Origin of the sequence: Flavobacterium sp. N1719, from assembly GCF_025947045.1 — a bacterium.
Classification (GTDB): domain Bacteria; phylum Bacteroidota; class Bacteroidia; order Flavobacteriales; family Flavobacteriaceae; genus Flavobacterium; species Flavobacterium stagni.
In genome coordinates this window covers 1,095,759-1,326,444 of sequence record NZ_CP109993.1, presented here as the reverse complement: position 1 = coordinate 1,326,444, position 230,686 = coordinate 1,095,759, and the positions used below count along the sequence as shown (strand labels likewise).

Genomic DNA, 230,686 nt, shown 5'->3' with positions numbered 1-230,686 from the left:
GAACTCGAATTTACGCTCCATTACAAAGGGCAAAAAGAGCAATTCCCGTGGTTGTATTTGGATTACAATACGCTACAAAACGCGGCCTTGGCCAACGGTTTCCATTGTGAATTGGTCGCCGAAGGCAAAAATTACGATTATTTAGCGCGGTTGACGGTTTAATTTTTGGGCAGCAATTCCGGCTTTCCGCTGTATCCCTCCACTTCGTTGCGGGGATGCCGCTTCAATCCGGGCTGCAAATCTATATTTCAATCAAATCCGTGGTTTGGATAATATCCCATAAGGCAGCATACAACGTATCCAAATCGGCAATCGTATTGTATGCATTAATTGAAAACCGCACATACACACCATCATTCAAGGGCATCACCGGAATTTGAATGTGGTATTTCGAATACAACACTTCTTTCAACTCCATCGGTTTTGACGTACACACTGGAATACTCGCCATCTGACCCAAAAATTCTTCGGTTACGGGGCAAAGGGGCTGACTGTTTAACAGCTTACAAAATCGTGGATACTGTTCAATTACCATAGCACGACAGGCTTTGGCCTGCGTTTCCCAATCGTTATCCTTTAAAAACTGAATCACTTGAGGCGTACATAAGTACGTTGAGTGATCATTGGTTCCTTGGTATTCGTGGTAATCCAAAAATTGACTTTCACTGGGAAACAAACTTTCGTAGCCCCAACTTACAATTAACGGATCGAGGTCGGCTTGAAACTCCTTTTTCACATACAAAAATGAACTTCCTTTGGGGGCTAACATCCATTTGTGCAGCGTTCCCGTGTAATAATCGGGATTGAGTTCACGCAAATTTAACGGAATATGACCCGGCACGTGTGCGCCATCAACGATAGTAATTAATCCGAGTTCTTGCGCTTTGTCACAAATTTCTTTGACGGGAAAAATAAGTGCGGTCGAACTCGAAATTTGATTGATAAAAACCACTTTCGTTTTGGAGGAATACCCTTTCCAGAAATCTTCCAAGATTTGTTCTTTGGATGTAATGGGCAAGGAAATATTTTGGCGGATGTATTTCGCTCCAGATTTCTTACAATAAAAATTCCACGTACGATCCATCGCCCCATATTCATGATTGGTGGCTAATATTTCGTCACCCGGTTGCAATTGCAAACTGTGCATGATGGTATTGATGGCCTGTGTTGGATTAGGTGTAAAGAAAAAATCAGACGTATCGCAACCGATAAATGCAGCCATGGGTTCTTTGGCTGCTTTTAAATATACGGGCAATTTTTTCTGAATAAAATGCACGGGATCGGCTTCCATCTCGCGTTGCAAATTGACTTTGGCCTCAAACACGGGTTGAGGCGTGGCACCAAACGATCCATGATTTAAAAAAGTAATCGCTGGATCCAATAAAAAATGTGATTTCATAGCATTTGGTCAAAAAAAATCCCAAACAAACTGTTCGGGACTTTCTTATTTTTCATGTTGTATTATTGCATGTATTTCATCATTAACGCTTGCAAGTCCGTTTGAATATCCATCATACTCTCTTGCGACTTTTGGTTAACTTCTCCTGCTTTTTCCTTCATTTTTTTTCCCACTGGGCTATTATAAAAGGCTTTCATTGCTTTGATGTCTTCTTTGGTATATACTTGCATATATACTTCAGCTGTTTTTTCGTTTACTTTTTTCATCAATGCATCAAATTCCACGATAAAAGCAGCGCGTTTTTCTTCAGCTACTTGACCTACAATTTGATCGCGGTATGAGTTTAACATATTTCCTGACCCGCTGGCTTCAATTACTGCTAAACATTCTTTTTTAAAAGCCTCGTCTACAGCTGGTTTAGCCGCCTCTTGAGAAAAACCTAAAGTTGATACGCAAACAAATGCGAAAGTGAAAACTAATTTTTTCATTGTCTATTTTATTAATTGTTATAAATGTAGTGTTTTTACATTTAAATCTTTTAGTCGCTAAAAAATTTTTTTTGTTACGATATCAACTGGAATACTGAATCTACCCTTTATTACTAATTTTAATAGGAAGGGTATAACTGCATCGCACGGGCTTGCCTAATTGGTGTCCAGGCTTCCATAGCGGCGATAGTTTTAAGACACGGATGGCTTCATCCCCTGTTCCATAGCCAATATCTCGGAGCACTTTCATTTCGGTTAACGAACCATCTTTTTCAATCACAAAGGATACAATTACAGTACCATTCAAACCCGGCACTTCAGGAGTTCGGTAGTGCTTTGCAATCAACTTATAAAATTCATTGGGTCCACCTGGATATTCGGGTTTAGCTTCAATGCCACTAACATTATAAATGTCGTCGTCTTGTTTAACATCTGTTTTTGGCGCTTCATATTGGGGCATAAAAACCACTTTGCTCTGACTTTGCAATTCAGACCGATTAATGCTGGCCAATGTATACGACATCATTTTCGTTTTCACTTCCCATTTACCCGCTTTGAAGGTTAGCTTTTTTTCCACTTTTGTAATGAGGTCGGGCGACATTCCTTCTCTACTCCATTTGGGAGAAGTTGGAATGGTCGTATAAAGCTGTTGGGCAATAGCTTCGTGCGTATTGTAAAGTACTGTTGGATATTTGACCGAACCGTCTTCATCAATATAAAATTGAATCGTAAACCGGTATTCTAATGAAGTATCCCAAGCCACTCCAGATTGTTTCTCTAAAAAATCTTCAAAGGTAGGCCACTTCGTAGTAGGAAACACGGGCATCTTCGGCGGTTGCATCGGTTGAGCTAGGATTACTCCTGTTACTATACACGCCAAAAACAACAATACATTTTTCATATTAGGGTATATTTAAATACTTATGTGTCTGTAAAGATACGCGCCATTTGGGATGTTGCATCACATAATCCACAATCATCGGCGTCACGATTTCTTTTTTGCTCCACTCGGGTTGCAAAAACAATACGGCATTGCCATTGACTTTTTCGGCTTGTTCTTCGGCGAAAATGAAATCGTGTTTATTGTGAATAATCACTTTTAATTCGTCGGCTGCAGCATAAGCAGCATCAACCGGCAGTCGGTTTTTTTTGGGAGAAAGACAGAACCAATCCCAATCGCCTGTTACGGGATAACTCCCTGAAGTTTCTATATGCACGCGTAAATTGGCTTCTTTCAAACCTTTTGTTAACGCAGTCATGTCCCACGTTAAGGGTTCGCCCCCCGTCACCACTACCGTATCGGCATAGGATTTTGCGTTGGAGACAATCTGATCAACTGCTGTAGGCGGATGCAAATCGGCGTTCCAACTTTCTTTTACATCACACCAATGGCAACCCACATCACAACCGCCAATGCGCACAAAATAGGCCGCTGTACCGGTATGGAATCCTTCCCCTTGAATGGTGTAGAATTCTTCCATCAACGGAAGCATCAAACCTTTGTCTACGGCTTGTTGAATTTCTTTGGCTAACATAACAAACTATTTATCGCGGATGTAAATATCAATAGGCACGCCAGTAAAGTTCCAGTTTTCACGGATTTTATTTTCCAAGAAACGCTTGTACGGATCTTTTACATACTGGGGTAAATTGGCAAAAAATACAAATTGCGGCACTGGTGTGGGCAACTGCATACAGTATTTAATTTTGATGTATTTCCCTTTTAATGCAGGTGGCGGGAAATTTTCAATCAAGTTCAACATGTATTCATTGAACTTTGACGTTTGAATGCGTTGTTTTCTGTTTTCGTAAACCTCGACAGTGGCTTCCAACGCTTTTAACAAACGCTGTTTCGTTAATGTCGAAGTAAATAAAATCGGCACATCGGTAAATGGCTCTAATTGTTTGCGAATGCGCAATTCGTATTCGCGCATGGTCATGGTTTCTTTTTCCACCAAATCCCATTTATTGACCAAGATGATGATTCCTTTGCGGTTTTTTTGAGCCAACCAGAAAATATTTTGGTCCTGACTCTCAAATCCGCGGGTGGCATCAACCATTAAAATACACACATCACTGTGTTCGATAGCGCGCACGGAACGCATTACGGAATAAAATTCCAAATCTTCTTTCACTTTGGCTTTACGACGAATTCCGGCCGTATCCACTAAGTTAAAGTCGAAACCAAACTTGGTAAAACGCGTATCGATTGAGTCGCGAGTTGTTCCGGCAATATCGGTTACAATATATCGATCTTCACCAATCAAGGCATTGATGAACGAGGATTTTCCGGCATTGGGACGCCCCACTACACAAAAACGTGGCAATTGCTCTTCCTCATCGGATGTTTCTGGTAATTCGGGTAATACTTCTACCAATTTATCCAGCAATTCTCCGGTTCCACTTCCGTTCATTCCCGAAAGGGTGAAGTATTCTCCAAGACCAAGATTATAGAATTCGTAGGCATCTTTTTCGCGGCTAGCCGAATCTACTTTGTTCACAGCTAGTAAAACGGGTTTGGTCACTTTGCGCAACAACTTGGCCACTTCTGCGTCCATGGGAGTGATTCCTTCTTCAACATCTACCACAAAAATGATGGCATCAGCTTCATCGATAGCTAATTCGACTTGTCGGCGAATTTCTGCTTCAAAAATATCCTCAGAACCTTTGATGTAACCACCGGTATCGATAACCGAAAATTCTTTTCCGTTCCATTCGCTTTTTCCGTAGATACGGTCACGGGTTACACCGCTCACCGAATCAACGATCGCTTCTCTTCTTTGAATGAGTCGGTTGAAGAATGTAGACTTTCCTACATTGGGTCTTCCGACGATGGCAACAATATTGTTCATACGTATTCTAAATTGGGATGCAAAGGTAATAAAGTTGGGTGGAGCATTCTAATTTTTTGTATCTTAGTTCGTACCAATCAAACAAATAAACTATGGAAAACGAACATGCGGTCCAACTTCGGTTGCGATTTTACAAGGACGTTCCGGAGGCGGTAACGGAAATTCGCTCCAAATTTGAGCAATTCAAAACGGCATGTCCGGCCGATTATTCCATCAAAGTGAACGACACGCACATTTGGTTTCATATCGTGGGTGCGCAGAAACAATATTACTCACCCCATTTGCATTTGCAGTTAGAAGAACATCGGGAATCGGGCACGCATATTCGGGGATTGTTTGGTCCAGATCCGACATTATGGACTTTGTTCATGTTTTTGCATTTTGTGGTGGCGGGTATCTTTTTAATTTTTGGGATGATGGCGTATTCGAACTACACGATGAAATTACCCATTTTCTGGAATATCTTGACCATGGGAATAATGGTTGGCGTTTGGTTTATGCTGTATGTGGTTGCCCGTCAAATACGGGAACGCGGCTTGGACCAAATGCATGAACTGGAAGCCTTAATGGAAAAGGCACTTCAATAAAAAACAAAGTTTGGATTTTAGCCCCGATAGAGCCGGCATCCACGTAGCGATAGCGAAGTGATACAGGCGAAAGCGGGAAGAAACTTGAAAAAAAATGGGCACGTGTGCTCCTATTTTTGATTATAGCCAAAACGGCGCAATTGAAAAGCATTGCTGCGCCAATCCTTATTGATTTTGACAAAGATTTCGAGATAAACTTGTTTACCAAAAAACTTCTCCATGTCTTCACGCGCCATGATACCCACTTTTTTAAGGGCTGCGCCTTTGTGACCGATGATAATACCTTTTTGGGTTTCGCGTTCGACCATGATTAAGGATTTGATGCGAATGATGTTTTCTTCTTCTTTGAATTCTTCCGTTTCGACTTCGACCGCATACGGAATCTCTTTATCATAGTTCAATAAGATTTTCTCGCGAATGATTTCATTCACAAAAAAACGTTCCGGTTTATCGGTCAACGCGTCTTTGGGATAATACGGCGGTGAATCGGGAAGCAGGGTTAGTATGCGATCAAAGACTTCTTGTACATTGAAATTTTGCAAGGCGGAGATGGGAAAGATTTCGGCATTAGGCACTTTTTCTTGCCATAAAGCCACTTGTTCTTCGAGTTGTTCCTGATTGGATTTGTCGATTTTATTCAACAGCAAAAGAACGGGGATTTTGGCGTGGATAATTTTATTGAAAAAGGCTTCATCTTTAAGTTCTTTTTCACCGATTTCGACCATATACAACAAGACATCGGCATCTTCAAAAGCGGATTTCACAAAGTCCATCATGGAATTTTGCAACTCGTAGGCGGGTTTAATAATTCCTGGCGTATCCGAAAGCACGACTTGGAAATCATCTCCATTGACAATCCCGAGAATGCGATGGCGCGTGGTTTGTGCTTTGGAAGTAATAATCGACAAACGTTCACCAATGAAAGCATTCATTAGTGTTGACTTTCCTACATTGGGATTTCCGATGATGTTTACGAAACCGGCTTTGTGTGACATGGTAATGGGATTAAATAAAAAAACCCAGCAGTTGCTGGGTTCTTAGTAGCGGGAACAGGACTCGAACCTGTGACCTTCGGGTTATGAGCCCGACGAGCTACCTACTGCTCTATCCCGCGCTGTTCGGGTGCAAATATACAACTTATATTTAAAATACAAGTCGAAATTAAAGATTTTAATTACAGGATTTTTTTAAACGAACAAACCCCGTGAGACACAGGGTTTTTCGACTTGGATATAGGGAAAAAAATTATTCTTCTTCTGCGATTGCAGTATCTCTATCTGCTTTGATGGACAAGTTAACCGCTAAACCTTGCTCGTTAATCATGGTCATGTTCATCATATCTTTGCTATACATTTTCTTAGTTACAAATCCGTTGAACTTGTTGTAGGAAATATTCATAGCCGTAAGGTTGTTCATTTTTTCAATCTCAACTGGAATACGACCGTTCATTTGATTATCAAATAAACTCAAGGTTTCCAATGAAGTAAGATTGGCAATTTGAGGTTTTAAGCTACCTGATAACTCATTGCTGTTTAATTCTAACGTACGCAACCCTTTCAAGTTGTATAATTCGGCTGGAATCTCACCCGTCAAACGATTGTTGTACAAGGAAACAACTTGCAACTGTGTTAATTTTCCGATTGAAGCTGGAATAGTACCGGTCAAGTTGTTCATGAATAAGGTCAATTCTTTAAGAGAAACGGCTCCTGAAATTTCAGCAGGAATTTCACCTGACATTTTATTGAAGGATAAATTCAATACTTGAAGGTTTTTTAACTGCCCTAAAGTAGCAGGAATAACCCCTTCGATACTATTTTTAAACAACACTAAGGATTGTAAGTTTTTTAAATCGCCTAATTTAGCGGATAAAGTCCCGGATAAATTATTGTCAGAAAGATCAATGGCAACTACTTTATCATTTTCTACTTTTACACCGTACCAGTTGGCAACCGGTTTAGTCACGTCCCATTTATTGGTCCACTGGGCACCATTGGTAGATTTGTTTAATTCTAATAATGCTTTTTTCTCAGAGTTGGAAACTTCAGCAAAAGCATTGACTGACAAAACTAATAAAGCAACAAGAGTAGATAATCGTTTCATGGTTATTTTGATTTGGTGCTGTAAAAATACATTGTTTTGTCGTTTATAAGCAAATAAAATCGATGAAATGCATTTTAAGATTCGATTTTGTGATTATAAATAGTCTTTTTCTTACAAACATCGACAAACTACAACTTTTGTATGTTAAAAAATTGTAGCTTTGGTATACTAATCAAAATCTAAACAAACTATGGAACTAGAAATGAATTGGCTAGCCATTCTATTGGCTGCTTTATCAACACTTGTCATGGGATTTATTTGGTACAATCCCAAAACCTTTGGAAACATTTGGATGCGCGAATCGGGCATGACCGAAGAAAAAATGAAAGGGGCTAACATGGCCTTGATTTTTGGAATGTCAATTGTGTATGCATTTATGATTTCTTTAATTATTAATGTACTCACCATTCACCAATGGGGTGCATTGGGCATGGTTGGCGGTGATGCAAAAGCAGCATTACCTTCGTATGCGGCTTTTATGAATGATTATGGAACGGCATTCCGAACCTTTAAACACGGTGCATTACACGGATTTATCTCTGGTTTATTTTTAGCACTACCCGTTATTGGCACCAACGCTTTATATGAAAGACGTTCGTTTAAATATACTTTAGTAACGGGAGGCTTTTGGATTGTATGTTTCACGATTATGGGAGGCATCATCTGTGGCATGCCAAAATAAATCCTTAACATTTTATTATCAAACAATCGCTCTACATTTGTGGGGCGATTTTTATTATGAGTTCGAAACTTCACTTTACCATTTTCACAAAAACAACTGAATTACCTTCAAATTGGGATGAAGTGGCGCATGATAATGCCTTCTTACAAACTCCCTATTTAAGTGTTTTAGAACAATCGGCGCCCACCAATATGGAATGTTTTTTTATTGGGATTTTTGAAGGAGAAGAACTGATAGGCGTTTCATTAGCTCAATATTTAAATGTCGACAAGCTGATTTCTTTTGGAGAACGATTGCATTGCATGAAAACCCGCGTTCGGAATTTTGCTTTTCGTCAATTTGCCTCCCATGTTTTGATCATTGGAAATAATATGATTACGGGACAAAATGGTTATGCGTTTTCCAAATCGATTAACTTCAATGACATCAGTATCCTTTTACGCGCCATGGCGGATGAAATCATTCAGTATTTTAAAAAGAAATGCATTCGTATCCATTTGGTGTCGTTCAAAGATTTTTATGAAGAATGTGCTACAGAATTAAAGCAGCATCAATTTAAATCCTTGTTTGGGTTTACGGTTCAACCCAATATGATTTTTTTGTTGCGATCGGAATGGAAATCCATGGCGGATTATGTGGAATCGCTTTCCAAAAAATACCGCGACCAATACAAGCGTTCGCACAAAAAATACGAAGGAATTGAATGTTTGGAATTAACGTGGGAGCAAATTCAGCAAAATGAATCGCGTCTCTACGAATTGTATTATCATGTTGCACTCAATGCCTCTTTCAACACGTTTTTCTTAGCCCCAAATCATTTTAGTACTTTTAAAAAACAATGTGGCGATCGATTCAAATTATTTGGGTATTACTTTGAAGGTAAATTGGTGGGATTTCATACGTTATTGTTGAATGGAAAAACATTGGAAACCTATTTCTTAGGCTACGACGCTTCCCTTCAAAAAGAGAAAATGCTGTATTTGAACATGCTTTACAACATGACCGAATTTGGAATTACCCATCAATTTGAACGCATCATCTATGGCCGTACAGCGATGGAGATTAAAAGTTCGATAGGCGCCTCACCCATACCTATGCACGGCTTTATGTACCACACCCAACCTTTAATCAATCGATGTGTGCCGCAATTATTCAAGAACTTAGAACCACCTGTAGCTTGGGAGCAACGCCATCCGTTTAAAGAGGTTTAAGAAAAAGCTTCCAATTCCATTTGAATGGTTTCCCATTCTTCAAGCAATTGATCCAATTCCCGTTTCTTTTTTTCATAGGCACTAAAGAAATTGGCATCCTCAATATGTTTGTCATAATTATCAGCTAGTGCTTTGTCATCGTGTTGAATGTCTTTCTCCAATTGCTGAATCATTGACTCTACTTTACTCAGACGGTTCTGCAATGTTTTTGCTTTTTTCTGATCCTCATAGGAAAGACTCTTAACCGCTTTGGTTTCTGGAGCTGGTTTGGATTCCACTTTCACCATATCTTTTTGTTCGAACTCCCGCATATTTTGTGCGTTGCGTTGTTCCAAGAAGAAATTAATATCTCCGAGATATTCTCTAATTTTTGTATCCTTGAATTCATAAACGATATTCGCCATGCCTTGTAAAAAATCACGGTCGTGGGAAACGATCAGCAAGGTTCCTTCATAAAGTTGCAAGGCTGCCTTTAATACATTTTTGGACTTAATATCCAAGTGATTGGTGGGCTCATCCATTAATAATACGTTTATCGGCTGTAATAACAAGCGGCATAAAGCCAATCGATTGCGTTCACCACCGGAAAGCACTTTGACTTTTTTCTCAACATCATCCCCACGGAATAAGAAAGCGCCGAGCATGTCTCTCACTTTGGAGCGGTTGGCGTCTGTAGCGGCTTCTAGCATGGTGTCGAGTAATGTTTTTTCACCATCCAAATGATCAGCTTGGTTTTGGGCAAAATAACCCAATTCCACATTGTGCCCTAATTTGATGGTTCCTTCATAGGGAAATTCATCCACCATGGCTTTGATAAACGTAGATTTTCCTTGACCGTTTTGGCCCACAAAAGCAATCTTACTTCCGCGCTCCACCATTAATGAGATATCTTTTAAAACCTGCTTTTCGCCAAAAGCTTTAGAAACATGTTCGGCTTCAATGACCACACGGCCTGGAGTTTTAGATACCGGAAATGAAATGGCCATTACGGCATTATCGTCTTCATCGACTTCGATGCGTTCTACTTTATCTAATTTTTTAATCAGCGATTGTGCCATGGAAGCTTTAGTCGCTTTATACCGGAAACGCTCGATTAACTTTTCTGTCTCTTCAATTTTCTTTTGTTGATTGCGTTGTGAAGCCAATTGCTTTTCGCGGATATCTTCGCGCAATACCAAATACTGCGTATACGGTTTATTATAATCGTAAATTTTACCCAATGAAATTTCGATGGTACGGTTGGTTACATTATCCAAAAACATTTTATCGTGGGAAACAATGACCACTACTCCCGGAAATGTTTTTAAGAAATTCTCCAACCAAATGATACTTTCGATATCCAAGTGGTTGGTCGGCTCATCCAACAACAACACATCATTGGACTGCAATAATAACTTCGCCAATTCAATTCGCATGCGCCATCCCCCTGAAAACGTTTCGGTAGGATTATTGAAATCTTCGCGTTTGAAACCGAGTCCGAGTAAAATCCGTTCCGTATTCCCTACATAATTGTAACCATCCAACAATTCAAATCGATGGGTGTAATCCGAAAGGTCTTCAATTAATTGTGAATACCCTTCACTTTCATAATCGGTTCGTGTGGCCAACTGTTCATTGATGGATTCTAGTTTACGTTCAACGTATTTTATCTCTTCGAATGCTTCATAAGCTTCTTCAAGCACGGTTCGTCCTTTTTCAAAATCAATATCCTGACGCAAAAATCCCAATTTAATATCGCGTTCTGTGGCAATGGTTCCACTATCGGGTTTGATATCTCCGGAGAGAATTTTCAGCATGGTTGATTTACCGGCTCCATTTTTGCCCACTAATCCGACGCGATCACCCGACCCTAATCGGAACGTTACTTCTTCAAACAAATAGGTTCCACCAAAGGAAACCGATAAATTATGGATATTGAGCATAAAAAAATGTGACTTTAGTTACATGAGAAAGATAAGCGAAATCTTACCTTTGCTTAAAATTTTTGCAAATGTTAAAAAAAGGCTGGAAAATCAATAGTATTTTAACAGGAAGTTGTCCTCGTTGTCAAGAAGAAAATATGTATGTAGAGAAAAACCCCTACAAACTCAAGACAATTTATGATATGCATGAAGAATGCAGTCACTGCCATTTACATTATGAAATTGAACCTTCGTTCTTTTATGGTGCTATGTATGTTGCATATGCCGTTTCTATAGCGTTTGGCGTTGCCATTTTTGTGATTACTAAATTATTTCTGGGATTGTCTACCAAAGTTTCATTCATCTCATTGGGTATTGGCATTTTGGTTTTAATGCCGGTAACTGCTCGAATTGCGAGAAACATATATATCAATCTCTTTGTCAACTACGATAAGGATTGGAAGGAACATTCTTAACGCGCTTAATATCAATATAGGGATCCAATGGGGTCCCTTTTTCAATATGTTCAAATAAGGCTTTGGCCATGGCCGGACCCAACATGACGCCTCGCGTTCCTAAACCGTTTAACACATGAAGGCGATCAAAATCGGGATGCGTCCCTACTAAAGGTCTGCGGTCTTTCACTGTGGGTCGAACGCCCGCATAGTGTTCTATAACTTCATAGTCGCATTGTAAAAAAGAATCCAAATCCTCCAGGAGTTCTTTTCTTGCTTCTTGTGTCTGAATTGCTGTTTTATCTTCCCAATTGTAAGTAGCTCCTACTTTGTATAAATCTTCCCCTACAGGTAATACAAAAACTCCAGATTTGATGATTTGTTCCAATTTTAAATCAGGTGCTTTAATAAGCAGAAGTTCCCCTTTGGTTCCATCAAGCGGCAAATAGTTGAAAAAGGGATTTTGATGCACGCCAAAGCCTTCTGCAAAAATGATGTGTTGTGCTTGTATTTCGCCATAGGTTACATCCTTATCTCTAATTTGTAATTGAGAATAATCCAATCGTTCTGACCGGAACTGTTGGCTACATTCTAATAATTTGATATACTTATTCACTAAAGTAGTCGTATCCACATAACCACAATGCAAGACATGACCAAATCCAAGGGGTGCATTAATATTTGAAATCTTGGTTTGTAGTAACGTTGTGGAAAGAAAAGGGGTCAAATTGGGTTTGTCTGCCGCAGTGAACCAATTGTTCTGTTCCTCTACGGAGTGAAAAATACGATATAATGGTAATGGAAAATCAACTGTATCCTGTATATCTGATTCTATTTGCTTATAAAAAGGTACTGCTAAATCAAGTTGTTCTTGCGCTTGCCAAACTGCGCTGAAGCGTTTTAAAACTACTGGATTATAGAGTCCGCCAGCTATACGCGATGAATTTTGTGATTCATCACTAATCACTATAAAGGTTTTATTGTTTTGGCGACAAAACTGTGCAAAGGCGATACCCGCTAAACCCGCTCCTACTATGAGATAATCTACTTTCATGGTCAAAAAAAAACTCCCACCAAAGGTAGGAGTTTTCTATGTTGTTGATTGAAAAACTTTTTAGTAGTTCCACATATCTTGTTCAAAGTTGCGGATTTTTTCTTTCACACGTTCCGCTTCAAGAAGTTGCGTTTGTGCATTGTCTTTCATATAATCTTGAATCGTACGGTCACCATATACGTTTTCTTCTTTATAAATCACACCATTGAATCGGCGCGTATTTAGCAAATGGTCAAACGTAATGGGCATGGCCGAATTTCGATCGTTGAAAGCTTTTGCATCATGCAACAATCCTCGAACAGATGGGAAGTATACCCAAAATAATTCGATAGGATCATTATTACCTCTCGCTTTATCACGTGCTTCTACTGCTAAGGGACAAATAGCCATTAAACGGTATTTTAATTCACTCTGACGTTTGTCAAAATACCAAAATCCTTTTACTTTATAACCCGATATATCAGAAGCATCCAATTCAGTTTCATTAATAAACTGTTTATCCAAAACCTTTCTACCCGATTTATAATCATCGTAATAGTTGTTGATTTCGTCTTTACCAGCATCAGTAGTATCAATAAATTTGAACACTGATTCCATATCTTTCAACGTTTTCTTGGTATTGAAATAGTCATCACCGTAAACTTCGGTAATCTTTCCATCTTTAATACCTTTCAACAAGACAGCGAATAAAGAACGACGATCTTTCCCAACGAAGGCTGTATCTACTGGATAATATAATGGAAAATTGATACGTTCATCCAAATCAATTTGTTCCCAAATCATTTTACCCATTAATACATCACGATCGTGAACATAACCGTAAGGTAGCGGTTTGTCATTATCGGATTCCAACTGAGCAGCCGTTTTTTTACCGATTTCATCCGGAGTTTTGGCATTCAATAAATTCGATTGCGCAGAAACTGTAGTTCCTAACACTCCGATGGCAATTAATAAAAGGTTTTTCAATTTCATTTTAATTCAGTTATTTATGATACAACGGCTTTAATTAAGCATTATTGTATTTCGTAGATTGCTGGAGCAGCAGTTTTAACATCAATTGATCCTGCACCATCTACTTTGGACTTGATATCTGAAATAGTAACTTGGTCACCTTTAGATACTCTTGCTAAAGCAGCAATACATTGTGGACTTAAACGATCACCATTAACTACGATAGAAGCTTGTCCTGGTACTTTGAATACAAATTGAGTTACACGGAATTTCAAGTCATATAAGAAGTCTGGCAATACTGCAGAAATCTGTGACGCTTGTAAACGTGATTTAGCACCTTTTTGAACACCTGGAGTACCTCCAATTGCACCTAGTGGAGCAGGGATGTTTTTGATACGGAATACTTTTCTATCTGTTACAGATTTACCGTCTGTCATTTTACCAGTAACATTGATAACTACTTCAGTTCCTGCACCTGGATTTAAATCGTATTTTCCTTTACCTAAATTTTTCAATCCAGCAGCTGTAGCTGTTACATTGTTATCCGAAATACCCGCGATAGAAATAGTCATTGGGTTAGGTAAACCACGGTAAACCACATTCATCTTATCTGCAGAAATGTTAGCATTGTTTGGACGAGGAACTACCACGTATTTCCCTTCGAAAGGTAAATTAACTGGTTTACCGTCTTCCATGAAAGTAAAGCTTCCGTTTAAGTTTTGCTCACCAATGCTACCAGCTGTAGAACTGATTACTGCTTGACCGTTTACAATTTTACCAGGACCTTTGAAACTAGCTACTTTTACGTTCTCATCGTATTTACCGATAACCACTTTACCTGTAACTTGTTCTCCTTGGAAATAAACGTTTTTGTCTAAAGCAACAATCGCTTGGAAGTTTTTCAACGACATCGTTTCGATAGCCGCTTTACCTAACAAAATTTGATAGATATCCGCTTCTGCTTTCTTGATGTCATTTTGCGTTAACGCTAATTTGGATAGAGTTGCCACTGCTGGGAAACCTTTAAAGTGATAATCTAAATATTTTTTAGTTACCCCTTCACCATCTTTAACGTCTTTAGTGCTGAATTTAGCATCTAATTCGCGAACAATTGGAGTCAATTTTACATTTTCTCCCAATACCGCTTTCATGTCTGCTAAATATTTAGCAAAAGCACCTACAATTTCATTTCCTTTTGGAGAATACCCATCACCTTTGAACCATTTCTCGTCAATGTTTGACTTATCCATGGCTTCATAAGGTAATTTACCTGTTTTCTCATCCAAAGGGAAATCTTTCGTGATTTCACCTTTTACATTTTCTAAATATTCGTAGAATGTTTTTGAAATTTCTTTAACACGATTCGCTTGATCTAATGCTGCTTTAAAGTTTGCATTTTCTTCAGCTTTCGATGCTAAAACTTTCAACATATCTTCGTTGGCTTTTTTAGCACCTGCGTTAACTTCTTCAAATTTTTCGTCCATCAAACCGAACGCCGAAAGAACCTCTTTCGACATGTTCAATGCCAACATCGCGATGAAAACCAAGTACATCAGGTTAATCATCTTCTGTCTAGGGGTTAATTTTCCTCCTGCCATTTCTTCTAATTAGTTTTAATTCGTTAAAATAAATATGAGCGTTTAAAACTAATTATCGGTTGCTCATTGCAGTTAACATACCACCGTATACAGAGTTTAATGACTGTAAGTTGGATGCTAATGATTGCATTTGATCTTTTAATTTTAAGTTATTTTCAGCAACTTCGTTGTTGATTTGAGCATTTCTCTCAGCTGCTTGCAATTGAACTTGGTATAAGCTATTCAATGTTTCTAATTGCGTAGCCGCTTTCGTCATTTCTTCAGCATATTTTTTAGTTGAAGCTACAGAATCCACAGTTGGAGAAATTGCTTTAGCAGCTCCTTCAAAGTTTTTGATACTGTTTCCTAAGCTAGCCATCAATTCACCATCGATTTTAGCTTCTTTTAATAAGTTATCCAATTTTTGAGATAACATACCTTGTGCTTCAGCTGGGCTTTCTTTTTTCTCACGAGCTTTAGCTTGACCACCTGCTAATTCAGGATAAACTAAAGACCAGTCTAATTCTTTTTCAGGAGCATCAAAAGCAGAAAGACCGAAGATCAACGCTTCTGTACTTAATCCTACGATAAGCATCAAACTAGCACCTGGCCAGTGCATCAATTTGAATAACGCTCCAACGATTACAACAGCTGCACCCATACCATAGGTGAAATTCATAACTCTAGGTGGTAATAGTCCCATAATAATAATAATTTAGTTAGTTAAGTTTAATATAATTAAGTTAGTTAATATACAAATTTGATTAGCGTCTTCCTTTACCTGCGTTACCGGTTACTTGCGTACCCATGTAATCTTGAACAGTACGGAATCCGATGTAACTTCTAGCTGTATCTTGGTATTCGAAATCACGTGTACCTACTTGTAGGAAATAAGCAACATCTTTCCAGGAACCTCCACGAACTACCTTACGCTTGTTTGAAGTATCCGGCACGTTAGGGTTCATCGTAGAAACGTATTCGTAAGCAGCCGCGTCATACGATGAATCTGTCCATTCTGCTACGTTTCCTGACATATTATACAAGTTGTAACCGTTTGGTTGGAATGATTTAGCTTCCACTGTGTAAAGTGCTTGGTCAGCAGCGTAATCTCCACGGTTAGGTTTAAAGTTAGCCATAAAACAACCTCTGTCATTTTTAGCATAAGGACCTCCCCAAGGATAAGTCGCTGATTCTAGACCACCGCGAGCAGCATATTCCCATTCTGCTTCGGTTGGTAAACGGAAAGAGTTCACTAAATCTCTTCCTTTTTTCTTTGACTTGATATACACATTCTTATTTAATGTTCTCCAAGCACAAAATGCTTTCGCTTGCTTCCAGTTCACACCCACTACAGGATAATCCCCATACGCTTGGTGCCAGAAGTAATCATTGTGCATTGGTTCATTGTACGAATATGCAAAATCTTTAATCCATGTTGTTGTATCTGGATAAACTGGCGTTTTCTCGTTACGGATGAACTTACTACGCTTACCCACTTTTGCTTTTGCAGCCGCTTGAATATCCATCCATGAATAACGGAAAACCAATTTATTCACATCGATAGTACGCAATCCATTATAGGATTCTGTAGCTGGTAAATACATAGAATCCATTACTTCTACGTAATACTCATCTGGATATTTCTTAGTATCTGTGATTAATTTTACTTTACGATTTAATCGTCTACCCGCATACGGATCATCAGGGGTTCCCACGCTGTAGTAATTCTCATACATGTATTTATCGTATGGCGTCATTTTAGCAGGATCTTGATCGTTGAAAGCAAAGTCACCTATACTTCCACCGCCTTTTCCACCTTTACCAGCACCTGGCTTCACCCCTACTTCATCAGCAAGAATAGCTAAACGCACACGAATAATGGAATCTTTAACCCATTCTACGAATTGACGGTACTCACTATTGGTAATTTCAGTTTCATCCATATAAAAGGAACGAACTGTAACCGTTTTAGTAGGCGCATCTTGTACATTGGCTAAATCGTCATCCGACTTACCCATGATATAAGCTCCTCCTGGAACTAATGTCATTCCGTAAGGTTTCTCTGGATGCCATTTCTTACCCTTTACTCCTACTAATTCGCCCTTGTCACTGGACTTTCCACAGCTAGCTAACAGAGTTAATACAGATGCAAACGCAATGAACTTCTTCATATAATTTGGGTTAATTTATGTTATTTTTTTTGAGGCCGTAAACCTATCTATAATTTTTGAAAAAAACAATTATTTATTTCTTAAATTTTGATACGCAATCCAAAAATACAATTTAACTTGAATCCACAATGGGATTTTGTCGATAAAATGCATTTTTTAATCGCTAAATTGCAAAAAAGCGCTTTTTTATATTATTTTTCTTACAATTATTATCTAAATTTACTACAGAATACTTTTTCGTTGTGCCTTCCACCAGCGTTCAGGGAATTCTTGGTTGCAAGCCGCCAAATAGTCTTCGTGTGTACAAGGCATTAACGTATTTTTATGAAGCTTATTGTGCACATTTGAAAAAAATGGAACTTCGATCCACCAACGGTCGGTTTTATTGCTTTTGAAAAACACAATTTCCTCTTCTTCGAAAGGCACTATGTATTTTAAATAATGCTCTCTGCTTCCAAATGGGTACTCGTTTGACCGATAATTGACACCTTCAATAAAGTACCAAATAATTTGTGCAATCAACGGTGCTTCTTGTCGCGTAGCTTGATGATTAAAAATACCGAAAGCACTTACTTTATCACTAATCCCCGCATAACGTGCTAAGGCACAAATCTCTTTCCCATTAAATCCGTTAGGTTGAAAATTGATGAAATTCCCAGAATCAGCTGATTTTACTGCTGTCAAATCCAAACTTACCAAATCTGCATCTCTGAATACTGGCTCTGCAATGGCGATATTATTACAAACTTCGCCCAATCGGTAGGCATCGAAATATAATTTTTCAACCAAATCAATTTCTTCTTGCGAATTATAATAGGTTTGAAACCCCACATTACTATAATTAAACAGATTTGTAGGTTCTTCAACAATCATTTTTGACAAATAGGATAAAGCTGGAATAGTATCGTCTTGCTTTCCAAAGTCGAAACGATTATCAATGGAAACCAAATTCACCATTTGTTCCAAATCGTCATACCCGCGGTAAACGGCATAGGTAAGATCCTGCGAACCGCCAATTACAATGGGAATCACTTTGTTTTTTAACAACCTGGAAATAACTTTACTCACTGCAAAATAGGTGTCCTCTGGAGAATTCCCCGGATTAATATCGCCCATATCGGCAATGGTTTTGTTCCAATTCCCCGGAAAAAGTCGGTACAACTCCAAACGAATCTCCGACAAATCTTCGTGTTCTACATAAAACTGTGAACCTCTATTTTCAGGAACTCCTACAATAGCAATATCTACTTTTTGGATATCGGGAAATTCTTCTTGGGTATGAAAAACAACTTTACTCGATAAATGTTGTGATGATAATCGTTTGATATCAATCACTAAATCAGTATCTAGCGGAGAGAGAAAGTCAAATTCCATGTAATTTATTTCTTTTTAGCAGTTGTTTTTTTAGCAGTTGTTTTTTTAGCTGTAGTCTTTTTGGCTGTCGCTTTTTTAGCGGGTGCTTTTTTTTCAATCATCTCTTTTACTTCTTCTAAAGACAACTTCGAAGCATCCACGTCTTTGCTTAATTCAATTTTGATTTTTCCTTTCAAAATCACAGATCGTCCCCAACGGGCTTTTTCAATACGAATGCCCTCAGCTGGCCAATCTTGCAATACCTTTTCTTCTTCTTTTTGAAGTTTATCTACAATCAACTCTTTAATATCAGCTGCAGACAAATGATCAAAATTGTATTTCTTATTCACATTAATGAACATGCCGTTCCATTTAATAAAAGGTCCGAAACGCCCAACTCCTTTTTGAACTGGCATTCCCTCATATTCTCCAATTGGAGCATCCGCTTGATTTTTTTCTTCAATCAAACGTTGCGCGATTTCAAAAGTGGTGTCCATCGGATCCATTCCTTTGGGTAAAGAAATGAATTGTTTCCCAAAACGAACATAAGGTCCGAAGCGGCCATTATTAACTTCAACCTCTTCTCCTTCATATACACCCAGTTTTTTGGGAAGTTCGAATAAATTCAACACTTCTTCTAAACTCACGGTTCCAATATTTTGATCTTGACGTAAACTTGCAAACTGCTTGTTTTCATCTTCGGCATCACCAATTTGCGCCATGGGTCCGAATTTACCCAAACGAACAGAAACGGGTTTCCCTGATTTGGGATCAACACCCAAAATGCGTTCCCCACTTTCGCGATCTGCATTTTGCTCTACATCCACTACATTGGGATGAAAATGATTATAGAAATCATTCATCATGGCGGCCCAATCGCGGTTCCCTTCTGCAATATCGTCAAAATCTTGTTCGACTTTCGCCGTGAAATTATAATCTAAAATGGTATCGAAATTTTTAACCAAGAAATCATTTACAATCGTTCCGATATCGGTTGGCACTAACTTCCCTTTATCTGAACCTACATTTTCCGTTAAAGTTTGTGCCAATAGCTTCCCTTGCTTCAAGGTTAATTGCTGGTAACTGCGCTCTTGCCCTTCAAAGCTTCCTTTCTCAACATAATTACGACCAATGATAGTTGAGATTGTCGGTGCATAAGTTGAAGGACGACCGATTCCGAGTTCTTCCAGTTTTTTCACTAAAGAAGCTTCCGTGTAACGACTCGGCGGACGTGAAAAACGTTCCGTTGCTGTAATCCATTGATTCAACATGCGTTCCCCAACTTTCATAGCGGGCAACATGCCTTCTTGTTCTTCTTCATCGTCATCATGACCTTCCAAATACACTTTTAAGAAGCCTTCAAACTTGATGACTTCCCCTGAAGCCACAAATTGTTCAGAATGGTTGTTGGCAACAATCTTAACATTGGTGCGCTCTAATTCGGCATCACTCATTTGTGAAGCCAAGGTGCGTTTCCAAATCAAATCATACAAACGCGCTTGATCGCGATCAATATCAACGGTATGACGCGACATATCCGTAGGACGAATCGCTTCGTGCGCTTCTTGAGCCCCTTTTGATTTGGTATTGAAATTTCGCGGTTTACTAAATTCAGGTCCATACGAACGAGAAATTTCGGCTTTTGCAGCAGCCATCGCCTCTTGAGATAAGTTGACACTATCCGTTCTCATATAGGTAATCAACCCCGCTTCATACAAACGCTGTGCAATTTGCATCGTAATACCCACCGGCAAATACAATTTACGCGCGGCCTCTTGTTGTAAGGTAGACGTTGTAAATGGTGGTGCGGGTGATTTCTTAGCAGGTTTGGTTTCTAAGTCGCCTACTTGGTACGTGGACGCCATATTATTTTGCAAAAACGCTTCCGCTTGTTGACGTGTAGCAAAATTTTTAGACAATTTCGCTTTTACTACTTTACCTTCTTCGTTCGTGAATTCAGCGGAAATGCTATACGACGCTTCGGGTTTAAATTCTTGGATTTCGCGTTCGCGTTCCACAATTAAACGCACCGAAACGGATTGTACCCGACCCGCAGACAAACCGCTTTTCACTTTTTTCCAAAGTACGGGTGACAATTCATACCCCACCAAACGGTCCAATACACGGCGTGCTTGTTGGGCGTTGACTAAATTATAATCGATTCCTCTCGGATTCTCAATCGCTTTTTGAATGGCAGTTTTCGTAATCTCATGAAAAACAATACGCTTGGTTTTGTTTTGGTCCAATTTTAGTTCTTCCGCCAAGTGCCAAGAAATGGCCTCTCCCTCGCGGTCCTCATCGGAAGCCAACCAAACGACTTCAGCCGATTTAGCAAGATCCTTGAGTTTTTTCACCAATGCTTTTTTATCGGGAGAAACTTCATATTTGGGTTTGAATCCGTTACTCACATCCACCCCAATTTCCTTGGAAGGTAAATCGGCAATATGACCATAACTGGATTCCACTTGAAATTCTTTCCCGAGAAATTTTTCAATGGTTTTTGCCTTGGCAGGCGACTCAACAATCACTAAATTCTTTGCCATGCTATACTTTTATTTGGGGCAAAAGTAGCCCTTTTTTTTATAAATCATAAAAGGTTACACGATTCAGGCCTTTCTTATTGTGTGTAAAAACTAGGGAAACACCTTGAAAAACAGCATTTTTATGGTTGAAAAAATTATTATTCAAGGCTAAAGATTCTATATTGAACTACAGAATTCAATTGGTAAAAAAATCTAAACTTGACATTTACTCACAAAAATTTATAAACGCGTTACACCTATTATATATATACAACCAAAAAGTAAAAACGAGTTTAACACTGCCATCTTGTCATAAATTTTGATTTTAGTATTATCTTTGCAGTCCGTTTCACGCAATTGAACGGCACTACATTGATGGAAAAAGAAATTAATGAAAGCATCCAAGGTCAGAGCATGATTCTGGATGAACGCAAAGGCAACACTAAAAAAATGTTTATTGAAAGCTACGGCTGTCAGATGAATTTCTCTGACAGTGAGATTGTAGCTTCAATTTTGGCAAATGAAGGGTACAATACAACTCAAAATCTGGAAGAAGCTGACTTGGTATTGGTGAACACCTGTTCCATTCGCGACAAAGCCGAGCAGACCGTTCGCAAACGTTTAGAACAATATAATGCAGTTAAAAAAATCAATCCTTCCATGAAAGTGGGTGTTTTGGGTTGTATGGCTGAACGATTGAAAGAAAAATTCTTGGATGAAGAAAAAATCGTAGACATGGTGGTAGGTCCTGATGCCTACAAAGATATTCCGAACTTATTAAAAGAAGTGGAAGACGGTCGCGATGCCATCAATGTGATTTTGTCCAAAGAAGAAACCTATGGCGATATTGCGCCTGTGCGTTTGAATAGCAATGGTGTGAATGCTTTTGTATCGATCACACGCGGTTGTGACAATATGTGCACCTTCTGTGTAGTTCCTTTTACGCGTGGACGTGAACGCAGTCGGGAGCCCCAAAGTATCCTTGAAGAAATTCAGGATCTATGGAATAAAGGGTTCAAAGAAGTGACTTTATTGGGTCAAAATGTGGACAGTTATTTATGGTATGGCGGTGGCTTGAAAAAAGACTTTGTCAAAGCGACCGAAATGCAAAAAGCAACGGCTGTAGATTTTGCCCAACTCTTGGACATGTGCGCGACACAATTTCCAAAAATGCGTTTTCGCTTTTCCACTTCCAATCCGCAGGATATGCATATTGAAGTGATTGAAACTATGGCGAAACACCATAATATTTGCAAATACATTCACCTTCCCGTTCAAAGTGGAAGCACACGCATACTGGAAGCCATGAATCGCCAACATACTCGCGAAGAATACATGGCCTTAGTCGATAAAATCTATGAAATCATCCCCGAAATTTCGTTGTCGCAAGACATGATTTCTGGTTTTCCTACTGAGACAGAAGAAGATCATCAAGATACGCTTTCGCTCATGGAACACGCTAAATACGACTTCGGATTCATGTTTGCTTATTCGGAACGTCCAGGAACATTGGCCGCACGTAAAATGGAAGACGATGTGCCCGAAGAAGTGAAGAAACGCCGTTTGAACGAAATCATCGCGCTCCAACAAAAATTAGGTTGGGAACGTACCCGCCGTTTTGTGGGTCAAGAAGTCGAAGTTTTAATTGAAAAAGAATCGAAACGTTCCGATGCCCATTGGAGTGGAAGAAACTCGCAAAACACGGTAGTGGTTTTCCCCAAAGAAAATTACAAACCCGGCGATTTTGTAATGGTTAAAGTAACCGATTGTACTTCGGCTACCTTGATTGGTGAAGCAGTAAGCTATTCAGAAAAAATGCAATCCTAACCATGGAAATTCGCTTTAGTTATCAACCTGAACTCAAAGAAATGGCAGCTGCTACGCGGTATATGCTGTTCAACAAACCCTTGGTAAAGGTGTTGTTGGTCTTTGTTTTTGGAATGATTGGATTGAGCGTTTTTTCAGCGATATATTTTAAAACCAATGAATACTGGGAATCGGCATTTCATGGCTTGATCTTAGTTTTTATTTGGTTAATCATCTACGGATATACGATGTGGAGTGTGAAACGCAACCTCACAGAAAATCCGAAAAACAGAGAAATACAGCATTTGTGTTTTGATGAGAAAGGGATTGACCAAAAAGGAGATTCTTTTCATGTCTACCGCCAATGGTCTGAAATTCATAAAGTCAAAGAAACCAAAAGTTGGTTGTTTATTTACGTCCAACGCAATGCCGCATTACCCATTTTTAAAAACAAATTACAACCGGAAGACATCATTGCCATTCGTCAATTGATTCAAGGGTTACCCATTAAAAAGAAATTGCTCTAATCCACTGAAGTATGGAAAGTGTTCAAAGTATAAAACAGCGTTTTGAAATTATCGGAAATGATCCGAAACTGAACCGTGCCTTAGAAAAAGCAATTCAAGTGGCACCCACGGATATTTCCGTATTGGTTGTTGGTGAAAGTGGTGTAGGAAAAGAAAGTATTCCAAAAATCATTCATTCCCTCTCCCATCGCAAACACGGGAAATATATCGCCGTAAACTGTGGAGCTATCCCAGAAGGCACCATCGACAGTGAATTGTTTGGACACGAAAAGGGTTCGTTTACCGGAGCTACCAATACGCGTGAAGGGTATTTTGAAGTAGCTGACGGCGGAACTATTTTCTTGGATGAAGTGGGCGAACTCCCGTTAACAACACAGGTTCGATTACTGCGTGTATTAGAAAACGGTGAGTTTATCAAAGTAGGTTCGTCCAAAGTTCAAAAAACGAATGTTCGCATCGTGGCCGCTACCAATGTCAACATGCACGAAGCCATTGAAAAAGGAAAATTTCGTGAAGATTTGTACTATCGTTTAAGTACGGTTGAAATTGGATTGCCGCCTTTGCGTGAACGTACCGATGACATTCATTTGTTGTTTCGAAAATTTGCTTCTGATTTTGCCCACAAATACAAAATGCCACCCATCAAATTGGAAGACGATGCGGTTCGCTATTTGGTGAATTACCGTTGGAGCGGAAACATTCGTCAGTTGCGCAATGCCGCCGAACAAATTTCGGTTTTGGAAACCAAACGCGACATCAGTGCTTCTACGTTAGCCTCTTACCTACCTCTAGACAATCGGAATTTACCAAGTGTAGTTTCAAAAAGTAAATCGGATAGTGATTTTTCAAACGAAAGAGACATTCTTTACAAAGTCCTTTTTGACATGAAAAGCGACTTAAATGATTTGAAAAAACTCACCTTGGAGTTGATGAAAAACGGCAAGAACGTCCAAGACATTAATCCGAGTTTGATTCAAAAAATATACGGCAAACCTGAAGATAATACGGTTTTTGCTGCTGAACCTGCGGTAGCGGTTTACCAACCGCATGTAGAACCCCAGCAAGAAGAGTTTCATGACGACGATACGGAGCAAAACTACTTGTTTGCCGAAACCGTTGAAGAAGAGGAAGTTTTGCGCTTGGAACAAAAAGAAATCGAACTAATTAAGAAGGCTTTGGAGCGCAATAAAGGCAAACGAAAAGCTGCTGCAGACGAGTTAGGCATCTCAGAACGTACACTTTATCGAAAAATTAAGCAGTTTGACCTGTAAATTAGCGGGAATCGAAATCACTTTCTATTTTCGAAGTCCAAATCTATCTTAAATGAAAAATCTAATGTTACTTTTTGCGCTTGCAATAAGCTTTGTATCGTGTTCTAATGATGAAACTCCAATCACGCAAGAACCATCTCCTCGACTTGAAAAAGTAATCGTTTTTAAAAATACCGCTAACGAACAAACATGGAATTTTTCTGCAACAGGTCAGTTGTACGAATGTCTGAACAACGCGGGACAACGCATCGAATCGTATACCTATAACGATAAAAACCAAGTAACAAGTTGGTCAAAATACACCAACGGTGCTGTAACGGCAACTTACAATTTCACCTACAACGCGGCAGGTATTGTATCAAAAATCAACACCACAGACATCACATTTAATACAAACACAGGCAACTATAGCTACACAAATAATGGCATTACGCGTGAAGTGACTTTAAATGCTGATCGTATGGCAACATTTGTAAAAGAAACCAACGGTACTGCAACTACAAATTATCAAATGCTTTATACGGCAGGGAATTTAATGTCGTTTGCACGCACATCTACTTCTTCGAATTTTACAAAAAATTACAGCTACAATACAAGTGCTACTTATAAAACTAATTTAGGGGTTATGATTGCTCCTGTTGCACTTATCAAATCATTCATGGAACCCGATTTCTTAGCCAACGGATTTACTTCTATTTCTGTTCCTGAAGCTAGCCAAAACGGCAATCCAGCGGCGTTGCGTTATGAATACGGGGCCATTCCAAGCGAAAGAGCCATGTTGTTCATTGGGGAAGAATTTGTAAATAACAACCCTGGAAATTTAACATCGTACCAAGAGTATTATTACGCGAATTAATCGTTTTTTTTCAAAAAATCTACTATTTTAGCTGACTTATAATTTGGCAATGAAAGCAGTTAAAATCGTCCTTTTCCTTCTACTATCGCTCAGCTTTACAGGCTGCGGGAGTTATAGTTTTACAGGCATTCAAACCGACGCAAAAACCGTTCAAGTCAAGTATTTTCAAAATACAGCTGCGATTGTCGAACCTGGAATTGAGCGTACATTTACCAACAAATTACAAGAGGCCATTCAGAATCAGACGAGTCTCGGACTCACGAATTCCAATGCAGATTTAGTATATGAGGGAGAAATTGTGGATTACCGCATTTCGCCCATGACCGCAACAGCAAATTATACGGCATCCCAAAACCGACTTACCATATCAGTTTTAGTCAAATTTTCCAACGCCAAAAAAGAAGAGGAAAATTTTGAAAAACGTTTTTCATTTTACCAAGATTATGAAGGAGATGCCCAACTTACAGGAAGTAAACTGACCGAAGTAGTGGACTTTATCTTTACCCGTATCACGCAAGACATCATTAATGAATCCTTAGCCAAGTGGTAAAATGAATACAACCGACTACACCTATTTAATCAACAAACCATACGCGATTAACGAGCGTCAATTCCAAGAAATGGAGTCTATTTTGGAAAGCTTTCCTTATTTCCAAAGTGCGCGGGTGTTACGGTTAAAACATTTGTACAATCAAGATAGTTTTCGCTACAATCATGCTTTAAAGGTGGCGGCGGCTTACACTACAGACCGTAGTGTGCTCTTTGATTTTATCACGGGAGATCATTTTGTCACGGTTGACAACACCCTTTACGATCGAAAAGTGGCCGAATTATTAAATATGGATGTCATCGATTTGGAAATTGTCGAGCCGATTTCCATTCCTGAACAACCCCAAAACACGATTGAGCAATCTTTACGCACCTCAATCAAACAATCAGGTGAAACGGAAAAGGAAATTCCAGCATCACCAGAAGAAAAATTGGGTATTGGAAAACCACTGGAATTCAACCCATCGGAAAAGCATAGTTTTCAAGAATGGCTACAACTATCGCGTTTAAAACCGATTGAACGGAAAGAAATGTCGCCACCAACGCCAATTCAGCCCCCCGAAACGGACGAACGGAAAAAGAAATTGGACTTGATTGATAAGTTTATCGAAACCAATCCCAAGATTCCTGCAGTTTCAAAAGACAGTCTTCCTACAGCTAAACTCGCTGAAAATGAAGACAAAAGCTACTTAATGACAGAAACACTAGCCAAGGTTTATTTGGAACAAAAAAAATACCAACGGGCAATTCAAGCCTATGAAATTTTAATTTTGAAATATCCAGAAAAAAGTAGTTTCTTTGCAGACCGAATTGAAGAAATTAAATTAATACAACAAAATAATAATTAATAAGTAATGAGCACATTTACAATCTTTTTGGTTTTGATTACGATCGTATGTTTTCTATTGATTATCGTAATTATGGTACAAAACCCTAAAGGTGGAGGATTATCTTCATCTATTGGCGGCGGTACACAACAATTAGGAGGCGTTCAGAAAACAACTGATTTCTTAGATAAAAGTACTTGGGTTTTAGGAGGAGCTTTGATTCTTTTAGTATTGTTATCCAGCTTAAGCTTCTCTGGAGCTGCGGGTGATAATGACAAAATTATCGATGCTAGTCAGTCGAAACCTGCAACCGAAGCCGAAGCGACAGAGAAAAAAGCAGACGATAAAACTGCTACTCCAACGCAAACACCGGCCACTCCGGAGAAAAAATAATAAGAGTCCCGATTGGGACTTTTTTTTTACCCGATAATTAACTGTCAGTTCAACTGAAAAATTGACAGCCTTTTTTCCCTTGGCACAATTTCTGAAATAGGGAGGTCAAACTTAAAATTAACTTTTAAAAATAAATTCATTATGGCTTTAAACATTAAACCCTTATCTGACCGTGTTTTGGTAGAGCCTGCAGCTGCAGAAACTACTACTGCTGCAGGAATCATTATTCCAGATACTGCAAAAGAAAAACCACAACGAGGAACTGTTGTTGCTGTGGGAAATGGTAAACAAGACCACCCAATGACAGTGAAAGTTGGTGATACGGTGTTGTATGGAAAATACGCCGGAACCGAACTCAAATATGAAGGCAAAGATTATTTGATCATGCGTGAAGATGACATCTTAGCGATTATTTAATGTAAGGTTTAACTGAATTCAACAAACAAATTTTAAAAACTATGGCAAAAGATATCAAATTTGACATTGAAGCACGTGACGGTTTAAAACGTGGTGTAGACGCCTTGGCAAATGCAGTAAAAGTAACTTTAGGTCCGAAAGGCCGTAACGTAATCATTTCGAAATCTTTCGGAGGCCCAACAGTAACCAAAGATGGTGTTTCTGTTGCAAAAGAAGTAGAATTGAAAGACGCTCTTGAAAATATGGGGGCGCAAATGGTGAAAGAAGTCGCTTCAAAAACCAATGATTTAGCCGGTGATGGAACTACTACCGCTACCGTATTGGCACAAGCAATCGTAAAAGAAGGTTTGAAAAACGTAGCCGCAGGTGCGAATCCGATGGATTTAAAACGCGGTATTGATAAAGCCGTAGAAAGCATTGTGGCTGATCTAGGCAAACAATCCCAAGAAGTAGGAAGCTCTTCTGAAAAAATCAAACAAGTAGCTTCGATTTCTGCAAACAATGACGATGTAATTGGCGATTTAATTGCAACCGCTTTTTCAAAAGTTGGAAAAGAGGGAGTAATCACTGTAGAAGAAGCGAAAGGAACTGATACTTACGTTGATGTTGTAGAAGGTATGCAATTTGACCGTGGTTATTTATCACCTTATTTTGTAACCAATGCAGAAAAAATGGAAGTAGACTTGGACCGTCCTTACATTTTGTTATACGATAAAAAAGTTTCTTCCTTAAAAGAATTATTACCAATCCTTGAGCCGGTAGCACAATCAGGCAAACCTTTATTGATTATTGCGGAAGATGTAGACGGTGAAGCCTTATCGACATTAGTAGTCAATAAATTACGTGGTGCTTTGAAAATTGCGGCTGTTAAAGCTCCTGGTTTTGGTGACCGTAGAAAAGCGATGTTGGAAGACATTGCAATTCTAACAGGCGGAACGGTGATTGCAGAAGAAAGTGGATTTACCCTAGAAAATGCTACTTTAGAGATGTTGGGTACTGCTGAAAAAGTAACCATCGACAAAGACAATACAACATTAGTAAACGGTGCTGGAAATGCAGACATGATTAAAAATCGTGTGAACCAAATCAAAGCACAAATTGAAACCACAACTTCTGATTACGATCGTGAAAAATTGCAAGAACGTTTGGCGAAATTAGCCGGTGGTGTTGCGGTATTGTATGTTGGTGCTGCTTCTGAAGTGGAAATGAAAGAGAAAAAAGACCGTGTAGACGATGCCTTACACGCGACTCGTGCTGCTGTTGAAGAAGGAATCGTTGCGGGTGGTGGTGTAGCTTTGTTACGTGCTAAAGCTGCTTTAGCCAACCTAAAACCCGACAATGCAGACGAAGCAACGGGTATTCAAATTGTATCACGTGCGGTTGAAGCACCGTTGCGTACCATTGTTGAAAATGCAGGATTAGAAGGTTCTGTAGTGGTTGCAAAAGTTGCAGAAGGTAAAGGTGATTTCGGTTATAATGCCAAAACCGATGAGTACGTGGACATGCTGAAAGCAGGTATTATTGACCCGAAAAAAGTAACCCGTGTAGCTTTAGAAAATGCCGCTTCTGTAGCAGGTATGATTTTAACTACGGAATGTGCGTTAGTAGAAATTAAAGAGGAATCGGCTCCAGCCATGCCAATGGGCGGCGGAATGCCAGGAATGATGTAATCCATCAACTGATTATAAAAGAAAATCCGACTTTTTCAAGTCGGATTTTTTTATTTGCGTTTGCGAAGAATTTTTATCAAAACGGGAACTGTGGTGACCATTACAATTCCGATGACAATGTATTCGATATAATGTTTTAAATCGATATTGAATTTAAGCTTAAACAGTTCGTACAAATAATGTCCGGCGAAAATCATGACGATAGCCCATACAACCGAACCTAGTATATTGTAAAACATGAATTTTTTACGATCCATTTCTACAATACCCGCAATGACGGGTGCGAAGGTGCGTACAATGGGTAGAAAACGTGCAAAAACGACGGCTCTACTTCCGTACTTATCGAAAAAATCTTTGGATTGGTACAAATATTTCTTTTTAAAGAACAAACTATCTTCTCTTTTGTAAAGGTACGACCCGCTTTTTTTCCCAAACCAATACCCAAACATATTTCCGAAAATAGCCATTAATGCAATTAATAAGGCCAAGAAAGTCACATCGAGAAAATCACTCCCCGTTGCAAAATCTTTCATGAGTAATTCGCTATAAATCCCGCATAGAAAAAGCAAACTATCTCCGGGCAAAAAGAAACCGGCCAACAAACCTGTTTCGGCAAAGACGATAAACAACACTACATATAAACCGATTTTTATTCCGCCTACTTGAAGTAAAATATAAAACTCGGGATTGAAGAGTTGCTTCCAGTCAAAATGATTCATGTAGTCAATATTTCAGTTGGTGAAAATAGGCAATATTTTCGAAAGGACGTCTTAAATTTTTCACATTAAAAAAAAAGAGACCGGCAACCAAACAGGAAGTCACCGGCCTCAAAAATAATACACTCTTTCTAATTTAAAAACACCTGATATTGGGCCACTAATGCGCCCATGTGATCGGTCAGGTCGCCGTTGGCTGTATATAACGGCCGATTTTGGTACGAAACAGTCAATTTCGAATTGTGACCGGCCAACAACCAATTCACACCAACATCATAATAATTCATAGTGTCATACAATCGGTCATAATTGGCATGTTGCACAGATGCATAGGGCATCAATGTCGTTTTACCCATTAAATTATCTTTAAATTTATAACCAATTTGCGCATACAAAACTGTACCCGAACCGTACATAGGAAAACCATTTCCTGAACCATTCAAAAGATTGGTATTGGTAGTTCCGTTAGCCGGATTCATGATGGCAGCATTTCGGTAATATTTATTACCAAAATCGTAATTGACAAATGTCCCATAACACGAAATTGCAGCACCTTTTTTACCTACTGGAGCATCATAAAACACATCCACAGCATAATGCGCCATGTTTTCACGGACAATGGAATTGGGATCGGCTGCATCACTTAAATGCCATAGTGCGTCTTTTTGGAAAACAAATCCAGCGCCCACATTAAACACACGTTTCTTTCCTAAGTAAGTCCCCGTATTGTAGGGCGTCAAATTCCCTTCTTGATCCAAAAATTGGTATTGTACATACCCATTCCACTGTATTTTTGGCGGTTCAGCCGAAAATGCAGTTGTTGTTGTTAAAGCAGTAGCGGCATTAAAATTGGCACTTTTTTGAATAGCCATGGGTTGGGCTAAAGCCAAACGGTAATCCAACTTTCCAAGTTTACCTTTGGCATAAACCGATAATTTTCGCAAAAATTGATCGGTGACATCATTGGTGGATTGTAAAAAAATGGGGGCATCAATACCAAGAATAGAACCAACTGCAGGAGAAGAAAATCGGGTTAACCCACTCCAACCTGACAACCCTGCTCCAATAGAAAATTTAGTTTTATCAACGGCATATTCACCATACGCATCGTGCACAAAAAAACCAGTCTTCCGATCGGAAATTGAATTGAAGTTGTTTTCACCAAACTGACTGTAGAAAAACACATTATCGGTGACTTGTGCATACAATTGTACGCGGTACCTGCGGATGCCAATATCTGTCCCCGAATTTTTCGCATAACCGAAAACCGTTGACCCCGGATTGTATTCCATGTTGCGCACCCATGTTTGTACCAATCCCGTCAACTTGATGTAATTGGTTCCTTTTTCATTTAAATTGATTTGGTGATTTTTCCAAAAATCTTGGGCAAATCCCACTTGAGTAATCATAAGCAACAGTATGCTTATCACTCCTATTAATCGTTTTCTCATGATTACGCTATTTTTTTTCGTGCGGCCAATTTGTGATCGGACAAAGGCTGATGTTCCTCCAAACCAACAATTTGAACTTTTCCGCCATCAACCGCTTCGTAATCGTGTTTGAAATGTTCCAAACTTTCCATGACCGAATGGTCCACCATCTTGGTTTTTTTCAAATCAATGGTCACATTAAAACCGGTCGGAATCTCTTCCAATTTGCGTTTGATTCCCAAGAAATTGGTAAATACCGCTGCTTTATTAATTTCTACTAAATATTCATCGCCTTCAAAAGACACTACTGTTGGCGCTTTAAAAAAGGAAGACAAGGGCGTGCCGTTAATTAAGTGAACAATCATTTTCAACAGGATACCCGCTGCAATCCCAACCAATAAATCTTCGTATAAGGTGAAGAAAATGGTGATTAAGAAAATCGACAATTGTTCTTTACCAATATGGAACGTGTGCATGAATTCTTTGGGATGTGCCAAACGAATCCCCACCGTAATTAACATAGCCGCCAAAGCTGTATTCGGAATTAACTCAATTAAATGGGAAGCCATTAATACAAAGGCTAAAATGAAAAAGCCATGGAAAAAGTTGGCCCAACGCGTTTTAGCTCCATTAGCCACATTCGCCGATGAACGCGCTACCTCTGATATCATGGGTAAACCACCAAAAATTCCCGCAATGGTATTCCCTACTCCAACTGCAATTAAATCTTTATTGGCATTCGACTTACGTTTGAACGGATCCATTAAATCAATCGCTTTTACGGTTAATAACGATTCTAAAGTTCCTACCAAAGCAAACATGATTACGTATTTGATGAAAAGTCCCGTTTGTGCCATTCCGCCAAAATCCACATTCACTTTTACATTATCCAAAAGATTTCCAATGTGCACCAAAGCATAAGTGGGCTCTGTCGTTTGAAAATCCATCATCAATTCGGCTGGAATCGCCACAAACAAGACCATAAGAGGAGCCGGAATCATTTTTATGTATTTATTATTAAGAGAAGGCCAACCCAACATAATCGCCAAACTAATCAGACCAATGGCCGTTGCTTTGGGATCTAAATGCGTAAAAAACTCGGGGATTTTAGCAAACAAACCTAAGGGACCTACTCCTTTTGTCATTGCAGGATCGACATCCAACAATACGGGAATTTGTTTAGCAATAATAATTAACCCAATAGCTGCCAACATACCGTGAATGGCTGACAATGGGAAGAAATCTACTAATTTCCCGAATTTTAAAAGTCCGAATAGAATTTGAATCACACCCGCAACAACTATGGCTCCGAGCGCTAAATGCCATCCTTGTTCACCGCCTCCAAATTCACCTACAGCTCCCGCAACAATTACAATCAATCCCGCAGCCGGTCCTTTGATGGTTAAACGGGAACCCATAATCAAACTCACGACTAAACCACCAATAATAGCGGTAATCAACCCCATTAATGGAGGAAATTCAGATGCTTTAGCAATCCCTAAACTAAGGGGTAATGCTAATAGGAAAACAATAAAACCGGAAATCGCATCGGTTTTGAAATATTCTTTTAAGCCGGCTAATCCGTCGGCAGGGATGTTTTTATATTGAGACATGATATTTATTTTTAAGATGATTTATAGGGTAATTCATGATAGGTTTTCACGTGGGGACCAAGGAAAAGTCGGGCATACAACCGAATCCCTGCAATCCCTGAAACGATAAAACTTGAGGAGATTAAAAACGCAAGGATGTATTGATGACTTTCTATGTGACTAAAGATTAAGTCTTCTCCAATGAAAGTAGTTGTAATGGGAAATCCGGTGATCCCTAAAGTGGCCAATAAAAAGAAAAAGGCAAACTTCGGATGTTCATAAACGTGGCCGAGGTATTGACTAATCAAGATGCGTTTTTCCATTTTTTTCAACTTCAATAACGCCCAATAGCCTACAAGTCCGGCAACTACAACACCTGATAAGTACACCGCAATTTCGGACCAATCTACTTTTTCATTGAAAGCAATGGCCAAAGCAATCCAAAAATGATTGAGCACCACTAAAGTCCAGGCCACAAACGGACTTTTCCTTTCTGAAAATGCTTTGAAGACAAATATGAGTCCGAACAACCCAAATACCTCAGGCAAATTCCCCATAATTTGATACGGTAATTGGTCCCGGTAGAAAAAGCTGATCAGTCCTAATCCATACACAGGGAGAAATACCAAATACACCCGATTAAGGTTCAAGAAATCCAACACCTTCCCGATTTTCTTTAGTGGATGCCATAAAAACACGCTTAAAAATCCTTCAAGGTTGAACTCTTTAATCCCTAAAACATAGAGGGAATTGTTCCATTTTTGAGGAATCCATCCTTTGTGAATAGTGTCTTTGGGTTGGAATGTATAAAACTGTTCCCGAATTAAATAACTCACTACAGAGGGTGAAACCAATAACTGATAAGTTCTTAAAAAAGCATTTCCAGCAAAGTGAATCAAGGCCAAGGTATCCCATCCTAAAGCAATTTCAATAAAAATTAATCCGATTTGGGAAATGGAACTGTACGCCACCTGACTCTTCACTGTCGATTGCACATTCGCCATCACAGAAGCGGCAATACTTGTTACCAATCCCATCAAACCAATGGCAATTCGCATCGAAGTTTGATGTTCCCAAAAAGGGAAAGTACGCAACATGAGGAAAACACCCAAGTGAACGGACAAAGAGCCGTAGAAAATTGCACTGGAAGGCGTCGGACCTTCCATTGCTCTGGGTAACCAAGTGGAAAAGGGAACTTGTGCCGATTTTGCAGCAGCTGCACAAGCCAAACACAAGGCGATAAATGCCCCGATAAAGGTATGACTTTGCAAATGTTCGCTTACCAAGTCGGCATTCGCCAATTTCATAAATGTAATATTTTCATGAAATAAATGATGGCTCGCCCACATCGCCAATATCAACCCCACATCGCCAATGCGGTAAACCGAATACACTTTGAAGGCATTGCGCACCGGCAAATAGCGCTCACGATAAAATCCTATTAATAAAAAGGACGAAATTCCGATGATTTCCCAGCCAATAAAAAGGGTTTCAAAATTTCCAGACAAAATCGCCAAATTATAGCCAAAAAAGAAAAACAAAACCGTATTGAAAAAACGTTTGTATCCTTTTTCTCGGTGCAAATAATACCGACTATAAGTGGTGATCATTCCTGTTAGCAAAGCACCCATGAATAAATACACTGCGGTAACTTTGTCAAAATAAAAATCAACAAAAAACTCGTAATTCGCCGTTTTCAACAACGTGATTTCATTCAGGTTTAAAGGAGAAAATCCCTTCAACAACCACACTACGATAAATGTTGTTAACCCTACTAATTGTAGGACTACCGTTCCAAAAGCCCATTTGGAAATTACTGCTTCATGACGTTCCGGCAAGACAAGACTTACAACGAAACCTACAAAAGGAAGCAGAATAAAATATTGCAATAACTCATTCATAACCTTCTGTATTAATTCATGATATAAACTGGTAAATTCTCAATAGTCTCCACCACTTTTGGCATTTCATCTTGAATGACTTCCAATTGGGGAGTTAACGGCTGATACAATTCAAATTGCTCGTTATCAAAATGAAAAATATCGTGCGTTTCTGGGTGTACCACAACCAACTTCACCCATTGATTCTTGAACCATTCATAGGTCGCCGGATTTTTGGTTATTGCATATTTTGCAATCTCAGGAAAATGCTCGACCACAATTAAAATGCGTACGGGATCGTGCACTTCAATCATCTGACTCGGTAATCCCGGACGTAAATCGCCGTCGATTCCATTGGCCACACCAATCAATCCCATCACGTTGTGGGGAAGTTTAGTGCCGGCACCTAACTTGTGGTTGTCAACTCTAGAAAAATAGTATTCCAAATTAATCCCGCCAGCAACAGGCGCCACAGCTCCGAGAATTCCGGCTAAATAATCACCCGATGGATCCACTTCATAATCGTAGGAATTTAAAAACGAACGACGGTCCAAAAATAATTGTTTGGATAACGTTCGGCGGCCCACAATAGCCATGGCATTCGTGGCATGGTTTAATTCGGGACGCGGCTCAAACAGGGATACCGAACGGCGTTTGATTTTTTCATGAATCGTTTTGGGATTCGCTTTTGAATCAATCAAATCAAATCGACGGGAACGTTCAATAGCATTGGTTTCTAACGCTCGTAAAAAAGTAAGTTCGTTATGCTCATGCAAATGACGATTGTGCTCTGTCAAGGTTTCTTCGTCATAAAATGTAATCTCATCGCGCGTAGTATCGTGCAAAGCCGGCAAGAATTGTGTGGTGAAGGGAATATGAATTCCGCGTTTTTTCAACTCTTCTCGCACTTTGGGGTGATTGGCTGCAAAACAAGCCACTTTGGCATTCACCGAGCTCGGACGACCGCTACACGCACCACAATCATATCCTGCATAATGGGTGTTATTCACACTCGTTGCTCCATGACCTACAACATATACTATCGGTGCAAAATGATCGACTAATCCGATACTTTTTAAAAGACCTTCTAGGCGATTGACCATTTCTTCCACAGTGAATCCCACTTGCAAACCATCCACTTGATCCTCCAAATTTTTATTTTCAATATGGAGTTGTGATTTTTTATGCAAATGTTTGAAAGAGGCACTGGTTGCCGGAGTCATTTTTGGATTGAAAATATTCAAGAACAACTTCAAAGCGGCACTAAATCCGAGTGTTTGTGAAATTATCCAACCAAAAAACAAATTGTGCGAACCTTTGTGATAGGTTAAATCCACCGCCTGCTTTTTCTTGCGGTCCATTTCTTTGATCAAGTACTTTGGCGTAACGGGAGCGGGACAGAGTTTTGTAAAAAACTTCCCATTTACGGGTTGGTAAAAGAACTCGAAATTAAAGAAGGCCGCCGTTCCAAAAGTCACAGCATTTTTATCCAAATGTTCGATATGACGTCGGAACGAACATTCGCGATCGTCCATACAAAACAAACCTTGGAACGTTGGATTTTCATTTTTGGGTTCGGGTGCGACTAACTTAATTCCGGCCAATACTTGATCGTACAAAGTCCATTCAAAAGCTTCTTGCCAAAGTTGATAGACTTCAAATCGCTCGTCTTCCTTGACAACTTCAAATAAATCGTTGGGGGCTTGTTTAATTTTAAACGATAAAGGCGCCCAGATTTCATCGAACTTGGAATCCAATGCATCAATTTCAAGTAACAATTCCAACTGAATAAACTCGGCTAACGTAATGGCTTTTTTATCCAACAATGAAGCTGGATTTTCTTCAATGGTAGCGACCATACCGCTCCAACCAGGATGTCCAAACTGTTGGTCAAACAAATATTGTTCGTAATAACGTTCATCACCCACGACAATATGGAGTAACTCGGTAATGGATGCTTTTTTGAAAAGTAATTTTCGAGCGCGCGGCGCGTTGAATAAACTTACAGCGCTATTGCGTTCTAACGCTATGAGTCCATCCAAGAGGCCGTTAGCTTCTAACGGAAATGGGTTAACCGAAACGCCTTGATCGAGGTAACTGCATACCAATTTGAAAAGCAAACCATAGGTCATTTTTTCCAAATTGACGGCATATTCTTTACGCCAATTGGAACGTAAAGCGCCAATGCGAGAAAAAGAAGATTCATCGTAGGCAGTATGCAGCATTTTTGAAGTCCAAGCTACTACTGCCGCTTCGCCTTTGTGTTTCTGAATTACATGCTGGAGAATATCGGGTCGAATTTCCCCTTTGGCAAATCGCGAACGGAAGTCGGCTAACGACAAATAGGTATGGTACCCAAAAATCGTAGCCGCTTCATGCAAAGCCTTATGGAAATTGCGATCCTGAAACGCATGCAAGGTATTGTGATGCACGAAATCCTTCAGCGGATTTTGCGCCGGTAAATAGTGCTTGAGGTGATGAAGAACATGTGATTCTTCAAAACCATATGCGGTATGTTTCATGATGTATAAATAAAAGTTAAACGATTGACTTTAAAGCGGAAAGACCGCGTATCAATTCGAAAGCCCGGGGTGGGAGCATAAAACGTTTAAACTTTCTTTATACTAAATGGATCTTCAGTTTACAGAAAAGAATATACAACGGTTGGGGTGAAGTGACCGTTGATTCTGTTGTTGTTTGAAGATAATCTGAAGAAGATTTGAAAAAATGAAAGATGCGTTCTTGGATACCAAAATCACAACAATCAAAAACATCATCACTTTCTGCTTCTTCAAAATCAGATTGATCATCATTTTCGGTCAATACACTCCCTTTGTATACAGAAGCGTTGATTCCTAATTTTTTTAAGGAGTTCTCTTGCTTTTGAAGGAATTTGGAATTGGAAACCGAATAATTAAAATTGAGCTGCGAGAATAGAATCGACAATAGAAAAAGTGCCGAAACAAAGTTTCGGTTCCAAAAGGAAACACGGTATCTTCTTGTCAATTTGCTCATAATCGGGAACAAAGTTATTGGAATTTCAACACGCCAACTCTTTTTTAAAGAAATTTTTACAAAAAAAATCCCGAAAACAATTTCGGGATTCGTCTTTTATTTGCGTTCATACTTGCAACAGTGATGTAATTTATCATAAACTGCATCGTCTGCTTTCATATCGCCTACATCATGTCCCACGGCTACAATCGCTTTTTTCACAGCCGTAACATCTGTTTTTTCTTCATTAATGATGAGATCTAACTGATGTGTTTCGATATTCCAAACTGCAGATTTTACGCCTTTTACACTATAAGCCGCTTTTTCTATACGCTGTTTACAGGTTTCACAATTACCATTCACCTCAAAAGTGTAGGTTGCATTTTTGTTTTTCTTCTCTTGTGCTTGGATTCCCACGCTGATAAGGGTTACTAAAAGAATTACTATTGTTTTCATATGAATTAATTTTAATTATTTGATTTTATAACGGAGTCCGGCATACAGCATTCGACCAAACACTGGAGCATATACGATGGAGGCGTCGAAATAACTACCAAAGGGATTATCGGTGCCTAAAACAGCGCGTTGTTGACGGTAATTCAACACATTTTCGCCTCCTAAATACATTTCAAAAGTGGGTGAAAATACGCGGGTAATTTGTGCATTAACTAACGAATATGCCGGTGATTTTGCGCCCAACTGTTCACTTATGGGATTGTTTTGCGTATTGGGCAATTGCTGAGCTCCCAACCAATTGTAGGTCACATCCATTTTCCACAAACGGTTTTTATCTGTGGTTGCTGTTTCGTAGGCAACGTTACTAAAAAACCGATGTCGTGCTTGTAAAGGGCGCTGAAAACGCCCCGATTGGAAGTCGGTTGCCAAATCATAATACTTATACGAATTACGAATGTTCAATCGGTGAATGGGTTCGATATTGAAATCCAACTGTACACTATTGACGTAGGAACGTCCTTGCAAATTATAGAACAACACTTGTTGGGCATTTTGCATGACATCAACGACAACTTGGTTTTGAAAATCTGTGCGATAAACATCCAAAGTAACTTCTGAATTTTTATTGAATAATCGGAATTTCTGGGTAAAACTTACTCCATAATTCCACGCAATTTCAGGATCTAACCCGTACAATTTCCCTCCGCTGTTTTGAATAACAAATTGACGCGAACTTCCAAAATACTGTTGGTTTTCGGCAAAAATATTTGCAGCCCGTTTGCCTCGACCTACAGAAAATCGGAAAACACCCAAATCCCACGGATTGTAGCGCACATGCAATCTTGGCGTCATAAAAACGCCCAAGCGATTATGGTAATCGACACGACCTCCGATGATATAACTGAAGGTTTTTCCATTGTCGAAAGTATATTCAAAAAAGGTTCCGATTGAATTATCGATCCGACTGAAATCGGTTGCATTCACCCATTCGGTGTAGCGATCCAACGTAAAATTGAGTCCGGTTGAAAATTTATTCCGCGTATTCTGAATGATCGAATTAAAGATAAAATTGGAATAGGCACTTTGTTGTTTGATATGGTAGGTGCGTAATCCAAAATACGATTCCTGATTGTGGTACGAAAACGCATTTTGCCATCCCATACTTTGGTAAGGCATTCCCTTAAAAACATAGCCTGTTTTAGTCGAAAAATCCAATCGCTCCGTGTTAATTTCCGAACCCCAAAAAGTGGTTGTCCCTCGATGTTTATTGGGTTCAAAATCCACTTGACCGGATTGTTTACGATCATTTAAATATTTGACATTAAAAAAAGAAACCCAACCTTTTTCAGTATTGGTGTATTGCCAACGATTGGTTACATTTATTTGCTTACCGAGTGGATTATCCAAAAACCCGTCGTTGTTCATGTCGTTTTTACCCACTCGGGTATTGCCATGAATGAACAAACTCGAGGCCCAATGTTTGCCTAATTTCCGATTAAAATGGGTATTTAACTCATACCGATTTCCCGAATCACCATAGGCATTCAAGAAAAACGGAATGTCTTTGAGTGGTTTAATTAATTCGGTATTGATTTGGCCAGAAATGCTTTCGTAGCCATTTACCACACTTCCTGCTCCTTTGGTAATTTGAATACTTTCCACCCAAGTTCCAGGCACAAAAGACAAGCCATAGACTTGTGAAGCGCCGCGCACCATCGGAATATTCTCCTCGGCAATGAGTAAATAGGGACTTGTGAGTCCGAGCATTTTGATCTGCTTAGTTCCCGTCAACGCATCAGAAAAATTGACATCGATGGACGGATTGGTTTCAAAGCTTTCGGCGAGATTGCAACAAGCCGCTTTGAGCAATTCTTTGGACGACACGGTTGTCGTATTAGTAGTAGTACTTAATGATTTTTGCAGTCCGCGATTGTTGTTTTTCACTTTTACTTCATCCAACTTTTGCTGTGAAAAAGTAACGATTGAAAACAACAACGTCGTGACTAACGTTATTTTTTTCATGAATAATAATTTAGAATTCGACAATTAAAGCATAAGGTCGAAAACTAAATCAGGCGTAAAAAACAAACTGGGAATAGAGTTGGTACAGCGGAGGCCCGTGGGCATCACAATAATACGCCAAAACTTGCGAAGAAATGGATGGCGTAGCTAGTACTGTTTGAAAATGATATCCCGGAATTTCAAAATTTACAAAGTGAAAATCGGGAGCAATATTTTTTACTAAAACTTTGGCAGAAGTGTCTTTGAAGGTCAGTTGCTTGTCGTCACAACAACTCATTTTTTTGGGCTTTGCCTCAACCTTCCCACAACAACTTTGTTCAACATCTTTGAAGAATTCAGTACTGCCTACTACGGTTTCAACCGATGCGACTTCTCCCGCACAATAATGCACATGTAAAGCGACACCCATTTGGGCTACCAAAATGAGCAGGGCAATAGTACCGCTAAACAATTTCTGAAATCGCATGCCGCAAAGGTAAAAACAAAAAATGGATTTTTTTATAAATTGCTGTTAAACAAACTATTTTGGGTGTTTGATCCGTTTTTGATAATAAAATGCAGGTACAAAAAGTAGAAGAAACAAAGGTTGAATTAAAAAACGACGTAAATAAAACAACTCCACTTTGTGGGTATTTCCAAAATTAAACAAGATGACAAGAAAAACGACATACAAAACAAGCCCCAATAGAGTGTATAAGAAAGAGGCAAACGTATTCATTCTACGATCTTTGAAAATAAAATGAATAATGCCTAGGGACAACACGGAATTGATGATATAGCGAAAAGCAATGTTTAGGCTAAAATTAAAATGATCCAAATGCGGTAAGGGTTGGTTTTGAAAATCCCCTTTAAAGTAAGCGGTCAACGGATCATAAAAGAATACGGTTTCCCCAGCACGAACAGCAATGAGAAGCAGAAGCAATATCCCGAGGATAAAAATTTGCAGTTTACTTTTGAGTAGTTCCTTTGGCATATTCAGAAAAACGATTGACCCAAATCATCCACAAAATAAAAACTATTCCGTAAATCAATAAGGGAAATAAAACCCCGTGCAAGAGATGTTCTGCCTTTGGAAAATGGTACAACGCTACCGCTAATAAGGCAATTCGTATGATATTGGCGATATGAATCACCGCAATCCCGAAAGGTAAAAACCAAACCATGGCTTTGAATTTTCCTTTAAAAGCGATGACAAAACTGACAAAAAGAATCATGACACTAATGGCATTACACCCTTCCACTATTCGGGCGATCCATCGGTGATGAAAGAATAATTTTACACCGGCCTCTTTGGGATTGGGAGCTATGTAGGCTTCTGAATCGACGAGTTGCAGCACGGATTTGGATTGTTCAGCAACCCATTGAGTGATACCATCAACTTCCTTTTTCGCTAACGAAAACTGCTCTAAATACAGGCCATAACAATACGCAAGCACTACATACGTCAATGCAAATCGAAGCAAAAAAAAGAGGAATGGGCGGTATTGTTTGAAGTAAGAGGTCAATTATTCTTTTAACAAATTTTAGGTAAAAATACGAAAACGCATTGGTTACTTTTGCAAAAATAGTTTGAAATATGAGTTTTGAAGGATTACAATCGGGCGTAGTTTCTATACTGCAACAGGAAAACAAAACCCGCGATGAAAAATTACAAGAACTGTGTGCGTATTTAAGCAATAACGTAGCGTATTACAATTGGGTTGGCTTTTATTTTGCCAATCACGAAACCAAAACCTTACACTTAGGACCCTATGTTGGCGCACCGACCGATCATACGGTGATTCCTTTTGGAAAAGGTATTTGTGGACAAGTCGCTGAATCCAATGCCAACTTTGTCGTGCCCGATGTTTCGGCCCAAGACAATTACATCGCTTGCAGTTTTACCGTAAAATCAGAAATTGTGGTACCGCTGTTTGTAAACGGTGTAAACATTGGTCAGATCGATATTGACAGTCATGTTTTGGATCCGTTTAGCGAAGTAGACGAACGCTTCTTGGAGTTTGTGAATCAGGAAGTTGCCAAATTATTCTAAAAGAAAAGTTTTTATTTGTGCAATCCAAAAATAAACTTACCTTTGCAACCGAATTGGGAACGACCCAATCTACATAATAATTATTTAAAGAAATATTAGCATGTACTTGACTAAAGAAGTTAAAGAACAAATCTTCGCTAAACACGGAGGAGCTGCTGCAAACACAGGTTCAGCAGAAGGACAAATTGCTTTGTTCACATTCAGAATTAACCACTTAACCGAACACTTGAAAAAAAATCGTCACGATTTCAACACGGAGCGTTCGTTGGTGAAATTGGTAGGTAAACGAAGAAGCTTACTCGATTACTTGAAAAATAAAGATATCAACAGATATCGTGAAATCATCAAGGAATTAGGTATTAGAAAATAATACAAAACTAAAGAGGTGCCTGCGCGCCTCTTTTTTTTAAATAAAAATAGAAAAAAGTTTCAGTTTTTCATTGGGTTACAACAACTAACAACAACAACACAACTAACCTTAATGTTTAAATGAATTGAATTTTTATGATTCCAAAAGTAACCCAAGAAACGATTACTTTGGTGGATGGTAGAACCATCACCATTGAAACCGGTAAATTGGCAAAACAAGCGGATGGATCAGTTGTAGTACGCATGGGTGACACCATGTTATTGGCTACAGCAGTTTCTGCACGCACTGCTAATCCCGGTATTGATTTTTTACCTTTAACGGTAGATTACCGTGAAAAATTTGCCGCTGCGGGACGATTCCCAGGTGGTTTCTTCAAAAGAGAAGCGCGTCCAAGTGATGCAGAAGTTTTGACCATGCGTTTGGTTGACCGTGTATTGCGTCCGTTATTCCCGGATGATTACCACGCAGAAACCCAAATCATGATTCAGTTAATGTCGCATGATGAAGACGTTATGCCGGATGCATTAGCAGGTTTAGCCGCTTCTGCAGCATTGGCGGTATCTGACATTCCTTTCTACAACTTGATTTCTGAAGTACGTGTAGGTCGTGTGAACGGCGAACTCGTAATCAACCCAAGCCGTGCACAATTAGAATTATCCGACATCGACATGATGATTGGTGCTTCTAAGGATTCGGTATGTATGGTGGAAGGCGAGATGAAAGAGATCTCTGAGAAAGAAATGGTAGATGCGATCAAGTTTGCACATGATGCAATCAAAGTGCAAATTGAAGCACAAGAACGAATGCGTGCCGCTATCGGAAGTCCTGCCTATCGTGAATACGAAGCAGAGAAAGAAGACAAAGTGGTTTACGAGAAAGTTCGCGCCGCTTGTTATGACAAATACTACGCGATCGCTCAAGAAGCTTCTTCAAAACAAGAACGTGGCGAGAAGTTTAGTTTAGTAAAAGAAGAAGTTGTCGCTTTATTCACCGAAGAAGAATTGGCTGAAAACGGTGATTTAGTGAGCAAATACTTATACAAATGTCAAAAAGAAGCTGTTCGTAACGTGATCCTTGATTTAGGAATTCGTTTGGATGGTCGTAAAACGACAGAGATTCGTCCGATTTGGTGTGAGGTAGATTACTTACCAAAAACACACGGTTCAGCAATCTTTACCCGTGGTGAAACACAAGCTTTGGCGACAGTTACACTAGGAACTTCTCGCGAAGCAAACGTGATCGATTTACCTTCAGAACAAGGAGAAGAGCGTTTCTATTTACATTACAACTTCCCTCCTTTCTCAACGGGTGAAGCGAAACCGTTACGCGGTACGTCACGTCGTGAGGTTGGACACGGAAACTTGGCACAACGTGCCTTGAAAAATATGATTCCAGCAGATTGTCCGTATACTGTACGTGTGGTATCTGAAGTATTAGAATCGAATGGTTCTTCTTCGATGGCAACCGTTTGTTCAGGAACTTTGGCCTTAATGGATGCTGGTATTCAAATGATCAAACCTGTTTCAGGTATTGCGATGGGATTGATTACGGACGGTGACCGTTTTGCGGTTCTTTCAGACATCTTGGGTGATGAAGATCACTTGGGTGATATGGACTTCAAAGTGACGGGTACTGCGGATGGTATTACCGCTTGTCAAATGGACATCAAAATTGACGGTTTACGTTATGATATCATGGAACAAGCCTTGGATCAAGCCCGTGAAGGTCGTATGCACATTTTGGGCAAATTGACTGAAACTTTGGCAACTCCAAGAACCGATGTGAAAGCACATGCTCCAAAAATCATTACACGTACTATTCCAGGCAACTTCATTGGAGCGTTAATCGGACCAGGCGGAAAAGTAATTCAAGAATTACAAAAAGCTTCGCAAACGACGATCGTTATTAACGAAGTGGACGAGCAAGGAATTGTGGAAATCTTAGGTACAAATCAAGACGGTATCGATATGGTATTGGCGAAAATCGATTCGATTATCTTCAAACCACAATTGGGTGAAACCTATGAAGTACGCGTTATCAAAATGCTTGATTTCGGTGCCGTTGTAGAATATACACAAGCTCCAGGAAATGAAGTATTGTTACACGTTTCGGAATTGGCTTGGGAACGCACAGAAAAACCATCTGATGTTGTAAACATGGGTGATGTTTTTGAAGTGAAATACTTAGGTATTGATCCGAAAACGCGCAAAGAAAAAGTTTCGCGCAAGCAATTGTTACCACGTCCTCCAAGAGAAGACAAAAAGCCGGAAGGTGGATCACGTGAGGGCGGACCCCGCAAACCGTTCCACAATAAAGGTGAAAACAACCAAAATCAAGAAGGTTAATCAGTATTGATTTAATTATAAGCATCCCCAATTCGGTTGAATTGGGGATTTTTTTTAACTAGACGCAACCATTTGAAATAATTGCCATCTTGTTAAAAAAATAGTCTATGAAGCCAAACCAAAAAATTACCTATCTCGCCCCCTTATTTCTTTTTTTATTTTCTTTTATTTCCTGTGAAAACGAACCTGCTGAATTCACGAAAGCCACGTTAAGTCCGAAGAGTGAATTATTCAAATTAATGCTCAACACGACTACACTTGGCACCAATCCAGTTGGGCAACAAGTATGTGTCGATTTTATTTATCCGTTTGCTATTATGGTTTATGACAGCAATCGCAATCCGATTCAAACCATCCAGATGTTTAATGACAACCAGCTAGCCAATTTGCTGATTAATTTACCCATGAGTCAGTCGGTGAGTATTTCGTATCCGATTGAAACCATGAATGCAGCGGGGGTTGTTCAAAGCATTAACAATGATAATGAGTTGCTGGTATCCCTTCGCGAATGTTCACAAGAAAATATACAAATGTATTTTGGTGCTGCCTTTTGCAATCCGGCACACTCCGTTTCTAAGGTGCCTTATTTACCTAATGACCCTGATAATTCTTATGCTGGTGCTACATTTTTCATGAATCCTGACGGCACCATTACCATGCATCATTTGGGGCAAGATTATGTAGGGACATGGATTTATATTTATGCTAATTTACAAATGTACCTCAACATCAATTTTTCTGGAAACAGTACGGTGACCCAAGACTGGAACCACAATTACAAAGTACTGAATATGAATTACATGACCATTACTATGGAGTATAACAATTACCGGTACACCATTAACAAAGAGATCATCCCTGTAACCTCTTACGCTATTGGTGACCCGGGACCGCATACCGGAATCATTAGTTATGATAAAGGTGATTTTACCTACGGTTGGCAATATTTGGAAGTGGCACCCAATGACATTGTTTCTCAGGAATGGGGCTGTATTACTTCGACCATTCCCAATGCCCAATTTGATGCGATAGGTTCGGGGTATCAAAATTCGGTTGCGATTGCGAATTACCATAATTCCTTAGCCAATTATGCCTTAAACCCAACGGTGTGCAGCGCGGTAAACGACGGTACGGTTTCGGCTTACACTGCACTCACACAAGTTTTGGACAATCGCACCGACTGGTGTATCCCTTCGATTGATGAATTGAAAAAAATGTATGACAATTTACAAGTCAACAGCATAGGTAACTTCAGTCCGGGCTTGTATTGGAGTTCGACCGATGCCGGTGGTGGACAAGCCAAATGTGTCGATTTCTCGAATGGAAATATCGTCTTGGTCAATAAAAATACTGCAGGTGTTCGAACGCGCATGGTGCGATACTTTTAAAACCATAATCATTACAAAACGTCTTGCTAGAAACAAGGCGTTTTTTTTTTGCAGTTTGCGCTAGGGGTAGCAGCGGTATCCCGCACGGACGTTAGGGAGTGCGGATAAAGCGGATGACCCGCCCCCGTTGGGTTTACACATAAAGGTCATTTAAACTTGGAAGACCCAACGGGGGAGCGCCCAAATCAGAATCCGAAAGAGTCAATAGGAAATTCGCTATATTTGAGTTCTTATCACCAACTTATGGAAGTTATCGTTTTTCTGCTTTTCGCCCTCGTGGTTTATGTTTTAATTAAACAACAAACGCTCAAGTCGCGATTGGACCAATTGATGGAGCATTATTTTAAGTTGGCCGGCGACCGCGATGCTTTGCAACAAAAAATGGAAACTTTGCGCGAGCAACTGGAGGCGTTACAAGGTAAAACGATAATTGCTGAACCAGAACCTGCTGCAACTTCGCCTGAAATTGTCCAACCTGAGATAATTATCCCTGAGGAAATCATTCCAGAACCGACAGTAGCTTCATTGCCTGTCACAGAAAATTTATCTACTGAAAACCCGGAAGTCGCAATAGAAAAAGAAGAAGAAATGGTAGTGGAACCCGCTGCTTTCAGCGCACCCAAAGTGGAAGAAGCGCAGGCGCGACCTGTTCCGTATACGCCACCTACTCCACCCGAACCTACGGCATTATCGTTGTTACTTAAAAAATGGGAAAGTCAATTTGCTGACAATTGGACGGGCATTTTAGGTACCGCCATTATGGTTTTGGGCGTGGGCTACTTGAGTATTTATACGGCCTTGAAAGTGAGTCCGCTCTACCGTGTCATGATTATTTGGGCGTATGCCGGATTGTTGATGGGATCTTATTTCTTTTTAAAGAAAAAAGTGGTTTGGGAAAAAACGGGATTGTGGTTGCGCAGTGCGGGAGCGAGTTTGTTTTTATTCGGATGTTTTGGCGCCTCACAGATTCCGGCGCTGCAGTTCATTAAGCAAACTAAGGTGGGTTATGGATTATTGATTTTGGGAATCGGCCTGAATTTATGGATTGGCTACCGTATTAAAAAACAGACTTTTTTATCGCTGCATGTAGTGCTCAGCATGCTCATTTTGTGTGTCATTCCGGATAAGTTATTACTGACCTTTTTAATAGCTGCGGGAACTGCGACGGTGGGTATTTTATTATCCTACAAAGAAAAATGGGAATACCACGTACTGACGGTGATTGGTGCGTTTTTGATTTTTGACATTTGGTTCACGGCGGAGGGGAATTCGCTAACTGCAGTAGAAAACCGTTGGGCTATATTGAGCATTGTTTTCGTGGCGGTGAGTTGTATCGTAATGCAATACCGAAAATTATACGATAATTCGACATTTGACAAAGCGGGATTTATTACACACATTACCAATTGGTTGCTGTTTACGACAGGTTTATTGATGCATGCAACGGGCAGTAAGTTCAAGACTATAGTGTTGTTGATTGGGGCCGGACTTTGTTTTTGGGCGTCGCGCGTGGCCAAAAAACGGCAAATCTCTTGGCTGTATCAAATTGACTTTTTGGTCAGTTTTCTATTGTTGTCGTTTACGGTTGTGACCTTAAACGATTGGAATGTAGGTGTGGAGTTTGTTTTAATCGGACTTACCTTGGTATTCAATGCGGGTCTGTTCCTCACATTCAAAGAACAGCAAGCATTATTGCAAAAAATTATAAAAATAGGGTTTCATCTTTTTGTAGCACTCACGCTATTCATAAGTTTACAAGCGGTAATTCGCCCGAACATGATTACCCAACATCCGCAGTGGTTTTTTGCCTTACTACTCCAAATTGGTTTGGCATTGGGTATCACGATGATGACTTCCAAAAAAGAATCATGGAAGGGTTTTGATGGCTTCTTAGGGTTGCCCAGTATTCAACTCAACGGCATCATTGCACTTGGATTTCAATGGATATTGGTGGCTTTTACCTACCACCAAATGCACCATAATGAATTTATTTGGGTGCTTTTGGGCGCCACCTTTTTGTGGAGTTTGGTCTTTGTTTGGATACCCAACATGACGCTGAACCTCAGTCGGGTGCTGTTAACTTGTTGCACAGGAGTTGAATTACTGTATCTGATATACTCGACCGAAAATAGTTTGGCTGATTTATGGTATGGTGTAGGATTTACCGGAGCAATTGCCTTGCAATGGTGGCAACCTGAACTTTTAAAAAACCGATTTGTCGTTCGATTTTCCAATTCTTTGCTTTTCAATCTATTGGTGCTAGTCTTGATTTTCAAGTATTGCGAAGCGTATCCTGTTTTAGGAGTACTGCTATTCTTTGGATTAGGTGCTTTCAACTTGTGGACATTGTGGTATTTAATCCAAAAAGAATCCCAAGAGGTCGAATTGCATAAAGCCTTTAAAGTATTCTATGGCTTACAGAATATGGCGTTGCTTTATTTTAATATACATGTAAGTTATACTATTCCGCAATGGGAGATTTTGGTTTGCTTCGGAATCAGTCTGTTGCTTCCAGTTCTTGCTTTGGGTTACAACCACAAACAAAACCAGATTAATGGCAGTCAGGATGCATTTGTTCAATCGAAAAATCTTGATACCTTTTTACTATTTGTAATGGTACAAGGCTTAGGATTTTGGGGTATTCCACATCCTTATTCCCTACTCTATTTTGGGCTGGTGCCGGTTCTTTTTTACGCGATGTACCTGCGTTCGGTTTGGTTTGAAAAATGCAACTTTTTGGCGTTTGTCCAACTTGTATTTGGAGCTATTTGTGCGCTTCCACTTTTGTTCGAGTTCATACGTCCATTATCCAATTCAGATGCCATGTATCTAAGTATTGGTTTGGTGACAACCCTTTTGTTCAGCCTAATGCAACACCGCAATCGAAAAACTTCCGAAAGGAGCTTTTTGGTTCCAACTCTATATTTACAGAATATAGCAATTGCTTTGTTGCTTTTACAAACCATACAATTGGATTACAGTTGTTTAGCATTAATGGGATTGGCTTTGGTTAATTTTGCGCTTCATCAAAAATTTGACATCCCAATTTCTAAGCGAACTCCTGATATGTTAGTGCTTTTGGGGCTAGGAATTTCTTTAGTGTATTCGCTACAAATTAGCCATGAATTTGAGCTTATACAATGGATTTTGTACGGTGGTGTTCTTTTGTTGGGCGTAAGTTGGATGCTTTATATGCGCCAATGGAGTTCCGATACAAAAGAGCAAACGATTCGTCAACTGATCATGAACATCTGGACATCGGCTGTTGTTTTTAGTCAGTTACCTCAAAAATGGATGCCGTTTTATTGGGCTATTATGGCGTTATTGCAACTCTATTTATATTCCAGAAAATTCACTTTCCACCGTGCTGTGTCGCTGACGTATTTCCTTTTGGCCAACTTCCATTTGGGCATTTTAGGATTTTGGTATTACCAACCCGGTTATTGGCCATTTTATGTAGCCTTAATGGGAATCTTGGGCATTTTTGTAGGGTATGCGTACCGTGTTTTAGAATCGTTTACGATTAAAAACAGTCTGTTGATTTATCCTGTAACCTTGAGTGTTGGTTTGTTTTTATACCTCACATTTGACAAAGGCGCATTGACCTTTTTATGGGTATTGGAAGCACTTGGCTTGTTGGTTTTGAGCATTACCTTAAAAGAAAAATACTTCCGATATGTCTCCCTTTCTGTAGTGGGTTTGTGTATAGTTCGGTTAATGTTTTTTGACCTTTCGAATACCGACTTTTTGATACGCGCGTTGGTGTTACTCGGAGTCGGAATCGTGTTGTTAGTCATGAACAGTTTATTCAAAAAATACAAGGATCGATTGGATTAAAACCGCGTCACCATTCCCCAAGAAATGAGTGTTCCACCAAAATGTGCTTCATTTTTTTTATAAAAAAGAGTATACGGTTGAAGCGAACCTGTGACATAGAATCCTATACGATTCCAATTGACTTTTACCGTTTGGGAAACAAAAAGGGTGTGAAGGTCTGTTTTTTTATCCAAATCATGTTGGAATTGATCGAGATATTGGGATGACACTTTATAATAGAGTGCCGCCCATCCTAGACCGGAATTGGACTCTAGGGAAAACCCATCAGGATTTGAACCTTGGTACCAAACTAAACTGTATCGAAAACCCAATTTCAATCCCACTCTAGACGATTCAAATTGTATTAGGGAATCGGCATAGCGATAAGCAATAGCGCGCGGTTTTTCGAGAAAATTTAATTCTAAACCATAATCCAAATAGTTGTTTTTGGATAATCGATTGCGCAACCAATAGCCCACTTCAACGCCATGCACAAACTTGTTGCTTAAATTTCCTTGCGGATAGTTAAAACCTATTTCCACATAATTTCTACGGAAAGTATCCGGGGATTTTACAAAAATGGTGTCTTGTGCTTGGCACAGTTGAAAGCCGAAAATTACGAATAGGAGTATTTTTTTCATCGTGAAATGGATGTAAAAATGGAATAATACGAACCGGTGTTTCCTGCTCCCATTATAAAGAGCATGCCACTATGATCAAAGGATTTCAGTACTACTAAACTTGCGTTTGGTTGCCGATACAATTGAATTTTTGTTTTTTGGGTCATTATTAATAATGGCGGAAAATTTAACGTCTCGTATTCGGTGTAGAATTCAAAACAATGCCGTTTTAATTTTCCTTCATACTGCAAAAAATGATTGCCTCCTAATCGATCTCTAAAGTGAATAACCAAGGCTTTGGTGGTGACTTCCAAATGATAGATCGAATCGGCATTGTAGCGATGCAACTCAAGTAATTCAATTAAATTTCTTGATTTGGTAACCGAATCGATGGATTGGATGGCATAATTGTCTTTCCAACCGTTCCCTTTTGTTTTTACTGTTTCGATAGCACTAAATTTCTGCTGGGTCACCGAACATGAAGTCGCTAAAGCACAAAAAACAAACAAGAGCGTAAAGGATACTAATGATTTCATAGGGGTAAACTTTAAATTATAGTCCAAAATTAATTGTGATTATCACGTTTGTATTTGTGTTTTACACTACTTTTGAAAAATACTTTTGCGTTTTTCACAAATGAACAGACAAGACTTACTTTTGAATGGTATTCGAAAAAAGATTGGAAACCGGTCTTTACATGATGCGTTGACCGAAAGTTTACACATTAGTTATGATGCTGCTCACCGTAGGATTAGCGGGAAAAGCAAGCTATCCCTGGATGAAGCCTTGACGTTGAGTCAGTTTTTTGGGATTTCCTTGGATCAGTTGGAACAACACCAAAACCATTTGATTTGCAAAAAATCAACGGCGGTGACTTCGCAATCGGAATTGGCGGCCTATCTTCAAGATGCGTATTTCCATTTGAAAGATTTTTCGAAAGAAGGTACCTTTTATTATTCGGCCAAAGACATTCCTTTATTTTATACGTTGGAGGGAAGTGTGCTTACGAAATTCAAATGGTATGTATGGTTGAATTTATTAGCCAAACCAGAGGAAATTAAACCTTTCGACCAATTTTATATCGAACAGTCTTTGGCTGAACATGCTAAAAAATTACAACAGCTATACCAAGACGCATCAGTTCATGAATTGTGGAATGATTCGACTTTGAATAGCACCTTATACCAAATCGATTATTACTATGAGTCGGGTTTAATACAAAGTCATGAAGCGCTGTTATTGTTGGAAGATCTATTGCAATTAATGGAAAACGTCGAAAGAAAAATGACGGAACAGTCCAATTTCTATTTGTATTATCACGAATTGTTATTGATGAACAATAATGTTTTGGTTCAAAATACGGCCACTGCCAAATTATTTGTACCCTATACGATGATTAGTTATTTAATTACCGATGATTCACAAACTACTAAGGAATCCGAAGTATACTTTCAACGGCAACTCTTGAATGCCAAATGCTTAAATACTTCTGGACCGAAAGATCGGTTACAATTTTTTGCTAAAAACAGACAGCGGATAATTCATTTGAAAACTAAATTTACATTCATTTAATTTTTTCAAAGAATTATGTAACTTTTTAGAAATTCATTACGTAGAAGTACCTGAACACTTTAATTTAATAAGGAGAGAACGTAATGAGACAGCTCAAAATCACCAAGCAGGTAACCAATCGTGAAACTGCTTCCTTAGACAAATACCTACAAGAAATCGGTAAGGTAGATTTGATCACCGCCGACGAAGAAGTGGAATTGGCACAGCGCATTAAAGCAGGTGACCAACGCGCACTTGAAAAATTAACAAAAGCCAATTTACGTTTCGTTGTATCCGTAGCAAAACAATACCAAAATCAAGGTTTAACACTTCCAGACTTAATTAACGAAGGAAATTTAGGTTTGATCAAAGCCGCTCAACGTTTTGATGAAACCCGTGGTTTTAAATTCATTTCATATGCGGTTTGGTGGATTCGTCAATCGATTTTACAAGCTTTGGCCGAACAATCTCGTATCGTTCGTTTACCGTTGAACAAAATCGGTTCGATCAATAAAATCAACAAAATGTACGCGTTATTAGAGCAATCTAATGAACGTCCACCTTCTGCAGAAGAAATTGCTAAAGAATTGGACATGACGGTCAATGATGTGAAAGAGTCGATGAAAAACTCGGGCCGTCACTTATCGATGGATGCTCCTTTAGTAGAAGGTGAAGATTCCAACTTGTACGACGTTTTGCGTTCAGGTGAATCTCCAAATCCCGACCGTGAATTGATTCACGAATCATTGCGCATCGAAATCGAGCGTTCGTTAGAAACCTTAACACCAAGAGAAGCTGATGTTGTTCGTTTGTATTTCGGTTTAGGCGACCAACACCCTATGACGTTAGAAGAAATTGGTGAAACATTTGACTTGACTCGTGAACGTGTGCGTCAAATAAAAGAAAAAGCTATTCGTCGTTTAAAACATACGTCGCGAAGCAAAATTTTAAAAACCTATTTAGGATAAAAAAACTATATTTGGATTCTTGAAAATAAGACACTCCAAGTTAACGATAACAACAGTTTCAAACTGTTCGTTTTTTGATTGATGATTGAAACTCCGGCTGATTACCGGAGTTTTGTTTTTTGTAGGGCAAACAAAACCCGGTCTGTTCGCTTGCAGCTCGAGTGCCCGGAGTTTTGTTTTTTGTAGGGCAAACAAAACCCGGTCTGTTCGCTTGCAGCTCGAGTGCCCGGAGTTTTGTTTTTTGCAGGGCAAACAAAACCCGGTCTGTTCGCTTGCAGCTCGAGTGCCCGGAGTTTTGTTTTTTGTAGGGCAAACAAAACCCGGTCTGTTCGCTTGGAACTTGAGTGCTCAAAATTTTGATTTTATTCCATCAACTCTTAATTCATAACTCATAATTCATAACTTTTATTACCTATTTTTGTACCACAACACAACAAATTATCTTTTCTCATGAAAAATACCCTAATTGCGCCTTCTGTTTTGGCAGCCGACTTTGCCAATTTGCAACGTGATATCGAAATGGTTAACGCCAGTGAAGCCGATTGGTTTCATATCGATATTATGGATGGCGTTTTTGTTCCTAACATTTCGTTTGGTATGCCTGTCTTGGAAGCCATTCAAAAACATGCTAAAAAAACAATCGATGTCCATTTAATGATTGTCGATCCTGATCGTTACATTACCACCTTCAAAAAATTAGGCGCCGATGTACTCACAGTACATTATGAAGCTTGCACGCATTTGCACCGCACCCTTCAAGCCATTAAAGCAGAAGGAATGAAAGCAGGTGTAGCTTTAAATCCGCATACAAATATTGATTTATTGGAAGATGTTATTCAAGACATTGATTTGGTATGTATTATGAGTGTGAATCCTGGGTTTGGCGGACAATCGTTTATTGAAAACACCTATTCGAAAGTGGAAAAGCTGAAAGCCTTAATTCAAAGAAAAAAGGCAACTACTTTAATCGAAATTGACGGTGGCGTAACCAATAAAAACGCAAAACAATTAGTCGATGCAGGCGCAGATGTTTTGGTTGCAGGCAGTTTTGTATTCGGCGCTGAAGATCCCATTGCTACGATTCAAAATTTAAAATCCATTACCCAATAAAAAAAGGCTTCTTCGGAAGCCTTTTTCAATACTGTGCCAATAAATACTTAATTAAATCGGTGGTGGTGACAATACCTACCAATAATTCATCCATAACGACAGGCAGTGCATGAAATTCTTTGGTTGCTAAAATCTCAGCAACTTCTCTAATGGACGTTTCCGGTGAAACTTTTACTAAATTTCGAGCCATTACCTGCTCAACCGTAAACATATTATACACCGTAACATCCACTTCTTGAGCTTCATCATCAACGGCATCTGCGAAAGAGATTCGCAACAAATCCGTTAAACTCAACATCCCAACGATTCGGTTCCCATTCACTACAGGGATATGCCGAATATGATGCTTCTTGAAAAGCGTTTCCGCCTTGGTCAAATCATCGGTAACATTAAGTTTGATTACATTTTTGGTCATTATAGAAGTGACCGGTACATGCTGTTTCATAAGGCATTATTCTTTAGTACTATAAAGTTACTGCCGAATAAAAAAGGAAAACATGACATTCGTCACCTATAAGGATTGTCGCTCAATTAAACGACTCGGATTTTCTTCCTGAATGCGTTGTTGCTCCCAAACAAGTGTCGCCAAGCGTTGCCCCATCGCTGCAAAGTCGGTTGAAATCGTCGTAATTCCATTTGCGACAACTTTCTTCAAAGGTGTATCATTATACGAGATAATTCCAACATCGCTTCCGATTTTCCAGCCTAATTGTTGTGTCTTTTCAACTACATCAACTAAATCCCGATCATCAGGAATGATGTAAACGGTTCCCTTTTCTGGTTGATGGGAGGCAAATGATTGTAGAATTTGGTTCTCAAATTGATAGTCGGCACAAAAGCGTTCAAAACCATGCACCATCCCCAAAGGTTCTTTATTCCCTGGAAACAACAAGATAAGTCGGGCGTACTTTTGAATACGTTTCCAACCCAAAACCAATGCCTCATACATGGCTTGATCAAAATTTTGATAAATAGAAGGATAGTGTTGCAATGAATCCCGCATTTGATCCAAAATAAACACCTCATTTTCGGGAAGCAACCCAATTACAGGTTCTACTCCTTCCAAATTGGAAGGCATAATAATATATTTGGAATAATTCCCCTGGGCATCGTGAATCAATTTGCGAAACATTCCCAAATTAAAATGATGAAAGTAAATATCAATTTGAGCCTTTCCTTCTAAAGCCGTCACAAAAGCATGATAAACATCCTCTTTAAAGGCATTTAATTCATCAAACAATAAAAAATACCGCTGTTCATAATCGAACTCCTCAGTCTTCACATAATACCCTTTCCCTGTAATCGCGTAAATTACGCCTTTCTTTTTCAACTCTTCATAAGCCAATAAAACGGTATCCCGCGACAACTGATTCTCCAAACAAACTTTATTCACCGAAGGCAGTCGATCATTTTTAAATAACTTCCGATTCATAATGGCTTGTTCAACCTGACCTACAATTTGCTTGTAAATCGGAGTAACTAATTGCTTATCAACCTGTATTATTCGCATATTCTAAAAAACCGGTAGGATGTTTACGAAAACCGGTAGGTACTGGTATGCAATTTACAACTTTGTCGCTTACTTTTGATAAATCCAAAAAAAATTAGGGATGAAAAATGAGAATTCGCAATTAACCTCACACTCTATTGCCAGATTGTTTGGTTTCACCCAAAAAGGAAAAGAAGTATATGTTCGGACGATTCGCAATCAAAACGGTATGGAACTAACTGTGAGTGATTTGGGAGCGACGATTACTTCACTAAAGATTCCGGTGAGCGACTATTCCAATGTCGATGTAGTCCTTGGCTTTGATAATGCAGAAGACTATGAAGCATCGTTCTCATTGCCGAGTCCGCCCTTTTTAGGAGCTGTCGTTGGCTTGTATGCAGGCAGGATAAATAAAGGAATTGTGAAATTCAATGGCTGTGAAATTCAATTAGACGCCAACTTAGGCATGCACCATATTCATGGGGGCAATCGCAATTTAAGTAATCAGGTGTGGCGCTTTAAATCGGCAACTTTGGATGAAAACCCGAGTTTGACTTACACCTTTACCACACCCGAAAATCATGGAAATTATCCCGGATCAACTACCATTACCGTAACCTATCAATTGCTTGAAAACAATGCATTAAAAGTTACATTCCATGCGACTGCAACTGAAGATACGCCGATTAATTTGACCCAACATAGTTACTTTAATTTGAATGGACATGACCAAGCGGTGGAAGGCATGCAATTCAAACTGTATGCTGATACCTTCTTGGATACCGATTACGAACTTATTCCTTCGGGAAAATTTATTCCCGTTAAAGGTTCGATCCACGATTATTCCTCCATCGCCGAGTGTCCAAAATCAATCGACACAACATTTGTCTTAAATCAACCGCTTGCCGCCACCCTTTTTAGCCCAAAAAATCAGTTGCGTATGGATGTTTTTACCAACCAACCCGCCGTCCATATTTATGTAGGTGGCAACTGCTTCAACCAAATCAAAGGAAAAGAACAATCCAATTATCACTCGCTGAGCGGAATTTGTTTTGAAACTCAAAATTTTCCCGACGCTCCCAACCATAAGCATTTCCCAAATGCCCTATTAAAAAAAGGAGATACTTACCTTCAAGAGACATTATTTCAATTTAAAAAAACTACGGCACTATGAAAAAGATCTTATTTTTTTTAATCACCATTTCATTGATAGGATGTTCAAAAAATGAAGATTCAGCCACCTCACCCACGCCAACGCCAACACCAACGGAAACTTTTATTCGGGCCGCCGACATGTCGTACCTCCCATTAATCGAAAGTGAAGGCACACAATACAAATACAACAATACCGTACAAGACCCCATTCTTACGCTTAAAAATGCGGGTTGCAATACCATTCGTGTCCGCCTTTGGCAAAACCCCTCTGACGGACATTGCGGACTGAATGAAGTAAAATCCTTTGCCCAACGTATTAAACAAGCGGGATTGAAAGTGTGGCTATCCGTGCATTATTCAGATACTTGGGCGGATCCTGGAAACCAAACCAAACCTGTGGCTTGGCAGTCGTTTGATTTTACTACCCTTAAAAATACGGTAGGCACGTACACTTCATTAGTCATGACTGAAATTCAGCCCGACATCATCCAAATTGGCAATGAAACCAACGACGGCATGCTGTGGCCAGAGGGTAAATTATCCACAAATGAATCGCAATACCTACAACTTGTTACTACCGCTTGTGCGGCGGTTCGGGCGAAGTCCACTACAACCAAAATCATGTTACACCATGCCGGTATGAGCGGTTCGGATTGGTTTTTTAGCAAAGTAGCAACGGTTGATTATGATTATATCGGACTCTCCTACTACCCCGTGTGGCACGGCACGGATATGAATGCACTTCAAACTAAAATGCAAAGTTTGAGTCAGTTGTACTCCAAAAAAATTCTCGTGGCCGAAACCGCTTATCCTTTTACCTTGGGTTGGAACGATTGGACAAACAATATTGTCGGACTCCAAAACCAACTCGTTCCCGGGTATGATGCGACGGCTGACGGACAAAAGAATTTCCTTTTAGACCTTAAAAACAGAATCAAACAAGTACCAAACGGACTCGGGTTTTGCTATTGGGGAACCGAATGGATTGCCTTCCGCGGACCAACCTCCACCAATGGCTCATCATGGGAAAACCAAGCGCTATGGGACTTTAACAACAATGCACTGCCCGCGATGAGCGTGTTTAGTGCCAATTAATTGGAATCGTATGTATAAAAAAATAGTTTTTCATGTTTTATCACTGCTCTTGGTAGGGCTTCAAGCCGCATCGGCGCAGCAATCGACTTTTGCTAAAGGTGCCGATGTGAGCTGGTTGCCCCAAATGGAAGCCAGTGGTGTTCAATTCAAAGATGAAAAAGGGAATCCGAAAGATTGCCTCCAAATTCTTAAAGAACTTGGCATGAACAGCATTCGTTTGCGTGTCTTTGTCAATCCCAACGATGATAAAGCCAGCGGACATTGCAGTAAAGAGGAAACCGTTCAAATGGCGGTTCGCGCACAAAAACTAGGCTTTCGTGTGATGATCGATTTTCATTACAGCGACTCTTGGGCCGATCCTGCCAAACAAAACAAACCGAAAGCTTGGGAAAATCATAGTTTTCCTGAACTATTAAATGATGTGTATACGCATACTTTTGAGGTGCTTTCTGCGCTTAAAAAAGTAGGCGTTACGCCAGAATGGGTTCAAATCGGAAATGAAATTCCGGGGGGACTACTCTGGCCCGACGGTTGTACCCACAATTGGAAACAATTGGGCCAACTCTTAAACAAAGGCTATGACGCCACCAAAGCGGTGGATCCAAAAATCAAAGTGATTGTTCATGTGGATGAAGGGAACAACATCGATAAATTTAATGCCTTTTTTGATCATGTCACGCAAGAAAATGTACGCTATGATGTCATCGGACTCTCTTATTATCCATTTTGGATTAAAAAAGACTACACCGAAACCATTGCTGATTTGGAAACAAATTTGATTAACTTGTCTAAAAAATACAACAAAGAAGTGATGGTCGTTGAAGTAGGCGGCGAAGTTTCTAAAGTGGAAAATACGTATAAATTACTAGAAGCAACCATCAATGCAGTGCGCAAAGTTCCCAACAATAAAGGCTTGGGCGTAATGTATTGGGAACCTCAAGGCATTGAGAGTTGGAGCCACTACAGCTTAAACGCGTGGTTGGAAAACGGTCAACCTTCACCTGCTTTGCAAGCATTTAAAAAATAATCGCATGAAAAAAATCGCGTTACTTTTCACTACAATTTCTTTGGTTTGCCTTTCGGCGAAAGCCCAAATCAAAACCAACCTTGATGCGGATTGGCGCTTTCACTTAGGTCACGCTGCCAATCCTGAAAAAGATTTTAATTATGGTATCGCTACGATTTTCTCCAAATCGGGTGGCGCTGCCAAAACGGCAATTGACCCAAAATTTATCGATACCACATGGACCAAACTAAACATTCCGCACGATTGGGCTGTGGACTTGCCTTTTGTGTATTCTCCCAATTTTGATGTCGAATCCCACGGCTATAAACCCATTGGCGGCTTGTATCCCGAAACCAGTATTGGTTGGTACCGCAAACATTTTACTGTTACCCCAAAACCGGGTTTGGACCGTTACGAACTTCAATTTGATGGTATCTTCCGCAATGCTTCGATTTGGTTAAATGGATTTTATGTGGGCACGAATCAGAGCGGATATGTAGGCGTTTCCTATGATGTCACGGATTACATTTTGACCGATAAAGAAAATATTTTGGTTGTGCGTGTGGATGCTACACAATACGAAGGTTGGTTTTATGAAGGCGCAGGCATCTATCGTCATGTTTGGCTCAATCAATTCAACAACCTACATGTTGCCGATGGCGATTTCTTTGTGCATTCTACGCTAAACGGCAAAAAGGCAACGGTTACCTTAGAAACCACAGTAACCAACAAAAATTTTAATACCACTAATTGCACTGTTTTCACCTTTATAAAATCCCGTGAAGGAAAAATAATTGGAACAACAAGCGAACAAAAATTGAGTTTGACCACCAATCAACAAGGTACGATAAAACAAAAAATAACCCTTTCAAACGCTATCCTTTGGGACATAGACAATCCGTATTTGTATCGAGCGGTAACCGTGGTCAAACAAAACGGAAAAATAGTGGACCAACAGGAAACCAAATTTGGTCTCCGCACCGTAGCATTTGACGGTCAAAAAGGATTTTTCTTAAATGGAAAATCGCTTAAAATCAAAGGTACCAACAACCACCAAGATCATGCAGGCGTTGGTAGTGCCTTACCCGATGATCTTCAATATTATCGTATTAAATTATTAAAAGAATTAGGTTCCAATGCTTACCGTGCTAGTCATAATGCGCCCACACGCGAACTACTCGAAGCCTGTGACAGCTTAGGAATGTTGGTTTTGGACGAACAACGTTTGTTAAATAGCAGTCCGGAGTACTTGGACCAATTTACCCGCTTAATCAAACGCGATCGCAATCATCCGTCCGTGTTTTTGTGGTCGATTGGTAATGAAGAAGGATGGATTCAAAAAAATGATTTTGGTAAAAAAATAGCGCTTACACTGTTAGCCAAACAACGCGAACTAGACCCGTCACGTACAAGCACCTATGCGGCCGATATGGGCAATGAATTTCCCGGCGTTAATGAAGTCATTCCCGTTCGCGGCTTCAACTACCGTCAGTTTGAGGTCGCCGATTATCATAAAGACCATCCTAACCAACCACTTTTGGGAACAGAAATGGGCAGTACAGTTACCACACGCGGTATTTATGAAAAAGATCCGATTCGGGCTTATGTTCCCGATCAAGATATCACCGCACCATGGTGGGCCAGCAAAGCCGAAGAATGGTGGAGCCTTGCCGCTGTGAACGATTATTGGATGGGCGGATTTGTGTGGACAGGCTTGGATTATCGCGGCGAACCCACTCCCTACAAATGGCCGAATATCAACTCGCACTTCGGTATTATGGATGTTTGTGGTTTTCCAAAAAACATCTATTACTATTACAAAAGTTGGTGGACCAATGAAGATATTATTCATATTTCACCACATTGGAATTGGGCTGATAAAGTGGGACAACCCATTGAAGTATGGGTCAACACCAATGCTGATGATGTGGAACTCTTTTTAAATGGCAAAAGTTTGGGTAAAAAAGTCATGCCCCGTAACAGCCATTTGAAATGGTCGGTTCCTTATGAACCCGGAAAATTAGAAGCTATAGGTTTTAAAAAAGGTAAAAAAATTACAACTTCGGTTGAAACTACAGGAGCGCCCTATCGTGTGATTGCTACTCCGAACCGTTCAACATTAAAAGCCAACGGAACAGATGCGGTGATTGTTAACCTTTCTATTGTAGATGAAAAAGGGCGTGAAGTTCCTGTGGCCGACAACCGTATTCAATTCCAACTCACGGGTGATGCTAAAATAATTGGTGTAGGCAACGGCGATCCGAGTTCGCACGAACCCGATCATTGTCCCGAAGGTGCTTGGCAACGCAGCGCCTTTAACGGTAAATGCCAAGTGATTCTTCAAGCGGGAAAAACCAAGGAAACCCTTACTCTTAAAGCGACCGCCAACGGACTTGCCTCAGAAACCATTACCCTCATTCAAACGAATTAACTTGCCATGAAAAAGCAACTCGTGCGTCAAACACGCGACCACTTTCAACAGATTTATCATCAGGCTCCCGAAGCTGTTTTTCTCTCTCCGGGGCGCATCAATATTATTGGAGAACACATCGATTATAATGATGGATTTGTACTTCCAGCTGCCATTAATAAATACGTATGCATTGCCCTTCGCAAAACAAACAACTCCACCATTTCCTTTCATGCCAAAGATTTAAACGAATCCTATACTTTATCAACAGAAGACAATTTAGTCCCCGTGGAAACCATGTGGGTGAATTACCTGTTGGGTGTTTTGGACGAACTCAAACGTAGCAATAAAATCGTTTCGGGATTTGAAATGACGTTTAGTAGTACGGTACCTATGGGGTCCGGACTTTCCTCCTCAGCTGCTGTGGAGTGTGGTTTCGCTTTTGCGTTAAATTCACTTTTTGACCTTAACCTTTCGCGACAAGACATTGCGCTAATTGGTCAACAGGCCGAACATCGTTTTGCAGGCGTAAAATGTGGGATTATGGATCAATTTGCTTCAGTATTTGGCAAAAAAAACAAAGTCATCAAACTCGACTGTACAACCCTAGATTATACCTATTACGATGCTCATTTGGGCGACTATAGCTTACTGCTTTTGGATAGTTGTGTGAAACATACGCACCTTACCTCTGGCTATAATGACCGTCGAAATGAAGTAGAAGTAGGCTTGAAAATGATCCAATCGCATTATCCCGAAGTAAGGACTTTTCGCAATTGTACCTTGGAAATGATTGAAAGTCTAAAATCTGAATTGGGTGAAATCATCTACAAACGGTGTCATTTTGTAGTCAAAGAAATTGCACGGGTTGATGTGGCTGCCCAAGCCTTAAACAATCATCACTATGCGTTGTTGGGACAAACGATGACCGAAACGCATTGGGGTTTATCCAACGATTATGAAGTGAGTTGCCCCGAAATTGATTTTTTAGTGGAAACGATTCTAAAAAAAGAAGGCGTTTTGGGTGCTCGAATGATGGGAGGCGGATTTGGTGGTTGTTCCATTAATTTGGTCCCAAAAGAAAAAGAAAAAGAAATTATAGCCCAAATGAAAACCGCTTATTTTGAGCAATTTGGGATTACTTTAAACTATTATCCTATCAAAATTTCGAAAGGAACAACAAAATACGAAAAAGCATGATGCCGTTTGACCGCAATGACCACCCGCACCGTCGCTATAACCCATTGCTAGGGGAATGGATATTGGTTTCTCCGCAAAGGGCCAAACGTCCGTGGCAAGGACAAAAAGAAACGCCTGTAACCGTTACCTTACCCTCACACGATCCTGAATGTTATTTGTGTGCGGGAAATGTTCGTGCCAACGGAATTGCGAACCCAAACTACAGCGATTGCTATGTGTTTGACAACGATTTTGCGGCTTTGTTAAATGACGAAGTGGCATTTACCCAACCTGAATCCAATTTCTTTACATTGCAACCCGAACGCGGGATCAACCGTGTGGTTTGTTTTTCTCCAAATCATAGTTTGACATTAGCTGAAATGGATGTTCCTTCTATTGAAAAAGTGATTACAACTTGGCAAGATGAATACCGAACATTAGGTCAATTGGATTATATCAATGCTGTTCAAATTTTTGAAAATAAAGGCAGTGTTATGGGGTGTAGTAATCCGCATCCCCATGGACAGATTTGGGCACAATCATCGCTTCCCACATTAGTCGCTAAAACACACAACCATTTATTGCAGTATTACCAACAACACGGAAGTACATTATTGTCCGATTATGTTAACGCCGAACTCCAAGCGAAGGAACGAATTGTGTTTGAAAATAATCATTTTGTTGTCGTAGTTCCTTTTTGGGCGACATGGCCGTATGAGACGTTGCTAATTTCTAAGCGCCCGATGGCACATCTATTAGAACTTACTAAGGATGAAAAAACGGCTTTTGCTGAAGCAATTCAAGCGATTACCGTGAAATACGATAACCTTTTTGAAATACCTTTCCCCTATTCGGCAGGAATTCATCAAGCGCCCACCGATGGTAACGATCATCCTGAATGGCACCTACACATGCATTTTTATCCACCCTTATTGCGTAGTGCTTCGGTCAAAAAATTTATGGTAGGCTATGAAATGTTGGCTGAAGCCCAACGCGATATTACTCCCGAACAAAGTGCCGCAGTTTTGCGTGACTTATCCCTTCAACACTATAAAACCCGTACGTTATGAAAACCTTAGCGACCCAAGATTATATTGTCTTCTTCCTGTATTTTGTCATCATTGTAGGCTACGGGTTATTTATTTATAGAAAAAAGAAAAAAACAGAAGTTGATAGTAAAGATTATTTCTTGGCCGAAGGTTCGCTGACCTGGTGGGCCATTGGTGCTTCACTTATCGCGAGTAACATCAGTGCCGAGCAATTTATCGGGATGAGTGGTAGTGGTTTCAAAATGGGGTTGGCTATTGCTACGTACGAATGGATGTCGGCACTAACCTTGATTATCGTGGCTGTATTTTTTATTCCGGTCTATTTAAAGAATAAAATCTACACCATGCCCCAGTATTTAAATCAACGTTACAACGGGCAAGTTGCCATGATCATGTCGGTGTTCTGGTTGTTATTGTATGTCTTGGTCAATCTCACCTCGATTTTGTATTTGGGTGCTTTGGCTATCAGTAGTATTTCGGGTTTAAACCTAACCCTATGTATGGTTTTCTTAGCCGTATTTGCCTTGATGATTACGTTGGGCGGCATGAAAGTCATTGGTTATACGGATGTGATTCAAGTTTTCTTCTTGATTTTAGGCGGATTGGTGACGACATATTTGGCGTTGAATTTGGTGGCCGAACAATTTGGTTCAACGGGTGTGATAGAAGGTTTTTCATTAATGAAAAACAATGCATCCGACCATTTCCACATGATATTTGATAAAACCAATCCCAATTATATGGACCTTCCTGGGTTATCAGTTTTGATTGGAGGAATGCTTATTATCAATTTGAATTATTGGGGCTGTAACCAATACATCACACAACGGGCTTTGGGAGCCGACTTAAAAACAGCGCGTGGCGGAATTTTATTTGCTGCATTTTTAAAACTTTTAATGCCCATCATTGTGGTTATTCCGGGGATAGCGGCTTATGTATTGTATCAAAAAGGGTATTTTGGCGCCGAGTTGATGCAAGACGGCAGTTTGAATCCCGACAGGGCTTATCCTACCTTATTGAACTTACTCCCTGTTGGTTTAAAAGGTTTGTCCTTTGCGGCACTAACTGCAGCAATTGTCGCTTCATTAGCAGGAAAAGCCAACAGTATTGCGACCATTTTTACCTTGGATGTTTATAATAAAAACCGAACCGAACCCGCATCGGAAGCACAATTGGTTAAAGTAGGCAAGCAAGTTGTTGTTGCCGCTTTGCTAATCGCTATTATTGTAGCCCCATTGTTAGGCATTGATAAAAAAGGAGGATTCCAATACATTCAAGAATACACGGGCTTTGTGAGTCCGGGCATCTTTGCCATGTTTATTTTGGGCTTTTTCTGGAAAAAAACCACCTCCAATGCGGCATTATTTGCTACGGTTGGCGGATTCCTTCTTTCCCTGCTTTTCAAATTCTTACCCGGCATGGTGAATTTAGAATTCCTTTACAGCACGGGCTTTGCTGTTCCTAATGCGGAGGGAATTTATGAAATACCGTTTGTCGATCGTATGGGCTTTGTGTTCTTAATTTGTGTTGTGGGAATGGCTACCATTAGCCTTTATGAAAACAAAAAAGGAGTGCAAACCAATGGCTTGGAAATCGATGCTGCTTTATTCAAAACGACCCCATCCTTTACGGTTTGGAGTTTGATTATTTTAGGAATTTTAGCGGCTTTATATACGATTTTCTGGTAATTGAAGTGCGTGAGCACTATTGAGCATCCGACTTACTTTTTTAAAAAGATTAGGGAATTGTGCTCGAAACTCGTTTGGGGTTTCATAATAATGTTCGATAACCACCGCTAGAAATTCGTATTCATTGGTAAAGGCATACTCGCGAAAATACTTGGATTCCACAATTTGATGTTGGACATTGGGGTGTTTTACAAATTCCATCAAAGCATCAAAATGTCGTTTAAATATGGAGGCCGTTGTACTTCCTTCTTGATAGGCGTTACGTTGCAGTACATGGGTAAATTCGTGAATCCCCAAATTGAGGTTGTCATTTTCAATAGAATGTCCTTCTAGTAAATCAGCCCAAGAAAAGACTACCGCACGCATTGCAGGATTAAACTCGCCTTTATGGTATTGTTCGGTAATATTGGAATAATAGACTTCAGGATAGACAATAATGCGCTCAAAAACATTGGCTAAATAATCCCGAAATCCGAAAGTCAGCATCACATACGTTCCTGCAACTAACATTCGAACTTCCTCGGTAATTTCGAAATCGCGCCCATGAAATTCATATACTTCCAGAAAATGCGCCACGCGATGTTCAAATTCAACACGTCGTTTGGGCGATAATCGTCGGTAAAACGAAAAATAGTGGTGCAATAAACTGGACTGTGAAAGGGAAAGTTTTTTGGTTTTCCAACGAAAGGGTAAACGCAAGGGGCGACCAAAAAGTGAGGCTAAAAAATAATCGAGAATATTGATGAAAAAATAAAAAATGAGTACGGCAAAAACCAGTACGATCATTAACAAAAGTAAAATAACGATAACTTCTCCCATGTGCAGGTAAAATTCAAAGATAGGGAAATGAATTGGTTAAGCAGTACAATAAAAAATTTCGAATTCACGAAGGGGATTCAACTTCGTTGATCCCTCAAAGCTCCGCTTTGAAAATAATAATACCGAAAAGAAATTTTAAAATGAATCCAATACCACGAATGGGATTCAACTTCGTTGATCCCTCAAAGCTCCGCTTTGAAAATAATAATACCGAAAAGAAATTTTAAAATGAATCCAATACCACGAATGGGATTCAACTTCGTTGATCCCTCAAAGCTCCGCTTTGAAAATAATAATACCGAAAAGAAATTTTAAAATGAATTTTAATTTCTTTTCGGTATTATTATTTATTCGTGACCGCGGAGGGATTCGAACCCCCAACCCTCAGAGCCGAAATCTGATATTCTATCCAGTTGAACTACGCAGCCAATAATTGTATGTTTAAGCTAAAAGCTTTTTCACAATAGTGGAAATTGTTTTTCCGTCGGTTTGACCCGCTAAGGCTTTTGAAGCAATTCCCATCACCTGACCCATTGCGGCCATTCCTGAAAATCCGTTTTCTGCGATGATTTGTGCAACGGCAGCTTCAACATCAGCTTCACTCATTTGAGCTGGTAAAAACTTCTCAATTACAGCAACTTGAGCTAATTCAGGTCCAGCCAAATCGGCACGCCCTTGTTCTGTATAAATCGCAGCACTGTCTTTACGTTGCTTCACCAATTTTTGTAATAACTTAATCTCATCCTCAGGCGCTAAAGTATCAGAAGCACCTGCTTCGGTTTTCGCTAAAATGATACCTGATTTAATGGCACGCAAAGCTTCTAAAGCTACGGTGTCTTTAGCACGCATCGCGTTTTTCATTTCGTCCATAATTTGGGTTTCCAAACTCATCGTCTTCAGAATTAAAGGATTAGTATACTAGTTTTCGCTTTTGCGATTTTTAGTGTGCCAAAGGTAAAAAAATAACCCGAAAGAAACAATTTCTTCCGGGTTACCCATCTTTAATTAACTTATGATTTAATCTACATTATCGTGTAAGAATGAATTGTTGGAACGCAATTGAATATCATCATTGCTGTCTGTCCCTAAAGACATTCTGGACTGGTTATTAAAGTTGGCTGTATTATCCAAATCCACTCCCATACGTTTGTATGCTGGTTCTTTTTCCAACTCATCAACACGCGATGGATTGTTGTGGAATTTATAATTGAAATCTTTTAATTTTCTACGACGCTCGTCTGCACGCATTTTTAAAGTCTCTTCAATACTCATTTCTACAGGCGAAAGGTCATCTGAAGCAAACGTTGTATATTTTGGTTGTGCAGGTTCTGCCGCAACTTTGGTAGAGAAATTCAATTCTTCATCGATTTTCTCTTCTACTTTGGTTTCAGCAACCACAGGTTTAGCCGAGCCTAACAGTTCGTTTTCAATTTCCATATACTCTTCTAAAGAGTAACGAATTACGCCGTTATCAACCTCTGTAACCGGCACAAATTCTACGTGCTCATTTACTTTGATATTACGGGTTTCTTCTGTTAAATCAAAAACAATTTTATTGTCTTCTTGCGCTACAGGTGCAATCGGTTCGTTCACGGGTAAGTCAAACGTGAAAGTTGGTTGAACTTCCTCACGGAAAGTCACTTGTTGCGGTTCATTCACAAAAATATCATTCACTACGGGTGTCGCTGTTGGTGCTGCTACTGGAGTAACAGGTGCCGCAGCAACGGGTGCTGAAAATGAAAAATCTAAATCTTTGATCGGTGAAACGATTTCAAAAGTTACATCCAAATTACGGATAAACTCATTCATCGGAATCAACTCGTTTTCATTGATCGTAGGCGTCGTGAAAGCCACAGGTGCTTCATCCTCCAACAATTCAAAAACCACTTTTTCTTCTACAGCAGGCACTTCAGCTGTTGGAGCTACAAAAGTTGTTTCTACGGGAGTTTCGATACGATTTTCGAAAACTTCAACGGGCTTCTGACTCAAGTCGCGCACCAAACGTTGTTCATCTTCTAACGAGTGGATGATTTTACGTGGCTCAGTATTTACGATTTCCGCTTGTTGATCCGTTGTAAATCCGGTAGCAATAATAGTAACGGCAATCGCGTCACCTAAGGATTCGTCTTCACCAACCCCCATGATAATGTTCGCGTTATAACCCGCTTCCGTTTGGATATGGTCGTTGATTTCTCCGATTTCGTCAATCGTAATTTCACTAGAACCTGAAACGATAAGCAACAATACGTTTTTAGCTCCGTTGATTTTATTATCATTTAATAGAGGCGAATCCAACGCAGAAATAATCGCGTCTTTGGCTCTGTTTTCACCCACAGCTGTAGCCGATCCCATGATCGCAGTACCGCTATTAGATAAAACCGTCTTCGCATCTTTTAAGTCGATATTTTGTGTATAGTGGTGCGTAATAACTTCAGCAATACCACGAGAGGCTGTAGACAAAACCTCGTCTGCTTTGGAGAAACCGGCTTTAAATCCTAAGTTTCCATAGACTTCACGCAACTTATTGTTGTTGATCACAATCAAGGAATCCACTTGCTTACGCAAACGTTCTACCCCTGCCATGGCTTGTTCGGAGCGAACTTTTCCTTCAAATTGGAAAGGAATGGTCACAATACCAACCGTAAGAATATCGCGCTCTTTCGCCAATTGAGCAATCACTGGCGCTGCACCGGTTCCTGTTCCACCACCCATACCGGCAGTAATGAACACCATTTTGGTATTGCTGTCCAACATTTTTTCAATCTCAGCAATACTTTCGATAGCGGATTGTTGGCCCACTTCTGGATTGGCTCCTGCACCTAAACCTTCTGTTAAGCCTACGCCCAACTGAATTTTATTAGGTACTGCGCTGTTTTGTAATGCCTGTGCATCGGTATTACAAATCACGAAGTCTACTCCTTTGATACCTTGTTTGAACATGTGATTGATCGCGTTGCTTCCGCCGCCACCTACACCGATTACTTTTATAACATTTGATTGGTTTTTAGGCAAATCAAATGAGATGCTTCCAAATTCTGAGTTGCTCATCATACGATTTTGGTTTTGTTTGATATTGTGTTTTTGTCTACTTATTCTACGTTGTCTAAGAAATCTTTAATTTTATCTACATACCGATCGAAGAATGATCTGCGAATCGTACTTTCTGTAGTAATGGGTTCTTGCACTTGAGCTTTAGGCGTTTCTTGAACCACGGACTCTTGTGGAATGGCAGGTTCGTCAAAAATCTGAACCGGCTGTGGTGTTACAGGTTGCTGATATACCGGTTGTGCAACGGGTTGAGGCGCCTGTAATTCAATTTTGTAAGCACTTTGTGTATTATTGGCCACACTATTCATCACCAATCCAACAGCAGTGGCGTACATCGGACTCGAAATTTCCTCACTAGAGTTGCCCGCTAAATGCTCGTTAGGATAGCCTAAACGGGTATCGATGCCGGTAATGTATTCCACCAATTGTTTGATGTGTTTTAATTGTGATCCTCCACCCGTTAATACAATTCCTGCAATTAACTTTTTTCTCGGATTTTCATGACCATAGGCTTTGATTTCGGCAAACACTTGCTCGATAATTTCAACCACACGCGCATGGATAATTTTCGAAAGGTTTTTCAACGAAATTTCTTTCGGATCACGTCCACGAACACCCGGAATGGAAACAATTTCATTGTCTTTATTTTCACCAGGCCACGCTGAACCAAATTTTACTTTTAGCAATTCGGCTTGTTTTTCGATAATCGAACAACCTTCTTTGATATCTTCTGTAATAACATTCCCTCCAAAAGGAATTACCGCTGTATGACGAATGATACCGTCTTTAAAGATGGCTAAGTCTGTCGTTCCACCCCCGATATCAATTAACGCAACTCCGGCTTCTTTTTCTTCTTGACTTAAAACAGCATCAGCAGAAGCTAAGGGTTCCAATGTCAAACCCGACAATTCAATGCCCGAACTTTGCACACATCGTCCAATGTTACGGATGGAAGAAGCCTGACCAACCACTACGTGAAAGCTCGCTTCTAAACGTCCACCATACATCCCGATAGGTTCCTTGATATCCGATTGACCGTCGATTTTGAATTCTTGAGGTAATACATGGATAATCTCTTCTCCAGGTAACATCGCCAATTTACTTACTTGGTCGATCAATAATTGAATGTCTTTTTCCCCAATTACTTCTTCAGGATTACTGCGAATCAAATAATCGGTGTGTTGAATACTACGAATATGTTGGCCCGCAATTCCAACGACAACATCATTGATCTTGTAGCCTGAATTTTCTTCGGCCTCCAACACCGCTTGTTGAATGGATTGGATGGTTTGGGTAATATTATTTACCACACCACGCGAAACCCCCAAACTCTTGGCTTTACCAACGCCTAAGATTTCAAGTTTCCCATATTCGTTTTTCTTTCCGATCATGGTTACAATCTTGGTTGTTCCAATGTCTAATCCAACGGCAATGTTTTCTTTCTGGTTCATAGTTTCAAAAATTGACACTTTCTGTTTGTTTATCGGGTGCATACCACTTGTTTTGTAAAACGTAAGTTGATGCGTTTGTATTTATTAATTGTACTGTCTAGAACTGCTTTTTGATAAAACGCCTTGTAATTTTTAAACTTCCGATCGATTCGAATCATTTTCCCGAATTCGATGGTATAGTTGAAATTACGGCTGGTCAATTCCAAACTTTCATCATCCAACACTTTCACGCCCACAATATTCTTTTTCAAGAAATCATCTTTGTGAATTTGTTTTAAAACTTGAGTCAGCCTGGGAAGCATTTTTTTTGTTAATGAACCAACAACCAAAGGCACGCGAGCCGTATGATTATCTGACAAAGGCATTTCTTTGCCGGTTTGGTCAATGTAAAAAGAACGACTTTCCCCAAAATAGCGCGCTACGGGTGTGCGCGGTATCACTTCCGCCCGTAAAACGCCGTCAACACTCACGTAAACCTCTGATTTCTCAATCATTGGATTTTGGTTGACAGAAGACTCCAATTTATCCAAATTTAACTGCTCTAAACGAATGCTTCGCAGGTCTGTTTTATTTTCTATTAACAATTTATTAACCGTTTCCTGGCGGACAAAATTGGCGTTTTCACCCACAAAAACCACCTCCGTTTTTTTGAGGGTTCGCTGCCCATTTCGCACTTGTGCAAAAGCATACAAAAACCCCGCCAATCCTAGGATAAGCAGCAATCGAATGTTTGTCCAAGTCAAGATTTTCATCGCAAAGCTTTTTTAATTTCGGGCACCATTTCTCCAATATCACCAGCCCCTATAGTTACAATAACTGGCGCGTCGTTTTCCACTAATGTTTGAATCAATTGATCCTTCGCTATTAAACGCACATTCGGGTTGGTCATTTTACGCATTAACCATGTCGAATTCACCCCTTCCACAGGTAGTTCGCGAGCGGGATAAATCTCCAACAAAAGCACTTCATCAAACTGGGACAAACTGGCCGCAAATCCGTCAACAAAATCCTTTGTTCGGCTAAATAAATGCGGTTGAAAAACAGCAGTAACTTTTTTCCCAGGATATAATTCTCTTACCGCTTGGTAAACGGCATTAATTTCAGTGGGGTGGTGGGCATAATCATCGATATATACTTTCGCTTCTGTTTTAATTTGATACGAAAATCGACGTTGCACGCCTTGAAATGAAGCCAAAGCTTTAGCAATGGAACCGGTTGGGGTGCCGTACGTGTAAGCCATTGCTAAAGCGGTTAAGGCATTCATTAAATTGTGGTGCCCGGGCAAACCAAAGGCAATATTTTGCAAGGTTCCTGTCGGAGTTTTTACATCAAAGACATAGGCACTGTTTTCAATACGTATGTTATGCGCAACAAAATCAGCATCTTCATTTATGGCCAAAGTAGTCCCGTCAAGCGGCAATCCTTTGGGAATAAACAAATGTTTCGGATCGGTTACTTTGGCAGCAAATTCGCGAAACGATTCCTCGATAGCAGTCGCATCGCCATAAATATCCAAATGATCCGCATCCATCGAGGTAACACACGCCAAATCGGGATGCAAATGCAAAAAGGAACGGTCAAATTCATCGGCTTCCACCACTGAAATGGTTTTCCCTTGTCCGATTAAATTGGAATGATAATTCTCTACTATTCCGCCCAAAAAAGCAGTTACATCGGCGCCACTTTCGTATAAGATATGACCCAAAATACTCGAAGTTGTTGTTTTACCATGGGTTCCCGCCACTGCAAAACAATAGGTATCTTGAGTAATAATTCCCAATACTTCTGCTCGTTTTTTAATCACATAACCTTGTTCCAACAAATAATTCCATTCCGAATGATTTTTGGGTATGGCTGGTGTAATAACGACTAAGGTGTTTTCTTGGGTATAGTCTGCTGGAATAGCTGCAATCGAATCTTCAAAATGAATGGTCATGCCACCCGCAATCAATTCGTCCGTCAACATGGTTGGCGTTTTGTCATAACCGGCTACGTTCTTCCCGATGAATTGGAAATAGCGCGCCAAGGCACTCATTCCGATGCCACCGATTCCGATAAAATAGACATTTTGAATTTGATTCAGATTCATTTTTTTAACGCATTAATTTTACGATTTCATCCACTATATCGCGAGTGGCATGGGGTTTCCCCAATTGCTTCATTGCAGCACTTAATTGTTTTTGCAAGTCTTCATTTTTCAACAAATCAGCAAAAGTAGCTTCAAACTTCTCCTCCAATTCTGCTTCTTTCAACAACAAGGCTCCGCCTTTGTCCACAATGGCCTTGGCGTTTTTGGTTTGATGATCTTCGGCCACATTGGGCGACGGAATAAAAACGGTTGGTTTTCCCACCAAACACAATTCAGACACCGAAGAAGCACCAGCTCTTGAGATGACCACATCGGCTGCAGCATAAATCAAATCCATGCGGTCGATAAAAGCTGTTACCTGTACATTAGGCTTTTCATTCAAGTGTTGGTATTCCTCGAAATATAATTTTCCGCATTGCCAAAACACTTGCACTCCTTGTTCCAACAAAAAATCAAGTTCTTTGGCGATCAGTTGATTGATGCGACGCGCGCCCAAACTTCCACCCAAAACCAATAGTGTTTTTTTAGTAGGATCCAACTTAAAATAAGCCTGTCCTTCTTCGCGTTTGTGGGATAAATCAAGTAAATCTTGCCGTACAGGATTCCCCGTAAAAACAATTTTTTCTTTTGGAAAAAAGCGTTCTAAATTTTCATAGGCGACACAAATTGCATTCGCCTTTTTACTCAACAATTTATTGGTAATTCCGGGATAGGAATTTTGTTCTTGCACTACTGTTGGGATACCTTTGCTATTGGCCACTTGCAACAAGGGTCCGCTAGCAAAACCTCCCGTTCCAATGACCACATCGGGTTGAAACTGGCGGATGATGCGTCGTGATTTCCATAAACTGCTCAACAATTTGAATGGAAACATCATGTTTTGGAGCGTCAATTTGCGCTGCAATCCGGCAATCCACAAGCCTTCTATGGGATAACCTGCTTGGGGCACTTTTTGCATTTCCATTTTATCTTGAGCACCCACAAACAAAAATTCCGCATCGGGAAAACGTTGTTTCAACTCGTTGGCAATAGCAATCGCGGGATAGATATGTCCACCCGTTCCGCCGCCACTTAAAATGAATTTATGCTTTTTCATTGTTTACTTATTTAACACCGCATTCATCGGATTATCCTCTTCATTTTCTTCATTGGCTGCAGCCAATTCCGCTTCCTCTTCCTCTTTGATTTGTTTATCGATTAATCGCTGTAAGGCTTCATCGCGACGTTTTTTATCTTCTTCCTCTGCAGCGATTTCTTCCTCTTTTTTGGTGACACTTAAAATAATTCCAATCGCGATACACGTCATCCAAACCGAACTACCTCCCGAACTAATTAACGGTAAGGTTTGTCCCGTTACCGGTAATAATTCTACCGCAACTGCCATATTTATCAAAGCTTGAAAAACGATAGGGAATCCCAAGCCGATGACGACTAGTTTTCCAAACAACGTATTGGCTTTGTGTGATGCAATTACAAATCGGAACAACAGCAGGATGTAGAAAAACAATACGGATAATCCACCCACGAGACCATATTCTTCTACGATAATGGCGTAAATAAAATCGGATGACGATTGGGGTAAAAAGTTTTTCTGTACACTTTTCCCCGGACCCAATCCGTAGATTCTTCCAGAGGCAATGGCAATTTTTGCTTTTTCAATTTGGTAATCGTCTTCATCGGGTTTATCGGAAGTGAAATTTTCAATTCTACTCTTCCAAGTATCCACACGGTTGGGGAAAGCTTTCGGAAAGGCAACCACCAAGAGTACAAAGAAGGCCGCTGCTGCTACCGCCAATCCTAAAATCATAGCGATATATTGCAACGGATATTTTCCAATAAAGGCAATCATAATCACCATGGAAAAAATCAAGGCAGCTGTAGAAAAGTTGGCCGGAAATATCAACCCCAATGTAATAAATACGGGCAGCCAAAGTTCGAACAACGAATTTTTAAACGTTAGTGGCGTCTCCCGTGTTTTCGACAAATAGCGGGCCACAAAAACATACAACACAATGGCTGCCAATGTTGATGTTTGAAACGAAACGCCGATAAACGGAATTTGGATCCAACGACTGGCATTGGCTCCTTCAATCACCGTCCCTTTTACCAAGGTATACAACAACAACGCCCAAACTATGGGAAGGGCAATGCGGGACAATCCTCGAAAATAATGGTACGGTACTTTATGAACTTTATAAATGATGAAAAATCCAATCGAGATGTGTAAGGCGTGTTTGATTAAATAGGTCAAAGCATTCCCCGAACCGTGACGCATATACGCTAGGTTGCTACTCGCACTAAACACCGGCATAAATGAAAATACCGCCAAGAAGGCCACCAAGGCCCAAATGACTTTATCTCCATGTAAACTGCTGATTAGCTTTTTCATTTTTTAATTTAAAATTTAGAGTTTAGAATTTAGAGTTTAGTATTTAGAGTTTAGAGTTTAGAATGCTGCTAATATTCATGATTTGTTTAAACGTGCATTAATGGTTTTCAATGAAACGACTACAATGGCTACCAATTCATTTGCTTCCTTTAACAATCTTTTCAACTCTTCTTCCTTAATCCAATTCATTTCTTGAATAATTTCCAACCAATACACTACTTCATCGGCTTCTTCTAGAACAATATTCATTTTTGAAACAAATTCTTTATCACTTCTCGAACGACATGCTGCTCTATAATTTGCACCTACAGATGTTGCACTTCGAACGATTTGGTTGGCAATAATATTTTGCGATTTTTGATTGGATAAACTTTCCACTAATTTTAGAATGTCTAAAGCAAACTGTTTTGTTCGCTCTTTTAAAACCTCACTCCCCATATTCACTCCTTCTAAATTCTAAAATCTGAAATCTAAAATCTATAAATTTCTTACTGCATCCTTGAACTGTCGTCCTCGGTCTTCGTAGTTTTCGAACAAGTCAAAACTCGCACATGCTGGGGACAACAAAACGGTATCGCCTTTTTCAGCAATATGTTTGGCTGTATTGACTGCATCGCGCATATTGTCAACTTCAACCATCATGTCTACAATATTTCCAAAGGCATCAATGATTTTTTTATTATCCACCCCTAAACAGATAATCGCTTTCACTTTTTCATTCACCAAAGCCATCAACTCGGTGTAATCGTTTCCTTTATCGACACCTCCGACAATCCAAACCGTTGGTGTTGTCATACTTTCTAAGGCGAAGAAAGTAGCATTCACATTAGTGGCCTTACTGTCGTTGATGTACTGCACATTTTGAATTTTCAACACTTTTTCCAAACGGTGTTCTACCCCTTGAAAGTTGGATAAACTCTCGCGAATCGTTTGTTTACGAATACGCATCAATTGCGCCACCGAAGTCGCAGCCATCGCATTCTTCAAATTGTGTTTTCCTTCTAAAGAAATTTGAGCAGTTTCCATCATGAACTCCTCTTGATTAATGTTGATCTCCATAGTTTTGTCGTTTAGGTAGGCTCCTTCTTGCATTACTTCTGTAATCGAAAAAGGAATTTGTTTTGCTTTGATTTTGTTATTGTTGAGCCAATTGCTAATGGCTTCGTCGTCATTGTCATAAATGAGGAAATTCTCCTCGGTTTGATTCATCGTGATTCGGAATTTGGACGCGATGTAATTTTCATACTTGTATTCATAGCGATCCAAATGGTCCGGACTGATGTTGGTGATGATGGCAATGTGCGGTTTGTAATTCACAATTCCATCCAACTGGAAACTACTTAACTCCAACACATAGCAGTCGTAGTTTTCTTCGGCCACTTGCCAAGCGAAACTCTTTCCGATGTTTCCGCCGAGCCCTACGTTCAACCCGCCTTCTTTTAACAAATGGTAGGTTAACATCGTAGTAGTCGTTTTCCCATTGCTTCCCGTAATTCCGATGGTTATTGCATCCGTAAAGGGGTAGGCAAACTCGATTTCGGAGATTACCGGAATTCCTTTTTCAACCAACTTCTTTACGATGGGCGCTTTGTCAGGGATACCCGGACTTTTCATTACCACATCGGCGTTTAGAATCAAGTCTTCCGTGTGTTGGTTATCTTCCCACGGAATGTTGTATTGTGTAAGAACGTCTTGGTAATTTTGTTTGATGGCTCCGAAATCCGATACAAAAACTTCGTATCCTTTCTTTTGCCCTAGTATGGCAGTTCCCACGCCACTTTCACCGCCCCCCAACACTACGAGTCGTTTCATCTTAGCGTAATTTTAGGGTTACAATAGCTACAATGGCCAACATGATGGTCACAATCCAAAAGCGTGTCACGATTTTACTTTCGTGGTATCCTTTTTTCTGATAATGGTGGTGCAACGGCGACATCAGGAATATGCGGCGTCCTTCGCCAAAGCGTTTTTTGGTGTATTTGAAATAAGAAACTTGTAAGATTACCGAGGCACTTTCAGCAAAGAAAATCGCACACAAAACCGGTAACAACATTTCTTTACGAACAGAAATAGCCAATACCGCAATGATTCCACCTATCGTCAAACTACCCGTATCGCCCATAAATACTGAAGCGGGATAGGAATTATACCAAAGGAATCCGACCAATGCCCCAACAAAAGCAGCGATAAAGACGGTCATTTCCCCCGAATTCGGAATGTACATTACATTCAAATAGCTGGATAAAATGATATTCCCCGAGATGAAGGCAAATATTCCGAGTGCCAGCACCGATATTGCTGAAGTTCCAGCAGCCAATCCATCGATTCCGTCGGTTAAATTGGCGCCATTAGACACCGCTGTAATGATAAAAATGACAATAGGAATGAATACCAACCACGCCCATTTTTGGTAATCGTCGGTAAACGGTTTTAAGATCTGTGCATATTCCAATTCGTTGTTTTTCACAAATGGAATTGTCGTTGTCGTTGATTTTATCTCTTTCGCTTGCTCCGAAATCACACTTTGTGATTGATTGAAAGTAATGGGAGTTGTTGATTTTTCGCGAACGGTCACTCCAGGGTGGAAGTATAACACTGACCCTACAATTAAACCTAATCCGACTTGACCAATTACTTTAAAAATTCCTTTTAAACCTTGTTTGTCTTTTTTGAAAATTTTGATGTAATCGTCAATAAATCCGATCGTTCCCATCCACAAGGTGGTTACAATCAAAAGAATGACATAAATATTGTTCAACTTGGTAAACAAAAGCACCGGAATAAGAGTGGCAATAATGATGATTAAACCACCCATAGTTGGCGTTCCCGCTTTTTGTGTTTGCCCTTCCAAACCCAACTCACGAATGGTTTCGCCCACTTGTTGATTGCGCAAGAAATTGATGATTTTTTTACCATAAATGGTCGAAATCATTAGAGACAAAATCAACGCCATCGCGGATCGAAAGGTGATATATTGAAACACACCGGCTCCTGGGAAGTCGAAATGCTTATCGAGATAGTCAAACAAATAGTAGAGCATGGTTTATTTATTTAATAGTTCGAGTAATTCTTTTACAATTTGCATGTCGTCAAAATCATGACGCACGCCGTTTATTTCTTGATAGGTTTCATGACCTTTTCCCGCAATCAGGATAATGTCATTGGCTTGTGCCATTTGACAAGCGGTTTTTATTGCTTGTTTACGATCCAAAATAGCAACCGTTTTTTTGAAATTCTGGGGTTCGACACCCGCTTCCATCTCCACTAAAATCTGTGCAGGATCTTCGGTTCGGGGATTATCTGAGGTGAAGATGACTTTGTCACTCAATTCAGATGCGATTTGCGCCATCACCGGACGTTTGGTTTTATCGCGATCACCACCACAACCCACAACGGTTATCAGTTGTTCGTTTTTGGTTCGGATATCTGCAATTGTTTTTAAGACATTTTCCAATGCATCGGGTGTATGGGCATAATCGACAATAGCGGTAATTTTTTCTTTGGAAACAATAAATTGAAAACGACCCGAAACACTTTCCAATTCGGACAGTAAGCGCAACGCTTCCATTTTTTCCAAACCTAACTCAATCGCTACTCCATAAATGGCCAATAAATTATAGGCATTGAACGAACCGATTAATTTCACCCAAACTTCGTTATCGTTCACTTTCAACAACAAACCCGACAATTGGTTTTCTAAAATTTGCGCTTTATAATCGGCCATCGATTTCAACGCATAGGTCAGTTTACGTGCCGATGTATTTTGCAACATCACGGAACCGTTTTTGTCGTCGTTATTGGTTAAAGCAAATGCGGTTTTGGGCAAATGATCGAAAAACGATTTTTTCACATCACGGTATTCGGCAAACGTGGCGTGGTAATCCAAATGATCGTGGGATAAATTGGTGAATACTCCACCTTCAAATACCAAACCTTCAGTGCGTTTTTGGTGTACCCCGTGCGAACTCACTTCCATAAAGCAGAATTCACATCCCAGTTCGGTCATTTCATTCAAATAATAATTGATGGTCAACGAATCGGGAGTGGTATGCGTGGCTTTGTACTCGATATCATCCACCATGATTTTTACGGTAGACAATAACCCCACTTTGTACCCTGCTTTTTTGAACATTTGGTACAATAAGGAAGCGATGGTGGTTTTTCCATTCGTTCCCGTTACACCTACTAATTTTAATTTAGACGAAGGATTTCCGTAGTAATTATTCGCCATAAAGGCCAAAGCAGCATTGGTATCTGCTACTTGGACATAAGTCACACCCTCTTTGATATCCGCTGGTAATGCATCACAAACCACTGTTGTGGCACCCAATTGGATCGCTTTTTCAATAAAATCATGTCCGTTGGAAACCGAACCACGGATGGCTACAAAAGCGTCATTTACTTCTATTTTTCTAGAATCAAATTCGATTTTGGCCACGGCTTTATCGGTCGATCCGTGAACCGACTCCAGCGCTACTTTATATAATAAATCGCGTAATTGCATTAGGATAATTCTAGTGTAATTAGTGTATTCTTTCTGAGTGCTTCTCCTTGTTTAATCGATTGGGTTTTTACCTTCCCTGAACCCGTTACTTTTACTTTCATTCCCATATTTTCCAAAAGGGAAACGGCATCCATTCCGGGCATTCCTTTTACATTCGGCATGGTATTTTTGGTCTTGTGCAATTGGGTGTAATACTTATGGTAACTCGACTCTTGCGCCGGGATTTTCTTGTCTACATTTTTCACTTCATTGGTGGAAGGGGCATCCGTAAAAATCTTTTGCGCAATACGTTTGAATACGGGTCCAGCCACATCCGCTCCATAGTAATTGTTATTGGAAGTATTGGGTTTATGTACGACCACAATGCAGGAGTATTTCGGATTATCTGCAGGGAAGAAACCTACAAACGATGAGATGTAATGTTTATCATTACCCCCATTTTTTCCATAATTGGCTTGCGCAGTTCCCGTTTTTCCTGCCATTGAAAAATCTTTGGAATACAATTTTGATCCCGTTCCGCGTTTCACCACGTTTTCCATTACTGCTTTTAACTTTTTGATGGTAGCGTCCGAACAGATTTTGGGATTAATTACTTCCTTGTTGTATTTTTTAATGGTATTGTTCCACTCTTTAATTTCTGACACAAAAAGCGGCTTGATCATTTCACCGTTATTGGCGATGGCATTGTACAGTGTTAAGGTTTGCAAGGGTGTCACAGAAACGCCATACCCAAAGGCCATCCATGGCAAGGAAATCGCGCTCCACTTCCCTTTTCCCGGTTGAGGAATAAACGGAACTCCTTCCCCTTTAAAGGGCAATCCCAATGGCTTGTTCAACCCCATACGATCAATGCGATCAACAAACTGCTTTGGATTACTTTTATAGTTTTCTTGTACGGCTTGAACCAAAACTGTGTTTGACGAGACTTCAAATCCGCGCCCCAAGGATATCTTTCCATAGCCACCCTCATGGGAATCGCGCACTTTTCGTCCGTGGTACGTTACTATACCACCGTGTGTATCGTATACCTGACTCGTATCTACTTTTTGATCATCCAAAAGGGCAATCATATCAACGAGTTTAAAGGTGGATCCCGGTTCATGGGATTCTGCAACAGCATAGTTAATGGTCTCGTAATAGTTCCCTGATTTTTCATCCAATCCCAGATTGGAAATCGCACGCACATACCCTGTTTTGGTTTCCATTACCACTACACAACCGTGCTCGGCACCGTATTCTTCCAACTGTTTTAACAAGGCATGGTGAGCTATATCTTGGATGAATACATCGATGGTGGAGATTACATCGTAACCATCGCGCGGTTCTTTTTCATTTTCATCGCGAATGGGTTTCCATTGCCCTTTTGCGATTTTTTGTTTTAAAATTTGGCCGTCTTCACCTTTCAGGTATTTCCCGAAAGCCCCTTCAATTCCGATTTTACGTACCGTTCCGTCTTCAAGAACGCGCTCATACCCGATGGTACGTTCTGCAATTTTTCCAATAGGATGCTCGCGCACCGTATGTTGGTCCACGATAATCCCACCCTTGTAAGCCCCTTTATTGAAAAGCGGCATGTTTTTCACTTCCACATATTGTGTATACGTCAAATCATCAGCGATTAAAAAGTAGCGATTTTTATTGGCGCGAGCTTTTCGCAATACATCTTGGTAATGGTAAGCGGGTTTGCCAAACATTTTAGAGAGTGCTTTGGAGAGATCGCCTAAGTTTTCTTCAAAATCCGATTGTTTGGGTGCCACTGCATCAAATCGAATGGTATAATTAGGAATGGATGTTGCCAGCAAACTCCCGTCAGCCGAATAGATATTTCCTTTATTGGCCGGAATTACAAAGGTTTTTACAGTGCGTTCTTTGGCCAATTTTCGGTAATACTCTCCTTCTACCCATTGGATATTGGTGAGTTTCACGGCAATAGCTAAGGCAATAAAGAAGATGCCCACAGCCGTCAGGTAGGTACGGTACGAAAGCGCTTTATCTTTATCTTCTACTCCCATAATTTGGCAAAAAATCCTTTTTCTTCTTTTTGTTTGACGGTTATTTTCTGAGGTGGCACTTGTGAAGGATAGATTTGTCGTGTTTCCATTTTTTTAGAAACCGTAGATTCCATGCGTAACTTCATCAATTGAGAACGGCGATCCACAAAACGGGAACGCAATTCTTTCACCTCATTATTCAATTCGGCTATGCGAAAAACCTTTTGTTCATAGCGGTGCGTATTGGCAATCATGATAATGGCCAACAGTATAAGAAACAGAATAAAGCGCCAGTTTTTGGTGGCATCTTCATTCACTAGAAAACGTGCTTTTAAAACACTGTAAACCCCTTGTTTCATTAATTTTTCTCTGCTATTCGCAATTTGGCACTTCGAGCGCGGTTATTTATTTTTATTTCCTCTTCCGAGGGCACTATCAATTTCCCAATGTTTTTGAATGGAACGCTGAAATTCCCGAAGAAATCGCGTTCAGGCTCACCTTCAAACATGCCATTCTTCACAAAGCGTTTCACCAAACGGTCTTCCAAGGAATGGTAGGAAATCACACTCAAGCGTCCACCCGGATTCAACAGTTCGTTGGTTTGTTCCAAAAACTCTTTCAACACTTCCATTTCTTGGTTCACTTCGATGCGAATGGCTTGATAGATTTGGGCTAAAATTTTATTACTCAAGTGACCTGGCAAGTATTTAGCCAATACCACTTTTAATTCTTCGGTAGTTTGAATTGGCTTTTTGGAACGTGCTTCTACGATGGTGCGCGCCAAAGCAGGAGCTTGTTTCAATTCGCCATAATCCAAAAACATCTGTTTCAAAGCCACGTCGTCGTATTCATTGATGACGCGATAGGCATCCAATTCGTTTTGCTGACTCATGCGCATATCGAGTTTGGCTTCAAATCGCGTTGAAAATCCGCGCTCTGGCACATCAAACTGATGGGATGAAACCCCTAAGTCTGCCAAAATCCCATCCACTTTTCGCACGCCGTGAAAACGGAGAAAGCGCTTGATGTAGCGAAAATTCTCTTGAATGAGTGTAAATCGATCGTCGTCAATTGCATTCGCCCAAGCATCTTCATCCTGATCAAAAGCAAACAGCTTCCCATTAGGACCGAGACGTCTTAGGATTTCTTTGGAATGGCCGCCACCTCCGAAGGTAACATCCACATAAATTCCATCCGATTTGATATTAAGACCGTCAACTGTTTCTTTCAGCAATACTGGGTTATGATATTCCATTGTCATCGTCGTTTACATTTCCCATTACATCTTCGGCCAAATCTGCAAAGTCAACGACAGAATCATCAATTGCTTTTTCGTATAAGTCTTTATCCCAAATTTCAATGATATTGACCGCAGAGGACAGTACCACATCTTTAGAAATTTGAGCAAAAGTGGTGAGGTCTTTGGGGACTAATAAGCGGCCCAAGTTGTCGATTTCTACCACTTTTACCCCCGCCGTAAAGCGTCGGATGAAGTCGTTATTTTTCTTTACAAATCGGTTAAGCTTATTGATTTTTTGCATCATTTGATTCCATTCTGCCATCGGATACAATTCCAGACAAGGCTGAAATACCGAGCGCTTCAGCACGAAACCGTCCTGAAGAGAGGCCGTCAGTTGCTTTTTCAAAGGCGCAGGCATGAGGAGCCGTCCTTTGGCATCAACTTTACACTCGTATGTACCGATTAATGAATTCAAAATGGGTATTCGATATTGGTTTGAGCAAAAATATAAAACTTTTTACCACATTTTACCACATTCTACCACTTTGTTGATAAGTTTTACCACTTCATTCGCAAATGCTTAGCCGTTAACCTACTTTTGATTTTTAACTATTTTTAGGAACTGTGGAAAAAGTTTGAAAATCGTAAATCAAATCGTGCATTTTATCGGTACTGAATTCATTTTTCTTATCATTTTAACAAAAATCGAATTCAAATTATTTTTGAAACCACTTGACAATCGGAGGGTTAGCATTTGCAAACAAGAAAACAAGCTTATTCACAGTGGTTTGTTCTTAAATTATAAAAGGCGACTCGCGTTATTGTTTTGAAAAAACTATATTTGTAACAACTCAAAAACACAGCATTCACTATGGATGTAAGCGCAAAAAAAGAAGGAAAATACCAGTATTACGAAGCAGGAGAAGGCACACCAATTGTCGTGTTGCACGGTTTAATGGGCGGCTTGAGCAATTTTCAAGCTGTTGCCGATCATTTCTCCAACAATGGCTACAAAGTGGTCATTCCCGAATTGCCATTGTACACCCAAAACATTTTAAAAACCAACGTAAAAGCTTTTGCGAAATATGTCAAAGACTTTATCACCTACAAAGGTTTTGACCGTGTTATCTTACTCGGGAATTCCTTGGGTGGACATATCGCTTTGTACCATACCAAAATGTATCCTGAAAAGGTGGCCGGACTCGTAATCACAGGTAGTTCGGGGCTCTATGAAAGCGCCATGGGCGACAGTTATCCGAAACGTGGTGATTACGAATACATTCGCAAAAAAACAGAAGATGTGTTTTTCGATCCAAAAATGGCAACCCAAGAATTGGTAGATGAAGTGTTTGGTATTGTGAATGACCGAATCAAGGTTTTGAAAACATTGACTATCGCTAAAAGTGCCATTCGCCATAACATGGGGAAAGATTTGCCCAAAATGCACGTGAAAACCTGTATTATTTGGGGAAAAAATGACCGTGTAACGCCTCCTGAAGTTGCCGAAGAATTCCACAAATTAATGCCGAATTCCGACTTGTATTGGATTGATCAATGTGGTCATGCGGCAATGATGGAACGTCCAGAAGAATTTAATCAGCATTTGGAAACCTGGCTGAAAAAAGAACATTTATAATATGAAAGTTACCTCAGCCGAATTCATCATCAGCAACTCTGTAGTGAGCAAATGTCCGCAAGAACCCTTGCCGGAATATGCTTTTATTGGGCGTTCTAACGTAGGGAAATCCTCGTTGATCAACATGCTGACAAACCATAAGAATTTGGCCAAAACCTCTGGAAAACCCGGAAAAACACAATTAATCAACCACTTTAAAATCAACCACAACTGGTTTTTGGTGGACTTACCCGGCTATGGTTATGCTCGCGTATCCAAATCGGCTAAAGAAACCTTTCAAAAATTCATTACCGATTATTTTGAAAAACGCGAACAATTGGTTTGTGCTTTTGTATTGATTGACGTCCGACTTGAAGCTCAGAAAATCGACTTGGAATTCATCAATTACTTAGGAGAAAGTGGTGTTCCTTTTTGTATGATTTTTACTAAAGCCGACAAACTCACCCGCGTGAAAGCCGAATCGAATGTAGCGGCCTATCGCAAAAAATTATTGGCCAACAACTGGGAAGAAATGCCACCCTATTTCATCACTTCCTCAGAAAGTGGTGTTGGGCGTGACGAACTGCTTACATATATTGACCAAATCAACGAAGAAGTTAGAAAAACATTATAAAAAAAACCGGAGCATTACACTCCGGTTTTTTTTAGGATTTTAAATTTAATTTTTCAGCAAAGAAGTCAGTGAAATCCCGCATGGTATCTGCCATCTTATCATCTTGCGTCGCCCGTTGATAGGTATCGGCCAAGGCCATTAAGGTTTGATGAAAAAACACTTTCATTTCATCAACAGGCATGTCTTTTGTCCACAAATCAATACGTAACGTTTCTTTTTGTTGGTTATCCCAAATGGATAACAACACTGCTTTGGCTTGGGCTTCACGAACACCACCGTCTTCTGCGGTCCAACTCAAATTCTCCGGAATTCGGTTTTCATCGAGTTCGACATTAATTTTTATTTCTGAGGTAAAGGTATTTTTACTCATTTTTCTTGGGTTTGTATTTTGAGCCTTCAAAGATACGATGTGCATCCATAGCCAACAATTCTTTGGGCGTTACTTTTTCATTATTTTCCACAAAAGAACGAATGATTTGCCATCCCACCCATTGCCCGATACGTCCCGGGGTTTCGTTATCGATTTCCAAATAGAACTTTGAAAACGGAGCCATATTGACAAAGCGATTGGCTAATTTTGAATCGGTGCTGTATAAATATTTATTTACAATAAAATTCTCCCAAACGTAGCCTTCGTTTTCTTGACAAAATTTCAATTGTTCGGGGGTATACCCCATTTTTTCAGCATCGGTATAGCTAGGAATCAAAAGGTCTTTCAAATACATTTCTTTCCCTGCATCAATCATTTGACTGATAAAATCATCGTGCTTGGAGCGTGGAATTACGGTAAATCCGATGGCAGCCACCACATCGGGCATCATTTGTCGGGGTTCAAAATTTTCACGGATATATTTATCTATCCCTGTATAAAACTTATGGTTTTTCCCGAGATACATTTCCAATGCAATCACCAATTCATTGTTGATATAAATCGCCTTGGACATGTGGTCCATACTTCCAATACAGGTGTAAATTGTGGGCTCTTTTACCTTTGGAAAGTAATATTTGACATGCTTAAATATATCTTCAATTTCGGTTTGCTCCGAACTGAAATCCTTGTATTTGGCTTCAACTTCTTGATAAAGCGACTGCCAATCTTTATTTTTCAATTTATTCACCCAAACAGAATCCGGAATATCACTAGGAAAAAACTTTGGATAGGTCGCTTTTACTTTTGCTAAGTCATTGGGATTAGTTTCAAAAAAAGCCTGTTCAAAACGAACCAATTTCATATTTACGGGAATCGCTTCAACCTCTTTTTCAATTTTTGATTTCTGATCACAACTCCAAAACAGAAGTACTGCAACACAAAAGCCTAATACTCTTTTCATTAAGTAAACTTTAATTTTTCGTTAGTAAATAAAACTTTACCTTCGTTTTGTTCGTATATTATTGAAACGTTCAAAAATGGTTAATTTCTTTGTCAATTAATAAAAAACGAAGAAGTGTGATTATTCGTATAAATTAATATTTTTGCAAATATACGTTAGTTAAAACACTTTTCGGTATAACACAACAAATGACAAAAATTAGCACACTTCGAGTGGCCCAAGTGAATGAGTACATTGTTTCCTGGCTCAAGTCCTATGCTGAAAAAGCAAACGTTCAAGGATTTGTGATTGGAATTTCGGGTGGCGTAGATTCGTCCGTAACCTCAACACTTTGTGCGCAAACGGGATTGCCTACCTTATGTGTAGAAATGCCAATCCACCAAGCCAGCAGCCAAGTAAGTCGTGCGCAGGAACACATTGCACAATTGATGCAACGCTATCCGAATGTTTCGGAAACGCGCGTGGACCTTACCCCCATTTTTGAAAGTTTTAAAAAGGAAGTACCCCAAAGTGGTGATGAGAAAGCCTACTTCTTATCGTTAGCCAATACCCGGGCACGACTTCGAATGACTACTTTGTATTATTTAGCTGGAATTCATGGCCGATTGGTCGCAGGAACCGGTAACAAAGTAGAAGATTTTGGCGTCGGGTTTTACACCAAATACGGTGACGGGGGCGTGGATGTGAGTCCGATCGCCGATTTGATGAAAAGTGACGTATATGCACTTGGAAAGTTTTTAAACATTCCTGAATCAATTCAGCTGGCCGCTCCTACGGATGGATTGTTTGGGGACAACCGAACGGATGAAGATCAGTTAGGTGCCAGCTATGATGAATTGGAATGGGCAATGCTCAAAGATGCACAAGGCCGGCATGCTGAAGAATTTGAAGGAAGACAGCGCGAAGTTTTTGCGATTTACAAACGCTTAAACCGAGCCAACAAACACAAGATGGACCCTATACCCGTGTGTTTGATTCCCGACGAGTTTCGATGAGACGAATCTTAAACGTTTAAAGAGAATTTATTAATCAAAAATAAGTTAACCCAACCACACTCTAAAAAAGTTTATTTATGATTACAGTTTGTCTTGCCGACAATTTGCCCGTAGTACATTACGGTGTAAAATCCTATTTCAGGGACCATCCTGAAATATCGGTAGTTTCCAATGTAGGTAGCTTCTACATGGTTCCGGATGCTTTGCGCAACCGCGAAATCAATGTACTGGTTATTGACCTGGAACTCGATGGTTTAAAAAGTATCTATGAACTAAAGGCCATCATTAAAAATTTCCCTAACACCAAAGTTTTGGTTTTCTCAAGTCTTAACGAGCAAGTGTATGCTCCCAATGCCATCAAAGCCGGTGCTGCTGGGTACGTTCACAAAAGCTCGAAACTAGAAACCTTAGGAACCACCATTATCCGTGTGCACCAAGGACTAGTAATGATGAGTGAAAACATCAAGAAAAACTTGGCCTTGATTGCCAAACAAAACAAAACGGAACGCGTGTACCGTAAATTATCCAACCGCGAAATTGAGGTTTTACGTTACTTATCGGACGGTAAGAAAAACAATGAGATCTCTAAAATTTTGAATCTTAACGAAAAAACAATTAGCACCTACAAATTACGCTTGTTGCAGAAGTTAAACGTAACCAATCTTGTAGACCTTGTGAACAAAGCGAAAACTTTGGATATTGTTTAATTCAATCGGTGTCTCGAAATTACACGACCCAATTTTTTAGAAAATACGTTCGTGAGGCCCAAATAATCAACAATCATTTCCAAAGTGCTTGTATTATCAGAATCAGCCTCCGGGCTGATTTCTTTTTTTAGTTCATCGATGATTTGGTTGACCCAATACCATCGCAACGTCAATATCGTCTCAGTAACATACTGCCCAATCGACTGGTCTTTTCCTTTGACCAAAATATTTTTCGCTTCCCAATTGTGCAATACTTCCCGCTCTTCATTCATTAAAATTCCGGTAACCTCCTGCGAGAGTTCGGGCGGCAATTGTGCAATATATTGGTCCAATTCAAAATTTTCATTACTATAAAAATACTGAATGACATCATCGTAAATCTGCTTGAATCCCGTATGCGCCAATTCAATTTCGTCTTCTTGCAAACTCAAATAAATGCGGTGAAAAACTTTATAACGGTTCATTTCCTTGACCTCAACCATTTCCCCATTCTCATCAGCTTTTATCAATACGTCTTCAAAATCATCTTCGCTATCGCCATACAATAACAGCATCTCAATGATTTTGCGTTCCAATAATAACTGAATATTGACACCTTCTACCGGTTGGTTGGGTGTTTCATTGCGGTGGACTTCAAACGCCTTCTGTTCTTCCTTGTGCTTTTTACCCAACTCTTCCAAATCCTTTTTGAGCAATTGGGCCAACGTATTGAACAGCACATCTTCCGAAATATCCATGATACGGGAACATTCTTGAATATAGACCTCCCGCTTGATACGATCGGGAATTTTGGAAATACTCACGACCATGTCCCGAATCAAATCCGCTTTTTTTATAGGGTCATTCTTGGCCTCATTCATCAACAACGAAGCTTTGAACTGAATAAAATCTTTGGCATTGGTATCCAAATACGCCACTAAATCCTGCAACGGTGTTTTCTTGGCAAAACTGTCCGGGTCGTCACCATCAGGAAAGGTGCAAACCTTGACGTTCATTCCTTCTTCCAAAATCAAGTCAATCCCGCGTAAAGACGCCCGCAAACCTGCCGCATCGCCGTCAAACAATACGGTAATGTTTTTGGTTAACCGACTCACCAATCGAATCTGATCAGGTGTCAATGCCGTACCCGACGAAGCCACCACGTTTTCAATACCCGTTTGGTGCATTTGTATCACATCCGTATAGCCTTCCACCAAATAGCAATTGTCGTTTTTGGCAATCGCTTGTTTGGCATGCGAAATTCCATACAACACCTTACTCTTGTGGTACAAATCACTCTCGGGGGAGTTTAAGTATTTGGCCGCTTTTTTATCATTGGTTAAAATACGACCGCCAAATCCGAGTACGCGACCCGACATGCTTTGGATGGGAAACATCACCCGACCCTTGAACCGGTCGAAGGTTTTGTCTTCGCCAACAATAGTCAAACCTGTTTTCTCGAGAAACTCCAATTGATAGCCTTGGGCTTGGGCTTCTTTGGTTAACGCATCCCACACATTGGGCGAATACCCCAAACCAAACTTTTTAATGGTATCGTTGGTAAAGCCACGCTCTTTGAAATACGTCCACGCAATGGCTTTCCCTTCTTCCGATTCCCACAGTTGCTTTTGGAAGTATTGGGAAGCAAACTCGGTCACCAAGAACATACTTTCGCGCTCGTTTAACGCTTCTTTCTCTTCATCGGTGCGCTGGGTTTCTTCAATTTCGATATTGTATTTTTTTGCCAAATACCGAATGGCTTCTGGATAGCTGAAATGCTCGTGCTCCATCAAAAAGGCAATCGCATTACCGCCTTTTCCCGTACTGAAATCTTTCCAAATTTGTTTAACAGGCGAAACCATAAACGACGGCGTGCGTTCGTCAGAGAACGGACTCAAGCCTTTGAAATTACTGCCCGCACGTTTGAGTTGGACATAGTCGCCTATGACTTCCTCCACGCGAACGGCGTCGTATACTTTATCGATGGTTTCTTTCGTAATCAAAATGGATGTACTTTCATTTTTGAACTGGTAAAAATACAAAAAAAGACGCCCTAAAAAAGACGTCTTTTCTCCTCAACAAAATAAATAGGAAATATTCCCGGGATTAATTGAAATCGAAGCGTACACCCAAGGAAATATTGTTCTGTTTTACGGCGTTGTTTTGGAACAACGGATTCAAATCGTATTTCAAATACAAGCTGGTTTGTTTGTAACCAATGTAGGTACTCAACCCATAAACAAAGTCGGATGCATTGAAATCTCCTTTTACTTTGGATTCATACTCCATATCGTTCAACTTGTATTCTGTTTTTTGTTTGGACTTGATGCGCAATCCAGCGTAACCTCCAACACCCAAACGGAAACTGTTGTGGGTACGGAAGATGGTTTTATCGTTTTTCGTTTCTTTTTTCGAAAAATCAAATTCCAAATGTACGGGTGCGACTAAATACACATTGCGGAAACGCGCATTTTTCAATTCGACCGGACTCGTCACTAACACTGTTTGATCACCTTGTTTTTCAAACACCCGATTGTTGGTCGGACGCAAATCGTTGTACATTAACGACAACCCGTATTTGGCGTGCAACAAATTGTCGTTTTTGAAAATACGTGTGTTATACGCCAATCCCCACTCATAGAAGCGCGAACCGGGATAACGGAAATCCGAATCTTCTACCGAACCGTCGGTTACAACATTGTTTAAACCAATGGCAAAAACAAATTGTGAGGTAGTGCGGCGTTCACCATTAAACTCGTATTTCTTGCCTTTAAGATCTTTTCTCTTAATCGAAAAAATATAGGTATGATTGCCTTTTGTAGTATCAGAAGCGGCAATACGTCCGTCGACTTTGTCTTGCACCAAGGTGCGCAATTCGTCGTTTAAGCGATTTACTTCGGATTCAATTTTGGCTGCTGTAGCATTCGCTAACGCTTCTTTCTCGGCGGCCGCTTGTTGGGCGTTGATTTCGCCTTTGTCCACTTTAACATTGACTGCTTCCACAGCGACTTTTAAAGCTTCTTTTTCGTCTTTAGTGACTTTCTCAATCTTTTCAGCGATGTTTTTCGCTTTGGATTCAAAGGTTTCTTGTGCGTGTACTTTGGTCGCAAGAGCGCATAAGGCTACGGCCAAGTAAAATGTAAAATTTCTCATGACTTCGTGATTTTTGTTTTTTGATGAATGATTGTTACTCCTGATTTCGGGTAGCTAAAGCGGATTTAGCCGATTGATAATTGCGATTGAGGCGGTCAAACATGCGCTCGCGAAACGACTGATTGAGTTCGCCATCCACCTGATTCAACAAACTAGCGGCGTCCACTTTGATGTTGGTTTTGGCCAAATGCGGCTGGGCCAGCGCTACGTCTGTTTTTGGGTTGGAACCCGTACTGTTTTGTGTATTCACAGTTGGGCTTTGTACTACCGATTGTGGCGCAGATACTGCAGTTGCTGCATAACTTTCGGTAGTGGGTATTGCTTTTTGATTGATGATGCGTTTTTTCGGTGAAACCGTGTTCGACTTCTGACTGTCTGCTGTGCTTTTCGATTCTGTAGGTTGCACAGCTACGGCTTCGGTGGGTGCGGGTGTTCCAACAGGTAATTCGTTTACGGTTGCGCCTTTGGGCAGACTTTGGGTCTCACTCCCTTCTTTTTGAGTGACTCCCGTTTGGGTATTCGCATCCGGTTCGGGCAGGTCGGAGGTGAAATAAAAGCCTAACGAAAGGAAGACCAAAACGGACGCCGCAATAGCCATATAGCGAAAGTAAACGCCAAACGGACGCTTGGTTTTTTTTTCTTCGGCTACGGTCAACATCGCATCCAAGCGATCCCAAGCTTGGGCTGAAGGCTGAATTTCTCGGCCTTGCAGTTGTTGTTTAATTTGTTCTTCCCAGTTATTCGGTGCCATTGGTGTACTGTTTTTGTTCGTTAATTTGCTGTTGCAACATTTTTCTTGCGTGCGACAATTGCGATTTGGAGGTGCCTTCACTGATGTTCAGTAGTTCGGCAATTTCTTGGTGTTTGTACCCTTCAATACAGTACAAGTTGAACACCATTTTGTAGCCCTCCGGCAACTGATCGATGAGGAACTGAATTTCATCTAAGGTCAGCTGACTCTCAATGCTGTTGTGTGTTTCCTCAAAATAGTCTTCATCGTCCATGAAGCGCACTTTCTTTTGAACCCTGAGAAACGAAATACATTCGTTGACCATGATGCGCCGAATCCATCCTTCAAAACTGCCTTTTTGTTCGAAGTGTTTCAAATTTGTAAACACTTTCATAAAGGCGGTGATCATCACATCTTCGGCTTGGTGGAGGTCTTTCACGTATTGGCGACACACACCCAACATCTTCGGCGCAAACTTCGAATAGATTTGATGCTGCGCGTGACGGTTGTTGTCCTGCGCTAATGCGATCCATTCGTTTTCATCTTTATGGAGGTTAATGACCTTCATGTTTTGTTTGTTCCTAAGGGTTTCTATTGGGTAAGACGCCTCAACTTCAAAAAGGGTTGCATGAGGAAGTAAAAAAAAGTGATTTTTTTTGCAATTATTTTTTAAATCACTGAAAAACAGCAAGATAAAAATAATTATTTTTTTCGTTCAGTAACGTAATTCACCATCAACTGAAGGCTTTCTTTGTAGGGGGAATGGGGAAAATGGGTTAAAAGTGCCAAGGCTTCCTCTTTAAATTCCATCATTTTTTGCTCGGCAAAGGCCAATCCATTTTTGTCTTTCACAAATTGGATGACTTCTTTGACGCGCTTTTTATCTTTGTTGTGGTTTTTAATCGAATTGATGCACCAGCTCTTTTCTTTTGACGAACAGTTATTCAACGCATAAATTAACGGCAAGGTCATTTTTTGCTCCTTAATATCAATCCCGGTGGGTTTGCCAATGGCATCGTCGGTATAGTCGAAGAGGTCGTCTTTGATTTGAAATGCCATGCCGATGAGTTCGCCAAACTTTCGCATCCGCTCCACAACTTCATCGTCATCGGAAACCGAGCGCGCCCCCAAAGCACAACAAGCAGCAATCAAGGTAGCGGTTTTTTGACGGATGATTTCGTAATAAATAGCCTCGGTAATGTCTAGACGGCGGGCTTTTTCAATTTGCAGTAATTCGCCCTCACTCATTTCGCGTACAGCAACTGAAATAATACGCAACAAATCAAAATCACCGTGATCGATGGACAGCAACAATCCTTTGGACAACAAATAATCCCCCACCAAAACGGCAATTTTATTTTTCCATAAGGCATTAATCGAGAAAAAGCCTCGGCGGCGGTTGCTATCGTCGACCACATCATCGTGGACCAAAGTGGCGGTGTGAATTAATTCGATGACACTTGCCCCGCGGTAGGTACGCTCTTCCACCTGACCGTTATTGAGCATTTTCGCCGTGAGAAACACAAACATAGGTCGCATTTGCTTCCCTTTCCGATTCACAATGTAGTGGGTGATTCGGTTTAACAACGCCACCTGAGACGACATGGAATCCCGAAACTTCTTTTCGAATAATTCCATTTCATCCTGAATGGGTTGTTTGATTTGTGCCGTAATATTCATGGACTCCAAAGATACAACAATCCCTACAGTGTGAAAATTTTTTGAGGCGGCATTAAACTTTTTTTAACTTTCAGATTCTAACGGATATAACCGAAAAAATTAAACCTATGAAAACAATGAAATGGCTATTGAGCGCCTTTGCCGTAACCTTAATGGTAAGTTGTTCCAAAGACGATAAAACCGCCAACTTCTCCGCAGAAGAAGCGACCGTAAATGCGAAAATGGATATCGCCAACAATGATGTAACCGACATCGTTGAAGAACAAGAACGCAGTACGTATGACAATACGTTAACCGGTAAAACCACCGAACCCACTACACAGAATTTACCTTCTTGCGCCACAGTTACCCGTGTTCCTGCTTTTGGTACGGCCATCACGCCGGGTACACAAGTAACCAAAACCATTGATTTTGGCACCACCGGCTGTCCGCTACCTAATGGTAATGTGGTTAAAGGTCAAATCATCATCACCTTTGTTTTTGATCCAGGAGCTACCAGTCATACCATCAACTATCAATTTGTAGATTTCTACCACAATGCGATTAAATACGAGGGCAACAAAACGTTTACCCGCACGATGACCACTGCTACGGCAACATCTCCAAGTCACCCAATTGTAACCATGAACATGGACATGACGGCTACCTTCCCGAACGGTAACAGCTACCACCGCGTTGGTCAGCGCGTGCGCGAAATTATTGCCGGATTTGACACACCTGCCCTATTAGCCGATAATGTGTACCAAGTAACCGGAAGTTGGACCACTACCTTCCCGAACACTACGATTCAAACCAGCACCATCACCACTCCGTTACAAGTGAAAATGAGCTGTATGGCGGTGAACAAACCACTGATTGTAAGCGGTGTGATTTCGATTGTTCGTAACGGGAACACCGCTACTTTAGATTATGGCGACGGTACTTGCGACAATACGGCTTTGTTTACCTTTAATGGCACTACCGTTACCATCATCATTGGCAATTAAATAAAAAAGGTTAGTTATAAAAAAAAACGTCCCATGATTTTCGGGACGTTTTTTGTTTAGGATTTGTTGGCCAACTGACCGCAGGCTGCATCGATGTCTTTGCCGCGGCTGCGTCGTACTTTCACCACAATATCATTTTTCTCCAAAGCAGTAATGTAGGCCTGAATGGCTTCCTCCGACGCTTGTTGGAATTCTCCGTCGTCGATGGGGTTGTATTCAATGAGGTTGACTTTACACGGCACGTATTTGCAAAACTTCACCAAGGCATCCACCGCTTCACGGTTGTCGTTGATGCCGCGCCACACCACATATTCATAGGTTACTTTGCTTTTGGTGGTTTTGTACCAATATTCCAAACTTTCACGCAAATCGGTAAGCGGGAAATTGGTCGTAAACGGCATAATCTTGTTGCGCGTACTTTCAATCGCCGAATGCAAGGAAACGGCCAATTTAAACTTCACGCCATCGTCGGCCATTTTTTTAATCATCTTCGGAATCCCAGAGGTGGACACGGTAATGCGTTTGGGCGACATGCCTAAGCCTTCTTCGGAAGTAATCTTCTCGATGGCTTTCATCACATTGGGGTAATTCATTAAGGGTTCGCCCATCCCCATAAACACGATGTTGGAGAGTGGGTGGTTATAGTACAACCGACTCTCGCGATCGATTGCTACGACTTGGTCGTAGATTTCATCGGGTTGCAGGTTTCGCATGCGTTTAAGGCGTGCGGTGGCGCAGAAGTTACAATCGAGACTACAGCCCACCTGACTCGACACACAGGCGGTAGTGCGGGTTTCGGTAGGAATCAACACGCTTTCCACTACCAAACCATCGTGGAGTCGGACCGCATTTTTCACCGTACCGTCGGCACTGCGTTGCATTTGGTCCACCTGAATATGGTTGATGACAAAGTGTGTTTCCAACAACGCGCGGGTCTCCTTGGCGATGTTGGTCATGTCTTCAAACTGGTGGGCGCCTTTGGACCACAGCCATTCATAGACTTGATTTCCGCGAAAGGCTTTATCGCCTTGTGCTACAAAAAAATCACGCAATTGTTCTTTGGTCAGCGCTCGAATGTCTTTTTTTTCTTCCATGAGGCAAAGGTAGAGAGGAATTATGAATTATGAATTATGAATTAAGCGTTTCAAGTGGAAAAGTGGAAGGGGTGTAGAAGTTTATGGTTCTTGTAAACTCACGTTAGGAATTTCTCAGAAGCTCAGCGGCTTAGTGGCTCAGCAGCTTTAAAAGTTTTCAAGTCAGTACCTTATTAAGTTCTCGTGTCAAGACTGTATAACGTAACTTATCCTACTGTATGGGATTTCTCCTTGCGTCGAAATGACAACAGGACGGGGTATTTTTTTAGCTAGCTAAAAACTTTTATATGTAATCTTGTCATTTCGACGCAAGGAGAAATCCCATCCCAATTTTCACGCAAAGAGGTTTCAAGTTTCAAGTTACAAGTTGGGTTTTAGTACACTCATGTTAGGAATTACTCAGTAGCTCAGCGGTTTTCTTTTGGTTTCCTTCGAATTTCCTCCCATTTCAAAGCCATTCATGTTACCTTTTACATAAGGTTTAGTGGCACAACTGTGGCACAACCGTGGCACAACCCCGAACCAAACCGCAACCAAACCGGAAGAAGAGTCGGAGAAAGTGTACAGTAATCAGTGAACAGTATACAGTATACAGTATACAGTATTCAGTATACAGTGTTCAGTGTTCAGTATTTCGTAAATGTTTCAGGTTGGAAGTATGGGGCAATTATCTTTTAAAATTTAGAATTTAGAATTTAGAATTTAGAATTTAGAATACTAAAAAATGGGGGGGGGGGGGTGCGGAATCCCGTAAAATCCCACTCCTTGCCTATTGTACTTTTGGAATGGAAAAATACCTGCGGGAATTCGGAAAAACCCTAGTAGGTGTTTGTAGAGGAATGTTTAAATTGCGGATGATTAGTTGAGCGATTGTGGCTTGGCTGATTATAAGAGGCAATAATTCAACATTTGATGAAAAATATAATCTTTACCATCTTTATAATTCTATTACTCTCATGCAACAAAAATGAAATTTCTTTTGAAACAGAAAAGCAAATTTTTGAAAGTGTATTGGTTCCTATCTTGGATTCTATCCAATTTGGCATTTTGCCACCCCCAAATAATGATAGCATAAAAAAGATTTACGAAAATGATAAAATGTTGATCATCATTAAAGATTCAACAGAAATTTTATCTGTAGAAGATCAATTAGGTTTTTTAGAATACAATAACAATTCTTCAATGGAAATTGATTCCTCTGCACAAACAAAAATTGACCACAATCTAATAAGCGTAAGAAATCTAAATGCTCATAAACTTTCATTCAAGCTAACTGACAATAAATATATTTTCAAATTTTACTCAGAGTTGAAAGCGAATAAAATAAATCAGAATGAGATATTTTTTTGTGGGGAATTAGGCTTGTCAAATATTAAATTAGATAAAACCAAACAAAAAGGGCTATTTTCAATCTCATATCAATGTTGTGAAAAAAACATGTGTGGTATCGGTTGGGTTGTTTATATAATAAAAAAGGATGGTAAATGGAATATCGACAAATTAATTCCAACATGGATTAGTTGATTTTACTACAAACAACAGCCTTTGACAGCTAAAAACGCAAGCGCAAATTTATAAACCCCGACAGCGCAGATTTACTTCGTCTGTTCGGCTAATGCTTCGAGTGCTATCCGTACAAGCAGTAATGAGTAGGAATTAAAAACTAAATTATTAAATCAAAGCACGGATTGAAAATCTGGAATATGAAAACTGACACAAAACTTAAACTGCTGTTTGTTTGTACCGTAAATAGAATGAGAAGTGCAACAGCTCATAAAATTTATGAAAGTGACGACCGTTTTGAAGTTAAGTCGGCAGGGACAGACAAGTCAGCAAACACCGTTCTAACAGAAGAAATATTGCATTGGGCAGACAGTATTGTTGTAATGGAAAAACACCATAGAAATCATATACGTAAACATTTTCCCGAAATCTATAACAACAAGAGAATTGTTTGTTTATACATTCCTGATGACTTTGATTATATGCAGACAGAACTCATCGGAATATTAAAAGACAAAGTGGAAGATGTTTACAGCAGAAAACTTATTTGACAGGCATAAATAACAATCCCGATAGTGGATTTGCAATCCCGACAACGCGAATTTGCAATCCGTACAAGTAATAGTAAATCTTGTGTAATTTAAAATTTTACACCCTTGAGGAGATAAAATTGATTTGAGTAACAATAATATATCTTAGCAACAGTAGAAGCACGGATTGCAAATCCGCGCTATCGGAATGGAAAAATACCTGCGGGAATTAGGAAAAACCCTAGTGGGTGTTCGTAGGGGAATGTTTAAATTGCAAGGAAATTAGTTGAGAAAACTGGGCTTGGCTAATAGTTATATACATTATGAAAAAACTAGACGTTAATTTGTACTTAACAACAATATCACTTATAATTGGATTTGGATATGTACTTTTTTATATGCTATCTGGAAGAAATCAAAACCCTTTAACCTATAGATACCAAAAAGTATTAAATGACAAATTGCTTTTAAAAAAACACATACTTTTTGCATCAATACTATCCTTAATTGGACTCTTCAGATTCAATAGTTTAACTTTAGAAACTTATCTTTTTTCACCTTTTATTTTTATTCTTCTTCTCTTATTATCAAATACAATCATCCACAAAATATACAACAGAAATATTTTAATTGAAATTGGGAGCAGATATAGTTATAGTCCAAGAGTGAATAAAAAAGCAACTTTTCTTGATATTTTTTTTGGTTTACTAATTGTTTTGATAAGTCTAGTTGGACCAATAGCAATGAAATATGACAAGTTTGATAAAATGAATGAAGAAAGAAAAAAATTTAACTCAGAAAAACATACTACATTAAAGGCAGCTACGCTGGAAAGTGCTAATTTGACGCTTGGTTTACAAGAAAAACATTTTTATTAGTAAGAAATTTAGCGTTTCCCGATAGTTCCCGATAGCGCGGATTTGCAATCCGTGCTTGTAATAGTAAGTCTTATGTAATTTATTAATCGAAGCCCTTGAGGAGATAAAATTGATTTGAGTAACAATAATATATCTTAGCAACAGTAGAAGCACGGATTGCAAATCCGCGCTAACCGACTACCACCCCCATCTCAAATTCCAGTTTCTATTCGTACTTTTGCCCAAAATTAATCCTTATGCATTTCATCTCTGAAGAACTGGAATTGTATGTCGAACGGCATTCGCAAGACGAACCGGAATTGTTGGTGCAACTCTTTCGCGAAACGCACCAAAAGGTATTGCAACCGCGCATGCTCAGTGGGCATTTCCAAGGCAGGGTGTTGAGTATGCTGTCGAAAATCATTCGCCCTAAACACATTCTCGAAATTGGAACGTATACTGGATACGCTGCCCTTTGCTTAGCCGAAGGTTTAGCCCCTGAAGGCACATTGGATACCATTGACATTAAAGAGGAATTGGTGGGCATCCAACACAAATACTTTAACCTTTCCCCTTGGAAAGACCAAATCACAGCGCACTTGGGCAATGCCCTAGAGGTGATTCCGACGCTGGATAAAAAATTTGACTTGGTGTTTATCGACGCCGATAAAGAAAACTACATCGCTTATTTCCACCTCATCGTCCCGATGATGAATCCGGGCGGGATTATTTTATCCGATAATGTACTGTGGAGTGGAAAAGTCTTAGAAGAATTGGATCCGCGGGACACGAGTACAAAAGTGCTGCTGGAATACAACGCGCTTTTGAAAAACGATCCGCGCGTAGAAACGGTCTTACTACCCATCCGCGATGGATTGACTGTGAGTCGGGTGCTGTAATTATTGTTTTAAAACCAACTTGCGAAACAAGCGGTAGGCGCCATAACCGTAGAGCGCTCCAAAAAGATAGCCGGTCAAAATATCACCGGGGTAATGCAAGCCCAAATAAATACGGCTGTACGCAAAAATCAGCGGAAACAAAAACAGCAGTGCCGCGTATTTGTAATACGAGCGCAACAGCGCAAAGACCAAAACCGTTGTCGCCATGGAATTGGTGGCATGTCCAGAGTAAAAGCTAAAGGTATCGCTGCATTTCACTACGCGTATCAAACCCTGTAAAGCGGGTTCGTTACACGGCCGCAAGCGCATGAAATAATTCTTAAATAAATTCGCTGATTGGTCGGTGACCACCAACAACAGTGCCGTACACAACAGCAAATACAAAAAGTTGGTTTTGCCTAATTTTTTATACGCCAAAAATAATATGACCGCAAAATAAGGCGCCCAATGCAGCTGTTTGGTAATAAACAACCAGAGTCCGTCATACGTTGACGAACCCAGGTTATTCAATAATATCATCAGGGATTGGTCCCAAGCTATGAGTTGGTCGATCACTAGCGTTTGCGTTTTATAGGTCCGATCATGGACTCAATATCTTCTTCGACTTGTTGCACAGGATTGGGTAAATCCAACAACGATTCGTCGCCTAAATCAATATATCCAGCGGGGCCAACACTTTCTTTGGCTTGATCAACCTCTTTGGTAAAAGTTTCGGTCAATTCCTTCATGGAGTCGGTTATCCCTTCGGTTTGCGCACTTTTCTGAATTTCGTGTTTGATTTCGTTGGTTGTACTTTTCAAATTGGCCATGAATTTCCCAAATGTGCGGGCAAATTCAGGGATTTTATCCGTCCCGAAAAGCATCAACGCGATAAAGATGATGAAGATTAATTCGCCTCCTCCTATTCCAAACATAATTCTTGTATTAGTGTCGCAAAGGTACGAAGTAATTAGTCAAATTTCGACTTCACTTCTTGTTTTGGCCACACGTTATTTTGTGTATCAATATCGGCCGTTTCCTCTTTGGGGTCTACGGTAATTTTGGTAATCGCTTTGGTTGTGGCAAACGTACGGCTCACTTCCTTGTCGTTCATACGCCAGATTTGCGCTGGGAATCGGTGCATTTCAGTCGTTCCGTCTTCGAAGGTGAGTTCGACCAACAACGGCATCACCAATCCGCCCGGCTTATCAAACGTTACTTGATAAAAGAACTTAGGTTCTTTTAATTTCGCACGTTCTTCGGCAGTAAAATGTTCGTTAACATAGGTATCCAAAGCTTTGAAATCCTTAATCACAAACGGTTTGTTCAATTCGGGTTTGTAATCACTGCTACCTTCTTCGATCATGTACACCATCGGACCCACATCTGCATTGCGACGGCGGCGTTTTTTCATAAACTCCTCCACTTCTTTCGAAGGTTCGTTGCTGACAAAATACTTCTTCACTTCTTTGATGCCAATGTCGTTGTAATCGGTGGTAAAGAACCATCCTCTCCAAAACCAATCCAAGTCAAACGCCGACGCATCTTCCATCGTACGGAAGAAATCTTCGGGCGTTGGGTGTTTGAACTTCCAACGGTTGGCGTAGGTTTTAAACGCATAATCAAACAACTCACGCCCCATAATGGTTTCGCGTAAAATGTTCAATCCACAAGCGGGTTTGCCATAGGCATTGTTCCCAAACTGACGGATGCTTTCGGAGTTGGTCATGATAGGCTCCAAGTTCTTTTGGTCACCACTCATGTAGGGTACTATATTTTTGGCTGGACCGCGTGTTGCAGGGAATTTGGGATCCCACTCCATCAAGGCCATGTATTCCATAAACGAGTTCAAACCTTCGTCCATCCACGTCCATTGGCGCTCGTCAGAATTAACAATCATTGGGAAGAAATTATGTCCGACTTCGTGCACAATCACGGAGATCATACCATTCTTTACACGGTCAGTATATTTTCCATCGGCATCCGGACGGCCCCAGTTCCAACAAATCATGGGGTATTCCATTCCTTGGTCTTGGGCATGCACCGAAACCGCTTTGGGATAGGGATAATCGAAAGTATGGCTGGAATAACTTTTCAAGGTGTGCGCCACGACACGGGTTGAATATTCACCCCACAACGGATTTCCTTCTTTGGGATATACCGAAACTGCCATGACATTTTTCGTGGCTAATTTAACCGCCATCGCGTCCATGATAAACTTACGCGAAGTGGCAAATCCGAAGTCGCGCACATTATCCGCTTTGAATTTCCAAGTTTTCTTTTTGTCTGAAAATCCTTTTTCAGCAGCTGTAGCTTCTTCTTGGGTTACAATTACAACGGGTTTGTCAAACGACTTTTCCGCTTCCGCATAACGCGCCAATTGAGCGGGTGTGAAGATTTCGTTACGGTTCATCAGGGTACCTGTAGCTTCCATGATATGGTCAGCAGGCACGGTGATTTCTACTTCAAAATTCCCGAACGGCAAAGCAAACTCTCCCGAGCCCCAGAACTGTTGGTTTTGCCACCCTTCCACATCGTTGTAAACGGCCATACGCGGATAGAATTGGGCGACAATGTACAGGTTGTTTCCGTCAGCATCAAAGTGTTCGTAACCCGAACGGCCGCCATCCAATAGGTAATTGTTGATGTTATACCACCATTTGATGTTCAAACTAATCTTTTCGCCATGGGCCAAAGGTTTGGGCAACTCCACGCGCATCATCGTTTGGTTGACGCTGTAGGCCATTGGTTTACCCGCAGCATCTTTGATGTATTCGATATTGAAGCCGCCATCAAAGCGTTCTTCCAAATATTTACGAGAGAATTGTTGCGCGCCCAACGCCGGTTCGGTACGGTCGCCGTTTTGTAGTGGTGAAAGTGATTTACGCGAATGTTGGTTTTGATCCAATTGTATCCAAAGGTAATCCAATGCTTCTTTGGCGTTGTTGGTATAGGTAATGACTTCCGAGCCGTACACTTTTTGGTTGCGGTCGTCCAATTCTACTTTGATTTTGTAATCGGCTTGCTGTTGGTAGTACTCAGGCCCTGGTGCTCCCGATGCCGTGCGGTACATATTGGGCGTAGCCAACACATCATACATTTGCTTGAACTTATCCGGATTGCGGTAATTCGGATCGGGTTTTGGCGTTTCCTGAGCCACCACAAGAGCGGTAGTCAACAAACTTACAAGTAGAAAATTGGATTGCTTTGTCATTAGTGTTTGTTTTTTAGGGTCATAAAAATACTTTTTTCTCGTTGGAGGCCAAGTATTCCCAAATTATTTTAACATTCCTTTAGTTTTTTCAGCATCCAACACAAGGGTCTGTTTTCCTCCGTTGAATTGAAAATGCATCATGTTTTCCTGTTCGTCAAAAACCTCCGTCAGGACGGAATTGGACACTTCGATTTGAGTTACCTTGGCCACCTCGGCACAATTCAAATAGCAAACCAGTACGTTTCCATCGAGTTCGCTACTCTTGAAAGTCAGCGGCTTTCCTTGGTGGTTGACCGTTATTTTGATTTGGTCCAAAAGGTATTTTTTCAAATCTTCGGTATCGGTAGTTGATTGTTTATCCGTTCCTAAAAAATGCTTGGTTTTGTATTTTTTATCCAATGCCGCATTGAGATCATCGACAAATATTCGGGCGGTAATTTCCAATCGTTTTTTGGCCACATTGTGATTGACCTGATAAATGGCCATGTAGAATTTGTGTAGGGTAAAACTGGAACACAGCACCCATACCAAAAGGAAAAGTACACTATTTTTTTTCATCGCTTTCTTTGGGTTTTAAAAATTCGACGAGCAACTGACTTAGTTTAAACTTTAACGGGATTAAGTTGTCGGATTTGACCAATGCGCGCACCTCAGCGTTTTCCACAGCATAGTATTGAAACGCTTTAACCTGATCGGGCGCCAAATGCAATTGGTCGGCAAAATAAAGCGAATCCAGTTTAGAGGTCAAGGCGGCTAATGCTAGTTCTTTTCGTTCGACTTCCAACTCTTTTTTAAGCATGGCGGTGCGACCGGTAATCGCGTTAATCATGGGGTCGAGCGGCATTCCTCCTAACGGAATCATCAGAATTTGCCACGGAGAAAATTGGCCTGCAGTACGCAATTTCCGTTCGGCCGGCGTATAGTGTTTGGGTTTGTAGTCGATGATTCCCATTTTTTGGGCATCGAGTTTGACCACACGCACTTCGTCCAAATTATAGACGGCAGCTCTGAGTTTGACCACCAATTGCTTTTTCTTGTAAAGGGCTTCGTCAATTTTCACAAACTGCTCTTCATAGCCAACGGCAGAAATTTTGAGCGCTTCATTGAGTTGTACGAGAATGCGAAAGCGCCCCGTTTCATTGGTCATGACGGTGGCATTGGTCACGATATTAGACACGTTAATATTCGCGAGTTCGTTGCGCAGTTCCGACACAACAAGTCCTTCGAGCCAAACGGGTTCGTTCTGACTCCAACTGCATTGGATGACGAAAAGAAGAAAAAGCCATTTCCGCATGGGGTAAAAATACCGAAAACCAAAAGGTTGTTTCCAACCATCAGTCTAAATTTTTGTTAATTGTTACCTTTGTGCGAATTGAAATCGGATTTCCATGAAAAAAATGATCATCGCTAGTACGTCGACCTTACACGGCGGCACCTATTTGGAGTATTTGTTACCCACGCTTGAACACCATTTTTCCAACGCCAAAACGATTGTTTTTATTCCGTTTGCCCGACCTGGCGGAATTTCGCATGATGTGTATACCGCCAAAGTGAGTGACGCTTTCGCAAAAATTGGAAAATCCGTGGTGGGCTTGCATACGTTTGCCGACCCGAAACAAGCGGTGCTGGAAGCCGAAGGAATTTTTACCGGCGGAGGCAATACCTTTCAGTTGGTTTCCCAATTGTATGCATTGGATCTTTGGGACAGTTTACGTGCGGCATTAGAGAAAGGCACACCGTATTTGGGTTGTAGCGCGGGCAGTAATATCACAGGAGTATCGATGCAAACCACGAATGATATGCCGATTGTGTATCCGCCATCGTTTCAAACCTTGGGTGCGATTCCGTTCAATTTGAATCCGCACTATTTGGACCCGGATGCGAACAGCACCCACATGGGCGAGACGCGGGAAACCCGAATTAAAGAATTTCATGTATACAACCGTTTACCCGTATTGGGGTTACGCGAAGGGAGTTGGTTGGAAGTTCAAGGACCTACTATCAAATTACGTGGCGCATTAACCGCACGTTTATTTCAACAAGGTCATGAACCTGTGGAATTGGAATCGGGAACGGATATGAGTGATTTATAAAAAACAAAGCCTTCTTGAAAGGCTTTTTTTGGACATAAAAAAAACCTCCAGAATCATCTGAAGGTTTTTGGTGGAGCGGAAGACGAGGCTCGAACTCGCGACAACCAGCTTGGAAGGCTGGAGCTCTACCAACTGAGCTACTTCCGCTTTTGTGAGTGCAAATATAAGACGATTGTTTTTACTTGTGCAAGTTTTTTTTAAAATTTTTTTGTCGGAATTTTAGACTCGATTTCCCGTAAACGCTAACGTTTTTAGAATTAATCCCTTACGGTCATCGCTTATGACATTGCGCATTCAAAAAATAGATTCGGCTACCACCTACCCCCTACGGCAGGCGGTATTACGACCGGGAAAGCCGCCGGAAAGCTGTTTATTTGCGGGAGATGATTTACCTTCAACAACCCATTGGGGGGCTTATGTTGGGGAAGATTTAGCAGGAATTCTTTCGGTATACGAACAATACCATCCCTCCTTTTCTGAAAACAACCAATTCCAACTGCGCGGCATGGCTGTTTTACCAAATTACCAAGGCCTATCGATTGGTAAACAATTACTTTTGGCGGTGGAAAACGCTATATTTACAACTCAAGATGTGCGAGTTTGGTGCAATGCCCGATCGAGTGCCGTCGGTTTTTATGCGCTTTTGGGATACGAAACGGAAGGCGATGAATTTGATATTCCGTCGGTAGGTCCTCATTTTATAATGACAAAAAAACGATGAAAACAGGAATCCTTTGGTTGTTGAGTTTACCCCTACTTTTTGTCATGCTGTATGGAAAAGGCGGGCGTCATACCGTTGCGCCAAACGAAGGCACACCCATTGACTCTACCCTTACTTTATTTCAAAAGAATCCGTTACTTAAAGAATTTTACCGTTTGAATCAATACACGTCCCAATGGAACGACACGTTGATTCGGAAAGAACTCTTGGATCATCTTGCTCGTGCCGAAGAAGAAGGTTTACAACCCAAAGATTACGACTACGAAACCTTACGAGACAGGGAAATTCACTACACCGAATTATCGGATTCCTTAAAAACAGATTATGAGGTGCGTCTGAGTCGGAGCGCCTTACGCTGGTTACGGCATTTATCAGACGGTAAACTCAATCCGTATTTGATTTATGACGACTGGGATTTGCGGCGCGCGCCTACCCAAGTTGCACCGCTATTACAGGAAGCGTTGCAACAACGGAATTTAACTGCTGTTATCGAAGGCTGTAAACCCAACCATCCGGTTTATCAAAAATTAAAACGAAGTTTAAAAATCTTACGAGGTTATCCCGACAAGTTTATTGGTTTGGTGAATTTAAAGGAAAAAATTCTTCCCAATCAAAAAAGCAAATACATTCCCATTATCAAAAAACGGTTGATGTATTGGGGCGATATGCCGGAAAAAGATTCTATTTTGAATCAAACCTACGATGCCAAAACCCAGCGAGCGATGCTGCGTTTTCAAAAACGACACGGTTTGCGTCCGGATGGAATAATTGCAAGGGCTACGATTGATGCGCTGAATTATTCGAGGGATCAACGCATTGAACAAGTGATCGTCAATATGGAGCGGTGGCGGTGGTATCCACGGGAGTTGGGGTATCATTATCTGTTGGTGAATATTCCGGCCTATAATATTGTGGCGGTGAAAGACCAAGACACCTTGCAATACCAGCGTGTAGTGGTTGGCAGGGACACGCGCCCAACGCCCATTTTATCTTCCAAAATATCGAATATCAATTTGAATCCGAATTGGACGGTTCCGCCCACCATTTTAAAAGAAGATTTATTCCCAGAGGCAGAGAAAAACCCCTATCATTTCCGCAAAAAAGGATTGCAAATTTTGGATAAAGACAATCAGGAAGTCGACCCAAAACTGTGGAAAAAAGAAGATGCGTTTCGGTACAAATATGTTCAAAATCCGGGACGCAATAATTCATTAGGATTGATGAAAATTAATTTTCCCAATAGGTATACAGTGTATTTGCACGACACCAACCATCGGGATTATTTTTCTTTGAGTTACCGATCGCTGAGTTCAGGCTGTGTGCGTTTGCAAAAGCCGTTGGAAATGGCCGAACATATTTTGAACGACAGTATCGTTTGGCCCTTACAAAAGATAAAAGATACTACCGATATTGCACATTACCAAGCGTTGCGGGAATTGAAAATCAAACAACTTACCCTTCAACAAGCCAAATTGAAAAAGAAATATCCCAATCGGGTAATAGCTCCAATCGATTTGCCGAAAGCAGCACTAAAAACGATTTACATCAAAGTTAAGGATGAAATCGCCATCCATCAATGGTATTGGACCGCTTGGGAAGAAAAAGGAGTACTCCAATTCCGGGAAGACATTTATTGTTTGGACGCCAGTTTATATACCCTGCTCCGTTATAAATGACGATTGTTCCAAATAGGTTTTATGTGGTGCATAAATAAACAAACACGATTGATCTTTAATCATCGGAATGATGCGGTTGGCTTCTTTTTGAGCTAAGGCAGGACAGCCCTGACTACGCCCTAAACGATTGAACTTTTGAATGTGTTTTTTGGAAACATACGTGGCGCCGTGCATGACAATAGACCGTTGTTCGGAGAGATCATTAAACCCTGGTTCTAATCCTTTTAATTTTAATGACAGGCCGTGTTTGCCATAATAAATGGATGTAGTCAAGTAAAATCCGAGGCTACTTTTAAACGAACCTTCTTCATTGGAAAAATCGGTGGGCTGCACCAATCCCGAATTCATACCGTGTGAAACATAAGTATGTTCGAGCACTTTATACTGACGCATGTCAATTACCCACAAACGTTTTTCGGTGGATGGCAATGAAAAATCAATTAAGGTCAGGTACGGTTGCTGAATTTGTCCTTCATTATCAAGCTTTAGATACCCTTGCATTCCATAAGCAAAACAATCCCAATGGGGTAAATCCCTATTGTTGGCATCTAATTGTGCATATAAACTGCGGACTTCTTGTACTGAAAAAACACGAGAGGGTACGGTTGTAAAAGAGAAAAACAAGAAGCAGACCACCCCTGCAAAAAAGCGTAAAGGCATAGGCATTAGTAGGTTAATTGTTAAACTTGGGGAACCAAATATAAATTTTAGTTTTGGAACCACCAACATAAAAATGTTAAAATTATCGATATAATGATTGTTTTAATCGATGTAATGCATAGTTTGCTCGTTTATTTATACAAATTCTTATTTTTAGCACTGATCTGATATTGGAATATCTAATGTACTGTGTTACATTTGCATGCCTTTAAATATGTATATTTGTCCACCAACCAAAACTCAATGAATCTAAAATTTGCGCCTTTATTATTTTTATTCGCAATGGCTAGCTCCTTTTGCTGGGGTCAGGCTCCTAAAAAAGTGTATCACACTAAATTCACCAGCGAAAAAATAACTATCGACGGAAAATTAGATGAAGTAGTTTGGCAACAAGCCGAAACGGCAACCGACTTTGTCATGGTGCAACCGGGTAATGGCACACCAGAAGACTCCAATCGCAAATCCATTATTAAGATCACTTATACCCATGAAGCCATTTATGTGGGGGCATTATTACTGGATGATCATCCCGAAACCATTGCCCGTGAGTTGACTACTCGTGATGATTTTGCCACTGCCGATCATTTTGGCGTAATTCTAAATGGATTTAATGACGGGCAACAAGACTTCCGTTTTTTTGTGAGTGCGGCTGGAGTACAACAAGATTGTGTATATACCGATGCCAATGGTGAAGACTTTTCATGGAATGCCATTTGGGACAGTGAAGTTCGCATTGTTGAAAATGGTTGGATTGCAGAAATGCGTATTCCCTATGCGGCGCTCCGTTTCCCTCCTACTACCAAACAAACTTGGGGGTTGAATTTCTACCGAGAAGTCAACAAAACCCGATTCAAATACACTTGGAATCTCATTGATAATAAAATCAACACGGAGTCCAATCAAGCGGGGATTTTAGAAGGCATTGAAAATATCAAAACACCAACCCGTTTATTTTTTATCCCGTATTCCTCTTTTTATCTCAATGGTAACCAATGGACTAAAACAAACGGCCAACTCAAAGGCGGGATGGATATCAAATACGGGATTAATGATGCCTTCACGCTTGACGCTATTTTAATTCCGGATTTCGGTCAGACAAAATTTGATAATGTCGTTTTGAATTTGGGTCCGTTCGAACAAACCTTTAATGAAAACCGACCTTTCTTTACGGAGGGAACCGAAATGTTCAGCAAGGGCGATCTATTCTATTCACGAAGAATTGGAGGTGCTCCAAGCCTTAATGAAAATTTAGGCCCAGACGAAGAAGTCGTTGACCGACCCAACAATGTCAATCTTTTTAATGCTTTGAAAATATCCGGTCGTACAAGCAAAGGTTTGGGTGTGGGTGTTTTAAATGCAGTAACGCGTCCCATGTATTCTGAAATTCGCAATACGGTCACTGGTGCTACGCGTGAAGCGTTGGTCGAACCTTTAGCCAACTATAATATTTTGGTATTGGACCAACGTTTTCGAAAAAATTCCTCGGTAAGTTTTATCAACACCAGTGTCGTTAGAAATGGAGGAAATCGCGACGCCAATGTTTCGGCATTAGTATTTGATTTAAATACCAAAAAGAATACTTACAAGTTGAGTGGGGATTACAAGTACAGTATTATTTCGCTAGCGGATACCAAAACCAGTACAGGATACAACACTTCATTAAACTTTGCAGAAACCAGCGGCAAGTACCGTTACAGCTTTGGTGGACAATACGTGAGTACCTTTTTTGACAACAATGATTTGGGGGTCAATTTTACGACACATTATCATTCTATGTACATGAATGGGAGTTATCGCTTATTGAACCAAACGCCTAAACTAAATACGTTTAATATCTTTTTCAATAATTATTCTGAATTTGATAACCGTACCGGTCGTTTGCAAGCCTTAAATCACGGTATTAATGTCAATATTGTCGATAAGAAAAATGATTATTACGGCTTTGGATTTAATGGGCGGCCGCTTCATGTCTATGATTTTTATGAACCGCGAACGTATAACGAATCGCGTTTCATCCGTTTACCTCGCGTAATGAGTGCGTATTTTTACTTTTCTTCCAATTATGCTCGAAAATTCGCCATTGACATCAATCCATCTTTCACGCAATCGGATGAGAAAAACCGCTTTACGTATGGGTTCCAGTTTGCACCTCGCTATCGCTTTTCCAATAAATTAGCTTTTGTTTTAGATTATACCTACAACCATTTGAACAACAATGTAGGCTATGTGGGGCAAGACGACAGCATCAATGCCATTTATATGGGTCGCCGAAAAATCAACACCCATACGTTGAGTTTAAACGGTAAATACTCCATCAACCACAACATGACTTTTAACTTAGTTACTCGCTATTATTGGTCGTATGCTTTATACAATAACTATTATGCACTATTGGATAATGGTGGATTATTAAATGTAACCGATACTGTAGCATTGGATGCTGACCGTAACTTCAACACCTGGAATTGCGACTTGAACTTTTCTTGGTGGTTTGCTCCGGGTAGTCAGATGAATATTTTATACCGCAACAAAGCTTTTCTCCAGCAATACCAAACTATTGATGAATCGGTTAAAGGAAATTTGGGTCGGGTATTGAGTTCCCAAAATTTGGACCACATCTTCTCTATAAGTATTCGTTATTTCATTGATTATAATTCATTGAAAAAAAACTAATAAACCCTTTGAATTTTTACGAATAATCCATGGCTTTTCGGTTGATTTCCAGGGGCAATTTGGCGTACCTTTGTACCAAATTTGAATACCATGAATAAGAAAGTCATTCTCATGATTTTGGACGGTTGGGGAAAATCACCCGACCCGAAAGTGTCGGCTATCGACAACGCCAACGTGCCTTTTATCAATAGTCTTTATACCCAATATCCCAACGCTGAATTACGCACTGACGGACTTAATGTTGGACTTCCTGAAGGGCAAATGGGAAATTCAGAAGTAGGCCACATGAACTTGGGGGCGGGACGAATTGTCTACCAAGATTTAGCTAAAATTAATTTAGCCGTTCAAAACCATACTTTAAGTAAAGAACAACCCTTAATTGATGCATTTGAATATGCCAAAGCCCACGGTAAAAAAGTCCATTTTTTAGGATTGGTTTCTAATGGCGGGGTACATTCGCATACCTCACACTTATACGGACTTTTAGATGCGGCAGCTTCGTATGATTTGGAACACGTTTATATTCATGCTTTTACCGACGGCCGTGATGTGGATCCCAAATCGGCACAAACGGACTTGGCCAACTTGCTTGCTTATACCGAAAAATCCAACGCAAAAATCGCTACTGTAATTGGGCGCTATTATGCGATGGATCGCGACAAACGTTGGGAACGCGTAAAATTGGCCTACGATTTATTGGTTAATGCTGAAGGAGAAAAGACCAATGACTTATTGGCTAGCATTCAACAAAGCTATAGTGAAGGTGTGACCGATGAATTCATCAAACCCTTAGTGGTCACTCAAGCTGATGGTCAACCCTCTGCGGTGATTGAAGAAGATGATGTGGTGATTTTCTTTAATTTCCGTACCGATCGCGGAAGGGAATTGACCGAAGTATTGTCACAAAAAGATTTCCACGAATTCAACATGCACAAACTGAATTTGTACTATGTGACGATGACCAATTACGACGAAACCTATCAAAATGTTCATGTGATTTACGATAAAGATAACATCACAGAAACCCTGGGAGAAGTTTTGGAACAAGCGGGCAAAAAACAAATTCGAATCGCTGAAACGGAAAAATATCCGCACGTGACCTTCTTCTTTTCGGGCGGACGTGAAGTGCCTTTTGAAGGGGAAACGCGTATTTTACGCAATTCTCCCAAAGTGGCAACCTACGACTTGCAACCCGAGATGAGTGCGTATGAATTGAAAGACGCTTTGATTCCCGAATTAGAAAAAGGAGACGTTGACTTTGTGTGTTTGAATTTTGCCAATGGTGATATGGTCGGACATACCGGAGTGATGGAAGCCGCCATCAAAGCTTGTGAGGCTGTGGATGTTTGTGTGCGCGAAATTGTAACAACAGCTTTAGCCCACGATTATACAACCATCATCATCGCTGACCACGGCAACTGCGAAACCATGATCAATCCTGACGGTTCGCCCAACACCGCTCATACTACGAATCCTGTGCCTTTCATTTTAGTAGACAAGGAATTGACAACCATTCAAAGTGGCATATTAGGCGACATTGCGCCAACCGTATTGAAACTGATGGGCATCCCTCAACCGGCAGCAATGACCTGCCATTCTTTAGTATAAAACATTACTACAACATACGTTAAGAGGTTCCTAAAAGGAGCCTCTTTTTTTATAATTAAAAGTTAAATTCTCAAAACTGAAAGTATTACTATTATATTTGCAATAAAATACTATGCTATGAAAACGGTAGTACTATTAATAATGATAGGATTAACTTCTCTCAATTGCAGCAATGTTGCCGCCCAACAGCTGGATACTTTCTCCAATTTAGAAGAAGCAAAGCAACATGCCTTACAAGTAAAAAAGCTTAGTTTGAATAATTATACAGGAACCCTACCTGCGGATTGGGACACGTTGTTTCCAAATCTGGAAACGCTTTCGCTGCAAAACGACAACCTTAAAGAAATTCCTGCGGGAATCGCGCGATTAAAAAAATTACGCGTTTTAAACTTAAGTGGAAATCCGATACAACGAATTCCCGAATCATTAGCACAACTTACGAGTTTGGAGGAATTACATTTGAGTAACGACGCTCAACTTAATTTACCACAATCGCTATCCGTTTTAGCAAAATTACCCAAATTAAAAGCGTTGCATTTGGAGAATGATGGTATTGTCAAATTGCCTGGAGAGCTTTTTAACTTAAAACAGCTGGAATCGTTGTATTTAAACAACAATCAATTGCCGGAGATTCCTTCGCAATTAAAGGGATTACCGCATTTACAATATCTAGAAATTCGGAATAATAAAATCAATCCTGATTTAATAGATACCCGAAATTTAAACTTTGGATTTAAAATACAACTCTAGCCATGATTGATGCACTAATAGCACTTACTTCATTAGTAGCTTTGGAGGTTATCCTTGGTTTGGATAACGTCATCTTTATTTCCATTTTAGCGGATCGATTGCCCGAAAACGATCGCAATAAACTTCGCTTTTGGGGATTGGGTTTAGCGATGCTCATGCGCTTGGCATTACTCACTGTCATTGCTTGGATCATGAAACTCGATACCACCTTATTAACGCTAGCCAATATTCCGTTCTCAGGAAAAGGAATTATCCTTTTGTTGGGCGGCCTTTTTTTGATTTACAAAAGCACCAAAGAAATTTATCATAAAACTGAAGCGAATCACCCAGACAATCAAGAGTCATCAAAAAAGGCAACCTTCGGTAGGTTATTGGGGGAAGTTATTGTTTTGGATTTGGTTTTTTCAATCGACTCCATTATCACAGCCGTAGGAATGGTGAATCAAATCTGGATCATGTACACTGCCGTGATCATTACCGTATTTATTATGCTTTTTGCCTCGAAACCCATTAGTACTTTCATCAGTAAGCATCCCTCTTTCAAAATATTAGCCTTATGCTTTTTGATGATGATTGGCGTTTCGTTAATTGCTGAAGGCCTGCATTTTGAAATCCCAAAAGGCTATATCTATTTTTCGATGGCCTTTGCCTTCATTGTCGATGTAATTCAAATGAAAACAATACCTCAAAATTCTCAAAAATGATTTTAAACCAAGTCATCATAGCCGTGAATGACAAACTGTACGTCAAGAATCCCGAGTCCTCGGAACTGGGCCGAAAAATCATTCAACACAGTATCAATTTAATTGATGAAATTGGATTTGAAGCCTTTACCTTTAAAAAATTAGGGGAACGCATTGGCTCCAATGAAAGTTCATTATATCGGTATTTTGAAAATAAACACAAATTATTGTTGTACCTTTCTTCATGGTATTGGGGTTGGATGGAATACCGTTTGGTCATGGAAACCAACAATATTCCCGATCCCAAAACAAAATTGATGAAAGGTATCGAAATATTAACCGAGAAAATAAATGATGACACGAGTACGCAACACATCAATGAAGCAACACTCAACAACATCATCATTTTTGAATTCACTAAAACCTTCATGACCAAGGAAGTAGATCAAGAAAACCGTGAAGGCTTTTTTATCATTTACAAAAAAGTAGTTAACCGATTAAAAGACATGATATTGGAAGCACACCCTACCTATCCCTTTGCCAAGAGTTTGGCATCATCCATTGTAGAGGGTTCGCTGCATCAGCATTTTCTTAAAGATCATTTGAAAACCATCACCGATTGCAATGACACCCAATCGCCCACGCATTTTTACCAACATTTACTCGAACAAATCTTGAAATAACATGAAATATACTCCTTTTCAACGTTTAACAAACCTACTCAAACTCGACCGAAAAGATGTCGTACAAATCATCTTGTACGCCGTATTTGCAGGTTTGGTGAGTTTGTCTCTACCACTGGGAATTCAAGCGATTATCAACCTCATCCAGTCGGGTCGCGTGAGTGCTTCCTGGGTGCTTTTGGTAGTCATCGTAATCATCGGAGTGGCGCTCGGCGGCATATTATCCGTGATGCAATTGCGAATTACCGAAAACTTGCAACAGAAAATATTCGTGCGCTCTTCTTTCGAATTCAGTTACCGCCTCCCGAAAATCAAATTGGAAGCGCTTTATAACCAATATGCGCCCGAATTAGCCAACCGCTTTTTTGACACCTTAACCATACAAAAAGGAACGTCAAAATTGTTAATCGACTTTTCATCGGCCTTGCTTCAAATTATATTCGGCATCATCTTACTGTCGTTATACCACCCGTTCTTCATCTTGTTTGGTGCATTATTGCTGGTTTTATTATATTCGATTTTTAAATTTTCGTATACCACCGGACTCAACACTAGTTTGAAAGAATCCAAATACAAGTATAAAGTCGTAGGCTGGTTACAGGAAATTGCCCGCAACAACAGTAGCTTCCGTAAGAAAGACAATTTTGAATTTGCTCTAGCAAAAAACAACAGCTTGGTCGAGCAATACTTGGTGCACCGAGAAAAACATTTCAATATTATCAAACGCCAATTCCTACAATTGATCGGATTTAAAGTGATTATTACCGCTTCCCTATTATTGATTGGCGGATATTTGGTTGTAAGTCAGGAAATGAATATCGGTCAGTTTGTCGCCGCAGAAATCATCATCCTTTTGGTGATCAACTCGGTTGAAAAAGTCATCCTCGGTTTGGAAACATTCTATGACGTCTTAACTTCTGTGGAGAAAATTGGCCAAGTGGTGGATATGGAAACGGAAAAAACCATTTCCAAAGAACCTGATTTTTGCTACACCAACATCCAAATGGAAACGGACAACCTAAGTTTCAAATTTCCCGACAGTGCGGATCATGTTTTATCAAAAATTAATTTGATCATCAATCCCGGAGAAAAAATCTATTTGGATGGAAAAAATGGTTCCGGTAAATCCACGTTAATTCGGATACTTGCAGGCTTAATGCAACCTACATCAGGTTCGTTTGCTATCAATGACGATACGTATCGCAAGGTTGATATCAACCAGTTCCGCTCGCATATTGGTACCATCCTTCACGAAGAAACCCCATTCGAAGGAACCATTTTGGAAAACATTACCTTCAACAATCCACACGTGACGCATGACCAAGTAAAATGGGCTATTGACAGTGTAGGCTTGGGCGAATTCATCAAATCACTTCCTGACGGACTCGATACGATGATTTTCCCCGAAGGACGCCAACTCTCCTCGTCCAATGCCCAAAAGATTTTGTTAGCGCGCAGTATTGTCAACCGTCCGAAAATTTTATTTTACGAAGATCCTTTGGACAAAATGGACGACGATGCCGCTGCTCGCATCATCGACTTCTTAACAGATGCTAAAAATCAATGGACGTTAATTGTCACTTCAAAAAATCCGTATTGGAAACAAAAGTGTATGCGTGTCATCGAAATTCAAGAAGGAAAAATTAATAACGATATTTTAAAATCATAACCATGCTCAACTTATCCAAAGAAAACCCCATAACTGAAAACATTGATCAGTTTAGCACGGTGAAAAACTTAAGTAACCGTCCGCATTATAAAATCCTAAACCGCATTATTTTATGGGTTTCCGGAATCACTTTGGTTATTCTCTTTTTGCCTTGGACACAAAATATTTCAGGCTCGGGAGCGGTGACCACTTTGAAACCCGACCAACGTCCGCAAACCGTGCATAACGCCATTGCGGGTCGTATCGAAAAATGGTACGTGAAAGAAGGGGATTATGTCAAAAAAGGCGACACCATCCTATTTATCTCTGAGATTAAAGAAGATTACTTCGACCCGAATTTGGTGGACAACACCAAAAACCAAGTCGAAGCTAAAAAAATGGCTGTAGAATCGTATAGTGGTAAAGTTTCCACACTTGGCACTCAAATCAGTGCCATTGAAGCGGAACGGAACTTGAAACTGCAACAGGCAAAAAATAAAATTCGCCAAAGTATCCTAAAAGTGCAAAGCGACAGCATGGACTTAGAGGCGGTGAAAACCCAATTAAAAATTGCCAACACCCAGTTCAATCGCTCCCTAACCTTGAACAAAGAAGGCTTGAAACCGCTAACGGATGTCGAGGAAAAGCGCTTGAAACTTCAGGAAGTGGAAGCCAAAATCATCACCCAAGAAAACAAATTCATTTCCAGTAAAAATGAATTGATCAATGCGCAGGTAGAAGTCAACCGCATTGGTGCTGAATATGCAGAAAAAGCTTCCAAAGCGCGCAGCGATCGTTTCACCGCGATGAGTAGCCAATACGATACCGAAGCACAGGTCAACAAATTGCAAAACCAATACACGAATTACAAAATTCGTAACGGCTTGTATTACATCACGGCGCCCCAAAACGGCTATGTGAACCGCGCTTTGAAATCGGGTCTAGGCGAAACCATCAAAGAAGGGACCGAAATCGTGAGCATCATGCCGTCCAAATACGACATCGCCGTGGAAACGTATGTGAGTCCGACCGACCTACCCCTGATCCACAAAGGCGAGAAAGTTCGCATCTGGTTTGACGGATGGCCAACTATCGTATTCTCGGGCTGGCCGAACATGTCGTACGGAACCTTTGGTGGAAAAATTGTAGCGGTGGAAAATTTCATCAGTCCGAACGGGAAATTCCGCGTACTCATTGCCCCCGACAACGAAGATCATCCGTGGCCAAAACAAATTAGTATGGGTTCGGGTGCACAGACTTTGGCGTTATTGGACAATGTACCAGTTTGGTATGAAATCTGGCGAACACTCAACGGATTCCCACCCAATTATTACCAACCCAAAGGTGGCGCGAAAGGCGACGCCAAATCAGAGGCGAAGAAATAATTTTTGGGAACTAATGGCTAGGGCTTCCCGGCCATCCCTATTCCTGCTTTCCGTTGCAATCTGCTTTCGCTAACGCTACAGCAGGATTTCCACTGCAATCAGGGTTAAAAAAAGAGGCTATTGGCCAACAAAAAAATTATGAAAAAATTACTTTTTATACTGCTTTCCTTACCGCTCTGGAGTCAGGCTCCATCGATGAATACGCTTACCTACGACGAATATTTGGGCTATGTAAAAAAGTTTCATCCCCGGGTAAAGAGTGCCGATTTGAACATCAGCAGTGCGCAAGCCAACTTGATGATGGCACGGGGTGCATTTGATCCCAAAATCGAAGTGGACTTTGACAACAAACAGTTCAAAGGCAAGGAATATTATTCGCTTTTAAACAGTAGTTTCAAGATTCCGACATGGTACGGAATCGAAGTTAAAGCCGGATTTGACAACAGCGAAGGGATTTATGTGAATCCGGAGAACACTTTGCCAAATCAAGGATTGACATCATTGGGAATCACAGTTCCTTTGGGACAAGGGTTGTGGATTAACCAGCGTATGGCCGACTTGCGAAAAGCCAAAATCCAAATCAACTTGAGCAAAGCCGAACGGCAATTGGAAGCTATTAATGTGCTTTATGATGCTTCAGTTGCTTATTTTAATTGGAAACGAACGTACGATGAAGTGCAGTTGTATAAAAATTATTTGGTCAATGCCGAAACCCGATTTACAGGAATTCGGAGTTTAATCAAAAACGGAGACAAACCGGCCATTGACAGTGTAGAAGCGGGAATTGTAGTGCGCAACCGAAAACTAAGTTTGACCGATGCTACTTTGAAATTGGCCAAAGCCAAATTGGAATTGTCCAATTACTTGTGGTTGGAAAACAACATCCCGATGGAATTGCAGGATGGAATGCTTCCTGAGGAAAACCTGGACAAAACCATTCAGGAAATTTTGCGCACCAATGCATTGCTTTCGGGAGACATCAGTATTGACAACCATCCCAAAATTACGGCCTTGGAAAGCAAAGTTAATTTATTGGACATCGACCGAAAATTGAAAGCCAATATGCTCTTGCCAAAAGCCAATGTGGGGTATTTCTATTTATCGGAGCCCAATTATTGGAATTCGACCGACTTCAACAATTACAAAGTCGGGGTGAATTTCTCGTTTCCCTTATTCTTACGCAAAGAACGCGGGAGTTTAAAGTTGGCCAAATTCAAAGTCCAAGATGCACAATACGACTTAAACATGGAACGGGTGCAATTAACCAACAAAATCAAAGCGCAGCAAACCGAGTTGAGTTCGCTCCTCGAGCAACAAAAACTGACGGGCGATTTGGTAACCGATTATCAAATCATGTTGCAATCGGAAGAACGTTTGTTCTCGTTGGGAGAGAGTTCGATTTTCTTGTTGAATTCCCGTGAAAACAGTTTGGTTACAGCCCGACTCACGGCGATTGCTTTGGTGAATCGGTATTTGATTTCGAATGCCGAATTGTTTAAAATCATGGCGCAACCCGATTAGTGATTTGAAAATCGTTCGTGTCATTTAGCCCCGATAGAGCCGGTATCCACGTAACGCAGTGGAGTGATAAAGGCGAAAGCGGGAAGACACGTGAAAAGAACCCCTACTTCTGCTCCAAAAAAAAAAACTCCCCGAAGGGAGTCTTTTTACATTTGATGGAGTAATTCATAGTACTCCTTATCAATGCGCTCCCTATGGGAAGGATGCGCGATTTTAACTAACTCATCAGCACGTTGTTTCAAGGTTTTGCCATACAAATCGGCGATACCGTACTCGGTGATCACGTAATGAATGTGGGCGCGAGTGGTTACCACTCCGGCACCTTGTTTTAGGAAAGGAACGATGCGACTCTCCCCTTTTTTGGTAATGGAGGGCAAAGCGATAATGGCTTTTCCGCCCGGACTCAACGACGCGCCACGGATGAAATCCATTTGACCGCCTACTCCGGAATACATACGTGGCCCAATGGAATCGGCACACACTTGACCGGTTAAATCGACTTCAATAGCCGAGTTAATCGCTACCATATTGGGGTTTTTACGAATGCGTGCGGTATCGTTCACCATCGACGATTCTTTCATTTCGATAAACGGGTTGTCGTTGACAAATTCGTATAAGCGTTTGGAACCGATTAAAAAAGTAGCCAACACGCGACCGCGTAACGTTCCTTTGTAATTGCAATTGATCACATCTTTTTCAATCAAGTCGATCACGCCATCGGAGAACATTTCGGTGTGTAAACCCAAGTCTTTGTGATTGGTCAATTGGCGAAGGGCTGCGTTGGGAATGGAGCCAATACCCATTTGCAGGGTGCTTCGGTCTTCGATAAGTGAGGCGATGTATTCCCCGATTTTATTTTCCTCGGGCGTACAGGGTTCGACCTCATGCGCATAAATTTCAGTGTCGACTTCAACCAAATAATCAATTTCAGACACGTGTAAAATACCGTCACCAAAGGTTCGGGGCATATTGGGATTCACTTGCGCCACCACGATTTTGGCATTTTCAATAGCTGCTACGGTCGCTTCAATGGAAACGCCGAGCGAGCAATAGCCGTGGCGATCGGGTGGGGAAACATGGATAAAAGCCACATCGATGGGCAATACATTTTTGCGAAACAAATGCGGCAATTCACTCAAGAAAACGGGCGTATAGGAACCGTTTCCTGCTTTGAGGGTGTGGCGCACATTGGATCCAATAAAAAAGGAATTCACATGAAAGCTATCCGCGAGTTCGGGATTGGCATACCGCGCTTCGCCTTCGATATGCAAGTGGCATATTTCAACGTTGCGCAATTCTTCAGCACGCTCGGTGAGGGCGTTGGCCAAAACAGTGGGTGCAGCGGCGGCGGCCTGTAAATAGACCCGATCGCCGGATTTCACGACTTGTACAGCTTCTGCTGCGGTTACATATTTGCTCATACCATTAATTTTGGACAAAGTTAGGGTTGGATTTTAGGTAAAAACATGACATTTCTCATGGTTTATCCGTAAAGTAGTATGGGTAAAAAAGTCCGTTTTTCGAAAAAAAATACCTACTTTTGCCCACTCATTTTCAGACTTATGATTATACCTAAAACCCGTGAAGAAATTGAAATCATGCGTGAGAGTGCGTTGTTGGTTTCCAAAACCTTAGGGGAAATTGCCAAAGTTATTCGTCCTGGTGTTACCACCTTACAATTAGACAAATTGGCGGAAGAATTCATTCGTGATCACGGTGCTGAACCCGGTTTTTTGGGCATGTATGGTTTTCCCAATTCGTTGTGTGTAAGTCCGAACGCCCAAGTGGTTCACGGCATTCCCAACAACAAACCGTTGGAAGAAGGCGATGTGATTTCCGTGGACTGTGGGGTTTTGAAAAACGGATATTATGGCGATCATGCGTACAGTTTTGAAATTGGAGAAGTAGCGCCTGAAACTAAGAAGCTCTTAGAAGTGACCAAAGAAAGTTTGTATGTGGGTATTCGCGAATTTCGTGCGGGCAACCGTGTAGAAGATGTGGGCAATGCCATTCAAAAATACTGCGAAGGACATGGTTACGGGGTAGTGCGCGAATTGGTCGGACATGGTGTAGGAAAGAAAATGCACGAAGAACCTGAAATGCCGAATTACGGTAAACGCGGTCGCGGCAAATTATTTGTAGAAGGCATGGTGGTGGCGATCGAACCGATGATTAATATGGGAACGAAAAACATCAAGCAGTTGAAAGACGGTTGGACGATATTAACGGCGGATGGTAAACCCAGTGCGCATTTTGAGCACAATGTGGCGTTAGTGGATGGCAAACCTGAATTGTTATCGACGTTTCAATACATTTATCAAGCGTTGGGCATTCAAAGTAATGAGGAGGATGAATTCCGTAAAAATCCGTTGGTGCTATGATCAAGAAAGTTTTCAAATGGGTTTTAAATACAATTCCGCGCCCGGTGTTGATCCGTTTGAGTATTGTGGTGCGTCCGTTGTTGGCTTTTTTGTTGAAAGGAAACCGATTCACCGACCCGATTGACGGCAAAAGCTTCCGTATGTTTTTACCGTATGGCTACGGGAGTCAGCGCAACAATGTACTTTCTCCGAGTACGCTTTCGTTGGAAAGACACCGCTTGTTGTGGATCTTTCTGCAACGGGAAACCGACTTTTTTACCGCGACTGAAAAGAAGAAAGTTCTGCATTTTGCGCCAGAGCAAGAGTTTTATAAGCGCTTTAAAAAGCAAACCAATATTGAGTATACTACAACCGATTTATTATCGCCCTTAGCGGATGTGAAAGCGGATATTTGCAACCTTCCTTTTGAAGACAATACCTACGATATCATTTTTTGCAACCATGTGTTGGAGCACATTCCCGATGATACCAAAGCGATGCAAGAGTTGTATCGGGTGATGAAACCGGGCGGGATGGGCATTTTTCAGATTCCTCAAGATTTGAATCGTGCGGTTACGTTTACGGATGATAGCATCACCGACCCGAAAGAACGGGCGAAAATCTTTGGACAATACGATCACGTGCGTGTTTATGGGCGGGATTACTTTGATAAACTGCGCCAAATTGGGTTTACGGTTGTAGAAGAAGATTACACTTCAAAATTAAATCCAGCCGATGTAGAACGTTTTTGTTTGGCCAAAGGCGAAATCATTCCGGTTTGTTTTAAATAATTTGGCTTTTTTTTCGTTGCTTTAGTATCTTTACGAAATAAACAACGATCACATGAAGCGATTTTGGGCAGTGCTGGCCGTATTGGCAAGCGTATTCACCTTTGCACAAGAAAAAGAAGTCAATCCACCGTATTATATCAAAACCATCACTTTTGTTCAAAACGGACAAAACATGGTGCCTGTTTTCCAATTGGGAGACGATATTCAATTGCAATTTGATGACTTACAAGGCGCGGAAAGCAATTACTACTACCACATTACCCATTGTGATTACGATTGGAAACAATCCCAATTAAGCATCAATGAATATTTGACAGGGTTTAATGACCAACGTATTATTGATTATACGAATTCGTTGAACTGTTTACAGATTTATTCGCATTACCGTATTACTTTTCCCAACAAATTCACCCAATTGAAAGTGAGTGGCAACTACATGATTAGCATTTTAAATGAAGATCGAGAAGTTGTTTTTTCGCGAAAGTTTGTCGTTTATGAAAATCTGGTTTCGGTACCGTTACAAGTTAAACGAGCACGCCAAGTAAATGATACGCCTTACAAGCACAATATGGATTTTGCCGTAAAATCTGGGACGATTAATTTCCAGAGTCCGCTAAAAAATGTCAAAGTAATGGTGCTTCAAAACGGACGCTTGAACAATGCCCTGACGAACATCAAACCTATGTATACAGTGGGCAATGATTTGATCTACAAATACGATAGCGAAACCCAGTTTTGGGCGGGGAACGAATTTTTATATTTTGAAAATAAAAACATTCGGGCGGCCACCAATACAATTGCTAAAGTGGACACCAATTCTGGTTTATACGGCTGTTATTTGTACACCAATACCGCACGTGGGAGTCAACCCTACACCTATTGGCCTGACAAAAATGGGAATTTCTTCATCAACAATGTGAATTCGACAGTACCAGAAACGGAGGCTGATTATGCTTGGATTTACTTATCGTTGTCTGCTCCTGCTTTTTATGAAAACAAAAATATATACATTACAGGTATGTTTAATAATTACGCCATGAATGACGAATATAAGATGGATTATAATGAAAAGAAAGGGCTTTATGAAAAAGCAATTATGGTGAAACAAGGCTTTACCAATTATTGTTTTACGGTAGCGGATTCCAATGGAACGATTGACAATGCTAATGCGATTGACGGAAATTTCTACCAAACCGAAAACGATTATATGGTATTGGTGTATTACCGTGAAAACAACCAACGCTATGATCGCGTGATTGGTAAAGGCATTGCTTCCTCGGTTGACATCATTAATTAACACTATCTTTAAACGGTAAAGCGTTGATTATTACCTTTTTTTTGTAACTTTACGTCAAATAATTGAGCATGGTAACCCAAATCACAAAAGGCATTAAAATTTCGGTGAGCACGGTTTTCGAAGGGACTTACTTCAAAAACTACAAGCTTCACTATGCTTTTTCGTATGAGATTACCATTGAAAATCACAGCAAAGACTCGGTACAACTCCTTTCCCGCCATTGGGAAATTTACGATTCTCTAAATGATTTAGAAATTGTCGATGGTGAAGGAGTGATTGGACAAAAACCGGTATTGAAACCCGGCGAAACCCACACATACACTTCCGGTTGTCTGCTTACTTCTCCTCATGGCGCTATGCACGGTTGGTTCAATATGGTGAATTTTACGACTACACGCAACTTCCGCGTTATTGTTCCTGCCTTTCGCTTGAATGCGCCTTACGCTTTAAATTAATCATTTCACGAAATTGTAACATGGGTTGACAAGTTTTTAGTCAAACCTTTGTATTTTTGTTCGTTGTTGGCAAATTCGTAAAAAGCCAGCCAACTTTTTTATTATTGTTCAATTTCAAAAAATACAACTCATGCCTAAAGGATTTTTCAATGTCCCTAAAGCGGTCAATGAACCCGTAAAATCATATATTCCGAATTCACCGGAAAAAGCAGCGGTATTAGCCGCTTATAAAAAAATGTGGAACGAAACCATCGACGTCCCTATGTATATTGGCTCGTCAGAAGTTCGCACCGGTAACACCCGCACCATGAGTGCCCCACATGACCACAAACACATTGTGGGCACCTATCATTTGGGAGAAGCACAACACGTAACACAAGCCATTGACGCAGCTTTGGAAGCGCGTAAAAAATGGGCCAACATGCCTTGGGAGCACCGTGCCGGTATCTTTTTAAAGGCAGCCGAATTGATTGCCGGACCCTATCGTGCCCAAATCAATGCCGCGACTATGATTGCCCAATCAAAAACGATATTTCAAGCCGAGATTGATGCAGCCTGTGAGTTGATTGACTTCTTGCGTTACAATGTACAATTCATGACGCAAATTTACAGCGACCAACCGGCTTCGGTATCGGATATTTGGAACCGTGTGGAATACCGTCCGCTAGAAGGATTTGTGTATGCCATTACACCGTTCAACTTTACGGCTATTGCGGCGAATCTTCCTGCAAGTGCGGCGTTAATGGGAAATACCGTAGTTTGGAAACCAAGCGACAGTCAGGTGTTTTCTGCAAAAGTTATCATCGATGTATTCAAAGAAGCGGGAGTTCCTGATGGAGTAATCAATGTGGTTTTTGGTGACCCTGTAATGATTACGGATATTGTTTTAAAACATCCTGATTTTGCAGGTGTTCACTATACAGGTTCGACCTTCGTATTCAAAGAAATTTGGAAGAAAATTGGTGAAAATATTCATACTTACAAAACTTATCCCCGTATTGTTGGAGAAACAGGTGGAAAAGATTTTGTGTTAGCACATCCTTCGGCAAATGTGAAACAAGTGGTGGCCAATACAATTCGTGGTGCTTTTGAATTCCAAGGTCAAAAATGTAGTGCCGCTTCCAGAGCGTATTTCCCAAAATCATTGTGGCCAGCTATTAAAGAAGAAATGGGCAAAGAATTGGCGAGTATCAAAATGGGATCGCCTGAAGATTTCTCCAACTTTGTGACTGCAGTGATTCACGAAGGTTCGTTTGACAAATTGGTTTCTTATATCGAACAAGCGAAACAAGATGCAGATGCTGAAATATTATTTGGTGGAAATTATGACAAATCGGTGGGGTATTTTATTCAACCTACTGTGATTTTGACAACCAATCCAAAATACAAAACGATGGAAACCGAGTTGTTCGGTCCTGTTTTGACGGTATATATTTACGAGGATGCCGATTGGGCAAAAACCTTAGAGTTGGTGGACAGTACTTCAGAATATGCGTTGACAGGCGCTATCTTCAGTCAAGATCGTTATGCTATTGTTGAAGCTACACAAGCGTTACAAAACAGCGCGGGTAACTTCTACATCAACGACAAACCGACAGGAGCAGTAGTAGGAATGCAACCGTTTGGTGGCGCACGTGCTTCAGGAACGAATGACAAAGCGGGTTCGATGCAAAACTTATTGCGTTGGGTTTCGCCGCGTACAATCAAAGAAACCTTTGTAACGCCAGCCGATTACCGTTACCCTTTCTTGGGCGAATAATCGCAAGAAAATAATAGTTTACAATCCGATTCTTTACAGGGTCGGATTTTTTTATTCGCTTGATTCTTAATTTTTTGTACATTCGAAAATCAAAACAAAAAACTATGCATCGAAAATTACTTGTAACCGCTTTCGGATTATTTTCATTCTTCCTTCAAGCGCAAGACAAATCCTTTGATTTATTGCAATCGGATTCAAAAACCCATATTCTTATTGATCGGGTTTGGTGCAGTTCGAAGATCAACGAACAACTGCCGACCGAATTCAATGCGACCAATTTCCGACAACTATACAGCGAAATGCAGCGGGCTGATTTTGACCACCGCTTTCCAGAATTGTCTGTATTAGACACCCAAAAAGCCATAGCGATTGCCCAACATGAAATTCCGTTGGCGGTTATGGTGGCTAATTTCGAATCGATACCCCAAAATCAATTCGCCAGTTTACAAAAAAACAGCCAAGGTCAATGGTTAGCCCAAGGCAATTCTGGCTATTTGAAACAACATGCGTTGAATTGCATCGCTCCGTTGTTTTTATCTTCGCGAACCAATACGGTAACTTTCACGTTGCCTGAGGCGCTGATTTTTAGCACCTCCAAAACCCTACAATCCGTTCAATTGCAATTGGAAAATGGAGCAACGTTTGTTTTGAACAAAGGGCAGCAACTCCCCGTTACTTTTTCAACGGCTGGGCAACATACGATTCAAGCTACGTTACGTTTTACAGACGGGAGTCAGACCCAAAACCAATTCACCTTCACTACGGAAGGACAAGTGTATGGCAAACACAATGGATTTACCGTTATGCCCAATGTTGTGAATTCCATTACCTCTACCCTTGCTTATCAAGGTTATGGTGAAACCGCGGCTTTTCAAGGTCAAGGCGAATACGAGATTTTCATGGATACGACCAATGGTGTTTTGGACAAACCTATCATTTTATTGGATGGTTTTGATCCTGGTGATACCCGAAATACTTCTATCGTTTATAATGCATTGAATTATGGAACGGGTCAAAATATGGGTGATGACCTCCGAGCTTTGGGTTTTGATGTCATTGTGTTAAATTTCCCGAATTATATCCGACCCAACACCACCACAACTGTTGACGGCGGCGTCGATTTTATCCAGCGCAATGCTTATGTTTTAATTGAACTAATCAACCAAATCAATGCCCAAAAAGTCGGTAACGAACAAAACGTAGTAATTGGTCCGAGCATGGGTGGCTTGATTTCGCGCTATGCTTTACGGTATATGGAGCAAAACAGCATGAGTCACCAAACCCGCTTGTACATTTCTTTTGATTCGCCGCATTTGGGAGCGAATGTTCCGATTGGGTTCCAACATTTATTCAATTATATGGCGTACGGACCTGTGGGCGACACGACGATGCAAACCATCGTTAATGGGATGTTGAAGAGTCCGGCTGCACGCCAAATGCTCATTGATCATCTGGAAGGCCATTTGCAATCGGGTAGTGCATATGAATTCATGACGGCTACCAATTCGTTATTACCGACTGGCGCACCCAACTACCGGGATGCTTTTCAAAACGAATTGAATGCCATGGGATTCCCTGCAACGGTTCGTAATGTTGCTATTGCCAATGGGGCAGGAAACGGCACCATGACGGGTACACCCGATATGGTAGTGATGGATCATACGTTTAACCAAACCTCAACCCAACGTGCGATTATCAACTTACGGTTTACACCGGCAGCGGGACAAACGAATCAAGTGAGTCGTTTTCGCGGACAAACGTATATTCTCTTTGGTTGGGTAACGGTTTTAGAAAGTTTAGCCAATTGCAAATACCCAACCACTACATCCGGATTGGATTCGGCACCCGGCGGTCGCTTTGACATGAATGGATTGAATCCGGGAACAACGAATGCATTGCTCACCGAATTCTTCAACAATTTACAAATCTTGTATTTTGATTTTATTCCTACGGTTAGCTCCTTAGCGATAAGCAATACCAACAACTATTACACTCCTGTTACAACGGCTTCAACTACTCCTTTTGTCAATTACCATGTGCCCACCACCAATGAGAATCACGTCACGTTGACGCCAACGAATATGTTGTTTGCCTATAATGAAATTGTACAAGGACAATTGGGAACCCCTTCGTTTGCCTTGGATCATTTGCAAATCAAAAACCCAGTGGGTGAGCAATTGGAAATCTTTGCGCCTTATGCAATGCATCCGTCGCAAATGACCGTATCGGATGCCTTAGGAAAAGTGATTTGGACACACGATCAAACTTCATTTACAGGACAACTCACGCTACCGCTCACTTTGGAAAATGGCATCTACTTGTTGACCATCCAAAACGAAAGCGGAAAATCAACATACAAACTCATTAAATCCTAATAAAAAAGTCCCTTGTAGCAAGGGACTTTTTTTATGACTTATATTTCAACGGGAGGTAAACCACTTTTTTCGTTTCAAAAAATTCATCTTCAAAATAATCGGAAAGATTATATAAAACGGTCTTTTGGAACACCGCTAATTCTTCGGTCAAATCACCGCCTTTTAAATACAATATTCCGTTGTCCAACGCGTGTTTGGATTGCTTTTTGACTTTACCGCGCACCCACTTGACAAAATCGGGCATGTTGGTCACGGCACGACTCACGATAAAATCAAATTCTTGCTGTACCTTTTCGGCACGCATTTGTTCGGCTTTCACATTGGTCAAACCCAAACCTGCGGCTACTTCATTCACCACACGGATTTTCTTAGCGATCACATCAATCAAATAGAACTGGGTTTCGGGAAATAAAATCGCCAAGGGAATGCCTGGAAAACCACCGCCTGTGCCGACATCCATCACCGAGGCACCGGGTTGAAATTCCATGATTTTGGCAATTCCTAACGAATGCAATACGTGACGGGTGTACAATTCGTCAATATCTTTTCGAGAGATTACATTGATTTTTGCATTCCATTCTACATACAAATCATGCAACTTGGCAAACTGAGCACGTTGATTATCAGAAAGATTAGGAAATTGCTTAAGAATTTCGTCCATGAAGTTAATTTTGTGCAAAATTACATTTTTTCGTTGATAAAATATGATGAATATCAGGATGGAAAAAATTATAATCCGTAAATTTGACACAACTTTAAAATTTAGATTACATGGAAGCAGGAAGTCCTATCTTCTCCAAAAATGACCAATTAAAATTCTTCAGAACGTTGAACAAACGTGTCAACGACTACTTCAAAGACAACAATATTGACCGTACCGGAAACTGGAAATTACATTTAAAAACCATTGTAATGTTCTCGCTATTCTTGGTACCTTACTTTTTCCTAGTCGCTATGGATATGCCCTTTTGGACCTATCTTTTACTGAACATCGTAATCGGTGTGGGTATGGCTGGCGTAGGGATGAACGTGATGCACGACGGGAACCACGGCTCGTATTCATCCAAATCTTGGATCAACAAAATCATGGGCGGAAGCATCTATATCTTGGCAGGTAACGTGTACAACTGGCAAGTACAGCACAATGTGTTGCACCATACCTACACCAACATTTTAGGCCATGACGAAGACTTGGAGGCCGGACGTATCTTGCGTTTCACCAAAGAAGCCGAATGGTACAAACACCATAAATTCCAACACATCTACTCGGTATTTTTATACGGTTTATTAACCTTCAACTGGGCGATTACTTCGGATTTCCAACAAACCAAACGCTATTTACAACGCAAATTGTCGTATGGCGAGTTCAAGAGTCCGGTGTTTCGTTGGACAACCTTAATCATCACCAAAATGATTTACTTCTCGATTTGGTTGGTAGTTCCGATGGTGATGGGAATCACTTGGTGGAAAGTCGTTCTTGGTTTTGTAGTAATGCACTATACCGCAGGTTTGATTTTAAGTATCGTATTCCAATTGGCGCACGTGGTGCATGAAACACACAATCCTGTTCCGAATGAGGAAGGCGAAATGGAAAACACGTGGGCGATTCACCAGTTGTATACTACAGCCAACTTCGCTCCGAAAAACTGGTTGGTGAATTATTACACGGGCGGATTAAACCACCAAATTGAGCACCACATTTTCCCTAATATTAGCCACATTCATTACGACAAAATTGCGGAAATCGTAAAACAAACAGCCAAAGAATGCAATCTCCCTTATTATGAGTTCAAAACCATGCGAGAGGCCGTGATTTCTCACTTTAGTCATTTGAAGGAATTAGGAAAAAAAACCACAATTCGCTTAAAAAATAGGGTTATATTTGCCCGAAACCAATAACACAACATAATGAATCCACTTTCTGACCGGATCAACAGTCTGAGCACGTCACAAACCTTGGCGATGGCTGCTTTAGCCCGTGAATTAAAAGCACAAGGAAAAGATATCATCAGTTTAAGTTTGGGCGAACCCGATTTTAATACGCCCGATTTTATCAAAGAAGCGGCCAAAAAAGCCATCGATGATAACTACAGCACTTACTCGCCTGTTGACGGCTATTTAGATCTTAAAGAAGCCATCTGTAGAAAATTCAAACGCGATAACAACTTGGACTATACTCCTGCCAATATCGTGGTTTCTACGGGCGCCAAACAATCCTTGTACAACATTGCTCAAGTGATGATTAACCCGGGTGACGAAGTTATTCTTCCAGCACCGTATTGGGTTTCTTATTATGAAATTATCAAAATCGCGGGCGGTATTCCAGTGGAAGTGCCGACCACCGTGGAAAGTGATTTCAAAATCACCCCCGAGCAATTGGCACAAGCCATTACACCCAAAACCAAAATGATTTGGTACAGTTCGCCCTGCAACCCCAGTGGTTCGGTATACAGCCGCGAGGAGCTAACGGCACTGTCGGAAATCATTCTACAACACGACAATCTTTACGTCGTTTCGGATGAAATCTACGAACATATCAACTTCTCAGGAACCTTCTGTAGTATTGCGTCAATCCCTGGGATGTTTGACCGCACGATTACCGTAAATGGTGTGGCCAAAGCCTTTGCCATGACCGGCTGGCGCATTGGTTATATCGGTGCACCCGAAGTTATTGCCAAAGCCTGTACCAAAATGCAAGGCCAAGTAACGAGTGGTGCCAATTCCATCGCGCAACGGGCCACGCTAACCGCAGTGGATGCCGATCCTAGCGTATTAAACGACATGGTCGCGGCCTTCCAACGCCGTCGTGATTTGGTAGTCGGATTGATTCAAGATATCCCAGGCATGAAAATCAACGTTCCCGAAGGCGCTTTCTATGTCTTCCCCGATGTATCGTCGTTCTTCGGAAAAACATTACGCGGAAAATTGATTCAAAACGCCGACGACTTCTCCATGTATTTACTGGCTGAAGCCAATGTGGCCACGGTAACCGGCGACGCTTTTGGTAACCCCAACTGCATCCGTTTCTCCTACGCTACCAGCGAGGATTTACTAACGGAAGCCCTACGCCGCATCAAAGAAGCCGTAGCATAAACCCATCGCCTCAAGGAAACTTGGGGCTTTTTTATTTTATTTTTTGGGCGTTCCCTTTCAGGTCGGGTGTTTCCCTGCAAGTCCGTTGCCTTCGTAAACTCCGGCATCCGGGCTTTCCGGTTCACCCCCTAACGCGACCTGAAAAAGACGTTATCCATAAAAAACCTCTCAACACAACTATCATGAAGAAAAAAATTGTACTCTTAGGCTCGGGCGAACTCGGTAAGGAATTCGTGATTGCCGCCCAACGCATCGGACAAACCGTGATTGCGGTCGACAGCTATGAAAACGCGCCTGCAATGCAAGTCGCCCACGGCTTTGAAGTCATCAACATGCTCGATGGCGCTGCCTTGGATGCTGTCATTGCCAAACACCAACCCGACTTTATCGTTCCCGAAATCGAAGCCATTCGCACGGAACGCTTTTACGACTATGAAGCGCAAGGAATAACGGTGGTTCCCTCTGCCAAAGCGGCCAATTTCACCATGAACCGCAAAGCGATTCGCGACTTGGCGGCCAAAGACTTGGGACTGCGCACCGCTAATTACCGCTATGCGACCTCCGCTGCCGAATTGGAACAAGCCGTTGCTGAAGTAGGCTTACCGTGTGTAGTGAAACCATTGATGAGTTCGTCAGGTAAAGGCCAATCTACGATAAAATCAGCCGAGGATATTGCCAAAGCTTGGGCGTATGCTGTAGAAGGTTCGCGCGGTGATGTGGTTGAAGTGATTGTGGAAGCCTTTGTGAACTTCCATTCGGAGATTACCTTACTCACTGTTACGCAAAATAACAATCCGACCTTGTTTTGTGCGCCTATTGGTCACCGTCAAGAACGCGGCGACTATCAAGAGAGTTGGCAACCAGCTCGCGTCTCTGATCGCGACTTGGCCGAAGCCCAAGACATGGCGCGTAAAGTTACCGAAGCGTTGGGTGGGGCAGGATTGTTTGGCGTTGAATTCTTCTTAACCGATGAAGGCGTTTATTTCTCTGAACTCTCCCCGCGTCCGCATGACACAGGCATGGTGACCTTGGCGGGCACGCAAAACTTCAACGAATTTGAATTGCATTTACGGGCGGTGTTGAGTTTGCCTATTTTTGAGATTACTCAAGAAAAAGCAGGGGCCAGTGCGGTACTTTTAGCGACAGCGAACTCTGAAAACCCGACTTACAGCGGCATTGCAACCGTGGCGGGCTTACCCAAAACTGATTTTCGTATCTTTGGAAAACCAACCTCACGACCCTATCGAAGAATGGGCGTGGTGTTGACCCACGATGTTTTAGCAACACCGATTGAGCAACTTGTTGAACGCGCGCAACAAACGGCGCAAATGATTACTGTAAACCCGTAAGTTATGAAAAATATAGTCGTTACTTTTTGCTTGTTTATTTTATCCTATACAGCACAAGCCCAAGCAACCCAAACGCAACCCAAAACACAGTTGGTCGAAGTCTCCTGTGGGCAATGCCAATTTGGAATGAAAGACAAAAAAGGTTGTGATTTGGCAGTGCGCATTGACGGTAAATCTTATTTTGTCGTTGGCACTAAATTGGACGATCATGGCGATGCCCATGCCGAAGACGGTTTTTGTTCGGCCATCCGTCAAGCAGAAGTGATTGGCGAAATCAAAGGCAACACTTTTGAAGTGACCTATTTTAAATTGTTACCGTTAAAACACTAACGTGCAATCCTTGATCGCACATATCCAAAAACACAGCCCCCTCACTCCGGATGAGGCGGCTTTGTTTTTGGCCCATACTGAAACCCGAAAGTACAAAGCCAAATCGGTGCTGCAGCATGCGGGGACGGTGTGTACGGAAACCTATTTCATCACTTCGGGTTTGGTGCGGAGTTTTTACATCAACGACAATATTGTGGAGCACATTCTCAATTTTGCGTGTGAGGGGTGGTGGATCAGCGACATGTACAGCTTGTTTTCGGGGAAGCCAGGCGATTTGTTTATTGAAACGCTGGAAGACACTGAGGTCATTGTTTTGCCCAAGGCGCAGCAAGAACTCCTTTATCAACAACTACCCCAACTGGAACGGTATTTTCGTATACTGGCTGAAAATTCGTTGGTGGCTCACCAAGAGCGATTGATGGACAATATGAGCCGCAGTGCTGAAGAGCGTTTTGAAAAATTTTGCAAACGCTACCCTTCCTTGATTCAGCGTGTTCCCCAAAAGCAGATTGCTTCGTATATTGGGGTTACTCCCGAGTTCTTCAGTAAGATGAAAGGGAAAATGCTTCGGAAGTGATTGAGTTTTCTTAGAAATAAAAAAAACACTTTGAAACGACAGCCCGGATTTACTACGTCTGTTAGGCTAAAGCCTCGAGTGCAATCCATGCCCTCCCTGTAAAAAGCAAAAACTACACCCGATTAGCTACAGTTTTACCTATTTTTGAAGCGTAATGTAAAAGCCTATTCTTATGTATTGGCACGGATTGAAAATCCGCGCTAGCGGGTTTAGAATTTAGAGTTTAGAGTTTAGAGTTTAGAATTTAGAATTGGATAAGGAGTACTAAAGAATATTCGTCATTAAAATCAAAACTTGATTTCTAGCCCCGATAGGAGCGGCATCCCCGTAACGCAGTGGAGGGATATAGCGGATAGCGGGAAGACACTGGATAAAGAACAAAAACGTCTGCTTCAAAAAATCAAAATCATTTTCTTAACCTAGATTAAGTGGCCTAAAGTGAGTCGCGCCCTACCTTTGTATCGTAATAATGATTAAATTTAAACGATATGAAAAATACAGTTATCCATAAATCAAATACCCGTGGTTATGCGAATCACGGTTGGTTAGAAGCGCGTCATACTTTTAGCTTTGCGGGCTATTACGATCCCAATCGCGTACAGTTTGGCGTATTGCGTGTGTTAAACGATGATATTGTAGCCGGTGGTATGGGCTTTGGTACCCATCCGCATGACAATATGGAAATCATTACGATTCCGCTGGAAGGCGATTTGGCCCACAAAGACAGCATGAACAATGCCGAAACCATCAAGTTTGGCGATGTACAGGTGATGAGTGCGGGAACGGGAATTCAGCATAGTGAGTTCAACCCGAATCATGACCGTCGCACCAATTTGTTGCAAATCTGGGTGTTCCCTAAATACCGTAATGTCGAACCCCGTTACCAACAAATTACGTTAAATGTTCCCGATCGTGAAGGGAAGTTTCAACAAATTTTATCGCCCAACGCGGAAGATGAAGGCGTTTGGATTCACCAAGATGCTTGGTTCCACATGGGGAATTTCAAAGCGGGAGAACAAGCGAACTATACCTTTAAAAAAGAAGGGAACGGTTTGTATGTTTTTGTAATTAAAGGTGGATTAACCGTAGATGGACAAGCACTCGAACTTCGTGATGGCATGGGCATTTGGACCGACGACAATAGCCTAGCTACGGTGGATTTTCAAATGACCGAAGACACTGAATTGTTACTCATGGAAGTCCCCATGTTTCAATAAATAAGTGGTATGGAACCGATTGTACATCTCGAACAAAACGACAAAAATGGTTTTTTTCAAATTACCATTGACGGCACAGAACAAGGACGCATGACCTTTGTGTATGCGGGACCGGATAAGATCATTATCGATCATACGGAAGTGAGACCCGGCAACGAAGGCAAAGGGTTGGGCAAAAAAATGGTAACGGCTGCCGTTGAAATGGCCCGCGCCAACGGATTGAAAATTTTGCCCCTATGTCCGTTTGCCAAAGCGGTTTTTGATAAAACACCCGAATTTAACGACGTACGCGTTTAACATGAAGAAGTTATTAGAAAACGATATCATCGGAAGTATTAGTACCCAATTGTACCGTTGCACCATTCAGTGGCGCAACGGTCAGTTGGTTATGGACGAACCCGAATCGCTGGGCGGACAAGACTTGGGGCCTGACCCCTACACGACTTTGTTGGCTTCTTTGGCGGGTTGTACCCTATCGACCTTACGGATGTATATTGACCGAAAGGGTTGGGATATTCCTGTGTTTGCGGTGACTTTAAATATGGAACAAGAACAAACCCCAGAATTGGTTACCCATATTTCGCGAACGCTTACTTTCCCAGAAGGTGTGGATGCAGCAATCCAACAACGGTTGTTGGTGATTGCTGAAAAATGTCCCGTATCCAAAATCTTAGAAAACAAAATTGTTATTCGTACCCAAAACCAATAATTATGGATCCAAAAGACCTTACCAAAGAATACAGCAATGGCGAAGTGACCATTGTATGGAAATCGGGATTGTGCAAACATGCGGCTGAATGTGTTAAAAACAATCCGGCGGTATTTAAACCCAAAGAGAAACCGTGGATTATTCCCGAGAATTCAGATACCGAAGCGATTGTTGAAACGATTAAAAAATGTCCCTCTGGGGCTTTGACCTATTATTATAACAAATGAAACCACCCAAAAAATGGAAGTTTGCCTTAATGGTTTGGATTGCGATTTATCCTGCCATTACTCTAGCTTCTTTTCTTTTAGGCGACTACATTAAAGACTTGGCTCTGCCGATTCGCACCTTGATTATGACCGGAATTTTGGTTCCGCTCATGGTCTATGTTCTTTTGCCTTTATTACGAAAACTATTCGGAGCTTGGCTCCACACCTAACCATGAAAAAAATTATTGCTTTTGGCGGTTCGACCAGCCAAACTTCCATCAACAAACAATTGGCAACCTATGCCGCTCATTTATTTACCAATGCTGAAGTCGAAGTATTGGATTTAAACGATTACCCTCTTCCCGTATTTTCGGTGGATTTGGAAAAAGAAGGGATGCCACAAGCTGCCCAGGATTTTTATGCAAAGATTGGTTCGGCCGACTTGCTCGTTGTGTCTCTTGCGGAGCATAACGGGGCCTATTCGGCGGCATTTAAAAACCTATTGGACTGGACTTCGCGCATCAATGGCAAGAACTTCCAAGATAAACCGATGGTATTGCTAGCGACATCACCCGGTGGTCGTGGCGGCGCGAGTGTATTGGAAATTGCCAAAAACCGTTTCCCTTTTCAAGGCGCACAGGTTAAAGGCACTTTTTCTTTGCCTAGTTTTTATGAAAATTTTGATGTCAACAACGGAATCATCCAACCCGAATATAAAGCCCAATTGGAGGCGATTGTTCGTGGCATCGAATTCTAATCAGGGCCCGTATTTTTTTGTATTTTTGTCGCCAAGACATTAATTAATACCGATACATCCAATGAAAGCATACGTTTTCCCGGGTCAGGGAGCACAATTTACCGGAATGGGTAAAGACTTATATGAAAACTCAGCTGTAGCGCGTGAGTTATTTGAAAAAGCCAATGAAATTTTAGGTTTCCGCATTACCGACATCATGTTTGAAGGTACGGCCGAGGAATTGAAAGAAACCAAAGTTACCCAACCCGCGGTGTTTTTACATTCTGTGATTTTAGCCAAAACCCTTGAAGATTTCCAGCCCGAAATGGTGGCCGGACATTCGTTAGGGGAATTTTCAGCCTTGGTTGCTAGTGGTGCTTTGTCGTTTGAAGACGGGTTAAAATTGGTTTCACAACGTGCCCTAGCGATGCAGAAAGCCTGTGAAATTACTCCTTCTACAATGGCAGCCGTATTGAACTTGGACGATAAAGTGGTTGAAGACATTTGTGCTTCTATTGATGGTGTTGTCGTTGCTGCGAATTACAACTGTCCCGGACAATTGGTGATTTCGGGCGAATTCAAAGCGGTAGAAGCCGCTTGTGAAAAAATGAAAGAGGCGGGAGCGAAACGCGCTTTATTATTACCGGTTGGTGGTGCTTTCCACTCGCCCATGATGGAACCGGCTCGTGAGGAATTAGCGGCAGCCATTGAAGCTACCCATTTCAACGATCCTGTTTGTCCTGTATACCAAAATGTACCTGCAAGTGCGGTGAGCGATGCGGCTACAATCAAACAAAATTTGATTACCCAATTGACTGCCCCAGTAAAATGGACGCAATCGGTACAACAAATGATTGCTGATGGCGCCACTTCCTTTACCGAAGTTGGTCCGGGCAAAGTATTGGTTGGATTAGTCAATAAAATCAATAAAGACGTAACTACCTTATCCGCATAATATGAAAAAGATCATTGTAAGTTTTGCACTGCTTGCTGTATTCGCATCCTGCAAAGAAGAAACTCAAGAGAAATTGGATGCTGCAAAAGATGCTGTATCGGAAGAAGTTAAAGAGAATGTAGATTCGGTGAAAGCTAAAACAGAGAAAGTTTTGGACTCCACGAAAGAAAAACTGAAGTCCAAAGTAGACACTCTTTTGGTGAAAGGCGCTTCCAAAGTGGAAGAAAAAGCCAAACAAATCAAAGAATCTGCAAAAAAATAAATTTGAGAAGCCCCGTAAATAGGGGCTTTTTTATTTTTAATATGTTAAAATTTGTTCTTTTTTTCGTTTTGGCACGGTGCTGCTATTTTTTGGCATTCGATTTGTAATAAGGGAAAAAGTTCTTATTAATTATTAATTCTTAATCCCTTAAAAAAATGAAAAAAGTAGTTTTAAGCTTAGCGCTTATCGGAGCATTAACTGTTGTTTCTTGTGACAAAAAAGCCGATCAAAAAGTTGAATCTGAAACTGAAATTTCGGCAGACACTTTGGAGCAAAATCAAGATTCAACGAACACTGAAAAAGATTCAACTGTTGAAAAAACAGGTGAAGCGGTGAAAGAAGAGGCTTCAAAAGCAAAAGCAGAAACCCCTGCGGCTCCTGAAAAAGTAGCCAAAGAAACGAAAGAAGCCGTTAAAAAATAGGCTGTATTTAGTTGTAAAAGGAAAGGGGGCGTTCCATTGAACGCCCCCTTTGATTTTTATACTAACTCCGAATTTTCTGCTCCCATTTCCAAGCACTCGCTAGCGCTTCTTCCAAGCCTAGCTCTGCTTTCCATCCCAAAACATTGTTTGCACGATCAGTATTGGCATAAGCTTCTGTGATATCACCTTCTCTTCTACCTACAATTTGATAGTTCAAGGCTTTTCCACTTACTTTTTCGAAAGCTTTGATGACTTCAAGCACCGAACTTCCTTTTCCCGTACCCAAATTGAAAGTTTCTACTTTGGTTTCATTTTTTTGGTGAATCAATCGCTGTAAGGCCACCACGTGGGCTTTGGCTAAGTCGACTACATGGATGTAATCGCGAACGGCTGTACCATCCGCTGTGGGATAATCATCTCCAAAAACCGATAATTTCTCGCGTAATCCAATGGCTGTTTGGGTAATAAACGGCACTAGATTTTGTGGAACACCCAACGGCAATTCTCCAATTTCTGCGGATTCATGCGCCCCAACCGGATTAAAATAACGCAATAAAATGGCGTTCAACGGAGTCACTTTTGCGGTATCTTGAATGATTTCTTCTCCGATTTGTTTGGTATTTCCGTAAGGAGACATCGCAGGTTGCACGGAAGCATTCTCCGTAATTGGCATTTGCTCGGCCTGACCGTAAACGGTACATGACGAACTGAAAATAAAATTCGCTTGCGGTAATTGGGTCAATTCCTGTAAAACATACACCAAGGCATTGATGTTGTTTTCGTAATACAATAACGGATTTTCAACGCTCTCTCCAACTGCTTTACTCGCTGCAAAATGGATAACACCGGCTAAATCATGGTGCTTTTTAAAAAAATCTTGAACCGCTGCTTTGTCGCGTAAATCAATATTTTCAAAAACGGGTTTCTTTCCTGTGATGCGCTCAATACCGTCCAAGACTTCGATGGAAGAATTCGACAAATTGTCAATAGCAACGACATCAAATCCCACATTCTGTAATTCTACAACGGTGTGGGAACCGATAAATCCTAACCCTCCGGTTACTGCGATTTTCATAAATTAATAGTTGTGTTAGAGTTCGTTTATACAAACGCTAAAATAGCATCCGTAATATATTTTATTTGTTCGTCATCCAATTCGGTGTGCATTGGCAACGCGATTACTTCATCTACCAATTGATTGGTTACGGGAAAATCTTCTTCGCGATAGCGTGCATCCAAATAGGCTTTTTGACGGTGCAACGGAATCGGGTAATAAATCGCACACGGAATTCCCATCCCTTGTAAATGCGCTAATAAACCGTCGCGTTTCCCATTCAAAATACGAATCACATATTGGTGAAACACATGGCAATCACAAGCATCACAAATGGTAGGTACCCAAATATTGGGATTGGCTCCCAACGCAGCAGAATATTTACGGGCTGCCTCTTGACGGGCTTTATTGTAGGTATCCAAATGCGGTAATTTCGCTTTCAAAACTCCAGCTTGAATACTGTCTAAACGGGAATTTACCCCCACCACATCGTGATGGTAGCGCTCGTACATTCCGTGGTTCACGATTCCGCGAAGGGTATGGGCTAACGCATCATCATTGGTAAAAATCGCTCCACCATCGCCGTAACATCCTAAATTTTTAGAAGGGAAAAAGGACGTTGCGCCCACATGTCCGATGGTTCCCACTTTGCGTTTTGAACCGTCTTTTGACGTATAATCGGCACCAATGGCTTGTGCATTGTCCTCAATCACAAATAGATTATGTTCGTTGGCAATTTCCATAATCGCATCCATATTGGCCGCACGACCAAACAAATGCACGGGAACAATCGCTTTTGTTTTGGGAGTAATCGCTTGACGAATACGCTCCAAAGAAATGTTCATATTATTCAAATCCACATCCACCAAAACAGGTGTCAGTTGCAACAATGCAATCACCTCAACGGTTGCGGCAAAGGTAAAATCAGCGGTAATCACTTCGTCCCCCGGCTGAAGACCCAACCCCATCATCGCAATTTGTAAGGCATCGGTTCCATTGGCACACGGGATAACGTGTTTCACGCCCAAATAGGCTTCCAAATCGGCTTGAAATTGATGTACTAATGGGCCATTAATATAGGTTGTAGTGTCGAGAACGTCTTGAATGGAAGCGTTTACTTCCTCTTTTATTTTATCGTATTGACTTTTTAAGTCAACCATTTGTAATTTTCTCATGGTCTGTTTTTAAAGCGTAACAAAAGTACACAATTTCTGATTTTATGGAGCAAATGGCTCGGGCTTTTTCAGCCATCGTCTTTCCCGCTTTCGGCCATAGTCCCGATAGGAATCGGGAGCTATTTGCCTCTATCGGGGCTAAAACCGCAACGTCTTTCGAGAAAATAATCGTACTTTTAACCCCCGTAAAGCTGAGGGCATGTTGTTTTTCTACAATTTATTGGTTCATTTATTGGCGGCATTGCTTCCGCTTCTTGCCCTATTCAGCTCCAAATTGAAATTATTTGTCCAAGGTCGGAAATCCGTTTGGGACACTTTGACTTCCAAACTTCAAGCTTCAGACAAAACCATTTGGTTTCATGCCGCCTCGTTGGGCGAGTACGAACAAGGCTTACCCGTAATTGAGGCCCTCAAAGTAAACTATCCTCAGCATAAAATCGTCGTGACCTTCTTTTCCCCTTCGGGTTATGAAGTTCGAAAAAACAATACAATTGCCGATGTGACGGTTTATTTGCCGTTGGACACCCAATCCAATGCCCAACGATTTATCGAAACTATTCAACCCGAACTGGTCTTCTTCATCAAATACGAATACTGGCCCAACTATTTGAATATCCTTAAAAAGAAAGCAATACCTACTTATTTACTATCAGGTATCTTTCGACCCAATCAAGCGTTTTTTAAATTCTACGGCGGATTTTATCGCCAAGCCTTGCAAACCTTTGACCACTTTTTTGTCCAAAATGAATCGTCAAAAAAACTATTGCAATCGATTGGATATTCCCAATGTACGGTTTCTGGGGACACGCGTTTTGATCGGGTAGTTGGTATTTTGGAACGCGATAATCAATTGGACTTTATCGCGAATTTTAAAAACAGCCAAACCACACTAGTTGCAGGAAGTACCTGGCCCAAAGATGAAGAATTGTTACTTTACTTTATCAATCAAGCGTCATCCGACTTAAAATTCATCATTGCTCCACACAATATCAAAGCGGAACAAATTGCCAATCTTCAACAACGATTGCAAAAACCGACCGTTTTATTTTCTGAAAAAGAAGGCAAAGACCTTTCTTCTTATTCTGTCTTCATCATTGACACTATCGGAATTTTGACCAAAATTTATAGTTATGCCGATATTGCCTATGTGGGCGGCGGATTTGGTCATCCCGGCGTGCATAATGTCCTCGAACCCGCTACGTTTGGGATTCCTATTGTTGTCGGACCCAACTATAGCCACTTTGCAGAAGCGACGGCTTTGGTCGATTTGGGCGGTTGTGTTTCCATTCAAAACACCCAAGAATGTGAAGAAGCGCTGAATCGTTGGATACAAAATGAAGACGAACGCTATGAAAAAGGACATATTTGTGCCACTTTTGTTCAAATGAATAAAGGGGCTACAGCTACCATAATTAAATATATCACAAACACACACCAACTTTAATCCTATGAAAAACTTGAAACACTTGTTTTTGTTTTTGTTCTTATGCCTTAATTCCGTTGCACAACAAGGCGGAATGTGGCTGCCCAACTTATTGAAAGGCGACCGTGAAACGGAAATGAAAAATCTGGGCATGAAATTAACTGCCGATCAAATTTATTCGGTGAACAAATCCAGCTTAAAAGATGCCGTTCCCCAGTTTGATGGCGGTTGTACGGCTGAAGTTATTTCCAACAAAGGTTTGATCTTAACCAACCACCATTGTGGATTTGACGCGATTCAAAACCATTCGACCGTAGAACACGATTATTTACGCGATGGATTTTGGGCTTATAAAATGGAGGACGAATTGGCAAATCCCGATATGGTCGTCACGTTTGTGGTGCGCATTGAAGATGTGACTTCAAAAGTATTGGAAGGTACAACAGGCTTAACTGAAGCCGATAAACAAAAAAAGATTCAAAGCACTATTGCTGAATTGACAAAATCGTTACCCAAAGAAACTTGGCAAGACAACTTGATCAAAACCTTCTACGATGGCAATCAGTATATTCGTTTTGTGACCGAAACCTTTAAAGACATTCGTTTAGTAGGCGCACCGCCGAGTTCGATCGGGAAATTTGGCTCCGATACCGACAACTGGGTTTGGCCGCGCCATACAGGAGATTTCTCGATTTTCCGAATTTATGCGGATAAAAACAACCGACCTGCGACGTATTCCAAAGACAATGTTCCATACACACCGAAATACTTTTTCCCTATTTCTATAAAAGGAGTTAAAGAAAATGATTTTACGATGGTGATGGGGTATCCGGGTCGCACCCAAGAATACTTACCTTCCTATGCGGTTGAACAATTGGTGAATACGTTAAATCCCGCAAAAATTGAAGTAAGAGACGCTGCCTTGAAAGTGCAAGACCGTTTTATGCGCAAAGATCAAGCGATTAAAATTCAATACGCTTCGAAATATGCCAGCATTGCCAACTATTGGAAAAAATGGATTGGCGAAACCAAAGGCTTGAAAAAATCAAATGCGATTGTAGAAAAGCAAAAATTTGAAGCAGCATTGACTGCAAAAATTAATGCGGCAGGTAAACAAAGTGAATACGGTCAATTGTTAAGTGATTTTGAAAAAAATTACAGCGCCATTCGCGATTATGCGTTAGCTCGTGATTTGTTTACAGAAGTGGTGTTGCGCAATACCGAGCTTTTACAAACGGGGTATAAATTGTACCAATTGGAGCAATTGTATACCAACAAAGGAGAACAAGCTTTTACAGATCGTAAAAACACCTTACATAAAGGCATCGATGCATTTTATAAAGATTACAATAATGAGGTTGATAAAAATGTATTTGAACAATTGATTGCCATTTATGCGCAACGCTTACCCAAAGCGTTTTTACCAAGTAGTCTAGAAAATTTGAATTCGACTCAAATGGCTCAGGATATTTATTCAACTTCAGCATTGACTAATTTAGAGGCATTCAGAAAATTGTTGGAAGGCGATACGGCTACTGTTTTAGCAAAAATGAATCAAGACAAAGGCTATCAATTGGTGAAATCCATTGCTGATGCTTATTTGCAAAAAGTGGCCCCTAAATTTGATGAATTGAATTTAAAAAACATGGCCACGCAACGCACGTACATGAAAGCGATTGTGGAATTGAGTCCGAAGTCGGCCCGTATTTTCCCCGATGCCAACAGTACGCTGCGCGTGACTTACGGTAAAGTTAAAGGCTACAAACCCACGGATGCTGTGTATTATGAACCTTTTACTACACTTGATGGTGTAATGGAAAAATACGTTCCAGGTGACTATGAATTTGATGTTCCTCAAAAACTGATAGAATTGCACCAACAAAAGAATTATGGCCGATACGCCAATGCCCAAGGCAAAATGCCAGTTGCTTTTATCGCTACCAATCATACTACAGGAGGAAACTCGGGTAGTCCGGCTTTGGATGCAGAAGGCAATTTAATTGGTTGTAATTTTGATCGTGTTTGGGAAGGCACGATGAGTGATGTTTACTATTCTCCAGAGATCTGTAGAAACATAATGGTGGATGCACGCTATATTTTATTCATTATTGATAAGTTTGCAAACGCTCAAAATTTGATTAACGAACTGAAAATCATCAGTCCAAAAAAGAAGAAATAAATATTTCAAAAATAAGACTTTGGCACGGTCTTTGATAAATAATGGGCGGAATTCAAAGTGCGAATTTTTTAAAAAAATAAGAACTTTTGTTTTTGTGATTAAAAAAATTTATATCTTTGCTCCGAATTAATAATTAACCTTTTATAATTAAGTAAGATGAAAAAAGTATTTTTAAGCTTAGCTGTTATCGCTGCTTTGACTGTTGTATCTTGTAAAAATTCTGAAAACGCTGAAGCAACTGCTACAGATTCAACTGCTGTTGATTCAACTGCTACAGATTCAACTGCTACAACTACAGATTCTACAGCTACAGATTCTACAAAAGTAGATTCAACTGCTGCTAAAACTGAAGCTCCAGCTGAAAAAAAATAATTAGAACCCAGTTCTGATTAAGAAAAAAGTCCCGATATCGGGACTTTTTTGCATTTATATACTTCGTGAATTGTTTATCTAGCTTAAATAGTTGCAATAAAAAAAGCTCCTAATGAAACATTAGGAGCTTTTGTACTCAAGGCGGGACTTGAACCCGCACGGGCATTACTACCCACTGGATTTTAAGTCCAGCGTGTCTACCAATTCCACCACTCGAGCATTTTGGTATGTTGAGCGAAAAACGGGGTTCGAACCCGCGACCTCAACCTTGGCAAGGTTGCGCTCTACCAACTGAGCTATTTTCGCATTATCAATGTATTTAAGAACTGCACCGCATTGCTTGCGATTGCGGATGCAAATGTAACACTAAAATTGTATTCTGCAAATGAAAATTAGAAAAAAATTCAGGGTTTTTCTTAACCCGCTGATTGCCAAACTTTACTTTCTGTTTAACATTCGTTTTAATTCATTTAACTTCATCAATGCCTCCACAGGCGTCAAGGTATTTATGTCCAATTGCTCAATATCCGTTTTGATTTCTTCCAACAAAGGATCATCCAAATTGAAAAAGCTGAGTTGCATTTCATCTTGCGCCGACTTGATGCCGTTCAACACTTCTGACGAATGCCCTTTTTCCATCTTCTTCAACATCTTCTGTGCTTTTTGAATCACGGTTTGTGGCATACCAGCCATTTTTGCCACATGAATACCAAAACTGTGCGCACTACCACCTTCCACTAGCTTGCGCAAGAAAAGCACATTATCTTTCAATTCTTTTACCGAAACATTATAATTCCGGATTCTTGGCAATACCTCCGTCATTTCATTCAATTCATGGTAATGGGTCGCAAATAAGGTTTTGGCACGTGCTGGATTTTCATGCAAATAGTCTGCAATTGCCCAGGCAATGGAAATACCATCATACGTACTCGTTCCGCGTCCAATTTCGTCAAGTAAAACTAAACTTCGTTCCGACATATTATTCAAAATAGAAGCCGTTTCATTCATCTCCACCATAAACGTAGACTCCCCCATAGAAATATTATCGCTAGCGCCTACCCGTGTAAAAATTTTATCCACCACTCCCATACGAACGGATTCTGCCGGCACAAAACTTCCAATTTGCGCCAACAGTACAATAAGCGCTGTTTGCCGTAAAATGGCCGACTTACCCGACATGTTCGGACCCGTAATCATGATGATTTGCTGACTGTCGCGATCCAAATACACATCGTTTGCAATATACGGCACGCCCACTGGCAATTGTTTTTCAATTACGGGATGACGACCGTTTTTGATGTCCAAATCAAAACTATCGTCCAATTCTGGACATACATAATGATGATCCAAAGCCAATTGAGCAAAAGCAACCAAACAATCCAATTGCGCAATCAAATGCGCATTCATTTGCACTTGCTTGATATACGTTCCAATCCAATTCACCAATTGTTCAAACAGTTGGGATTCGATTTGATGAATCTTTTCTTCAGCACCAAGAATGGTGCTCTCATATTCTTTTAATTCTTCCGTGATGTAGCGCTCTGCATTGACCAAGGTTTGTTTACGAATCCAATCCTCGGGCACTTTGTCTTTGTGGGTGTTTCGAACTTCGATATAATACCCAAAAACGTTATTAAATGAAATCTTTAAAGAGGTAATACCCGTTCGTTCCGACTCCCGCTTTTCAATTTGCTCCAAAAATTCTTTCCCAGAAAAAGCAATATTGCGCAACCTATCCAATTCTTCGTGCACACCCGGAGCAATTGCATTTCCTTTAGCAATGGAAACGGGCGCATCGGGATTTAAGGTAGTCGCGATTTTTTCCCGCAAAACATCACACGAATGCAAGGTATCCCCCAATACTCGAACGGCTTCCTGAGGACTTGCCAAAGCAGTCGTTTTTACTGGAACAATGGCATCCAAGGATTCTTTCAAATACATCACTTCACGCGGCGCAATTCGTCCCGTAGCCACTTTCGAAATCAGTCGCTCCAAATCCGATATCTGTTTGATTTGATATTGAATTTGTTGTAAAATCTCTTGATTATTTTTCAGATAGGAAACCACTTCATGGCGCTCTCTGATTTTTTGAATATCCTTTAACGGGAGTGCCAGCCATCTTTTTAACAGGCGAGCTCCCATAGGCGAAAGCGTTTTATCGATAATATCCAAAAGCGTTACCGCATTGGGATTATAGCTGTGGTATAGTTCTAAATTGCGAATGGTAAACCGGTCCATCCAAACATACGCCTCTTCGGCAATGCGTTGGATAGATGAAATATGCTGTAATTTATTGTGCTGTGTCTCGGATAAATAATACAAAATCGCACCCGAAGCAATCACTCCCTCTACCAAATCATCTACCCCAAATCCTTTTAACGAATTGGTTTGAAAATGTGTAGTTAAGCGCTCTAAGGCATAATCTTCTTTATACAACCAGTCTTCGAGATAAAACACATTGTACTCTTCACCAAAAACATCATGAAATTGCTTTTTTTGCTGTTTGGGAACCAATAATTCAGCGGGTTGAAAATTCTGTATCAATTTATCCAAATATTCTTCATTCCCTTGGGCCGCTAGAAATTCACCCGTTGATACATCAAGAAAAGCGATTCCTAATGTTTTTTTACCGAAATAAACGGAAGCCAAAAAATTGTTGGATTTGGCTTGCAGCACCTCATCATTCATGGCTACACCTGGCGTAACCAATTCCGTAACACCTCTTTTTACAATGGTTTTAGTCATTTTGGGATCTTCCAATTGGTCACAAATAGCGACCCGCAAACCCGCTTTAACTAATTTTGGTAAATACGTGTTCAATGAGTGATGAGGAAATCCGGCCAATGCCGTTTCTGATTCCGAGCCATTCCCTCTTTTGGTCAAAATAATCCCTAAAATTTTAGAGGCGCGTATGGCATCCTCGCCAAAGGTTTCATAAAAGTCGCCTACGCGAAACAACAAACAAGCATCGGGATACTTGGCTTTTATCTCGTTGTATTGCTTCATCAATGGGGTTTCCTTTGTACTTTTTTCTTTGGCTGCCACGCTATTTCAATTTTAAAAAATGAGGTACGAATGTAACGAAATCTATTGAAGTTTGCCACGAAATTTATTAGTGATTTTTACGCGGAAAATTTGGACAATACATGATTTTTTTTGTTAGATTTGCTTGTAAATCTAAATTTTGTTAGACCATGAAAAAAATTCTTTTGGTTGCAGCACTTTCAGTAATGGGTTTAGCCAATGCACAAACCCCTAATGCGAAAACAACTACTGCTCAGCCAGCGCAAACCACTCAACCTGTTGACGGTGCACAAATTACATTTGAGAACGAAACGATTGACTACGGCACCATTGAACACAATGCGGATGGAAATCGCCAATTTGTTTTCACTAACTCAGGCAATAAACCGTTGATTATTGAGAGCGCTCAGGGTTCTTGTGGTTGTACAGTTCCAACTCCTCCTAAAGATCCAATTCAACCGGGTCAAAAAGGAGTTATCAGTGTTCGTTACGCTACTGACCGCGTAGGACAATTTACTAAAAACGTAACTGTGCGTTCCAATGCAGTAGGCAACGAAACTAAGGTTTTAACCATTAAAGGTAACGTTTTACCCGATCCGCAACCTGCTACTCCAGCAGCTGCACCGGTTAAAAGTTAAATAAAATCTTATTTTTCCATATTTAAAGCTCCTCAACGGGAGCTTTTTTTATTTTTGCAGTATGAGAAAATTAGCCAATAGCGAACTTGATCGTAAATCCGTTGAAGATTTTAAAAAAGCGACAAAAACCCCAATAATCATTATACTTGACGATATTCGAAGTCTGCATAATATCGGGTCTGTATTTCGCACATCGGATGCTTTTTTAGTAGAAAAAATTTACCTCTGCGGCATCACGGCTACACCTCCTCACAAAGAAATTCACAAAACGGCATTGGGAGCCACAGAAACTGTAGCATGGGAATATGCTGAAAAGGTTACAACTGTTATTCAACAACTACAAACAGCAGGTGTCAAAGTCTATGCTATCGAACAAGTCGAAAACGCTACGTTTTTAGATCAATTTTCCCCCAACAAAGACGAACGTTATGCCTTGATTTTTGGTAACGAAGTATATGGCGTTTCCCAAGAAGCCATTGCTCTTGCCGAAGGTTGTATCGAAATTCCGCAATTGGGTTCTAAACATTCACTCAACATCTCCGTAAGCGCAGGCATTGTCGTGTGGGATTTTTTTCAAAAATTAAAATAGTCAATAAATGTCCCGCATCTACAACATTTGTCTATTTTTCTATTGTACTGCAATTTGGTCACAAACGACTAATGTTGCCCCCGTACTCCAAGCTACAGGCAACCAACCCTATTGTGCGGGAACCTCAGTTAAAATTGCCACTTCCATGACCATAACAGACCCTGATGATATGGGCGTCAACAATATATTTATACAAATTTCGAACGGCTATGTTCAAGGTCAAGATCTATTGACATTAACAGGTATTCATCCTAATGTAGGAAGTTCCTGGGATGCAACTGCCGGAAAATTAACCTTATTTGGCATAACCGGACAACCTACTTATACCGAACTCACCGCTGCAATTCTGGATGTGGAATTTTCGAATAACTCGCCTAATCCATCAGGAACTCGGTCGTTCTCGATTTCTGTAGGCGATGCCAACTACCTACCATCTACAGATCATTTTTATTTGTTTGTCCCCAATCTTGGTATTACCTGGACCAATGCTTTAGCGTTAGCGAATTCAAGTACTTATTTTGGACTACACGGCTATTTAGCCACCCTAACTTCGTTAGACGAAGCCGTTTTTTCAGGCAACCAAGCCTCAGGAACGGGTTGGATTGGTGCGAGTGACGAACAAGTGGAAGGACAATGGAAATGGATGTCCGGACCCGAACTCGGCACAGCACTCACCTTTACGTATTGGAATACGGGCGAACCGAATAATCTCAACGATGAAGATTATGCCCACATTACGGCACCTGGAGTTGGTTTAGCAGGTTCTTGGAATGATTTATCCAATACTGGTGACAGCTCGGGGAGTTACCAACCCAAAGGCTATATCGTCGAATTTGGCGGTATGCCCGGCGATCCTGTTCTACAAATTTCTACGAGTACTTCCCTTTATATTCCAAAAATTACAGCAACTACAGAGGGAAGTTCGTGCGGACCTGGAACAGTAAACTTACAAGCTACTACTAATCAAGGAACCGTAAATTGGTACACATCTGCCACGGGAGGAACGCCAATTGCAACTGGAAATTCTTTTACAACACCCCATTTAAACACAACTACAACATTTTACACCGTAACTTCTGATTGTTTAAATAGTCCGAGAACAGCAGTAACCGCAACCATTTACGACATCCCTGTACTCACAGTTAACCCTGCCGCTTCGGGTTGTTCTGGTTTAAGTACCATTTTAAGTGCTACCACAACGGCCGGTGTTGTTCGATGGTATGCGTCAATGAATAGTACACAACCCTTATTTACAGGCAATCAATACACGACGCCTGTTCTGAATCAAACGACGACATTCTATGTTGAAGCCAACAACAACGGCTGTATTTCAACACGAATTCCGGTGACGGTTTCCTTACTCCCAACACCGAACCTTGGGCCGGATGAAACCATTAATGTATGTGCCAACCGTTCAGCTTCACTCGCGGTATTCTATCCCAATGCCACGTATTCATGGTCGAATGGCAGCACAACCCCATCCATCAGTGTGACACAGGAAGGTGTTTATCAGGTAACCGTTACCACTGCAGATAATTGTGCCGATACAAAATCGTTTACCGTCAATCATTATTCTTTACCCGAATTAAGTTCTTTATTAATCAACGGACTTGACATGACGGTTTTTATGGTTGAAAATGGTGATTTTGAATACAGTATTGACGGGGTTACCTTTCAAACTAGCCCCGTTTTTCATTTGGACGAAGGTGGTTTTTTCACCCTCACAATTCGCGAAATTCACGGTTGTGGCTTACTCGAAATTCCGTTTCAAGCCAATGTTTTTCCAGCTTACTTTACTCCCAATCAAGATGGCTTAAACGACAGTTGGACAGGGAAAGGCGCGCTTATTTCTGCAGCAGAAACCCTAACCATTTATGATCGGTACGGAAAAATTGTATTTGAAATTAACCCGCGTAATCCGAGTTGGAATGGTCAAATCAACGGGCAGTTGGCACCCGCCGATGATTATTGGTTTGTGTATGAAAACAAAACCAATGGATTACGTCAAAAAGGGCACTTTGCGTTAAAGCGATAATTGCTTTTGAATGGCCTGCAAAATAGTAACATAATCGGATTGATTTTTAACAAAATCCAATTCGGAAACATCAATCACCAATACGTTTAAATTTTGCTGGGTTTTGATAAAATCCAAATAGCCGTTATTAATTTTTTCTAGATAGTCAGCCGGAATTTCTTGTTCATAGCTTCGCCCCCGTTTACGGATATTTTGCAGTAATCGTTCCGTATTTTGGTACAAATAAATATACAAATCGGGCTTGGGCATTTCTTTATAAATGATATCAAACAGCGTTTTATACAGACGGTATTCGTCTTCGGCTAACGTAACTTTGGCAAAAATTAACGATTTGAAAATGTGGTAATCTGCCACCACAAAATCTTTAAACAAATCAAATTGGGACAAATCATCAGAAATTTGTTGGTAGCGATCCGCTAGAAATGACATTTCCAAAGGAAAGGCATAGCGGTTTTGATCTTTGTAGAATTTAGGCAAAAACGGATTGTCGGCAAATCGTTCATAGACCGTTTTTGCATTAAAATCTTCGGCCATTTTGGTTGCCAATGTCGTTTTTCCAGCACCAATATTTCCTTCAATAGCGATATAATTGCATTGTTCTAAATGAATCGCTTGCAAAGGTGCCGAAAGGTTTCCAACGATTTGATATTCGCCATTATCCGAGCACTTTTGAATCAATTCTTGCACAGATTGCTGGGTTTTCGGATGCGTCCAATTGGGCAAAACTTTAGCTAAAGGTTGCAACACAAATTGCCGTTCTGCCAACAAGGGATGTGGAATGGTCAACTGTTCCGTTTCAACCCATTCATGATCAAAACTAATGATGTCGATATCGATAATTCGGTCTTCATAGCCTTCAGAACCACTTCGCGTTCTACCCATTTCGCGTTCAATTTTCAAAATAGATTTCAGAATTTTCTGAGGCGTTTTATGGGAATGAACCACAAGTATACAATTGTAAAACGAAGCGCTTTCAAAGCCCCAAGATGGGGTTTCGTATACCGGAGAAACAGCGATTACCGTGGCTGTATTTTGATGTATCAAATGCACACATTGCTCCAAATTACTGAGCCTTTCGCCCGAATTGGTTCCCAATGCTAGTACAATTTGATGCTGTGAATTCATACCCCGCAAAATAACTAAATCTAATTCAGAAATCGCTATTTTTGCGCTCGGTGTTGATAACTATTTTTGAGAAGTTAGACCCAAAATTCCGTAACAATTTTAGTGAATTGGAAACTAATGTGTTAAAATTTAAACTATGCGTTTTTTAAGTAATGTATTGGCCACTTTGGTCGGACTCTTTTTATTCTTCATGATTGCTTTTTTTGGGCTCATTTTTATAGCTGCCCTTTTTGGTGGCGATGAAGAAACCGTAACGGTTAACTCAAATTCGGTAATTGAATTGGATTTATCCAAAGTCGAATTGGACTATGCTGGAAAAATTAATTTCACCGACATTGGGCAATTTACGGCAAATCACGACGGGTTAATCGATATTTTGAATGCTATTGATTATGCGAAAACCGATGCAGACATCAAAGGAATTTCATTGAAAAATTTGAACTCCGGACTAGGTTTGGCTCAAACCAAAGCGTTGCGGGACAAATTAATTGACTTTAAAAAATCAGGTAAGTTTGTGTATGCCTATGCGGATGTCTATTCGCAAAAAGACTACTATTTAGCTTCTGCTGCGAATAAAGTTTGTATCAATCCGGTAGGTGAATTAGACTTTAAAGGATTGGGCGCCGAATTGATGTTCTTTAAAGGCATTCAGGAAAAATCGGGTATCAAAATGGAAGTCATTCGCCATGGCAAATACAAAAGTGCGGTCGAACCCTTTTTAGAAGACAAAATGAGTGACGCCAATCGCGAACAAACGAGTCAGTTATTACAATCCGTTTGGAATGCTGTCATCGCGGATATTTCTAAGAGTCGGAACATCTCCCCAGAAGAATTAAATGCCATTGCCGACAACCTTAGCGCACGCACGCCTGAATTGGCCAAACAAAACCGTTTGGTGGATGTGATTACGTACGAAGATCATTACGATGATTTAATTCGGAAAGCCCTAAAAGAAGACCCTGACACCGATTACAATACAATTTCAATCGTCGATTATGCGGAAGCCAAAGCCACTGCAGCGGTGAATTTAGATGCTACAGATGAAATTGCAATTATATACGCTCAAGGTGAAATTGCCGCAGGTGAAGGCGATGTGAATGTGATTGGGGATGGCGCTATGCGTAGAGCGATCCGCGATGCACGTAGGGATGAAAATGTGAAAGCAATCGTATTGCGTGTCGATAGTCCGGGTGGTAGTGCATTGACCTCCGATTTGATTTGGAGAGAAATTGAATTAACGAAAAAAGTGAAGCCCGTGGTCGTTTCTATGGGGAATTACGCAGCTTCTGGCGGGTATTATATTTCGTGTAATGCCAATACCATTTTTGCTGAAGAAACCACCATTACAGGTTCGATTGGTGTATTTGGGGTGATTCCGAATTTTACGGAATTGGGTCAAAAAATTGGCTTGAGTGTGGACCAAGTGCAAACCAATAAAAATGCCTTAGACTACAGTCCGTTCCGCCCTATGGATGAAAACTTCAGAATGGTAACACAAGAAGGCGTTGAACGAGTTTATGCCACTTTTGTAAAACGTGTGGCGGATGGCCGTAAATTAACTCCTGAGCAAGTTGATGCTATCGGGCAAGGTCGGGTTTGGAGTGGCGCCGATGCCATCAAAATTGGTTTAGTCGATAAAATTGGTGGTTTGGACAAGGCCATTAAAGAAGCTGCCAAATTAGCTAAACTTAAATCCTATCGCACCCAAGATTATCCAGAATACGACCGTGAATTGTTGGCTTTCTTTGAGGATATGGGCTTAGTTCAAAGTCGGGCCGAACTCTTAAAACAAGAAATTGGCGAACAGAATTATGAAATTTTACAACGCATTCAATTGCTTTCCCGTCAAAAAGGAGTGATGACCCGAATGCCCTATGAACTAAAAATAAATTAAGATGTAAAACCGCTTTTCAACGAAGCGGTTTTTTTAATCTTTTTTTGGGAATATCTGGAATAAATATCACCACAGTAAATTGTATTTTTGTGAAACAAGGTCAATTTAGGCAAGGTATTTGCGTTTTGGCTTTTTATAAATATTGAATCCTATGTTAAAGAAAATCGCCAAAATTACCGGAATCACTTTGGGAGTAATCGTCTTACTTGCTTTTGCCATCCCCTATTTTTTCAAAGATCAAATCAAAGCCCGCATTGAAAAGGCCTTAAACGAAAGTGTAGATGCCAAAGTCTCTTTTGCCGATGCGGATGTAAATTTGTTTAAAAACTTCCCAAAAGCCACCGTCTCTATTGAAAAAATGGCGATTATCAACAAAGCGCCTTTTGAGGGTGATACGCTAGTTGCCTTTGATGAATTGCACTTAAAATTATCGGTGATGGAATTGTTCAACAGCGACACCGAACCCATGCATGTTGATGCGATTTCTACCAATAATGGATTAATTAATATTATTTTTAATGAAAAAGGCCAAGGGAATTACGACATCGCCTTAAAGGATAAAAAAGAAACGGATTCTGACGAAGCCAGCAAACCCTTGTCGTTGAAGATTAAAGAATACGAAGTCGAAAATTACACGTTTCGCTTTACGGATAGAAAGTCCAAAATCAAAATGCAATTGGACAGTATCAATCATACTGGTGAGGGAGATTTCAGTAATGATGTATTGGATTTAAAAACCAAAACAACGACCCAAGTATCAATGTCTATGGACAAAATGAATTACATGAATCACGTTCCTGTGGCGCTGGATGCGGTTTTAGGAATTGATTTAAAGCAAAGCAAATACAGTTTTAAACAAAACGAAGCCAAAATCAACGACTTGCCATTAAAGTTTAATGGTTTTATTCAAATGGCGGAGAATGCGCAAATTTATGATCTCACCTTTGAAACCCCTACTTCAGATTTTAAAAACTTCTTGGGATTGATTCCAGCGGCTTACCGAAGTAATTTGGATAATGTAAAAACAACTGGTGCTTTTTCTGTAAAAGGATTTGCCAAAGGACAATTAACCGAAACTACCGTACCCAAATTCAACATTGGTATCGCGTCAAACAACGCCTCTTTCCAGTACCCGAATTTGCCCAAAGCAATCAAAAACATTCAGATCGACACTAAAATCGTGAATGAAACAGGCACAATGAACGACACTTATGTGAACATTGACCGCCTATCTTTTGCTATTGATCAAGATGTTTTTAATGCCAAAGCAACATTAAAAAATGTGGCTGAGAATGCCCAAGTCAATGCAGAATTAAAAGGTACCATCAACTTAAATAATTTCTCAAAAGCCTATCCCATTAAATTAGATAAACCCTTATCGGGAATTTTAAAAGCAGATGTAACCACGGCCTTTGACATGGCATCCGTGGAAAAAAGCGATTATGCCCGAATTCAAAATGCGGGAACCATTGATTTGACCGGATTCCGTTATACCGATGAAACTGGGAAAAATATGGACATCAGCAAGGTTTTGGTCGAATTCAATCCGAGTCGGGTGCACTTAAAACAATTTGCGGCGAAAACCGGGAAAAGTGATTTGGCGGTGAATGGCGTTTTGGAGAATTTTTACGGTTTTATTTTTCGTAACCAAAATCTTCAAGGCAATTTCAACTTAATTTCCAATCAATTGGCCGTTAATGATTTCATGACTAAGGAAACTACCCCAAAAACGGAAAGCAAAAAAGCAGCAGAGCCGTTAAAAATTCCGGCCTTTTTGGATTGTTCGTTAACCGCAAAAGCCAATACCGTTTTGTACGACAACTTAACCTTAAAAAACTGTATGGGTAAGTTGATTATCAAAGACCAAAAAGTGACCTTGGAGAATGTAAAAACGAATATTTTTAACGGTCAGATTACGTTTAACGGAGACGTTTCTACCAAAGAAAAAACACCAAAATTCGCCATGAATCTTGGTTTGAGTCAGGTCGATATTGCCCAATCGTTCACACAATTGGACATGTTGAAAAAAATTGCTCCAATTGCTGGCGTGATTAACGGTAAATTAAATTCGACCATAAAATTAAATGGGAACTTAAATGCCACGGAAATGACCCCCGACATCAAAAGTCTTTCTGGCGATTTAATAGGGCAATTACTTTCTACCACAGTAAATCCAAGTAATTCAAAATTGCTGAACACTTTGGATGATCAATTGAAGTTTATCGATATTAACAAACTCAACTTAAACGATCTAAAAGCAGCCGTTTCATTTAAGGATGGTAAAGTGGTGGTAAAACCATTTGACATCAAATACCAAGATATCAAAGTCACCGTAAATGGTTCACACGGGTTTGATCAATCCATGAATTACGGTTTAAAATTGGATGTCCCGGCAAAATATTTAGGCAATGATGCCAATAAATTATTAGCCAAATTATCCCCTTCAGATGTAAATAAATTGGACAACGTTCCTATCAATGCCAATTTGACTGGAAGTTTTTCCAATCCAAAAGTTTCAACCGATATTAAAACGGCAACGACAGCTTTAGCTAATAACATTGCTAAACAACAAAAAGACAAGTTGGTTGATAAAGGAAAATCAGCCCTAGACCAACTGATTGACCGCAATACTAAACCCGGTGATACTGCAAAAACAAAAACCAAAGAGGACTTAAAAAACAAAGCCGGCAATTTAATTAACGGTCTATTTGGCAAGAAAAAGTAAGTATATTTGCCCCAACTTAAAATAGTATATATACCATGAAAAAATTAATAATCAGCTTTTTTATATTGAGCGGAATCGTTTCAAATGCACAGCGTCGTTCAGCGGGCGATATCGAACTTGTACCTTACATTGGTTATGCAACATCTACTTTTGTTGGTGACAACACCGATGGTTTTGGATATCGTAATTCTGCAGATTTAGGTGTTGCAGCCGACTATTATTTCAACGATCGATGGAGTCTTCGCTCGGGTTTGCAAATTCAAAGCATGGGAGCTGAGAATATATTTTTTGTAGATAAATTAAGTTATTTAAGCATTCCTTTTAATGCGAATTGGCACTTTGGAAGCAATCGTAAATGGAACTTAAATTTTGGTTTAACACCAAGTTTTTTACTCTCTGCTGATGAAAACGGACAAGATATTAGCACGTACCTCAATAGTTTCCAAATGGGACTTACGTATGGTATTGGCTATAAAATTGAAGTCTCCAAAAAATTCAGCATTTTGGTGGATTGGCAAGGGTTTAGCGGCATGTCAGACATTACGAAAAAAAGTGGCACCATCGCAAATGCCCATTCAGTATTTAATGTGGGTGGCGTATTCAAATTGTAATTTTAGAATTAAATAAAAAAAAGCGACTAGATGTCTAGTCGCTTTTTTTTATACTATAGTGATTCGAACTTCATAGCCTTCGTAGGTGCGGACATTAAAAACGGTCTGATCTTCAAAGAGTAAATATTGTCCTTTAACCCCTATTAATTTACCGGAATACTGCTTGGTTTTTTCCAGATTTAAACTGGACACTTTGGAAGGATAGTTCAAAACTGGATAATGCAATTCGTATAAATCTTGTGCTTCGGGATGAAAATAGAGCCTCACTTCCTCTGGCAACACGGAAGCAATTTTCTCCCTTTCATGGAATAAGTCTACCCAAGCCACTTCATTTTTGAGCATTTTTTGCCAATTGGTTTTGTCGGCAAAATAATTTTTAAGCGCAACTTCGGTGATTCCTGCCAAATACCGGTTGGGGACTTCCACGATAGGCAAGGCTTGAACAGCACCTTGATCGATCCAACGAGTAGGTACTTGCGTTTTGCGTGTAACCCCAACTTTCACTTCACTTGACAAGGCCAAATACACAATATGCGGTTGCAATTGCACTCGTTTTTCATATTCCAAATCGCGGTCTTCAATATCCAAATGGGCCGTACTTAACTCAGGGCGCATAATCCAATCGCCCGCTGCAGGACTGCCCATAAAGCAATCGTAACAAAAGCCTTGACGGAAGATTTTCTTCTTTTTACCACAATTCAAACACTGGTAACCCGTATGTACAAACTCAAGGGTTTTGCCTAACATTTGATTGATATGTAAAAAACTTTGATCCAATACCAAATAGTATTGAATAGGATCTTGAAATTCCGTTTGCATCTTGGAAAGCACGCCTTCGTAAATCATTTGAATACAATAAATAAGTTAATTCTGCGTAAAGATAGAACAACCAAAAAAACCAAACCAACATGAAAAAATTATTTTTTACGCTTTTGATTGGTGTAATTTCCTTCACCCTTCAATCGCAAAACATCGCAGACAAACCAAAAATTAGTGTATTGGGCAGTGGCTCGGTTTCTGTGTTTCCCAATGCCGCTTCGATTACGTTACAACTGACTCATGTGAAACCTACCTTGCGGGAAGCGGTGAATGAAAACCAACAAACCATGAAATTGATTCGGCAAATTGTATTGCGGTATGTAAAAGATACCACAGAAATTAAAACGAGTTTAATTACAACCGATAAAGCTACCCGGTGGGATTCCAAACTGGACAAAGATATTTTCCTCGGATTTCGTTCCAATCAAAAAATCATCTTTACCATTTTGGATTTGGATAAAATCCAAGATTTAACCGAAGAATTATTGAAAACCAAGTTTCAACGCATTGAACGAATTTCGTATTTCAACACCAATTTTCAAGAACATTACAAAAAAGCAGAAGAATTGGCGGTGGCTGATGCTATTGAAACCACACGAAGATTGGCCAAACACAGTGATGTACAATTGGGCAAAATTTTAACCCTGAGTTCGAATAAGAGTCCGAACGACAGCAACGTACGCATCAATACCGAAGAATTTGAAACCTATGGAAAAGGCATGGGAGGTCGCGGAGTTTCTTCGAGTGGCGAACTCATCAAATATTCTGTCTCTGTAAACTTACAAACGGAAATACTTAATTAGTTTTTTATTATTTTTATATCATTCAAATAATGATATAGACACACCATGCCATTTCCCATTATCAATTCTATTGCCTCGTGGGTATTAAAACAGCGCATTCACCAGATTGAATTGTTTTTAAAATACCCGAATGAAGTTCAAGAGGATTTACTTTTGAACCTCATTCGCAATTGTGAAGAGACGGTGATTGGGAAAAAATATGATTTTGCTTCTGTGAAAAGTTACCAAACCTTTATCGACCGGGTACCGGTTTCGCATTATGAAGATTTGGAACCACTGATTGAAGAAACGCGTAAAGGCTATCAAAATATATTTTGGCACACCCCGATTAAATGGTTTGCCAAATCCAGCGGAACAACCAACGCCAAAAGTAAATTTATTCCCGTAAGTACAGCGGCTTTGGAGGATTGTCATTACAAAGGCAGCAAAGATTTACTAGCGATGTATTTGCACAACAATCCCGAATCCAATTTGTTTTTAGGAAAGAGTTTACGTTTGGGAGGAAGTTCGCAAATTTATGCCAACAACAATACCTATTTCGGCGATTTATCGGCGATTTTAATTGAGAATATGCCGCTGTGGGCTGAATTTAGTAGTACGCCCAGCAATAAAACCTCGTTAATGAGTGAATGGGAAACCAAATTGGCGGCCATAATTCATGAAACGAAAACTGAAAATGTGACGAGTTTTGCAGGCGTTCCTTCTTGGATGATGGTCTTGATGCAACGCATTCTCAACGAAACCGGCCATACCCAATTATTGGATTTATGGCCCAATCTCGAAGTGTATTTTCATGGCGGGGTGAGTTTCGAACCCTATCGTGAGCAATACCAAAAATTGTTGCCCAAACCCGACTTTAAATATTACGAAATTTACAATGCCAGTGAGGGATTTTTTGCCATTCAAGATTTAAACTATTCCAATGATTTGCTGTTAATGCTGGATTATGGCATTTTCTATGAGTTCATTCCCATGTCCACGTTTAGCACCCCTGATGAAAAAATTATTCGATTAGCCGAAGTAGAATTGGACACCAATTATGCCGTTGTGATTACGACCAATTCTGGCCTTTGGCGCTATATGATTGGCGACACTGTTCGGTTTACTTCTATCAGTCCGTACCGCATTCGGGTTTCGGGTCGGACCAAACACCACATCAATGTTTTTGGAGAAGAACTCATGGTAGAAAATACCGATAAAGCCTTGGCGCTGACGTGTCAAGCCTTGCATTGTTCGATTAAAGATTATACGGTGGCGCCGATTTTTATGCAAGGTAAAGAAAAAGGTGCGCATGAATGGATGATTGAGTTTGATCAATCGCCCGATTCTGTGGCGGCATTTGCCGAACTTTTGGACAATCACTTACAATCCGTCAACTCGGATTATGAAGCGAAACGCTACAATAACATGACTTTAAATCCGTTAAAGTTAAATGTTGCCCGTAAAAACCTTTTTTATGATTGGTTAAAAGAGCGCGATAAATTGGGCGGTCAAAATAAAATTCCGCGATTGTCCAACCAACGGGATTATCTCGAGCAACTAATACAACTGCAACACAGTGCCTCACTATGAAGTATTTGATTCTAATTTGTTTGGCATTACTTACCTTTTCTTGCGGTCCCAAACGCATGAAATGCTATGGCCGTAGATGCGTAGAAGCCAAACCATTAGCAACAAAAAACGATCCTTCTGCCCTTCCCTCTTAAAATTTTAACACAAAAAAATGGGATTGATTTGTAACAATTGTACGACTCAAAAGTCTTACCTGTAATCATCAATCAATCACAATCATGAAATTAGTATTTCTGCCACTCATGGCGTTGCTATGCGGTAATGTCATGGCACAAGAACAGACTTCCCGCAACGAAAACAATCAAAAAGTTAGCGACACTACCAAAGCCAAAGTCACCACACTTGACGAAGTAACCATTGCCCAAAAACGCAAATTCATCAAAGTTGAATCCGACAAAACTACCGTTTCCATTAAAGACAATCCGATGGTGAGTACAGGAAGCAGTTTGGATGCGATTAAAAAATTACCGGGTGTGATTACTTCTCCAACAGGGGAAATTACCTTAAATGGAAAAGGAGTGCGCATTTACATCGACGGTTCGCCGAGTTCGCTATCGGGTACCGATTTACAGAATTATTTGAGCTCGCTTCCTGCTAATGCTATAGAAAAAGTCGAACTCATCTACAATCCAGGTGCTTCCTATGATGCAAATTCTAGCGGTTCAATCATTAATATTGTAACCAATGCCAAACGCAGAGCGGGTGTCAATGCTAGCTTCAACATCAACTACAATTTCAACAAATACCAAAAACCGAGTCCGCAAGTTTTAGTGAATGGTAAAGTTGGAAAATTAAGTTGGCAAACCATGACGGGTTACAATTATATCGATAGTGAAAACCGCCGTGGAACGCAGCAAACGTTTACTGCTTTTACTCCTGTAAAACAATTGGACCAAGAGAACTTCAGTCAGACCACCTACCGTAATTTTTATTTCCGTGGGGGGACTAATTACCGATTTAATGATAAAACGAATTTATTATTGAATTACAATTTGAATGCGGCCAATGAACGCAATGAGTTCAAAAATTACACGATTGGCGACAATATCGACTACCGTAATAACGGTACGACCAAGAATAAAAATTACAACCACGAATTGAGTTTACAATTCAAACAAAAACTAGATACCATCGGTTCTACTTTTGATGTTACGGCCTATACGAATTTCTTGGATCAAAAGCCAAGATCAATGGCTTCGGCGGTGGATTATACAACCTTGGCAACCTATAACAATTCCAGTAACTCGGTTTTTAAATTAGGGAATCAATACCTAAAATACGATTTTGTTTTCCCTGTTGAAAAATGGAAATTTTCATTGAGTACGGGGGGTAAATACAACTTTTTACAGGTGCAACAAGATGGGAATTATTACCTCAACACGACTGTTCCCAATGTGATTACTTTTGATTATAAAGAAAACAATTTGGCTTTTTATGTGGAGGCGCGTCAAAAAATCAAGAAATTAAATTTGACCGCGGGATTGCGTTATGAGAATTTCCACATTGAACGTTTAACGAACACTTTGTCACAAAAAGTGAGTTTCACCAACCGAAATTTGTTCCCAAACATCAGTGCGATTTATGAGTTTACGGATCAATTGAATGTATCCGCTTCGTATTCGAAGAAAATTAGTCAGCCCAATTATTTTGCCTTGAATCCGAATAATGGTTCCAATTTTGACCAATACAACTCGTCACAGGGAAATCCGTTATTGAACCCGACATTTATTGACAATTTTGAATTAAAGTTTTCTGCCTTTCAATTTGTGCAATTGGGAGCCAATTATACGATTAGCAAAGACATCAACCAATTCGTATTTAGTGCAGATGCAGCGGCTACTACACCAGTTAGTAATGCGACTTTCAAGCAGTTTGATCAGTTCCGAACCTTTAGTGCGTATGCGAATTTCCCGATTCCGTTGGATTATTTTTTCAAAGGAAAAGAAGAATTTCAAAAACGCATGAACAACATGGATCAGATGAACTACATTTTTGTCAACATCAATTATGTGAAATCGGATTTACGTGGGTATTACTTACCCTACGGCACCAAAGGATTATTTAATTATGCCGCGCAGTCGCAAATCATTTTGCCTTGGGGCATCAAAAACACCATGTCGTATTTCATTTTGCCAGGCAATGGAAACTGGGAAATTTACCGCATCACCAAGCCGATTCAACAGTTTGATATTTCGTTCAATAAAGAATTTATGGATAAAAAATTAAAAATTGGTATTCACTGTTTTGATGTATTCAATCAAAACAATGTCAATGCTTTAGTGGCCGGAGAGAATTTGGATACCCGTTTCAGAGAAAAAATCGACTCGCGTGTATTTCGTTTGTCGTTAACATACAATTTCGGAAATCTAAAACTACAAAAAGAGAACACGGACATCCAAACGGACAAAGTGAACTCGGGTGGCGGATTGATGAAATAAGTTTGAGGTTAGTTAGAAAAGAAAATCCCGATCGGTTGATCGGGATTTTTTTATGAGGCGATTTCTAATCGTTTCAATAAATTTTTATTCAAAGCATGTTCGGCATAATCTTTATCGATATCCAAGATTTTGTCATCGGTGCTGGGCATTTCATACATCGCATCGGTAAGAATCGCTTCGCACAGGGATCGTAATCCACGTGCGCCAAGTTTGTATTCCAAAGCTTTATCGACAATGTAATCCAAGGCTTCATCCGTGACCGTCAATTGTACCTCATCCATGGCAAACAATTTTTGGTATTGTTTGATCAAGGCATTTTTGGGTTCGGTCAAAATGGCACGCAATGTAGGTTTATCTAGCGGATCCATGTGGGTTAGCACAGGCATACGACCGATAATTTCTGGAATTAAACCAAAATCTTTTAAATCCTTTGGGATGATGTATTGCAAAAGATTGTCTTTGTCAACCGCTTCTTTTTTATTTGTACTGTATCCTACCGCTTGACGATTCAAGCGTTTTGAAATGACACGCTCAATACCGTCAAAAGCGCCACCGGCAATAAATAAGATATTTTGGGTATTGACTTCTACAAATTTTTGGTCGGGGTGTTTACGTCCTCCTTTTGGAGGAACATTGACTACAGTTCCTTCCAATAGTTTCAATAGCGCTTGTTGTACACCTTCCCCTGACACGTCGCGTGTAATGGATGGATTATCACTTTTACGTGCGATTTTATCAATCTCATCAATAAACACAATACCGCGCTCTGCCTTGGCCACATCGTAATCGGCGGCTTGAAGTAAGCGCGTCAAAATACTCTCAACGTCTTCCCCTACATAGCCCGCTTCTGTCAATACGGTAGCATCAACAATCGCTAACGGCACATCAAGCATGCGCGCGATGGTTTTGGCGACTAAGGTTTTACCAGTACCCGTTTGACCCACCATGACAATATTGGACTTTTCAATTTCCACTTCGTCGGCGGCATGAGGTTGCATCAATCGTTTGTAGTGATTGTATACGGCAACAGATAGCACTTTTTTGGTTTGTTCTTGACCGATTACATATTGATCGAGGAATGCACGAATTTCTTTCGGACGTTGCAACACCAAATCGGAAGGCAATTTCACGCCATTACTGGAACGGATTTCTTCCAAAACAATGCCGTGTGCTTGTTCGATACAACGGTCACAGATGTGTGCATTGATACCGGCAATCAACAGATTGGTTTCGGGTTTTTTGCGTCCGCAGAAGGAACATTCTAAAATTTCTTTAGCCATAAGTAAGCTGCTGAGCTGCTGTGAAACTGAGCGCAAGAGACTTCTTTGCTCGGTTTCTAAGTAGCTTGTTAAAAATTATCTTCGTAATACTTCGTCGATCATACCGTATTCTTTCGCTTCATCGGCGATCATCCAGTAGTCACGTTCTGAGTCTTTGTATACTTTTTCAAACGTTTGTCCCGAATGGTTCGAAATGATTTGGTACAATTCGTCTTTTAATTTCAACATTTCTTTCAAGTTGATTTCCATGTCGGTTGCCACGCCTTGCGCACCCCCTGAAGGTTGGTGAATCATTACGCGAGAATGGGGTAATGCTGAACGTTTACCTTCGGCACCGGCGCATAATAATACGGCTCCCATAGAGGCTGCCATTCCGGTACAGATGGTAGCTACATCAGGTTTTACGTATTGCATGGTATCATAAATTCCGAGACCAGCGTAAACACTTCCTCCTGGAGAGTTGATGTAGATTTGGATGTCTTTGGAAGCGTCAACACTTTCCAAGAACAACAATTGGGCTTGGATAATGTTGGCAACATAATCGTCAACACCGGTTCCCAAGAAAATGATGCGGTCCATCATTAAACGGGAGAATACATCCAATTGAGACACGTTCATTTGACGTTCTTCAATGATATAGGGTGTCATCCCTGCTACGATTTTATCGAAGTAGAGGCTATTTACACCGTGCTTTTTCGTCGCAAATTTTTTAAATTCTTTTCCGAAATTCATAAGTTGTGGTAGAATGAATTAATATACTTTTTAATACTAGATGCAAAAAGGAGTACAAAGGTTGTACCGCTTTTGTTCAATATGCCAAACTGTCGGTTTACTGGGATGCAGCCCGGATTGTCGTGGAGGTCACCGGAAGTGGCGGTCGTGTTTTTGTGGGAACCGCAGTGCGACCGAAGGAAGCGCCTGTGGGGGCCGAACAAAAACCGATCGGCAGGACGGTACCGCAACAAAAGCCGGAAAAGCTGCCCAAAACCCGAAGAACGTTTTAAAAAAAAGCGTCAAAATCGGGCCGACTTTGACGCTCAAATATAGCAATTATATTTTAATTAGTGTTTCAACTCGCCATACATCGCTTTCACGAAGTCTTCGTAGTTTACTTCTTTGGTTTTTGCTTTTACTTTGTCTTTGAACAAATCCAACATTTTTTGGTTCATCACTTGTTCTGACAAGCGACGCACTTCGTCTTGGTTGGACATCACGCGAGCCACGATACCTTGAACGTCCTCATCGGATGGATCCATTTGACCGAATTGTGCCATTTGTTGTTTGATCAAGCCAGAGGTATAGTCTTTCAATTCGTCGAAAGTAATTTGAAGGTTGTTGTCCTTCATGATTTTTCCTTCGATCAATTGGTAGCGCAAACCTTTTTCGGAACGCTCGTATTCAGTAGCCGCTTCTTCTTCGGAAATTGGGTTTTCACCGGTGGTTTGAATCCATTTTTTCAAGAATTCAGCAGGCAAATCAAATTTGGTAGATTCTGCCAAGAACTCCGTCACATCGTTCAAGAATTTTTGGTCAGCTTGTTGTGCGAATTGACGTTCAGCATCTTCTTTGATTTTGGCTTTCATTTCATCCACAGAAGTCACGGCTTTGGGTCCGAACAAACGATCAAACAATTCTTGGTCTAAGGTTGCAGGCTCATACCCGATAACTTCGTCAATGGTGAAAGTCACTTCGATATCTAACCCGTGTACATCATCGTGACCGATGTTTAACACGTCCATCAATTTGTGATCGTCGTTGAATAAACCTTTCGTTTTTAGGGTAACCACATCCCCTACTTTTTTACCCATGATTGCTTTTACCGCTTTTTTATCGGCTAAATCTTCTAGGTCTAAAGTTGTACGGTTGGTGATGCCACGCTCTTCGTTGGCGAAGATCCCTGCTACATCATTTCCTTCTTCTACTTTATCTTTGGCTACTACTTTACCGTATTGTTTTTGGATACGCGCGATTTGACCGTTTAACATCGTATCATCAGCAACTACATTGTATTTTACCACGCTTGTTTTTGCTGCTAGATCCACGGTGAATTCGGGAGCAAGACCCAATTCAAATTCGAATTTGAAGTCATCGGTATCCCAGTTGAAATCTTCGGTTACTTTAGGAAGCGGATTACCAAGGATGTCCAATTTTTCTTCAACCAAATAGTTGTTCAAACTGTCTTGCAATAATTTGTTTACTTCGTCTAATAACACGGCTTTACCGTATTGTTTTTGAATTAAACTCATTGGAACCGCACCTTTACGGAATCCAGGGATGCTTGCATTCTTGCGGTAGTTGGTTAACACTTCCTGTACTTTGTCTGCATAATCGCTTTTGTTCACTTCTACAGTTACTACTGCATTCAAAGCGTCCACATTATTTCTTGTAATATTCATGAGATTGTACTAATTTTTAGTAAATAAAATCGGGTTGCAAAAGTATAACTTTTCCGCAACCCGTCCAACTTTTATTCTATTGATTTTTAAAGTCTTATTTTTTGGCTTCCGTTAATTTGAAAACGATTGACTGCGAGAGTGAAAGCACAACACTGAAGAGCATGGCCCAGCCGATATTTTTCACATCAAAGCCATCGACAAAATAGTCACAAATCATGATCATCATCCCGTTGATGACCAACAAAAATAAACCCAAACTAAATACCGTAATAGGCAAGGTAAAAAGTACAAAAATGGGTTTAACCAAAAAGTTTAACAACCCTAACACTACCGCAACTTTTAGTGCCGTTGTGAAGTGATTGACTACAATTCCTTTGAAAAAATAAGGCAAAATCATAACGATCAATGCCGTAATTAACACTCTTACAAGCAGTTTCATAAAATATTTAAATAAATTTAACAGCGTTAAAGGTAAAAAAAATTGTTTGGTTTAATAATATTAGTTAAGTTTGCTAGGTAATTAATAATTTTTGTACATGAAAAAACTTTTACTTTCTTTGACTTTATTGGCTTCTTCTTTTGGATTTAGCCAAATCCTTACTCAGGATTTTCAAGGTACAGATTGGCCTCCAACAGGATGGACAACTGAAACAGCTGTTGCAAATCGTCCATGGGGTTTAACTACCACTAACTTTACAACAGCTGGACAAGCCACTTTTAACATTACAGGCGGTTCTTCAGCTTGTATTGCTTGGATTGTAGACCCAAATGACGCTCACATTACCAGCCCTTCATTTAGCTTGGTTGGTTATTCATCTGCGACTTGGAACTTCAACATCAAATGTGGTTATGAGTATCAAGTTGACCCATTCCCAAATGGTGATATTTTAGCTCGTGTATCTACAGATGGCGGAACGACATGGAACACAGAATGGGTAGAAGAGGATTACGGTGTATTTACTGATTATGCTACTTTGAACATCTCAATTGACATGGCGGCTTATTTAGGACAATCTAATGTTCAAATCCGTATCCAGTATGTTGGAACAGATGCCGATTCAGTATCAGTTGATGATTTCGTAGTTTCTGGTAACTTAGGCACAAACGAGGTTTTAGCTGATTCATTCAGTACTTTCCCTAATCCAGTAAACAATGTATTGAACATCAAAAACAGTGAAAACACAACAATCAACACTATTACAGTTGTTGACATCAATGGAAGAACAGTGAAAACTGTTAACGGTGGTGATGTTACTGAAGTTGCTGTAAACGTAGCTGATTTATCTGCTGGTGTTTATATGGTAAACATTGACACGAATGCTGGTAAAGCGGTGAAAAAATTCATCAAAAACTAATTTTAGTTTTGTCAAATAGAAAAGGCTTCCTCTGGGAAGCCTTTTTTTATGGTGTTATTATTTAACAATCAATCTTTCAAAAAACGTGTAGTACTATCAAAGAAGGCTTTCGGATTCTCTGCATGAAGCCAATGCCCCACATTCGGAATTGTATCCAATGCTGCTTGAGGAAAATGACGTTGAATACCATCCCAATCAGCATCTAGGATATAGCTCGAGTTTCCTCCACGTAAAAACAAGGCGGGTTTTTCGAAAACAGTGTTTTCCGGCAACGCGGCACCAACCTCCTCGATTTTCTCATTAAATATTTTCAAATTGAAACGAAAATCCAATTGACCAGGTGCTTTCCAATATAAATTTTTCATGAGAAACTGGCGCGTTCCAAAATCGGGAATGTAGGGATACAACATTTCTTCGACTTGCGCGCGATCAGGTTGGATTGCAAAATCCACGGCATTAAGTCCGGCCAAAATATCCTGATGATGGGGCGCGTAATATTTGGGTCCGATATCGGCCACAACTAATTTTCGCACACGTTCAGGATGACGAACGGCCAACAACATGGCAATTTTCCCTCCCATAGAATGTCCGATCACATCCATTTGTTGCATTTGATGAGCATCCGCATAATCAACAATATCTTGCATCATGACTTCGTAATTAAATTCTTCGGAATGGAAACTTTTCCCGTGGTTTCTTAAATCCAACAAATGCACTTGATAGCCTAAGGCAGCGTATTGCGAGGAGAATGACTTCCAATTGTCAGACATTCCCATGAAACCATGTATAATGATTAAGGGCTTGCCTTCCCCTTCAATTCTTGAAAACAACATCTCTTTTGAATTATGAATTATAAATTATGAATTATAAATTGTTGTGCTATTATTTCAATTTTTGAAGGTACATGTTTACTACATTATCGAGACCAAAATACAGGGCTTCTGAAATTAATGCATGTCCGATTGAAACCTCTAATAGTCCGGGGATATTTTGCTTAAAAAACTGAATGTTATCCAAACTTAAATCGTGACCTGCATTGATGCCCAAACCCAATTCCACGGCTTTTTCCGCAGCCATTCGATAGGGCTCGATTCCTTTTTCATTCCCTAAACTGAATTGATGTGCAAATGCTTCCGTGTACAACTCAATGCGGTCGGTACCGGTAGCCACTGCGCCTTCTACCATAGCAACTTCTGGGTCGACAAAAATGGAAGTTCGAATTCCGTGGCGTTTAAATACGGCAATCACCTCCTTTAAATAATCACGATGTTTTACCGTATCCCAACCGGCAGATGAAGTAATGGCTCCAATAGCATCGGGAACCAAAGTGACTTGTTCTGGTTGACATTCTAGAACCAAATCAATAAAATTATGTTGGGGATTACCTTCGATATTATATTCGGTTGTAACGACACTTCGCAAATCACGGGCATCTTGATAGCGAATATGGCGTTCATCGGGACGGGGATGCACGGTGATTCCATGTGCTCCAAATCGCTGAATATCGGTTGCAACTCGTAATAAATCAGGCACATTACCCCCACGTGCATTGCGCAAAGTGGCTATTTTGTTTATGTTGACACTTAATTTTGTCATTTTCTACAATTTTAAAAACACAAAAATACAAGTTAAATTCCGCATACTTAAAGCAAAAAAATGATTATTTTGCACTGTATTTTGTTCCTTATGACTGTTATCAACGATTACATCACCAATGATTACAAAGCATTGGACAGTTTAACCACAATTTCTGAGACGCAAGATTTCTTTTTTGATGTCTCGTTTACAAACTTTCCAGTTACCCAAGAAGGCGTTTATATTGGTTGCATCGCAGCTGATGATGTAGAAACTTTTGATGGTGATAAAAATATTGGTGATTACCGCTATGCGCTTGAAGGATTTTTTGCTCGAAAAAACATGATCTGGTTGGATGTTTTGGAAGTTTTTGCTAAAAATCACAGTAACATTGTACCTGTTTTGGATGAAGAAACCAATGCCTATTTGGGCTATTACGAGTTGGAAGACATTGTAAAGTTTTTCCATGAAACACCTTTTCTAAAAGAACAAGGCGGTATTATCATCTTGAAAAAAGGCATTAACGACTATTCCATGAGTCAGATTGCTCAAATTGTAGAGAGCAATAATGGTAAGGTTTTAGGAGTTTTTGTTTCCGATGCCGACACAGAAAGTGTTGAAATCACTCTTAAAATAGCATTGGGACCTATGAATGACATTATCCAAACGTTTCGACGATACAATTACGATATTGTTTCCGAACACCATGAGGATCTGTATTTAAACAACTTGAAAGAACGTTCGGAATATCTAAATCGCTTTCTTAACATCTAAGGTATGAAAATCGCCATCTTTGGTCAATATTACCAAAACGACACCCGTCCCATCATTAAGGATATCTTTTTGTTTTTCAACAACAATCAAGTGGAATTGGTAATTGAAGCAGAATTTCTTACCAAATTATACGAACACGAAATTTTAAAAAAAGAATACAAAACCTTTCAGAGTTACGCCGATTTAGATTCAAGTTTTGACTTGATGATTAGTATTGGTGGTGATGGAACCATATTGCGGGCAGCTACATTTGTTCGAAACTCAGGGATTCCCATTTTAGGAATTAATGCAGGTCGACTAGGGTTTTTAGCCAAAGTACAAAAGGAAAATATTGATGTTTTTTTACAATTGGTTTTGGAAAAACGCTATACCATTTCAGAGCGAACCTTATTGCAATTGGAATGTCAACCCTCAAACGCCTCATTTTCTGAAATCAATTTTGCCATGAATGAAGTTTCGGTAAGTCGTAAAGACACCACTTCGATGATTACTATCGACACCGATTTAAATGGTGAATACCTTACTTCTTATTGGGCGGATGGACTAATTATTGCTACACCTACGGGATCTACAGGTTATTCATTAAGCTGTGGCGGACCTGTGTTAACACCCGATGTCAAAAGTTGGGTTATTACACCGATTGCTCCCCACAATTTAAATGCACGACCTTTGGTTATTCCAGATACAACCGAAATTCGGTTACGGGTTTCTGGACGTGAAGAACAGTATATGGTTTCCCTAGACTCACGAATTGCAACCTTGAACCGCAACGAAGAATTAATCATTCGTAAAAATCCTTTTTCTATAAAAATGGTTGAAATTCCAGAGGAGAGCTTTTTAAAGACATTACGCAACAAATTATTGTGGGGTGAAGACAAAAGAAATTAACTTGTAAACCACACTACTTCTCTATTTTTTTCGTTTTAAAATTGGTTCTTTCGATAGGAACGAAAGTCTTGTTTAATTGTGCATTATTTTATTTGTCAGAAATCCCATTTGGATGTTATTTAAGTACTGATAATTATTATATTTGCACGCTATTTTTCATTTAATGAAACGATTATTTTTAGCGGTATTATTTTTAGCTTTAAGCAACGTATCTGCACAAATTCACGAAATTGGCGTTTTTGTTGGTGGAGCTAATTATATCGGAGATGTTGGAAAAACCAATTATATAGACCCACATGAACTTACATTTGGTTTATTATATAAATGGAACAAAAGCACACGTCATTCGTACAGAATTTCTTTCTTACAAGGAAGATTAACCGCTAATGATTTCGATTCAGAGGTAACTGGTAGATCACGTCGGGGCTATAATTTCACCAATACGGTTCGTGAAATTACCGCAGGTTTGGAGTTTAATTTCTTTGATTTTGATTTACATCAAATGGATCGACAATTCACTCCATATGTGTTTACGGGGCTAACCTACACCAACTATGATGAATTGTATGTAATCAACGGTAGAACAAAAGTCGACATCAATTCGGGAACTTTTGCAATACCCATGATTGTAGGATTTAAAGGAAATATAGCAACGAATTGGATTCTGGGGTTTGAAGTCGGTGCACGATACACTTTCACCGACAATTTAGACGGAAGTAATCCAAAAAATAGCAATTTGCAAAGTTTGCAATTTGGAAATTTAACAAGCAATGATTGGTATGTGTTTTCGGGTTTAACCTTGACGTATACCTTTGGAAATAAACCCTGCTTTTGTGCAGATTAAACTATGAGTTTATTAAATAACCTAAACCAAAACAATCTTCCGAAACACATCGCCATCATTATGGATGGCAATGGACGTTGGGCAAAACAACAAGGAATGTTGCGCACGTTTGGCCATGAACGAGGAACACGCTCCGTGAAAACTACGGTGGAAACTTGTGCACGTTTAGGTATTGAAAACTTAACCCTTTATGCCTTTTCAACTGAAAATTGGAACCGCCCGAAATTGGAAGTGGAAACATTGATGAAACTCTTGGTTAAATCATTAAAAGGCGAATTAAAAACACTTCAAGAAAACAACATCCGACTAAGTGCCATTGGAAGTTTAAATTTACTTCCAAAATCTACTTTTAAAGAATTGCACGAAGTAATGGAAAAAACAAAAAACAATACAAGAATGACGTTAACTTTGGCGCTGAGTTATGGCTCCAGAGAAGAGTTATTAAATGTTGTTAAAATCATCAGTGACAAAGTTAAAAATAATATAATTTCAATTGACAGCCTTGACGAATCCATTATTAATCAACATCTTTACACACACGATTTACCGGATGTTGATTTATTAATTAGAACAAGCGGGGAACATAGAATCAGTAATTTTTTACTCTGGCAAATAGCGTATGCCGAGTTCTTTTTTACCGATGTATTATGGCCCGACTTCACAGAAGAACATTTGTATGAGGCCATTATCAATTACCAAAAAAGAGAACGAAGATTTGGAAAAACCAGCGAACAAGTCAATATACCTAAAACTTAGAATACTCACGTTATTCTGCATTTTTGGGACAGGGATTGGAAACAGTATAGCGCAAGAAACCGAGCGCCTTCCTTTTGAAAAGGGAAAAAAATACATCTTAGGAAAAGTCAATGTAACAGGAAAAATCAGTTACAATGAAATGACTGTGGTTACTTTTGCCGGATTGGAAAAGGGCCAAGAAATTACGGTACCCAGTGAGCAAATCAGTAATGCTATCAAAAAACTTGGAAAATTAGGCCTTTTTAGCGACATCGACTTTTATGTTCAGGAAGTTCGTGGAGATACTATTGACTTGGAATTGAGCATTGTCGAATTACCAAAGTTAAACGAAGTTAGAATCAACGGGGTTAAAAAGAATAAGGTAGAAGATCTAATTAAAGAAAACTCGTTAACAAAAGGGAAAATTGTAAACGAAAACTTGATCACTACTACACGTAATTATTTAGAAAATAAATATCGTAAGGAAGGCTACTACAACACAAAAGTTTCGGTAAAAACAATTCCAACGGACACCACTTCCAATCAGGTTAACATGGTGGTGGGCATCAATAAAGGTGAAAAAATCAAAATTGCAAGCATCACTTTTGAGGGCAATGAAAAATTCTCGGATGCGAAGTTGCGAAAAGCGATGAAAAATACGAAACAGAAAAATCCGATTCGTGTTTTCAAAGCCTCGAAATTTATTCAAAGCAAATACAACGAAGACCTTGCCAAAATCGTTGACAAATACAAAGAAAAGGGTTATCGAGACGCGCGAATTGTATCAGATACGATTTGGTTGAATGAAAAGAAACAAAAATTAGCTTTAAAAATTCGTGTTGAAGAAGGTAGAAAATACTATTTCGGAAACATCAAATTCTTAGGAAACTCGGTATATTCTGATCAGGTGCTTTCTAGTTTGTTGAGCATTAAAAAAGGAGACACTTACAATGGGGTTCTTTTAGAAAAAAGAATTGCAGATAAGTCAAAACCAGACGGTGAAGACATCACCAATTTATACCAAAACAACGGGTATCTTTTTTCACAAATCAATGCCGTGGAGGTGAAAACGGAAAAGGATTCGATTGACTTTGAAATTCGTGTTGTGGAAGGTCCTGTTGCTTATTTTAACAAAATTACCGTGGTGGGTAATGACAAAACCAATGATAAAGTTATTTATCGTGAGCTACGTACCAAACCCGGTGAAAAATACAGTAAAGAAGATTTGGTTCGTACGGTTCGTGAAATTGGACAGTTGGGCTTCTTTGACCCTGAAGCTATTGACCCAAAATTCAAAAATGTGGATCCAACGGCAGGTACGGTAGATATTGAATATAACTTGGTTGAAAAAGGATCCAGTCAAATAGAACTCCAAGGCGGATATGGCGGCGGGGGATTTATTGGAACGCTCGGACTTTCCTTTAACAACTTTTCGATTAAGAATATTTTCAAAAAAGAAGCCTACAAACCACTTCCGATGGGCGATGGACAGAAATTGGCTTTACGTTTACAAGCCAGTACTTTCTTTAGAACCTACAGTTTTTCATTCTCAGAACCGTGGTTTGGCGGAAAAAAACCAGTGAGTTTCTCAGCTTCAATCTCTCAAAGTAAACAATACTTATATACGGGATCATACAATAGTATTGACAAATCCAGAAGTTTTGACATTACTTCTGCTTCAGTAGGTTTGGCAAAACGACTAACCATTCCAGACGATTATTTTGTTTTATCAGGGAACTTGAGTTTCCAATACTACAACTTAAACAATTACAACACCGGTTTATTCAAATTTGGTAATGGTAGTTCGAGAAACTTCGGTATCAGCATAGGATTAACCCGAAACAACAAAGCGATCAATCCTATTTACCCCACTCGAGGTGCTGAATTTAGTTTGACTACTAAATTTTCCCCTCCTTACTCTTTAATTAATGGGGTAGATTATAATGCCTTGAAAAATCAAGCCGAGTATAAATTAAAATATACGACATCATTACCGGTTAACCCAAATCCAGATCCAGGTGTAAATCCACCACAAGTAGGAGATTACGTGAAATTGGTGAACGGGTATTATGAAAAAGTAGACAATTATCAAGATGCCGACTTAGACCAATCCAAATACGATCAAAAACGATATAATTGGTTGGAATACTATAAAGTAAAATTCCGTGCTGATGCGTATACAAAACTTCAAGGTAATTTAGTATTGCGAAGTTTAACCGAATTTGGTTTCTTAGGTGCTTATAATTCAGCTCGTGATGTCGTTCCTTTTGAACGTTTCTATGTGGGTGGAGATGGTTTGGCCAACTTCTCTTTGGATGGACGCGAAATGATTCAGTTGCGCGGATATCCCAACCAATCGTTATCTTCGGTTAATGGTGGAACGATTTATAATAAATTCACGTTAGAACTTCGCTATCCGATTACTTTAAAAGCAGCAGCATCGATTTATGCGCTCACTTTTTTAGAAGCAGGTGCCTCATATGACAATTTTAAGAACTATAATCCGTTCTTATTACAGCGTTCAGCCGGATTTGGTGTTCGAGTGTTCATGCCTGCCTTTGGATTGTTAGGTATTGACTTTGCAAATGGATTTGATTACATCCCTGGCACAACACAAAAAGGGGGTTGGCAAACGCATTTTATTATTGGACAACAATTTTAGTATATTTGCTTAGGCATTACCAATTTTAAGGTTTATGAAAAAACAGCTGACATTACTTTTTTTACTGCTATTATCCACCTCTTCTGTTGTAATAGCGCAGTCTAGAGGAATCAAAATTGGATATATCGATATGGAATATATCTTGGATAAAGTTCCGGCCTATGCTGAAGCTAAAAACCAATTGGATCAAAAAGCAGAAAAATGGAAGCAGGAAATTGAAACCAAAAAAAATGATATTGCCAAATTAAAAGAAGCATTAAAAACGGAACGTGTTCTTTTAACCAAAGAATTGATTGAAGAACGCGAAGAAGAAATTGCTTTTCAAGAAAAAGAACTCATCGATTACCAACAAAAGCGATTTGGCCCCAACGGTGATTTGGTTGTTCAAAAAGCGACATTGGTAAAACCCATACAAGATCAAGTTTTCAACGCGGTTCAGGATTTAGCTGAAGCTCGTAAATTTGATTATGTCTTTGACAAATCTTCAGATATTACCATTTTATTTGCAGCAAAAAAACACGATTTGAGTGACCGTGTCATTAGCGTATTAACACGTGCTGAAAGACGTCAACAAATGTCTAAAAAACAAATCAAAGAGGAAGAAGAAAAAGAACGAAAAGAAGATATGATCGCCGACAATCCTGAAATGTCGGAGCGTCAAAAGCAAATGGAAGAGCGCAAAGCAGCTCGTTTAAAACTAATTGAAGAGAAAAAACAAGCCGCGGAAGATCGTAAAAAAGCGGCCGATGAAAAACGCAAACAACAATTAGAAGAAAAGAACAATAAAAAAACTGGCACAGTTTCTGATACTGCAAAAACAACTACTGCTGATAAACCTTCAACAGCTGATAAAAAAGAAGAAGATAAAGCGAAAGTAGAAGAAACGAAAGCTGCTCGAGAAGACGCTAAAAACAAATCGTTAGAAGAGCGAAAAAAACTAATAGAAGACCGCAAAAAAGCGGCAGAGGAAAAACGCAAACAACAATTGGAGGCTCGTGAAGCTGCAAAAAAAGCAAAAGACAGCGTACGAACCAACAAACCTTAAAAATAAATTGAAACACTAAATTAAATTCGAAATGATGAAAATTTTCAAAAATGCCATTTTAGCCGTTGTTGCCGTATTGGGTATGCAAACTGCAAATGCACAAGCAAAAACTGCACATGTTGATGTAAATGATATTACGACTAAAATGCCTGCGATGATTGAGGCAAGAAAACAATTGGAAAAACTTACTGAAAACTACAGTAAAGAGTACAAAACATTGGTTGAAGAATATCAAGCAAAAGGGAAAAAATACGAAGCTGAAGCAGCCACTGTTTCTGATGCTGTAAACCAAACCCGTCAACAAGAAATGCAAGATATGGGTAAACGTATCAGTGATTTCCAAGAAAATGCACAAACGGATATCCAGAAAAAAGAAGGTGATTTGATGAAACCTTTGGTAGAAAAAATCAAAGCTTCTATCGCTAAAGTTGGAAAAGCAAAAGGATATCAATATGTTTTGGATGTTTCTAGCTTATTATTAGCAGATGGTCCAGATATCACTGTAGATGTTAAAAAAGATTTAGGTTTTTAATAAAACCCTTACCACATAAAAAATGCCTGTAGCCCATTGTTACAGGCATTTTTTTATCTTTGTGTATGCACAACAATCAACCTATCGGACTTTTTGATTCAGGCATTGGAGGCACTTCCATCTGGAAGGCAATTCATCAATTAATGCCCAATGAAGCTACGCTCTTTTTAGCGGATAGTTTGAACGCACCGTATGGCATAAAATCGAAAGATGAGATTATTGCCCTAAGTTGTAAAAACACAGAATATTTACTGAATCTGAATTGCAAAATTATTGTTGTAGCCTGCAATACCGCTACCACAAATGCGATTAAAGAACTTCGGTCAAAATACAAAGTTCCTTTTATTGGTATAGAACCGGCTATAAAACCGGCCGCGCTCCATTCACAAACCCAAAAAATTGGAATATTAGCCACAAAAGGAACCATAAACAGCACCCTATTTCACAACAGTTTACAACAATACCAAAATGTAACCTTTGTTGAACAAATCGGTCATGGCTTGGTGGAATTGATTGAAAATGGTCAAATAAATAGTCCTGAAATGTTCGAATTGCTCAATTCCTACCTCCAACCTATGATTGCTGCGGATATTGATTATTTGGTTTTGGGTTGTAGCCATTATCCCTATTTGATTCCTCAAATTAAAAAAATACTTCCACCCCATATTACCATTATTGATTCCGGTGAAGCCGTGGCACGACAAACGCAAAAAGTACTACAGGAAACCTGTGGATTACACGATTTAACCACGCCTGCAGAACAAATTTTCTACACCAACAGTCAACCAGAAGTGCTTCAAAGTTTTGTAGGATCCAACTGTAAAGTTTTCCAGAAAGAATTTTGATATCCTTGTAATCTCATGCTTTATAATAAAAGGGTTATCTTTGCCAAAAATTAAGGCAAATGAATCGTTCTAACTCCAATCGTTCGGGCAAAAAACCCAATTATACTCCCAAACCTCAAGGGACAAAAAAGCCCTTTAAAAAAACTTCTGCACCAAAGAAAACTGAAAAACCGGTTGTGAAGGAAAATCCAGACGAAATTCGTTTGAATCGATACATTGCCAATTCAGGCATTTGTTCCCGCCGTGATGCCGATATTTATATTCGTTCAGGGAATGTAAAAGTGAATGGTGAAGTCATCACAGAAATGGGCTTCAAAGTAAAACCCGGCGATGTCGTAAACTTTGACGGCACGGAAATTACACCAGGAAAAAAAGAATATTATTTACTCAATAAACCCAAAAACTTCACCACATCCGGGGAAGATAGTGGCAGTGCACATAATGTTTTGGAACTTTTAAAAAGTACCACTCGCACAAAATTACAGCCGATTGGTCGTATGGATAAATCCACTACAGGATTATTAATCTTAACCAACGACACGGATTTAATTTTAAAATTTTCAAAACCCCAACAAAAGTCTACTAAAATCTATCAGGTTTCCTTAGATCGTAATTTAAAGTTTGAAGACTTAGAAAGCATTGCCGCAGGAGTTACCTTAGATGGACACCGTATTTATGCAGACGAAGTGAGTTATATCGAAAACCAACCCAAAACTGAGATTGGAATTCAATTGCGTACCGCCAATGTAAAAGTGGTACGTGCCATATTCGAACATTTTAAATACGATGTACTAAAAGTAGACCGGGTTTCGTTTGCCGGACTCACCAAAAAGAACTTACCGCGTGGATTCTTCCGTCATTTGACTGATCAAGAAATCATTAACTTAAAAAATATCTAAGATTATGTTGGCAGCAGAGGAAAAGTATGTGACTTCTGTGAAAGATTACTCGATTGAATTTTACAACGTAATTATCGATTACGTTCCCCGTTTAGTTTCTGCATTTGTCATTCTTTTAATCGGACTCTATGCTATCCGCTTTATTTCACGGATGGCAAAGAAAATCATGGAGAAAAAAGAAGTGGAACGCACGCTCGCCGAATTTTTGTCCAGTAGTTTATTGTGGAGTTTACGCGCCTTACTCTTTGTAACTTTTATCTCCAAACTCGGCATAGAAACCACCTCATTTGTAGCCATATTAGGAGCTGCTGGTTTGGCTATTGGAATGTCATTACAAGGATCGCTCTCCAATTTTGCAGGCGGTGTTTTGATTATTATTTTCAAACCTTTCCGAGTGGGTGACACGATTGAAGCACAAGGAGCTATTGGAACTGTTACTGATATTCAAATTTTTGTCACCAAATTAGTCTCGGGAAATAACCAAACCATCCTCATTCCGAATGGGATACTTTCTAACGGCATTATAACCAATTATTCGGTTGCGGGAAAACGCAGAGCCGATTTGATGTTTTCGCTTTCTTATGACACGGATATCAAAGCGGCTAAAACGATTGTATTGGAAGTGATGAACAACCATCCCAACGTATTGAAGACTCCGGCTCCTGAAGTATTGGTGCGTGATTTAACCGACAGCGCGATTCATTTGGCCATTCGTCCGTGGAGCAAAAATGAAGATTTTGGAAAAGTGTCTTCGGATATTTTAGAACAATGTAAAACGGCTTTTGACGAAAAAGGAATCACCATTCAACCGTTTGTTCGGGATGTTTCCAAATAAATCTTATTTGGTAATCATAAAATCTTTCAAATAAAAAGGCTCAAAATAAGCGACATCAACAAATTGATCCGAATTGAAATGCATCTCTGCCAATTTGGCCATTACTTTTGCTGAAGGAAATTGTACGGTCTCTAAGAATTGAAAACGTGCATCCGTTAGTACGGTTTTTGCCTTTTCAGCACTATCGCCTACGAAATAAATTGGACCTTCAAAATCACCAAAACTTTCATCAGTAAGTATTTCTGCTTCTACGCCCCTAACCTCTTCATGAGCAGCATTAAATACGGCGGCATAAACTTCCATTCGGCGCGCATCTATCATGGGAATGATAAGGCCACTTTCAACAGAAACTGCATGAGCCAAAACCGCTAAAGTATCCACTGCTAGCATCGGTTTTTGCAAGGCATAACAAAGACCCTTTGCTGCGGAAACTCCAATGCGTAAACCCGTGTAAGAACCCGGACCTTTACTCACTGCAATGGCCTCTAATTCGGTCAAAGCAACTCCGGCTTCTTGCATCACTTCTTCTATAAAAACGTGCAATTTTTCCGCATGCGTATACCCTTGTTCAGCGATTTCTCGGCAAGCCAAAACTTGACCGTCGCGAGCCACTGCTACCGAACAATTGCGGGTTGCCGTTTCTATATTTAGAATAAGTGCCATTACTTTTTCTCCTTCGTTGTCGCCTTAACTTTTATTTTATCTCCTGAATTCAAATCTTTGGAAACAGTGTTGTAAGGGCCAATGATAATCTCATCTCCTTTTTTCAAGCCCGAAATAATCTCAATGTTTGTATCGTCTTGAATCCCTGTTTTCACCACGCGAATTTGCGCTTTATCTTTGACTTTTACAAAAACACACTCAAACTTTTTATCGCTTTTGGATTTTACTTTTTGCGCCGTCTCTCCTTCTTCTTCATCATCGTTTTCCATAGGTGCTGAAGCTGTAGCTGTTGTATCCGATTTTACCAAAACCGCACTGATAGGCACTCCGATTACTTTTTCTTTCCGGGTCGTGATAATATCTACTGTTGCCGTCATTCCTGGGCGAAATGGCGAATAAGTAGCCGGTTTTCCTTCCAATAAATCTTGGTAGGATTCTTTTAAAATACGCACTTTCACTTTGAAATTGGTCACCTGATCAGCTGTAGTACTCGTTGTAGCAGAATTTGAAATACTGGTCACGATGCCTTTAAATTCTTTTTTCAAATAAGCATCCACCTGAATATTTGTTTCGTCACCGATATTAATTTTCACAATATCATTTTCGTTCACATCGACTTCCACTTCCATATTGTTGAGATTGGCCACGCGCAACAACTCCGTTCCCGCCATTTGTTGGGTTCCTAAAATCTTTTCGCCCAACTCCACATTCAACACCGAAATCGTACCGTCAGCGGGTGCATAGATGATTGTTCGGCCCAAATTATCTTTCGCCTCAACTACAGAAGCGTTGGCACTTTGTACATTATAATACGCCGATTGCTTATTGGCTTTAGCCACTTCAAAATTAGCAATCGCTTTATCCCAATCTGCTTTGGAGATAATGCCTTTTTCGTATAAGGTTTTATTGCGTTCAAAATTCGCTTGTGCCTCTTTAAAGGAAGCATCGGCTTGGGTAAGACCTGCCTTTGTACCTGCATAATTGGAAACGGTGCGGTTCAATCCAGAAGTATAAATATCCGGGTTGATTTTCACCAACAAATCCCCTTTTTTCACCACTTGCCCTTCTTTGACAGGCAATTGAATAATTTCTCCCGATACTTGAGAAGAAACTTTTACTTCAATTTCAGGCTGAATTTTTCCGGTGGCCGAAACGGTTTCTATTATTGTGATTTCGTCAGCTTTGGCAATTTCAACTTCTTTGCTGTTATCGCGTTCGCCAAAAACTCCCATTTTGGATAATCCAACTAATCCTACGATAACAATGATAAGAATACCAATTATCCATTTTAATTTTCCTTTTTCCATGCTAATTATAATTTGTCCACGATGGGAATTCCGAAATAAAATTCTACTACTTTAACTTTAAAAATATAATCGTATTTGGTGCGAATCACTTCAGATTGCGCGTTGGTGTACAAGGTTTGGGCCTGACTCAAATCAAAGCTATTCATCATGCCGACTTTGAATTTTTCTTGGGCATATTCAAATGCATTTTTACGGGCTTCCAAAGCGGTTTGCGCCGATTCGTAAGCGTTCAATGCCCCTTTGGCATCGGTAATGGCCGTAAACACATTGCGTTCCAAATCCAATTCGGCTTGCTTTTGTGCAATTTTGGAACGCTCCAAGGCAATTTTGGAACGTGCCACGGCATTTGAAGTCGAAAATCCATTTAAGATGGGAATGGACAATTGTAAGCCGAAGTTATGTCCTTTGTTATCACTAAATTGGTCGAATAAAGATTTGGGACCTGTAAGTATATAATTTCCATTAGCATCAATCCCAACAATGCGATCGGAATAACTCGCCCGTGTACCAAAACCATAAAATCCGGTAATTGAAGGTTGATAAGCCCCTTTTGCAACTTTTAAATCTTTTTCAGCCGCTTCTAAATTGGTGCGCGCAATTTTCAATTCAACTCGTTCTTGCTTCGCTTTGGCTACAATTGTTTCGGGAGATTCTGAGAGTGTCGGACTCATACTTGGCGTATAATTCGCATCAGCGGTATCAAAATTTTTAAAATCGTCCAATTGTAGCAGTTGGGCTAAACTTAATTTGGATAAAAACAAGGTATTCTCAGCCGCAATTACTTTTTGACGATCGGCAGCTACTGTGGCTTGGGCATCCAATAAATCACCCCGCGCAATTGAACCAGCTTTTACCAGTTCTTCGGTTTTGGCTAATTGGCGTTCGTCATTGGCCAATTGATCCTTTTGAACTTTTACATTTTCTTTATTGAAAAGAATTTGCAAATAGGCATTGGCTACGTTTAATCCAATATCATCTTTCATTTTCGCTAATTGATACTGCGAAGAAAGAATGGTCAAATTGGAACGACGTAAACGATTCACATTTTGTAAACCATTATAAATAGTCACATTGGAATTCAATCCTGCCGAGGTATATTGCGTGGTTTGGTTTTCCAACAAACCCGTCGTGATGTTTTGGTTCAAACCGATATTCCAGGAGTGGGAAGCATTGGCATTAATATTGGGCAAAAAATTCCCCAAGGCATCTTTTTTAGAAATCTGACTCGATTGTAAATCCAGTTCTGATTGCTTGATTGAAATGTTGTTTTTCAGCGCGTAATCGACGCATTCACGCAAGGTCCAAGGTTTGCTTTGGCCCCAACTACTTATTGAGAGCAATAAAACTCCTAAAAAGCCAAATTTAAATTGCTTATTTTTCATATTGAATCCCTTCTACAAAAGTAATACAAAGGAAAATAGTCTGGCTAAATCCCTAAGAATTTTGATTGCTTATCTGACGGCTTTCTTGTTTTTTTGTTACATTCACACCGAAATTAATTTTGCCTTTATGTCACAAAAATGGATCGTCGGTATTTTAGGAAGTCTCCTACTTACGGCATGCGGTGGATCTCAAAAAATTATTGCTGAAAAACCACAACGTTCTACAAACATCGATATGGCCTATAAAACCACAACTTCCTTTGTGAGTATGCCGTTGGAAATTAGCTTGCGCGAAATTGAAAACCAGTTGAATAAATCCTTGAATGGACTAATTTATGAGGATGCCAACTTGGAGGACGACAAAACGGCGATGAAAATTTGGAAGACGGCCCCCATTAAATTGTCGGTTAAAGATGGTAAAATTGAATCGATTATCCCTTTAAAAATTTGGTCCCAATTCAAATACGGTACCGATTTTATGGGTTTAAATGACACCCGAGAAATCGATTTAAACGGCACGATTACTTTATTGAGCGATGTTCAATTGTCCAATTGGAAAATGAACACCCATTCCACCTTACAAGATTTTGAATGGAGCGAGAGTCCGACCATCACTGTAGCGGGCAAAAAAGTACCGATTACCTACATTATCAATCCCACTCTTTCACTTTTTAAATCAAAAATTACCGCAAAAATAGACGAAGCCATTTCAAAATCATGCGACTTCAAACCGTATGTTCTCAATGTTTTAGAGACTTTAAGTAATCCGATTTTAACGAGTGATGCATATCAAGCTTGGTTTAAATTGGCACCCATTGAAATATATGTCACTGATGCTGTAATTGAGAAGTCAAAAATTGCGATGAATTTAGGATTAAAATGCGGGATGACAACTTTGGTGGGACAAAAACCAAAAACAGGAATGGATCGCAATGCCATTGCTTTTAAGGCGGTGACAAAAGTGCCCGACCATACTACAGCATCCATTGCTGCGATAACGACTTACGATCATGCTTCTGCAGTTATTACTCAAAATTTCAAAGGGCAAGAATTTGCTTCAGGCAGTCGAAAAATTACCGTTCAAAAAGTGGATTTATGGGGAAAAGATGGGAGAATGATTATTGCTTTGGATTTACTGGGAAGTTTGAACGGGACGATATATTTATCAGGTATTCCCAAATACGATCCCGTGAATAAAGAAATTTATTTTGAAGACATGGATTATGTGCTGAACACGAAAGGTTTGTTGACCAAAACGGCCAACTGGTTGTTGCAAGGCTATATTATTCGCAAAATGCAAGAAACCTGTCGTTATTCCATTAAAGCAAACATGGAGGAAGGCCGCAAAAACTTGATGCCGTATTTGAACAACTATAGTCCGATGAAAGGTGTTTTTGTCAATGGTTCCATTCAAGATTTAGAATTTGAAAAAATTGAATTAACCAATGATTTGATCATTGCCTTTATCAATGGAAATGGCAAAATGAGTGTAAAAATTGACGGAATGGATTAAGCCGTTTCTTTTTTCTTGGTGAACATTCGATATACTACATAACCTACGACACCAACCAATAAATACGGGAAAATCATTAGGTAAACGATACCATCATTAACGGCTTCTGCTTTTACGGTATTGCCTTCGCTTTCTAGAGAGGCGCGACACATGGCACATTGTGCCGTTAAAGAATGCGCACTCAAATAAAGTAGAGTGACAACGAAATATCGAACTATTTTAGTGAGCATAATACGGTGAAATCATCAAATACACAATTACACCAGTCACAGCTACATACAACCAAAGTGGGTAGGTAATTTTGGCCAATTTGCGATGGCGGTCAAATTGTTCTGACAAGGCACGAACATAAGAAAACAAAACCAACGGAATAATGGCCACAGATAATGCAATATGACTAATCAAGATAAAAAAGTAGATGGGACGTAAAATTCCTTCACCTCCGTATTTAGTGGCTTCTGAAGTGAGATGATACGCCACATACATCACCAAAAACACCACTGAGCAAGCAATGGCAGCGGTCATGAGTTTTTCGTGTTTTTTGCGATTCCCTTTTTTAATTGCGGCTACTGCCCAAACTAACAAAACTGCAGTTATCGCATTAATTCCAGCATAAATTGGGGGTAAAAATGATAAGGGTTCAACTTCGATTCCAAAATCTTTTAATTTGATTGAAAATAAAACCGCCACGGCTACCGGTATCAATACTGACACAATGATAATGGGGGTTTTAAATCGTTTCTCAACTGTAGCCTTCTGCTCCATTTTTATTCGTTTAAGAGTAATTGTATGTCTTCTTTTATTGCCTTTACACCAGCGGCTTCCAATCCGTCATAATATAGAATTGGATTTCCTTGTTGATCTCTGCGGCAACGGATGTTTCCATTTTTATCGATCAAAGCAAACAAACCGGAGTGTTCGAATCCGCCGTTTACCTTTTCTTTGGATTCTCCTGCAAAAATATTAAATCCTTTGTTGGAAAGCTCAAAAATATACTTTTTATCACCGGTAAGCATGTGCCAATTTTTGATTGTTACACCCACTTTTTTAGCGTGTTCTTTCAACACGGCGGGTGTATCGTTTTCCGGGTTGATGGAAATGGAGGCTATTCCGAAGTTGGGATTGGATCCATAAGCCGTTTGAAGCGTAACCATATTCTTATTCATAATTGGGCAAATACTCGGACAAGTCGAAAAGAAAAACTCCAACACATAAACTTTCCCTTTGTAGTCGGCTTCCGTAATTGTTTGATTGTTTTGGTCGGTTAGTTTAAAACTGGGTGCTTTACCCATAATCACTAAACTCGATTTGGCTTCCTCTTTGTTGATTTCATTCGAAAGACTCATGCGGTCATTTCGTACGATATCGTCTTTTTTAATCCGTTCAATAATTTTTGGAATAAAAATAATCCCGAAGATTAGGATGATAAACGAAATTCCGATATACGATTTATTTTTCATGTTATATTTTACGATTGGCTTTATTATTTACTTTTAAAGCAAGGCGGTATTCGGCTAAAATGACTTTTACATCGTCAATCATGTTGTTATACAAATCCGATACTTTGAAGGTATTATACCCTTCTTGATATTCTTCCTCCCCTTTTTTATTTTGTCCATTTCGACCTCTCAAATTGCGTTTTTTATCTATAATGTAAACATTAGGCGTTCCTAATTGCTCATCGAGTTTCCCCACCAAATGCATCGCATTATAAAAGGACTGAATCTGTTCGGGTTGTGCAAAGACAAAATACCAGTTGGTTTGCGGACCTAATTTTTTGAGACTCTCTTGTAGTTTGGCTACTTTTTCCTGTGTGCCTTCTGGTAAGACCATTACCATTTGAAAATCTTTAAAATCTTTATTCCGGGCATAGATCTTTTCATACAAATTAAAAAAACCGCCTTTGTGTTTTTCAACATCGTTTCCAATGAATCCTAAGATGGTAATTTTATCATTCAAGGTCACATGCTCTCCATTAGCGGTTGACCATGACTTGATGTCGGGAATATTCTTGGTAAGCATCGGGAGTTTAGCAAAATTATTCACTCCTGAAGCAAAAAAAAGGTAAGCCACAATGGGTAGAATAAAAAGAATAAATAAGACCAGATTCTTTTTCATAATTGGGTAAAATTCAAGTATACAAAAATAAAAAAAGGTACGCGATTGCGTACCTTAAACTGTAATTAATATGCTGTTAAAAATTCCACTTAATGGTGGCATCTCTAAACACGGTAAACACATAGTGTCCTTCCGTTAATAAAATGAATGTCAAATACAAGATTAAGAATATTCCTGTCCAAACAACCGCACGACGAAGCGCTTTGGTTTCCCCTTCCATGTGCATGAATGCCCAAACGATATAGTAAGCTTTCACTAAGGTTAAGATGATGAAAATCCAGTTCAGTAAGTTCATCGTTAGGAAATGTGAATGGTATAAGGCTTCTGGTCTTTTGATACCTAATGCTACCTCTACAATGGTAATGATAGAAAGGTAACCAAATACTAGCCAAATTCTTTTTGTATTAGAAACGTGATCGTGTCCCATGATTCTTTTTCTTTATATAATTATACCAAATAGAAGAAGGTAAATACGAATACCCATACTAAGTCGACAAAGTGCCAATAAAGACCAACTTTTTCAACCATTTCATACGATTTTCTTCTTTCGTAAGTGCCTAATAAAACATTAATAAAAATGATAATGTTGATTACAACTCCTGAGAAAACGTGGAATCCGTGGAAACCAGTGATGAAGAAGAAGAAATCAGCAAACAATTTACTTCCGTATTCGTTGTGTTTTAAATTTGCACCTTCAATAACTAATTTAGCCGCTTCTAATCGTTTTAAAGATTCTTCACGGGTTAAAATCGTTTTGTGTTTGATGTGGTTTAATGTAGGGTGAACTCCAGTTGCATTTTTAGCAGTTTCTTCTGAATAAATAACTTCAGTTCTCACTAATACATCAGGGTTATTTTTAAATCCTTCTACTACCTCATTTACTGAATAAGTTGGTAAAGTTGGTTCAGACATAAACCAAGTTGCCTTACTTCTTGTCAATTGTTCGCGTTCTTCTGGCAATGTAACAGCAAAATCAGCTAACTTAATATGTTCCCCTTTGGAATTCACAAACTGTAAGATACTTCCTCCTTTGGTTTCCACTGCACCGTACTCCCCTTTGATGAAGTTTTTCCACTCCCAAGCTTGTGAACCTACGAAGATTAAACCTCCGATAATGGTTAAAAACATGTAAAGTGCAACTTTCCCTTGTTTCATTTGGTGACCTGCATCAACTGCCAACACCATCGTAACGGATGAAAAGATAAGTACGAAAGTCATGAATGCCACATAATACATCGGCATTGATACACCGTGCATGAATGGAAAGTGCGTAAACACTTCATCGGCAATAGGCCATGTTTCGATAAATTTAAATCTTGAAAAACCGTAAGCCGCAACGAATCCAGAAAAGGTTAAAGCATCTGAAAGAATGAAAAACCACATCATCATCTTTCCGTAGCTCGCCCCTAAAGGTTGTGCACCTCCGCCGTTCCAAACATTAGCTACATCACTGTTTGTAGTAACTGTCGATCCCATATTAAGTATTAGTTAAAAAAGTTCCCAAATTTACATTTTTTTCTTATTTAAAGAAATACAAGAACAAAAATAAATACAGCCACAAAGCATCCAAAAAATGCCAGTACATCGCACCCAGCTCAATACCAAGATATTGTGCGGCAGTATACTTCTGTTTAAAATGATTATAAATAATGATTAATAGCGAAATTACACCCCCAAACAAGTGTGCTAAGTGCACATACACAAGGATATACATAAACGCAATGGTCACAGAACCCGACTTTCCGGTAGGAAATAATCGGTGCATGAACAACTGATCAAAACCCTCAAATTGAAACTTAACAAACAATCCGCCCAACACTAAAGTAAGTAACAACATCACTGTGGTCATGGAACGATTATCTTGTTTGATAAATCGTTGTGCCAAATAAAAAGTGACACTGCACATTAGAATTAAAACGGTACTAATTGTGAAAGCCGTGGGCATTTCATAATCCTTCAACCAATCGGGACGTGATTTACTCACAACCATGGCACTTGTTAATCCGGCAAAAAGCATCACAATGCTAATCATACCAAAGATCAATAGTAATTTGTATGACCTGTCTGTGCGTGCTTTGTTTTCAATATCTGTCATCATACTATCGTAAAAATTTATCTGTAATGTAAATAATTTGCAGTAAGGTAATATAAGAAACACTCACCAACATCAATACGCGAGCGGACTTGGGTGTTCGCAATCGGTACAATTTTATGGCATAAAACAACATCCACAATCCTAACAACAAGACTGCAATCGTTGCTGGTGTTCCAATGTATAATTGTCCAGTGTACCCAAATGAAGGCAATATAGAAGCGACAATTAGCCACAATGTGTAGAGTATAACTTGCAAAGCGGTACGGTTATCGCGTTGCCCTGTAGGCAACATGAAAAAACCGGCTTTTTCATAATCTTCAAACAAAAACCAGCCAATCGCCCAAAAATGAGGGAATTGCCAAAAAAACTGAATTAAAAATAGCGTCCCCGCTTCTATGCCAAATTGATTAGTAGCTGCAACCCAGCCCAACATAAAAGGAATGGCTCCGGGAAAAGCACCAACAAAAACGGAGAGTGGTGTTACTGCTTTTAAGGGTGTATAGACACTAGTGTATAAAAAAATAGAAACGGCACCAAACATCGCCGATTTGGGGTTGATGGTATACAACAACACCAAACCTGTAATGGTAAGTGCACTGGCAACAAATAAGGCCACATTGGGCGTCATTCTACCTGAAGGCACTGGCCGATTTTTGGTACGATCCATTAAGGCATCCAAATCTTTTTCTATGACTTGATTAAAAGCATTGGAAGCGCCCACCATGCAATAACCACCAACGGCCAACACAAATAGTGTTAACCAACTGAACGGATGTTTATCACTAAACCCTAACAAATAACCCGCAATGGACGAAAAAACCACACTAACCGCAAGTCCGGCTTTGGTTATTTCTTTAAAATCATTGAAGATTTTCACAGGATGTAAAGAGGCAGCTGATGAACTCAATGTAATTCGTTTAAGAATTATTTATTATTGCGGTGCAAAAGTAGTTTATCCAAGAGGATTTGCCAACAAACAACCCTTAAATATTATCGAATTCTTAATAATCAAAATACCAATTAAAAATATCTGTACGAATTCCTAGGGTAAACCACGATGTCGAGCTATCGGCAACAGCCGCTGTTACCGTTGTCGGATTGAAATTTCTATAGATAAAGTTGGCGAAAACTTTCAAATTGGTCGTTGGATTCAACGTGTACCCCGCTTGAATATCGGCAATCATGATGGTGGTTTTATTTCCTTGACCCACAACAACACCTTCATTAAAGGGACGTTCGTTATTATAACTTAAATAAATATTGCCCCCGTAATTGTAATTGTTATCTGTTGTATTATAATCCAATCCACGAATTCCATAATGCAATTTTGCTGAAGCATAATAACGCCCTTTTACATACCGTGCAATGGCAATCAGTTCTTGTGTATTACCGCCCCATTGGTGGCCAAGACTTTGGTTGCTATTTCCATAATTGGTTAACACATTACTATGCGAATACACATAAGGGCGAATGAAATTGTACTCCAACTGCAATGTTAAATTATTGACATCAAACGCATTGTAGTATTTCAGACCCATTTGGTAGGCAAATTTATTTTTCCAGCTGCGCTTCCCTGAACGCATTTCGCCCAACGAGAATTCATCCAACAAAAACTGTCCGTAAAGATTTATGCTGTTGCTGAATTTATATTTTCCTGTCAAACCCAACAACGCATTTCCGCTTTTGGAAGAAGAAGAAAACTCAACCGCTCGGTAGAAAATAATGGGATTGACAAAACTCATATCAAAACCGCGATCGTTTTGTTTTGACCATACCACCGATTCAAAAAAGCCTAAATTCAATCGGGAATTGACATTCCAACTCAAATAATGACTGGCCACAAATTTAGTAGCGTAGGTCCCATCCACAGTAGCTTCCGGACGAGTATCTTTCATCCACGTATACAAATTGGTATACTTTATTTTCCAAAAAGTAGTATTGATTTTAAAATAAGGATACGGACTCACCCCATCCGTTAACAACAAAGAACGGTAGCCATCGCCTATGAAATTTCGGCCATGACCCAATTGAAACGATACATGTTTCCCCGGCGCATAGTTAATGTAAGCTTCCGCCATTGGGAAATCAAAAGCATCCGTTTTAAAATCTTTGGCAATCCCCACTCCCGGAATCGTTGCCGGATTACCTCCAGAAGGCGCAATTGATCGGGCATAATTATTAAAATAATCCGCGAAGCGTCCTTGACTTTCAAATATAGTGGCAGAAAAATTCACTTCTTTTCCTAAACCGCCTCGAATTTGTATTCCGCGTGTGTTGACATAGGTAAATTCTTTTTTAGAAGGTGTATTCACTCCCGCTTGCAAATCAAAAACAGGATTTAATGTAAACCAATAATCATCGCCTTGAATCGCTACCAAATCTTCATTCCATAGTTTTCTCCCCCACCAAGATTTTTTGGCTATCATTTGTTTTTCATTCACTTCCCGCATATTGTAATAGTTGGAAACTTCAGAAAATGAATAGGGTTTTGAAGAGGTATGCGAATTGGCTCCAACTTTATTCAAAGCCCAATCAAACGTGCTGTACATTTGATGCGAAATGGGAATATTCAACCGACTCTCGTATTGAGGTTGTGAAAATTTTTGATAGACCATACTGTCCAATTCTTTCAATTCAACATCTTTATTGAAGACAGTAGCAGCAGTTGTCTTGGGCGCTTCATTTTCTTTTGGTTTAGCCAAATCATCGGGATTTTGAAGCGGTACTGTAAAACGCAAGGTATATTTCGCATACGTAGGTTTACCCGAAAAAGTAGCGGGTTTTACCTGAGGTAAAGCATCAAATACCCGTTTCGTTTCTTCTGTTGCTTTTTCATCGGAACAATCAATATATAAAGGCTTGAATTTCCCTTGGTCATTCACTTCAAAAAGGACAATGATAGTCCCTTGAAATTTCTCTGGAGCTTTATAATTTTGATACACAAACCGCTGCACTTCGCGATCAAAACAAGATTGCGCCTCTTGTTCGGATGCCGTTGCGCAATTGGGAAATAGAGGCGGATTTTGCGAATAAGATTGAGCATTTCCGTATAAAATTGCGCCAAATAAACTAAAAAGTAATATTGCTTTTTTCATAGTTTTCTAATAATCTGCAGCGGCATCAGCGCCATTAGCTATCGCTTTAGCCGAAGAGGTTCCGATTCGTTTCACACCTAATTTAATCATTTCTACAGCTTCATCATACGAGCGAACGCCACCTGCAGCTTTTACAGGAAGTGGCGAACTGTTTTCCAACATCATAATAATGGTTGGAACGGTAGCTCCATTGGGTTTTCCAGCTTCCGTTGGATAAAACCCTGTAGAAGATTTAACAAATACCGAAGGATAATAGTGTTCTTTAAAATTGGCGATCACCACATTTTTAATCAATGATGACAAACGAATGATTTCATCATCGCTTAAAGCCGCCACTTCAATGATCCATTTTACAATTTTGTGGTGTTCCAAACCTAAACGTGTACCTTCCAATATTTCTTGTTTGACCAAATCAATTGCTCCATTTTTAAAGGCTTGATAATTACACACAAAATCCAAATCATCAGCCCCGTCTAAAATCGCTTGATGCGCTTCATCCAACTTTTCATCTAAAGTTGCCGTACCTTCCGGAAAACCAATTACGGTTCCTACTGACACTTTCGAACCCGCTTCATCAATTTTTTGACGCGCCATTTTCACAAAATCAGGTCGAATCATAATCAGCTTGAATCCTTCATCAATGGCTTCTTGGATGCATTGATTCACGACTGCTTGATTTTCTTCAACGGTAAGTCCGGCCTGTTCTGGTAACTTCAAATAGGTTGAATCGAGGTAGTGTTTAATATTCATAATTATAAAATGGTAGTCAAAAATACAAATTAAGTCCGAGCTTCAATTCAACACATAAAAAAACCACTTCGAAAAGTGGTTATTTTATTTTTCTTTTTATCCAATAATAACTGGCCATAGCGCCTATTGAATTGGCAATTATATCCAAAATATCTGCCGAACGGTCTGTCGTTAACCAAAACTGAAGTCCTTCCATCAATATACCATAAAGCAGGGCTACAACTAAGAGCACCACCAAACTTTTAGGCTGTTGGAGGGAAAGTCCTTTATTCCACCAAAATACAAATCCAAAATAAAACGCAAAATGGACTATTTTGTCTTTGTATGGTATAGGAATTCGGCTACTCAATCCGTCTACTGTGGCTAAACTTAGGTAAGTGATTACTACCGTCCACAATAGGGCAATGACTAAAAAAAGCTTTTTCTTAGGCTCCAATTAACGCTTTATAGGCATCTGCATCCATCAAACCTTCCCATTCCGAAGCGTCTGAAACTTTCACTTTTACCATCCATCCTTTTCCATACGGATCAGAATTTACGGTTTCAGGGGCTGTTTCTAATTCTTCATTGAATTCAATAATTTCTCCTGATAATGGCAAGAACAAATCAGAAACGGTTTTTACCGCTTCAACTGTTCCAAAAACTTCATCTTTATCTAAGGTTTGATCCAATGTTTCTACTTCAACATATACAATATCACCCAATTCGCGTTGTGCGAAATCAGTAATACCTACAGTAGCTACATCACCATCCAAAGACACCCATTCGTGATCTTTAGTATACTTTAAATTAGAAGGAATATTCATTTGTTTGAAAGGTTAAAATTTGCTCAAATGTAAGGTTAATTCTCGGACTTAAAAATGATTTTTTTCAGTTTTCTATTAGTTTCCAAAATTATAGCGTAAGGTAAATCCGGTACGTATATTGGTGATTGGGAAAGAGGTTGAAATCACCGCTTTGGAGAAGGTATGATCATAGAAGAAAATCGCCGTTAAGTTTTTGCTGAACGAATAATCCGCTGTCATTTTTGCCGACCATAAATTCTGCCCACCACCCAATTGATTATTATTATAATCCAAATAACGTACTATGGTTTTACTATTTCGATACGACAAATCCAATTTGATGTTGATATCACTTTTGATTACCCCTGTTGGATTATCCGCTAGACGCGAAGAAATAATCACATCTTTAAATCGGAAACCTGTTCCCACAATGTATTCCAAACCTTGCTGTTCCGTCAATAAATTATTATCGAAACTAAAGGATAACGCGCGGTCTTTTTTCATTTCCAATAATAATTTAAACGAACTCTTAGTTTCAAAATCAATACGGAATAACGGACTGAATTGTTCCACTAAATTCACATTCCCCACAATGGTTTTTGCATAAAAATTATTGTTCAACGGATTCACAGCTCCTTCTACATAATCGATATTTGATCGGAAGGCATTGATAGTATACGATGCCTTGTAATTATGTTGAATGGAGAATCGTTTAAAATTATCTTTAAAGAATTTATAACGCATCAATCCACTGTATTTTATATTCCATCCTGGGATTGGAATGTTTTTGAAAATACCCGTTGACACAGAATTCGCATCTTTACCCGTGTAGGCAGCAATGAATGCCGGCAACAAGACGTCTTGACTATTTTTTCCAAAATGTTCAGGGTATCCTTCCGCGTCTAAGTTGTACGGACCTTGGTAATATTGTTGCGCCAAACGATGTGCAATAACCATACGGTTTTCTCTAAACTTATCAAAAGCTGCCGATCCAAACTCATCACTCGGTTGGAACGACGTTAAAATCATATTGGTAGAAATCGCGAAATTACCCGTTGTATATGGTGAACGCGAATTATAATTTCCATTAGTCACATCATACTGCTCAGAGAAATTGGTCGCATACGTGCGATTACCCGACAAATCTATTTTGAAGTCAGGGAATAAATCAATATTTGCCGTCACATCCAATGTTCGGTTTAACACCTCAGTATAATTTTGGTTAAAATTCTGATAGGTGGTCAACCATCCGCGTTTTGCGGCTTCAAAACGTACGTCGTCTTGTAAACCAAATACAAATCCTAAAGAAGGCTTACTCGACCCGAAGAACCCTAAGCCCGGAATGAATCCTGGCAAGGCTGTCCCTTGATTTTCTGTGTAATTAATTTGAACATTTTTCACGCTTGTCAGCACACCGATCAATCCTTCCATAAACACACTGCGTTCTGCTTGTGGCGCTACCGTTGTATTGGTGATTTTTTGACCCGGTTTGGGTGGTGCCGTTTGCGTTGACTTCGAATTCTTTTTCGTTTTGGTTAACCCTAAATATTTATACAAGGTTTCCATGTTGAATTGCGTATTCAATTTGTGCGAACCTGAATTCTGAATCGTGTTTCCTAAATTGTACACTACCCCATTGGCATCGGTATACGAAGACAAAGCCACCGAAGCACGTTGCCATGAATACGTTCCGTTGTATGTATAGGTCGGCTTGATAAATGCCAAGAATGGAATTTTAGATAATGGCAATTCGTAATTAACGGTCAACTGTTGGTTGTGCGTATTCGGCAATCCAGGATTCCAGAAATCAGTCCATAATGTGTACGTGTTATCAGGCACATTATTTTCATCCAAATAATTACGAACGATATTACTTGATGTCGCATTGAAATTAACTTTCAGCGATTTGGTCAAATTATAATTAAAACCGTATTGGTAATTGAACAAATAATTACGTTGGTAAAGAGTTTGCAAACCAATGCCTTCTACATCTACCAAACGGTAATTTTGACGGTTCAATTGACGGTTAATATTGGAACTAAATGAAATATTGGAAGGCAAGAAATTAAAATTAAAATCACTTAACAATTTCCAATAACTGCTTTTCTGGAAGCGTTTCACTTTTTTGAACGGTTCCACCGGTTTATTTTGAAAAGCATAGGTATAATCTACAGCCGTGTTGACTTGCTGATCTTGGTAACTTTCCAATTCATAACTGTGGCGATCCATTTGGTTATAGGAATACGACAAGGTTACATTTTCCACATCATAAAAATGCGGTTTTTGTTTTTCACCACGGTCTTTTTTCACCCCAATAAAATTGATACTCTTGCGCTTGGTGTAATCCATCGCACGATTGCGAATATTGCGTTTTTGCGCTTCATCGGCCGTATAATCAATTAATTGTTGCAATTCAATATCTTGATAATACGGATCGTATTTTGGAGTAATGATTTCTTCACCCACCGCATAATTGAATGGAACATTCATATTCCATTTTTTAGGTAATAATTTGCCCAAACTCATGTTGGTAACTACATTATACTGCAAAATATCTTCACGACTTCGCTCATTCGGACCCTGATCGATAGACCCAAATCCGATAGTACTCATTTTACCTGTAGCCGATAAATTGGCAAAATCAGCAAGGTTAGCATCTAAATTGGCCACGGCCGCCATACCGCCTTTGTTGTCCATATCGGCAATACGCAATTCGTTAAACCACGCTTCCCCAGCCACACGACGCGGATTTAAGGGATGTTGTGCGGTATTGAGAATGTGAGTATTATTTTTAATCCCCACCATCAAAACCCGAATCAATCCGAAATTAGGATTTCCTCGAATACCAAGTCGCGCTTTGTTGGCTTTTCCAGAGAGTGAATTATCCAATTCGTCTTCGTATTTGAAATAGATTTCTCCCGGTGACGTGTAAATATGACTTAAAGCTAAGACTTTCAACTGGGTCAATAAACTTAAGGAAACATCTATTTGGTTGGCGTCAGGCCACACTGCCGATGGCGAATTATCATTAAATTGAGATTTCTTCAACGGCAATTCGATTTGATAGAAGTTATCGGTGACGTCATTACCAAAACGGATAAATCCGACCAACTCATCATCTTCAATAGAACTTGGTGTGTCGGGTAAAGCTTCAGCATGTAAAAACATTTTGATTTTTTTAAACTGACGCATATCCACGCTCACATTTTTAAACACCCCACGTGAATCACCGGGTTCCAAACCTAATCCGGAAGCGCGCAATGAAAGCGATTGCTCGTTTTGTGGAATCAACGTATTGTTTTGATACAATTGTTCCAATTGCACTCCAGGTGGCGTTACATAATTAATTGGTGAACGCGATCCATTTTCTTGAACATTTAAGGCTTGAACATCAAAGTCGGTTCCGTCATCAGTCACATCCGTATCCACTGGATCGAGGGTGTTTTCATAGCGTCTCCATTCGCCTCGAACCAAATCCAACGAACCAAAACGTAAGGTGATGGGTTGGTTGAATTTCGTCATGAAAATTCGCATAAAACGAATTGAACGGAAATCGGAAATACTTCCAATGGTATTGGTAGGATAGGCTACCGGAATTTTAAACTGAATCCAACGGGCTTTCACAGGCAATCCATTGGCAGCTGTTACTTCCGTTTCACGAATGTCTGTGATGTAATTGGCCCCAACATTGGACAAACTCGTTTGAGACACATTAACACGGTACTCATAATACGCATTGATCGTGTTCATGGTATTGTCGCGGTTGATGTCTTCCACATCGGGAATGGTAGTTGAACCGCGATTCGTGTCGGTCACATCAACGGGTGAGTTTCCTTGAACGTTGTTATAACTTTTGTAGCGTTCCAAAACATCCCCATTGGCATTTAGATAATAATTATAATTATCTGCAGCGGGGTCTGGGAAGGATGCAAAAGAGGAATATTTGGCCGCTTCTTCCGCATCATTCAAACCATCATAACCCACGTCTTGTGCATTACGATTAGTGGTATCGGTATCAAAAGCGTAAATTAATGATTGAGAAGCGGGAACATTCCCCCACGTTTCATTGGTGACCACTTGGTTTGGACCCAATCCGTTTTCATAAAACTTACGGCCATCTTTTAGAATATCTTCTGAAATTTCACCCAAGTTAAAATAGATTTGTCCTGTATTGGTTAAATCTGCTGCTGCGCCTGGATTATTGGGGTCATAATACGGGTCCATCATCCAGAACTGGATGTACTCCACATTCGATTGTTCAAAATTCGTTGAATTCAACGAACGCATAATTCCTCCAAAATTAGTATCGGGATTCGGTAACGTTCCATCAGGTTGTGTAGCGGTACTAAAGTTATAAGGTCCGCGCTCTTGGGGATAAAACGATAAATCCAAAGTACTCACAACTTGTGACTGTCCTTGGGCAATTACCGTTTGTGGATACAACTCCGAACTATAAATACGACGCGTGCTGTTTAACGACAAATCGTCTTGAGTAATTCCAGTAGGTCGTTGTGTATAGAATATAGGATCAATGGTATACCAAGCAATTTTTGCGCGTTTGAAACCGTAATCTAAATTAAAACTGGTTCCATTAAAATCGGCATAATCCACATTTCCAGTAGCTGGACGTTCAGGCGTTGAAGAAATAAACCACGACAACGGGGAACGTAAATCGATATTGGTTTGTGACCCCTCAAAGTCGTCCACATACAAGGTTGATTCGCCATTGAATCGATCCCCTTTCGGAGTATTGGGCATCAAATAAGCAATCTCTCCACGGAAAGATACGTTTGATGGAACGTCGGTATCTACATTGGGTAATTTATTAACCAAACGAGTAAGGAAGGGAACTTCGGAAGATAAGTTGGTATTGATACCAAACATGGTATTGTTTACCGATTCTTGGCCATAGTTTGATTTTTGAGTAAAGGGACGCTCTGACATTTTTAGGAATGTCGCACCCACCATCGCTTTGCTGTTGAATTTGTGTTCCACATTAACACCCATAAATCGGCGGGTCTGTTGACCAAATACCGAATTGTTCTCTACAGACACCTCGATGGGTGTATTGGAAGCTTGAAGGGATGGGTCCAAAATTTGAACACGTCCCGCTTGGTAATTGACTGTATAGTCTACTCCCTCTACCAATCGCCGTCCGCCTGCCATAACTACAACAGAACCTTGAGGAACGTTGAATGCTCCAATTGGAATTCCTTCTCCTCCTGAGGATTTGAATTTACCGCGCAATTGAAATTTGTTCTTCTCACTTTCTTGAAGTGCTGCAGCTTGCGTACTTGTATATAATTTTCTAAAAACGTACTTGGATTGATTGGCGTTAAAATCTGTAGTTAAAGTAGGATCCCCATAATAATTCTCAGCTGTTGTTCCTCTTAATTTTTCAAATAAATAACGACCAAACGGCTCAGCTTTGGTAAAGATAATTCGACCGTTTTGTTGGTCGATGGTTAATCCTTGTACAAAATCGAAGAATCCGTCACCACCGGTTTGAGGGTCGTTGGCAAAATTCAATTGATCCAAAGAAAATACACGTAAAAGAGGGGTGTCTTGCACTCCGTTAGGTAGCGGTGAAGTTGGATTCGCCTGTACAATATAGTTCAATGGCGAAGGATCCGTATATAAGATATTGAACTTGAAATCTTCTTTTTGCAATTGATAACCGCCTGGAATTTGATAGATATTTTTCATCATCAACCCCCAAATTGGTTTGTCTACAAACGTCAAACTACTTTTCAGCATTTTCAATATTAACGATTGGGATGTAGGCACTTGCTGACCGCCTGTATTGGTATTGACTTGGGTAGCATCCACACCATCCGTACCAAATTCACCTACTTGATAGACTTCACCACCGATGGTATATTGGTAAGCCACTGCCAATACTTCATCATTGGCTAGTCGTTGTTGTAAGGAAACATACCCCAATTGTGGGTGGTAGGTATATTCAGAAGGCGTTAATTTTCGAGCATTTTCCAATTTGGCATAATCCGTCCCTTCGCTTACTGGGTTGATATTATTAAAGCCCGCACCCGCTGTGAAAATTTGGCGAATCCCCGAATTCAACAATCCTGTTGTGCCTATTAAAGCCGGATCATATCGGTTGTTCGAGTTATCGGTTGGAGCATCCGTTGGATTCAAGAAGAATCCATTGGTGATCTCATCCGGGTGAACCGCAACAACGCGATTGTCGGCCAACACAGAATTATCATAGGTATCGGTCAAACGGGTTTCCCCTAAATCCTGAAGCGCTATGATATTTCGTTGGTTATTATTGGTATTGTTAACGCGATTTTGTTTGTTGGTTACCCAAACTTCGATTCGGGTAATCTGTACGCGACTATCAATGAAGGGATAATTGCGTAACGCAAAATCGTATTTGTTTTTAAAGTATTGGGATAAAAAGAAGTGGCGATCGTTGTCGTATTCTTGTGCAAACAATTGAAAATCTTGAATCGTTCCACCGCCTTGCGAAGTCACTGTTTTCGTTTGTGATTTTTGTTCTGAGAAAACACCTGTTACCGTTGTTTTTCCGAATTGCAATTGGGCTTTCACCCCAAACAAACTTTGTGCTCCACGAATCAAGGTACTATTTAATGGCATACTCACATTTCCGACTTCAATCTTTTGAATGATGTCATCTTCTGTGGGTGCGTATTCAAGTTTGATTAAGTTTTGAAAATTAAACGTTGATTGGGTGTCGTAATTGGCATTCACGTTCAATCGTGTTCCCACTTTCCCCATCAAACTCATGCTGATGCGTTGGTTAAAATCAAAGGTGGTTGTCGAACGGTTACGCGGTGAAAACGAAGGGTTATCTTGCTTGGTATGGCGTACTCCTAAATCCACTTCTACCGAACCTGTAGGCTTGATATCGATGGTATTACTTCCGAAAATAGATTCAAAAAAACTAGAGTTTACATAGTAGCGAGGAAGTAAATCTTTTTTATCCTTTTCATCGCCTTTTCCTTCTACGGCTCTGGATTTTTTTTGAAAATAATCCCGCATGGATTCCCGCATCACCAATTGCTCGTATTCTTTTGGGGTCAATATTAACGGGTAATTAATATTAAAACCTTCAAAGGTTTTAGTCAAAATGTAACGATCAATGGTTGGGTCATAGGTATAGGCTTCTACAACACTTTTGGGATCACCTAATTTGATGGCTCCCGTGTTGTATCCTTTAATGGTATCTCTTGCTTTATCTTCCTCGTCTTCTTCTGGTGTTGTTTGTGCTTGCATATTCCAAGCAAACAACATCAAAAAGAAACAAAAGAACTTGAGTAATAATGATTTATTCCGGCTGTTTGTTTTCAACAGTTATAGGTTTTTTAAAGCTTGTTTGATTATGGTTTCTAGGGTTGCATCAGGTTGGTCCTTCATAATTTTATCAACGACCTTCTCAGCATTTTTACGAAGAAATCCTAAAACTTCCAACGCAGATAACGCCTCATCCCGATTTGTATTGTATGACACCAGGGAAACTTCCCCTACATCATGGATTTTTAACACTTTATCCCTCAAATCTAAAATTACACGTTGTGCCGTTTTTGCTCCAATTCCTTTGATGGATTGAACGGTGCCCACATCGCCATTAGCTATGGCTGCAATAATTTGTTTGGGATCTAAAGAAGACAACATGGTACGCGCTATTCCAGCTCCAATTCCGGAAACAGAAATCAGCAACTTAAACAATTCGCGTTCAGCTTTTTCAACAAAACCGTACAAACTATGTGCATCTTCTTTAATTAATAAACAGGTATACAACCGCACCATTTCAGTTTGCGGAAGCATGCCATAGGTATGTAAAGAAATATGAATGTGATACCCCATTCCATTGCAGTCGATTACCACTTCTGTGGGTGATTTTTCAACTAATTTACCTTGAATGTGTGCAATCATATTTCTGATATAGTTTCTTCAAATATAGAAAAAATAGTTTTGATGCGTCATGCCTCAAAATCTACCCTATTTTTTTACAATTAATTCTTTCAATCGTTTGCTTTTTTCTTGTGCATCAACCACGGCTACAGCAGCCATATTGACCATCTCTTCCACACTTGCTCCCAATTGGAAAATATGCGCCGGTTTGTCCATACCCAACATTATGGGTCCGATGGAATCTACCTTATACAATTCTTTCAAGAGTTTGTAGGTAATGTTCGCCGATTCTAAATTGGGGAAAATCATGGTGTTGACTTTACGACCCGCCAATTTTGAAAACGGAAATTTCGCTTTCAACATATCGGGATTCAAGGCAAAATCGGTTTGAATTTCACCATCGACAATCAAATCGGGGTAATATTTATGTAAATAAGAAACGGCTTCGCGGACTTTATTCGCACTTTCATGAGTGGACGAGCCAAAGTTGGAAAACGAAACCATGGCAATAACGGGTTCCATACCAAACATACGAACCGTTTTTGCTGTCATTAAAGCAATTTTAGCTAAATCATCTGCCGTTGGATTCGGGTTGATAGCCGTATCCGATAAGAACATCGGCCCGCGGTTGGTCATCATCATGTTGGTTGTCGCAATCAATGAAATGCCGGGTGCTTTTCCAATCAACTGCATCAACGGACGAACTACCGAAGGATAACTACGTGAGTACCCTGATAACATCGCATCCGCATCGCCTTCATTGACCATCATTGCTGCAAAATAATTGCGTTCGCGCATCCATTTTTGGGCATCCAAAAGCGATATTCCGCGGCGTTGGCGTTCTTTCCAGAAAATTTCGGCATAACGCATACGGCGCTCGTCTTCTTCTTTGGTTTTTGGATCTAAAATCGGCACATCGGCATCAAATCCGATTTCCTCTTTTAATTCTAATATATCTTCTTTTCTTCCTAATAAAATAGGCTTTCCAATACCTTCTTCATAGACAATCTGGGCGGCTTTCAACACATCCAACTGATCGGCTTCGGCAAATACAATACGTTTGGGGTCCGTTTTGGCGCGGTTGATCAATAAACGCACCATTTTATTATCCGAGCCCATGCGTTCCATGAGTTCTTCCTCGTATTTTTCCCAATCCGTGATGGGATTTTGTGCAACGCCCGACTCCATTGCGGCTTTCGCAACTGCAGGCGCCACTTTGGAAATTAAGCGTGGATCAAACGGTTTCGGAATAATATAATCGCGACCGAAAGCCAACTTGGTTTCACCGTAGGCAATATTTACTTGCTCGGGTACCAATTCTTTGGCTAAACAAGCTAAAGCTTTTACTGCGGCCATTTTCATGGCTTCGTTAATTTTTGTGGCGCGAACATCTAAGGCTCCACGGAAAATATACGGGAATCCCAATACATTATTCACTTGATTGGGGTGGTCTGAACGACCCGTTGCCATGATGATATCTTTACGGGTAGCAATCGCTAAATGATAATCGATTTCGGGAACTGGATTGGCCATGGCAAAAACAATGGGGTTTTTGGCCATTCCCAAAAGCATTTCTGGCGTCAATATATTTCCTGCGGACAATCCTAAAAATACGTCTGCCTTTTTTAAGGCTTCCGTCATTGTAGTGCCTACTTTGGCATTGGTGTAACGGCGTTGCAAATCGGATAAATCAGTGCGGTCTTTATGCAACACACCGTCTTTATCAAACATGATGATGTTTTCGGGCTTGACGCCTAAAAGCACATAGAGATTCGCACACGCCAATGCAGCGGAACCCGCTCCTGAAACAACAATTTTTACTTTATTGACTTTTTTTCCGGCCAATTCTAAGGCATTCAACAAGGCCGCTGAAGAAATAATGGCGGTACCGTGTTGGTCATCGTGCATAACAGGAATATTCAATTCCTCCACCAAGCGCCGTTCAATTTCAAACGACTCGGGGGCTTTGATATCTTCCAGATTGATTCCGCCAAAAGTGGGCGCAATATTTTTAACAGTGGCAATAAATTCCTCTACATTTTTTGTCCCTACTTCGATATCAAAGACATCAATATCGGCGAAGATTTTGAACAATAAAGCTTTCCCTTCCATTACGGGTTTAGAAGCTTCAGGACCAATATCACCTAGTCCTAAGACAGCTGTACCATTTGAAATAACAGCTACAAGATTCCCTTTGGAAGTATATTTATATACGTTATCGACGTCTTTGGCAATTTCCAAACAAGGTTCGGCTACTCCTGGTGAGTACGCTAAAGATAAATCGCGTTGTGTCGCGTATTTCTTGGTTGGAACAATTTTAATTTTACCCGGTGTAGGCTTCGCATGGTACAATAATGCGGCCCGGCGTTTACTCGAGTTGTTATCCATTTTTCAAAATTTGTCTAACTACAAAGGTATAAGTATCCGTTGAAAAGCGAAACAATTGAGGGATTTATTTAAGGAAGTCAATGTTGCGTTGGAGTCCTTCAAATTTGGCGCGTTTAACCGCCGAATTTTTAAACACTTTTCGGAAGGTTTCTTCAGTAATTTCTTCCCAATCTTTTTTGGTAAACTGCAACAAATCAGGATGCGGATTGAAAGCGGGTTCTTGATGGGGTTTTGCAAATCGGTTCCAGGGACATACATCTTGACAAACGTCACAACCGAACATCCAATCGTTCCAAGCGCCTTTCATTTCGGCAGGTAATTGGTCTTTTAACTCGATAGTAAAATAGGAAATACATTTACTGCCATCGACCACATAAGGCGCTACTATGGCTTGAGTGGGACAAGCATCAATGCAAGCCGTACAAGTGCCACAATGATCGGTGGTGGGCGTGTCGTAATCGAGTTCGAGGTCTATAATGAGTTCGGCAATAAAATAAAACGATCCTGTTTTTTGGGTGATTAGATTGGCATTTTTACCGATCCAACCGAGTCCGCTCTTGGCGGCCCACGCTTTGTCCAAAACAGGAGCCGAATCTACAAAGGCACGACCGTTGACTTCGCCGATTTCATTTTGTATAAAATGCAGTAATTCTTTGAGTTTGTCTTTGATGACAAAATGGTAGTCTTGCCCGTAAGCGTATTTGGAGATTTGATACGAATCAGGGTTTTGGGTGTGTTCGGGATAATAATTGAGTAATAAGGAAATGACACTTTTGGCCCCATCGACCAATAGCGTTGGGTCTAATCGTTTATCAAAATGATTTTCCATATAGTGCATTTCCCCTTGAAAGCCATTTTTCAACCAACGTTCGAGTCGTGGTGCTTCGGCTTCCAGGAAACCGGCTTTTGCAATACCGCACGACAAAAATCCGAGGCGCTTGGCTTCGGCTTTAATTTGTTGGGTAGTATGGACGCGATTGGAATTCATTTGCATTAGGGATTGAAGCGAAGTACCCGACCGACGTTAGGAGGGCGCGTACTGCGGAAAGCCCGCCCCCGACCGAGTTCGTGTTGCGTGCTTTTGACTTGATTCGGGGGAATGCCCTTAAAACAATTCCCCTTGGGACGAACTTTTGATTTTTCCCAAATGGCGGTACGCTTTATCGGTTACTTCACGACCGCGTGGTGTGCGGATGATGAAGCCTTCTTGGATCAAAAACGGTTCATACACTTCTTCAATTGTTTCTCCATTTTCGGAAACTGCGGTTGCTAATGTGGATAATCCAACAGGGCCACCTTTGAATTTATCGATAATGGTAGAGAGAATTTTATTGTCCATTTCGTCCAAACCGTGGGCATCCACGTGTAAGGCTTGAAGGGAATACCGTGCTATTTCGATGTCAATTTTTCCATTTCCTTTGATTTGAGCAAAGTCGCGAACACGACGCAAAAGTGCATTGGCAATACGCGGCGTTCCTCGACTGCGTCCTGCAATTTCGATTGCCGCTTCCATCGAAATGGGTACGCCGAGAATGGTCGCACTGCGTTGCACGATCGTGGTGAGTAATTCGGTATTGTAATATTGCAAACGGGACTGGATGCCGAAACGTGCGCGCATGGGCGCCGTTAACAAACCGGAACGTGTTGTGGCACCAACCAAGGTAAACGGATTCAAGCTGATTTGAACGGAACGCGCATTGGGTCCGGTTTCAATCATGATGTCGATTTTAAAATCCTCCATTGCCGAATAGAGGTATTCCTCAACAACGGGACTAAGACGGTGGATTTCGTCAATAAACAACACATCGCGTTCCTCGAGATTGGTTAACAAACCAGCCAAATCACCTGGTTTATCCAGTACTGGCCCCGAAGTAATTTTGATTCCCACCCCTAATTCATTGGCTAGAATATTGGCTAGCGTTGTCTTACCGAGACCAGGCGGACCGTGAAACAAGGTATGATCCAGCGCTTCGTCGCGAAGGTTGGCTGCTTTTACGAAAACTTTTAAGTTTTCGAGCACTTGATCTTGACCCGTAAAGTCATCGAAGGAAAGCGGACGTAACTTTTTCTCGACATCGAGTTCTTCGGGATTATAGCCTTTGTTGGTGGGATCTAAATTTTCGTTCATACTACAAATATAGTACAAGTTGGCAGGAATAAAAAAAGCCTCTCCGAAGAAAGGCTTTTGTATATTTTAGTGGTGAAGAACTTCTTCTCCGGGTTTCATAGGTACATTTTGTGGTACGAAATCCTCATCATGCCCTGGCTTACTGTAGTCGTAAGGCCAACGGTGTACTTCTGGAATTTCGCCTGGCCAGTTACCGTGCATGTGTTCTACAGGTGCTGTCCATTCTAATGTGTTGGATCTCCATGGGTTCTGTGGTGATTTTTCACCAAAGAAGATTGAACTGAAGAAATTGTAAATAAAAACCAATTGGAATGCTCCACCGATTAAGGCAAACATAGTTATTACTACGTTTACATCTTGCATATCGTCGAAGATTGGGAAGTTGGTGTTGGTGTAATAACGACGTGGTAGACCTGCCATACCAATAAAGTGCATTGGGAAGAATACACCGTAGGCACAAACTGCGGTTACCCAGAAGTGAACATAACCTAAGGTTTTGTTCAACATACGTCCGTACATTTTAGGGAACCAGTGGTAGATACCTGCAAACATTCCGTAAAGTGCAGAGATACCCATTACCAAGTGGAAGTGTGCTACTACGAAATACGTATCGTGAACGTTAATATCGAGTGTACTGTCTCCTAGGATAATCCCTGTTAAACCACCAGTGATGAATGTCGACACCAAACCGATAGAGAATAACATGGCAGGGTTTAACTGAAGGTTACCTTTCCATATGGTAGTAATGTAGTTAAATGCTTTTACTGCAGATGGAATTGCAATCAATAACGTGGTAAAGGTAAATACCGAACCAAGGAATGGATTCATACCGGAAACGAACATGTGGTGACCCCATACGATAGTAGATAGGAACGCAATCGCAAGGATAGACATAATCATCGCACGGTAACCAAAGATGGGTTTACGTGAATTGGTAGCAATAACTTCTGATGTGATACCCAATGCAGGTAACAAAATGATGTATACTTCAGGGTGTCCTAAGAACCAGAATAAGTGTTCGAACAATACCGGTGAACCCCCTTGGTAATCCAATACTTCTCCTGCTAAATAGATATCCGACAAGAAGAAGGAAGTACCAAAACTACGGTCCATGATTAACAATAAAGCGGCAGACAATAATACTGGGAAGGAAATCACACCAATTACAGCTGTAATGAAAAATGCCCAAATAGTAAGTGGCATACGCGTCATGGTCATCCCTTTAGTACGTAAGTTCAATACCGTAACGATATAGTTCAACGAACCTAATAATGAGGAGGCAATGAAAATCGCCATTGAAACCAACCATAAGGTCATCCCTAAACCTGAACCGGCAATCGCTTGTGGTAAGGCACTCAATGGAGGATAGATTGTCCAACCCGCTGAAGCAGGTCCTGATTCTACGAACAAGGAAATTACCATGATTACACTTGACAAGAAGAATAACCAGTAAGACACCATGTTTAAGAAACCAGACGCCATATCACGAGCCCCCAATTGCAATGGAATAAGTAAGTTACTGAACGTACCACTTAAAGCAGCTGTCAATACAAAGAATACCATGATGGTACCGTGAATAGTGATCAATGACAAATAGGCTTCATTGGTCATTACTCCTTCAGGAGCCATTTTTTCACCCAAGAAGAATTTAAATACTTTAAAAGATTCTTCTGGCCATGCTAATTGCATACGGAACAATAAAGACATCCCCACACCAATGATTCCCATGATAATACCGGTTAACAGGTATTGTTTAGAAATCATTTTATGGTCAATACTAAAAATATATTTAGTAATGAAAGTGTCCTTGTGGTGGTGATCATGTGCATGATCGTCAATGTGAAGGTCGTGTGCGTGACTCATATGATATAAATCAATTATATTTTTCTAATTATTTAGTAGCAACTACTGTAGTATCGTTTTTAGGAGCGGTTGAATCTGCAGGCTTTCCAGCTTCTGCAGCAGCTGTAGCCGCTTCTTCTTTCGCTGCATTTTTAACAGCTTGAACTAAAGTAGTTTTATCTTTTAACCATTTTTTATAATCTTCTGGAGAGTCAACTACAATTTTCATTTGCATGTTGTAGTGTGAAGCTCCACAAATTTTATTACACAAAAGTAAATAATCAAAAGTGTACGGATCCAATCCTGGTTTACCTTCTGCTTCTAATTGTTTGCTTTTTTGACTGCGAATTTCATTAATGTGATGCACTTTCTCAGTCATGGCTTTTGTATCACGCATTTCTTGAGTTGTCATGATTGGCGTGAAAGCAAATTGCGTAACCATACCTGGCACACAGTTCATTTGTGCACGGAAGTGAGGCATGTACATCGAGTGCAATACATCTTGTGAACGTATTTTGAAAATCACTTTTTTACCTTTAGGCAAATGCAACTCTTCCGCTACGATATCATCTTGAGCATTTGGATCTGCTAAATCTACACCTAAAGTATTAATACCTTCAATCAAACGAACGTTAGCTTTGCCTAAAACATTATCGTCACCGGCATAGCGAGCAGTCCATTTAAATTGTTGTGCATAGATTTCAATTACGATAGGCTTCTCCTCTTTTTCATTCACGAACATGATATCATTCCATGTGAAAAGTCCGAAGAAAATCAACACTGCTAAAACAATAGCAGGGATAGAACTCCAAATAAACTCTAATTTATTATTATCAGATAAATAGGTTGCAACTTGACCTTTTTTACCGCTGTATTTGTATCCAAAGTAATGCAATAAAGCCTGAGTAATGGTTTGAACAGTGAAAATCAATATCATTGAAATCCACATTAATTGATCTACTTCTTTACCATGTTCAGAAGCTGAATCTTCCATTAAAGGAAATGCACCGTATTTTACAATACAAACAATTGTTATCAAATAAATGAAACCTAAGAATCCGAATAGTAAGTAACCGTTGATTCTGTTATCATTATCGTTGGCTACATTCGTTACTTCTCCCTCGGGTTTTTTTCCAATCTGAGTAAGAGCAAAAATTTTGCTTAATTGCCATAAAGCAACTGCTAGTAAAACTACAACAAGAACTACTAATAAACCTGTCATTTGTTCTTTTCTTTAAATATTAATAATGAAAATGTTTACTCTCCTCCATGTAAGGATTGCGTTTTGGTGTCAACGGTGCTTTAGTAAGCGCAGTAAATACAACCAAGATAAACAAACCTAAGAAGAACAATACGGATCCGATTTCAGAAACTCCAATATACCATTGGTCACCTACTGTTGCAGGCATAATCATGTTGAAGAAATCAATATAGTGACCAAACAAAATTACAACACCAGCTGTAACTACAATTGGAGCTACACGTTTGAAATCTGTATTGATTAATGTCAAGAATGGGAAAATGAAGTTCAATCCTACAGCACCCCAGAATGGTAATGTATAATCATTTATACGAGTAATGAAATAGGTAACTTCTTCAGGAATATTAGCATACCAAATCAACATGAACTGAGAGAACCATAAATAGGTCCAGAACACACTAATACCAAACATGAATTTTGATAAATCGTGGATATGACTTGAATTTACATACTCTAAATAACCTTTAGATTTTAAGTAAAGCGTCACCATTGAAATGGTAGTAATACCACTAACAAAGAAACTTGCAAATACATACCATCCAAATAATGTACTGAACCAGTGTGGGTCAAGTGACATAATCCAGTCCCAAGCCATAATCGATTCTGATACGATAAAGAAAACTAAGAACATGGCAGATAACTTGAAGTTCTTTTTATAATAGAAATCATCATTGGCTTCATCTTGAGCTAGACAGTTCTTTCTTGAATAAAAACGGTATAAGTTCCAACCAATTAAAAATACAGCTGCTCTACCTATCCAGAATCCAAAATTTAAATAACCTGATTTCCCTGCAATTAAAGCATCATAGTTAGGTGAATTTACATCGGTTACACCTTCAGCCATCCATGGAAATAAATGATTCACGTGTGTACCTGATAAAATCAACAATACAAAGAAAATTACAGAACCTACTGGTAAGTAAGCTGTGATTCCTTGCATCACACGAAATAATACGGGTGACCAACCCGCTTGAGCAACTTGTTGAATAGCATAGAATGCTAAGGCACCCATAGTAACTAACAAGAAGAAAATACACGCTACATATAAAGCAGCCCACGGTTTATTTTGCAATTGATGAAAAACATGTTGAATGTGTTCTTCATGTTCTTTAGCTGCATCTACTTTTTTCTCTTCTTTCGCAACCACATTTACTTCATGTTTTTCAGCTACAGGAGCTACAGCTACATGGGTAGTATCAGTTGTTTCCGTTTTGATTGAATCGTGTGCTTCATGTGCAACAGGTTCAGCAGTTGCAGATGTCTCATGTGCTGATTCTGTTTCGTGATGAGCTGCAGATGCTTTTGCATCATGACCTTCATGCGAAACGGCTTCGTGAGAATCGTGAGAAGCAGCAGCTTCATGACCACCTTCATGACCACCCTCATGATGAGCTGCAGCCACAATTTTCTCAACATCTTCTATAGTTTTCGGAGTAGATAAAAACCCGTATACAATTCCTACTAATCCTAGAGCAATTAGTATGAAAGCGGTAGTTTTTAACTTTTGTGAAAATGTGTACATATCTATAACAATCTGATAATTCTACAATTATAATTTACTTTTCAATTGCATCACGTAGTTAGATACCAACCATCGCTCTTCACGATTTAATTGATTGGCATACGAACCCATAGAATTTAATCCATAAGTGATTACGTGATTCACACTACCTTCAGTGATTTGACGGTCTTTGTAGTTAGGCACACCAAGGAATTTTCCTTGCGTTACCAATTTACCTTTACCGTCTCCTGCAGTACCGTGACAAATGGCACAGTAAATATTAAATAACTCTTCTGCTTTCTTAGCATCCATTTTCTCAGCAGGGAAAGGATTGGTTACTGCTTTAGAAGCAGCATAACCCTCTGGAGTATTGGGTAATTCATAAGGAACATACCCTCTTTTGATTGTTCCAGCAGGAGGCAATTGACCTTCTTTACCGTTTTCTGATTTAGCATTTGGTGAACGAAAAGCATTGGATTCAGAATAGGTTTCATAAGCCACCGATTCATACATGTTAGGCATATACTGATAATTCGGTGATTTATCATCTTTACAAGCTGTCATCAAAGCTACAGCTCCTACCATAAAGGATAATTTTAAAATATTCTTCATCTTTTTAGTGCTTTTCAATTACTTTAACTTCAACAGCACCTGTGTTTTTGAAGAAAGAAACCATTTCTTCTTCATTACCTGATACTGCTACTTCCATTAAAAAGTGATCATCTGTAGTTCTCACATCTGGATTTTCAGCTTTTTTGAATGGCCACAATCTACTTCTCATGTAAAAAGTAATAACCATTAAGTGCGCTGCAAAAAATACCGTCATCTCAAACATTACGGGTACGAAAGCCGGCATGTTTTGAAGATAAGAGAAACTTGGTTTACCTCCAATATCTTGAGGCCAATCGTTGATCATAATGTTCCACATCATCCAAGTAGCCACGGAAATACCGATACAACCGTAGATGAACGCACAGATTGCTAAACGCGTAGGTGCAAGACCCATTGCTTTATCTAATCCGTGAACCGGGAAAGGAGTAAAAACTTCCTCGATATGATGATGTGCTTTACGTGTTTGCTTTACAGCATCCATTAATACATCATCATCATTATATAGTGCGTGAATAACTTTAGTACTGCTCATGACTTTTATTAATGATTATCTGAATGATGATTATGTCCTTCTTTTTCACGGTCTCTCTTGTAATTGTCACCCGAAGACTTCAAGATTGTTTTAACCTCTGCTTGAGCAATTACAGGGAACGAACGTGCATATAATAAGAACAATACAAAGAAGAAGCCGATTGTTCCAATATAAATTCCAATATCAACAAATGTTGGAGAGAATTTTGTCCATGATGAAGGTAAATAATCACGGTGCAATGAAGTTACGATGATTACGAAACGCTCAAACCACATACCGATATTTACTACAATCGAAATAATGAAAGAGAACATGATACTTGTTCTTAATTTTTTGAACCACATGAACTGTGGAGAGAACACGTTACAAGTCATCATCATCCAATATGACCAAGCGTAAGGACCTGTTGCACGGTTAAGGAAAGCGTATTGTTCATATTCTACACCTGAATACCAAGCCACGAATAACTCCGTGATATAAGCTACCCCTACAATCGAACCCGTAATCATGATAATGATGTTCATCAATTCGATATGTTGTAACGTAATGTAGGCTTCAAGATTGGACACCTTACGCATTACAATCAAAAGTGTGTTTACCATGGCAAAACCAGAGAATACCGCACCCGCAACGAAATAAGGCGGGAAGATGGTAGTGTGCCATCCTGGAACTACTGAAGTAGCAAAGTCAAAGGATACAATAGTGTGTACTGAAAGTACAAGAGGAGTTGCAAGACCTGCTAAAACAAGTGAAACTTCTTCAAAACGTTGCCAATCTTTAGCACGTCCACTCCATCCGAAACTTAATATAGAATATACTTTTTTAGTAAAAGGAGTTACTGCACGGTCTCTTAACATCGCAAAGTCAGGTAATAATCCTGTCCACCAGAATACTAATGAAACGGATAAATACGTAGAAATTGCAAATACGTCCCATAAAAGAGGCGAGTTAAAGTTCACCCACAATGATCCAAATTGGTTTGGAATAGGTAATACCCAATACCCTAACCATGGACGACCCATGTGAATTACTGGAAATAAACCTGCTTGAACTACTGAGAAGATAGTCATCGCCTCAGCGGAACGGTTAATCGCCATTCTCCAACGTTGACGGAATAATAACAATACTGCAGAAATCAAAGTTCCTGCGTGACCGATACCTACCCACCAAACGAAGTTGGTAATATCCCAAGCCCAACCAACAGTTTTGTTAAGACCCCAGGTTCCGATACCTGTAGAGATGGTATAAACGATACAGCCTATTCCCCAAAGGAATGCTGCCAAAGAAATTGAAAAAACGGTCCACCATTGTTTGTTGGCTCTTCCTTCTACAGGAGCAGCAACATCAACAGTTACATCGTGATAAGTTTTATCACCTATAACTAATGGCTTTCTAATGGGTGCTTCGTAATGAGACGACATAATCCTATATAGTGTTTCTTATTAATTTAATGATTAGTTATTTCTAACTTTTACGTGATAGAATACATTCGGCTTTGTTCCAACATGCTCCAACAAGTGGTACATACGGTTGCTTTCTGCCAATTTTGCCACATCACTTTCTTTGTTGTTAACATCACCAAACACCATAGATCCTGTGCTACAAGCTGCAGAACATGCGGTTTCAAATTCGTTAACATCTACTGGACGACCTTCACGTTTTGCTGTCAAAATAGTCAATTGTGTTTTTTGGATACACATAGAACATTTCTCCATAACACCACGTGAACGAACGTTAACATCTGGATTCACAACCATACGACCTAAATCGTCATTCATGTGGAAATCGAATTCACTGTTGTTGTTGTACAAGAACCAGTTGAAACGACGTACTTTATACGGACAGTTGTTTGCACAATAACGGGTACCTACACAACGGTTATACGCCATTTGGTTCTGACCTTGACGACCGTGTGAAGTTGCAGCTACTGGACATACAGTTTCACAAGGAGCGTGGTTACAGTGTTGACACATGATGGGTTGGAAAACAACTTGAGGATTGTCTGATGGATTCTCCATTTGACCAAATCCACCTAATGATCCTTTATCACCGAATAAACCATCAAATCCTTCTTTTTTCTCAACATCTTGAGCAAAAGTTTCTTCTGATGAATAGTAACGGTCAATTCGTAACCAGTGCATATCACGGCTTCTTCTTACTTCTGATTTACCAACTACGGGTACGTTGTTTTCTGCATGACATGCAATCACACAAGCGCCACAACCAGTACAGCTGTTTAAATCAATAGATAAGTTGAAATGATGTCCGATTGAACGATCAAAAGATTCCCATAAGTCTACTTTAGTAGCTTCGGTTTCTTTGTGATCTAAAGATACCATTGGAACTGGATTCCAAATTTCAGCATCTTTGGTTTTGAAAACTTCCAATGTCGTTTCTTTAACGATGTCTCCACGACCCATTAAAGTTTTGTGCGACTGTACACAAGCAAATTCGTGTTCTCCTGTTTCTGGAGTAACAGTTACTGACTGTACATTATTGAATTCTTTGTATAGAGCGTAAGCATTAACACCTACTTGCATTTCTTCTTTTAAAGCGGCTTTTCTTCCGTAACCAAAAGCTAAACCTACAGTTCCTTTTGCTTGTCCAGGTTGAACAATAACAGGAACATTTTTCAATTCAGCACCATTAATGGCTAAAGTTACATAGCTACCATTCAAACCTCCATTAGCAACCAAACGATTTTCTAATTTCCATTCTTTGGCATCCGCTTGTGAAATAGTTACGTAGTTATCCCAAGATACACGTGTAATTGGATCTGGGAATTCTTGTAACCAAGGGTTGTTGGCTTGTTGACCATCACCCATACCTGTTTTGGTATATAACACCAACTCAATACCATTTGATTTTGAACTTGCCAATGCATTTGCAGCACCTGCGTAATCAGCAGTACCACCTGCTAAACCAGCACCACCATAAACAGCAACACCATCATGTAAGGTTTGGTTCCAACTTGCATTTCCTAAGAAACCTGCTGAACCTGCTCTTAAATAATCATAGTAATTACCACTTACTCCATTCCAAGACATTAAAGCCTCTTGGAATTGTTTTGTATTGAATAAAGGACGAATCGTAGGTTGCGTTAAAGAATAGGTTCCTTTAGTCAACACATGATCATTCCATGATTCTAAATAATGGGGAGCCGCCGCAGCAATTTTTGATTTAGCAGCTGTTTCATCTTCACGTTGAGTGAAAGAAACTGATAATTTTACTTTACCTAGAGCTGCTCCAAAAGCTTCTCCATTCGCTAAAGTATATACTGGATTAACACCACTCATGATTAATGTGTGAACGTTTCCAGCAGTCATATCTTTAATCAATTGTGCTACTTGTGCATCATTCCCTTTGCGAGTATAACGAACACCAGCAGTAGCTAAGGCTTCACTTTTCAATACTTGATTGATTGCAAACACCAACAATTGCGCATTTTTATCTTGAATTCCACAAACCAAAAGTCCTTTAGAACCGGCTTGTTTCAATTGTTCTGCCGCTTTTGCGATTTCAGCATCTGCAGCAGTTTTGTTTGTTCCAACAGAAGCTCCTGTAATTACGTTGTAAATTTTTACTAAAGCTTGCTTTTGATCGGCAACCGTCATTGCTACACGCTTATCAGCAGCAGCACCTGACAAAGTCATATTGGCTTCAAATTGGAAATGTTTCGACATTTGACCATTTTGAGGCACACGTCCTTTTGCATAAGAACTATCATAGCCTCCACCTTGCCAATCTCCTAAGAAATCTGCACCTATAGAAACTATGGTATTCGCTTTTGAGAAATCATAATCAGCAAGTGCGCGTTCACCATAAACCGCTTCAAAAGCATCTAAAGCTGCCGATTCTGAAACTGCATCATAGATAATATGTTTTGCTGTAGGATTTTTTGAAACAAAGTCCGCAACTAAACGTTCTGTCGATGGACTTGCCAAAGTATTCGTTAATAATACAACTTGCTTTCCAGAAGCTTTTGCTTCAGCTAAAGAAGCTTTTACTTGTGCATCTACTTCAGACCAAGAAGCATTTTTCCCATCGATCTTTGGATTTTGCAAACGTAAACTATCGTACAAAGACAACACAGAAGCATGAACACGAGCATTCGCTGCGAACTTAGCTCCTGCTAAACGGTTGTTTTCTACTTTAATGGGACGACCTTCACGTGTTTTGATTAACAAATTCGCAAAATCAAACCCATCAAACATAGTCGTAGCATAATAATCCGCTACACCAGGAATAATAGTATCCGGTTGAACTACATAAGGAATTGATTTGTGAACAGGTCCTTCACACGCAGCCAATGTAGCAGCAGCTGTAGTAAAACCTACGTATTTTAAGAAATCACGACGGGTAGTTGATGAAGAAGATAATGAACCATCGGCTAGGAATTCATCCGTTGGGATTTCTTCCACAAATTCATTATTTCTAAGCGTCTCAACAATAGAACTATTTTCGTTTAGTTCTTCAACACTTTTCCAGTATTTTTTGTTAGATGACATCGTATATAAATATTAGCTTCTTAATAATTGATTAATAGTGACACTTACCACATTCTAAACCACCCATATCTGCGATGGTCAACTTGTCTTTTCCATACTTTTTGGATAACTCCGCATGGATTTTTTCATAGTAAGCATTACCCTCCATTTTCACTTCTGTTTGACGGTGACAGTTAATACACCATCCCATTGTTAAAGGAGCGAATTGTTTCTGCACTTCATACGTTTGTACAGGACCGTGACATTTCTGACACTCAATACCTGCAACTGTAACGTGCTGAGAGTGATTGAAGTAAGCAAAATCAGGCAAGTTATGGATACGAACCCATTTCACTGGATGCGATTTACCAGTATACTTTTGTGTCGATTTATCCCAACCCACTGCATCATATAACTTTTGAATTTGCGCATCATAGAATGCTTTTGAATATTCAGCTGTTGCCGTAGTATCTGATACTTCAGAAATATTTTTGTGACAGTTCATACAAATATTCAATGAAGGAATACCTGCATTTTTACTTACACGCGCCGCTGAGTGACAGTATTTACAATCAATACCATTACTTCCCGCATGGATTCGGTGTGAATAATGAATAGGCTGAATAGGAGCATAATCCTGATCTACACCCACCTGCATAAAGTAACCGTAAGCAAAATAACCACTCGCCAACAACAAGAAGATAGAGGTCACTAAAACCAAAAATTGATTTTTAGCAAATGATCTCCAAATATTCATTGGGTTACCTGCAGCAGGAACTTCAACTCCATTGGATTTTGCGATTTTGGTTAGCACATTGTTCACTAAGAACAACATGACCACCAACATTAACATTACTAACGAAAGTGCTCCAAGAATTACTTCATTAGACAAACCACCTTCAGCAGCACCTTCACCTCCTTTACCGGCAGCACCCGCAACAGCAGCAGGAGCTTCTGGTTTTGGCTCAGAAGTGTAAGCAATAATGTTATCAATATCTGCAGTAGACAACTGAGGAAAAGCTGTCATTACAGTTTTGTTATTTTCTTCGAATACTTTTTTCGCTTTTGCATCACCTGAAGCAATCAAAGCAGAACTGTTATTAATCCATTTGTACAACCACGCTTTGTCATACTTATTAGCTACTCCACGCAACGCTGGACCCGTCATCTTTTTGTCTAAGTTGTGACAAGCTGCACAGTTGGTGTTGAACAATTCCTTTCCTTTAGCAGCATCACCACCTCCTGCAGGCGCAGCAGCGGCATCGGCAGCAGGCGCAGCAGCAGCAGGTGCCGCAGCAGCTTCAGCTGGCTTATCTTGTGCAAAGGTTGAAAGGGAAAAAGTTAGCATTACTGCTAATCCGAAGGAATAAATTTTCGAAATCGAATTATGGTTACCCACTTTTTTCATATTATTAATGATTATCGACGTTTTGGCATAGTTTTTATTGCGTTTTTACACACCAAACCATACACTTTTTTAAAAACTTGAGCAAAAATACGATTTATGCAGTATTATCAAAACCTTAAAAGTATCTTAAATAACAATTTATATTAATTCTAAATAACTTTTTTACCCAATTCCAAATGTATACCCTTACATTTGCATAAAAATCAAAAGATTATGAGATTTTTAAATCAAAAATTACTTTTTAAAGTCGGATTTTATACCTTATTTTTTTTCAATTTTAACACAATTTCCAGTCAAAATGTAACTGTAAATCAAGACCCTAAAATTGATCAATTAATGGCTGAAAAACGAAAAATCAATGCAGCCATAACCGTCAATAATCGGTATAAAATTCAGATTTTCAATGGTACTAGTGAAGAATCTAAAAAAGTCTTAGCTCAGTTCAAAAAAGAGAACAATCAATACGATGCAACCATAGTTTTTTATACACCCGCTTACAAAGTATGGGTAGGTAATTTTAAATCTCGCATTGAAGCAGAACGCAATTTAATTTTTCTCAAGAAAAAGTATCCCAACGCTTTAGTTATCCAACCAAACAAAGGCTAGTAAGCATAAAAAAACCCCGATGGATCGGGGTTTTTATTTGTATTATTTCAATTTCTTTTTGACTTCAACTTCGTGGAAAGCTTCAATCACATCATTCAACTGAATGTCATTGTAGTTTTTAATTTGAATACCACAATCGTATCCTTTCGAAACTTCTTTCACATCATCTTTGAAGCGTTTTAAAGCTGTTAACTCACCTGTGTAAATAACCACTCCTTCACGAATTAAACGAATTTTAGAATTTCTAAACACTTTACCGTCTGTAATCATACAACCTGCAATAGTTCCTACTTTAGAAATTTTGAACGTTTCACGGATTTCAGCTGTACCAGTAATCTCTTCTTTTAATTCAGGAGACAACATACCTTCCATCGCATCTTTCAAATCGTCGATTGCATCATAGATGATCGAATAATGACGGATATCAATTTCTTCTTTTTCGGCTAATTGTTTTGCACTTCCCGCAGGTCGTACGTTAAACCCGATGATAATCGCATCCGATGCAGAAGCCAACATAACGTCCGATTCTGTAATGGCACCAACTCCTTTAAGGATAATGTTGATTTGAATTTCTTCGGTTGACAATTTAGAGAAGGAATCCGAAAGCGCTTCAACTGAACCATCCACGTCCCCTTTCAAAATAATATTTAATTCTTTAAACTGACCCAATGCTATACGACGACCAATTTCGGCCAACGTAATGTGTTTCTGTGTACGAACCGATTGTTCACGAATTAACTGTGTGCGTTTCGCTGCAATTTGTTTCGCCTCACGTTCATCTTCAAACACATTGAATTTATCCCCTGCCGTTGGCGCACCATCCAATCCTAAAATTGAAATTGGCGTTGACGGACCTGCTTCTTTAATACTATGTCCACGTTCATCATACATAGCTTTTACTTTACCGTGGTTTTTACCGGCTAAAACGTAATCGCCCACTCGTAAAGTACCGGCCTGTACCAACACAGTAGATACATATCCTCTACCTTTATCCAATTGTGCTTCCACAACGGTTCCGATAGCGGGTTTGTTTGGATTTGCTTTTAAATCTAAAATTTCAGCTTCTAACAATACTTTTTCTAAAAGCTCATTTACACCTTGACCAAACTTAGCCGAAATTTCATGGGATTGGTATTTTCCACCCCAGTCTTCCACTAACAAATTCATTTGCGCCAATTGCTCTTTTATGCGCTCTGGATTTGCAGCAGGTTTATCCACTTTATTGATTGCAAAAACCATCGGTACTCCGGCAGCTTGTGCGTGACTAATCGCTTCTTTGGTTTGCGGCATGATGTCATCGTCGGCAGCACAAACGATTACTGCTACGTCTGTCACTTGAGCACCACGTGCACGCATCGCGGTAAATGCCTCGTGACCTGGTGTATCTAAGAATGCGATTTTCTTTCCATTCTCTAAAGTTACAGCATAAGCACCAATGTGTTGGGTAATTCCTCCCGATTCACCTGCGATAACATTTGTTTTACGAATATTATCCAACAAGGAAGTCTTACCGTGGTCAACGTGACCCATTACGGTAACAATAGGTGCTCTTGGTACTAAATCTTCTTCCGTATCTTCTACAACCTTGATTGATTCTTCGATTTCAGCGGTTACAAAATCCACTTCATATCCAAACTCATCTGCAACGATTGAAAGTGTTTCTGCATCTAAACGTTGGTTCATGGTTACCATGATTCCCAAAGACATACACGTTCCAATTACTTTGGTAATTGGCACATCCATCATGCTAGCAATTTCACCAACAGTAACGAATTCAGTAACTTTTAAGACTTTGCTACCTTCTTCCATTGCCTGCATTTCATCTTCTGAACGCTGACGGTGTGTATCTCGTTTCTCGCGTCGGTATTTGGCCGCTTTGGATTTATTTCCTTTCCCTTGAAGACGCTCCAAGGTTTCTTTAATTTGGTTTTTAACTTCCTCTTCTGTTGGCTCAACTTTTTGAACTACAGCTTGGCGATTACCCCCTTTTTGGAAGCCAGGTTTATTCCCAAATTTATTATTCCCTGGACCTCCATTTCTGTTATTATTATTGGAGTTTCCACCTTGGTTATTTCCAGGAGTGCCGGGTTTAGCATCTGGTTTGGCTTGAATGCGTTTGCGTTTATTTTTATTTTGACTATCGTTGTTATTATTTGAATTACCTTCTTCTTTTTTCTTTTTAGGCTTTTCAAATTTTGTCAAGTCAATTTTTTCACCAGCAACCACAGGACCGGTTAACTTAGTGTAAATGGTTTTGTATTGCTCCTCTTTTCCATCTTCTGTGGTTGTTACTGCTGGAGGCGTAACTACGGGTGCAACATCTACTTTAGGCGTTTCAGCTACCTTTTCTGTTTCAACCGCCTTAGGCGCTTCAGTCTCAGGAGCGGGAACAGATTTGGATTCCAATTCAATTTTACCAATTGCTTTGGGACCGCTTACAACAGCTTTAGCCTTAATAACTTCCTGCTTCTGACGTTCTTCTTCCTGTTTTCTTTTCTCTTCAATTTCGCGCTCACGCTCCAGACGCAAGGCTTCTTTTTCTTTACGGATTTCTTCACTTACCCCTTTGGAAGCTTCCTTGTTTCCGCGGTCACCTGCAAATTGATTTTGAAGAATATCAACCTCTTTCTCAGAGATCTTCGCGTTCGGATTGGAATCAATAGAAATTCCTTTTTCTTTCAAAAAATCCACAGCGCGATCCAGAGAAATGTTTAATTCTCGTAAAACTTTATTAATTCTAATATTTCTTTCGTCAGACATATAGTGTTATTAAGTTCTGTTCTTTGTTTTGAGCAAGCAATTAGTCTTCAAACTCTTCTTTTAAAATACGCATTACCTCGATAATGGTTTCTTCTTCTAAATCCGTACGACGCGCTAAATCTGCTACTTCTTGTTTCAAGATACTTTTTGCCGTATCCAAACCAATTTTAGCAAATTCATCGATGATCCAACCATCGATTTCGTCTGAGAATTCAGTCAATTCAACATCATCATCTTCAGCAACGTTACCTTCACGAATGACATCCAATTCGAAACCGGTTAATTGACTTGCTAATTTAATATTTTGTCCGCCACGACCAATCGCTTTGGAAACTTCTTCTAATTTTAAAAATACTTCGGCAGATTTTGTTTCTTCATTTAATTTAATGGAAGAAACTTTAGCCGGACTCAAGGCTCTTGAAATCAATAAAGATGGATTAGTAGTGAAATTAATCACATCGATATTTTCGTTTCCTAATTCACGAACAATTCCGTGAATGCGAGAACCTTTCATCCCCACACATGCCCCTACAGGATCAATACGATCGTCATAAGAATCTACCGCTACTTTTGCTTTTTCACCCGGAATACGAACCACTTTCTTAATCATGATTAATCCGTCGAAAACCTCTGGAATTTCTTGTTCAAATAATTTTTCCAAGAACTTTTCAGATGTACGCGACATCACAATTTGTGGTTTATTGCCTTTCAATTCTACATTTTCGATAATTCCTTTTACATTATCTCCTTTGCGGAAAAAGTCAGAAGGAATCTGTTTTTCTTTTGGCAATACAATTTCATTACCATCATCATCCACTAAAATTACAACTTTTGGGCGAACGTGGTGCACCTCAGCCGTGTAAATTTCGCCGATGATATCTTTGAACTGTTTGTATAAATTGGTGTTATCGTGTTCGTGAATCTTTGAAATCAAATTCTGACGCAAAGCCAAAATGGCACGACGACCTAAATCAATTAATTTAACCTCTTCCGAAACATCTTCACCTACTTCAAAGTCGGGCTCAATACGACGTGCTTCTGAAAGTTCGATTTGTGAGTTGGGATCTTCTACCTCTCCATCAGCAACCACGACACGGTTTCTCCAAATCTCCATATCTCCCTTATCAGGGTTGATAATGATGTCAAAATTATCATCTGAACCGTATTTCTTTTTCAAGGCATTACGAAAAACATCTTCTAGGATGGCCATCAGCGTAACGCGATCAATCAACTTGTCATCTTTAAATTCAGAAAATGATTCGATTAAGGCAATATTTTCCATTATATTGATGTATTAAAATTTTATTGTAACAATTGCTTCTTTAATTTCTGTATAAGGTAAATCCAACACTTTGGTTACCGTTTCTTTTCCTTTTCCAATTTGCTTGGGCTCACGCGCCGTCCAGGTTAAGGTTATTTTTTCTTCATCCACCGATTGCAAGTCCGCTTCAATTTTTTCACCTGAGACGGTTTTAACAATTAAAGGTCGACCGATGTTTTTTTTGTATTGGCGAACCAATTTTAAGGGCGAACCCACACCTGCTGAGGCAACATCCAAAGAAAAATCTTGTTCCTCGCGATCCAAATTGTGTTCAACCGCTCGACTGATATCCATACAATCTTGCAACGAAACACCATTGTCACCGTCCAAAGTTACACTAATTTTGTAACTATCTGAAATCGAAACATCTATCAAAAACAACTCCGGTTTTTCAGCCAATCCAGCCTCCAAAAGTTGCATTACTTTTTCCTTAAAGGTCATAATTCGGTATAAAAAGAGGGAAGCATTGCTTCCCTCATTATTCATCATTTGTTAAATAACGGTGCAAATATAGCAATTTTTTATTTTAAAAAAACACTTACAGATGATTAATTTTTTGTACCTTTAGGGTAGAAATAAATGAACATTATATAATTATTCTTACAATGAAAAAAATTCTTATCCCAACGGATTTTTCAGACCATGCCGAATATGCATTAAAAGTAGCTGCGCAAATTGCCCGTAAAAACAACGGTGAAATCATCTTATTACACATGTTGGAATTGCCTCACGAAGGTAGCGACGCAATTAGCACAGGTCACGATATCCCTGAATTAATGTTTTTCAAAAATGCTGCTATCAATAAATTAGAAGAATTAATGGACGCTGACTACTTAGAAGGCATTAAGGTATCCGAAGTAATTCAATTTGAAATGGCTTTTGAAGGCATTTTAAACATTAGCCGACTAAACGACGTTGACTTGATTGTGATGGGTTCACATGGTGCCAGTGGGTACAAAGAAATGTTTATCGGATCGAACGCAGAGAAAGTAGTGCGTAATTCTGAAGTGCCCGTTTTAATCATCAAAAAAGAACAAGGTGAATTCAATGTAGACAAATTTGTTTTTGCCTCTGATTTTGCTGAAGAAGCTAAAAAACCATTTAGCAAAGCGGTTGAGTTTGCCAATAAATTTGGAGCCACTTTACACTTAGTAATGATTAACACTCCCAACAACTTTAAATCCACTGCTACTTCACAAGCTACTATTGACAATTTTGTAAGTGGCTTCCAGGTTAACAAATATGAAACACATATTTATAACGAGACCAATGTTGAAAAAGGAATTTTAAACTTTGCCAACAGCATCAATGCTGATTTGATTGGTATGAGCACCCACGGAAGAAAAGGATTAGCTCACTTTTTCAACGGAAGCATCAGTGAAGATTTAGTAAATCACGCGACACGACCTGTAGTAACGTTTAAAATCTAAATTATAGACTTTATACACATAAGCCTCTTCGGAGGCTTTTTTTATTGACAAAAACAAAAAAGCCCGACATTTCTGTCGGGCTTTCTGTTGGTCTACAAGGATTCGAACCTTGAATGACTGAACCAAAATCAGTAGTGTTACCGTTACACCATAGACCATTATTGCGGGTGCAAATTTAATACATTTTTTATTTAAAGCAAGTGTTTTAAATATTTTTTGCCAAAATATTTCGCCTTTACACTAAAAACATTGGGCTTGCGTTAGTTGAACTTGTGTAAATCAGTTTTTTAGAATTTTTTGTTAACCGATAGACCAATACGCAAAAAAATAGTTTCTTTGCATCATTAATACTAAAGCCAATTTATGACGCCTTTCGACTTTAAAAAGTGGAATACCATTATGGGATGGTCCGCCTTCGGAATTGCCCTACTGACCTATAGTCTGACTGTAGAACCCACCATGAGTTTTTGGGATTGTGGAGAGTATATTGCTACTGCTGCCAATCTTGAAGTTGGCCACCCACCCGGAGCGCCTTTGTTCCAAATGTTGGGCGCATTTTTTGCCATGTTCTCGTTTAGTAAAGAAACCATCGCCTTGATGGTAAACATGATGTCCGTATTTTCAAGCGCCTTTACTATTTTATTCATGTTTTGGTCTTCTACCATTCTATTGCGTAAAGTGGTAGGTTCCTACAGCGAATTGAACGACACCAATACTAAAGTAATTTTAGGATCTTCTTTTATTGGAGCTTTAACCTTTACGTTTTCGGATAGTTTTTGGTTCAATGCCGTTGAGGCAGAAGTGTATGCCATGGCCATGTTCATGATTGCATTACTCTTGTGGTTGGGATTACGCTGGGAACAAGAAATGCATACCCCAAAAGGGAATAAATGGCTTATATTGATTAGTTTGATCATCGGACTCACCTTTGGTGTCCACTTTATGGCCTTACTTACCTTACCTTCTATTGGCTTCTTGTATTATTTTAAAAATTATCCAAAAATCACAATAAAGAATTTCATTTTGGCCAATGTTATCATCATTGCCATCTTGTTGTTTATCTTCAAATTATTATTACCCTATACTCTTGCTTTCTTTGCGAAAACGGAAATATTTATGGTAAACACCTTTGGTTTACCTTTTAATTCAGGTACGATTTTCGCTTTCCTATTAATTATAGGTCTTTTCTATTTTGGCTTACGCTATACCCAACAAAAAAATCTAGCGGCTGTAAACACGGGTTTACTGTGTGTACTTTTTGTCTTAATTGGATTCTCCACTTGGATTATGTTGCCTCTTCGCGCCAATGCAAATACACCGATTAACGAAAATAACCCTTCCGATGCGGCTGAAGTTTTGGCGTATTACAACCGAGAGCAATATGGTGTCAACCCTTTATTCTACGGACCACAATATACCGACATGTTTGCAGGTGCTGATGAAGAACAACCGTATTTGGATAAGAGTCCGAACTACGAAAGAGACCTTAAAACGGGCAAATATGTAATTGTCAACAACTACAAAGACGCCGAACAGAACTCTAACAGTAAACACCGTGCTATTTTGCCTCGTTTATGGAGCAATGACAATGTGAAAGGCTATGTGAATTTTGTAGGAGTGCCCAATTTTAAAATCAAACCCGAATATGCCGATAGTGAAAAACTAGTGGAAGAGGTAGCTGCTTTTCGTCAAGCCTACAACCAAAAACAATTGGACAATGACGATTACATTAACTTCATAAAATACTACAGCGAATACCTTGACGTTGAAAAACCAAGCTTTTGGAGCAACATCAGTTTTATGGTTGAATACCAATTTGGGTATATGTATGGCCGTTATTTACTTTGGAACTTTGTAGGTCGACAAAATGATAACCAAGGTCGCTATGACGCCTTGGATGGCAACTGGATGAGCGGCATCAAAGCGATTGATGAAATGCATGTGGGCTCACAAGACAATTTACCCGATGATGTGAAAAACAACAAAGGAAGAAACTTCTATTATTTTCTTCCCTTCTTTTTAGGTTTACTCGGTTTCTTATACCACGCACAACGTGATTTAAAATCGTTTTATGTGGTATTGGCCTTGTTCCTATTCACCGGGTTGGCTTTGAAAATTTATCTTAATGAACGTCCGTTTGAACCTCGTGAACGGGATTATGCGCTGGTAGGTTCATTCTATGTTTTCGCTTTATGGGTCGGATTTGGGGTGTATGCCTTGTACGAACTTTTAGCAGAGAAAATCAATGCCAAAACTGCTGCAATTGCTTCATTGAGCCTTTCCTTACTGGCTTCACCAGTTCTTATGGCGGCTCAAAATTGGGATGACCACGACCGTTCCAACCGTTATACCGCTATTGCAATGGCTAAAAATTATTTGGATTCTTGTGATAAGAACGCCATATTATTTACCATTGGTGATAACGACACCTTCCCGCTTTGGTATGCGCAAGAAATTGAAGGTTACCGAACCGATGTGCGCATCGTAAACACCAGTTTGTTAATGACCGATTGGTACATTGATCAAATGAAGCAAAAGGTTTATGATTCTGACGGATTACCTATTTCGTTTACCCACAACCAAATTGTAGCCGATAACCGCGATGTTATTTTATTCCACAAACAAACGGAGAACCGTTGGAACCTCAATGATTTCTTAGAATTTGCAAAAAGCGAAGACACGATTACGACTATCGAAATGCAAAACGGTCACCGTCTTCACTTTTTCCCAACGAATAAAGTCCGAATCCCTATCGATAAAGCGTCCATTTTGAAACACAAAATCGTGAATGCGAAACAAAGTGATTCTATCGTGCCTTACATTGATGTAGACATCAAAGGGGGTGCATTGTATAAAAATCGCTTGATCATGTTGGATATATTGCGCAACAACAACTGGAAACGCCCAATTTATTTCAGCCCTGGTAGTTTTGGGGATGACGATTATTTGTGGATGAAAGATTATCTACAATTGGACGGAATGGTGTACAAATTAGTTCCCATTAAAACCCCTGTAAACGAAGACAATTATCCCGATATGGGCCAAATTGACACCGATAAAATGTATCAATTGATTATGAATTGGAAATGGGGCAATGGTGAATTGACTTCTATTTATCACGACCCAGAAACTCGACGCAATTGTATTTCCTACCGTGGTAATATGTCGCGTACCATGGATCAATTAATCGCAGAAGGCAAAACAAAAGAAGCGAAAAACATCATTGCTTTAGCGCTGGATAAAATGCCTTTGGATTATTACGGTTATTACCTGACTTTAGAGCCATTTGTAAACGGGTACTATAAAGTGAATGAAAAACAAAAAGCGCGTGAATTGGCCAATCGATTAATCGGTAAATACCAACAGGAATTGTTGTATTACAGCACTTTTAGTGTTAACGACAAAACATTTATGGCTACCGATATCATCTCAGCGATTGAACGCTACCGCAGTCTACTTAAAACCATGAAGAAAAATGGTGATATCGACGAATACAACAAACAACGTCCAACGTTCAACAGTTATAATAACCGCTTCAAAGGGTTGTTTAACCGACCAACAGAATAAATGAAAAGTGCTCCAAACGGGGCACTTTTTTTTACATTTGAATAATGAATCTACTTTGGATAAAAACACCTCGCTGGGTGAAACGCATTTTTTCAAACCTGATTTGGGAAGTACCCAATACGGAAAAAGTGGTGTACCTTACCTTTGACGATGGCCCAACACCAGAAATCACGGATTGGGTTCTGGAGGAATTGGCGAAATATCATTTTAAAGCGACTTTTTTTCTGATTGGTGACAATATTCGCAAATATCCTGAAACGGCTCAAAACATTCTCAAAGAAGGCCACACCATCGGAAACCACACGTTCAACCATTGGAATGGATGGCAAAAAAATACCGATGCTTACATTGCCAATACAGAATTAGGCGCCCAACAAATCAAAAACACCCTTGGTGTATCACCTGTACTTTTTCGTCCACCGTATGGAAAATTGAAACCTGGCCAAGTAAGAGCTTTACGCAAAATAGGGTTTAAAATAATCATGTGGGACATTATCACTTACGATTGGGATACTACTAAAAGTCCCGAATTTTGCCTGAACACTATAACTAAAAATGTAGAATCGGGAAGTATTATCGTTTTCCATGATAGCAAAAAAGCCTTCGGCAACCTGAAAGTGGTATTGCCCAAGGCTTTACAATATCTTAATGAAAACGGGTTTCGTAGCGAAAGTCTGATCTAAAGTTGGTCGTTGACAATATTAATGAGCGAATTGGCGTCCAACTCACCCGATTGTCTCCAAACCATTTGACCATTTTTGTAAATCATCAACGTAGGCAAACCTTTAATACGAAGCGCTTCTGCTAATTCTTGATTTTTATCTACATCAATTTTGATCACCTTTGCCTTATCGCCTAACGCGGCAGCTACATCGCGAATCACGGGATGCATCGATACTGATGACTCATTCCATTCGGTATAAAAGTCAATCAAAACCGGCACTTGCGCATTGATAAGTTCTCCAAATTTCGACATATAATCAATCGGTTTTTAGGGTTCTCTACTCAAAGTAAAGAAAAATTAGAATACAAATGTAGTATTTTTAACAAATTATGCGACACTCTTGCCTTTTTTTAGTTCAATTACCGTAATTTCAGGCATAATTCCTACGCGACCGGGATAGGCATGGAAACCAAATCCGCGATTGACGTAAATGTACCGACTGGCATTTTCATACAATCCTGCCCATTGATTGTAGACATATTTCACCGGACTCCATTTTAACCAACCTGGAATTTCGATACCGAATTGAAACCCATGGGTGTGACCTGATAAAGTAAGCTGATAATGATCGGGATGATTCTTGACTTCTACATCCCAATGACTGGGGTCATGCGACATTAGAATCTTAAAATCTTCAGCCGTTAATCCCGCACCTGCTTTGGCCAAATCGCCTGCTTTTTTAAATTTTACACCCCAATTTTCAACACCAACTATTGCTAAAGAAGCCGCGTCTTTCTGCAATTTGACATGTTCATTCAGCAACAACTTAAAGTCAATTTTTTGGTGTAAATCTTTAATGTTTTGAAAATTTTGCTCTTTTTCTTTCGGAGAATCCCAATCCAAATATTCACCATAATCGTGATTTCCTAAAACGGAAAATTTACCAAACGAATGCGGACGAATGGATTTGAACATCGCAATCCACGGTTCCATTTCATCGGCATGATTGTTTACAATGTCACCCGTAAACAATAACAAATCGGATTCTTGTACATTGATTAAATCGATGGCATGCTGAATTTTCTCGGCATCATCAAAACTCCCACTGTGAATATCGGAGATTTGTGTGAGTGTAAATCCGTCAAATTCATTTGGTAAATCTGGAAAATACAGGGTTTCTTTTCGAACTTTAAAATTGTATTTCCCTTTTGTCATTCCATAGAAAAGAGACAAAAACGGAACCGCCGCAATCCCAAGAGCAATTTGACTTACAAATTTTCTTCGCTCGGTAAAAGTCACCGGACTCGAATCCGAATTACCAATTAAGTCTTTAATCCAAATAAATACACGGATGACATCTTCAAAAAACAGCACCGGAACAATCAATAATTTGGGAACCGTAAACAACAAGAACAATCCGGTCGCCATTAATGTGGCTTGCGTTTGACCAACTTTTCGATCAAAAGTGAGAAGATTATAAAAAAAGATGCCGTATACCAAAACCGACAGCAACACATAACTCCAATGAACCCAGCGTGGTTTGAATACGGTTTTCACTACTTGAAACGTATACACTTCTACTAAAGCAACAACGGCAAGCAGTATAGTTAGAACGATTAAAAATCGAGTTTTCATAATTAAAATAAAGTGCAAAATTATCGGACTTCCCGCTTTGCGATTCAAATTTAAGGAAATTTTAACCGGAATACGGGTTTTCGAAACGCCACGTGAATAAGTTTACTATTTTTGAAAAAAAGAAATTCATGTCACAAAAACGATTATTTCTGCTCGATGCCTACGCGCTTATTTTTCGTGGGTATTACGCTTTTATCAAAAACCCGCGCATCAACTCCAAAGGAATGGACACCTCAGCCATTATGGGGTTTATGAACTCCCTAATGGATGTGATTAAACGCGAAAAACCCGATCATTTGGCCGTAGCTTTTGATAAAGGAGGCAGCGATTACCGTTTGGAAATGTTTACCGACTATAAAGCCAACCGTGACGAAACCCCTGAAGCCATCAAAATTGCCGTGCCTTATATTCAAGCGTTGTTAAATGCAATGCACATTCCGATTATTGAAAAAGCCGGATTTGAAGCCGACGATTTGATTGGAACATTAGCCAAAAAAGCAGAGCAAAAAGGCTACAAAGTCTACATGGTCACTCCCGATAAGGACTTTGGACAATTGGTTTCTGAAAATATTTTCATGTACCGTCCCGCTCGAATGGGGAACGATATCGAAATCTGGGGCGTGGAAGAAGTCAAACAAAAATTTGAAATCACCGACCCGCTTCAAGTCATCGATTTCCTAGGAATGATGGGCGATGCGGTGGATAATATTCCCGGACTCCCTGGCGTAGGTGAAAAAACCGCCAAAAAACTGTTGGCTGAATTCGGCTCCATGGAAAATCTTTTGGCCAATACCGACAAGTTAAAAGGAGCACTGAAAGAAAAAATTGAAGCCAACAAGGAACAAGGGATTCTTTCTAAAAAACTCGCCACTATCCTACTCGACTGTCCCGTTGAATTTGATGAAGATTCCTTCGAACTCACACGACCCGATATTGAAAAAACCGATGCACTGTTTCAAGAATTGGAATTCCGTCAGATGAAGACACAATTTGACAAACTCTTTGGTAGCGGAAAAGAATACGACGAAATCGACACTACAACAGCGGCAACAGGTTCAACGCCGGTTGCCAAAAAAGCGCCTGCCAAAAAAGCACCTGAAAACCAAATGGACTTGTTTGGTTTTGTCGATGAAGAAGATGCACCAACATTTTCCAACTATGCAACTTTAGCAACAACTTCCCATTTTTACCAAATCGTGCAAGGCGATTTACCTGTAAAATTATTGTTGCAAAATATGTTGAATCAATCTTCGGTTTGTTTTGATACCGAAACTACAGGAATTGATGCCAATGTGGCCGAACTCGTAGGTATGTCATTTGCTTGGGAAAAAGGAAAGGCTTTTTATGTTCCTGTTCCTGAAAACCGCGATGAAGCGCAGACTTTGGTTGATAAATTTCGACCCTTTTT

At 40.0% G+C, this 230,686-nt stretch carries 204 protein-coding genes and 6 tRNA genes (2 of these 210 only partly in view); 98 read left to right on the top strand and 112 right to left on the bottom strand.

Annotated features, from left to right (window positions below):
- A protein-coding gene (locus tag OLM45_RS05515; protein ID WP_264512635.1) for a class I SAM-dependent methyltransferase crosses the window boundary here: on the top strand, nt 1-162 show its final stretch. It extends 540 nt beyond the left edge of the window; 162 of the gene's 702 nt are visible here — the last part of the coding sequence; its start codon lies off the left edge, out of view; its stop codon occupies nt 160-162.
- A 79-nt stretch (nt 163-241) separates the two neighbouring features.
- Here OLM45_RS05515 and OLM45_RS05510 read toward each other — a convergent pair whose 3' ends face one another.
- The 5 genes from OLM45_RS05510 to der form a co-directional block, all read right to left on the bottom strand.
- Nucleotides 242-1,399, bottom strand: coding sequence for an aminotransferase class V-fold PLP-dependent enzyme (locus OLM45_RS05510; RefSeq protein WP_264512633.1), 1,158 nt, complete (start codon nt 1,397-1,399; stop codon nt 242-244).
- A 62-nt stretch (nt 1,400-1,461) separates the two neighbouring features.
- Complete coding sequence (locus OLM45_RS05505) at nt 1,462-1,887, bottom strand: DUF2059 domain-containing protein (RefSeq protein WP_264512631.1); 426 nt, start codon at nt 1,885-1,887, stop codon at nt 1,462-1,464.
- A gap of 100 nt (nt 1,888-1,987) precedes the next feature.
- Complete coding sequence (locus OLM45_RS05500; protein WP_264512629.1) at nt 1,988-2,788, bottom strand: energy transducer TonB; 801 nt, start codon at nt 2,786-2,788, stop codon at nt 1,988-1,990.
- A gap of 1 nt (nt 2,789) precedes the next feature.
- The gene (locus tag OLM45_RS05495) at nt 2,790-3,422 is read right to left on the bottom strand and encodes a 7-carboxy-7-deazaguanine synthase QueE (RefSeq protein ID WP_129459835.1); all 633 of its coding nucleotides are present in this window, start codon (nt 3,420-3,422) and stop codon (nt 2,790-2,792) included.
- Nucleotides 3,423-3,428: 6 nt separating this feature from the next.
- Nucleotides 3,429-4,739 (bottom strand): ribosome biogenesis GTPase Der, encoded by a 1,311-nt coding sequence (gene der / locus OLM45_RS05490; RefSeq protein ID WP_129459836.1) that lies wholly within the window; start codon nt 4,737-4,739, stop codon nt 3,429-3,431.
- Between the two features lie 92 nt (nt 4,740-4,831).
- Between der and OLM45_RS05485 the strand changes: the two genes are divergently transcribed.
- The gene (locus tag OLM45_RS05485; RefSeq protein WP_129459837.1) at nt 4,832-5,326 is read left to right on the top strand and encodes a hypothetical protein; all 495 of its coding nucleotides are present in this window, start codon (nt 4,832-4,834) and stop codon (nt 5,324-5,326) included.
- Between the two features lie 110 nt (nt 5,327-5,436).
- Here the strand turns inward: OLM45_RS05485 and era are convergent, their stop codons facing one another.
- The 3 genes from era to OLM45_RS05470 all read right to left on the bottom strand — a co-directional run bounded on the left by era (nt 5,437) and on the right by OLM45_RS05470 (nt 7,426).
- Complete coding sequence (gene era / locus OLM45_RS05480) at nt 5,437-6,321, bottom strand: GTPase Era (protein ID WP_264512627.1); 885 nt, start codon at nt 6,319-6,321, stop codon at nt 5,437-5,439.
- Between the two features lie 46 nt (nt 6,322-6,367).
- Nucleotides 6,368-6,440: transfer RNA gene (locus OLM45_RS05475), tRNA-Met, on the bottom strand.
- 131 nt (nt 6,441-6,571) lie between these two features.
- Nucleotides 6,572-7,426, bottom strand: coding sequence for a leucine-rich repeat domain-containing protein (locus tag OLM45_RS05470; protein WP_264512625.1), 855 nt, complete (start codon nt 7,424-7,426; stop codon nt 6,572-6,574).
- Between the two features lie 190 nt (nt 7,427-7,616).
- Here OLM45_RS05470 and OLM45_RS05465 point away from each other — a divergent pair, with 190 nt between their 5' ends.
- The gene (locus OLM45_RS05465) at nt 7,617-8,108 is read left to right on the top strand and encodes a DUF1761 domain-containing protein (RefSeq protein ID WP_264512623.1); all 492 of its coding nucleotides are present in this window, start codon (nt 7,617-7,619) and stop codon (nt 8,106-8,108) included.
- Nucleotides 8,109-8,164: 56 nt separating this feature from the next.
- Entirely contained in the window at nt 8,165-9,319 is a 1,155-nt protein-coding gene (locus OLM45_RS05460) for a GNAT family N-acetyltransferase (RefSeq protein ID WP_264512621.1), read from the top strand.
- Here the strand turns inward: OLM45_RS05460 and abc-f are convergent.
- Nucleotides 9,316-11,241 carry a ribosomal protection-like ABC-F family protein gene (gene abc-f, locus OLM45_RS05455; protein WP_264512619.1) on the bottom strand — a complete coding sequence of 642 codons (1,926 nt, stop codon included), beginning with the start codon at nt 11,239-11,241 and terminating at the stop codon, nt 9,316-9,318. The genes OLM45_RS05460 and abc-f overlap by 4 nt on opposite strands.
- Nucleotides 11,242-11,309: 68 nt before the next feature.
- On the opposite strand from abc-f, the gene OLM45_RS05450 reads away from it, so the two are divergent.
- The gene (locus OLM45_RS05450; RefSeq protein WP_129459843.1) at nt 11,310-11,696 is read left to right on the top strand and encodes a DUF983 domain-containing protein; all 387 of its coding nucleotides are present in this window, start codon (nt 11,310-11,312) and stop codon (nt 11,694-11,696) included.
- On the opposite strand, the gene OLM45_RS05445 is transcribed toward OLM45_RS05450, so the two are convergent.
- The 7 genes from OLM45_RS05445 to topA form a co-directional block, all read right to left on the bottom strand.
- Entirely contained in the window at nt 11,662-12,729 is a 1,068-nt protein-coding gene (locus tag OLM45_RS05445) for an NAD(P)/FAD-dependent oxidoreductase (protein WP_264512617.1), read from the bottom strand. The genes OLM45_RS05450 and OLM45_RS05445 overlap by 35 nt on opposite strands.
- 60 nt (nt 12,730-12,789) lie before the next feature.
- Nucleotides 12,790-13,701: a gliding motility protein GldN gene (gldN, locus tag OLM45_RS05440; RefSeq protein ID WP_129459845.1), complete on the bottom strand. Its 912-nt coding sequence runs from the start codon at nt 13,699-13,701 to the stop codon at nt 12,790-12,792.
- Between the two features lie 41 nt (nt 13,702-13,742).
- On the bottom strand, nt 13,743-15,278 hold the full coding sequence (gldM, locus tag OLM45_RS05435; RefSeq protein ID WP_264512615.1) for a gliding motility protein GldM: 1,536 nt from the start codon (nt 15,276-15,278) through the stop codon (nt 13,743-13,745).
- Nucleotides 15,279-15,330: 52 nt separating this feature from the next.
- Nucleotides 15,331-15,960: a gliding motility protein GldL gene (gene gldL, locus OLM45_RS05430; RefSeq protein ID WP_264512613.1), complete on the bottom strand. Its 630-nt coding sequence runs from the start codon at nt 15,958-15,960 to the stop codon at nt 15,331-15,333.
- A gap of 61 nt (nt 15,961-16,021) precedes the next feature.
- Nucleotides 16,022-17,428: a gliding motility lipoprotein GldK gene (gene gldK, locus OLM45_RS05425; protein WP_129459848.1), complete on the bottom strand. Its 1,407-nt coding sequence runs from the start codon at nt 17,426-17,428 to the stop codon at nt 16,022-16,024.
- A 222-nt stretch (nt 17,429-17,650) separates the two neighbouring features.
- Nucleotides 17,651-18,802 (bottom strand): formimidoylglutamase, encoded by a 1,152-nt coding sequence (locus OLM45_RS05420; protein WP_264512611.1) that lies wholly within the window; start codon nt 18,800-18,802, stop codon nt 17,651-17,653.
- Between the two features lie 5 nt (nt 18,803-18,807).
- Nucleotides 18,808-21,324: a type I DNA topoisomerase gene (gene topA / locus OLM45_RS05415; RefSeq protein ID WP_264512609.1), complete on the bottom strand. Its 2,517-nt coding sequence runs from the start codon at nt 21,322-21,324 to the stop codon at nt 18,808-18,810.
- Between the two features lie 354 nt (nt 21,325-21,678).
- On the opposite strand from topA, the gene miaB reads away from it, so the two are divergent.
- From miaB to groL, 9 genes are all read left to right on the top strand, one after another.
- On the top strand, nt 21,679-23,130 hold the full coding sequence (gene miaB, locus OLM45_RS05410) for a tRNA (N6-isopentenyl adenosine(37)-C2)-methylthiotransferase MiaB (protein WP_264512607.1): 1,452 nt from the start codon (nt 21,679-21,681) through the stop codon (nt 23,128-23,130).
- Between the two features lie 2 nt (nt 23,131-23,132).
- Entirely contained in the window at nt 23,133-23,636 is a 504-nt protein-coding gene (locus tag OLM45_RS05405; RefSeq protein ID WP_264512605.1) for a YcxB family protein, read from the top strand.
- 11 nt (nt 23,637-23,647) lie between these two features.
- Nucleotides 23,648-24,907, top strand: a complete 1,260-nt coding sequence (locus tag OLM45_RS05400) for a sigma-54 interaction domain-containing protein (RefSeq protein ID WP_264512603.1) — start codon at nt 23,648-23,650, stop codon at nt 24,905-24,907.
- Between the two features lie 52 nt (nt 24,908-24,959).
- Complete coding sequence (locus OLM45_RS05395; protein WP_264512601.1) at nt 24,960-25,763, top strand: hypothetical protein; 804 nt, start codon at nt 24,960-24,962, stop codon at nt 25,761-25,763.
- 49 nt (nt 25,764-25,812) lie between these two features.
- Complete coding sequence (locus OLM45_RS05390) at nt 25,813-26,313, top strand: LptE family protein (protein WP_264512599.1); 501 nt, start codon at nt 25,813-25,815, stop codon at nt 26,311-26,313.
- A 1-nt stretch (nt 26,314) separates the two neighbouring features.
- Nucleotides 26,315-27,160 (top strand): tetratricopeptide repeat protein, encoded by an 846-nt coding sequence (locus OLM45_RS05385; RefSeq protein ID WP_264512597.1) that lies wholly within the window; start codon nt 26,315-26,317, stop codon nt 27,158-27,160.
- A 6-nt stretch (nt 27,161-27,166) separates the two neighbouring features.
- On the top strand, nt 27,167-27,532 hold the full coding sequence (secG, locus tag OLM45_RS05380) for a preprotein translocase subunit SecG (RefSeq protein WP_264512595.1): 366 nt from the start codon (nt 27,167-27,169) through the stop codon (nt 27,530-27,532).
- A 141-nt stretch (nt 27,533-27,673) separates the two neighbouring features.
- Nucleotides 27,674-27,949: a co-chaperone GroES gene (groES, locus tag OLM45_RS05375; protein WP_129459858.1), complete on the top strand. Its 276-nt coding sequence runs from the start codon at nt 27,674-27,676 to the stop codon at nt 27,947-27,949.
- 41 nt (nt 27,950-27,990) lie between these two features.
- Nucleotides 27,991-29,619: a chaperonin GroEL gene (groL, locus tag OLM45_RS05370; protein ID WP_129459859.1), complete on the top strand. Its 1,629-nt coding sequence runs from the start codon at nt 27,991-27,993 to the stop codon at nt 29,617-29,619.
- A gap of 50 nt (nt 29,620-29,669) precedes the next feature.
- Here groL and OLM45_RS05365 read toward each other — a convergent pair whose 3' ends face one another.
- The 11 genes from OLM45_RS05365 to xrtF all read right to left on the bottom strand — a co-directional run bounded on the left by OLM45_RS05365 (nt 29,670) and on the right by xrtF (nt 42,214).
- Complete coding sequence (locus OLM45_RS05365) at nt 29,670-30,338, bottom strand: DedA family protein (protein ID WP_264512593.1); 669 nt, start codon at nt 30,336-30,338, stop codon at nt 29,670-29,672.
- Nucleotides 30,339-30,466: 128 nt separating this feature from the next.
- Entirely contained in the window at nt 30,467-31,786 is a 1,320-nt protein-coding gene (locus OLM45_RS05360) for a hypothetical protein (RefSeq protein ID WP_264512591.1), read from the bottom strand.
- Nucleotides 31,787-31,788: 2 nt separating this feature from the next.
- Nucleotides 31,789-33,378, bottom strand: coding sequence for a SulP family inorganic anion transporter (locus tag OLM45_RS05355; RefSeq protein WP_264512589.1), 1,590 nt, complete (start codon nt 33,376-33,378; stop codon nt 31,789-31,791).
- A gap of 11 nt (nt 33,379-33,389) precedes the next feature.
- Entirely contained in the window at nt 33,390-35,258 is a 1,869-nt protein-coding gene (locus OLM45_RS05350; RefSeq protein WP_264512587.1) for a proton-conducting transporter membrane subunit, read from the bottom strand.
- Between the two features lie 11 nt (nt 35,259-35,269).
- Nucleotides 35,270-37,759, bottom strand: coding sequence for a YbcC family protein (locus OLM45_RS05345; RefSeq protein ID WP_264512585.1), 2,490 nt, complete (start codon nt 37,757-37,759; stop codon nt 35,270-35,272).
- A 97-nt stretch (nt 37,760-37,856) separates the two neighbouring features.
- Nucleotides 37,857-38,252, bottom strand: coding sequence for a hypothetical protein (locus OLM45_RS05340; protein WP_264512583.1), 396 nt, complete (start codon nt 38,250-38,252; stop codon nt 37,857-37,859).
- 96 nt (nt 38,253-38,348) lie between these two features.
- On the bottom strand, nt 38,349-38,687 hold the full coding sequence (locus OLM45_RS05335; protein ID WP_264512581.1) for a heavy-metal-associated domain-containing protein: 339 nt from the start codon (nt 38,685-38,687) through the stop codon (nt 38,349-38,351).
- Nucleotides 38,688-38,702: 15 nt separating this feature from the next.
- Nucleotides 38,703-40,709 carry a TonB-dependent receptor plug domain-containing protein gene (locus tag OLM45_RS05330; RefSeq protein ID WP_264512580.1) on the bottom strand — a complete coding sequence of 669 codons (2,007 nt, stop codon included), beginning with the start codon at nt 40,707-40,709 and terminating at the stop codon, nt 38,703-38,705.
- Nucleotides 40,710-40,758: 49 nt separating this feature from the next.
- Nucleotides 40,759-41,175, bottom strand: coding sequence for an HYC_CC_PP family protein (locus OLM45_RS05325; RefSeq protein WP_264512578.1), 417 nt, complete (start codon nt 41,173-41,175; stop codon nt 40,759-40,761).
- 54 nt (nt 41,176-41,229) lie between these two features.
- Nucleotides 41,230-41,682, bottom strand: coding sequence for an exosortase F system-associated membrane protein (locus tag OLM45_RS05320; RefSeq protein WP_264512576.1), 453 nt, complete (start codon nt 41,680-41,682; stop codon nt 41,230-41,232).
- Nucleotides 41,657-42,214, bottom strand: coding sequence for an exosortase family protein XrtF (gene xrtF, locus OLM45_RS05315; RefSeq protein WP_264512574.1), 558 nt, complete (start codon nt 42,212-42,214; stop codon nt 41,657-41,659). The genes OLM45_RS05320 and xrtF overlap by 26 nt, the downstream gene beginning before the upstream one ends.
- Before the next feature lie 71 nt (nt 42,215-42,285).
- On the opposite strand from xrtF, the gene OLM45_RS05310 reads away from it, so the two are divergent.
- The 5 genes from OLM45_RS05310 (at nt 42,286) to OLM45_RS05290 (ending at nt 50,681) form a co-directional block, all read left to right on the top strand.
- The gene (locus OLM45_RS05310) at nt 42,286-42,741 is read left to right on the top strand and encodes a GAF domain-containing protein (protein ID WP_129459871.1); all 456 of its coding nucleotides are present in this window, start codon (nt 42,286-42,288) and stop codon (nt 42,739-42,741) included.
- Nucleotides 42,742-42,841: 100 nt separating this feature from the next.
- Nucleotides 42,842-43,111 (top strand): 30S ribosomal protein S15, encoded by a 270-nt coding sequence (gene rpsO / locus OLM45_RS05305; RefSeq protein ID WP_073363115.1) that lies wholly within the window; start codon nt 42,842-42,844, stop codon nt 43,109-43,111.
- A gap of 134 nt (nt 43,112-43,245) precedes the next feature.
- Nucleotides 43,246-45,456, top strand: coding sequence for a polyribonucleotide nucleotidyltransferase (locus tag OLM45_RS05300; protein WP_264512572.1), 2,211 nt, complete (start codon nt 43,246-43,248; stop codon nt 45,454-45,456).
- A gap of 107 nt (nt 45,457-45,563) precedes the next feature.
- Entirely contained in the window at nt 45,564-46,844 is a 1,281-nt protein-coding gene (locus OLM45_RS05295; RefSeq protein ID WP_264512571.1) for a DUF1566 domain-containing protein, read from the top strand.
- Between the two features lie 243 nt (nt 46,845-47,087).
- Nucleotides 47,088-50,681, top strand: a complete 3,594-nt coding sequence (locus OLM45_RS05290; RefSeq protein WP_264512570.1) for a DUF2339 domain-containing protein — start codon at nt 47,088-47,090, stop codon at nt 50,679-50,681.
- On the opposite strand, the gene OLM45_RS05285 is transcribed toward OLM45_RS05290, so the two are convergent.
- Together OLM45_RS05285 and OLM45_RS05280 are read right to left on the bottom strand one after the other, a co-directional pair.
- Nucleotides 50,678-51,301, bottom strand: a complete 624-nt coding sequence (locus OLM45_RS05285) for a hypothetical protein (protein ID WP_264512569.1) — start codon at nt 51,299-51,301, stop codon at nt 50,678-50,680. The two genes, OLM45_RS05290 and OLM45_RS05285, sit on opposite strands and share 4 nt — an antisense overlap.
- Entirely contained in the window at nt 51,298-51,816 is a 519-nt protein-coding gene (locus tag OLM45_RS05280; protein WP_264512567.1) for a hypothetical protein, read from the bottom strand. The genes OLM45_RS05285 and OLM45_RS05280 overlap by 4 nt, the downstream gene beginning before the upstream one ends.
- 100 nt (nt 51,817-51,916) lie before the next feature.
- On the opposite strand from OLM45_RS05280, the gene OLM45_RS05275 reads away from it, so the two are divergent.
- The 3 genes from OLM45_RS05275 to rpe all read left to right on the top strand — a co-directional run bounded on the left by OLM45_RS05275 (nt 51,917) and on the right by rpe (nt 54,909).
- Nucleotides 51,917-52,852, top strand: coding sequence for a hypothetical protein (locus OLM45_RS05275; protein ID WP_264512565.1), 936 nt, complete (start codon nt 51,917-51,919; stop codon nt 52,850-52,852).
- Nucleotides 52,853-52,935: 83 nt separating this feature from the next.
- Nucleotides 52,936-53,799 (top strand): RNA polymerase sigma factor RpoD/SigA, encoded by an 864-nt coding sequence (locus OLM45_RS05270; protein WP_073363102.1) that lies wholly within the window; start codon nt 52,936-52,938, stop codon nt 53,797-53,799.
- Nucleotides 53,800-54,249: 450 nt separating this feature from the next.
- A complete protein-coding gene (rpe, locus tag OLM45_RS05265; protein ID WP_264512562.1) occupies nt 54,250-54,909 on the top strand; it encodes a ribulose-phosphate 3-epimerase in 660 nt (219 codons plus the stop codon).
- Nucleotides 54,910-54,934: 25 nt separating this feature from the next.
- Here the strand turns inward: rpe and OLM45_RS05260 are convergent, their stop codons facing one another.
- Together OLM45_RS05260 and OLM45_RS05255 are read right to left on the bottom strand one after the other, a co-directional pair.
- Complete coding sequence (locus OLM45_RS05260) at nt 54,935-55,354, bottom strand: CBS domain-containing protein (RefSeq protein WP_129459881.1); 420 nt, start codon at nt 55,352-55,354, stop codon at nt 54,935-54,937.
- 66 nt (nt 55,355-55,420) lie between these two features.
- Complete coding sequence (locus OLM45_RS05255; RefSeq protein WP_264512560.1) at nt 55,421-56,419, bottom strand: substrate-binding domain-containing protein; 999 nt, start codon at nt 56,417-56,419, stop codon at nt 55,421-55,423.
- Between the two features lie 100 nt (nt 56,420-56,519).
- On the opposite strand from OLM45_RS05255, the gene OLM45_RS05250 reads away from it, so the two are divergent.
- From OLM45_RS05250 to OLM45_RS05220, 7 genes are read left to right on the top strand one after another with little or no spacing between them, the layout of a single operon-like run.
- Nucleotides 56,520-57,572: an aldose epimerase family protein gene (locus tag OLM45_RS05250; protein ID WP_264512558.1), complete on the top strand. Its 1,053-nt coding sequence runs from the start codon at nt 56,520-56,522 to the stop codon at nt 57,570-57,572.
- On the top strand, nt 57,569-58,648 hold the full coding sequence (locus OLM45_RS05245) for an arabinogalactan endo-beta-1,4-galactanase (RefSeq protein WP_264512556.1): 1,080 nt from the start codon (nt 57,569-57,571) through the stop codon (nt 58,646-58,648). Before OLM45_RS05250 ends, OLM45_RS05245 begins: the two co-directional genes overlap by 4 nt.
- Nucleotides 58,649-58,658: 10 nt before the next feature.
- Nucleotides 58,659-59,675 carry an arabinogalactan endo-beta-1,4-galactanase gene (locus tag OLM45_RS05240; protein WP_264512554.1) on the top strand — a complete coding sequence of 339 codons (1,017 nt, stop codon included), beginning with the start codon at nt 58,659-58,661 and terminating at the stop codon, nt 59,673-59,675.
- A 4-nt stretch (nt 59,676-59,679) separates the two neighbouring features.
- Nucleotides 59,680-62,085 carry a beta-galactosidase GalA gene (gene galA / locus OLM45_RS05235; protein ID WP_264512552.1) on the top strand — a complete coding sequence of 802 codons (2,406 nt, stop codon included), beginning with the start codon at nt 59,680-59,682 and terminating at the stop codon, nt 62,083-62,085.
- 6 nt (nt 62,086-62,091) lie between these two features.
- Entirely contained in the window at nt 62,092-63,264 is a 1,173-nt protein-coding gene (galK, locus tag OLM45_RS05230) for a galactokinase (protein ID WP_264512550.1), read from the top strand.
- Nucleotides 63,261-64,313 (top strand): UDP-glucose--hexose-1-phosphate uridylyltransferase, encoded by a 1,053-nt coding sequence (locus OLM45_RS05225; RefSeq protein ID WP_264512548.1) that lies wholly within the window; start codon nt 63,261-63,263, stop codon nt 64,311-64,313. The genes galK and OLM45_RS05225 overlap by 4 nt, the downstream gene beginning before the upstream one ends.
- On the top strand, nt 64,310-65,980 hold the full coding sequence (locus OLM45_RS05220; protein ID WP_264512546.1) for a sodium/sugar symporter: 1,671 nt from the start codon (nt 64,310-64,312) through the stop codon (nt 65,978-65,980). The genes OLM45_RS05225 and OLM45_RS05220 overlap by 4 nt, the downstream gene beginning before the upstream one ends.
- On the opposite strand, the gene OLM45_RS05215 is transcribed toward OLM45_RS05220, so the two are convergent.
- The 17 genes from OLM45_RS05215 to mraZ all read right to left on the bottom strand — a co-directional run bounded on the left by OLM45_RS05215 (nt 65,960) and on the right by mraZ (nt 83,986).
- Nucleotides 65,960-66,799 (bottom strand): zinc-dependent peptidase, encoded by an 840-nt coding sequence (locus OLM45_RS05215; protein ID WP_264512544.1) that lies wholly within the window; start codon nt 66,797-66,799, stop codon nt 65,960-65,962. The two genes, OLM45_RS05220 and OLM45_RS05215, sit on opposite strands and share 21 nt — an antisense overlap.
- Before the next feature lie 354 nt (nt 66,800-67,153).
- Nucleotides 67,154-67,227 (bottom strand) — tRNA-Arg (locus OLM45_RS05210).
- A 13-nt stretch (nt 67,228-67,240) separates the two neighbouring features.
- Nucleotides 67,241-67,690, bottom strand: a complete 450-nt coding sequence (locus OLM45_RS05205; RefSeq protein ID WP_264512542.1) for a GatB/YqeY domain-containing protein — start codon at nt 67,688-67,690, stop codon at nt 67,241-67,243.
- 126 nt (nt 67,691-67,816) lie between these two features.
- A complete protein-coding gene (gene ftsZ, locus OLM45_RS05200; protein ID WP_264512540.1) occupies nt 67,817-69,850 on the bottom strand; it encodes a cell division protein FtsZ in 2,034 nt (677 codons plus the stop codon).
- A 38-nt stretch (nt 69,851-69,888) separates the two neighbouring features.
- Nucleotides 69,889-71,298 (bottom strand): cell division protein FtsA, encoded by a 1,410-nt coding sequence (ftsA, locus tag OLM45_RS05195; RefSeq protein ID WP_264512538.1) that lies wholly within the window; start codon nt 71,296-71,298, stop codon nt 69,889-69,891.
- Between the two features lie 29 nt (nt 71,299-71,327).
- The gene (locus OLM45_RS05190; protein WP_129459893.1) at nt 71,328-72,050 is read right to left on the bottom strand and encodes a cell division protein FtsQ/DivIB; all 723 of its coding nucleotides are present in this window, start codon (nt 72,048-72,050) and stop codon (nt 71,328-71,330) included.
- Complete coding sequence (gene murC / locus OLM45_RS05185; RefSeq protein ID WP_264512536.1) at nt 72,047-73,387, bottom strand: UDP-N-acetylmuramate--L-alanine ligase; 1,341 nt, start codon at nt 73,385-73,387, stop codon at nt 72,047-72,049. Before murC ends, OLM45_RS05190 begins: the two co-directional genes overlap by 4 nt.
- A 4-nt stretch (nt 73,388-73,391) precedes the next feature.
- Nucleotides 73,392-74,483: an undecaprenyldiphospho-muramoylpentapeptide beta-N-acetylglucosaminyltransferase gene (gene murG, locus OLM45_RS05180; RefSeq protein WP_264512534.1), complete on the bottom strand. Its 1,092-nt coding sequence runs from the start codon at nt 74,481-74,483 to the stop codon at nt 73,392-73,394.
- A gap of 3 nt (nt 74,484-74,486) precedes the next feature.
- Entirely contained in the window at nt 74,487-75,776 is a 1,290-nt protein-coding gene (locus tag OLM45_RS05175) for an FtsW/RodA/SpoVE family cell cycle protein (protein WP_264512532.1), read from the bottom strand.
- Between the two features lie 75 nt (nt 75,777-75,851).
- On the bottom strand, nt 75,852-76,214 hold the full coding sequence (locus OLM45_RS05170; RefSeq protein ID WP_264512530.1) for a four helix bundle protein: 363 nt from the start codon (nt 76,212-76,214) through the stop codon (nt 75,852-75,854).
- A gap of 39 nt (nt 76,215-76,253) precedes the next feature.
- Nucleotides 76,254-77,588 (bottom strand): UDP-N-acetylmuramoyl-L-alanine--D-glutamate ligase, encoded by a 1,335-nt coding sequence (murD, locus tag OLM45_RS05165; RefSeq protein WP_264512528.1) that lies wholly within the window; start codon nt 77,586-77,588, stop codon nt 76,254-76,256.
- 1 nt (nt 77,589) lies between these two features.
- Nucleotides 77,590-78,816 carry a phospho-N-acetylmuramoyl-pentapeptide-transferase gene (gene mraY, locus OLM45_RS05160; protein WP_264512527.1) on the bottom strand — a complete coding sequence of 409 codons (1,227 nt, stop codon included), beginning with the start codon at nt 78,814-78,816 and terminating at the stop codon, nt 77,590-77,592.
- Nucleotides 78,817-78,819: 3 nt separating this feature from the next.
- Complete coding sequence (locus OLM45_RS05155) at nt 78,820-80,280, bottom strand: UDP-N-acetylmuramoyl-L-alanyl-D-glutamate--2,6-diaminopimelate ligase (protein ID WP_264512525.1); 1,461 nt, start codon at nt 80,278-80,280, stop codon at nt 78,820-78,822.
- A complete protein-coding gene (locus OLM45_RS05150) occupies nt 80,280-82,292 on the bottom strand; it encodes a penicillin-binding protein (RefSeq protein WP_264512523.1) in 2,013 nt (670 codons plus the stop codon). The genes OLM45_RS05155 and OLM45_RS05150 overlap by 1 nt, the downstream gene beginning before the upstream one ends.
- Nucleotides 82,283-82,630, bottom strand: a complete 348-nt coding sequence (locus OLM45_RS05145; protein WP_129459901.1) for an FtsL-like putative cell division protein — start codon at nt 82,628-82,630, stop codon at nt 82,283-82,285. The genes OLM45_RS05150 and OLM45_RS05145 overlap by 10 nt, the downstream gene beginning before the upstream one ends.
- Complete coding sequence (gene rsmH, locus OLM45_RS05140) at nt 82,630-83,526, bottom strand: 16S rRNA (cytosine(1402)-N(4))-methyltransferase RsmH (protein ID WP_264512521.1); 897 nt, start codon at nt 83,524-83,526, stop codon at nt 82,630-82,632. The genes OLM45_RS05145 and rsmH overlap by 1 nt, the downstream gene beginning before the upstream one ends.
- Entirely contained in the window at nt 83,513-83,986 is a 474-nt protein-coding gene (gene mraZ / locus OLM45_RS05135; RefSeq protein ID WP_129459903.1) for a division/cell wall cluster transcriptional repressor MraZ, read from the bottom strand. The genes rsmH and mraZ overlap by 14 nt, the downstream gene beginning before the upstream one ends.
- Nucleotides 83,987-84,382: 396 nt before the next feature.
- Between mraZ and OLM45_RS05130 the strand changes: the two genes are divergently transcribed.
- Nucleotides 84,383-85,147, top strand: coding sequence for an alpha/beta fold hydrolase (locus OLM45_RS05130; RefSeq protein WP_129459904.1), 765 nt, complete (start codon nt 84,383-84,385; stop codon nt 85,145-85,147).
- Nucleotide 85,148: 1 nt separating this feature from the next.
- The gene (yihA, locus tag OLM45_RS05125; RefSeq protein WP_129459905.1) at nt 85,149-85,760 is read left to right on the top strand and encodes a ribosome biogenesis GTP-binding protein YihA/YsxC; all 612 of its coding nucleotides are present in this window, start codon (nt 85,149-85,151) and stop codon (nt 85,758-85,760) included.
- Between the two features lie 31 nt (nt 85,761-85,791).
- Here yihA and gldC read toward each other — a convergent pair whose 3' ends face one another.
- Together gldC and gldB are read right to left on the bottom strand one after the other, a co-directional pair.
- On the bottom strand, nt 85,792-86,130 hold the full coding sequence (gene gldC / locus OLM45_RS05120; protein ID WP_264512519.1) for a gliding motility protein GldC: 339 nt from the start codon (nt 86,128-86,130) through the stop codon (nt 85,792-85,794).
- The gene (gldB, locus tag OLM45_RS05115; protein WP_264512516.1) at nt 86,123-87,091 is read right to left on the bottom strand and encodes a gliding motility lipoprotein GldB; all 969 of its coding nucleotides are present in this window, start codon (nt 87,089-87,091) and stop codon (nt 86,123-86,125) included. The genes gldC and gldB overlap by 8 nt, the downstream gene beginning before the upstream one ends.
- Nucleotides 87,092-87,279: 188 nt before the next feature.
- Here gldB and nadE point away from each other — a divergent pair, with 188 nt between their 5' ends.
- Together nadE and OLM45_RS05105 are read left to right on the top strand one after the other, a co-directional pair.
- Nucleotides 87,280-88,086 carry an NAD(+) synthase gene (gene nadE / locus OLM45_RS05110; protein WP_264512514.1) on the top strand — a complete coding sequence of 269 codons (807 nt, stop codon included), beginning with the start codon at nt 87,280-87,282 and terminating at the stop codon, nt 88,084-88,086.
- A 77-nt stretch (nt 88,087-88,163) separates the two neighbouring features.
- Nucleotides 88,164-88,793 carry a response regulator transcription factor gene (locus OLM45_RS05105; RefSeq protein ID WP_129459909.1) on the top strand — a complete coding sequence of 210 codons (630 nt, stop codon included), beginning with the start codon at nt 88,164-88,166 and terminating at the stop codon, nt 88,791-88,793.
- On the opposite strand, the gene dnaG is transcribed toward OLM45_RS05105, so the two are convergent.
- The 5 genes from dnaG to OLM45_RS05080 all read right to left on the bottom strand — a co-directional run bounded on the left by dnaG (nt 88,790) and on the right by OLM45_RS05080 (nt 94,335).
- Nucleotides 88,790-90,775 carry a DNA primase gene (dnaG, locus tag OLM45_RS05100; protein ID WP_264512512.1) on the bottom strand — a complete coding sequence of 662 codons (1,986 nt, stop codon included), beginning with the start codon at nt 90,773-90,775 and terminating at the stop codon, nt 88,790-88,792. The two genes, OLM45_RS05105 and dnaG, sit on opposite strands and share 4 nt — an antisense overlap.
- A gap of 103 nt (nt 90,776-90,878) precedes the next feature.
- Entirely contained in the window at nt 90,879-91,925 is a 1,047-nt protein-coding gene (locus tag OLM45_RS05095) for a hypothetical protein (protein WP_264512510.1), read from the bottom strand.
- A gap of 34 nt (nt 91,926-91,959) precedes the next feature.
- Nucleotides 91,960-92,676, bottom strand: coding sequence for a hypothetical protein (locus OLM45_RS05090; protein ID WP_264512508.1), 717 nt, complete (start codon nt 92,674-92,676; stop codon nt 91,960-91,962).
- Entirely contained in the window at nt 92,663-93,223 is a 561-nt protein-coding gene (locus tag OLM45_RS05085; RefSeq protein ID WP_264512506.1) for an RNA polymerase sigma factor, read from the bottom strand. Before OLM45_RS05085 ends, OLM45_RS05090 begins: the two co-directional genes overlap by 14 nt.
- A 134-nt stretch (nt 93,224-93,357) precedes the next feature.
- Nucleotides 93,358-94,335: a polyprenyl synthetase family protein gene (locus OLM45_RS05080; protein ID WP_264512504.1), complete on the bottom strand. Its 978-nt coding sequence runs from the start codon at nt 94,333-94,335 to the stop codon at nt 93,358-93,360.
- A 107-nt stretch (nt 94,336-94,442) separates the two neighbouring features.
- On the opposite strand from OLM45_RS05080, the gene OLM45_RS05075 reads away from it, so the two are divergent.
- Nucleotides 94,443-95,321 carry a hypothetical protein gene (locus tag OLM45_RS05075; RefSeq protein WP_129459915.1) on the top strand — a complete coding sequence of 293 codons (879 nt, stop codon included), beginning with the start codon at nt 94,443-94,445 and terminating at the stop codon, nt 95,319-95,321.
- A gap of 56 nt (nt 95,322-95,377) precedes the next feature.
- On the opposite strand, the gene rlmN is transcribed toward OLM45_RS05075, so the two are convergent.
- Complete coding sequence (rlmN, locus tag OLM45_RS05070) at nt 95,378-96,415, bottom strand: 23S rRNA (adenine(2503)-C(2))-methyltransferase RlmN (protein ID WP_264512502.1); 1,038 nt, start codon at nt 96,413-96,415, stop codon at nt 95,378-95,380.
- Between the two features lie 912 nt (nt 96,416-97,327).
- Between rlmN and OLM45_RS05065 the strand changes: the two genes are divergently transcribed.
- The 4 genes from OLM45_RS05065 to OLM45_RS05050 all read left to right on the top strand — a co-directional run bounded on the left by OLM45_RS05065 (nt 97,328) and on the right by OLM45_RS05050 (nt 100,204).
- Complete coding sequence (locus OLM45_RS05065) at nt 97,328-97,939, top strand: hypothetical protein (RefSeq protein WP_264512500.1); 612 nt, start codon at nt 97,328-97,330, stop codon at nt 97,937-97,939.
- Nucleotides 97,940-98,118: 179 nt separating this feature from the next.
- Entirely contained in the window at nt 98,119-98,469 is a 351-nt protein-coding gene (locus OLM45_RS05060; RefSeq protein ID WP_264512498.1) for a low molecular weight protein tyrosine phosphatase family protein, read from the top strand.
- 302 nt (nt 98,470-98,771) lie between these two features.
- Nucleotides 98,772-99,326, top strand: a complete 555-nt coding sequence (locus tag OLM45_RS05055) for a hypothetical protein (protein ID WP_264512496.1) — start codon at nt 98,772-98,774, stop codon at nt 99,324-99,326.
- Between the two features lie 236 nt (nt 99,327-99,562).
- Nucleotides 99,563-100,204 carry an O-methyltransferase gene (locus OLM45_RS05050; protein ID WP_264512494.1) on the top strand — a complete coding sequence of 214 codons (642 nt, stop codon included), beginning with the start codon at nt 99,563-99,565 and terminating at the stop codon, nt 100,202-100,204.
- Here OLM45_RS05050 and OLM45_RS05045 read toward each other — a convergent pair whose 3' ends face one another.
- From OLM45_RS05045 to OLM45_RS05025, 5 genes are all read right to left on the bottom strand, one after another.
- Complete coding sequence (locus OLM45_RS05045) at nt 100,205-100,759, bottom strand: phosphatase PAP2 family protein (RefSeq protein WP_264512492.1); 555 nt, start codon at nt 100,757-100,759, stop codon at nt 100,205-100,207.
- Entirely contained in the window at nt 100,759-101,118 is a 360-nt protein-coding gene (locus OLM45_RS05040; protein ID WP_264512490.1) for a twin-arginine translocase TatA/TatE family subunit, read from the bottom strand. The genes OLM45_RS05045 and OLM45_RS05040 overlap by 1 nt, the downstream gene beginning before the upstream one ends.
- Nucleotides 101,119-101,153: 35 nt before the next feature.
- The gene (locus OLM45_RS05035) at nt 101,154-103,397 is read right to left on the bottom strand and encodes a M1 family metallopeptidase (protein WP_264512488.1); all 2,244 of its coding nucleotides are present in this window, start codon (nt 103,395-103,397) and stop codon (nt 101,154-101,156) included.
- Nucleotides 103,398-103,460: 63 nt separating this feature from the next.
- Nucleotides 103,461-103,955, bottom strand: a complete 495-nt coding sequence (locus OLM45_RS05030; protein WP_264512486.1) for a DUF6702 family protein — start codon at nt 103,953-103,955, stop codon at nt 103,461-103,463.
- Nucleotides 103,942-104,691 carry a carboxypeptidase-like regulatory domain-containing protein gene (locus tag OLM45_RS05025; protein WP_264512484.1) on the bottom strand — a complete coding sequence of 250 codons (750 nt, stop codon included), beginning with the start codon at nt 104,689-104,691 and terminating at the stop codon, nt 103,942-103,944. The genes OLM45_RS05030 and OLM45_RS05025 overlap by 14 nt, the downstream gene beginning before the upstream one ends.
- Nucleotides 104,692-104,785: 94 nt before the next feature.
- Here OLM45_RS05025 and pepE point away from each other — a divergent pair, with 94 nt between their 5' ends.
- The gene (pepE, locus tag OLM45_RS05020) at nt 104,786-105,490 is read left to right on the top strand and encodes a dipeptidase PepE (RefSeq protein ID WP_264512482.1); all 705 of its coding nucleotides are present in this window, start codon (nt 104,786-104,788) and stop codon (nt 105,488-105,490) included.
- Nucleotides 105,491-105,561: 71 nt separating this feature from the next.
- On the opposite strand, the gene OLM45_RS05015 is transcribed toward pepE, so the two are convergent.
- A tRNA-Gly gene (locus tag OLM45_RS05015) sits at nt 105,562-105,637 on the bottom strand.
- 133 nt (nt 105,638-105,770) lie between these two features.
- On the opposite strand from OLM45_RS05015, the gene OLM45_RS05010 reads away from it, so the two are divergent.
- Nucleotides 105,771-106,211, top strand: a complete 441-nt coding sequence (locus OLM45_RS05010; RefSeq protein WP_264512480.1) for a GNAT family N-acetyltransferase — start codon at nt 105,771-105,773, stop codon at nt 106,209-106,211.
- Nucleotides 106,208-107,887, top strand: a complete 1,680-nt coding sequence (locus OLM45_RS05005) for a L,D-transpeptidase family protein (protein ID WP_264512478.1) — start codon at nt 106,208-106,210, stop codon at nt 107,885-107,887. Before OLM45_RS05010 ends, OLM45_RS05005 begins: the two co-directional genes overlap by 4 nt.
- Here the strand turns inward: OLM45_RS05005 and OLM45_RS05000 are convergent.
- A complete protein-coding gene (locus OLM45_RS05000) occupies nt 107,861-108,547 on the bottom strand; it encodes a murein L,D-transpeptidase catalytic domain family protein (RefSeq protein ID WP_264512476.1) in 687 nt (228 codons plus the stop codon). The genes OLM45_RS05005 and OLM45_RS05000 overlap by 27 nt on opposite strands.
- Before the next feature lie 243 nt (nt 108,548-108,790).
- Here OLM45_RS05000 and OLM45_RS04995 point away from each other — a divergent pair, with 243 nt between their 5' ends.
- The 8 genes from OLM45_RS04995 (at nt 108,791) to OLM45_RS04960 (ending at nt 119,498) form a co-directional block, all read left to right on the top strand.
- Complete coding sequence (locus OLM45_RS04995; protein ID WP_264512474.1) at nt 108,791-111,220, top strand: carbohydrate binding family 9 domain-containing protein; 2,430 nt, start codon at nt 108,791-108,793, stop codon at nt 111,218-111,220.
- Between the two features lie 90 nt (nt 111,221-111,310).
- Nucleotides 111,311-112,828 (top strand): 2,3-bisphosphoglycerate-independent phosphoglycerate mutase, encoded by a 1,518-nt coding sequence (gpmI, locus tag OLM45_RS04990; RefSeq protein WP_264512472.1) that lies wholly within the window; start codon nt 111,311-111,313, stop codon nt 112,826-112,828.
- 117 nt (nt 112,829-112,945) lie between these two features.
- Nucleotides 112,946-113,578: a leucine-rich repeat domain-containing protein gene (locus tag OLM45_RS04985; protein ID WP_264512470.1), complete on the top strand. Its 633-nt coding sequence runs from the start codon at nt 112,946-112,948 to the stop codon at nt 113,576-113,578.
- A gap of 2 nt (nt 113,579-113,580) precedes the next feature.
- Entirely contained in the window at nt 113,581-114,282 is a 702-nt protein-coding gene (locus OLM45_RS04980; protein ID WP_264512468.1) for a TerC family protein, read from the top strand.
- Complete coding sequence (locus OLM45_RS04975; RefSeq protein ID WP_264512467.1) at nt 114,279-114,944, top strand: TetR/AcrR family transcriptional regulator; 666 nt, start codon at nt 114,279-114,281, stop codon at nt 114,942-114,944. The genes OLM45_RS04980 and OLM45_RS04975 overlap by 4 nt, the downstream gene beginning before the upstream one ends.
- A gap of 1 nt (nt 114,945) precedes the next feature.
- Nucleotides 114,946-116,613, top strand: coding sequence for a peptidase domain-containing ABC transporter (locus OLM45_RS04970; protein ID WP_264512465.1), 1,668 nt, complete (start codon nt 114,946-114,948; stop codon nt 116,611-116,613).
- Between the two features lie 2 nt (nt 116,614-116,615).
- Entirely contained in the window at nt 116,616-117,977 is a 1,362-nt protein-coding gene (locus tag OLM45_RS04965; RefSeq protein WP_264512463.1) for an HlyD family secretion protein, read from the top strand.
- Nucleotides 117,978-118,115: 138 nt separating this feature from the next.
- A complete protein-coding gene (locus OLM45_RS04960; RefSeq protein WP_264512461.1) occupies nt 118,116-119,498 on the top strand; it encodes a TolC family protein in 1,383 nt (460 codons plus the stop codon).
- Between the two features lie 146 nt (nt 119,499-119,644).
- Here OLM45_RS04960 and OLM45_RS04955 read toward each other — a convergent pair whose 3' ends face one another.
- Nucleotides 119,645-120,919 (bottom strand): acetyl-CoA hydrolase/transferase family protein, encoded by a 1,275-nt coding sequence (locus OLM45_RS04955; RefSeq protein WP_264512459.1) that lies wholly within the window; start codon nt 120,917-120,919, stop codon nt 119,645-119,647.
- Between the two features lie 141 nt (nt 120,920-121,060).
- On the opposite strand from OLM45_RS04955, the gene map reads away from it, so the two are divergent.
- From map to OLM45_RS04925, 6 genes are all read left to right on the top strand, one after another.
- Nucleotides 121,061-121,879: a type I methionyl aminopeptidase gene (gene map / locus OLM45_RS04950; RefSeq protein ID WP_264512457.1), complete on the top strand. Its 819-nt coding sequence runs from the start codon at nt 121,061-121,063 to the stop codon at nt 121,877-121,879.
- Nucleotides 121,879-122,649, top strand: a complete 771-nt coding sequence (locus OLM45_RS04945; protein ID WP_129460672.1) for a class I SAM-dependent methyltransferase — start codon at nt 121,879-121,881, stop codon at nt 122,647-122,649. Before map ends, OLM45_RS04945 begins: the two co-directional genes overlap by 1 nt.
- 52 nt (nt 122,650-122,701) lie before the next feature.
- Nucleotides 122,702-123,946 carry a DUF5103 domain-containing protein gene (locus tag OLM45_RS04940; RefSeq protein WP_264512455.1) on the top strand — a complete coding sequence of 415 codons (1,245 nt, stop codon included), beginning with the start codon at nt 122,702-122,704 and terminating at the stop codon, nt 123,944-123,946.
- A gap of 68 nt (nt 123,947-124,014) precedes the next feature.
- Nucleotides 124,015-124,401, top strand: a complete 387-nt coding sequence (gene apaG / locus OLM45_RS04935) for a Co2+/Mg2+ efflux protein ApaG (RefSeq protein WP_264512453.1) — start codon at nt 124,015-124,017, stop codon at nt 124,399-124,401.
- 130 nt (nt 124,402-124,531) lie between these two features.
- On the top strand, nt 124,532-126,160 hold the full coding sequence (gene pruA, locus OLM45_RS04930; RefSeq protein ID WP_264512451.1) for an L-glutamate gamma-semialdehyde dehydrogenase: 1,629 nt from the start codon (nt 124,532-124,534) through the stop codon (nt 126,158-126,160).
- A 104-nt stretch (nt 126,161-126,264) separates the two neighbouring features.
- On the top strand, nt 126,265-128,535 hold the full coding sequence (locus OLM45_RS04925; protein ID WP_264512449.1) for a T9SS type A sorting domain-containing protein: 2,271 nt from the start codon (nt 126,265-126,267) through the stop codon (nt 128,533-128,535).
- 31 nt (nt 128,536-128,566) lie between these two features.
- Here OLM45_RS04925 and rsmG read toward each other — a convergent pair whose 3' ends face one another.
- Nucleotides 128,567-129,196: a 16S rRNA (guanine(527)-N(7))-methyltransferase RsmG gene (rsmG, locus tag OLM45_RS04920; RefSeq protein WP_264512447.1), complete on the bottom strand. Its 630-nt coding sequence runs from the start codon at nt 129,194-129,196 to the stop codon at nt 128,567-128,569.
- Between the two features lie 110 nt (nt 129,197-129,306).
- Between rsmG and OLM45_RS04915 the strand changes: the two genes are divergently transcribed.
- The 14 genes from OLM45_RS04915 to OLM45_RS04850 all read left to right on the top strand — a co-directional run bounded on the left by OLM45_RS04915 (nt 129,307) and on the right by OLM45_RS04850 (nt 138,391).
- Nucleotides 129,307-130,434 (top strand): fatty acid desaturase family protein, encoded by a 1,128-nt coding sequence (locus tag OLM45_RS04915; protein ID WP_264512445.1) that lies wholly within the window; start codon nt 129,307-129,309, stop codon nt 130,432-130,434.
- Nucleotides 130,435-130,443: 9 nt separating this feature from the next.
- A complete protein-coding gene (locus OLM45_RS04910) occupies nt 130,444-131,628 on the top strand; it encodes a pyridoxal phosphate-dependent aminotransferase (RefSeq protein WP_264512443.1) in 1,185 nt (394 codons plus the stop codon).
- 182 nt (nt 131,629-131,810) lie between these two features.
- On the top strand, nt 131,811-132,977 hold the full coding sequence (gene purT, locus OLM45_RS04905) for a formate-dependent phosphoribosylglycinamide formyltransferase (protein WP_264512441.1): 1,167 nt from the start codon (nt 131,811-131,813) through the stop codon (nt 132,975-132,977).
- A gap of 3 nt (nt 132,978-132,980) precedes the next feature.
- Nucleotides 132,981-133,307 (top strand): DUF6370 family protein, encoded by a 327-nt coding sequence (locus tag OLM45_RS04900; RefSeq protein WP_264512439.1) that lies wholly within the window; start codon nt 132,981-132,983, stop codon nt 133,305-133,307.
- 1 nt (nt 133,308) lies between these two features.
- A complete protein-coding gene (locus tag OLM45_RS04895) occupies nt 133,309-133,884 on the top strand; it encodes a Crp/Fnr family transcriptional regulator (protein ID WP_264512437.1) in 576 nt (191 codons plus the stop codon).
- Nucleotides 133,885-134,372: 488 nt separating this feature from the next.
- Nucleotides 134,373-135,101 carry a pirin family protein gene (locus OLM45_RS04890; RefSeq protein ID WP_129459957.1) on the top strand — a complete coding sequence of 243 codons (729 nt, stop codon included), beginning with the start codon at nt 134,373-134,375 and terminating at the stop codon, nt 135,099-135,101.
- A 9-nt stretch (nt 135,102-135,110) separates the two neighbouring features.
- Nucleotides 135,111-135,398 carry a GNAT family N-acetyltransferase gene (locus OLM45_RS04885; RefSeq protein WP_073365484.1) on the top strand — a complete coding sequence of 96 codons (288 nt, stop codon included), beginning with the start codon at nt 135,111-135,113 and terminating at the stop codon, nt 135,396-135,398.
- 1 nt (nt 135,399) lies between these two features.
- Nucleotides 135,400-135,810, top strand: a complete 411-nt coding sequence (locus OLM45_RS04880) for an OsmC family protein (protein ID WP_264512435.1) — start codon at nt 135,400-135,402, stop codon at nt 135,808-135,810.
- Between the two features lie 2 nt (nt 135,811-135,812).
- Nucleotides 135,813-136,037 carry a (4Fe-4S)-binding protein gene (locus OLM45_RS04875; RefSeq protein ID WP_264512433.1) on the top strand — a complete coding sequence of 75 codons (225 nt, stop codon included), beginning with the start codon at nt 135,813-135,815 and terminating at the stop codon, nt 136,035-136,037.
- Nucleotides 136,034-136,246, top strand: a complete 213-nt coding sequence (locus OLM45_RS04870; protein ID WP_129459960.1) for a hypothetical protein — start codon at nt 136,034-136,036, stop codon at nt 136,244-136,246. Before OLM45_RS04875 ends, OLM45_RS04870 begins: the two co-directional genes overlap by 4 nt.
- Before the next feature lie 2 nt (nt 136,247-136,248).
- Nucleotides 136,249-136,773: an NADPH-dependent FMN reductase gene (locus OLM45_RS04865; RefSeq protein ID WP_264512431.1), complete on the top strand. Its 525-nt coding sequence runs from the start codon at nt 136,249-136,251 to the stop codon at nt 136,771-136,773.
- Nucleotides 136,774-136,834: 61 nt separating this feature from the next.
- On the top strand, nt 136,835-137,707 hold the full coding sequence (gene fabD, locus OLM45_RS04860) for an ACP S-malonyltransferase (RefSeq protein WP_264512429.1): 873 nt from the start codon (nt 136,835-136,837) through the stop codon (nt 137,705-137,707).
- A 1-nt stretch (nt 137,708) separates the two neighbouring features.
- Complete coding sequence (locus OLM45_RS04855) at nt 137,709-137,969, top strand: hypothetical protein (RefSeq protein ID WP_264512427.1); 261 nt, start codon at nt 137,709-137,711, stop codon at nt 137,967-137,969.
- Between the two features lie 155 nt (nt 137,970-138,124).
- Nucleotides 138,125-138,391, top strand: a complete 267-nt coding sequence (locus tag OLM45_RS04850; RefSeq protein ID WP_129459964.1) for a hypothetical protein — start codon at nt 138,125-138,127, stop codon at nt 138,389-138,391.
- 61 nt (nt 138,392-138,452) lie between these two features.
- Here OLM45_RS04850 and galE read toward each other — a convergent pair whose 3' ends face one another.
- Both galE and OLM45_RS04840 read right to left on the bottom strand, forming a co-directional pair.
- Nucleotides 138,453-139,466, bottom strand: coding sequence for a UDP-glucose 4-epimerase GalE (gene galE, locus OLM45_RS04845; protein ID WP_264512425.1), 1,014 nt, complete (start codon nt 139,464-139,466; stop codon nt 138,453-138,455).
- Between the two features lie 26 nt (nt 139,467-139,492).
- Nucleotides 139,493-140,620, bottom strand: coding sequence for a DegT/DnrJ/EryC1/StrS family aminotransferase (locus tag OLM45_RS04840; protein WP_264512423.1), 1,128 nt, complete (start codon nt 140,618-140,620; stop codon nt 139,493-139,495).
- Nucleotides 140,621-140,819: 199 nt separating this feature from the next.
- Between OLM45_RS04840 and OLM45_RS04835 the strand changes: the two genes are divergently transcribed.
- The 3 genes from OLM45_RS04835 (at nt 140,820) to OLM45_RS04825 (ending at nt 144,594) form a co-directional block, all read left to right on the top strand.
- Entirely contained in the window at nt 140,820-142,064 is a 1,245-nt protein-coding gene (locus OLM45_RS04835; protein WP_264512421.1) for a 3-deoxy-D-manno-octulosonic acid transferase, read from the top strand.
- A 4-nt stretch (nt 142,065-142,068) separates the two neighbouring features.
- Nucleotides 142,069-144,222, top strand: coding sequence for a S46 family peptidase (locus tag OLM45_RS04830; protein WP_264512419.1), 2,154 nt, complete (start codon nt 142,069-142,071; stop codon nt 144,220-144,222).
- A gap of 156 nt (nt 144,223-144,378) precedes the next feature.
- Nucleotides 144,379-144,594, top strand: a complete 216-nt coding sequence (locus OLM45_RS04825; RefSeq protein WP_264512416.1) for a hypothetical protein — start codon at nt 144,379-144,381, stop codon at nt 144,592-144,594.
- A 133-nt stretch (nt 144,595-144,727) separates the two neighbouring features.
- On the opposite strand, the gene OLM45_RS04820 is transcribed toward OLM45_RS04825, so the two are convergent.
- From OLM45_RS04820 to mutS, 3 genes are all read right to left on the bottom strand, one after another.
- A tRNA-Leu gene (locus OLM45_RS04820) sits at nt 144,728-144,813 on the bottom strand.
- 14 nt (nt 144,814-144,827) lie between these two features.
- A tRNA-Gly gene (locus OLM45_RS04815) sits at nt 144,828-144,900 on the bottom strand.
- Nucleotides 144,901-145,032: 132 nt separating this feature from the next.
- On the bottom strand, nt 145,033-147,639 hold the full coding sequence (gene mutS / locus OLM45_RS04810) for a DNA mismatch repair protein MutS (protein WP_264512414.1): 2,607 nt from the start codon (nt 147,637-147,639) through the stop codon (nt 145,033-145,035).
- Nucleotides 147,640-147,788: 149 nt separating this feature from the next.
- Here mutS and OLM45_RS04805 point away from each other — a divergent pair, with 149 nt between their 5' ends.
- The 3 genes from OLM45_RS04805 (at nt 147,789) to OLM45_RS04795 (ending at nt 150,880) form a co-directional block, all read left to right on the top strand.
- Nucleotides 147,789-148,256 carry a DUF1573 domain-containing protein gene (locus tag OLM45_RS04805; RefSeq protein WP_129459971.1) on the top strand — a complete coding sequence of 156 codons (468 nt, stop codon included), beginning with the start codon at nt 147,789-147,791 and terminating at the stop codon, nt 148,254-148,256.
- A gap of 61 nt (nt 148,257-148,317) precedes the next feature.
- The gene (locus OLM45_RS04800) at nt 148,318-148,845 is read left to right on the top strand and encodes an RNA methyltransferase (RefSeq protein WP_264512412.1); all 528 of its coding nucleotides are present in this window, start codon (nt 148,318-148,320) and stop codon (nt 148,843-148,845) included.
- 7 nt (nt 148,846-148,852) lie between these two features.
- On the top strand, nt 148,853-150,880 hold the full coding sequence (locus tag OLM45_RS04795; RefSeq protein ID WP_264512410.1) for a T9SS type B sorting domain-containing protein: 2,028 nt from the start codon (nt 148,853-148,855) through the stop codon (nt 150,878-150,880).
- Here the strand turns inward: OLM45_RS04795 and folK are convergent.
- Nucleotides 150,869-152,005 (bottom strand): 2-amino-4-hydroxy-6-hydroxymethyldihydropteridine diphosphokinase, encoded by a 1,137-nt coding sequence (folK, locus tag OLM45_RS04790; RefSeq protein ID WP_264512408.1) that lies wholly within the window; start codon nt 152,003-152,005, stop codon nt 150,869-150,871. The genes OLM45_RS04795 and folK overlap by 12 nt on opposite strands.
- A 136-nt stretch (nt 152,006-152,141) precedes the next feature.
- Here folK and sppA point away from each other — a divergent pair, with 136 nt between their 5' ends.
- From sppA to OLM45_RS04775, 3 genes are all read left to right on the top strand, one after another.
- Complete coding sequence (sppA, locus tag OLM45_RS04785) at nt 152,142-153,899, top strand: signal peptide peptidase SppA (protein WP_264512406.1); 1,758 nt, start codon at nt 152,142-152,144, stop codon at nt 153,897-153,899.
- 151 nt (nt 153,900-154,050) lie between these two features.
- On the top strand, nt 154,051-156,624 hold the full coding sequence (locus OLM45_RS04780; RefSeq protein WP_264512404.1) for an AsmA-like C-terminal region-containing protein: 2,574 nt from the start codon (nt 154,051-154,053) through the stop codon (nt 156,622-156,624).
- Between the two features lie 35 nt (nt 156,625-156,659).
- On the top strand, nt 156,660-157,235 hold the full coding sequence (locus OLM45_RS04775) for a PorT family protein (protein WP_264512402.1): 576 nt from the start codon (nt 156,660-156,662) through the stop codon (nt 157,233-157,235).
- 48 nt (nt 157,236-157,283) lie between these two features.
- On the opposite strand, the gene OLM45_RS04770 is transcribed toward OLM45_RS04775, so the two are convergent.
- Nucleotides 157,284-158,081 carry a DUF2797 domain-containing protein gene (locus OLM45_RS04770; protein WP_264512400.1) on the bottom strand — a complete coding sequence of 266 codons (798 nt, stop codon included), beginning with the start codon at nt 158,079-158,081 and terminating at the stop codon, nt 157,284-157,286.
- Nucleotides 158,082-158,143: 62 nt separating this feature from the next.
- Between OLM45_RS04770 and OLM45_RS04765 the strand changes: the two genes are divergently transcribed.
- The 3 genes from OLM45_RS04765 (at nt 158,144) to OLM45_RS04755 (ending at nt 162,867) form a co-directional block, all read left to right on the top strand.
- The gene (locus OLM45_RS04765; protein ID WP_264512398.1) at nt 158,144-158,857 is read left to right on the top strand and encodes an SIMPL domain-containing protein; all 714 of its coding nucleotides are present in this window, start codon (nt 158,144-158,146) and stop codon (nt 158,855-158,857) included.
- Between the two features lie 45 nt (nt 158,858-158,902).
- On the top strand, nt 158,903-160,429 hold the full coding sequence (locus OLM45_RS04760; RefSeq protein WP_264512396.1) for a GH3 auxin-responsive promoter family protein: 1,527 nt from the start codon (nt 158,903-158,905) through the stop codon (nt 160,427-160,429).
- 218 nt (nt 160,430-160,647) lie between these two features.
- On the top strand, nt 160,648-162,867 hold the full coding sequence (locus OLM45_RS04755; protein ID WP_264512394.1) for a TonB-dependent receptor domain-containing protein: 2,220 nt from the start codon (nt 160,648-160,650) through the stop codon (nt 162,865-162,867).
- Between the two features lie 50 nt (nt 162,868-162,917).
- On the opposite strand, the gene clpX is transcribed toward OLM45_RS04755, so the two are convergent.
- The 4 genes from clpX to OLM45_RS04735 all read right to left on the bottom strand — a co-directional run bounded on the left by clpX (nt 162,918) and on the right by OLM45_RS04735 (nt 166,982).
- Nucleotides 162,918-164,147 (bottom strand): ATP-dependent Clp protease ATP-binding subunit ClpX, encoded by a 1,230-nt coding sequence (gene clpX, locus OLM45_RS04750; protein WP_264512392.1) that lies wholly within the window; start codon nt 164,145-164,147, stop codon nt 162,918-162,920.
- 75 nt (nt 164,148-164,222) lie between these two features.
- Nucleotides 164,223-164,879, bottom strand: a complete 657-nt coding sequence (clpP, locus tag OLM45_RS04745) for an ATP-dependent Clp endopeptidase proteolytic subunit ClpP (protein WP_264512390.1) — start codon at nt 164,877-164,879, stop codon at nt 164,223-164,225.
- Between the two features lie 329 nt (nt 164,880-165,208).
- The gene (gene tig, locus OLM45_RS04740) at nt 165,209-166,543 is read right to left on the bottom strand and encodes a trigger factor (RefSeq protein ID WP_264512388.1); all 1,335 of its coding nucleotides are present in this window, start codon (nt 166,541-166,543) and stop codon (nt 165,209-165,211) included.
- 94 nt (nt 166,544-166,637) lie between these two features.
- Nucleotides 166,638-166,982 carry a phage holin family protein gene (locus OLM45_RS04735; RefSeq protein WP_264512386.1) on the bottom strand — a complete coding sequence of 115 codons (345 nt, stop codon included), beginning with the start codon at nt 166,980-166,982 and terminating at the stop codon, nt 166,638-166,640.
- A gap of 97 nt (nt 166,983-167,079) precedes the next feature.
- On the opposite strand from OLM45_RS04735, the gene OLM45_RS04730 reads away from it, so the two are divergent.
- On the top strand, nt 167,080-167,898 hold the full coding sequence (locus OLM45_RS04730) for a T9SS type A sorting domain-containing protein (RefSeq protein ID WP_264512384.1): 819 nt from the start codon (nt 167,080-167,082) through the stop codon (nt 167,896-167,898).
- A 68-nt stretch (nt 167,899-167,966) separates the two neighbouring features.
- On the opposite strand, the gene OLM45_RS04725 is transcribed toward OLM45_RS04730, so the two are convergent.
- Together OLM45_RS04725 and OLM45_RS04720 are read right to left on the bottom strand one after the other, a co-directional pair.
- Complete coding sequence (locus OLM45_RS04725) at nt 167,967-168,731, bottom strand: alpha/beta fold hydrolase (protein ID WP_264512382.1); 765 nt, start codon at nt 168,729-168,731, stop codon at nt 167,967-167,969.
- A 49-nt stretch (nt 168,732-168,780) separates the two neighbouring features.
- Nucleotides 168,781-169,494: a pyridoxine 5'-phosphate synthase gene (locus tag OLM45_RS04720; protein ID WP_264512380.1), complete on the bottom strand. Its 714-nt coding sequence runs from the start codon at nt 169,492-169,494 to the stop codon at nt 168,781-168,783.
- A gap of 90 nt (nt 169,495-169,584) precedes the next feature.
- Here OLM45_RS04720 and OLM45_RS04715 point away from each other — a divergent pair, with 90 nt between their 5' ends.
- From OLM45_RS04715 to OLM45_RS04670, 10 genes are all read left to right on the top strand, one after another.
- Nucleotides 169,585-170,247, top strand: a complete 663-nt coding sequence (locus OLM45_RS04715) for an acetoin utilization protein acuB (RefSeq protein ID WP_264512932.1) — start codon at nt 169,585-169,587, stop codon at nt 170,245-170,247.
- A 3-nt stretch (nt 170,248-170,250) separates the two neighbouring features.
- Nucleotides 170,251-171,135: an NAD kinase gene (locus OLM45_RS04710; protein WP_264512378.1), complete on the top strand. Its 885-nt coding sequence runs from the start codon at nt 170,251-170,253 to the stop codon at nt 171,133-171,135.
- Between the two features lie 163 nt (nt 171,136-171,298).
- A complete protein-coding gene (locus OLM45_RS04705) occupies nt 171,299-171,979 on the top strand; it encodes a DUF6089 family protein (protein ID WP_264512376.1) in 681 nt (226 codons plus the stop codon).
- A 3-nt stretch (nt 171,980-171,982) separates the two neighbouring features.
- Complete coding sequence (locus OLM45_RS04700; RefSeq protein ID WP_264512374.1) at nt 171,983-172,735, top strand: isoprenyl transferase; 753 nt, start codon at nt 171,983-171,985, stop codon at nt 172,733-172,735.
- Nucleotides 172,656-175,376 carry an outer membrane protein assembly factor BamA gene (gene bamA / locus OLM45_RS04695; RefSeq protein ID WP_264512372.1) on the top strand — a complete coding sequence of 907 codons (2,721 nt, stop codon included), beginning with the start codon at nt 172,656-172,658 and terminating at the stop codon, nt 175,374-175,376. The genes OLM45_RS04700 and bamA overlap by 80 nt, the downstream gene beginning before the upstream one ends.
- Before the next feature lie 34 nt (nt 175,377-175,410).
- Nucleotides 175,411-176,421 (top strand): OmpH family outer membrane protein, encoded by a 1,011-nt coding sequence (locus OLM45_RS04690; RefSeq protein WP_264512371.1) that lies wholly within the window; start codon nt 175,411-175,413, stop codon nt 176,419-176,421.
- A 34-nt stretch (nt 176,422-176,455) separates the two neighbouring features.
- A complete protein-coding gene (locus OLM45_RS04685) occupies nt 176,456-176,953 on the top strand; it encodes an OmpH family outer membrane protein (RefSeq protein WP_264512930.1) in 498 nt (165 codons plus the stop codon).
- A 65-nt stretch (nt 176,954-177,018) separates the two neighbouring features.
- Nucleotides 177,019-177,798, top strand: a complete 780-nt coding sequence (murI, locus tag OLM45_RS04680) for a glutamate racemase (RefSeq protein WP_264512369.1) — start codon at nt 177,019-177,021, stop codon at nt 177,796-177,798.
- Nucleotides 177,799-177,857: 59 nt separating this feature from the next.
- Nucleotides 177,858-178,697, top strand: coding sequence for a pseudouridine synthase (locus tag OLM45_RS04675; RefSeq protein ID WP_264512367.1), 840 nt, complete (start codon nt 177,858-177,860; stop codon nt 178,695-178,697).
- 4 nt (nt 178,698-178,701) lie between these two features.
- The gene (locus OLM45_RS04670) at nt 178,702-179,532 is read left to right on the top strand and encodes a mechanosensitive ion channel family protein (RefSeq protein WP_129459998.1); all 831 of its coding nucleotides are present in this window, start codon (nt 178,702-178,704) and stop codon (nt 179,530-179,532) included.
- A 3-nt stretch (nt 179,533-179,535) separates the two neighbouring features.
- Here the strand turns inward: OLM45_RS04670 and tsaB are convergent, their stop codons facing one another.
- From tsaB to OLM45_RS04655, 3 genes are read right to left on the bottom strand one after another with little or no spacing between them, the layout of a single operon-like run.
- A complete protein-coding gene (gene tsaB / locus OLM45_RS04665; protein ID WP_264512365.1) occupies nt 179,536-180,195 on the bottom strand; it encodes a tRNA (adenosine(37)-N6)-threonylcarbamoyltransferase complex dimerization subunit type 1 TsaB in 660 nt (219 codons plus the stop codon).
- On the bottom strand, nt 180,195-181,502 hold the full coding sequence (locus OLM45_RS04660) for an efflux RND transporter periplasmic adaptor subunit (RefSeq protein WP_264512363.1): 1,308 nt from the start codon (nt 181,500-181,502) through the stop codon (nt 180,195-180,197). Before OLM45_RS04660 ends, tsaB begins: the two co-directional genes overlap by 1 nt.
- 5 nt (nt 181,503-181,507) lie before the next feature.
- Nucleotides 181,508-182,884 (bottom strand): TolC family protein, encoded by a 1,377-nt coding sequence (locus OLM45_RS04655; RefSeq protein ID WP_264512361.1) that lies wholly within the window; start codon nt 182,882-182,884, stop codon nt 181,508-181,510.
- Nucleotides 182,885-183,011: 127 nt separating this feature from the next.
- Between OLM45_RS04655 and OLM45_RS04650 the strand changes: the two genes are divergently transcribed.
- On the top strand, nt 183,012-184,397 hold the full coding sequence (locus OLM45_RS04650) for a DUF4403 family protein (RefSeq protein WP_264512359.1): 1,386 nt from the start codon (nt 183,012-183,014) through the stop codon (nt 184,395-184,397).
- On the opposite strand, the gene OLM45_RS04645 is transcribed toward OLM45_RS04650, so the two are convergent.
- The 25 genes from OLM45_RS04645 to OLM45_RS04525 all read right to left on the bottom strand — a co-directional run bounded on the left by OLM45_RS04645 (nt 184,394) and on the right by OLM45_RS04525 (nt 217,295).
- Complete coding sequence (locus tag OLM45_RS04645) at nt 184,394-184,627, bottom strand: hypothetical protein (RefSeq protein ID WP_264512358.1); 234 nt, start codon at nt 184,625-184,627, stop codon at nt 184,394-184,396. The two genes, OLM45_RS04650 and OLM45_RS04645, sit on opposite strands and share 4 nt — an antisense overlap.
- Nucleotides 184,617-185,162, bottom strand: a complete 546-nt coding sequence (locus OLM45_RS04640) for a DUF420 domain-containing protein (protein ID WP_264512355.1) — start codon at nt 185,160-185,162, stop codon at nt 184,617-184,619. The genes OLM45_RS04645 and OLM45_RS04640 overlap by 11 nt, the downstream gene beginning before the upstream one ends.
- 2 nt (nt 185,163-185,164) lie before the next feature.
- Nucleotides 185,165-185,857: an SCO family protein gene (locus OLM45_RS04635; protein ID WP_264512353.1), complete on the bottom strand. Its 693-nt coding sequence runs from the start codon at nt 185,855-185,857 to the stop codon at nt 185,165-185,167.
- Between the two features lies 1 nt (nt 185,858).
- Nucleotides 185,859-186,515 carry a hypothetical protein gene (locus tag OLM45_RS04630; protein WP_264512351.1) on the bottom strand — a complete coding sequence of 219 codons (657 nt, stop codon included), beginning with the start codon at nt 186,513-186,515 and terminating at the stop codon, nt 185,859-185,861.
- 76 nt (nt 186,516-186,591) lie between these two features.
- Nucleotides 186,592-186,942 carry a cytochrome C oxidase subunit IV family protein gene (locus tag OLM45_RS04625; RefSeq protein ID WP_129460007.1) on the bottom strand — a complete coding sequence of 117 codons (351 nt, stop codon included), beginning with the start codon at nt 186,940-186,942 and terminating at the stop codon, nt 186,592-186,594.
- Nucleotides 186,943-186,962: 20 nt separating this feature from the next.
- Nucleotides 186,963-187,991: a cytochrome c oxidase subunit 3 gene (locus tag OLM45_RS04620; RefSeq protein ID WP_264512349.1), complete on the bottom strand. Its 1,029-nt coding sequence runs from the start codon at nt 187,989-187,991 to the stop codon at nt 186,963-186,965.
- Between the two features lie 43 nt (nt 187,992-188,034).
- Entirely contained in the window at nt 188,035-188,613 is a 579-nt protein-coding gene (locus OLM45_RS04615; RefSeq protein ID WP_129460009.1) for a heme-copper oxidase subunit III, read from the bottom strand.
- A 1-nt stretch (nt 188,614) separates the two neighbouring features.
- On the bottom strand, nt 188,615-189,517 hold the full coding sequence (cyoE, locus tag OLM45_RS04610) for a heme o synthase (protein WP_264512347.1): 903 nt from the start codon (nt 189,515-189,517) through the stop codon (nt 188,615-188,617).
- A 94-nt stretch (nt 189,518-189,611) separates the two neighbouring features.
- A complete protein-coding gene (locus tag OLM45_RS04605; protein ID WP_264512345.1) occupies nt 189,612-191,705 on the bottom strand; it encodes a capsule assembly Wzi family protein in 2,094 nt (697 codons plus the stop codon).
- A 6-nt stretch (nt 191,706-191,711) separates the two neighbouring features.
- Nucleotides 191,712-192,455, bottom strand: coding sequence for a deoxyribose-phosphate aldolase (gene deoC, locus OLM45_RS04600; protein ID WP_264512343.1), 744 nt, complete (start codon nt 192,453-192,455; stop codon nt 191,712-191,714).
- Between the two features lie 79 nt (nt 192,456-192,534).
- Complete coding sequence (locus tag OLM45_RS04595; protein ID WP_264512341.1) at nt 192,535-192,891, bottom strand: VanZ family protein; 357 nt, start codon at nt 192,889-192,891, stop codon at nt 192,535-192,537.
- Nucleotides 192,881-193,261, bottom strand: a complete 381-nt coding sequence (gcvH, locus tag OLM45_RS04590; RefSeq protein WP_129460014.1) for a glycine cleavage system protein GcvH — start codon at nt 193,259-193,261, stop codon at nt 192,881-192,883. The genes OLM45_RS04595 and gcvH overlap by 11 nt, the downstream gene beginning before the upstream one ends.
- Before the next feature lie 75 nt (nt 193,262-193,336).
- Entirely contained in the window at nt 193,337-200,515 is a 7,179-nt protein-coding gene (gene sprA / locus OLM45_RS04585; RefSeq protein WP_413614197.1) for a cell surface protein SprA, read from the bottom strand.
- A gap of 60 nt (nt 200,516-200,575) precedes the next feature.
- Nucleotides 200,576-201,157 (bottom strand): Holliday junction branch migration protein RuvA, encoded by a 582-nt coding sequence (gene ruvA / locus OLM45_RS04580; protein WP_264512339.1) that lies wholly within the window; start codon nt 201,155-201,157, stop codon nt 200,576-200,578.
- 66 nt (nt 201,158-201,223) lie between these two features.
- Nucleotides 201,224-203,524 carry an NADP-dependent malic enzyme gene (locus OLM45_RS04575; protein WP_264512337.1) on the bottom strand — a complete coding sequence of 767 codons (2,301 nt, stop codon included), beginning with the start codon at nt 203,522-203,524 and terminating at the stop codon, nt 201,224-201,226.
- Nucleotides 203,525-203,588: 64 nt separating this feature from the next.
- Nucleotides 203,589-204,512, bottom strand: coding sequence for a tRNA epoxyqueuosine(34) reductase QueG (gene queG, locus OLM45_RS04570; protein WP_264512335.1), 924 nt, complete (start codon nt 204,510-204,512; stop codon nt 203,589-203,591).
- 117 nt (nt 204,513-204,629) lie between these two features.
- Nucleotides 204,630-205,652, bottom strand: a complete 1,023-nt coding sequence (gene ruvB, locus OLM45_RS04565) for a Holliday junction branch migration DNA helicase RuvB (RefSeq protein WP_129460018.1) — start codon at nt 205,650-205,652, stop codon at nt 204,630-204,632.
- Nucleotides 205,653-205,718: 66 nt separating this feature from the next.
- Nucleotides 205,719-207,515, bottom strand: coding sequence for a cbb3-type cytochrome c oxidase subunit I (locus OLM45_RS04560; RefSeq protein WP_264512333.1), 1,797 nt, complete (start codon nt 207,513-207,515; stop codon nt 205,719-205,721).
- 28 nt (nt 207,516-207,543) lie between these two features.
- Complete coding sequence (locus OLM45_RS04555) at nt 207,544-208,716, bottom strand: cytochrome c oxidase subunit II (RefSeq protein WP_264512331.1); 1,173 nt, start codon at nt 208,714-208,716, stop codon at nt 207,544-207,546.
- 19 nt (nt 208,717-208,735) lie between these two features.
- Nucleotides 208,736-210,277: a quinol:cytochrome C oxidoreductase gene (locus OLM45_RS04550; RefSeq protein ID WP_264512329.1), complete on the bottom strand. Its 1,542-nt coding sequence runs from the start codon at nt 210,275-210,277 to the stop codon at nt 208,736-208,738.
- Nucleotides 210,278-210,304: 27 nt separating this feature from the next.
- Nucleotides 210,305-210,868 carry a c-type cytochrome gene (locus OLM45_RS04545; RefSeq protein WP_129460022.1) on the bottom strand — a complete coding sequence of 188 codons (564 nt, stop codon included), beginning with the start codon at nt 210,866-210,868 and terminating at the stop codon, nt 210,305-210,307.
- A gap of 4 nt (nt 210,869-210,872) precedes the next feature.
- Nucleotides 210,873-211,400: a DUF3341 domain-containing protein gene (locus OLM45_RS04540; protein WP_129460023.1), complete on the bottom strand. Its 528-nt coding sequence runs from the start codon at nt 211,398-211,400 to the stop codon at nt 210,873-210,875.
- A gap of 8 nt (nt 211,401-211,408) precedes the next feature.
- Entirely contained in the window at nt 211,409-212,821 is a 1,413-nt protein-coding gene (gene nrfD / locus OLM45_RS04535) for an NrfD/PsrC family molybdoenzyme membrane anchor subunit (RefSeq protein ID WP_264512327.1), read from the bottom strand.
- A 33-nt stretch (nt 212,822-212,854) separates the two neighbouring features.
- Nucleotides 212,855-215,908, bottom strand: a complete 3,054-nt coding sequence (locus OLM45_RS04530; RefSeq protein ID WP_264512325.1) for a TAT-variant-translocated molybdopterin oxidoreductase — start codon at nt 215,906-215,908, stop codon at nt 212,855-212,857.
- Nucleotides 215,909-215,939: 31 nt separating this feature from the next.
- On the bottom strand, nt 215,940-217,295 hold the full coding sequence (locus OLM45_RS04525; RefSeq protein WP_264512323.1) for a c-type cytochrome: 1,356 nt from the start codon (nt 217,293-217,295) through the stop codon (nt 215,940-215,942).
- A 213-nt stretch (nt 217,296-217,508) separates the two neighbouring features.
- Here OLM45_RS04525 and OLM45_RS04520 point away from each other — a divergent pair, with 213 nt between their 5' ends.
- On the top strand, nt 217,509-217,901 hold the full coding sequence (locus OLM45_RS04520; RefSeq protein ID WP_264512321.1) for an SPOR domain-containing protein: 393 nt from the start codon (nt 217,509-217,511) through the stop codon (nt 217,899-217,901).
- Between the two features lie 42 nt (nt 217,902-217,943).
- On the opposite strand, the gene infB is transcribed toward OLM45_RS04520, so the two are convergent.
- The 3 genes from infB to rimP are packed head-to-tail and all read right to left on the bottom strand — an operon-like array spanning nt 217,944 to nt 222,423.
- Complete coding sequence (gene infB, locus OLM45_RS04515) at nt 217,944-220,661, bottom strand: translation initiation factor IF-2 (RefSeq protein WP_264512319.1); 2,718 nt, start codon at nt 220,659-220,661, stop codon at nt 217,944-217,946.
- Nucleotides 220,662-220,701: 40 nt separating this feature from the next.
- Nucleotides 220,702-221,943 carry a transcription termination factor NusA gene (nusA, locus tag OLM45_RS04510; RefSeq protein ID WP_264512317.1) on the bottom strand — a complete coding sequence of 414 codons (1,242 nt, stop codon included), beginning with the start codon at nt 221,941-221,943 and terminating at the stop codon, nt 220,702-220,704.
- A 12-nt stretch (nt 221,944-221,955) separates the two neighbouring features.
- Nucleotides 221,956-222,423: a ribosome assembly cofactor RimP gene (gene rimP / locus OLM45_RS04505; RefSeq protein ID WP_129460030.1), complete on the bottom strand. Its 468-nt coding sequence runs from the start codon at nt 222,421-222,423 to the stop codon at nt 221,956-221,958.
- 164 nt (nt 222,424-222,587) lie between these two features.
- On the opposite strand from rimP, the gene OLM45_RS04500 reads away from it, so the two are divergent.
- Entirely contained in the window at nt 222,588-223,412 is an 825-nt protein-coding gene (locus OLM45_RS04500) for a universal stress protein (protein ID WP_264512315.1), read from the top strand.
- A gap of 87 nt (nt 223,413-223,499) precedes the next feature.
- Here OLM45_RS04500 and OLM45_RS04495 read toward each other — a convergent pair.
- Nucleotides 223,500-223,570: transfer RNA gene (locus OLM45_RS04495), tRNA-Gln, on the bottom strand.
- 205 nt (nt 223,571-223,775) lie between these two features.
- On the opposite strand from OLM45_RS04495, the gene OLM45_RS04490 reads away from it, so the two are divergent.
- Complete coding sequence (locus tag OLM45_RS04490; RefSeq protein WP_264512313.1) at nt 223,776-226,979, top strand: DUF2723 domain-containing protein; 3,204 nt, start codon at nt 223,776-223,778, stop codon at nt 226,977-226,979.
- Nucleotides 226,980-227,023: 44 nt separating this feature from the next.
- Complete coding sequence (locus tag OLM45_RS04485; RefSeq protein WP_264512311.1) at nt 227,024-227,662, top strand: polysaccharide deacetylase family protein; 639 nt, start codon at nt 227,024-227,026, stop codon at nt 227,660-227,662.
- Here OLM45_RS04485 and OLM45_RS04480 read toward each other — a convergent pair.
- Both OLM45_RS04480 and OLM45_RS04475 read right to left on the bottom strand, forming a co-directional pair.
- On the bottom strand, nt 227,659-227,955 hold the full coding sequence (locus OLM45_RS04480; RefSeq protein ID WP_129460034.1) for a thioredoxin family protein: 297 nt from the start codon (nt 227,953-227,955) through the stop codon (nt 227,659-227,661). The genes OLM45_RS04485 and OLM45_RS04480 overlap by 4 nt on opposite strands.
- A gap of 75 nt (nt 227,956-228,030) precedes the next feature.
- Nucleotides 228,031-229,278 (bottom strand): metallophosphoesterase, encoded by a 1,248-nt coding sequence (locus OLM45_RS04475; protein WP_264512309.1) that lies wholly within the window; start codon nt 229,276-229,278, stop codon nt 228,031-228,033.
- Nucleotides 229,279-229,406: 128 nt separating this feature from the next.
- Here OLM45_RS04475 and polA point away from each other — a divergent pair, with 128 nt between their 5' ends.
- Nucleotides 229,407-230,686, top strand: partial view of a DNA polymerase I gene (polA, locus tag OLM45_RS04470; protein WP_264512307.1) — the 5' end (the start) only. Its footprint extends 1,567 nt past the window's final position; only the first 1,280 of its 2,847 coding nucleotides appear in the window; it begins with the start codon at nt 229,407-229,409; its stop codon lies off the right edge, out of view.

Bases quoted from the DNA above. Each gene is read 5' to 3' on its own strand.
- gldL (WP_264512613.1), bottom strand. From the start codon at position 15,960: ATGGGACTATTACCACCTAGAGTTATGAATTTCACCTATGGTATGGGT.
- era (WP_264512627.1), bottom strand. From the start codon at position 6,321: ATGTCACACAAAGCCGGTTTCGTAAACATCATCGGAAATCCCAATGTA.
- OLM45_RS05420 (WP_264512611.1), bottom strand. From the start codon at position 18,802: ATGGAATTTGACTTTCTCTCTCCGCTAGATACTGATTTAGTGATTGAT.
- OLM45_RS04690 (WP_264512371.1), top strand. From the start codon at position 175,411: ATGAAAAAACAGCTGACATTACTTTTTTTACTGCTATTATCCACCTCT.
- OLM45_RS05460 (WP_264512621.1), top strand. From the start codon at position 8,165: ATGAGTTCGAAACTTCACTTTACCATTTTCACAAAAACAACTGAATTA.
- tsaB (WP_264512365.1), bottom strand. From the start codon at position 180,195: ATGGCACTTATTCTAAATATAGAAACGGCAACCCGCAATTGTTCGGTA.
- OLM45_RS04855 (WP_264512427.1), top strand. From the start codon at position 137,709: ATGAAAAAGATCATTGTAAGTTTTGCACTGCTTGCTGTATTCGCATCC.
- OLM45_RS04940 (WP_264512455.1), top strand. From the start codon at position 122,702: ATGAAGCGATTTTGGGCAGTGCTGGCCGTATTGGCAAGCGTATTCACC.
- OLM45_RS04875 (WP_264512433.1), top strand. From the start codon at position 135,813: ATGGATCCAAAAGACCTTACCAAAGAATACAGCAATGGCGAAGTGACC.
- OLM45_RS04795 (WP_264512410.1), top strand. From the start codon at position 148,853: ATGTCCCGCATCTACAACATTTGTCTATTTTTCTATTGTACTGCAATT.
- OLM45_RS04915 (WP_264512445.1), top strand. From the start codon at position 129,307: ATGGAAGCAGGAAGTCCTATCTTCTCCAAAAATGACCAATTAAAATTC.
- OLM45_RS04960 (WP_264512461.1), top strand. From the start codon at position 118,116: ATGAAAAAATTACTTTTTATACTGCTTTCCTTACCGCTCTGGAGTCAG.
- sprA (WP_413614197.1), bottom strand. From the start codon at position 200,515: ATGTTGTTTGCTTGGAATATGCAAGCACAAACAACACCAGAAGAAGAC.
- OLM45_RS05450 (WP_129459843.1), top strand. From the start codon at position 11,310: ATGTTAAAAAAAGGCTGGAAAATCAATAGTATTTTAACAGGAAGTTGT.
- OLM45_RS04980 (WP_264512468.1), top strand. From the start codon at position 113,581: ATGATTGATGCACTAATAGCACTTACTTCATTAGTAGCTTTGGAGGTT.
- OLM45_RS04880 (WP_264512435.1), top strand. From the start codon at position 135,400: ATGAAGAAGTTATTAGAAAACGATATCATCGGAAGTATTAGTACCCAA.
- abc-f (WP_264512619.1), bottom strand. From the start codon at position 11,241: ATGCTCAATATCCATAATTTATCGGTTTCCTTTGGTGGAACCTATTTG.
- galE (WP_264512425.1), bottom strand. From the start codon at position 139,466: ATGAAAATCGCAGTAACCGGAGGGTTAGGATTTATCGGTTCCCACACC.
- OLM45_RS04555 (WP_264512331.1), bottom strand. From the start codon at position 208,716: ATGACAGGTTTATTAGTAGTTCTTGTTGTAGTTTTACTAGCAGTTGCT.
- OLM45_RS04840 (WP_264512423.1), bottom strand. From the start codon at position 140,620: ATGAGAAAATTACAAATGGTTGACTTAAAAAGTCAATACGATAAAATA.
- OLM45_RS05085 (WP_264512506.1), bottom strand. From the start codon at position 93,223: ATGAAGGTCATTAACCTCCATAAAGATGAAAACGAATGGATCGCATTA.
- OLM45_RS04800 (WP_264512412.1), top strand. From the start codon at position 148,318: ATGAGAAAATTAGCCAATAGCGAACTTGATCGTAAATCCGTTGAAGAT.
- OLM45_RS05355 (WP_264512589.1), bottom strand. From the start codon at position 33,378: ATGTCTCAATATAAAAACATCCCTGCCGACGGATTAGCCGGCTTAAAA.
- OLM45_RS04530 (WP_264512325.1), bottom strand. From the start codon at position 215,908: ATGTCATCTAACAAAAAATACTGGAAAAGTGTTGAAGAACTAAACGAA.
- OLM45_RS04615 (WP_129460009.1), bottom strand. From the start codon at position 188,613: ATGATGACAGATATTGAAAACAAAGCACGCACAGACAGGTCATACAAA.
- OLM45_RS05320 (WP_264512576.1), bottom strand. From the start codon at position 41,682: ATGCCAAAGGAACTACTCAAAAGTAAACTGCAAATTTTTATCCTCGGG.
- OLM45_RS05285 (WP_264512569.1), bottom strand. From the start codon at position 51,301: ATGAAAAAAATACTCCTATTCGTAATTTTCGGCTTTCAACTGTGCCAA.
- OLM45_RS05245 (WP_264512556.1), top strand. From the start codon at position 57,569: ATGAAAAAGATCTTATTTTTTTTAATCACCATTTCATTGATAGGATGT.
- nadE (WP_264512514.1), top strand. From the start codon at position 87,280: ATGACAAAAATTAGCACACTTCGAGTGGCCCAAGTGAATGAGTACATT.
- OLM45_RS05465 (WP_264512623.1), top strand. From the start codon at position 7,617: ATGGAACTAGAAATGAATTGGCTAGCCATTCTATTGGCTGCTTTATCA.
- murD (WP_264512528.1), bottom strand. From the start codon at position 77,588: ATGAAACGACTCGTAGTGTTGGGGGGCGGTGAAAGTGGCGTGGGAACT.
- OLM45_RS05040 (WP_264512490.1), bottom strand. From the start codon at position 101,118: ATGTTTGGAATAGGAGGAGGCGAATTAATCTTCATCATCTTTATCGCG.
- sppA (WP_264512406.1), top strand. From the start codon at position 152,142: ATGCGTTTTTTAAGTAATGTATTGGCCACTTTGGTCGGACTCTTTTTA.
- OLM45_RS05205 (WP_264512542.1), bottom strand. From the start codon at position 67,690: ATGAGTTTGGAAACCCAAATTATGGACGAAATGAAAAACGCGATGCGT.
- OLM45_RS05255 (WP_264512560.1), bottom strand. From the start codon at position 56,419: ATGCGAATAATACAGGTTGATAAGCAATTAGTTACTCCGATTTACAAG.
- OLM45_RS05220 (WP_264512546.1), top strand. From the start codon at position 64,310: ATGAAAACCTTAGCGACCCAAGATTATATTGTCTTCTTCCTGTATTTT.
- galA (WP_264512552.1), top strand. From the start codon at position 59,680: ATGAAAAAAATCGCGTTACTTTTCACTACAATTTCTTTGGTTTGCCTT.
- OLM45_RS05405 (WP_264512605.1), top strand. From the start codon at position 23,133: ATGGAAATTCGCTTTAGTTATCAACCTGAACTCAAAGAAATGGCAGCT.
- OLM45_RS04700 (WP_264512374.1), top strand. From the start codon at position 171,983: ATGAGTTTATTAAATAACCTAAACCAAAACAATCTTCCGAAACACATC.
- OLM45_RS05095 (WP_264512510.1), bottom strand. From the start codon at position 91,925: ATGAGAAATTTTACATTTTACTTGGCCGTAGCCTTATGCGCTCTTGCG.
- OLM45_RS04775 (WP_264512402.1), top strand. From the start codon at position 156,660: ATGAAAAAATTAATAATCAGCTTTTTTATATTGAGCGGAATCGTTTCA.
- gldN (WP_129459845.1), bottom strand. From the start codon at position 13,701: ATGAAATTGAAAAACCTTTTATTAATTGCCATCGGAGTGTTAGGAACT.
- OLM45_RS05345 (WP_264512585.1), bottom strand. From the start codon at position 37,759: ATGAAACATACCGCATATGGTTTTGAAGAATCACATGTTCTTCATCAC.
- OLM45_RS04805 (WP_129459971.1), top strand. From the start codon at position 147,789: ATGAAAAAAATTCTTTTGGTTGCAGCACTTTCAGTAATGGGTTTAGCC.
- OLM45_RS05485 (WP_129459837.1), top strand. From the start codon at position 4,832: ATGGAAAACGAACATGCGGTCCAACTTCGGTTGCGATTTTACAAGGAC.
- OLM45_RS04975 (WP_264512467.1), top strand. From the start codon at position 114,279: ATGATTTTAAACCAAGTCATCATAGCCGTGAATGACAAACTGTACGTC.
- topA (WP_264512609.1), bottom strand. From the start codon at position 21,324: ATGGCAAAGAATTTAGTGATTGTTGAGTCGCCTGCCAAGGCAAAAACC.
- OLM45_RS05500 (WP_264512629.1), bottom strand. From the start codon at position 2,788: ATGAAAAATGTATTGTTGTTTTTGGCGTGTATAGTAACAGGAGTAATC.
- OLM45_RS05385 (WP_264512597.1), top strand. From the start codon at position 26,315: ATGAATACAACCGACTACACCTATTTAATCAACAAACCATACGCGATT.
- OLM45_RS05295 (WP_264512571.1), top strand. From the start codon at position 45,564: ATGAAGCCAAACCAAAAAATTACCTATCTCGCCCCCTTATTTCTTTTT.
- OLM45_RS04490 (WP_264512313.1), top strand. From the start codon at position 223,776: ATGACGCCTTTCGACTTTAAAAAGTGGAATACCATTATGGGATGGTCC.
- OLM45_RS04715 (WP_264512932.1), top strand. From the start codon at position 169,585: ATGACTGTTATCAACGATTACATCACCAATGATTACAAAGCATTGGAC.
- OLM45_RS05090 (WP_264512508.1), bottom strand. From the start codon at position 92,676: ATGGCACCGAATAACTGGGAAGAACAAATTAAACAACAACTGCAAGGC.
- rpe (WP_264512562.1), top strand. From the start codon at position 54,250: ATGAAAAATACCCTAATTGCGCCTTCTGTTTTGGCAGCCGACTTTGCC.
- tig (WP_264512388.1), bottom strand. From the start codon at position 166,543: ATGAATATTACAAGAAATAATGTGGACGCTTTGAATGCAGTAGTAACT.
- yihA (WP_129459905.1), top strand. From the start codon at position 85,149: ATGAAAGTTACCTCAGCCGAATTCATCATCAGCAACTCTGTAGTGAGC.
- murG (WP_264512534.1), bottom strand. From the start codon at position 74,483: ATGAAAAAGCATAAATTCATTTTAAGTGGCGGCGGAACGGGTGGACAT.
- folK (WP_264512408.1), bottom strand. From the start codon at position 152,005: ATGAATTCACAGCATCAAATTGTACTAGCATTGGGAACCAATTCGGGC.
- OLM45_RS05260 (WP_129459881.1), bottom strand. From the start codon at position 55,354: ATGAAACAGCATGTACCGGTCACTTCTATAATGACCAAAAATGTAATC.
- OLM45_RS05280 (WP_264512567.1), bottom strand. From the start codon at position 51,816: ATGAAATCATTAGTATCCTTTACGCTCTTGTTTGTTTTTTGTGCTTTA.
- OLM45_RS04765 (WP_264512398.1), top strand. From the start codon at position 158,144: ATGAAAAAATTATTTTTTACGCTTTTGATTGGTGTAATTTCCTTCACC.
- OLM45_RS04650 (WP_264512359.1), top strand. From the start codon at position 183,012: ATGTCACAAAAATGGATCGTCGGTATTTTAGGAAGTCTCCTACTTACG.
- ftsA (WP_264512538.1), bottom strand. From the start codon at position 71,298: ATGAACCAGAAAGAAAACATTGCCGTTGGATTAGACATTGGAACAACC.
- pruA (WP_264512451.1), top strand. From the start codon at position 124,532: ATGCCTAAAGGATTTTTCAATGTCCCTAAAGCGGTCAATGAACCCGTA.
- groES (WP_129459858.1), top strand. From the start codon at position 27,674: ATGGCTTTAAACATTAAACCCTTATCTGACCGTGTTTTGGTAGAGCCT.
- OLM45_RS04830 (WP_264512419.1), top strand. From the start codon at position 142,069: ATGAAAAACTTGAAACACTTGTTTTTGTTTTTGTTCTTATGCCTTAAT.
- OLM45_RS05130 (WP_129459904.1), top strand. From the start codon at position 84,383: ATGGATGTAAGCGCAAAAAAAGAAGGAAAATACCAGTATTACGAAGCA.
- OLM45_RS04900 (WP_264512439.1), top strand. From the start codon at position 132,981: ATGAAAAATATAGTCGTTACTTTTTGCTTGTTTATTTTATCCTATACA.
- OLM45_RS04780 (WP_264512404.1), top strand. From the start codon at position 154,051: ATGTTAAAGAAAATCGCCAAAATTACCGGAATCACTTTGGGAGTAATC.
- gldC (WP_264512519.1), bottom strand. From the start codon at position 86,130: ATGAGTAAAAATACCTTTACCTCAGAAATAAAAATTAATGTCGAACTC.
- OLM45_RS05080 (WP_264512504.1), bottom strand. From the start codon at position 94,335: ATGAATATTACGGCACAAATCAAACAACCCATTCAGGATGAAATGGAA.
- ftsZ (WP_264512540.1), bottom strand. From the start codon at position 69,850: ATGATGAGCAACTCAGAATTTGGAAGCATCTCATTTGATTTGCCTAAA.
- miaB (WP_264512607.1), top strand. From the start codon at position 21,679: ATGGAAAAAGAAATTAATGAAAGCATCCAAGGTCAGAGCATGATTCTG.
- OLM45_RS05050 (WP_264512494.1), top strand. From the start codon at position 99,563: ATGCATTTCATCTCTGAAGAACTGGAATTGTATGTCGAACGGCATTCG.
- OLM45_RS04520 (WP_264512321.1), top strand. From the start codon at position 217,509: ATGAGATTTTTAAATCAAAAATTACTTTTTAAAGTCGGATTTTATACC.
- pepE (WP_264512482.1), top strand. From the start codon at position 104,786: ATGAAAAAAATGATCATCGCTAGTACGTCGACCTTACACGGCGGCACC.
- OLM45_RS05075 (WP_129459915.1), top strand. From the start codon at position 94,443: ATGAAAACAATGAAATGGCTATTGAGCGCCTTTGCCGTAACCTTAATG.
- rlmN (WP_264512502.1), bottom strand. From the start codon at position 96,415: ATGGAAGAAAAAAAAGACATTCGAGCGCTGACCAAAGAACAATTGCGT.
- OLM45_RS05470 (WP_264512625.1), bottom strand. From the start codon at position 7,426: ATGAAACGATTATCTACTCTTGTTGCTTTATTAGTTTTGTCAGTCAAT.
- rsmG (WP_264512447.1), bottom strand. From the start codon at position 129,196: ATGGACGAAATTCTTAAGCAATTTCCTAATCTTTCTGATAATCAACGT.
- OLM45_RS05300 (WP_264512572.1), top strand. From the start codon at position 43,246: ATGATTCCAAAAGTAACCCAAGAAACGATTACTTTGGTGGATGGTAGA.
- OLM45_RS04995 (WP_264512474.1), top strand. From the start codon at position 108,791: ATGAATCTAAAATTTGCGCCTTTATTATTTTTATTCGCAATGGCTAGC.
- OLM45_RS04500 (WP_264512315.1), top strand. From the start codon at position 222,588: ATGAAAAAAATTCTTATCCCAACGGATTTTTCAGACCATGCCGAATAT.
- queG (WP_264512335.1), bottom strand. From the start codon at position 204,512: ATGAATTCCAATCGCGTCCATACTACCCAACAAATTAAAGCCGAAGCC.
- mraY (WP_264512527.1), bottom strand. From the start codon at position 78,816: ATGCTCTACTATTTGTTTGACTATCTCGATAAGCATTTCGACTTCCCA.
- OLM45_RS05035 (WP_264512488.1), bottom strand. From the start codon at position 103,397: ATGACAAAGCAATCCAATTTTCTACTTGTAAGTTTGTTGACTACCGCT.
- OLM45_RS05335 (WP_264512581.1), bottom strand. From the start codon at position 38,687: ATGAAAACAATAGTAATTCTTTTAGTAACCCTTATCAGCGTGGGAATC.
- OLM45_RS04955 (WP_264512459.1), bottom strand. From the start codon at position 120,919: ATGAGCAAATATGTAACCGCAGCAGAAGCTGTACAAGTCGTGAAATCC.
- OLM45_RS05150 (WP_264512523.1), bottom strand. From the start codon at position 82,292: ATGGGAGTAGAAGATAAAGATAAAGCGCTTTCGTACCGTACCTACCTG.
- OLM45_RS04970 (WP_264512465.1), top strand. From the start codon at position 114,946: ATGAAATATACTCCTTTTCAACGTTTAACAAACCTACTCAAACTCGAC.
- OLM45_RS04965 (WP_264512463.1), top strand. From the start codon at position 116,616: ATGCTCAACTTATCCAAAGAAAACCCCATAACTGAAAACATTGATCAG.
- OLM45_RS04635 (WP_264512353.1), bottom strand. From the start codon at position 185,857: ATGAAAAATAAATCGTATATCGGAATTTCGTTTATCATCCTAATCTTC.
- OLM45_RS05250 (WP_264512558.1), top strand. From the start codon at position 56,520: ATGAAAAATGAGAATTCGCAATTAACCTCACACTCTATTGCCAGATTG.
- murC (WP_264512536.1), bottom strand. From the start codon at position 73,387: ATGAATCTGAATCAAATTCAAAATGTCTATTTTATCGGAATCGGTGGC.
- gldM (WP_264512615.1), bottom strand. From the start codon at position 15,278: ATGGCAGGAGGAAAATTAACCCCTAGACAGAAGATGATTAACCTGATG.
- bamA (WP_264512372.1), top strand. From the start codon at position 172,656: ATGAGGCCATTATCAATTACCAAAAAAGAGAACGAAGATTTGGAAAAA.
- OLM45_RS04525 (WP_264512323.1), bottom strand. From the start codon at position 217,295: ATGAAAAAAGTGGGTAACCATAATTCGATTTCGAAAATTTATTCCTTC.
- OLM45_RS05170 (WP_264512530.1), bottom strand. From the start codon at position 76,214: ATGGGGAGTGAGGTTTTAAAAGAGCGAACAAAACAGTTTGCTTTAGAC.
- OLM45_RS04710 (WP_264512378.1), top strand. From the start codon at position 170,251: ATGAAAATCGCCATCTTTGGTCAATATTACCAAAACGACACCCGTCCC.
- OLM45_RS05225 (WP_264512548.1), top strand. From the start codon at position 63,261: ATGATGCCGTTTGACCGCAATGACCACCCGCACCGTCGCTATAACCCA.
- OLM45_RS05325 (WP_264512578.1), bottom strand. From the start codon at position 41,175: ATGCGATTTCAGAAATTGTTTAGCGGTACTATTGCCCTGCTCATTTTG.
- OLM45_RS05395 (WP_264512601.1), top strand. From the start codon at position 24,960: ATGAAAAATCTAATGTTACTTTTTGCGCTTGCAATAAGCTTTGTATCG.
- OLM45_RS05390 (WP_264512599.1), top strand. From the start codon at position 25,813: ATGAAAGCAGTTAAAATCGTCCTTTTCCTTCTACTATCGCTCAGCTTT.
- OLM45_RS04575 (WP_264512337.1), bottom strand. From the start codon at position 203,524: ATGGATAACAACTCGAGTAAACGCCGGGCCGCATTATTGTACCATGCG.
- nrfD (WP_264512327.1), bottom strand. From the start codon at position 212,821: ATGTCGTCTCATTACGAAGCACCCATTAGAAAGCCATTAGTTATAGGT.
- deoC (WP_264512343.1), bottom strand. From the start codon at position 192,455: ATGAATATTAAACACTACCTCGATTCAACCTATTTGAAGTTACCAGAA.
- der (WP_129459836.1), bottom strand. From the start codon at position 4,739: ATGAACAATATTGTTGCCATCGTCGGAAGACCCAATGTAGGAAAGTCT.
- OLM45_RS04770 (WP_264512400.1), bottom strand. From the start codon at position 158,081: ATGATTTACGAAGGCGTGCTTTCCAAGATGCAAACGGAATTTCAAGAT.
- secG (WP_264512595.1), top strand. From the start codon at position 27,167: ATGAGCACATTTACAATCTTTTTGGTTTTGATTACGATCGTATGTTTT.
- OLM45_RS04865 (WP_264512431.1), top strand. From the start codon at position 136,249: ATGAAAAAAATTATTGCTTTTGGCGGTTCGACCAGCCAAACTTCCATC.
- OLM45_RS04985 (WP_264512470.1), top strand. From the start codon at position 112,946: ATGAAAACGGTAGTACTATTAATAATGATAGGATTAACTTCTCTCAAT.
- OLM45_RS04560 (WP_264512333.1), bottom strand. From the start codon at position 207,515: ATGAGTCACGCACACGACCTTCACATTGACGATCATGCACATGATCAC.
- OLM45_RS05005 (WP_264512478.1), top strand. From the start codon at position 106,208: ATGAAAACAGGAATCCTTTGGTTGTTGAGTTTACCCCTACTTTTTGTC.
- OLM45_RS04730 (WP_264512384.1), top strand. From the start codon at position 167,080: ATGAAAAAACTTTTACTTTCTTTGACTTTATTGGCTTCTTCTTTTGGA.
- rsmH (WP_264512521.1), bottom strand. From the start codon at position 83,526: ATGGAATATCATAACCCAGTATTGCTGAAAGAAACAGTTGACGGTCTT.
- rpsO (WP_073363115.1), top strand. From the start codon at position 42,842: ATGTACTTGACTAAAGAAGTTAAAGAACAAATCTTCGCTAAACACGGA.
- OLM45_RS05400 (WP_264512603.1), top strand. From the start codon at position 23,648: ATGGAAAGTGTTCAAAGTATAAAACAGCGTTTTGAAATTATCGGAAAT.
- galK (WP_264512550.1), top strand. From the start codon at position 62,092: ATGAAAAAGCAACTCGTGCGTCAAACACGCGACCACTTTCAACAGATT.
- OLM45_RS05010 (WP_264512480.1), top strand. From the start codon at position 105,771: ATGACATTGCGCATTCAAAAAATAGATTCGGCTACCACCTACCCCCTA.
- OLM45_RS05055 (WP_264512496.1), top strand. From the start codon at position 98,772: ATGAAAAAACTAGACGTTAATTTGTACTTAACAACAATATCACTTATA.
- OLM45_RS04630 (WP_264512351.1), bottom strand. From the start codon at position 186,515: ATGAAAAAGAATCTGGTCTTATTTATTCTTTTTATTCTACCCATTGTG.
- groL (WP_129459859.1), top strand. From the start codon at position 27,991: ATGGCAAAAGATATCAAATTTGACATTGAAGCACGTGACGGTTTAAAA.
- fabD (WP_264512429.1), top strand. From the start codon at position 136,835: ATGAAAGCATACGTTTTCCCGGGTCAGGGAGCACAATTTACCGGAATG.
- ruvA (WP_264512339.1), bottom strand. From the start codon at position 201,157: ATGATTGCACACATTCAAGGTAAATTAGTTGAAAAATCACCCACAGAA.
- apaG (WP_264512453.1), top strand. From the start codon at position 124,015: ATGGTAACCCAAATCACAAAAGGCATTAAAATTTCGGTGAGCACGGTT.
- OLM45_RS04675 (WP_264512367.1), top strand. From the start codon at position 177,858: ATGAATCGTTCTAACTCCAATCGTTCGGGCAAAAAACCCAATTATACT.
- clpX (WP_264512392.1), bottom strand. From the start codon at position 164,147: ATGGCTAAAGAAATTTTAGAATGTTCCTTCTGCGGACGCAAAAAACCC.
- OLM45_RS05060 (WP_264512498.1), top strand. From the start codon at position 98,119: ATGAAAACTGACACAAAACTTAAACTGCTGTTTGTTTGTACCGTAAAT.
- OLM45_RS04605 (WP_264512345.1), bottom strand. From the start codon at position 191,705: ATGAAAAAAGCAATATTACTTTTTAGTTTATTTGGCGCAATTTTATAC.
- OLM45_RS04485 (WP_264512311.1), top strand. From the start codon at position 227,024: ATGAATCTACTTTGGATAAAAACACCTCGCTGGGTGAAACGCATTTTT.
- OLM45_RS05145 (WP_129459901.1), bottom strand. From the start codon at position 82,630: ATGAAACAAGGGGTTTACAGTGTTTTAAAAGCACGTTTTCTAGTGAAT.
- OLM45_RS04755 (WP_264512394.1), top strand. From the start codon at position 160,648: ATGAAATTAGTATTTCTGCCACTCATGGCGTTGCTATGCGGTAATGTC.
- OLM45_RS04850 (WP_129459964.1), top strand. From the start codon at position 138,125: ATGAAAAAAGTAGTTTTAAGCTTAGCGCTTATCGGAGCATTAACTGTT.
- OLM45_RS04885 (WP_073365484.1), top strand. From the start codon at position 135,111: ATGGAACCGATTGTACATCTCGAACAAAACGACAAAAATGGTTTTTTT.
- OLM45_RS04685 (WP_264512930.1), top strand. From the start codon at position 176,456: ATGAAAATTTTCAAAAATGCCATTTTAGCCGTTGTTGCCGTATTGGGT.
- OLM45_RS04825 (WP_264512416.1), top strand. From the start codon at position 144,379: ATGAAAAAAGTATTTTTAAGCTTAGCTGTTATCGCTGCTTTGACTGTT.
- OLM45_RS05000 (WP_264512476.1), bottom strand. From the start codon at position 108,547: ATGCCTTTACGCTTTTTTGCAGGGGTGGTCTGCTTCTTGTTTTTCTCT.
- infB (WP_264512319.1), bottom strand. From the start codon at position 220,661: ATGTCTGACGAAAGAAATATTAGAATTAATAAAGTTTTACGAGAATTA.
- OLM45_RS05360 (WP_264512591.1), bottom strand. From the start codon at position 31,786: ATGAGAAAACGATTAATAGGAGTGATAAGCATACTGTTGCTTATGATT.
- OLM45_RS04925 (WP_264512449.1), top strand. From the start codon at position 126,265: ATGCATCGAAAATTACTTGTAACCGCTTTCGGATTATTTTCATTCTTC.
- purT (WP_264512441.1), top strand. From the start codon at position 131,811: ATGAAGAAAAAAATTGTACTCTTAGGCTCGGGCGAACTCGGTAAGGAA.
- OLM45_RS04660 (WP_264512363.1), bottom strand. From the start codon at position 181,502: ATGGAAAAAGGAAAATTAAAATGGATAATTGGTATTCTTATCATTGTT.
- OLM45_RS05240 (WP_264512554.1), top strand. From the start codon at position 58,659: ATGTATAAAAAAATAGTTTTTCATGTTTTATCACTGCTCTTGGTAGGG.
- gldB (WP_264512516.1), bottom strand. From the start codon at position 87,091: ATGAAAAGAGTATTAGGCTTTTGTGTTGCAGTACTTCTGTTTTGGAGT.
- OLM45_RS05445 (WP_264512617.1), bottom strand. From the start codon at position 12,729: ATGAAAGTAGATTATCTCATAGTAGGAGCGGGTTTAGCGGGTATCGCC.
- OLM45_RS04545 (WP_129460022.1), bottom strand. From the start codon at position 210,868: ATGAAGAATATTTTAAAATTATCCTTTATGGTAGGAGCTGTAGCTTTG.
- OLM45_RS05030 (WP_264512486.1), bottom strand. From the start codon at position 103,955: ATGAAAAAAAATAGTGTACTTTTCCTTTTGGTATGGGTGCTGTGTTCC.
- OLM45_RS05495 (WP_129459835.1), bottom strand. From the start codon at position 3,422: ATGTTAGCCAAAGAAATTCAACAAGCCGTAGACAAAGGTTTGATGCTT.
- nusA (WP_264512317.1), bottom strand. From the start codon at position 221,943: ATGGAAAATATTGCCTTAATCGAATCATTTTCTGAATTTAAAGATGAC.
- OLM45_RS05175 (WP_264512532.1), bottom strand. From the start codon at position 75,776: ATGAAAAAGCTAATCAGCAGTTTACATGGAGATAAAGTCATTTGGGCC.
- OLM45_RS04550 (WP_264512329.1), bottom strand. From the start codon at position 210,277: ATGTACACATTTTCACAAAAGTTAAAAACTACCGCTTTCATACTAATT.
- OLM45_RS05190 (WP_129459893.1), bottom strand. From the start codon at position 72,050: ATGAAAATCTTGACTTGGACAAACATTCGATTGCTGCTTATCCTAGGA.
- OLM45_RS04725 (WP_264512382.1), bottom strand. From the start codon at position 168,731: ATGTTGTTTTCAAGAATTGAAGGGGAAGGCAAGCCCTTAATCATTATA.
- OLM45_RS05105 (WP_129459909.1), top strand. From the start codon at position 88,164: ATGATTACAGTTTGTCTTGCCGACAATTTGCCCGTAGTACATTACGGT.
- OLM45_RS05310 (WP_129459871.1), top strand. From the start codon at position 42,286: ATGAGTTTTGAAGGATTACAATCGGGCGTAGTTTCTATACTGCAACAG.
- murI (WP_264512369.1), top strand. From the start codon at position 177,019: ATGCACAACAATCAACCTATCGGACTTTTTGATTCAGGCATTGGAGGC.
- OLM45_RS04705 (WP_264512376.1), top strand. From the start codon at position 171,299: ATGAAACGATTATTTTTAGCGGTATTATTTTTAGCTTTAAGCAACGTA.
- OLM45_RS04760 (WP_264512396.1), top strand. From the start codon at position 158,903: ATGCCATTTCCCATTATCAATTCTATTGCCTCGTGGGTATTAAAACAG.
- OLM45_RS04645 (WP_264512358.1), bottom strand. From the start codon at position 184,627: ATGCTCACTAAAATAGTTCGATATTTCGTTGTCACTCTACTTTATTTG.
- OLM45_RS05065 (WP_264512500.1), top strand. From the start codon at position 97,328: ATGAAAAATATAATCTTTACCATCTTTATAATTCTATTACTCTCATGC.
- OLM45_RS04480 (WP_129460034.1), bottom strand. From the start codon at position 227,955: ATGTCGAAATTTGGAGAACTTATCAATGCGCAAGTGCCGGTTTTGATT.
- OLM45_RS05270 (WP_073363102.1), top strand. From the start codon at position 52,936: ATGAGACAGCTCAAAATCACCAAGCAGGTAACCAATCGTGAAACTGCT.
- gldK (WP_129459848.1), bottom strand. From the start codon at position 17,428: ATGAAGAAGTTCATTGCGTTTGCATCTGTATTAACTCTGTTAGCTAGC.
- OLM45_RS04835 (WP_264512421.1), top strand. From the start codon at position 140,820: ATGTTGTTTTTCTACAATTTATTGGTTCATTTATTGGCGGCATTGCTT.
- OLM45_RS04620 (WP_264512349.1), bottom strand. From the start codon at position 187,991: ATGGGATCGACAGTTACTACAAACAGTGATGTAGCTAATGTTTGGAAC.
- OLM45_RS05290 (WP_264512570.1), top strand. From the start codon at position 47,088: ATGGAAGTTATCGTTTTTCTGCTTTTCGCCCTCGTGGTTTATGTTTTA.
- OLM45_RS04625 (WP_129460007.1), bottom strand. From the start codon at position 186,942: ATGGGACACGATCACGTTTCTAATACAAAAAGAATTTGGCTAGTATTT.
- OLM45_RS04640 (WP_264512355.1), bottom strand. From the start codon at position 185,162: ATGGAGCAGAAGGCTACAGTTGAGAAACGATTTAAAACCCCCATTATC.
- OLM45_RS04540 (WP_129460023.1), bottom strand. From the start codon at position 211,400: ATGAGCAGTACTAAAGTTATTCACGCACTATATAATGATGATGATGTA.
- OLM45_RS05330 (WP_264512580.1), bottom strand. From the start codon at position 40,709: ATGAAAAAAATAACGTTAGTCACGACGTTGTTGTTTTCAATCGTTACT.
- ruvB (WP_129460018.1), bottom strand. From the start codon at position 205,652: ATGAACGAAAATTTAGATCCCACCAACAAAGGCTATAATCCCGAAGAA.
- rimP (WP_129460030.1), bottom strand. From the start codon at position 222,423: ATGACCTTTAAGGAAAAAGTAATGCAACTTTTGGAGGCTGGATTGGCT.
- OLM45_RS05350 (WP_264512587.1), bottom strand. From the start codon at position 35,258: ATGAATGAGTTATTGCAATATTTTATTCTGCTTCCTTTTGTAGGTTTC.
- clpP (WP_264512390.1), bottom strand. From the start codon at position 164,879: ATGAATTTCGGAAAAGAATTTAAAAAATTTGCGACGAAAAAGCACGGT.
- OLM45_RS05365 (WP_264512593.1), bottom strand. From the start codon at position 30,338: ATGAATCATTTTGACTGGAAGCAACTCTTCAATCCCGAGTTTTATATT.
- OLM45_RS05025 (WP_264512484.1), bottom strand. From the start codon at position 104,691: ATGCGGAAATGGCTTTTTCTTCTTTTCGTCATCCAATGCAGTTGGAGT.
- map (WP_264512457.1), top strand. From the start codon at position 121,061: ATGATTATACCTAAAACCCGTGAAGAAATTGAAATCATGCGTGAGAGT.
- OLM45_RS05340 (WP_264512583.1), bottom strand. From the start codon at position 38,252: ATGAGCAAATTGACAAGAAGATACCGTGTTTCCTTTTGGAACCGAAAC.
- OLM45_RS04870 (WP_129459960.1), top strand. From the start codon at position 136,034: ATGAAACCACCCAAAAAATGGAAGTTTGCCTTAATGGTTTGGATTGCG.
- OLM45_RS05215 (WP_264512544.1), bottom strand. From the start codon at position 66,799: ATGGGAGAAGTTATCGTTATTTTACTTTTGTTAATGATCGTACTGGTT.
- OLM45_RS05505 (WP_264512631.1), bottom strand. From the start codon at position 1,887: ATGAAAAAATTAGTTTTCACTTTCGCATTTGTTTGCGTATCAACTTTA.
- OLM45_RS04735 (WP_264512386.1), bottom strand. From the start codon at position 166,982: ATGAAACTGCTTGTAAGAGTGTTAATTACGGCATTGATCGTTATGATT.
- OLM45_RS04890 (WP_129459957.1), top strand. From the start codon at position 134,373: ATGAAAAATACAGTTATCCATAAATCAAATACCCGTGGTTATGCGAAT.
- OLM45_RS05275 (WP_264512565.1), top strand. From the start codon at position 51,917: ATGAACAGACAAGACTTACTTTTGAATGGTATTCGAAAAAAGATTGGA.
- OLM45_RS05510 (WP_264512633.1), bottom strand. From the start codon at position 1,399: ATGAAATCACATTTTTTATTGGATCCAGCGATTACTTTTTTAAATCAT.
- OLM45_RS04655 (WP_264512361.1), bottom strand. From the start codon at position 182,884: ATGAAAAATAAGCAATTTAAATTTGGCTTTTTAGGAGTTTTATTGCTC.
- OLM45_RS04670 (WP_129459998.1), top strand. From the start codon at position 178,702: ATGTTGGCAGCAGAGGAAAAGTATGTGACTTCTGTGAAAGATTACTCG.
- OLM45_RS04720 (WP_264512380.1), bottom strand. From the start codon at position 169,494: ATGACAAAATTAAGTGTCAACATAAACAAAATAGCCACTTTGCGCAAT.
- OLM45_RS04910 (WP_264512443.1), top strand. From the start codon at position 130,444: ATGAATCCACTTTCTGACCGGATCAACAGTCTGAGCACGTCACAAACC.
- gcvH (WP_129460014.1), bottom strand. From the start codon at position 193,261: ATGAATATTCCTTCTAATTTAAAGTATACTAAAGATCACGAATGGGTG.
- OLM45_RS05155 (WP_264512525.1), bottom strand. From the start codon at position 80,280: ATGCAATTACGCGATTTATTATATAAAGTAGCGCTGGAGTCGGTTCAC.
- gpmI (WP_264512472.1), top strand. From the start codon at position 111,311: ATGAATAAGAAAGTCATTCTCATGATTTTGGACGGTTGGGGAAAATCA.
- OLM45_RS04475 (WP_264512309.1), bottom strand. From the start codon at position 229,278: ATGAAAACTCGATTTTTAATCGTTCTAACTATACTGCTTGCCGTTGTT.